This window comes from Flexivirga lutea (genome assembly GCF_054778955.1).
In genome coordinates this window covers 793,530-1,017,635 of the sequence record NZ_BAAGZB010000002.1, presented here as the reverse complement: position 1 = coordinate 1,017,635, position 224,106 = coordinate 793,530, and the positions used below count along the sequence as shown (strand labels likewise).

The following is a 224,106-nucleotide window of genomic DNA, read 5'->3' as shown; positions in this document are numbered from 1 at the left end:
GTCGGCGCCGGTCGCCTCGGCGTCGGCGCGGAACTGCTGCACCAGCTCGGTCGGGCAGGCGGCCAGGAAATCCGCCGCGTCGGGATCGGCGAGCAGCCGCTTGAGGAAGCGGATGGTCGGCACGAAGTCGCCGCGCCGCACCGACGGCAGCATGTCGTGGATCGAGCGAACCTGCGCGTGATTGAGCGCTGCCTCGACGCGCGGGTCCGCCGCCAGTCGCTCGTCACAGGTGGCCACGTATGCCGTGACGATCTGGCCAATGCCGTTGTCCTGCAACAGATCCATCATCACCTGCTCAGCGAGGCCGGTCACCCGGACATCGTCGACCACAATCGCGATTGCGTCGCGGACAGGCTCGACCAGCCGGAAACCGATGGATGCCAGTTCTTTTCGCCGATCCTGCGCGGACGACGCCGCATAGTCGATGTGGGTCACCGAGTCCTTGTGCACGTGGAGGACACGCGCGGGCGTGCGTTGACCGCGCGCCTCGTTGAGGACGTCGCACACCACGGAGGCGAGGTAGAAGCAGGCCGGCTTGGCCTCGAGATAGGCGACCGGCAGCACGATCGGCCGACCGGTGGCCAGCAACCACGGCACGTCCTCGACGAGTGCGTTCGCGAGCTCGGTGCCGAAGCCGCGGATCGACGGCACATCACCGTGCTTCATCAGCGAGTACGCCGCGGTGTCGAAGAACATCCCGGTGTTCATGTCGATCGGATGCGCTGCGGTCCCGGTCAGCGGGTGCGCCGCCACGTCGACGAGGGGGGCGGTGATCACAGCGCCTCCAGCACGGCCAGGGTCGAGACGCCGTCGGGCCGCACGAGCGCTGTCGTCATACCCGCGGCCTCGGCACCGGCGACGTCAGCGGCCGGGTTGTCCCCGATGTGCAGCACCTGCGCGGCCGGCACACCGAGCACGTCGCACGCCGCCTCGAACATCCGCGGGTGCGGCTTTGCGACGCCGAGTTCGTTGGAGAAGACACCCGGCACTGCGCCGAAACCGGCCACCGCCAACAGCTTTCGCATCAGCTCACCCGGCAGCATGCCGGTGTTGCTGGTCAGCACCACCGGGAGCGGCAGCGCCGACACCGCCGCCGGAAGTTCCACGTGCAACGGCCGCGGCGGATGGGCCAGGGCGAGGGTCTCCTGCGCGGCATACAGCTCGGGGACCCGGGCAGCGACAGCGCCGGTGGGCCGGCCGAGTGCGAGCAGCGTCGCCTCGATGCGGCCGCCGAACCCGGTGTCGACGCCATCCCGCACGCAGCGGTCGTCGACGTCCCGGTCGGCCTGCCGCATCGCCGCGTCGAAGACGTCGATCGGCACCTCCGGTGCGACCGCGTCCCGCAGCATCGCGTTGCGCGCCGGCTTGAACGCCGGGTCGCTGCCGAGCAGCGTGCCCCAGATGTCGAGACTGACACCGCCCGGTCGCGCTGATCGCATGCCTCCCCCTCGCGTGGTGTCAGAGCACGCTGAGCGCCAGCGGCTCGAGGTCGCGCGCGGTGCGGCCGTTGCCGGGCGCGCCGATGGCGGTGAAGTTCCAGCCGGCCGGCGTGCGGGACACCCGCGCCATCACCAGCGCGGTGTGCGTGCCGGAGCCGGTGAGCTGGAAACGGGCCAGCTCGGTGTCGTTCGCCATCGAGTCGACGACACGCACGAAGGCGTTGTCGATCTCGGCGAAGTTCTCGCCGCTGTAGGAGTTGACGACGAAGACGATGTGCTCGACCGAGCCGTGCACCGCACCCAGGTCGACCACGATCGACTCGTCGTCGCCCTCGCCCTCACCGGTCAGGTTGTCGCCGGTGTGCTGGATGGCGCCGTCGCTGGACCGCAGCTTGCCGAAGTAGACGGTGTCCAGCACCCGACCGCCGCCGACGACCAGCGCCGAGGCATCCAGGTCGATGTCGCGCTGGACCTGCTTGCTGCCGCCGAAGAGGGTCTTCTTGGTGACGACCTTGACGTCCCAGCCCAGCCCCATGCGGACCCGGCTGAGGTTGCCGCCGTCCTGCTTGCGCAGGTCGACGGTCTGGCCCTTGGAAAGGGAAATGCTCACAACTTCGCTCCTTCGATCTCTGCGTCGGCCCCCTCGGCCGCTGCGTCGCGTTTGTTGGCCAGGACCGAGCTGGCCCAGGCGGCGAGGATGAAGGCGATGCCGACACCGCCGATCACGAACTCGCCCAGGTCGTAGCGGATGCTGATGACCAGCATCACCGCGAGCGCGCCGATCGCCCAGTGCGCGCCGTTCTCCAGGAAGCGGTATTCGGCGAGGGTGCCGTTGCGGACCAGGAAGATGGTCATCGACCGGACGTACATGGCGCCGACACCGAGGCCCATCATGATGATGATCGGGTCGGGGGTGATGGCGAAGGCGCCGATGACGCCGTCGAAGGAGAAGGTCGCGTCCAGCACCTCGAGGAACAGGAACATCGAGAAGGCCGCCTTGCCGGCGAGGAGCACCTTCTGCCCGGTCGAGGAGCGCGCGTCGGCCTCCTCGAACTCGTGGTCCTTGGTCTCCTCGCGCTCCTCCATCATCGTGGAGAGGCCGTTGACGGCCAGGTAGCCGATGATCCCCAGCAGGCCGGAGAAGAGCACGATCGAGCGCATCTGCACCGCGGAGTGGACGTGGGTCTCGTGCACCAGCGTCTCGCTGGCGACCAGCAGGAAGATGCCGGCGATGACCACCGAGAGCACGTCGAGCTTGCCGAGCTTCTGCAGCGGGCGTTCGATCCAGGTCAGCCAGCTGATCTCACGGTCCTCGTCGAACATGAAGTCCAGGAAGAGCAGCAGCAGGAACATGCCACCGAACGCCGCGATGGCGGGGTGCGCCTCGGTGAGGATGTAGCCGTAGGTGCCCGGCGTGTGCGGGTCGCCCTTCTCCAGCGCCAGTTGCAGCGCCCGCCACGGGCTGATCGAGCCGGAGAGGCAGACGATGACGAACGGGAAGACCAGCCGCATGCCGAACACCGCGACGATGACGCCGACGGTCAGGAAGATGTTCTGCCAGAAATGGTTGAGCCGGTCGAGGTATTTGGCGTTGACCGCCGCGTTGTCGAACGAGAAGACGATCTCGACCACGATCAGGATCGCGGTCAGACCGACGCCGGTCCAGTTGTCGTAGAGGAAGGCGACCACCAGGACGGCCGCCGTGATGACGAAGTCGATCCGGAAATGCTTCAGGGCTTGCAACAGGTGCTCTTCTCGAGGTGACGGTGACGGGAACGGTGGTCAGTATGACGACCGACACCGGTGTCCGGTTTCGCCGCCATCGTGGAGGTGGCTCCGCCAGGGCCAACGGCGGGCCGCGGCCGAGGGTTCCCGGCCGCGACCCGCCATGGAATCCACTGCTCCCCGATCGGGGCCCCCGCGAAGTATCGGAGGAGCGGAGCGGGGGAGAACTTCGTGGGGATCAGCCGACCTGCAGGCCGAACTGGGTGATGACGCTGGCCAGGCCGCCGGCGAAGCCCTGCGCGATGGCGCGGAACTTCCACTCGCCGCCGTGCCGGTAGAGCTCACCGAAGATCAGCGCGGTCTCGGTCGAGGCGTCCTCACCCAGGTCGAAACGCACGCCCTTGTCGGTGTTGTGCGGGTCGTCGGCGTCATACACCCGGATGTAGGCGTCGGCGACCTGACCGAAGTTCTGGCCGCGGGCGTCGGCCTGGTCGATGGAGGCGACCACGACGATGCGTTGCACGTCCGCGGACACCTGGTTGAGCGAGACGATGATCTGCTCGTCGTCGCCCTCGCCCTCGCCGGTCCGGTTGTCGCCCTGGTGCTGTACGGCGCCGTTGTCACCGGTCAGGTTGTTGTAGAAGACGAAGTCGGCGTCACCGCGCACCTTGCCGGTGTCGGCCAGCAACAGCACCGAGGCGTCCAGGTCGAAGGGCGCACCGTCGGTGGTCCGCGGGTCCCAGCCGAGGCCGACCACGGCGTTGACCATTCCGGGCGCGGCCTTCTCCAACGAGATGTTGCCGCCCTTGCTGAGACTCACTGCCATCGTGAGATTCCTTTCGTGTGGTGACTGTCCGGTTGTCGGCTCGTCAGACGAGCGGGGTGTAGGGGTCGCGCCAGGAGAGCTCCCGGTAACCGTATGCCGCGCACACCTGCTGCAGCGTGCCGGAGTAGGGATCGTGTTCGGCGCGTATGACGAGACGGCCCTCCACGACATACGCCGTCATCAGCGCCTGGGCGCCCAGCGTGGGCCCGGCGACCAGCGGTGCCTCGAGACGCGAGCCGCCGTAGGTGGTGACGGTGACGGTGCCGCCGGGCATCTGCTTGGACGGCCGGGTGGGCACCGCGAAGAGGAGCAGCCGGTGCACCTCGGTGACGCGTCGCAGGTTGACCGCGACGCCGCTGGAGGTGGCCCGGAAGATCGGCCGGCGCGGGTCAGGTCCTTGCTGGGACAGGCCCGGCAGCACCAGGGACTGACGGTCGTCGCCGGTCTCGAAGACGAGGCCGAGCACCACCTCGGAGGGGTTGGGCACCGCGGCCCTCGCCTCCAGTGCGCCGGCCGCCGACTGCATGCGAGTCAGCTCGAGCACCGGCTCCTGCTCGGTCATCAGGCGGCGTTCGTCGGCGCGTATGCCGGGCAGTCCCAGGTCGTGCCGCGGCGGCCGGACGTGCCGGCTACCGCCGGTCGAGGTGGCCGGAGCGCCGGCCGAGCCGGTGTCGAGACCAAGATCGAGCGACGTACCGCCACCCGCGCTGGTCGAGTAGGCCGGAGCGCCAGCGGAGAGCGTATCGAGACCCGCGGGCTGATCGAGATCGAGCGACGTACCGCCGCCCGCGCTGGTCGAGTAGGCCGGAGCGCCAGCGGAGGCCGTATCGAGACCCGCGGGCTGATCGAGATCGAGCGACGTACCGCCGCCCGCGCTGGTCGAGTAGGCCGGAGCGCCAGCGGAGGCCGTATCGAGACCCGCGGGCGCAGTGGACCGCAGGCTGCGAGCGCGCAGGAAGGGCAGATCGGTGCGTTGCGTCATAACGGAACGCCGTATTCCTTCGCGACACCGGCCAGCCCGGAGGAGTACCCCATGCCGAGGATCCGCAGCTTCCACTGGCCGCCGTGCCGGTAGAGCTCGGCGAGCTTGAGCGCGGTCTCGGCGGACAGGCCGTCGGCCAGGTCCACCGAGGAGGTGATCGACGCGCCGCCGTCGAGGTTGAGCAGCCGGACGACCAGATGCTTCAGCTGGCCGAGACTGCGACTGCTGCCGCTGCCCTCGGACAGGTAGAGCACGAAGACGACCTTGGCCACTTCGTCCGGCACGCCGGTGAGTTCGACCTCGACCTGTTCGTCGTCGCTGCCGAGAGCCTGTTGCAGTTGGGCGGTCGACAGGTCAGCCGACACCAGTTGATTGAAGTGGACGACGTGCTCGGGCGAGAGCGCCATACCGTTGTCGCCGACCAGCAGGGTGAGCAGGGTGAGGTTGTCGTCGAGCACCCGCTCGCCGCCGGTCTCCCAGTCCACCCCGAACACCACGCCGGTCAGATCGGGCAGCTCCCGTTGCAGCGCGATGTTGGCTCCCTTGGCCATCGGACTCACGGCCTCCACCCCTTCCACGCCTGCATTTCCCACTACTGTCGTCACGTACTCGCCGGTTTCGGCCGAACCCGGGGCCTTGCTCGCGACTGTCGTCACTTACTCGCCGATGCGCCGGCACAGCGGCGAAAAGGTCACGACAGTCGTCACCCAGTCTCACAGGTCCAGGTCGGACTCGCCGAACTTGTCCTGCAGGAAGCGGCCGTGGACCTGCAACGCCTGCATGTCCCGCATCCGGCTCGCCTCGGCCAGCTGCTCGACACTGTGCCGCAGGGTGGTCAGCTGCTCCACCAGTGCCTCCGTGGCGCGCGCTTCCGCGTCCGGCTCGGCAGCGCGCACCGCCCCGACGTACGCCCGGATCGAGCCGGGCAGGTAGTCGGTCAACGTGCCGTTGATCGCCACCCGCACCCCGATGTCGAGCCGGTCGGCCTCACCGGAGGTCAGCACTTCACGCACCGTGTCGGTGACCGCCCGGGCGAGCACCACACCGATGGTGGGCAGATCGCCGGCGCTGCTGTTGATCTCCAGGACCAGCGACTGGGTCTTGCGCAACAGTGCGTCCACCGAGTCGCCGGACGGGTCGGTGACGGCCTCGCTGACCGCGTCGAAGCGAGCCTGTGTCTGCGCACGCAGTCGTCCGGACGCACCGTCCGGGTCGAACAGGCGTGACAGCAATCCCACGGCTCGGAGCCTACTGTTGACCGCCGGGCAGCTGCTGGTTGCCACCGGTCGGCTGGAATGTCGCAGCCGTCGTGGCGCCGATGCCCTGCGAGCGCATCGACCGCTCGAGGTAGGGCTTGGCGCGCTGCACCTGACCCTCCAGGGCGCCGATGGTCTGCGACATCGACTGCGTCGCGTCGGAGCGGAACTTGTCGATCGCGTCCATGGTGGCGAACACGTTGTCGAACGCCGCCTGCAGCTTGTCGATCTCGATCGTGCTGCTGGCCGCCTGCTGGTTGATCTCGGCGCCCTGGGTGCGCAACTGCTGCGAGGTCTGCTCGATGAGGTTGGAGGTCGTGCTGTTGAGGGCGGTGATCTGGTCCAGGACGATCTTCTGCTGCGCGAGCGCCTGGCTGACGATCACGGCGGTGCGCAGCGCGGCGACCGTGGTGGTCTGGGCGCGGTCGACACCACGGATGAGCTCCTGGTTGTTCTTGCGGACCAGGTCCAGCGCGAGGTAGCCCTGCACCGAGACGGCCATCTGGGTCATGATGTCCTGCCGCCGCTGGCGGACCGCGAAGAGCACGTCGGACTTCATGATGTCGGCATCCTCGCTGCGGCCGGCGGCCTGCAGCTCGCCGATCTTGCTCTCGACAGCGGAGTCGAGCGCCGTTGCCAGCTGGTTGTATTCGCCCAGCTTCTGCATGGCCTGCCACATGTTGTTGCGCTCCACCTCGATCGAGGCGTTGTCCTTGCGCAGCTCGTCCTGGCCGGCCGACAGCGAGCGGATGATCGCGTCCAGGTGGCTCTGCGCCGACTGGTACTTCATGAAGTAGTTCTCGATCTTGTTGCCGCCGGGCAGCCACTTCAGGATCTTCTTGGGCCCCTTGAGGTCGGCCCGGTTGGGGTCCAGATCGGTGATGGTGCGGCGCAGATCGACCAGCGTGCCGCCGACCTTGGACTGTGCGGAGTCCTTGCCGGCCTGCGCGGCCGGCCGCTGCAGCATGCGGTTGGACACGTCGGAGGACCGGCGGATCTCGTTGTCGCCCATGGTGACGATGGAGTTGACCTTCTCGGTGAAGCCCGGCGCCTTCATGTCCATCGCGGTCAGCTCGGTGACGAACGCCTGCGCCTTCTGCTGCAACTCGGTCTGCGCCTCGGGCGCGACCGGCACGGCCTGGACGGCCTGCTGGTCCTGGATCACCGGGACCGGTGTCGGGGCCTCCAGCACCAGGCCGGTCGAGGTCGGTGCGGCGGCCGGCGGCAGGTTGGGCGCGGGTGCCGGTGCGGTCTGCGCGCGCGCCGGGGGCTGCTGTCCGGCAGGCTGCTGCGGCTGCGCCGGCTGTTGGCCTCCGTTGTTCTGCTGGAACTGGTCACCGAGCCCACCGCTCAGATCGAGGTTGGACATGTTGCGAGCCTCCTAGCTGCCGCGGGCGTTCCGCGGACCCCCGAGTGTTCCTCTTACCTTATGTGCGCCGGCGCGTCGGCGTCACAGCCCCGCGCCCGGCGCATCACGTCATACGACCATGCGCGGCGCGGACGCGTTCCACGGCCCGTCCAACGAACGACGCCGTGGGACGATTCCGGACGTGACCTCCTTGCGCATCGCCTTCGTCATCGGCAGCACCCGCCCCGACCGGGTCGGACCCACCATCGCCGAGTGGGCGTTCGAGCACGCGAAGGGCCGCGGGGATGCGGCGTACGACCTGATCGACCTGGCGCACGTCGGCCTGCCGCTGCTCGACGAGCCCGAGCCCGCAGCCGCCCACCGCTACCGGCACGAACACACCAAGCGGTGGTCGCGCCTGATCGACTCCTACGACGGCTTCGTCTTCGTCGCACCGGAATACAACCGCGGGGTGTCCGCTGCGCTCAAGAACGCGATCGACTACCTGTATGTCGAATGGAACGACAAGGCGGCCGGGATGATCTGCTACGGCTCCAGCGGCGGGCTGCGCGCCGGCGAACAGCTGAAGTCCACGCTCGGCGAGGTGCAGATCGCCACGGTGCGCGCGCAGGTTTCCTTGTCTATCTACGACGACATGGTGGACTTCGTGCAGCTCGCGCCGCGCGACTACCAGCTCGGCAATCTGGACGCCATGCTCGACTCGCTGCTGCGCTGGTCGGCGGCGATGCGGGCGTTGCGCGGCGGGCTCGTCCGGCCCTGACTCATCCCCGCAGCACGTCGTTCGGAAAGCCCGGGCTGCGGTGACCGTCGCGGCCGATCATCGTGTCAGCGGCGACCAGCGCGTTGACCACGGCTTCCTCGGTGGCCTGCACGACGGCGTCATACAGCGGGTTGACGGCCGGCCACGGCACGAAGTCCAACCGCTGTATGCCGTCCGGCGGGTCACCGATGCCACTGTCCAGCGCGCCGGCGTTGGCGGTGGAGAAGGCGAGGAAGACATCGCCGGAGAAGTGGCTGCCCGTCGTGCCGGTGCGCGCCAGGCCGAGCGACACACGCCGGGCCAGCGCCTTGCACTGCAGCGGCAGCAGCGGCGCGTCGGTGGCCACCACGGTGATGCACGACCCGGAGCCGGGTGGCGCGCTGCGTGCGGCATCCTGCATCGGGTTGTCGTCCAGCAGCTGGGGTCCGAGCTGCCGGCCGCGGATCGTCAACTGGTGCCGTGCGCCGAAGTTGGCCTGGGTGAGGACCCCGACGACATACGACTGGGCGCCGACGGTGACCCGCCGGGACGAGGTACCGGTGCCGGCCTTGAAGCCGTAACAGTTCATCCCGGTGCCGCCGCCGACACTGCCCTCGGCGAGCGGGCCCGATGCGGCCGCGTCGAGCGCGGCGATCGCCGTCTCCTCCCGCACGTGCCGGCCGTTGATGTCGTTGAGGTAGCCGTCGAACGTCTCGCCGACCACCGGGAGATGCCAGCCCTCCTGCAGTCGCGGATTCCGCGCGAGCGACCACTCCAGCACCCCGCGATGCACCGGCCCGACGGCGTGCGTATTGGTGATCGCGACGGGCAGCGCGAGCGAGCCGGTCTCCTCGATCCAGTGGCTGCCGGTCAGCTCGCCGTTGCCGTTGAAGGAGAACATCCCCGCGGCGACCGACGTGCCCACCCGCTCCCGCCCCAGCGGCAGGATCGCCGTCACCCCGGTGCGCACCGGGCCCTCACCCGGCACCAGCGCGCCGTCTCCCTCGACGAGCGTCGTGTATCCGACCTCGACGCCGGGCACGTCGGTGATGGCGTTCCACCCACCGGGTGTTCCGTCGAAGTCGACGTAGTCGCGTGCTCTCACTGTGCTTCCTCCAGTCCGGTCAAATGGGACGGCGCCGAGCCCGACTCGCACAGTTGCCGCCGAGGCGCACAGCTGCAACTGTGCCACTCGCCGTTTGCTGTGCGACTCGGCGTCCATGCATCAGCAGCGCGCCGATGATCGCGACGGATCGTGCCCGGGTCAGCCGAGGAGCCGCTGGCGCAGCGCTTCGTGCAGGACGATCGATCCCGCGGTCGCGGCGTTGAGCGAGCTGGCCGAACCCACCATCGGGATGCTGATGAGCTGATCACTCGCTTCCCGCCAGGCACGGCTCATGCCGCGGGTTTCGTTGCCGATCACGATCACCGACGGCGCCGCGAGGTCAATGCGCCGCAGCTCCGTCTCACCGCCCTCGTCGGTGCCGAAAACGGTGAGCGACAGGCCGGTGCGGCGTTGTCCATCGATCCAGCGGAGCACCTCGTCCGCGGAGGGAACACGCACCGTCGGCACCGCGAACAGGGATCCGGTCGAGGCACGAACGGCGCGCGGATCATACGGATCGGCAGCGTGTCCGGCGACGACCAGGCCGGTGCCGCCGAAGGCATCCACCGAGCGGATCAGCGTGCCGATGTTGCCCGGGCCGGACGGTCGGTCGAAGACCACGATCAACGGAGTCCGCCCCGGCAGCAGCAACCGGTCCAGCTCGTCCGCCGGCATGCGGACGATCGCGATCAGCTCCGGCGGCTCCTCGGCATCGCGTTCCGCGAGCTCGGCCAGCAACTCCGGCGGCAGCTCGTAGCGCGTGCCCGGCGCCGTGCGCCATACATCGTCCGCCCACCGGCTCGGGCGAGCGCCCACCGGTCGCAGCACCGTGGAGAAATCCCACTTGTGCTCCAGCGCAAGGGTGATCGGCCGCACGCCCTGCACCACGAACTCACCTGCCCGGTGCCGCTTGGTGCGGTTGGTCAGCAGCGCCTGCCACTGCTGGAAGGTCGCGTTGCGGCTCAGGACCCGTTGCACCACTTGCCCATCATGCACGACCTACGCGTCAGTCGGGCGACGGCCAGACGCTGACCGATCCGCGGTCGAGACGCACCCATGCCGTGTCGCCGACGGCCGGGCCGCCGCCGTCCGAGATCAGTTGGTGCGCCTGCAGTTGCAACCCCTGCGGCCACTCGAGCTCGACACGCAACTCACTGCCCAGGTCGGCCACGTCGGTGATCGACACGCGGTGGTCCCCGGTGTCGCCGAGCACCACGCGCTCGGGCCGCACGCACCAGGTGACCGGAGTGCCCGGTGGCAGCGTCGCGCACGTGTCGATCCGCACCCCGCCGGTCACCATCACTCCGCCGGCGCTCATCACACCGCGGCGCACATTGGTCAGCCCGAGCAGCCGGGCGACCTGCGGACTCGCCGGCGCGTCGAAGACCTCCCGCACGGTGCCGGCCTGGGCCACCCGCCCGTCCGCGATGACCACCAGCTCGTCGGCGAGCATGGCCGCCTCCTGCGGGTCGTGGGTCACCAGCACGGTCGCCAGCGCATCACGGCGCTGGAGCGATCGCAGCAACGCCGTGAGCTCCTGGCGCACCGGATAGTCCAACGCCGAGAACGGCTCGTCCAGCAACAGCAGCCGTGGCGACCCCGCGAGCGCCGCTGCCAGCACGACCCGCTGCCGCTGACCACCGGACAGTTCCTGCGGCAACCGGTCCTGCAACCCGTCGAGCTGGAGGCGTTCGAGCCACCACGCGGCCACGCCCGGGTCGGCGCGGACGCCGAACGTCGCCTGCTGCCACGTGGTCCGGTCCGGGAAGAGCCCGTGCTGCTGCGGCACGTACCCGAGCCGCCGCTGCTCCACGGCGGTCCCGTCGAGCTCCACCCCGCCCAGCCGGACGGTGCCGACGCCGGGTCCGAGCAGTCCGGCGAGCGATCGCAGCAGCATCGACTTGCCCGCCCCGGACGCACCCAGCACGGCGATACGCGGACTGCGCGCCGCGTGCGCCACCTGGAGGTGGAAGCCCCCGATCCGGGTGTCGATGTCGAAGGAGACCGGCTGGACGGGAGCAGCGACGGGCCGCGCCGGCGCCACCGACGGGGCCAACCGGCGCATCCTGTCCCGGACGACCCGCGGCAGCCGAAACGTCGCCAGCAGCAGCACGATCGCCGCCACGGCCAGTGCGATCGCGGTCGGCGCCTGCGTGGTCGGTATGCCGGTCGAGGAGAACTGCACATAGGTGAAGACCGGCAGCGTGTAGGGGTGGTAGGCGAGCAGCACCGTGGCGCCGTACTCACCGAGCGCGCGCAGCCAGGTCAGCAGCAGCCCCGCGCGTATGGCGGGGGCGGCGATCCGCAGATCGACCCGGACGAAGCGGGACAGCGGCCGGTGACCCAGGGTCGCGGCCACGTCCTCCAGCTGCGGGTCGATCGCCTCGAACGCCGACCGCGCCGCGATGATCAGGAACGGTGCCGCGACGAAGGTCTGCGCGATCACCACGCCGGCGATCGACTCGGTGAGCCGGCCGCCGAAGCGTTCGCCCAGCCACGTGTAGGGGCCGACGACGTAGACCAGCACGATGCCGCTCATCACCGGCGGCAGCGCGAGCGGCAACTGGACCAGCACACCGACCACCCGGCGCAGCGGACCGTGTGAGTGCGCCATCCAGTGCGCCAGCGGTATGCCGAGCAGGGTGACGATGGTCGCGCTGATGGTGGCGCTGATGGCGGAGGTGCGTGCGGCGTCCAGCAGTCCGGACTCGCCGAACCCGCGGTTGTCCGAGCCCGCGAGCCGGATCAGGAAGGCGACGAGCGGGACCGCGAGGTAGAGGGCGAGCAACGCCCCGAGCAACGGGAGCGGCCCGCTTCGCCGGCGACTCACGTGCCGGGCAAGACCTTGCGGACCGCAGCCGGCACATCGGAGCCGGTCACGGTGGGCGGGGACACCAGCTCGAAGCCGTCCTTCTGCAGGACGGCACGCCCCTTGGGCCCCAGCAGGTGGGCGAGGAACGCCTCCGCGCCGGCTTGGTTCGGAGCATCCTTGACCACAGTCGCAGTGTAGGTCGCCTCAAGCTGCTGGCCGGTCAGCTGCACCATCGGTATGCCGGCGATCTTCGCCTCGCTCGAATAGAAGAACGCCGCGTCCAACTGGCCGGACTGGAGGTCGGCGACGAGCGCCTCCTCCGGGAAGATCGTCTTCTCGTTCGAGGCGATGTCAAGCAGCTTGGGGTGCTCCTTGCCGGCCGCGAGCAGGGCCTTGTGCGCGAGCTTGCCCTTGGGATCGGCGTTCGGGTCGGTGCTGCCGATCCGGAAGCCGGGCAGGGTGATCACGTCGTACCAGGGTCCGGCCTTGATCTTGGCGGCGAACCTGCTCTTCTTGGTGTAGCCGAGCACGAGGGGCGACGTCGCGTAGGTGATGAACCACTTCACCCAGTCGCCGTTCTTCGCCCCCATCAGCTCCGCGTCCGCGTCCGGGCTGGCGCTGACGAAGACGTCGGCCTTGCGCACCTTGCCCTCGATCTGGGCCGCGAGCGCCGTCGAGCCGGCCGAGAAGCCGGCGAACGTGTATCCGGTCTCCTTCTCGTATGCCGGGCCGAGTTGCCGCTCCATCAGCGTGACCAGCGAGCCGGCGTAGAGCACGTTGACCGTCCCGGATCCCGTCGCGGCTGCGGATCCGTCGCCTCCTGATCCGGATCCGCCGCCGGACGACGAGCCGCCGCCGGAGGAGGAGCCGCAGGCGGCGAGTGCCGAAACACCACCGACGAGTCCGAGGGTCAGTAGGGCACGACGCGGGAGACCAGTCATACCCACCGAACCTACCAACGATCTAGTCTCAGTGTGACTAGTCCACGCACAGTGCGGCGAGGAAATCGAGCACCGCCTGCGTCGAACTCAGCCGCCACAGCGCGAGGGTGTGGTCGAAGCTGCCGGACTCGGTGGCCCGCACCGCCGCCCGCAACTCCGTCAGCCGCGCGGCGAAGACCGTGCGTTGCGCGGCGATCAGCGTGCCGGCATCGCGGCCCGCGCGATCCAGCAGCGCCAGCTTCAGCAGCAGCTCCGACCGTGCGTCCCGCGGCCGCCGCACCGGCGCATCGAGCCAGCGGTCCAGCGTGCCGCGACCGCGGGCGGTGAGCTGGACGATGGTCCGGTCGGGGCCGGGCCCGTCGGTCTCCACGCCGACCGGCTGCACCAGGCCGGCATCAGCCAGCCGACCCAGCTCCCGGTAGACGACGGCGCGCTGCACCCGCCATACCCGGCCCAATGCGCCGTCGGCGGCAAAGACGGCCGCCACCGCGAAGCCATGGGTCGGCGCCTCGGCCACCACCCCGAGCACACCGAGGCCGGCGGTGCTGATCGCGCCCGCGTCACCGGCGCGGGCGGCAGGTTTGCTCGGCATGTCTCGAGGGTACGTATGCCGACAAAGATGTGTGCCCCACGGCCTCGGCAAGTTACCGATGTATTTCGCCTGCCTCGCGAATTACCAGGCGCAGCAACGACATACGCGGTCCGATGTGATGAAAAGATGTCCCGGTGACACCTCTCGCCCACGCCGGTCAGGCCGCCTCCCGATCCGGTGACGACGTCCAGGACGTGCACCAAGGTCGCCGACACGACCTCGCGGTCGCCGCGCTGCACACGTGGAGCGAATACGGCTACTCCCACGTGTCGGTCCGCAACATCGCACGGCGCACTCGCTTCTCGCACGGCATGGTGCACTACTACTTCCGCAGCAAGGACGCGCTCGTCGCCGAGTGTGTGCGGATCATCCAGGAGTCACACATCTTCGGGGCCGACGTGTCCGCTGCGGGCGATGTCCCCGCCGTCTCGCGCATCGTCGCCGACGCCATCTGCGACAGCCTGCGCACCCACCGCCGGTTGCACCGCATCCGCTTCGACCTGCGTAACCAGAGCCAGTTCGAGCGCGAGCTGCGCGGCTACGCCCTCGAGGTCGAGCACGCGCATGACGTTGCCGTGCAAGCGATCCGGCGCCGTTACGAGACGCTGGGCTGGACGTTCGACCCGCCCTTCGAGCTGCTGGCGATCCAGGTCGACGCACTGCGCGAGCGCGCCGTGCGCGCCGACCTGCTGGGTGACGACCTGCCGGTGGCCGTCACCCAGCTGCGCACCGACCTGTTGCGGGTGCTGCCCGGATAGCTCAGCTCGTCGGGATGGCGCCCGGCAACTGGTCGCGGGTCAGCTCGCCGGCGCGTGACCTGGCCATGACGTCGCGCGCCTTGTCGGTGGAGTCCCACACGTTCCACAACAGCACGCCCTGCACCACGCCCTCGTCCAGGTAGTAGACGACCGCGGCACTCTTGTCGTCCTTCCAGTCCTCGACCGTGTCCAGCCTGGAGTCCAGTCGGCCGACCGCTTCATAGCCGAAGTCGAACAGGTCGGACCAGAAGATCGGCGTGTAGTCGTACGCCTCGTCGGCGCCGGCCATGTTGCGGCCCGCTTGCTTGCCCATCGCCTCGGCGTTGTCGACGTGCTCCACGCGGCGCCGGCCGAGGAGCGGGTCGTCGTAGTTGGCCACGTCGCCGGCGGCATACACGTCGGTGGCGGAGGTGCGCAGGCGGTCGTCGACCACGACGCCGTTGTCGGTGCCGATGCCGGCCGCCTCGGCGAGCTGCGCGTTGGGGGTGACGCCGATGCCGACGACGACCGCACCCGCCTCCACGGAGCTGCCGTCGCCGACCTGTATGGCGACGCTGTCGTCGGCCAGCTTGCCGTCGGCCACCGTCTCACCGGGGAGCAACCGGACGCCGCGGTCGGTGAAGTCCTGGGTGATCATCTCGGCGATCGACGTCGGGAAGAGACGCTGCTGGACCAGGTCATCGTCGAAGATCATGGTGACCTTCGCGCCGTTCTGGGCGAGGGCCGAGGTGATCTCGGCACCGATGTAGCCGCCGCCGACCGTCGTGACCGGGGTGTCCTTGCCGGCCAGGTCGCGCAGCCGCCGGTAGTCGGCAGCGGTGCGGTAGTAGATGACCCGGTCGGTGTCGGGCAGGTCGAGGGTGCGGGGGCTGGAGCCGGTGGCGAGCAGCAGCTTGCCGTAGGTGACGGTGGCGCCGCCCTGCACCGTGACGGTGTGCGCGCCGGGGTCGATCGCGGTCACCGGGCTGGAGGTCTGCAGGTCGGCCTGTTGCCCGTCGAGCAACCGGCTCTGCTCGAGGGTGGCGTCCTCGTCGAGCCAGAGCTTCTTGGACAGGTCGGGGCGGTAGACCGGACCGTCGGGTTCGGCACCGAGCACGAGCACCGAGCCGTTCTCGTCGAGCTCCCGGATGCCGCCCACCGCGGCCGCGGCCGCGACGCCTCCGCCCACGATCACGTAGTCGTAGTTCTTGCCGTCGAGATCTGCCATGACTCTCCTCGCATCGCTTGCGTCCGCATTGCTGCGCGGTCCTCCTGATCGTATGACGCCAGCAGTCACCGGGGGCAGGGGCGCGGACAGTGGGGCCCTATTCCCGATATCTGCTGTGAATTTTCTTACCGCACAATGGAATCCAGCGGTTTTGCGGCATACCTGAGCAGGTCTATCGTCTGTCCCATGCCGACAACAACACCTGCACTGTCCGTCGCTGCGGCCGGAGAAAGCTTCGCGCCGATCAACCTCGAGCGTCGCGACCTGGGCGAGAACGACATCCGCATCGACATCCAGTGGGCAGGCATCTGCCACAGCGACATACACACCATCCGTGAGGAGTGGGGCGCTGCGCACTTCCCGCTCACACCCGGCCACGAGATCGCCGGTGTGGTCAGCGAAGTGGGCTCCGGCGTCACCCGGCACAAGGTCGGCGAGCGCGTCGGCGTCGGCTGCCTGGTCGACTCGTGCGGTGAGTGCGAGCAGTGCAAGAACGGCTTCGAGCAGTTCTGCGAGCCCGGCTCGGTCGGCACCTACAACAGCGAGGGGTATGACGGCGAGATCACCCAGGGCGGCTACGCCCAGCAGGTCGTGGTCTCCGAGCGTTTCGTGTGCCGCATCCCGGACGGCATCGACCTGGACGTCGCGGCGCCGCTGCTGTGCGCGGGCATCACCACCTATTCGCCGCTGAAGCGGTGGGGCGCCCGCCCCGGCGCGACCGTCGGCGTCATCGGCATGGGCGGCCTCGGGCATCTGGGCGTGAAGATCGCCGTCGCTCTGGGCGCGGAGGTCGTCGTGCTGTCCCGCACCACCGCGAAGTCGGCGGACGCCGCGGAATTCGGGGCGGTCGACCACCTGGCCACCTCGGACCCGGCCGTCTTCCAGGACAACGCCGGCCGCTTCGACCTGATCCTCAACACGGTCAGCGCCGACCTGCCCATGGAGGACTACCTGCGGTTGCTGAAGCCGAACGGCGCGCTCGTCTCGGTCGGTCTGCCCAACCAGCCCTACGAAATCACCCCGGGCAGCCTGATCGGCGGCAACAAGGTCGTCGCCGGCTCGATGATCGGCGGCATCCCGGAAACCCAGGAGATGCTGGACTTCTGCGCCGAGCACGGCATCGGTGCCACGATCGAGCGGATCGACGCCGGCCAGGTGGACGAGGCCTACGACAAGGTCGTCGCCGGCGACGTGCGCTACCGCTACGTGATCGACACCTCCACCATCAGGCCGTCGTAACCGGTCTCGATACGTCACTCGCCGAGCGGCTCGCTCCTACTCGGCCGACGTAGGGTCGATGATCGTCATACCGGCGGGCGTGGCGGTCTCCATGGCCGGCAGCAGCTGCGCAGCCTGGTCGAGTCCGACGACGCGCTCGACCAGGTCCTGCGGAGCCAGCGCGCCGGAGGCGATCAGTGCGAGCATCTCGGGGTAGTCCGCGGCCGCCATGCCGTGGCTGCCGAGCAGGTCCAGCTCCCAGGCGATGACGCGGGCCATCGGCACTCGCGGATGACCCTCCACCGGTGGCAGCAAACCGACCTGCACGTGCCGGCCGCGCCGGCGCAGGCTGAGGATCGAGTCGGCGCAGGCCTGTTCGGTGCCGACCGCGTCGATCGCGACGTGACTGCCGCCGGTCACCTGGTGTACCTGCGCCGGTATGTCGCCTCCGCCCGCCACCAGCACGTGGTCCGCGCCGCATGCGGTGGCCTTCGCCAGGGCGCCCTCGTGGCGGTCGACGGCGACGACCTGCGCGCCGAGCGCTTTCGCGATCAGCACGGCGGACAGCCCGACGCCCCCGGCGCCGACGACCGTCACCCATTCACCGGCCTGCAGCCGCGCCCGGCCGACCAATGCGCGGTATGCCGTCGCGAAACGACACCCCAGGCTCGCGGCCGCCGCGAAGGACACGTCGTCCGGCAACGCGACGAGGTTGGTGTCGGCGGCGTGCAGGGCGACATACTCCGCGAACGAGCCCCAGTGGGTGAAGCCGGGTTGCTGCTGGTCCGGGCAGACCTGCGCGTTGCCGGCCATACACCACTCGCAGTGGCCGCAACCCTCGACGAACGGCACGGTGACACGGTCGCCGATCCGCCAATTGCGCACTCCTGCACCGATTGCGGTCACCACGCCGGCGAGCTCGTGACCGGGCACGTGTGGCAGTGCGATGTCGTCGTGGCCGGCCCAGGCGTGCCAGTCGCTGCGGCAGAGGCCGGTCGCGCGCACCTGCACCACCACGCCGCCGTCGGGGGCGACCGGCTCCGGCGCCTCGCGCACCGTGAGCGGCCCGGCGATCTGCTCCATCAGTACGGCGCGCATGGGCTCGAGTATGCCGAGCCGCGCGCTGCGGCGGGCCGCTCAGTCCTCGGCGTCGAGGTCGTCGTCGGGCTCTTGGTCGTCCGGGCCCTGCCGGCGGCCGCGGGTCAGCACGATCAGCGCTGCGCCACCGACGCCGACGATCGCAATGACGACGATCGCGACGATGGCTGCGGTCGGCGTCCCGCCGCCGCTCGACCCGGCCTTCGGCGCCGCGGCGGCCGTGGACGCCGCAGCGGACCCGGCGCTGGAGGAGCCGGTGCATGCCTTGGGGGACGCGATGCCCGTCGCGGCGGCAGCTCCGGCCTTCGGCCGGTAGGTGAAGGACAGGCTGTCGGAGACCGGGTGGCCGTCCGCCGACACGATCCGCCACGTGACGGTGTATTTCCCGGCTCCGCCGAGCGCGACCGGGACCACGACGGTCCGGTCGGTGACCGTGCCACAGCCGGCCTCGTAGTAGCGCCCGTCCGGCCCCTTGACGGTCAGCTGCGGGGGCGCCGGCCGGCTGAGCACGATGTCGTTGAACTCCAGCGACACCTGCTGCGGCGCCGTGGTGATGGTGCTGTTCGGCTTCGGCGTGCTGCCGACCAGGTAGTCGTGCGCCTGCGCCGCCGGTATGACGCCGAAGACCGCCGACACGAACGCGACCGCGGCGATGAGGCCGCGGCGCCACGTCATACCGGCCCGGGCGGCCGTCACCGGGATCGCCGCGTCACGGCATACAGCGCGGCGAGCAGCGCCACGACACCCACGGCCAGGCCGGCGACACCGAACCAGACACCGCTGTCGGAGGAGGAATCGTCCGCCGGGTGCGGTGCGGCCGCCACCGAGGGAGCGTTCGACGGGGAGGCCTGGCTCGCGGCGGCGCCGATCGTGAGCACCGGTGCGGGGTGCTCCGGCTCCCGCGAGCCCGGCTTCGTCGGGTCGACCCACTTGACGACCGAGCCGTCCGAATAGGTCTGGATGGCCTTGAAACTCACCGACGGCACGTCGGGCACCACACCGACCGACACCGGGAACTGCTGGAACTGACCGGCTTTGATGCCGGCGTCCTTGCCCGCGGTCCAGACGATCTTGGTCGGCGCCTCGGTGATCGTGCCGTCCTCGGTCTTGACCGGCTGGGCCAGCTTGGAGGTGGTGATCGTGGTGGTCCAGCCGGAAACCGGCTGGTAGGAGACCGAGGTGAACGGGTGCTCGGTCGGCAGGTCGACCTCGATCCGGGTGGTCGAGGCGTCGGCCTTCTCGGTGGGCACCTTGAAGACGAGGGTGGCGTAGGAGCCGGCTTCGGCGGTGTCCGGGTTGACGGTGACGTGCGCCTGCGCAGCCACCGGGACGGCCAGCAGCAGCCCCGCGGTGGCGAGAGTGGCAGCGGTACGTCGGAGGCTGGCGGAGCGCAGAGTCGTGGTCACGGCGTTGACTCTACAAGTTGTAGAACACGGGCTGCTGGCCGGCATCAGCGGAATGCCGATTCGCCGGTCAACGCCTGGCCGATGATCAGCTGGTGCACCTCGCTGGTGCCCTCGTAGGTCAGCACCGATTCCAGGTTGTTGGCGTGCCGCATCACCGGGAACTCCAGAGTGATGCCGGCGGCGCCCAGGATGGTGCGGCATTCGCGCGCGATGCCGATGGCCTCGCGCACGTTGTTCAGCTTGCCGAGCGAGACCTGTTCGGGCCGGATCGTTCCCGCGTCCTTCAGCCGGCCGAGCTGCAGCGCGAGCAGCATGCCCTTGCCGAGCTCCAGGGACATGTCCGCCAGCTTCGCCTGGGTGAGCTGGTATGACGACAACGACCTGTCGTAGATCTGCCGGTCCGCGGCATACGCGATGGTGGCCTCGAGGCAGTCACGGGCGGCGCCGAGCGCACCGAAGACGATGCCGTAGCGGGCTTCGTCGAGGCAGGTGAGCGGCCCGCGCAGGCCCCGCACCTCCGAGAACGCCGCGCTGCCCGGCAGCCGGACGTCGTCCAGCACCAGCTCGCTGGTGACGGACGCACGCAGCGACAGCTTGTGCTTGACCTTCGGCGCCGAGAACCCAGGCGTGTCGGTCGGCACCACGAATCCCCTGATGTCACGGGAGGTTTCGCCCGTCTGGGCCCAGACGACCGCAACGTCGGCGATGGAGCCGTTGGTGATCCACAGCTTGTTGCCAGTGAGCACCCAGTCGTCGCCGTCGCGGCGGGCGCGGGTGCGCATCCCGGCCGGGTTCGACCCGAAGTCCGGCTCGGTCAGCCCGAAGCAGCCGATCGCCTCACCGGTGGCCATCCGCGGCAGCCACTCCTGCTTGTGCTCCTCGCTGCCCCAGTGGTGGATCGCGAACATCGCCAGCGAACCCTGCACCGACACCAAGGAGCGGACGCCGGAGTCGGCCGCCTCCAGCTCCATGCACGCCAGTCCGTATGCCGTCGCCGAGGTGCCGGCGCAGCCGTAGCCCTCCAGGTGCATACCCAGCACCCCGAGTTCGCCCAGCTGGCGGGCGAGTTCGCGAGCCGGCAGGTCGCCCGCCTCGTACCATTCGGCCAGGTGCGGCTTGATCTTGTCGGTCGCGAACGACCGCACCGCGTCACGCAACTCCCGGTCGTCGTCACCGATGAGCTGGTCGGTGGAGAAGAGTTCCAGCGGTGTCTGCGTCATGTGACCTGATTATGCGCCCTGCCGGAGCCGAGCTCCTGGGTGCCCAGCACCGCGAGCAGATCGAGCTTCTCGCGACAGTCCGAGCCGGGCCGTGGGTGCAGCAGCACCAGGGTGGAACCGTCGACCCCGCTGGTCAGGTGCTCGCACAGCAGGTCCAGCAGGCCCACCTCGGGATGGATCATGCGCTTCTCGTCGGAGCGTCGGACGGCGACCTCGTGGTCGGCCCACAGCTGCGCGAACTGCGAACTCGTCGCCAACAGATCGGCCAGCAGTGCGGCCACTTCCGGGTCGTCCCCGCGACGTCCGACGGTCGCCCGCAGGTCGGCGACGTGGACCCGCGAGTGCGACTCCCAGTCCTCCCGCGGCACGCGCGCCCGCGACGTCTCGTCGGTGAACCAGCGCCAGACATGGCTGCGCTCGCGGCCGGTGAGGTGCTGCTGGTCACCGGAGATCAGCTTCGACATCCGGTTCTGGACCACGACACGTGCCAGGTCGTCCACGACAAAGGCCGGTGTGTCGTCGAGTCGGTCCAGCAGGTAGAGGACGCCCGGGCTGACATGAGCGCCGGTGCGTTGCCGGGCGGGAGGCGTCTGACCGGCGAGGTGGAAGAGGTGATCGCGCTCGTCCTGCGTCATCCGCAACGCACGAGCCAGGGCGCTCAGCACACCCGGCGACGGATGCGGTCCGCGGCGCTGCTCCAGACGCTCGTAGTAGTCGATGGAGATCGAGGCGAGTGCGGCGACCTCGTCGCGCCGCAGCCCCGGCGTGCGACGCCGGCGACCGGCGGGTAGCCCGACCTCCGCCGGATCCAGCCGCTCCCGGCGGCTGCGCAGCAGGTCGGCAAGAGCAACACGATCCATGCCGTCCACGATGCCGCACGCCGCTCGGATCAACCAGGGACTGCCGGTCCCACGGAGCGTCCGTGCCTCGCGGAGTCGCCGGACGTGACCCACGCTGGAGGGCATGACACCCGTGATCAAGACACTCGGAAAGACCGGTCCCACCGTGAGCGCCGTCGGCCTCGGCGCCATGGGGATGTCGGGCGCGTATGGCGCCGCCGACAACAGCGAGAGCATCCGCACGGTGCACGCCGCCCTCGATGCCGGGGTGACGCTCATCGACACCGGCGACTTCTACGGCTTCGGGCACAACGAGATGGTGCTCGGGCGCGCCCTGCGGGATCGCGAGCGCGACTCCTTCGTGCTGAGCGTGAAGTTCGGCGCGATGCGCGAACCGGCCGGTGGATTCACCGGTTTCGACGGACGGCCGGCAGCTGTCGCCAATTCGCTCGGTTACTCACTGACCCGGCTCGGGGTCGATCACCTGGACATCTACCGGCCGGGCCGGCTCGACCCGGACGTGCCGATCGAGGAGACGATCGGCGCGATCGCCGACCAGGTGCAGCGCGGATACGTCCGGCACATCGGCCTGTCCGAGGTCGGCTCGCAGACGATCCGACGCGCAGCGGCGGTGCACCCGATCAGCGACCTGCAGATCGAGTACTCGGTGCTCAGCCGTGGCATCGAGCGGGACATCCTCGACACCTGCCGGGAGCTGGGCATCGGCATCACGGCGTACGGCGTACTGTCGCGCGGCCTCATCGGGACGTCGGGGGCGGAGCACGTCGGGGACGAGCAGCATGCGGCGTGGCCGCGCTTCCGGGGTGAGAACCTCGAGCACAATCTCGGCCTGATCGGTCGCCTCCGGCCCATCGCCGACCGACACGGGCTCACGGTCGCCCAGCTCGCGATCGCCTGGGTCGGCGCGCAGGGCGACGACGTCGTGCCGCTGGTCGGGATGAAACGGGTGTCGCGCGTGCCGGCCGCCCTGGAGGCGGTCGCCGCCTCGTTGAGTGCACCGGATCTGGCCGAGATCGACCGCGCCATACCGGCGGGTGCCGTTGCCGGGAGCCGCTATCCGGAGGCGCTGATGTCCCACCTGGACAGCGAACGCTGATCTGGGCCGGTGGGACGCGCCGGGCGCTCCAGGACGACGGCCGCACCGGGCAGTCATCGGAAAAGGCGGACCCGGCCGGCCCCGGCCGGCTAGGTTTCACTCGCCGTCACAGACTCCGCGCGCGTCCCGCGCGGGTCAGCCGTCTTGTCTCTCCGGGGGTCCGTCAGTCATCTCCGCATTGTCCCGTGTGCAACAGCTCGCCGTCGCCGGCTCCGTCGGTGCCACCATCGCGGCGGTCGCCGTGCTGGGCGCGGCCGGCTCGACCGCCGCACCCGCCGCTGCGTCCCACTCCGGTGGTCCGCGCTGGTATGCCGCGGAGTCCGCGCCCGCGTGGTTGAGCCATGCCGACGCGTCCCGGGACGGAGCGAGCGGCGCGGCGGATGCCTCGTCCGGCTCCAGCGACGACAGCGGATCCGATCCGACGTCGACCGTCATCTCGCCGGCGCCGACGTCGACCGCCACGTCCCCGAGCACCACCCCGTCGAGCACCTCGTCGAGCATTTCGTCGAGCAGCAGTTCATCCAGCACGGACGGGGGCGAGGGCAACCAGGGCTCGGATCCGCAGATCGTCGACATCAGCGCCACGCCGGGGCCGTGCACCCAGGACGACGTCACGGCCAGCCGCTGGTCGACCCGGGTGACCATCACCAACCCGGCGGACGCGGGGCCCCTGGACTACCTGGCCGTGGCGATCAACTTCGCCAACGACAGCGAGGACCTGAACGACTACCCGCACGCCGGCCCGGTCCACCTGGCGGCCGGCGCCACGGGCAGCGTCGTGCTGACCGGCCCGAGCAACTACTTCCCCGACGCGATCGTGGTCGGCGGCGGCATCAGCGCGGATGGTCAGACGGCCCAAGCCATCGGCGAGGTCGACATCTTCGACCAGCAGGACTTCCTCAAGATCGCGAAGGTCTGCGGCTCCATGACGCCGACACCGGACCCGATCGACTCCGACCCCACCGGCGCGGCCACCGAATACCCGGTCGAGACCAAGACCGTGACCGCCACCGTGACGGTCACCCGGACCATGCCCGGCGGCCCGGCGATGACCGAGCCGCCGACCCCGTCGCCGGTCACCACCCGACTGGGCGTCACCGGCTGACGGCATACGGGCCGCCCGGCGTCAGCGAGCGGTACGCCGCGGGTGCTGCTGGCCCGACCGGCCAGGGCCCGGCACCGGCTCGCCCGCCGGTATGGCGCCCGGTGCGTTGGTGCACTCACACACCCGGCACCCGGTGGAATCGTGCCAGCCCGGGTGATGCCCGCAGTCACACAGCTGTCCTGAGTGACGCAGATGCTTCTTGCCGGGCCATCGCATGGTGTCGAGTCTCGCGTGGTCACCCGCACGTTTGCTGAGCGTTCGGTGTGCGCCGGCCGCGTGCGGCGTGCACCAGCGCCGCGATCGGTGCGTGGTCCGGACCCATCTCCGGGTGCCACTGCACTCCGACGCAGAAGCGGTCGGCGGCCGGGTCGCCTTCGGTCGCAAGCAGTTCCATCGCCTCGATGCTGCCGTCGGATGCCCGGCCGGTGACCGCGAACCCCGGGTGGGTCGCCACCGACTGGTGGTGGTGGCAGGGGCCACGGACCGTGTCGCCCTGCACGGCGGCCAGGCGTGAGGTGCGCTCCAACGCCACGTCGACGGTGCCAAAGACGTCCCCGCCGGGAGAGTGCCCGGTGTGACCGACCTCGTCGGGCGTGTGCTGCTGCAACGTGCCGCCGGCGTGGACCGCCATCAGTTGCATTCCGCGGCAGATGCCCAGCGTGGGGAGCCCGCGCGCGTCGGCCGCGTCGAGCAGGGCGAGCTCCCACGCGTCGCGATCGGGGCGGACACCGCCGGTCGCCGGGTGCGGCACGGCACCGTACCGCTGCGGATCGATGTCGGCTCCGCCGGCGATGAGCAGCCCGTCCAGCCGGGCCACGACCGCCGCGGCCGCTCCGCCCAGGTCCTCACCGTGCACCGGGGCGGGCGTGAGCAGCACTGGCACCCCTGCGTGTTCGACGACCGCGTCGGCATACTGGGCGAACTGTATGTCGGCCACCTGGCGCCATACGCCCCAGGACGCCTCTTCCCGGTAGGTGCTGATGCCGATCAGTGGACGAGCCGTCACAGCGGCGTCACGTAGGCGCCGGAGATGCCGCCGTCGACCAGGAAGGTGTTGGCGGTGATGAAGCTGGCGTCGTCGGAGGCCAGGAAGAGCACCGCACTGGCCATCTCCTCGGGCTCGCCGAAGCGACCCATCGGCACATGCACCAGGCGGCGTGCTGCGCGTTCGGGGTCGGAGGCGAAGAGTTCCTTCAGCAGCGGCGTGTTGACCGGGCCGGGGCACAGGGCGTTGACCCGGATGCCTTCCCGCGCGAACTGCACGCCGAGTTCACGGGACATCGTGAGCACGCCGCCCTTGGACGCCGAGTAGGAGATCTGCGAGGTCGCCGCCCCCATCACCGCGACGAAAGACGCTGTGTTGATGATGGATCCGGACTTCTGCTCCAGCATGTAGGGCAGCGCCGCCTTGCAGCACAGGTAGACCGACGTCAGGTTGACCTCCTGGACCCGGCGCCACGCCTCGAGATCGGTGTCCAGGATGGAGTCGTCCTCCGGCGGGCTGATGCCGGCGTTGTTGAAGGCGATGTCGACCGCACCGTAGGTGTCCTTCGCCGTCTTGAAGAGGGCATCGACCTGATCCTTGTCGGTCACGTCGACGTGCACATAGGTCGCGACCTCGTCGCCGCCGAGGTCGGCGACCAGCTGGGCGCCGGCGTCGTCGGCGATGTCACCGATGACCACCTTGGCTCCCTCGGCGACGAACCGCTGGACCGTGGCCAGCCCGATGCCCGAGCAGCCGCCGGTGATCACGGCGACCTTGCCGTCAATGCGTCCTGTCATGGTGTGAGTTCCTCGATTCGGTGGGGTGAACGAAAGCCGGTCATCTCACCGAGAGGACAAGTACCGCCCCGAGAGGACACGAAAAAGGGGCCGTTCTGCCCGCATTGTGGTGTCCGCTCGGAGTGTTTGTTGTCCTCTCGGTGAAGTGGGTGGTCGGGGGGTGGCCGGGGTTGGGTCGGGCCGGTCGGGTCAGTCGGCCGGCGTGCTGGCGAAGAAGACGTTCTTGACCTCGGTGAAGCCGTCCGGTGCGTCCGGGCCGAGCTCGCGGCCGAGTCCGGACTGCTTGAAGCCGCCGAACGGCGTCCAGTAGCGCACCGCGGAGTGCGAGTTGACCGACAGGTTGCCGGACTCGACACCCTGGGCGACACGCAGTGCCCGGCCGAGGTCTCGCGTGTAGATCGACCCGGACAGGCCGTAGTCGGTCCGGTTGGCGAGCGCGATCGCCTCCTCCTCGTCGTCGAAGGTCATCACCGACACCAGCGGGCCGAAAACCTCCTCCTGCCAGGCCGGTTCGTCCACCGAGTGTGCCTCGGCGACGGTGGCGGGCAGCCAGAAACCGCCCAGGTCCGGCACCTCGCCCTGTATGACGACGTCGGCGGCATCGACATACGACCGCACCTTGTCCCGGTGTGCCGCCGAGACCAGCGGGCCCATCTCCGACCGCTCGTCGCTCGGGTCGAGCACCTGCACCCCGCGGACCGCGGGTTCGAGGTGGGACATGAACTCGTCGTATGCCGCACGCTGCACCAGGATCCGCGATCGTGCGCAGCAGTCCTGACCGGCATTGTCGAACACGCCGTAGGGCGCTGCGGCGGCTGCGGCCGGGACGTCGGCGTCGGCGAAGACGATGTTGGAGTTCTTGCCGCCGAGCTCGAGGGTGACCCGCTTGATCTGCTCGGCGCAGCCGGCCATCACCTTCTTGCCGACCACGGTGGAGCCGGTGAAGCAGACCTTGCGCACCAGGGGGTGGGTGACGAAGCGTTCGCCGACGACGTCACCGGCGCCGGGCAACACCGTCAGGACGCCCTCCGGGATGCCGGCTTCGAGGGCGAGTTCACCGATCCGCAGCGCGGTCAACGGGGTCAGCTCGGCGGGCTTCAGCACGACCGTGTTGCCGGCGGCGAGTGCGGGCGCCAGGCCCCATCCGGCGATCGGCATCGGGAAATTCCACGGCACGATGATGCCGACGACGCCGAGCGGCTGACGGAAGGTGATGTCGACACCGCCGGCCGCCGGGATCTGGCGTCCGAAGAGTCGCTCCGGCGTGGCGCTGTAGTAGTTGAGGACGTCGCGGACGTTGCCTGCCTCCCACCGCGCATTGCCGATGGTGTGGCCGGCGTTCCTGACCTCGAGTCGGGCCAGCTCCTGCAGGTGGTCGTCGACGACGGCCGCGAACGCCCGCAGCAGCCGGGCGCGTTCGCCGGGCGCGACCGCCCGCCAGGAGCGGAACGCCTCGTGGGCGCGTTCGATCGCCGCGTCGGTGGTGGCGAGGTCGGCGAGCTCGATCTCGGCGAACGCCTCGCCGGTGACCGGGCTGATCAGGGTGTGACTGGTCAATGCTGTTCCTCTCAGAGCCTCTCGAAGCCGCGGCGGCGTTCCCAGTCGGTGACGGCGGTACCGAACGCGGCGACCTCGACCTCCGCCATGTGCGCGTAGTGGTCGACGACGTCGTCACCGAGCGCGGTACGGGCGACGACGGAGGACCGGAACACGTCCCCCGCCGCGGCGAGGTTGTTCGGCACTCGCGGCTTGTCCGTCTCGTAGGCGTTGCCCTCGACCGGCGCCTCCAGGGTCAGCTGCTGCTCGATGCCGTGCAGCCCGCCGGCGATCATCGCGGCCAGCGCCAGGTAGGGATTGACGTCCGCGCCGGGCACGCGGTTCTCCATCCGGGCCGCCGCGCCGTGGCCGACCAGGCGCACCGCGCAGGTGCGGTTGTCCTGCCCCCAGCCGATCGTCGTCGGCGCGAAGGTGCCGTCCGCAAACCGTTTGTAGGAGTTGATGTTCGGCGCATAGAGCAGGGTGAAGTCGGCCGCGGTCGCGAGTACGCCGGCGACGAACTGCTCATAGAGCTCGCTGCGCCCGCCCGGGCGGTCGTCGTCGGTGAAGACCAGCGAGCCGTCGTCACCGCGCAGTGACAGGTGGATGTGGCAGGAGGAACCCTCGCGCTCGTCGTACTTGGCCATGAAGGTGAGCGACTCGCCACGCTGGGCGGCGATCTCCTTGGCGGCGTTCTTGTAGAAGGCGTGGTTGTCCGCGGTCACCAGCGCCTCGTCATACAGGAAGCCGATCTCGTGCTGGCCGAAGTTGCATTCGCCCTTGGCCGACTCGACGTTGAGGCCGGAGTCGTAGAGCGTGTTGCGCAGCCGGCGCAGCAGCGGCTCGATGCGGGCGGTGCCGAGCAGCGAGTAGTCCACGTTGTAGCGGTTGGCCGGGGTGAGCCGGTGGTAGTCGCGTTCCAGGGCGTCCTCGTAGGAGTTCTCGAAGACGATGAACTCCAGTTCGGTGCCGGCGTACGCCTTCCAGCCGCGGTCGGCCAGCCGCTCCAGCTGGCGACGGAGTATGCCGCGGGGCGACGCGTCGACCGGACGGTGGTCGGGCCAGACCAGGTCGCACTGGATCATGGCGGTGCCCGGCTGGTGCGCGACCCGGCGGGTGGTGTCCCAGTCGAGGACGAACTCCATGTCGCCGTAGCCCTTGTCCCACCCACTGGTGGCGTAGCCGTCGACGGTGTTCATGTCGACGTCGACCGCGAGCAGGTAGTCGCAGCCCTCGGTGCCGTCGGCCGCGACGTGGTCCAGGAAGTGGTGGGCGTGGAAGCGCTTGCCCTGCAGGCGTCCCTGCATGTCGGTGAAGGCGGTGACGACCGTGTCGATGTCTCCGGCTTCGATCAGGTGACGCAGTTGGTCCTGCGTCAGATGGCGGTCGTTGCGTAGCGGCATGGTTCCTTCCTTCGGCACGCGTGGGTGCTCATCCGAGTAGTCCGCGCAGCAGCGCCGCGGTGTCCGAACAGTGTTGATGCATCACGCGACTCGCGCGTGACTCGTTGCCGGCGAGGATCGCGGTCACGATCGACCGGTGCTGGCTCGAGGAGTGCTTGATGTTGCGCGGCAGCACCGGGATGGCCTGCAGCAGCGTGTGCAGGTCGTCCTGCGCGGCGGTCACCGCGGTGATCAGCCGGGCCGAACCGGACAACCGGGCGATGGTGAGGTGCAGGATGCTGTCGGCTCGCCGATGGATCGCCTCGTCCGGAGCACCCTCCACCGATGCGAGCGCCATCTCGAGCGCCCGGCGATCGCCGGCACCCACCTCGTCCCGGGCGCAGCGGGCGGCGGCCAGCGCGGCCGCGCCCGGTTCGACGATCGCCCGGAAGTCGAGCGCATCGCGCAGATCATGCTGTCGGCCGGCGAGCGCCGAGGCGCCGGAGTGCTTTTCGTCGACGGGGACGGAGTCCAGCACCATCGTGCCGCCACCGCGGCCACGCCTGGTCTGCAGCACCCCGGCTGATCGCAGCGCGGTGATCGCCTCGCGGAGCGTGGCACGCGACACCGCCAGCAGGCCGGCCAGGTCGCGCTCCGGCGGCAGCATGCTGCCGGGCGGGTAGATACCGAGCCGGATAGCGATCGCCAACTGTTCGACGCAAGCCTCGAAGGCGTGGTGCGCACGGACCGGGCGCAGCACTGCCCGGTCCAGTCGGTCGCTGCTGCCGGTGGTCGCGCCGGTCGCGCCGTTGTCGAGGCCCGACGGGTCCTTGGTCGTCACGGTGCCGACGGCTCCGCCTCGCGCTGCGCCTCCGGGTCGATGTCACCCTGGGGCTCGATCTTCTTGAGCATGAAGTGGTTTCGGCCTCCGGCATACCAGGTCACGATCGCGAAGACGGCGACGACGAGCACCGCGATCGGTGCGTAGTTGAAGTTGTCGACGGTGACGGGCGATCCGGGCGGCAGGATGAAGAGGATGCAGATGAAGATCACCCAGACGACGGCGATCCAGCCGATCACCGGACTCCACTTGCCGAGATTCCACGGGCCGGGCGTGAAGTCGGGCTGGCGGCGGCGGAGGAACACCGGCACGACATACGCGATGTAGAGCCCGATGACGGCGATCGACGTCACCGCCAGGTATGCCGTGGTGCTGAACAGCGCCGGTGAGGTCAGGATGATCGACAGCACGATGCAGAACCAGATGGAATTGGTCGGCGTGCCGGTGCGCGGGTTGACCTTGGCCCACAGTCGCGAGCCGGGTAGCGCGTCGTCTCGCGAAAAGGCATAGGTCATGCGGGAATTGGCGGTCACCGACGCCATACCGCAGAAGAACTGCGCCATACAGACGATGAAGAGCAGGAACTTCGCCATGAACGGACTGTTCAGCGAGTCGAGGAAGACCTGGGCCGGCGGCAGTCCGGTGCTGGTCCCGAGCAGCTTGTCGATGCCGGCCGGTGAGGCGTTCTGGATGGCGGCGGTGATCGAGAAGAGCAGCAGGAACCCGCCGATCACCGAGACGACGACGCTCATCACGATGCCGCGAGGTGCGGCGAGCGCCGCGCCCTTGGTCTCCTCGGCGACGTGAGCGGACGCGTCATACCCGGTATAGGTGTATTGCGCCATCAGCAGGCCCATCAGCAGCACGTAGGGGCCGAAGGTCCAGCCGGTGCCGTTGTGCCAGCCGGTCAATGTCCAGCCGACCGACTGGTGGTGGTCGGGCAGGATCCACAGCATCGCCACGATGAACAGCGCGCCGGCCACGTGCCACCAGGCCGACACCATCGACAGCAGGCTCACCAGGCTGACGCCGAAGGTGTTGAGCAGGCCGTGCACGATGATGATGCCGACGAACAGCAGGAACGTGCCGGTGGCGGTGACATGGACGCCCCAGGTGAGGTTCATGAACGCCATCCACGTGGTGGCACACCCGAAGTCGATCGCCGCGGTGACCGCGACCTCACCCATGAAGTTGAACCAGCCGACGAACCACGCCCACTGCCGATTGTTGCGGCGAGCCAGCCGGCTCGCCCAGAAGTAGAGGCCGCCGGCGGTCGGGTAGACCGAGCAGACCTCTGCCATCGCCAGCGCCACGCAGACGACGAAGGCGCCGACGACCAGCCACCCGAGCGTGATGGCCGACGGGCCACCCGAGTTGAGCGCGATGGCGTAGGACGTGATGCAGCCGGCCAGGATCGAGATGATCGAGAACGACACGGCGAAGTTGGAGAACGCGGACATGCCGCGGTGCAGCTCTTGCTTGTAGCCCATCTCCGCCAGGAGGCGGGCGTCGTCATCCAGGTGTGCGTGTGCAGAGGTCGAGGCGGAGTCTTGGCTCACGGCTGGCTCCCGTGCTGGACGGACCGAATGGGACCGCGCCAGTGTGGCGCAGGTCACAGCCTTCGGTCAATGGTCCGACTTCATACCTTTAGCTATTTCGGACGCGACCCAACCGAACGGTCTCCCGGTGCAGTAGACCTCATAGGCAGCACGCGGCGAAGGGAGGCGACGATGCCCTCGAAACGTTCTGGCGCCGAGTTGGCGCAAGCGCTCTCCGTATGCCGCCCTGCCATGCACCGCTTTGCGTACGCGCTCGTCGGGCCGGACCACGCGGACGATCTGGTGCAAGACGCCGCCGAGCGGGCCTGGCGCAAGCAGCGGCTCTTCGATGCCAGCCGTGGGAACGCCCAGGCGTGGCTGCTGGCGATCGTCGCCGACCAGGCGCGCCAGCGCTGGCGCAGGCGGCGGCCGGCGTGGGAGGAATTGCACCCGGAGGCGCTCGTCATACCCGATGCCGGCGCTGCGACGGTCGATCTCACGCGTGCCGTCGCCGGGCTCCCCGCCAGACAGCGAGCGGCCGTGGTGTTGCACTACTTCGTCGATCTGCCGGTTGCAGACGTCGCCCACCTGCTGGATTGCGCGCCCGGCACGGTCAAATCCCAACTGCACGACGCACGCGCTGCGCTCGAGCTTGTCCTAGGAGATTCCTATGCCAACGATTGAGGACCGCCTGCGAGACGCGGGTCAGGTATGGCGCGAGCAGGCGGACTCGGTTGCTGGCGAAGCGATCCCGACATCGAGGGTCGCCGGCAGACGGCGGCGAACGCGGCGCACGGCCCTTGCGACCGCGGCGGCCGTTGCATGTCTCGGTGTCGGCATACCTGTCGCCGGTGTGTTGGTTCACCGGGCAGCCGAACACGGCACCGGGCGAGGCGGCGTCGCCGCATCGTGCGCCGGCCCGCAGCTCCGGTTGGGCGAGCAGCCGCACTCCGGCAGCGTCCCTGCGCGGCGGGGGCAGTCACTGATCGTGACCGGCCGCTTCTACCTCGACAGCTGCAACGACACCAACCCGCAGCTACACCCAGCACCACGACCGATCGCCGTCGCGCTGACCCTGCGCCATGGGTCGCACGTGGTCCGGCTCGGGACGGTCCAAGCACACGGTGTCCTCGGAACCTTCCGCACGACGGTTCGTATCCCGAGTGGATTCCCTGCCGGTCCGGCGACGTTGACGACGCGAGCGTCCGGTCACCAGCCATCGGACACCGACCAAACGCCGGTCGAGCCGGTCAGACTGACGATCGTGAAGTAGCCGGGCAGTCTCGGTGAAGCGTCAGCTCTCCGGCAGGTCGGCGAACGCCTGCTTCATGTCGCGGTACCAGCCCATCGACTTCTTCGGGTGCCGCCAGCGACCCTTCATCCCTTTGCGTGCCTTGAGATGTGTTGCGTCGCCGGCCTTCTCGGCATCCTTGAGGTGCTGGTCCTGTGCCTTGATCACGTCGTCGGCCGTCGCGCCGCGGTGCTCGAGGTCGCACGGTCCGCCCAGTTGGCGGCAGGTCATGGTCTTCATCGGAGTGCCCTTTCGGTCGAGTTGCTGTCACTTGTATGACGATCGACGCGCCGCGAGTGTGACCGGCCACGGCTACCCGGCGGAATGATCCCTGGTCTCGACGAACTCGACCCGCCCACCGATGGCGACGGTGCCGTCCGCCCGAGGGTCGACGACGATCCGCGAGGCCACCCCCTGGTGGATCGTCACCGGGCGCTGTAGCAGCGCGCCGAGGCGGATCGCGGCGGCACCGGTCGCCTCGTCCTCGGCGATCCCCATCCGGGTGGGGAAGACCCGCACCCGGACCTCACCGGCCGGCTCGTCCTGCCAGGACCAGACCTGCAGGTGCTCGTCCGGGCCGGCGCCCGGGTGCGCGTCGACCTCCGCCGGCGCATCGAGCCGGTGCATGTCGAACTCCGGCGCCCACTCCGGTCGCGCGCTGATCCAGGTGTCGCGGCCCTCGGTCCACGTCGGGACGTCCCCGGCGGGCGGCCGGAGCACCGGGACGGGCACGCCCTCGCGGCGCAACAACCAGGATGTGCCGACGAGCGGATGGCCGGCCAGCGGCAGCTCGACCGCCGGAGTGTGGATCCACAACTCGCCCCTCGCGGCATCTCGGACGAAGACCGTCTCGGAGAAGCCGAGCTTCGCCGCAACCCGTTGCCGGCGTTCGGCGGACCAGCTGTCGGCATCGAGGAAGACGCCCAGCGGATTGCCGCCGCGTCCGTTCTCGCCGACGAACACCTTCAGCACGTGCAACTGCGTCATCCGACCCCGATCCATGCGGCTGAGTGCCGGTCTCCCGTCAACCTACGAGATCCGCGAGCGTCATACAGCCGAAAGAAATGCCAAAGGCCGGTGGACTCTCGGTCCACCGGCCTTCGTCTCGCGTGCGCGAGGGGGGATTTGAACCCCCACGCCCTTTCGGACACTGGCACCTGAAGCCAGCGCGTCTGCCGTTCCGCCACTCGCGCGAGTGCGGGTCAAGTGTGCCTTGTCCGGCCGTCGAACGCCAAATCGGCACGGTGCCACCGTGGGGACGGCGACTGCGCCGCCGTTGACCTCGCGGGAATCGCACCCATCGCCAGCGCGTATGCCGAGCCGTCATACGCCACACAGTTACCATGGCGTGCGCGGCACGGCCGCCACCCGCAACAGACCCGAGCACGGACACAAGCACCGACACGAGAACCGGACCCCGCACCACCGGAGCAAGGAGGCGAGGCGTGGGCATCTTCGACAAGCTGGAGCGCAGCATCGAGCGCGGCGTCAACGGCGTCTTCGCCAAGGCGTTCCGCTCCGAGGTGCAGCCGGTCGAGATCGCGAGCGCCATGCGGCGGGCGATGGACGACCGCGCGGTGAGCGCGGGCAAGGGCAAACGGCACGTCGTGCCCAACCTCTTCGTGGTCGAACTGTCGACCACCGACTACGAGGGCCTGGTGACCGAGCACGAGGACGAGCTGGCCGACGACCTGATCGCGACCGCGTCCGAGCACGCCGAGAGTCAGCGTTACGAGCCGGGCGGCCCGGTCAGTGTGCAGTTCACCGAGGACGAGAGCCTGGAGACCGGCGTCTTCCGGTTGCGTCCCTCGACCGCACGCCAGGTGCAGCCCGGCATGCACCGGATGCCGGAGCGTATGCCGCCGGCCCGCGATCACGACGACCCGCGCGCGCCGCAAGGGCAGGAGCCGCCGCCGCGCGCCGACCGAGTGGGGGATCGTGGTCTCGATACGCCTCCTCCGCTTCGCTCCCCCGGCTACTCGACCAGCGACGCACAGCGCTCGACCGACAGGTCGGACTACCGGCCGTCGCCGGCGGCGCCCCGGAGGCTGCGGCAGCGGCCGTGGCTGGACGGCGACGGTGACCGCTACCCGCTGCTCGGCGCGATCACCGTCCTCGGCCGCGACGACGACGTCGACGTGGTCCTCGACGACCCGGGCGTCTCCCGGCGGCACAGCGAGATCCGCATCACTTTCGACGGTCCCCACCAGGTCATCAGCATCCGTGACCTCGGCTCGACCAACGGCACCTTCGTCAACGGCGATCCCATCGATTCGCTGCACCTGCACGAGGGCGACCGCATCACCATCGGACGCACGCACCTGATCGTGCACGAAGGCGGGACTCGGTGAGCGAACTCACTCTCACCGCAATCCGACTCGGGTTGCTGGCACTGCTCTGGGCGTTCATCTTCAGCATCGTCAGTGTGCTGCGCGGCGACCTCTACGGCACCCACGTCACCGGCCGCGCGGGCGACCGGCGCAGCAGCGCCGCGTCCCCGCCGCGTGCGGCCAAGCCGGCCCGCCGGGGTCCGACCCGGCTGGCGATCATCGAGGGTCCGATGCGAGGCGGCAGTGTGCCGCTCACCGAGAACGGCGTGCTGATCGGCCGCAACCCCGAGTGCACCCTGGTGCTCTCCGACGACTTCGCCAGCGGCCGCCACGCCCGGATCTACGCGCGCGGCGACAGCTGGATGATCGACGACCTCGGCTCGACCAACGGCACCTTCGTCGGCGGCGAGCGCATCGGCCAGGGCATGCAGTTGCGCGAGGGATCGCGCGTGCGGATCGGCCGGACGGTCCTCGAGGTCAGGAAGTAACCGCCCCATGTCGATCTCCCTGCGGTATGCCGCACGCACCGACATCGGTCTCGGCAGCAAGAGCCGCAACGAGGACTCCGGGTATGCCGGACCCGACCTGTTGGTGCTCGCCGACGGCATGGGCGGACACGCCGCGGGCGACATGGCCAGCTCCACCGTGGTCGCCGAACTCCTCGACCTGGACGGTGCGTCGTTCGCCACCGACGAGGCGCTGCGCCGGCTCGCCGCGGCCGTGCGGGCCGCCAACGCCCGGCTGCGGGCCGAGATGGACGACGACCCCGAACTCGAGGGCATGGGCACGACGCTCATCGCGTTCCTGCGCAGCGGGAACATGCTCGCCCTGGCCAATATCGGCGACTCGCGCGCCTACCTGCTGCGTGACGGCGTCTTCAGCCAGATCACCAAGGACCACAGCTTCGTGCAGACCCTCCTCGACGAGGGACGCATCACCCCGGAGGAGGCCGAACACCACCCGCAGCGGTCCCTGGTGACGCGGGTGCTGACCGGCCGCGAGGACGACGAACCGGACCTGTCGCTGCGGGAGGCCAAGCCCGGTGACCGGCTGCTGCTGTGCTCCGACGGCCTGCCGGACTACGTCGCCGGCTCCACCATCGAGCAGATCGTCACCGGCGACGGCACCCCGGCACAGATCGCCGAAGCGCTGATCGCGATCGCGCTGAAGGCCGCCACCCGCGACAACGTCACGGTGGTGGTCGCCGACGTCATCGGCGACGACGAGGACGGGCCCAGCTCCTCGACCCCGCAGATCGTCGGCGCCGCCGCCGCGCACGACCTCGCCGCCGAGGAGGCCGACGCCCCCACCTCTCCGGCGGCCAAGGCGGCCGCGCTCAGCCGGGCGGCCAACGCACCGGCGCCCCGGCTCGACGACAACGCCGACGACGCGGACGACGCCGCCGCGCCGGTCCTCGCCGAGGAGGGCCCGCGTCGCTTCACCGGGCTGCGCCGCGGCCTCTTCGCGCTGCTGGTCGTCGCGGTGCTCGCCGTCATCGGCATCTTCGGGTATGCCGCCACCCAGCGGCAGTACTACATCACCCAGCACCACGGGAAAGTGACCATCTACCAAGGCATCTCGCAGGACTTCGGGCCGATCAGCCTGCACTCGGTCGACACGGTCAGCGACATCTGGGTCGCCGACCTGCCCAGCTACGACCGCAGCAAGGTCACCGCGGGCAGCCTGACCGCGGACAGCCGCCAGGCGGCGATCGGCATCGTGGAGAATCTCCGCTCCGACATGGTCACCTGCCAGGCACAGGCCGCCGACGGAAGCAGTTGCTGAGCGTGAGAGCCAAGATCGCCGCACCCAGGACCCGGCGCAACACCGAACTGGTGTTGCTGCTGATCGCTGTCGCGATCGTGCTGGTGGCCTACGCGAATGTCGGTCTGGCAGTGAACAACTCGTTGCCGGTCGACTTCTACACACTCGGCGGCGGCTTCGCGGTCGTGGCGTTCGCCTTCCACCTGGTCCTGCGCTGGAAGGCGTCATACGCCGACCCGGTGCTGTTGCCGATCGTCACCCTGCTCAACGGGCTCGGTCTGGTGATGATCCACCGCATCGACCTGGCGCCCGGCTCACCGCATGCCGCGCCCAAACAGCTGATGTGGACCGCCGTGGCGGCCGTAGCCGCCGTCGCGTTGCTGTTCTTCGTGCCGGACCACCGCCGGCTGCGGCGCTACACCTTCATCTTCGGGCTGGCCGGCTTCGTGCTGCTGCTGACCCCGCTGCTGCCCGGAATCGGCCGCAACATCAATGGATCCCGCGTGTGGATCGGGCTCGGCGGGTTCTCCTTCCAGCCCAGTGAGATCGCCAAGATCCTGATCACCATCTTCTTCGCCAGCTACCTGGTGCAGACCCGCGACGCGCTCTCGCTGGTCGGCCGGCGGGTGCTCGGGCTGCCGCTGCCACGCGCCCGTGACATGGGCCCGATCCTGATCGCCTGGATCGCCTCGCTGGGTGTGCTGGTCTTCGAGTCCGACCTCGGCACCTCGTTGCTGTTCTTCGGACTCTTCGTCGGCATGCTCTACGTCGCCACCGAGCGCCGGTCCTGGATCATCATCGGCCTGGGGCTCTTCCTGGTCGGCACGTATGTCGCCTACCTGCTCTTCGCGCACTTCCAGGAGCGGGTGTCGTTGTGGCTGGACCCGTTCCAGCCGGCCCTGTCCGACCAGATCGCCAAGGGTCTGATGGGTATGGCGGCCGGCGGCATGTTCGGCACCGGCCTGGGCCAAGGACATCCGGAGCTGACCTACTTCGCCAACAGCGACTTCATCATCCCCTCCTTCGGCGAGGAACTCGGCCTGGTCGGGCTGTGCGCGATCCTGGTGCTCTACGGGCTGTTGGTGGAGCGCGGCCTGCGCGCCGGGGTCGCGTCCCGCGACGGCTTCGGCAAGTTGCTGGCCACCGGCCTGGCGTTCTCGATGGCGTTGCAGGTCTTCGTGGTCGTCGGCGGTGTCACCCGGGTGATTCCGCTGACCGGTCTGACCACACCCTTCCTGTCCGCGGGTGGCTCGTCGCTGCTGGCCAACTGGGTGATCGTCGCGCTGTTGCTGCGCATCACCGACCACGCGCGCCGTCCCACCACCGAGGGGCGCCCGGAGAACCTCGGCACCGACGACACCCAAGTGGTGAAGACCCGATGACGCACTTGATCTCGATACGCTCGTTCCTCGCTACCCTTCGATACGTCCGTCGCAAGCTCCGGGCTACTCAGGACGACGCTCGATCGGTGTGCGCATGAACGCACCCATCCGCCGCCTCGGGCTGGTCGTCGCCGCGATGTTCTGTGCCCTGCTGGTCGCGACCACGCTGATCCAATTCGTGCAGGCCCGCAGCCTGGACGATCGTCCCGGCAACCGGCGCACCCTGCTGGCGTCATACAGCAAGGAACGCGGGTCGATCCTGGTCGGCGGTTCCTCCGCGGCCGTGTCCAAGCCGACCGACGACCAGTACAAGTGGCTGCGCACCTACCCGCAGGGTTCGCTGTACGCCGACGTGACCGGCTACTTCTCCTTCACCTACGGCAGCACCGGCATCGAGCGCAGCTACAACGATTTCCTCAACGGCAGTTCGGACAAGCTCTTCTACCGCCGGCTGATCGACATCGTCACCGGACAGTCGGCGCAGGGTGCCAGCGTGCAGCTGACGCTCAACGCCAAGGCGCAGCAGGCCGCCACCCAGGCGCTCGGCAACCAGAAGGGCGCCGTCGTCGCCCTCGACCCGAGGACCGGCGCGATCCTGGCGATGGTCACCAGCCCCAGCTACGACCCGAACAAGCTGTCCAGCCACAACCTGGACGAGGTGCAGCGCGCCTTCACCCGGCTGTCCAAGGACCCCGACCAACCGCTGCTCAACCGCGCGATCAACGGCAACCTCTACCCGCCGGGATCCACCTTCAAGCTGGTCGACGCGGCCGCCGCGCTGGAGTCGGGCAACTACACGCCCCAGTCCACGCTGCCCGGGCCGGCCACGCTGCGGCTGCCCGGCACCAACAGCTACCTGCCCAACGACTTCCCCGGCAACTGCGGCGCGCACGACAAGGTCAGCCTGAAGCGAGCGCTGACGATCAGCTGCAACACCGCCTTCGCCTCGCTGGGCATGACCCTCGGCCAGGACACCGTCCGGAGTATGGCGACGAAGTTCGGCTTCGGGAAGTCGCTGTCGATCCCGATGTCGGTCACCCCCAGTGTCTTCCCGACCGACCTCAACCAGCCGCAGCTGGCCCAGTCCGCCATCGGTCAGTACGACGTACGGGCCACGCCGCTGCAGATCGCGATGATCAGCGCCGCGATCGCCAACGGCGGCAAGGAGATGACGCCCTACCTGGTGCAGTCGGTGCGCGACAAGAACCTCGACGTCATCCAGACGACCGACCCCAAGGAGTTCTCCCACCCGGTGTCGGAGAGCACCGCCAAGGACCTGACGAACATGATGGAGTCCGTCGTGAGCCAGGGCACGGGAACCAACGCGGCCATCCCGGGCATCAAGGTTGCGGGCAAGACGGGCACCGCCGAGCACGGCGCCGGCCGCAACGCCGACGTGTGGTTCACCGGGTTCGCGCCCGCCGACAACCCCAAGGTCGCCGTCGCGGTGCTGGTCGAGAACGGCGGCACGGTCGGGCAGGAAGCGAGTGGCGGTCTGGTGGCGGCACCGATCGCCAAGCAGGTGATGGAAGCAGTGATCGGACGATGACGACGCCGGGTGACCTGATGGGCGGCCGCTACCGGCTGACCAGTCGCATCGCGGCCGGCGGCATGGGCGAGGTCTGGCAGGCCCGCGACGAGATCCTGGGCCGGACCGTCGCGATCAAGCTGCTCAAGGAGGGGCTGACCGACGAGGCGGGCTTCACCGAGCGGTTCCGCAACGAGGCGCGCCTGTCCGCCGGGCTCGCGCACGGCAACATCGCCCAGGTCTACGACTACGGCGAGGACGGCAACCTGGCCTACCTGGTGATGGAATACGTCCCGGGCAAGCCGCTGTCCTCGATCCTGCACGAGCGCGGCCCGATCTCCGCGGCCGACACCGCGGGCCTGATCGGCCAGGCCGCCGCCGCGCTGCACGCCGCGCACCGGTCCGGGCTGATCCACCGCGACGTGAAACCCGCCAACATGCTGGTCACACCCGACGGGGTGGTGAAGCTGACCGACTTCGGCATCGCCCGCGCCGTCGGATCGGCAGCGATGACCAGGACCGGCGAGGTGATGGGCACCGCCCAGTACCTCGCACCGGAGGCCGCCATGGGCCGCGAGACCACGGCCCTGTCCGACGTCTACTCACTGGCCGTGGTCACCTACGAGATGCTCGGTGGCAGAAGGCCGTTCACCGCCGACAGCGCGGTCGCGCTCGCGCTGGCGCACGTCAACGAACAGCCCCCGCCGCTGCCCACCGAGGTGCCCGCACCATTGCGTGCCGTGGTGCACGTCGCGCTCGACAAGGACCCGGCGGCGCGTCCGGACTCCGCGCAGGAGTTCGGCCGGGCGCTGCGTCAGGCCGTCGCCGACAGCGAGCGGATGGGCCTGAACATCTGGACGCCCGCACCTCGGGCGGCCCTGCCCGGCGTCCCGGGGGGATCATCCGGTCCGCAGTCGGCTGCCGCACCGGGCGCCGTCTCCGGTCCGCAGCCCACGACGCAACGACGTCGTGCAGCGGCGTCCTCGGCACCGCAGTCCCAGATCGCGCCTTCGGGTCCGCCGACCGGGTCGGGTCCGGCGACCCACCGCTCGCTGCGTGTCGGCGGAATCGGCATCATCGCCGGCATCCTGGCCGTCGTGGTCATCGCGGTCGTGGTGGGCGTCATACTGGCGACACGTGGCGGGGGGAGCCCGCAGGTGCCCTCCGCCCCCGACACCGGACCCTTCCACCAACCGCTCGTGACCTACAGTCCGGAGGCATCCTCGTGACCGACGGACTGCCCCGCATCCTCGGCGGCCGTTACGAGGTCGGTGAACTCATCGGCCGCGGCGGTATGGCGGAGGTGCATCTCGGGCACGACATCCGGCTGGGCCGGACGGTCGCCATCAAGATCCTGCGCGCCGAACTCGCCCGGGACAGCACCTTCCTGACCCGCTTCCGGCGGGAGGCGCACTCGGCGGCCGGCCTGTCTCACCACTCGATCGTGGCGGTCTACGACTCCGGCGAGGACACCTTCACCGAGACCGGCGGCGCCGACATCGACATTCCCTACATCGTCATGGAGTATGTCGACGGTCAGACGCTGCGCGAGATCCTCAACGACGAGGGCAGGCTGTCGCCGGACGAGGCGGCACGGGTCACCATGGGCATCCTGTCGGCGCTGGAGTACTCCCACGACAAGGGCATCGTCCACCGTGACATCAAGCCGGCCAACGTGATGCTGACCAAGGGCGGCAGCGTCAAGGTGATGGACTTCGGCATCGCCCGGGCGCTGGCGGACACCGGCGCCACCATGACGTCCGCGCAGGCGGTGGTCGGCACCGCGCGGTACCTGTCGCCGGAGCAGGCGCAGGGCGAGACCGTCGACGCGCGCTCCGACCTCTACTCCGCCGGCTGCGTGCTCTACGAACTCCTCACCGGCCGCACGCCGTTCGTCGGGGAGCCGGTGTCGCTGGTCTACCAGCACATCACCGACCCGCCGAAGCCGCCGTCGACCTACGAGGCGTCGGTCCCGGACGCGATGAACGCCGTCACGTTGCACTCGCTGGCCAAGGCGCGCGACGACCGCTACCAGTCCGCGGCCGAGTTCCGCGCCGACCTGCAGGCCGCCCGCACCGGTGCGCCGCTCAGCGAGGGGGCGACCGCCGTCTTCAGTGCGGCGGCCGCGGCGGCACCGTCGATGATGGACCACGAACCCCAGGCGCCCGTGGCGCCCGCGCGCCGCGACCACACCCGCGAGATCCACGACCGGGAGCCGCAACGCCGGCTGACCGGCCTGTGGGTGGTCGCCGGCATCATCGCGCTGCTGGCCATCCTGGGCATCGGCTACCTGGTCATGAACGGCGGCAAGGGCGACAACCCGACCGCGACGGTGCCCAACGTGGTGCAGAAGTCGGAGGCGCAGGCCAAGGCGATCCTGCGGGGAGCCGGCTTCGACCACTACCAGGTGAAGGAGATCAACAGCAGCAGCGTCGCCAAGGGGTATGTCGTCGGCACCGATCCGACGCGCGGCAGCACCGTCGACCCGACCACCCTGATCCAGCTCAACGTCAGCAAGGGGCCCGGGCTGGTGCAGGTGCCGGACGTCACCGGCAAGTCGGTCGCCGAGGCCCGACAGGCCTTGGGCAGTCAGGGCTTCCAGAACGTCGCGATCGCGCCCAAGAAGGTCGATGACACCGAGTACTCCGCCGGGGACGTCGTGTCGGCATACCCGGCGATCGGCTCGATGGCCGACCCCAGCCAGAAGGTGACGCTCAGCGTCAGCAGCGGCAAGGTGCACGTGCCCAGCGACCTGACCGGCAAGGACAGCGGCGAGGCGCAACTGGCGGTGCTGCAGGCCAACCTGCAGCCGAAAGTCGAGAACGTCCCGGTCAGCGACGAGGGCCAGGGCGGCAAGGTGCTGAAGGTGTCGCCACACGAGGGCGCCCGGGTCGACAAGGGGTCGACGGTGACGCTGACGGTCGGCGTCTACAGCAGTCAGACGACGGTCACCGTCGTGCCGCCGCCGCCGTCGTCGACCAGTGAGCCGTCCAGCACCAGCAGCAGTTCCTCGAGCACACCGACCACCACTCCGCCGAGCACCGGGCCGGAGTCACCGACGCAGACCGGGCCGCCGCTCACCCCGCCGGGCAAGACCAAGACCCACAAGAAGTGAGCGGCTGACCCCGGGTCGGGGCGCCGGTTCAGGCGCCGGGGCGACGCGGCACGACGAAAAAGTAACGACAGTAGCCAGTTACTCGCCCGATCAGCCCCCGCACGACGAGAAAGTAACGACAGTAGCCAGTTATTCGCCCGATCCGTGCCGCCCGGAGTCGGGCGCAGGTTCCGGCGCGGGCGCAGGTTCAGGCGCCGGCCGCGGTGTGCACCAGCGGAGCCAGGCCCGCCGAGCGTTCGACGGCGTCGTCCATCCCGCACAGCTGCAGCCAGTTGGCCAGCATCCGGTGGCCACCCTCGGTGAGCACCGACTCGGGGTGGAACTGCACGCCGTGCAGCGGCAGTGTCCGGTGCTGCACGGCCATGATCACCCCGGACTCGGTGCGGCCGGTGACCTCCAGCTCGTCCGGGACGGTGCCGGACTCGATCGCCAGCGAGTGGTAGCGGGTCGCGGTGAACGGCGACGGGAGTCCCGCCAGCACGCCGGCGCCCTGGTGCACGATGCGGGAGGTCTTGCCGTGCAGCAGCTCCGGGGCGCGGCCGACCGTTGCGCCATACACGACGCCGAGGGCCTGATGGCCGAGGCAGACGCCGAACATCGGCTGCTCCCGCCGGGCGCAGGCCTCGATCATCGCGGTCGAGACGCCGGCCGCCTCGGGCGTGCCGGGCCCGGGCGAGACGAGCACGCCGTCGTAGCCGGCGCCCTCGGCGGCGGTGACGGCGTCGTGGCGCACGACGGTCGTGTCCGCGCCGAGCTGCTGCAGGTAGCCGACGATGGTGAAGACGAAACTGTCGTAGTTGTCGATCACCAGAATGTTGGTCATCCGGTACCTCTCCGCGTGATGGTGGGTTACTTGGCGACCTTGGCGTACTTCAGATCGAGCGCGCCCTGGTATGCCGGGAAGGTCTCCTTGTCGGAGGTCTGCACGTCATACCCGAGACCCGCCAGGGGCACGTAGGCCTGGTAGTTCTGGACCGCCGGGTCGTCGTTCAGTGCCGCGCGCAGCTTCGCCGGATCGCCCATCGCGCGGATCCGGAACGGCGGTGAGTAAACCCGCCCCTGCAACAGCAGGGTGTTGCCGACGCAGCGCACCGCCGAGGTGGAGATGACCCGTTGGTCCATCAGCATCATCGCGGTCGCCCCGCCGGCCCACAGCGCGTTGACCACTGCTTGGACATCCTGCTGGTGCACCACCAGCCAGTCGAGGTTGGCGCCCGGGGGCAGGGTCGACGGGTCGCGGGTGGAGTCGTTGAGCGTGACGGTGACGACCTTGCCGGTGACCTTCGTCAGCCCGGCGCTGTCGGCGTAGTGGTCGCCGGTGCGCTGGGCGGTGCGCAGCCGGGACGACCCGGGCGCGTCGCGTCTGCCCAGCCGTTTGACGTCGGCCTGCAGCGCGGCGACGTCGGCGGCCTGGCCGGCGACCCGGCGGTTGCCGTCCTGGACGACCTGCACCAGGTCGCGGGTGCCGGGCCGCAGATCGTTGCCCTGGGACGTGGTCGCGCTGACACCGAACAGCAGCCCGGCGGCCACGCCGATCACCGGCACGGCATACGCCCAGCGGTTGCGTCGTGGCACGTCACGTCTCCTCACCCCGGCTGGTGGCTCACGGGTGTCCGCCACTCCGGCAGCGGTCACTGGTGAAATAGTCTGGTCCAGATTCTGACATCTCGCTTTGGGAGTATGCCGTGAGCACGTCCGAGAACAACGCCGACGACAGGTCTGCAGTCCCCGCCGGCGACGAGGACGCCGCCGCGAAGAAGGCCGCCAACAAGGCCGCCGCCAAGGAGGAGAAGGCAGCGCGGCGCAAGGAGGAGGAGCGCGAGCGCGAGGAGAAGCGCGTCGCCAAGATGGTCGACTCCCCCAGCCCCGGCTGGTGGGTGCCGACGCTGTGCACCTTCATGATCGTCGGGTTGTTCTGGCTGGTCGTCTATTACCTGACCGGGGAGAAGTACCCGATCCCCGGAATCGGGCTGGGCAACATGGCCATCGGCTTCGTGCTGATCCTCGTCGGTTTCGGGATGACGACCCGCTGGCGGTAGCCGGTCGACGCCGAGCCGTCGGCCGCCGGGCACGACGCCCGGAAAGTTATCCACCGGGTTGTCCACAGCCCGTGGAAAACTACATCGGTGTCATTCACCCACCGTCTCGATGAGGCGCCCTGCGGCGCCGTTCCGCGGTGTGCCGCGCCCGCAGAGCCGCGCCGGCCGGTGTCGTTCCGCGTTGTCCACAGGTTTATCCACAAGGAGTGGATAACTACATGTGTGTAACTTCGATCAGGTGATCGGGAGGCCGGCTCCGTCGCGGCGCAGGTCCGGTGCGCTACCCGGTCAGGCGCGGGTCAGGTGCGCTCGCGCCCTTCCGGACCCGTCGGCGGTTCGGTGGTGAACGAGCGCATCGCGTCCAGCACGCTGTGCACGAGGGGCACCTCGTGGGTGCGGTAGACGCCGGTGCCGCCCAGGTGGGCCAGGACCGCGAAGAAGCCCTCGCCGCTGCGGTACTGGTCCTCGAAGATGTCGAAGGCGTGCGGCAGCGCGTGACAGATCGGCACCCCGAGCCGGCGCAGCCGGCAGGTGTGCAGCAGCGCGGTGGCCTGGTGGCGGGCGCGGGTGCGCTGGTCGTCCAGGTGGAACCCGAAGCCGAGCCCGGGGTCGATGGCCAGGCTGGGCACGCCCAGCGCGCGCGCCCGGTCGATGCGCCGGCCGAACAGCTCGAGCATCGCCGGCACGGGGTCGGGGTCGACAACGTCCGCGGTCAGGGCGCGGGCGTTCGGGCCGAGGACGTGGCACAACACCACGGTGGCGTCGTGCTCGGCGGCCAGGGTGAACATCCGGTCGTCGTCGTCGGAGCCGGTGAGGTTGAGCAGGCAGGCGCCGGCCTCGAGACCGGCCCGGGCGACGGGTTCCTGGTAGGCCTCGACCGAGACGGCGATGCCCTCGGCGGTGAGCTGCTCGATCACCGGTGTCAGCAGCTCCTGCTGGGCGGCCAGCTCGGCGCGGGCAGCGGTCGCGCGGGTGGACTCGGCGCCGACGTCGACGACGTCGGCGCCGGCGGCCGCCTGCACCCGGCCCTTACGGACCGCCGAGGCGGTGCTGACCGCGATGCTGTCGCGGTATGACGAATCGCGCGACAGGTTGACCACGCCCATCAGCACCGGCCGCTCGTCGGTGTCGATCGTGTGCGAACCCACCTGCAGCGGCGCGACGGGTGCCGCCAGGTCGGACTCGTAGCGACGGGCGAGGTCAGCCAGCGCGGTGAGGCTGATCATCGGCCCGTCGCCAGGTAGCGCAGCATCAGGGTGTCGTCGCCGTGCAGCACGTGGGCCAGCCGGAACCGGGTGACCTGTGGCAGCGACGGCGTCGGCGGCGACGTCTGCGTCCCGGCGAAGACCGGGCTGACGGTGATGTCGGCCTCGTCCACCAGGTCCGCGGCGATCAGGTCGCGCAGCAGCCGCGGACCCCCTTCGCAGACGATGCGCCGCAGCCCACGGTCGACCAGTGCCGCGACGAGGGCCTCCGGTACTCCCGGGTCCAGGACGACCACGTCGGCGTGCTGCCGCGCGGTCTCCAGCCGGGCGCGGGCGCCCCCTGCCGGGGTGAGCACGAGCGGCCGGTGAGTGGACTCGCGCCATACCGGCAGCTCCCACGGCAGGTCCAAGGACCGGCTCACCACGGCGATCACCGGCGCCGGCAGCTGCCCGGCGGCCTCGCGACGGGGTGTGTCGGCCGGTTTGGCGCGCATCGGGGTGTATTGCTCGGCGCGCAGGGTGCCGGCGCCGACCAGGACGGCGTCCGCGTCGCGGCGCACGGCGTTGAAGACCAGCTGGTCGGCCGGCGACGAGACGGAGTTGCTCAGCTGGTCCGGGCCGGCCGCCGCACCGTCGAGGGTGGTGACCATCATCGCCCGCAGCCACGTCCCGGAGCCGGGCCACGGGTAGACGTGCAGCATGTCGTCCTGGGTCAGCGGGTCATCGCCGGTGAGCGGGAGTGGGCCATGAACCGGGCCAGCCTCAAACATATCTCCGCAACCTACCTGCCCGGTGTGTGCCTCAGCCGGTGACACCCGCCAGGCCATGAAACGGCGCTTGCGATCTCGGTCGCTGCGCAGGGTCCCCCGCAGCGTCGAGGTGATGGTGCTGGACCCGGTCGCGTTCGGGTTCTGTGCGGGTCGGCGTGGGTGCATGTGGGCGTGGGTGCGTGTACCGAAGTCTCCCCAGGGCCGGGTTCGGTACGGGGTCGGCCCGGTGCGTGTACCGAAGTCTCCCCAGGGCCGCGTTCGGTACGGGGCCGACCCTGTGCGTGTACCGAAGTCTCCCCAGGGCCGGGTTCGGTACGGGGCCGACCCTGTGCGTGTACCGAAGTCTCCCCAGGGCCGGGTTCGGTACGGGGCCGACCCGGTGCGTGTACCGAAGTCTCCCCAGGGCCGCGTTCGGTACGGGGTCGGCCCTGGCACGTGTACCGAAGTCTCCCCAGGGCCGGGTTCGGCACAAATCCGGCCTCACAACCGGAGACATGTGAGACTCGCCCGCGAGCGCCTATTTGTCAACATTTATTGGTGATAGAATCTCGGCGATGCAGCAGTTCGAGCACGACACGGGGGACGAACCGACGCTGGCGGCGCTGGCCGACCCGGTGCGCCGCCGGCTCTACGAGTTCGTCGTTGCCCAGCACGAGCCGATGCGGCGCGATGCGGCCGCGGCGGCGACCGGCATCAGCCGGACGCTGGCGGCATACCACTTGGACCGGCTCGTCGAGGCCGGCCTCCTGTCCACCAGCTACGGTCGCCCGGCCGGTCAGAGCGGTCCCGGAGCCGGGCGACCGGCCAAGCTCTACCGGCCCACCCGGGACGAGCTGTCGGTGAGCGTCCCGCCCCGCAGGTATGACGTGTTGGCCGGACTACTCGCCGACGCCGTGGCCGCGGACTCCTCCGGCGGGGTGCGGACCGCGCTGCTGAGCGCCGCGGAGGACGAGGGTCGCAGTGCGGCCACCGCCGACGCAGACCTGCTGTCCACCCTGCGGACTCGCGGCTACGACCCCGAGCTGGTCGACGGACGGATCGACCTGCACAACTGCCCGTTCCACCAGGTGGCGCAGCGGCACGTCGATCTGGTCTGCGGGTTCAATCATGCACTGCTGCGCGGACTACTCGGCGCTCGTGGCGTCGACCCGGATCGTGCCCGGCTCAGACCGCGGCCGGGACATTGCTGCGTCACTGTTGCGGTCCACCCGGCCGATGAGATGCACGATCAGTCACCAGGAACGACCGCACACACCACCGAGCACGTCAGGAGCAGACCATGAGCAATGACTTCGCCGTCGGTGACCACGTGCGCTGGAACTCCGAGGCAGGACACGTGACCGGCGTGATCGTCGCCAAGCACACCAGCGACACGGCATACAAGGGGCACACCCGCCGGTGCTCACCGGATGACCCGCAGTACGAGATCAAGAGCGACAAGACCGATCACGTTGCGATGCACAAGGGCGATGCGTTGCACCGGATCGACTGAGGCGTCGATGACCACACCGGACGACATGGGCGACGGTCGCCGGCTCTGGACCATCGGGCACTGGACGTGTCCGATCCCGGACTTCCTCGCACCGCTGGACGAGGCCGGCATCGAGCTGCTCGTCGACGTGCGCGCGCACCCGGGGTCCCGGCGCAACCCGCAGTTCGGCAGCGATGCGATGGCGCAGTGGCTGCCCGAGCACGGAGTCGCCTACCACCACCTGGAGGCATTGGGCGGCCGGCGGCGCCGTCAGCCAGAGGTCGATCCCGCGTTGAACGCCGCCTGGCAGAACGCCAGCTTCAAGAACTACGCCGACTACACCCTGACCGACGAATACCGTCGCGGGATCGAGGAGCTCACCGCCCTCGCACGGGGAAAGCGCGTGGCGGTCATGTGCGGTGAACCGATGCCGTGGCGCTGCCACCGCCTGCTCATCGCCAACACCCTCACCGCGCAAGGGTGGACGGTGCGGCACCTCATGGCCGGTGCCGCACCGCTCGAGCACGTGCTCGGGCAGTGGGGTGCGACACCGGTGCTGGATGCCGACGGCCGACTGGTCTACCCGCCCGGCAGGTGCACCGACTCGAAACGCACGTAGGCCGCGACCACCAGCAGCACGGTGATCGCCGTCAGCGCCGCCCACTGCCACTGGGCCCGTTGCCGACCGAGCACGGCGATGGCACCGGCACAGAGGCCGCCGGTGATCGCGCCGCCGAGGTGCGACTGCCAGGCGACGTCGGGCACCAGGAAACCGATGACGCCGTTGATGACGATCAGGCCGACCATCGGACCGATCTCGCGACCGAGATGCCGGTTGAGCACCACCACCGCGACGAACAACCCGAACACCGCGCCGGAGGCGCCCACGGTCGGCGTGACCCACCCGGTCCCGTAGTCGGTCGGCGAACTGGGCGTCGAGGCGAGCAGTTCGTAGCCGACCGACCCACCGAAGGCCGAGATCAGGTAGATCGCCAGCAACCGGAACCGGCCGAGCAGCGGCTCGAGGTATTGGCCGACGATCCACAGGGCGTACATGTTGAACAGCAGGTGGAAGATCGACGACGGGGAGTGCACGAAGGCCGCGGTGATGAACCGCCACGGATCCTGTCCGGACAGGATCGGTGCGTAGAACAGCTCGGTGGTCACCCGGTCGTCGAGCTGCTGGCCGATCCACACCACGACGCAGATCGCGATGAGCGTGATGGTGACGATCGGACGGCCCTCGGCGACCCGGCCGCCGAAGATGGACACCAGCGAACGGCTCTCCTTGCGCTGTGCCGCCACGCAGTCGACGCACTGCACCCCCACCGGCGCCGGACGCTGGCACTCGGCGCAGGTCGGCCGGCCGCACCGCTGGCACGACACCAACGCCACCCGGTCGGGGTGGCGTGGGCAGGTGGGGAGGTTCCCCGTGTTGTCGGTCATGAGCTGTGAACGAAGGTCACGCCACGATCATTTCTGGATGCTGACCTTCTCGATGACGACCGGCTCCACCGGACGGTCCTGCGCACCGGTCTGCACGCCGGCGATCTTGTCGACGACGTCGCGGCTCGGCTGGTCGGCGACCTCACCGAAGATCGTGTGCTTGCCCTGCAGCCAGGTGGTCGGTCCGACGGTGATGAAGAACTGCGAACCGTTGGTGCCGTGGCCGCCGCGCGTGCCGGCGTTGGCCATGGCCAGCATGTAGGGCGCCGAGAAGTTCTTGTCCGGGGAGATCTCGTCGTCGAACTCGTAGCCCGGGCCGCCGATGCCGATGCCCTGCGGGCAGCCGCCCTGGATCATGAAGCCCGGGATGATGCGGTGGAAGGTGAGCCCGTCGTAGTAGGGCGTGGGGTTGGTGCGCCCCGCGTCGTCGCGGTAGTCCTTGGTGCCCTCGGCCAGTCCGACGAAGTTGTCGACCGTCTTGGGTGCGTCGTTCGGGAAGAGGTTGACCTTGATGTCACCGTGGTTGGTCTGCAGGGTTGCGATCATGGCCCCAGTCTCGCATCCCGGCGGCGCCATACTCACGGGTGCACCCGGCCACGGATCGACGGTCCATTGTGGCGGGCCTCGTTGCCGCCTCCGGTCCGGCCTTGGCAGGATGAGGCGAACCCCAACGCCTAGGAGGGCTCCAGTGCTCAGCAAGACCTCGCGCAAGGACGCGGCCCAGGACGTGGCCAAGGACACGGCCGCCAACCTGGTGTCGGCAGCGGTGGACGCCGCGGAAACCGGCCGCGACAAGCTCGCTCCGGTGGTCGAGAACGTCACGGGTCAGCTCTCGGAGGCAGCCGAGAAGGCCAAGGGCCGCGCCACCGACGCCGCCGCTGCTGCGGCGGACGCGGCAGCGCCACGGGTCGCGGAGGCGAAGAAGCAGACCCGCAGGCAGCTGAAGAAGCACGCCGCACAGGTCAAGAAGCAGGCCGAGGAGGCCCAGCAGCAGGCCGCCAAGCGCGCCGAGGGACAGCTGAAGCAGTCTCGGAAACAGACCAAGCAGAGCGCCAAGCAGGCCAAGCGAGCCACGAAGCACGCGCGCAAGGCCGCGCGCGAGGTGTCCGGCGCAGCGGCTCCGCACCTGGCCCAGGCCAGGGAGGCCACGGCGCAGGCGGCCGGCCTGACCTCCGAGCAGGCCCGTCAGCTGTTCCGCGAGGAGTGGATGCCGCGTGTCCACGAAGCCATCGCGGCCGCCGCGACGGCCGGCGGGCAGGCGTACGCCGCGCTGCCGCAACAGGCACGTGAGGCCGTCGACGCGGTCGCTCCGCAGGCCGTCAAGAACCGCCGCAAGAAGGGCGGGCTGCTGATCGCGCTCGGCCTGCTCGCCGGTGCCGGGGCCGTGGCACTGATCGTCAACGGCAAACAGAAGGACGCGCCCGGGTCCGCTCCGGCGACCTTGCCCGAGGTCGAGCGCCTCGACGTCACTGCGGTCGAGACCGACGGCACCGCGGTGCTCGGCGACTCCGACGACGCCGTCGGCGACCTGGAGCAGAAGGTCGACGCGTCGGTGTCCGGTCGTCGTGGCCGTCATGCCGCCCAGGAGTGAGATGACGGCACCGATCCTGATCACCGGAGCGACCGGCGAGATCGGCGGCCGGGTGGCGCGGGCGCTGGCGGACCAGGGTGTCCCCACCCGGCTGTTCGTCCGGTCGCCGGAGCGCGCCCCAGCGCTCGCGCAGTCGCAGGTCGTCGCCGGTTCGTATGCCGAGCCGGCCGCCTGCGCGGCGGCGTTGGAAGGTGTGCAGACCGTCTTCATGGTCTCCGCGACCGAGAGTCCGAGCCGGCTGGAGGACCATCGCACCTTCGTGACGGCCGCCGCCGCAGCGGGTGTGCGGCACGTGGTCTACACCTCGTTCGCCGGCGCGGCTCCCGACGCGACGTTCACCTTCGCCCGCGATCATTTCGCCACCGAGCAGCTGCTTCGACGCTCGGGGATGCACTTCACCTTCCTGCGCGACAACTTCTACCTCGACGTCCTCGTGCACTGGGTGGGTAAGGACGGGGTGCTGCGCGGGCCGGCCGGCCAGGGCACGGTCGCGGCGGTCGCACGCGCCGACGTCGCAGCGGTCGCGGCCAGGCTGCTGCGCGAACCCGACGACGGTGTCGACGCGACATACACGCTCACCGGTCCGGAGTCGCTCAGCCTGGCGCAGCTCGCCGCGACGATCAGCGAGGTCACCGGCCGCCCGGCGACCTACCACGCCGAGTCGGTCGACGAGGCCTACGCCTCCCGCCAGGGGTATGGCGCCCCGCAGTGGCAGCTCGACGCCTGGGTGTCGACCTACACGGCGATCGCGGTCGGCGAGCTGGCACAGGTGACGCCCGATGTCGAGCGTCTGCTCAGCCGCCCGGCGACGTCACTGGCCGAGCTGCTCCGCGGGCGGGCGTGACACCCCTCGGCTGGTGTCCTCCAGTTGCGGGGCACTGAAGCCCTCCGCCCTGCCCAACAGCACGGCCCGGGTGACCGCGGCGCCACCGAACCTGTCGCGCACCGCGTCGAGCGCCCCGTCCAGAGCCCGGCGGTGCGCGATGTCCGGGCCGCCGGCCGCCTCCGCGCCCAGCGGCAACTCCAGCTGCTCGTCCGCTGCGGCATCCAGCCCGGTGATGCTGATGCCCAGCAGGGTGACGCCCCGGTCGGCGATCAGCGGCATCGCCTCCTCCAGCAGTTGCCGGCCGGTGACCAGCCAGACGTCGGTGCCGGCCGAGGCACGGGGCAGCGTGCGCGAACGCGTCACCCGCGTCATGTCCGCGCACCGCAGCCGCAGCACGAAGGTGCGCCCGATCCGCTCGCCCGCACGCAGCCGCCGGGTGACCTTGTCGACCAGGCTCACCAGCGTCGCATCCAGCTCTGCGCCGGTATGCCGCCCGCGGCCGATCGCCCGCTGCGCACCGATCGACCGGCGCCGGCCGCGCGCCTCCACCCGCCGGGGATCTCGCCCGTGCGCGAGCGCGTGCAGTTGCCGGCCGCTGGCCGGCCCGAGCATCCCGATCAACGTCTGCTCGTCCAAGGCCGCGAGCGCGCCGATCGTGCCGACACCGTGAGCATGCAGTCGCCCAGAGGTCACCCTCCCGACGCCCCACAGCGCCTCGATCGGCAACGGGTGCAGAAACGCCAGCTCCTGGCCCACCGGGACGCTGAGCAGGCCGTCCGGCTTGCCGGCGGCGCTCGCCACCTTGGCCAGGAACTTGCTGCCCGCGATGCCGACCGAGATGGGCAGGCCGACCTCTTGCTTCACCCGCCGGCGCAGCATCGCACCGATGGTCGACGGTGACCCGCTGACCCGGCGCAGACCGCCCACGTCGAGGAACGCCTCGTCGATGGAGACTCCCTCCACCACCGGCGTGATGTCGTGGAAGATCGCGAAGACGGCGCGGGAGGCCTCGACATACGCGGTGAAGGTGGCCGGCACCTCGATCAGCCCCGGACACAGCCGTTGCGCCACCCGGCTCGACATGGCGGTGCGGACGCCCCTCGCCTTCGCCTCGTAGCTGGCCGCGAGCACGATCCCGCCGCCGACCGCGACAGGCTTCCCACGCAAGGCAGGATCGTCACGCTGCGCGACGCTGGCGTAGAACGAGTCGAGATCAGCGTGCAGGAAGTTGCCCTCTGCCACGTACACATGTTCCCACCCATGACCGACAACCCACCGACCGAGAGGAGCACCCAGCGACCGACAGGAGTACGAAAATAGGTCCGATCCGTACTCCGCTCGGTCATTTTGTAGTCCTCTCGGTCGGGGAATGCCGTTAGCCTGACGTTTCATGAACATCGTCTTCGTCGAGCCGAACTTCCCGCGCAACCAGCGCGAGTTCGCGCGAGCTTTGCACGACGTGGGCGCGACGGTCTTCGCCGTGGGTGAGACTCCGTGGGAGTGGCTCGACGAGCAGTTGCAGTGCTGGGTCGATCACTACTACCAGGTCGGCTCGGTCACCGACGTCGACCAGCTGCGCACGGCGGTCGAGCACTTCCAGTCGATCGCCTGGATCGACGGCCTGGAAGCGACCATCGAGGCGCACACGCTGCCGGCCGCGATCGTGCGGGAGGCCACCGGCATACCCGGCACCTCGGTGCGCACCACCTGGCTGTGCCGCGACAAGCCGGCCATGAAGGAGGCACTGCGGGCGGCCGGCGTGCCGACCGCGGCGTCCGCTGCCGCCCACGACATCGACGACCTGCGGGATTTCGTGGACGAGCACGGCTACCCGGTGATCCTCAAGCCGCGCGACGGCGCCGGCGCGGCGGGCACCGTGCGGGTGGACAGCTACCGCGAACTCCTCGATGCCGCAGCGTCTTTCGGCGGCGCCGACTCCATCGCGATCGAGGAGTTCGTCGAGGGGCACGAGGGCTTCTACGACACCCTGAGCGTCGACGGTCACATCGCCCTGGACTTCGCGTCGCACTACTACCCGGGCGTCCTGGAGGCGATGCGGACCCGGTGGATCAGCCCGCAGTTCATCGCCACCAACCGGGTCGACTCGGAGCCGTTCTACGGCGAGCTGCGCGACCTGGGCGAGCGCGTCAACGAGGTCCTGGGCATCTCCACCTCACCGACCCACATGGAGTATTTCGTCAGCCCGAAGGGCCTGCGATTCAGCGAGATCGGCGCGCGGCCGCCCGGAGTCGGCTGCTGGGACCTGTATGCCGCCGGCAACGAGATCGACATCTACCGTGCCTGGGCCGACTCGGTGGTGCACCACCAGGTGTGGCACATCCCGAGCCGCTCCTACGCCGCCGGCATCATCGCGCTGCGACCGGACCGCGACGGCACGATCCGGGCCATCACCGGCTTCGACACGATCACCGACAAGTACGCCGAGTGGATCCTGGACTCCCACCTACCGATCGGCTCCGCGACCCAGCCCATCGAGGCCGGCTACATGGCGAATGCCTGGGTGCGCATGCGCCATCCCGACTACGACGTGCTGCGCGGCATGCTGGACGAGGTCGGTCGCACCGTCTCGGTGCACGCCGAATGAGCGTGCAGTGAGCGAGCAACGCGATTGCCGGTTGGTACTGCTCGGACCACAACGCCGGCCCTCGCTGGACAAGGTGGTGTCCGGGCTGCACCTCGACGGTCCGTTCGCCACCGTCACCGCGGGCTGGCAGGAGCGCGAACTCGCCGACGAGGAGTTGGACCGCCACCTCGGCGGACGGGCGACGAACCTGGCGCTGTGGTCCCGGCGGCAGGACGTCCTGGACCGCGACCCCGAGTTCGCCGCGGCGCACCGGCGCCGGGCGATCGAGCTCACCGACCTGCAGGAGCTCTACCTGATCGGCGTGCGGCACACCTCCCGGGCGTTGACCGAGCTGCGTGCCCAGGTCGAACGCTCCGAGCGGGCGCAGCGATTCGCCCTCAGTGACGCCGAGGAGGTGCTCCGCTCGCTGGACCGGCGGCACGTGGAGCGGGTCCGCGAGATCAATGCCGGTTTCTACGACGCGACCCGGCCGCACGAGCATCCGCTGATCGCGGCACACCGGGCAGAGGTGGCGCAACTGCTCGGCGACGCTGCGGCGGTGGTCATCACCGGCGGTCACGTGGGCGAGCTGCTGGACGCGCTGCACCTGTTCAACGTCGTGCCGGCCGGTCTCGAGCGGGTGCCGGTCATCGCCTGGTCGGCGGGAGCGATGGCCCTCACCGAACGCGTTGTTCTGTTCAACGACAACGCATCTCGTGGGCCACGCGCTCCCGAGGTGTATGACGACGGGCTCGGCCTGTTGCCCGGTGCCGTGGTGTTGCCGGCGGCACACCAGCGACTGCACATGCAGAACACCGAGCGGATGTCCCTGATGGTGCGGCGTTTCGCGCCGGCGGTGTGCCTGCCGTTGGACCCCGGCGCCCGGGTCGACCTGGGCCCGGACGGTTCGCTGCCCGGCAGTGCCCAGGTGCTCGACGAGTCGGGCAACGTCAGCACGTTCGATGCAGTGTCGGGCCGGGTGGGCGCCGATGGCTAGACAGCTGGCGATCCACCGGTTGCGTGCCCGGAAACCGTTGGACGACACCGCGATCGACCGTTTCCTGCAGCAGCACTCGGTGCCGATCGTGGAGGGGGAGAAGTGCACGTTCCTCTACCGCGGCGAGGCGGACGAGGTGTGGGTGCGGCATCGCATCGTCGGTCAGCCACAACGGGTGCCGATGCGTCGGCTGCCCGGGACGGCGCTGTGGTTCGTCATCCTCGAGCTGCCAGCCGGTTCCCGGGTCGAATACCAGCTCGAGGTACGCCGCGGAGACCACCACGAGGAGGGCAACGACCCGCTCAACCCGCACGTCGCCAACAGCCCGGTGGGCTCGTCGTCGGTCTGTCAGGCGACCGGTTACGTCGTGCCCGACTGGGTGCAGCCCGATCCGGACGCGCGTCCGGGCGAGATCATCGACCTGACCGTCCAGTCCAGCGCGCTGCGCCGCAGGAGCGAATGCCGCGTCTACCTGCCGGCACGCTTCCGCACCAGCCACACGTATCCGGTGCTGATCGTGCACGACGGCGACGACTATCTGCGGTATGCCGCCATGGGCACCGTGCTGGACAACCTGATCCACCGGCTCGACATGGCCGAGACGGTCGTGGTCTTCAGCAATCCCGGTGATCGGACCAAGGAATATGCCAACTCGGTGCAGCACGCCCGTTTCCTCGCCAAGGAGCTGTTGCCGCGCCTGGAGGACGAGTTCCCCCTGCTGGCAAAGCCTTCCGGCCGGTGCCTGATGGGTGCGTCGTTCGGGGCGGTGGCCAGCCTGTCGACGGCATACCGCTATCCGGGCCTGTTCGGTTCGTTGCTGTTGCAGTCCGGCTCGTTCGTCTTCACCGACATCGGAGAGGACCACGGCGGCGGGGCGGCGTTCGACCCGGTGGTGCGCTTCATGAACCGCTACCGCGCCAGGCCGACGAAGGTCGCCGCCCGGATGTTCGTTTCATGTGGAACGTACGAGCCGCTGATCGTGCCGAACCGGTCGATGGTGCCCGTCTTCGAACGCGCGGGCATGCGGGTGCGGTATGTCGAAGCCCGCGACGGCCACTCCTGGGAGGACTGGCGGGACCGGCTGCGCGACGGGCTGTCGTGGATCTACCCGGGTCCGCAGAAATACGTCTACGAGTAGTCGCTTCCCGCTGGGACGACCGCCGCGGGTGCTCCGCTGCGATGCCTCCGCAGCGGCATCGCAGTGCTCTCGCAGTGAGCCTGAGCACGCTGGGTCCTGACCGCACCGGCATCAGGAGGAGACCCCATCATGCGCAGGTCACGCTTCACGCTCACCGCCGCACTCGTCGCCGCGCCGGCGCTGTTGACCGGCGCCGGTGCCCTGGCGGCCGCACCGGCGGCCCACGCAGCCACGGCCCGCAACGGCGTCTGTGAGTCGGGCGAATTCTGCCTCTACTACAACTCCGGGCAGGCCGGGTCGGTCTCGGACTTCACCACCTCGATCAGCGATTACGGCGCGACGCAGCCCGGCTGCTACGACTTCAAGGGCGCCGGCGCCGGCAAGGGACTGTGCGTCAAGAACAACGCCGCCTCGGTGTGGAACCGCACCGGCAGGACGGTCACCGTCTATTACAACTCGGGGTACGCCGGCCACCCCCAGCAGTTCGCCGCGGGAGCGAAGAGCAACCTGGACGCGACCCTGAAGAACAACAACGCCGCACATCGCATCGGCGCGGCACCGGCGAGCGTGCGCGGCATCGACGTCAGCAACAACAACGGCGCGATCAACTGGTCGAGCCAGCGCTCCTCCGGTGTCCGCTTCGCCTATGTCAAGGCCAGCGAAGGCAGCACCTGGACCGACCCGACGTTCGCGACCAACTACCGGAGTGCGCGCAACGCCGGCGTCATCCGCGGTGCCTACCACTTCGCCAACCCGGCCGGCGCGTCCGGCAAGGCGCAGGCCGACTGGTTCATCAACCACGGCGGCGGGTGGACCGCCGACGGGTACACGCTGCCGGGCGCACTGGACGTCGAGGGCACGTGTTACGGCAAGTCGCCGACGGCGATGGTCGGCTGGATCACGTCGTTCGTCGACGAGTACAAGCTCAAGGAGGGCCGCACCCCGGTGATCTACACCAATCGCTCGTGGTGGCAGGACTGCACCGGCAACAGCACCGCCTTCCACAGCAGCGCCCTGTGGTTCGCCCACCCGACCACGCTCGGCACCCTCCCGGGCGGGTGGGCCCAGCAGACCATCTGGCAGTACGCCGTCGCGGGCGGCATCGACCAGAACACGTTCAACGGTTCCCTCACCCAGCTGAAGGCCTTCGCGAACAACAGCTGAGCCGGCCGCGATCGCTCCGGCGCGCTGATCGAGCGCCCGAGCGCAGGTGTATCCGGACCGAGCGCCTGCCGCTCCGTCGGACTCGCGCAGTACTGTGAAACACGCCGGAAACCGGCCCGCGCCGGGGACGACGAGCACGCGAAGTTCGAAGGACTGCAGATCAGGGGCCCACATGAACGACACCACCTGGGAGCACGACGCACTGCGCCGGCTCAGCGCGCTGATCTCCCGGGCCGCGGCCCAACCCGGCCTCGAGGAGTTGCTCGACCTGGTGACCTCGGGCGTGGCCGACATCGTCGGCTTCCAGGTCGCGGCCGTGAGCCTGCTGCAGCCGGGTGACCAGTTCGAGGTCGTGTCGGTGGCCGGTGACGACGATGCCCGCGCCCAATTGATGGGTGCACGCACGCCGCTGCACCAGATCGAGTCCGAGTTCGCCGAGGCCGAGCACTGGGGCAGCCTGTGGTTCCTGCCGCACGACCGGTTGCCGGCCGACGCCCGCCCGGGCTGGGTGTCCTCGGACTGGCAGGCCGATGATCGGGACGGCCGGCCGGACGCCGACGCGTGGCACCCCGAGGACACGCTGATCGCACCGTTCTTCTCGGCCTCGGGGGCGATGGTCGGCTTCCTGTCGGTCGATCTGCCCGACGACGGGCGTCGCCCGGGCGACCTGCGGCGCGGTGTGCTGGAGGTCTTCGCCGCCCAGGCCGGCATCGCGATCAGCCACATGCGCGAGCACGCCGCACTGGCCGAACGCGACCGGCTGGTGGCCGCCGTCCATTCGGTCGTCCGCGCCTCGCAGCAGTCGCTGGAGGTCGACCGCATCCTGGCCGACACCATCGGCGCGCTGGCCGACGGACTGCGCAGTCAGCGCATGTGGGTGCGGATCTTCAGTGACGAGGGCGACGCACGGGCCCACGGCCACGGCCGGCGATACCCCGAGGACATGGACGGCGCGCCACAACCGGCCCTGGTCGGGCTGGCCGGCCGGATGGCCCAGCACTGCTGGCTGACCCAGCGGCCGGCCATCGTGGCGCACCGGCACATGGAGCCTCGTGAGGCGCTCACCGAGGACGAGGCGGGGATGGTGCTCGACTTCATCGCCGGCATCGGCTCGCACTCCCTGCTGCTGGTGCCGCTGGGTGCCGCCACCGAGTGCGTCGGCTACCTGGTGATGACGCGGGAGGCGGCATACCCGAGCTGGAGCCCGCAGGAGGTCGACGGCGCCATGGAGGTCGGCCGCGACCTGGGACGGTCGGTGCTCAACGCGCGCCTGCTCGAACGCGAGCGCCACCTGGTCGGTGTGCTGCAGGAGGCCGACCGCGCCAAGAGCACCCTGCTGTCGACCGTGTCACACGAGCTCAAGAACCCGCTGACCTCGATCCTGGGGCACCTGGAGATCCTCCGGGACGAAGTCGATGCACTGTCGACCGCGCAGGCGCGCACACCGGCCGACGGTATGGCGAGCCGGTCGCTCGGTGTGATCGACCGCAACTCCCGGCGGTTGTTGTCGCTGGTGGAGGAGTTGTTGTCCTTCTCGCGGCTCAGCGACCCCGACCGGCCGCTGGAACGTGTCCCCGTGGACCTGCAGCAGGTGATGGCCGACGCGGTCGATGTGCTGGCACCGCTGGCGTCGGCCGGTGGCGTCCGGGTCGAGGTGCAGGTGCCGGCCGGTGGCCTGGTGGTGCAGGCGGACGCGGACCAGGTGACGGCACTGGTGCTCAACCTGGCCAGCAATGCGGTGAAGTTCAGCCCGCGCGAGTCGACGGTGCGGCTCAGCGCCCACCCGGTGCCGGACGCCGTGGAGATCCGGTGCACCGACGAAGGCATCGGCATCTCCGAGGACGACCAGCGCAAGCTCTTCGGCGAGTTCTACCGTTCGAGCAACCCGCAGGCTCACGAGATCGCCGGCACCGGCCTCGGCCTGAGCATCGTCAAACGCATCGTCGAGCGGCACGGCGGCCACATCGAGGTCTCCTCCCGGCTCGGCCAGGGCAGCACCTTCACCGTCACGCTGCCGACGGCATACGTCGTGCAGGATCACCTGTCGACCGGTTCGTCGTCACGGTCCTGCTGACCGGCCGGGTGCCTCCGCCCCGGATGCGCCCGGTAGGTCGTCTAAGGTGACTCATCATGCGGATCCTGCTCACCGGTGGCGCCGGCTACATCGGATCGCACACCACCCTGACCCTCCTGGAACACGGTCACGACGTCGTCGTCGTGGACGACCTGCTCAACAGCAAGCGGGCGGCGGTGGAGCGCGTGGAGTCACTGTCCGGCCGCACCGTCCCGCTGCAGGTCTTCGATCTGCGCGACGAGACCCGGTTGGACCAGATCTTCGCCCGGGAGGGCTTCGACGCGGTGATCCACTGCGCGGGCCTGAAGGCCGTCGGCGACAGCGTCGCCCGCCCGCTGGACTACTACGGCAACAACCTGGACAGCACGTTCGCCGTCCTCGCGGCGATGGCCCGCCACGATGTACGGCGCCTGGTCTTCTCCTCCTCGGCCACCGTGTACGGCGAAAACGCGCCGCTGCCCTGTCAGGAGGACCACCGGCCGTTGTCAGCGACCTCGCCGTACGGCCAGACGAAGGTGATGATCGAGCAGGTGCTGACCGACGTGGCGTCCGCCAGGGACGGTCTGCGGGTCGCTCTGCTGCGGTACTTCAACCCCGTCGGCGCGCACCCGTCCGGACGGATCGGTGAGGACCCGCAGGGCGTCCCGAACAACCTCATGCCGGTCATCGCCCGGGTCGCGGTCGGCCGGCTGGACCGGTTGCAGGTCTTCGGCGCCGACTACCCGACCGCGGACGGCACCGGCGAACGCGACTACATCCACGTGATGGACGTGGCGATGGGCCACCTGCGCGCCCTGGAGCACCTCGACGCCATGGTGCAACCTGCCCGGGCGTTCAACCTCGGCACCGGCACCGCGACCTCGGTGCTGCAGCTGCTGGCCGCCTTCGAGCGGGCCTGCGGCCACCCGTTGCCCTACGACGTGGTGCCACGACGACCGGGTGACGTGCCGGCCAACTGGGCGGACCCGGCGCGGGCGCAGCAGGAGCTGGGCTGGCGGGCGACCCGTGGCATCGACGAGATGTGCGCGGACACCTGGCGGTGGCAGTCGCAGAACCCGTCCGGCTACCCGACCGCTGAGTGTGCGGATCCGGCGTGCCGCAGGCCGCTGCCCACGGCTCCCGACGGTTAGGGTGAGGCTGTGGTGGAGGGAGCGAGCGAGCAGCCGGGCCGGGTCGACGTGGTCGTGGCCGACGACGACGACGACATTCGTGACCTGGTCGAGTTCAAGCTGACCCAGGCCGGCTACGCCGTCCGCGCGTGCGTCGACGGTGTCCAGGCACTGGAGGAGATCCGCGACAACCCGCCACGGCTGGCGGTGCTCGACGTGATGATGCCCGGCCTGTCCGGTCTGGACGTCCTGCGCACCATCCGCGCCGACGAACAACTGGCGGATGTCCGCGTCGTGCTGCTGACCGCCCGCACCCGCGACAGTGATGTCGACGCCGGTTTCTCGGTGGGCGCCGACGACTACGTCAGCAAACCGTTCAGCCCCCGTGAGCTCGTCCACCGCGTCGCCGGCCTGCTGGGGCGGGGTGCGTGACCGCACCGTCGATCATCAGCAGCGGGCTGCTGCATGTCGTGGCGGTCGTCGTCCTCTGCCTGTGCCTGCTGTTGGCCGCCGTGGTGGTGTTCAGCAAACTGCTCATCGCCCGCCGTCAGGCGGCGACCCGGGCCCGGCTGGCACCGTTGCGCCCCGACCTGCTCGAAGTGGCGGCGGGTGAGGACGCCGACGGTGCGGCGCGGGCCCGGCTCATCGCCCACCAGGACCACCGCGGAGAGCTCGACCGGGCGCTGGTCAGCGTGCTGAGCAAGGTCCGCGGGGCACCGGCCGAGGCACTGGTCGAGGTGCTGCGCGGCCGGGATGCGGTCGGCCGCACCGTTCGTGCCACCCGGTCGATGTCCAGCGTGCATCGGGCCCGTGCCTTCCGCACCCTCGGCTTGTTGCGCGATGCCGACCTGGTGCCCGATCTGCTGCGTGGGCTGCACGACCGATCCCCGGAAGTCCGGCTGGTGGCCGCGCGCGCGATCGGCGCCGTGGGCCCGCCGGCCGGTGAACGCGCCGCCCGGGCGGTGCTGCGCGCCGTCCGCACCCAGCACGCGCAACCGGGTGTGGCGGCCGGCACGGCCACCGAGGCGCTGGTCCGGCTCGGCGTCGTGTCCCAGCCGGCCGTCCGGGAAGGCATCACCGACGACGACTCCGGCGTGCGGCTGGTCGCTGCGACCGTCGCCGGCCGCGGGCTGTTCAGTGCGTGCGCAGCGCAGCTGGCCGGCCTGGCCCGCAGCGATCCGGATCAGCTGGTGCGGATCGCGGCAACGCAGGCACTCGGCGAGCTGGGGCGGCCGGCCGACGGTCCGGTGCTGACGGCCCTGACCGGTGCGGTCGAACCGGTGGCTGTCCGCCGGGCGGCCGCCACTGCACTGGGCAGACTGGGCACCGAGGACGCCGCCGTCACGCTCGCCGGTCTGCTCGGCGACGCCGACCGCGGCCTGGCGGGCGTCGCCGCAACCGCCCTGGGTGAGTCGGCGCCGGGGCAGGCCGCCCTGGACCGGGTCGCGGCCGATCCGGCCGGCTCGGCGCCGGCGGTCCGTGCCGCCCGCGCCACGCTCGAGGTGCTGCGGCTGCGCAGCGGGAAGGTGGACCGGTGAGCTGGGGCGGATTCGTCGACGGGTTGCGGGAGGTGGTGGTCACCACCCTGGCGGTGGTGCAGTGGCCGATCCTGATCTATTTCCTGATCATCAACACCTCCTACCTGATCCTGATCGGCCTTGCGGCGTGGGACTTCGTGCATCACCTGCGTCGGGTCGAGCAGTCCGGCCGGCCGGAACGCATCGCCGGTGACTACGCGCCCTCGGTGACCCTCGTGGTGCCGATGCACAACGAGGCGGCCGGCATCGTCTCCTCGCTGCAGTCGCTGCTGGCGCTGCACTATCCGCACCATGAGGTGGTCGCGGTCGACGACGGCAGCACCGACGACACCTTCGCGGTGCTGCAGCAGGCCTTCGACCTGGTGCCGGTGGATCGCGAGATCCCCACCGACGTGCCGATCTCCGCGGAGGTGCTGTCGGTCAACATCCCGCGGGACGGCCGCACCGCGCTGACCGTCGTGCGCAAGACCAACTCGGGCCGCTCCGACGCCGTCAATGTCGGGATCAACGCGGCGAGCACGGACCTGGTCGTCTTCGTCGATGCCGACTCGATCCTCGACCCGGACGCCCTGATCACGGTCACCGTGCCGTTCGCCGACGACCCGGGCCGGATGGTGGCGACCGGTGGGGTGGTCCGCGCCGCCAACGGCAGCCGCATCGTCGCGGGCCGGCTCGTCGAGGCGCGGTTGCCGCGGCAGCTGCTGCCCCGCATCCAGATCGTGGAGTACCTGCGGGCCTTCCTGCTGGGCCGCACCGGCTGGTCCCGGCTGCGCGCACTGCTGCTCATCTCCGGCGCCTTCGGGGTCTTCCGCCGCGACATACTCGTCGAGGTCGGCGGCCTGGACACCACCAGCATCGGCGAGGACTTCGAGCTGGTGATGCGGGTGCACCGCACGCTGCGACGCCAGGGCCGCGACTACCGCGTGCAGTTCGTCGGCGAACCGGTCTGCTGGACCGAGGTGCCCTCCACCACGAAGGTGCTGCAGAAACAGCGGGCCCGCTGGCACCGCGGCCTGTGGGAGACGCTGTGGAAGTACCGGGGCATGCTGTGCAACCCACGGTACGGCCGGTTGGGCATGATCGCCCTGCCGTTCTACTGGGCGTTCGAACTGATCGCGCCGCTGCTGGAGTTCGGTGGTCTGCTGCTGATGATCCTCGGCCTGGCGCTGGGCGTCGTCAACGTGCCGTTCGCGATCCTATTCATCCTGATCGCCTACGGTTACGCGATCCTGGTGACCCTGGCCGCGATGACGGTCGAGGAGCTCACCTTCCACAAATACACCCGGTGGCGCGATCTGGGCGCGATGCTCACCGCCGCGATCGCCGAGAACCTCGGCTACCGCCAGCTCACCGCCTGGTGGCGGCTGCAGGGCTGGTGGGCGAGCCTGCGGGGCAAGAAGCAGGTGTGGGGCACGATGACACGGGTCGGGTTGGGTGAGAGCACCGACCAGTGATGGCGTGACCGCCGACCGCGATGGTGGGTGAGGTGCCGCTCCTTCGTGGGGTGCTGCTCAGTCGGGGTCCCCGCGAAGTATTCGGGGGAGCGCAGCGGAGGAGAAACTTCGTGGGGTGCTGCTCAGTCGGGGTCCCCGCGAAGTATTCGGGGGAGCGCAGCGGAGGAGAAACTTCGTGGGGTGCTGCTCAGTCGGGGTCCCGCGAAGTATTTGGGGGAGCGCAGCGGAGGAGAAACTTCGTGGGGTGCTGCTCAGTCGGGGTCCCGCGAAGTATTTGGGGGAGCGCAGCGGAGGAGAAACTTCGTGGGGTGCTGCTCAGGGCATGAGCTTCCAGGTCAGCGGTTGTGAGACGGTCAGCCCCTGGTAGGAATTGCCGAGGTTCCGTGGCGCGGCGACCACGAAGGTGTAGGGCTGGGCCGTCTTCGGTCCGAGCACGGCCAACCGGGGTCCGGTGGCGGCCGCGAACTCCGCCGGGGTGCCGCTGAACACCGGGCTCCCGTCGGGTCCGGTGCCGGCATACACCGAGACGGTGAGTCGACCGCACAGGTCGATCGCGGGGTCGCCGCCGGCCGACGGGCCGTGCTGGGTGCACCGGCCCGCGGTGAGAGTGAACGACTTCGGCGTCGTGGACCCCTCGTTCGACATGAGCACCGTGGTGACGACCGAGTCGCCGGGCATCAGCATGCCTCCGCCGTACGCGTTGACCGCTGCGCAGCTGGCGCTGCCGTCGCTGTCGTCGGCGCTGGTGCACGCGATCGTGCCGTCCGCGGTCGTCTCCTGCAGCACCAGCGGCTGGGCGACCACCACCGGATCGAGCGATCGATGCACGGAGGCTGCGACGGCCGGAACCGCACCGGACATCGTCAGCAACGCCACCCCCGCGCTGACACCGGCCGAGACGGCGACCGTAATGCGACGGGAACGACGGGCATGCGAGCGGACGGACATGGGCAGACCCGGATCAGCGAGAAGGAGACAGAGAGCTGGTCGACACCGTGACCCCAGGGCTTCCGGACGACGACCGACCATGTCGTCGCCGCGAAATTGTCGCACAGCACGCGCGACGACGACAGCGGCTAACCGGCAGCGGATCCGTGCACCCGACGGTCGGCCGACGGGCGTCCCGCCGGGCGCCGGGGCTGCTCGACCGGCAACTCGATGCGAAACGTGGTGCCGACGCCCTCGGTGCTGGTCATGGTCAGCGTGCCGTGGTGCGCCTCGACGATGGTCTTGACGATGGTGAGCCCGAGGCCCACGCCGGGTATAGCGCGGCCGACCGCGGTCGAGGCGCGGAAGAAGCGCTGGAACATCAGACTCTGCTCGTCGGCGGGTATGCCGATGCCGGTGTCGCGGACCTCGATCGCGACACCGGAGCCGTGGCTGCTCAGGGCGAGGTCGACGTGCCCGCCCGCGGGGCTGAACTTGATGGCGTTCGACAGCAGGTTGTCCAGCACCTGGCCCAGTCGCCCGGGGTCGCCGGTCACGGTCGGAAGGTCCTGGGCGTCCAGCCGCAGGGTGATGTCGCCGGCCGTGGCGCGCGGCTGCGCCGCTTCGACGGCCGCGTCGGCCAGCGCGCGCAGGTCGACCGGGGACAGGTCGAGCGTGACGCTGCCGGCGTCGATCTGTGCGGTGAGCAGCAGGTCACCGACCAGACGCAGCAACCGGTGGGCATTGCGGTCGATGGTGCTCAGGAACTGCACCTGGGCCGGATTGAGGTCGTCGGTGTCGTCCAGCAGCATCTCCAGGAAGCCGATGATCGACGTCAACGGGGTGCGCAGTTCGTGCGAGACGACCGCGAGGAACTGGTCCTTCAGGTGTTCGGCGGCGCGCACCTCGGTCAGATCGCGGGTGATCAGGCTGAAGCCGCGCAACTGCCCGGCGGTGTCCCGGATCGCGGTGATCACCACGCCGGCCCAGAAGATCGTGCCGTCCTTGCGGGCGATCCAGCACTCCTCGGCGAACCTGCCGTCCTGCGCCGCCTCCGCCAGCTTGCGGTCCAGCTCGGCGCCGGAGGACTTGCCGGGCGGATACAGCACCGAGAAGTGCCGTCCGACGATCTCGTCCGCCTCGTAGCCCTTGAGCCGCTGCGCCCCGGTGTTCCAGGTCAGCACGCGACCCTGCGGGTCGAGCATCAGGATGGCGTAGTCGGTGGTCGCGTCGATCAGCAGCCGCAGGCGTTCCTCGCTGTCGCGCACCGCCTGCTCGGCGGCCCGGCGATCGGTGATGTCGTGCATCGCCACCACCGCACCGAGGACGCTGCCGTCGTTGCGGGTGATGCGTTGTCCGCGCACCACGGTGCGCCGAACGGGCCCGTGCGCGGGTGCGACGACGATCTCCTCGTCATACACCTGCTCACCGCGTAGCGCACGCTCCAACGGCGCCTGCTCCGCCGGAATCTCGGTGACGCCGTCGGCGGCGAGCAGCCGGTAGCCGGCGTCGGAGCCGCGGATGACGCGTGCGGCGTTGTTGGCCAGGGTCGGCCGGCCCTGCGGGTCGCAGGCGGTGATGCCGACGTCGACGCTGTCCAGCACGGCCTGCAGGAAGACCCGGCTGGACTCCAGGTTGTCGGCGCGGGACTCCTGCTCCTGCACCAGTCGATGCACGATGTAGCCCACGATGCTGGCGAGCACCGGCCACAGAATGACGCGGGTCCACTCCCGCGAGGGGTAGTCCGGTGCCCCGATGACCAGGATCGGCACCAGGAACGCAGCGCAGGCGCCGACGACGGTGACCGCGAGCTGCCGCCAGCTGCCGTAGAGGGCGACCCACAGGACCGGCAGGATGATCAGCGCGGACAGTCCCGAGCGACTGGCACCGTCGGCGTCGCGCAGCAGCGCGGCCACCGCCAGGAACGCCACCGGTATGGCGCCCTGCGCCCACGGCGGCAACCGCCGCCACGGCACGGTGACGACGACGACACCGAGGACGCAGGTCAGCACCACCGCCGCGATCAGCGTCGACACCCGTAGGTCGTGCCCGGGCAGGGAGAGCGTGAGGAACGCGACGACGATGGCGCCGACGAACGGCAGGATCCGCCGGGTGCGCCCGGGGGGAACCAGTGGGCCGTGGGACCCGGTGGGCGACGCGGGCGCCGGCTGCAACTGCTGCACGGCGTCGTGCCCGGACTCGTTGGTCGCAGGGGTCCGGCTCGTCGGGCTCATCCGGCGTTCTGCGCGATCAGGGTGGTCAGCAGTTCCTCGAACTGGCGCCTGGTGAACGGCTTGGGCAACACCGCGTCGGCGCTGGGCGGGTAGCTGTCGGTGTCGAGCACCGAGGTGATCACGATGCGGCAACGCGCCGTCTCGGGGTCGGCGCGCAGGTCGTGCATGACCTGTTCGCCGGGCATGCCGGGCAGCCGCAGGTCGACGATCGCGATGTCCGGCCGGTGCAACCGCGCAGCGGGCAACGCCTCCTCGCCGCTGCCGACCTCGACCACGCTGCAACCCAGCCGGCTCAGGTGGGAGGTGAACAGCACCCGGGTGTCGGTGTCGTCCTCCACGATCAGCACCCGGCTGGGGCGCCGCGGCTGCGCCGAGGGCGCGCCGACGGAGTGACCGACAGGGTCACCGGCGGCCGGCCGGGCATCGTGCTGATCGTGATGGGTCATGAGCTTCCTAGGAGTTCTGTTTCCGAGGGCGGGACAGTGCTCTGGCAGCGCGTTCACTACCCGGTTCGGAACGGCCCAATCCTGTTGTGACCACTCAGGATACGGGGTGGGACGTCCCGGCGGAGGCTTTGTGCCCCGTCGAACCTGTTGCGGAACGCGCCTGGCGGCATACGCGAAGATCCCGAGCCGCGGTGCGACTCGGGATCAACTGGTGGAGCCAAGGGGACTCGAACCCCTAACCCCCTGCTTGCAAAGCAGGTGCGCTACCAATTGCGCCATGGCCCCGGAGACCGCCGCCGGTTCGGGCGGCGCGGTCGGGTGTCGGTCAGTGGCTGCTGCCGGCCGGCTTGTCGGCCGCCTGCGCCCACAGGTCCTTGGCGTCCTTGTTCTGGGCGAGCTTCTGCTTGGCCAGCACGGCGGCGCCGGCGACACCGATCAGCAGGGCGAGCTTCTTCAACATCCGTGGCTCCGATCGATTGCGGGACGATGGTGGTGGGCCTAACAGGACTTGAACCTGTGACCTCTTCCTTATCAGGGAAGCGCTCTAACCGACTGAGCTATAGGCCCGTGCACCGTCCGGCGGCCGCGACTGTATGCCGCGGGCGCCGGACGAGACTATCTCACCGAGGCGGGCAGCACCAAAACGAGGTGCCGGCCGGCTACTCGTCGGACAGCGTCATCTGCACGCCGCCGACCAGCGAGGAGCAGATGTTGTAGAGGAACGCGCCCAGCGTGGCCAGTGCGGTCATCAGCAGCACGTCGACGACGGCGATCACGACCGACAGGGAGACGACGCGGCCGAACCCGACGTAGTCCATGATGTCGAACGTCTTGCCGTTGGTCTCCAGGGTGCGCAGCAGGTCGTTGATGTTGGCCCACACGCCCATGCCCTGCAGCACGATCCACAGCATCGCGATCATCACGACCATCGCGATGCCGATCGCGACGGACAGCAGGAACGCGATCTTCATGACCGACCACGGGTCGACACGGGACAGGGTCAGCCGCACCCGGCGCGGGGTGCTGCGGCCCGGACGTCGCCCGGGACCTGCGGCACCACGGGGCGCGGGACGTCGCTGGCCGGCACCGGCCGGGCGCGCGCCCTTGGTGCCCGGCCGTGGGCCGCCCTTCGTGCCGGGCCGCGGCGGGGTGGAGCTCTTCGTGCCGCCGGCCGCGGCGCCCGGCAGACGCACGGCGCCGCTGTCGGTCGCTGTCGTCCCGGCGCTCTTGTCGGCGTCGGATCCGTCAGCGCTTATTCGACTGCTCACTCATCGTCTCCCGACTCGTCCGGAGTCTGCTGGTCATCGGCGTGCTGATCATCAGTCTGCCCGTTGGCGTCGACGACCGGATCGGTGACCGGTGCCTCGGCGTCGGTGTCGCCGTCGGTCGGCGACACGCCCGACGGTACGCCATCTGTGTGGTCGTCCGGTTGATCGCCGTCGACTTCCCGCTCGGCATTGCGCGCCACGGCGACGATCGAGTCCTTCTTGTCCGGGGTCGCGAACTGCACGCCCTGGGTGGACCGGCCGGTGCGGCGCACCTCGTCGACCCGCGAGCGGACGATCTTGCCCTTCTCCATGACGACGAGGACCTCGTCGGTCTCGTCGACGGTCAGCGCGCCCACCAGGTCGCCGCCACGGTCGGAGATCGAGGCGACCTTGACGCCCAGCGTGGCGCGGCCCTTGACCGGGTAGTCCGAGGCGGCGGTGCGCTTGGCCAGGCCGTTCTCGAAGACGACGAACACGTCCGGGTCCGAGCCGTCCTCGACGATGTTCATCGACAGCAGCTCGTCGCCGTCGCGGAACTTCATGCCCGTCACGCCGGAGGTCGAGCGGCCCATCGGGCGCAGCGTGTCGTCGCTGGCGTGGAAGCGCACCGACTGGCCCTTGCGCGAGACCAGCAGCACGTCGTCCTCGGAGCTGGCCAGGCCGGCGCCGACGAGCTCGTCCCCGTCGCGCAGGTTGACCGCGATCAGCCCGCCGGTGCGCGGGGAGTCGTAGTCGGTCAGCCGGGACTTCTTGACCAGGCCGCGCTTGGTCGCCAGCAGCAGGTATGGCGCCTGCTCGTAGTCGCGCAGCGCCATCACCTGGGCGATCTGCTCACCCGGCTGGAAGGCCAGCAGGTTGGCCACGTGCTGGCCCTTGGCGTCACGGCTGCCCTCGGGCAGCTCGTAGGCCTTGGCCCGGTAGACCCGGCCGGCGTTGGTGAAGAACAGCAGCCACTGGTGGGTCGTGGTGGTGAAGAAGTGCGACACCACGTCGTCCCCGCGCAGGTTGGCTCCGCGCACGCCCTTGCCGCCGCGCCGCTGGGACCGGTATTCGCTGGTCTTGGTGCGCTTGGCGTAACCGCCACGGGTGATCGTGACGACGACGTCCTCCTCGGGGATCAGGTCCTCGATCGACATGTCGCCCGCGAACGGCACGATCTGGGTGCGTCGGTCATCGCCATACCGGTCGACGATGTCGGCCAGCTCGTCGCTGACGATCTGCCGCTGCCGCTCCGGCTTGGCCAGGATGTCGCGGTAGTCCTCGATCGCCCGCTGCAGCTCATCGTGCTCGTCGACGATCTTCTGCCGCTCCAGCGCGGCGAGCCGGCGCAGCTGCAGGTTGAGGATGGCGGTCGCCTGGATCTCGTCGACACCGAGCAGCTCCATCAGGCCACCGCGTGCCTCCTCGGCCGAGGGGCTGCGGCGGATGAGCGCGATGACCTCGTCGAGGGCGTCCAGCGCCTTGAGGTAGCCGCGCAGGATGTGGATCTGCTCCTCGGCCCGGCGCAGCAAGTAGGTGGTGCGCCGCTGGATGACCTCGATCTGGTGCTCCACCCAGTAGCGCACGAACGCCGAGATCGGCAGCGTCCGCGGGACGCCGTCGACCAGCGCCAGCATGTTGGCGCCGAAGCTCTGCTGCAGCTGGGTGTGCTTGTAGAGGTTGTTGAGGACGACCTTGGCGACCGCGTCGCGCTTGAGCACGATGACCAGTCGCTGGCCGGTGCGGCCGGACGTCTCGTCGCGCAGGTCGGCGATGCCGCCGATGCGCCCGTCGCGGACCAGGGTGGCGATCTTCTCGGCGAGGGCGTCGGGGTTGACCTGGTAGGGCAGTTCGGTGACCACCAGGCACTGCCGGCCCTGGATCTCCTCGACGTTGACCACCGCGCGCATCACGATCGAGCCGCGACCGGTGCGGTAGGCGTCCTCGATGCCCTTCTTGCCCATGATCAGCGCACCGGTCGGGAAGTCCGGGCCGGGGATGATCTCGATCAGCTTCTCCAGCAGCTGCTCACGGCTGGCGTCCGGGTGGTCCAGCAACCACTGGGCACCGGCGGCGACCTCGCGCAGGTTGTGCGGCGGGATCTGCGTCGCCATACCGACCGCGATGCCGGCGGCACCGTTGACCAGCAGGTTGGGGAAGCGCGCCGGCAGCACGGTCGGCTGCATGGTCTTGCCGTCGTAGTTGGGCTCGAAGTCGACGGTCTCCTTCTCGATGTCGCGCACCAGCTCCATGGCCAGCGGCGCCATCCGGCACTCGGTGTATCGCGGTGCGGCGGCACCGTCGTTGCCGGGGGAGCCGAAGTTGCCCTGCCCGTCGACCAGCGGGTAGCGCATCGACCACGGCTGCACCAGCCGGACCAGGGCGTCGTAGATCGCGCTGTCACCGTGCGGGTGGTATTGACCCATCACGTCACCGACGACGCGGCTGCACTTGTTGTAGCCGCGGTCCGGCCGGTAGCCGCCGTCGAACATCGCGTAGACGATGCGACGGTGCACCGGCTTCATCCCGTCGCGCACGTCCGGCAGCGCCCGACTGACGATGACGGCCATCGCGTAGTCGATGTAGCTGCGCTGCATCTCGGTGTTGAGGTCGATCGGGTCGACATTGGACCGTGGGCCCTCTCCACCGGGAGGAGTGGTGTCGTCAGTCATGAAATCCCTTAGCTTCTAACGTAATTCAATGAGTCTGTATGGCGGGCACGTCGGTCGAGTGCCGAGGGAGCGAAGCGGAGGAGGTGTATCGAGACCACGTCCCGCCTCGGGTCTCGATACGGGCTCCGCTAGCGCTCCGCCCTACTCGACCAGCGAGGCGCTAGATATCAAGGAATCTGACGTCTTTGGCGTTGCGCTGGATGAACCCGCGCCGGCTCTCGACGTCCTCACCCATCAGCACCGCGAAGATCTCGTCGGCCGCGGCGGCGTCCTCGAGCGTGACCTGCAGCAGCGTGCGGTGCTCGGGGTCCATCGTGGTGTCCCACAACTCGTGGTAGTTCATCTCGCCCAGACCCTTGTAGCGCTGGACGCCGTTGTCCTTCGGCAGCCGCCAGCCGTTGCTCTCGCCGAGCTTGATCAGCCCGTCCCGCTCCTTGTCGGAGAAGGCGAACTCGTGCTCGTGGTTGCTCCACTTGATCCGGTAGAGCGGCGGCTGCGCGAGATAGACGTAGCCGGCCTCGATCAGCGGGCGCATGAAGCGGAACAGCAGGGTCAGCAGCAGCGTGCGGATGTGCATGCCGTCGACGTCGGCATCGGCCATCAGCACGATCTTGTGGTAGCGCGCCTTCTCGATGTCGAACTCTTCGCCGATGCCGGTGCCGAACGCCGAGATCAGCGACTGCACCTCGTTGTTGGCCAGCACCTTGTCGATGCGGGCCTTCTCGACGTTGAGGATCTTGCCGCGGATCGGCAGGATCGCCTGGTTGAACGGGTTGCGGCCCTGCACCGCCGAGCCGCCGGCCGAGTCGCCCTCGACGATGAACACCTCGGAGATCGTCGGGTCGTTGCTCTGGCAGTCCTTGAGCTTGCCGGGCATCGCGGCGGTGTCCAGCAGACCCTTGCGGCGGGTGGCCTCGCGCGCCTTGCGCGCCGCCATACGAGCCGCGGCGGACTGGATCGCCTTGCGCACGATCGCCTGCCCCTCGCGCGGGTGCTGCTGCAGCCAGTGGTCGAACTCGTCCCGGACGGCGCCCTGCACGAAGCCCTTGACCTCGGAGTTGCCCAGCTTGGTCTTGGTCTGGCCCTCGAACTGCGGCTCGCCCAGCTTGACCGACACCACGGCGGTCAAGCCCTCGCGGATGTCGTCACCGGTGAGGTTGTCGTCCTTGTCCTTGAGCAGCTTCTGGGTGCGCGCGAACTGATTGACCAGCGACGTCATCGCCGCACGGAAGCCTTCTTCGTGGGTGCCGCCCTCGTGCGTGTTGATCGCGTTGGCGTAGGTGTGCACCGACTCGCTGTATGCCGTGGTCCACTGCATCGCGATCTCGACCGACAGCAACCGCTCGGGGTCCTCGTGCTCGAAGGCGATGATGTCGTCGTGCACCGGCTCGCTGCGCTTGGAGGAGTTGAGGTGCTTGACGTAGTCGATCAGCCCGTCGTCGTAGCGGTAGGTGACGGTGCGCGGCTTGCCGGACTCGTCCTCGACGTCGTCGTGGGCGGTGGCACCGGCGAGCGCCTCCTCCTCGGCGCCCTCGTCGACCTTCTGCACCCGCTCGTCGGTCAGCGTGATCGCCAGGCCCTTGTTGAGGAAGGCGTATTGCTGGAAACGCGCCCGGACGGTCTCGAAGTCGTAGTCGACGGTGTCGAAGATCTCCGGGTCGGCCCAGTAGGTGATGGTGGTGCCGGTGTCGTCCGTGTCGGTCTCGCCGATGACCTCCAGCGATCCCTGCGGCGCGCCGTGGTCGAACTCCAGGAAGTGGATCCTGCCGTCCTGGCGCACCTCGGCGGTCAGCTTGGTGGACAGGGCGTTGACCACGGAGGAGCCGACGCCGTGCAGGCCGCCGGAGACCTTGTAGGCGCCGCCGCCGAACTTGCCGCCGGCGTGCAGCTGGGTCAGCACCAGCTCGACGGTCGAGACGCCATACGCCTTGTTGATCTCCACAGGTATGCCGCGGGCGTGGTCGCGCACCCGCACGCCGCCGTCGGCCAGCAGGGTGACCTCGACGTGGTCGCCGTAACCGGCCATCGCCTCGTCGACCGCGTTGTCGACGATCTCCCACACCAGGTGGTGCAGACCCCGGGTGCCGGTGGAGCCGATGTACATGCCCGGGCGCTTGCGGACCGCCTCGAGGCCCTCGAGCACCTGGATGTCGTCGGCACCGTAGGTCGAGCCGCCGGCCGGCGCCGCTGCGGACCCGGCCGCCGCGTCGCCTGCCGACTCTCCCGTTGACTCCGTGTCCTGCGCCGGTGTGGCCGGCTCCTGCTCGTCGGGTGATTGCTGCGCAGCGGTGTCGGACACAGTGCTCCTCGAAGTCGAATGACGCGCTCCGCGTCCGTCGGTTGCGACAGCCGCGAGAGGAAACCGAGCCGGGCACGCCTGCGGCCCGCCCAGTGGCGAGCCGCGAGAGCCGGTAACAAGACTCAGATTCTGTGTTCCATCATACCCTGCCGAGGCCGCCGAACCGTGTTTGACGTGCCTCAAACGGCAATGTGCGGGCAGATCGCACCGTCGCGCGACTCCCTCCACGCGGCCCGGGCCGTCAGCGCGTCCACGCCGCGTTCACGAACGATCCATGTCCGTGGCCCGGCCGGGCCAGCCGGCGGGTTCACTTGCGCAGGATGTAGACGACCGCACCGGTCTCGGTGGTGCAGGTGACGTACTGGTCGGCCTGGCAGGTCACCTGGTAGTTGTCGTGGGTCTCCGGCGACTTGGCCTTGAACGAGGCGTTGCCGTCCTTGTCCTTCTTGGCGTTGTAGATCGTGCTGACCACGCCCGCGAAGCCGCAGGAGGTCTTCGGTCCCGTGCCGTAGGAGTCGGTGCCGGGGCAGGCACCGGCCGCACCGGGCAGCGAGGTGGCGAAGCTCGGGCTCGAGGAGCTGTCCGAGGAAGAGCTGGCCGAGGAGGAGCTGGAGCTCGGGGACGACGATTCGGAGGACTGCGAGGACTGCGACGTCTCGGACGAGGACGGTGTCTGCGACGGCTGCCCGCCGGTGGTCTGGGTGACCGTCTTGGTGGGGGTGAAGGCGCCCTGCGCCATACGGCCGCTGGAGTTGTTCAGGATGATCGCGATGACGATGGCGACGATGGCCAGCGACGCGACGATGACGGCGACCGGCGCCCACATCGCACCGCGTCGCTGCGGCGGCTCCTCGTAATAGGCAGCCGGCTCGTACCGCTGGTCGGCCGGCTGGTACTCGTCGTACTGCGGCTCCTGCGGCGGCCGGACGTAGGGCGCGGCGGTCTGGTCGGGCGCCTGGTCCCGCGGGTGGGTCCGGTCGCTGTCGGCCGGGCCGGCCCATGCGGTCGCGTCGGGATCCTGGGCCGGCTGCTGCCCGCGGTCGCTGAAGAAGTGGTCGAATTCGTCCCGGCCCCCGCGCGGGTCGTCCTGACCTGGCTGGTCATGACTCACGTTGAAACTTTCCTGCCGATTGAGGTCCGATAGAGGTCGTTGGCCTTGCACAAACTCGACCCACTCTACGTGGAGCAGCCGAACGGCGCCCGGTGACCGGGTCGCGACGTTGGTCACCCGGGTACTCACCGGGGGTGCTCGACGGGGGGTGCTCACCCGTACGTGTCGCGCGGACCACGGCCGTCGCGGACGGTGCGCGGACCTTTCTTCCAGCTGGGCGCGTTCGGGCCGACGATGCGCAGCGACCGCACCACATCCGGGCCGACAGCCCGCTCGAAGTTGCCCAGCAGCGTGGAGGACAACAACCGCAGCTGCGTCGTCCACGCGGTCGAGTCGGCGCGGACGGTGAGTTCCCCGTCGGTGAAGGACACCGGCTGAGCATGGGCGGCGACCGCGTCGCCGACGATCTCGGTCCAGCGGCCCATCACCGAACCGGCCGCGACGTCGACCTGCCAGCCGCGGTCGACCAGCAACCGGTCGAGTTGATCGCCGATCATCGCCGGGTCGCGGGCGTCGGTGCGGGCGCGCCCGGTGCCCAGGTCGGCAGCCTTGCGCGGGCGCCGGCGGGCCGGCGTGCCGGGCCGGAAACCCTTCTCCCGGGCGGCGACCCGCGCCCGCCGCAGGGCATCACGGACCGCCTCCATGCCCGTCTCGTCAGCGCCTGCCTCGTCGGCTCCGGGCTCGTCAGTGGCAGCATCCTGCCGATCGGCGGCTCCTCCCTCGGCGTGCTCGGGATCGGTCATCGGGGTCTCACCTCGCCGAGGGTCACCGAGAACTGGTTGCCGGTGAGGGACTCCGGCACGTCGTCGTCGACCGCGGCCGTGATGAGCACCTGCTCGCAGTCGGCGACCATCAGCGCCAGCCGGCGGCGACGCCCGGCGTCCAGCTCGGCGAAGACGTCGTCTAGCACCAGCACCGGGTCGGTGCCCAGGTCGTGGCGCAGCAGCTGGAACGCGGCGATCCGCAGGGCGAGCGCGAACGACCAGGACTCGCCGTGGCTGGCGTACCCCTTGGCCGGCAGCGCACCCAGGCGCAGCACCAGGTCGTCACGGTGGGGGCCGACGAGTGTCTGGCCACGCTCCACCTCGGCCCGGTGCTGCTGCTCGAAGCTCTTGGCGAACCCGGCCTCCAGCTCGGCCACCTCGGGGACCTCGCCGGCGGCGAGCTGGTCGGCGAGTTCGTCATACAGCGAGCTCCGGTAGGTGACCTTGGCGTCGGACTGGCCGGCGCTGACCTCGTCGTACGCCAGCCGCAGGTAGGGCTGCAAGTCGCGCAGCAGACGCAGCCGGGCGTAGACCAGGTTGGCGCCGACGGAGGCCAGGTGACTGTCCCAGACCGGCAGGGTCGCGAGTGCTGCGGCACGATCGGGCGCCGTCCGTGCCGTCTTGAGCAGCGCATTGCGTTGTACCCGGATCTTCTCGTAGTCGCTGCGGGCGCCGGCCCATCGCGGTTGCCGGGCCACCAGCAGGTCGTCCAGGAAGCGGCGGCGTTCACCGGGTTCGCCCTTGACCAGTGCGAGGTCCTCGGGTGCGAAGAGCACCGTGCGCAGCGTGCCGAGTACGTCGCGCGGGCGGGTCACCGGTGACTTGCCGAGCCGGGCCCGGTTGGCCTTTCCCGGATTGATCTCCAGCTCGACCTGCTGCTCGCGACCGTCGCGGACGACCGCACCGCGCACGATCGCCTGCTCGGCGCCGGCGCGCACCAGCGGCGCGTCCTGGGCGACGCGGTGCGAGGAGAGTGAGGCCAGGTAGCCGATGGCCTCCACGACGTTGGTCTTGCCCTGACCGTTGAGCCCGACGAACGTGCTGACGCCGTCGGTGAAGGTGAGGTCGGCGGACTCGTAGGACCGGAAGTCCTTCAGAGTCAGATGCCGCACGAACACACGGTTGAGTCTAGGTGTCGCAGGCCCGCGCGGACTGCTGCGGATGTCGGTGCCCGGTGGGATCGTGGACCCGTGGTGACTTTCAACGCTTCCGACGATCTGCGCGGTGCGCGGTTCGTCGGCGTCAGCCTGCGCGAGGCACGCTTCGTCCGGTCGGACCTGTCCGGTGTGGTGATGCGATCCGTCGACGTGGCCGGCACCGAGATCGACGCCCCGTGGCTGCTGGAGGCGGACCTGTCGGCCGCCGCGGGCGGCTCCGACGACGGTTTCCTGCGGGTCAACGGCGTCGATGTGCGCCCGCTGGTCGATGCCGAGCTCAATCGCCGGTTCCCCGGCCGCGAGCAGCGGCATGCTGCCGATCCCGACGCCTTGCGGTCGGCCTGGTCGGCGGTCGAGGGCGCCTGGGCTGGCGCCGTCGACCGTGTCGCGGCCATGCCTGCGGGCACTGCCGACGTGTCGATCGAGGAGGAGTGGTCGTTCGCTCAGACGCTGCGGCATCTGGTGATGGCGACCGACACGTGGTTGCGGCGGGCGATCCTGGGCGTGTCGGAGCCCTACCATCCGATCGGTCAGCCGCATGCCGAATACGCCGCCGACGGCGGGGACATGTCGGTCTTCGCGGAGAGCTGCCCGTCATACGACCGGGTGCTGGAGGTGCGCGCCGAGCGGATGGCGATGGTGCGTGACTTCCTCGCCGGCCTCGGCACCGACGAACTGCGCACACCACGCAGCAACCCGTGGGCGCCGCACTATCCGGAGACCACCCTGTCGTGCCTGCACACGATCATCGGGGAGGAGTGGGAGCACCTGCGCTACGCCGTGCGGGACCTGGACACGATCGACGCACGGGCAGGTGAGGAAACCGGCAAGGACCACCCGGCCGGACGATCACCGGATGAAGGCGATAGGCAACGCCCACGCGCTTGACCGAGAACGCGGCCACGGCGACAGGCCACGAGCACGCCACCGAACGACAAGCGGACGCCCGCGAAGCGACGACCACATTGGGTGACGGCGCGAGCGAGCTCGCGCGCCGCGCCGTCACCCAACTTGCGAGGAGCGAAGAGCAACGCCTAATGGTCCGTGACGACGCCCTTCTCGCCCTTCTTGGTGACGGCGTGCCCGCCGAACTCGTTGCGCATGGCGGCGACGGCCTTCATGGCAGGGGAGTCGGTGCCTTGGCGGGAGAAGAAGCGCTGGAAGAGTGAGGCGGAGATGACCGGCATGGGGACGCCGTACTCAACGGCTTCCTGGACGGTCCAGCGGCCTTCGCCGGAGTCGTTGACGAAGCCTTCGATCTGGGACAGGTCGCCGTCCTTCTCCAGTGCTGCGGCGATCAGCTCCTGCAGCCAGGAGCGTACGACGGTGCCGCGGGTCCACGCCTTGAACGCGGCGGGGACGTCCTTGACGATCTCCTTGGCCTCGAGCAGCTCGTAGCCCTCGGCGTAGGCCTGCATCATGCCGTACTCGATGCCGTTGTGGACCATCTTCACGTAGTGGCCGGCGCCGACCGCGCCGGCGTGGCAGAAGCTCTCGTCGCGCGGGCCCTCGGGCCGCAACGCGTCGAAGATCGGCATCAGTCGCTCGATGTTGGCGTCGGAGCCGCCGGCCATCAGCGCGTAGCCGTTCTCCTTGCCCCAGACGCCGCCGGAGACACCGCAGTCGGCGAACTCGATGCCCTTGTCGGCGAGTTCCTTCTCGTGCTTGGCGTCGTCGGTGAATTTGCTGTTGCCGCCGTCGATCACCAGGTCGCCCTTGTCGAGCAGGCCGCCGAGTTCGTCGATGACCGCTTGAGTGATCTTGCCGGCCGGGACCATCACCCACACGTTGCGGGGCGCGTCGAGTTTGCTGACGAGTTCCGGCAGGTCCTTGACGTCGGAGATGTCGGGGTTGGTGTCGTAGCCGACCACGTCGTGTCCGGCCGCCACGAGGCGGTCGCGCATGTTGCCGCCCATTTTGCCCAGGCCGATCAAACCGAGTTGCATGCCGCGCCTTTCGTTCGTGTATGTCGTACGTCGTCCCCGACGCTACTCCGGAAGCTCGGTGCGGGCTTGCGCCCGCCCCATGCTTCCTCCGCCTGTGTCGGAAAACTTCAGCGGCCGGTGTCGGGAAACTTCAGCGGAACTGTCGGACACTTCAGCGCGCGTCCTAGGACGCGAAGCGGACCGGCATCAGCACGTAGCGGTAGGACTCGTCCGCGTCGCCGTCGGCTTCGGCCTGCCCGGACAGGACGGCGGGGCTCTTGGGCTGGGTGAACGACATACGGGCGAACGGGGTGCCGAGCGCCCCGAGACCGTCGAGCAGGAACTGCGGGTTGAAGGCGATCTCGATGTCCGGGCCGGTGAGAGCGGCCTCCACGGCCTCGGACGCCTGGGCGTCGTCGCCCTGACCGGCTTCGATGGCTACCTGGCCCTCGGAGAAGCGCAGCCGCACCGGGGTGTTGCGTTCGGCCACCAGTGAGACGCGCTTGACGGCTTCGGTGAGCGCGGCGGTCTCGATGACGGCGATGGAGTCGACACTGGTGGGGAAGATGGAGGAGACCTTCGGGTATTCGCCGTCGAGCAGGCGGGTGGTGGCCCGGCGCTGGCCTGCCTCGAAGCCGACCAGGCCGTCGCCGCCGGCGGCGGAGCCGAGGGCGAGCTGGACGGAGCCGGACGCGCCGAGCGCCTTGGCGGTGTCCTGCAGTGTCCGCGCCGGGATGAGCGCGGTCTGCTCGACATCGGCGTCGGTGGGGTTCCAGGACAGTTCGCGCAGGGCGAGCCGGTAGCGGTCGGTGGCCAGCAGGCTGACCTTGTCGCCCTCGATGTGCAGGCGGACGCCGGTGAGGATCGGCAGCGTGTCGCTGCGGTCGGCGGCGATGGCGACCTGCGAGACGGCCTGGGTGAACAGGTCGCCGGCGATGGCACCGGTCGGCTCGGGCGAGGTGGGAAGGGTGGGGTAGTCCGCGGTCGGCATCTGCTGCAGGGAGAAGCGGCTGGACCCGCAGGTCAGCTCGACCTTGTGCTCGTCCGCGGTGATGGTGACCGGTTTGTTCGGCAGCGATCGCGAAATCTCCGCCAGCAGGCGGCCCAGGACGAGGACCTGGCCCGGCTCGTCGACTTGGGCGTCGACGGTGACCTTCGCCGAGACCTCGTAGTCGAAGGCACTGAGGGTGAGCCCGTCGGTGCTGGCGTCGAGCAGCACACCCGCCAGCACGGGTACGGGCGGCCGGTTGGACAGGCCACGGACGGCCCAGGTCACGGCTTCGGCCAGGACATCGCGATCGACGATGAGCTTCACGTACTAACCATCCTTGCTGAGGGAGGCTTGTTCCAGAACAAACTTCGAAGTGTCGGGACCCGTGCGGGCGCAGCATGACACTAGTCGGGGTGCTGTGGCAGCCGCTACTACGGGTGGTCGTCCGGAAATCCCCAGTCGGCAATGGCGAAAACGCCATCTTTCTCTGGTTGGTAGTTGTCGTAGCAACTGTGGAAACTGTGGACAACCGGTGCTGCGCGCGTCATACCGCCGGTACGGCGTGTGGAGAACCTGTTGGTCGCGGCTGTGGACAACTCGCGCCGGTCGTGGATGACCGGCGTTGTCCACAGGCTGTCCGCAGTCGGTGTGGTCAGCGGAGCGCGGTTGTGCACAGCTGGCACGGTGTCGTCCACCGCCGCATGTGGATGGTCGGCTCGTCACTGTGGCCACGGCGGTCCCACATACACACATGGTTATCCACAGGTTGTGGAGACAAGGGCGGCCGGCCCGGCGGCATGACGGCCGGAATCGGGCGCCGGCGGTGAGTGAGACGTCGGGAGGTCGGCGACGAGCGCCAGCGATTTCCACAGCAGCTGTGGAAATCCTTGGGTTGAGTAGCCGGAGAAGCGGAGCGGGGGAGCCGTGTCGAAACCGGTGTGGCGGGCAGGCGCGGGACGGCTGGCGACGCTCAGGCGGTGGCGCGGCGAATCTGCGTGGTGAGTTCGCTGATCTGCTCGTAGAGGTGGGCGCGTTCACCCATCAGCTGACGGATCTTGCGGTCGGCGTGCATCACCGTGGTGTGGTCGCGCCCGCCGAACTGCTGACCGATCTTGGGCAACGAGAGGTCGGTGAGCTCGCGGCACAGGTACATCGCGATCTGCCGGGCGTTGACCAAGGTGCGCGAGCGCGACGACCCGCACAGTTCCTCCACGGACAGGCCGAAGTACTTGGCGGTCTGGCGCATGATGGCCGTCGCGCTGATCTGGCCGGAACCGGAGCTGGGCATGAGGTCCTTGAGCACGCGGCCGGCGAGCTCTTCGGTGACGTGCTGGTTGGAGACCGAGGCGTATGCCGTCACCCGGATCAGCGCACCCTCGAGTTCGCGGATGTTGCTGGGCACCTTGCTGGCGATCAGGCTGAGCACCTGATCGGGCATGTGCATCGAGTCGGCGACCGCCTTCTTGCGCAGGATCGCGATGCGGGTCTCCAGGTCCGGCGGCTTCACATCGGTGGTCAGGCCCCACTCGAACCGTGACCGCATGCGATCCTCCAGCCCGGAGAGCATCTTCGGGGGCTGGTCAGAGGTGAGCACGATCTGCTTCTCGCTGTTGTGCAGCGCGTTGAACGTGTGGAAGAACTCCTCCTGCGTGCCGTCCTTGCCCTGCAGGAACTGCACGTCGTCGATCAGCAGCACGTCGACGTTGTCGCGGTAGCGCTTCTGGAAGCTGGAGGCCTTGTCGTCGCGGATGGAGTTGATGAAGTCGTTGGTGAACTCCTCGGAGTTCACGTAGCGCACCCGCATGTGCGGGTAGTAGTTGCGCACGTAGTTGCCGATCGCGTGCAGCAGGTGCGTCTTGCCCAGGCCGCTGTCGCCATACACGAACAGCGGGTTGTAGGAGCGGGCCGGTGTCTCGGCGACGGCCTGCGCCGCGGCACATGCGAAACGGTTGCCGGCACCGATGACGAAGGTGTCGAAGGTGTACTTCGGGTTGAGCCGTGCGTCCTGGACCGGCTCGGTGGTGACCGGCTGCCGCTGGCGGGCTGCGGCGCTGGTGAACAGGTCCTGCTCGACGTCCGGTGGCGGCTCGGGCACGGGACGCACCGGCTCGGCGGGCTCGTCGTCGGCCGGGCGCAGGCTGTCGTCGACGGTGACCGCGAGCCGGATCTCGGTGCCGAGCTGCTCGCCGAGGGCGGTGCAGATGGGTTCACTGAGGGTGGTCTCGACGAAGACCTTGGTCTGCGGGAACGGAACGGCCAGCAACGCGGTGCCGCCGACGAGTCCGGCGAGCCGGGCCAACCGCAGGTAGGCGCGATCACGCGCCGGTATGCCGGAGTCCTCGATGCCGAGCATGGCACCGTGCCAGACGTGAGCGAGGTCGATGTCCTGATCGCTCACAACGCTGGGTCCTCCCTGACAAGCGGCGTACCGGGATCGGCGAGATCTCGGCGGATGATTCGGCGGGTGTCTCGGTGAACACCGAGGTCGCCGGCAGACATGCTACGCCGTTAATCCACATGGTTATCCACAGGCTGTGAATGAAGAAATGGGTGACGACATGGCCGCGACGTGCGGGACCGACCTGGAAGACGCCGACGCTAACAACTCCGACCGGCACCCGGCAAGCCGGTCGACGAAGAAAGTTCGGACCGTTCGGCGTGGCGGCTGGTGTTCGCGGGTTCGGCGGCTTTTGATGGGCGGTTCGGCGTGCGTGGAGCGCGAGGTCGCTCGGTTTGACCCCCGCTACGGGCGGCCCGTATCGTAGCTCCGAGCCTTCTTCGCTCATGCCTGCCTGGACCAGCACGGTTCCCTGCGGTGGGCGGATCGGCCCGCGGTGACGGGTCGTGACGAAGATCCCGATGACCGACGCACGACCGGGCCCGCCCTGGGCCCGCACATTCCGACGGAGACGACAGTGAGCAAGCGCACCTTCCAGCCCAACACCCGCCGCCGCGCCAAGGTGCACGGCTTCCGCCTGCGGATGCGCACTCGCGCCGGCCGTTCGATCCTGTCGGCGCGCCGTGCCAAGGGCCGCGCCAAGATCTCGGCCTGAGGGTTCTCCTCGGCTCCGCGTTGGCCGGGCGACCGTGCTGCCGACGACCCACCGACTGCGCGACAGTGCGGATTTCTCCGCAGTGTTGCGCAGTCGTCGTTCTGGGCGGGCGCCGGGACCCCGGCTGGTGGTGACTGTCGGCCGCTCCGACACCGACACGCCGCGGGTCGGTCTGGTGGTCTCCAAGGCGGTCGGCAACGCGGTGGTCCGCAACCGGACCAAACGCGTCCTGCGACACCGGATGGCGACGCTGTTGCCGGTGGTGCCGGATCACACCGACGTGGTGATCCGCGCCAACCCGGCGGCCGGGTCCGTGTCGGCCGAGCTGCTGCGCAGCGACCTGGACCGTCAACTGCGCACTGCGATCGAACGGCGCCGGTGACGACATGTCGGTGACCTGGATCCTGGCGCGGCCGTTCGTCTGGCTGGTGCGCCTCTACCAATTGCTGATCTCCCCTCTGCTCCCGCCGAGTTGCCGGTTCACGCCGTGCTGCTCGTCATACGCCATCACGGCGCTGAACCGGTTCGGTGTCTTCAAGGGCAGCTGGCTGACCGTGCGCCGGCTCGCTCGATGCCACCCATGGAACCCTGGCGGCGTGGACCACGTTCCGCCTGTTGTCACTGCGGACGACTCCGGTGCACCTGCGCCGGCGCCGCTCAAATAGAAGGACCCCGCCATCTACAACTTCTTCGACACGATCCTGTACCCGCTCGAATGGTTCGTCGCCTTCGTCATGGTGGGTTTCCACAAGATCTTCACCGCCATCGGTCTGCCGGCCGCCAATGGCTGGACGTGGGCGCTGTCGATCGTGGGCCTCGTTCTCGTGCTGCGCATCATGCTGATCCCGCTGTTCGTCAAGCAGATCAAGTCGTCGCGGCGGATGCAGCTCATCCAGCCCGAGATTCAGAAGATCCAGAAGAAGTACAAGGGCAAGAAGGACGCCGAGTCTCGTCAGAAGATGACTGAGGAGACGATGGAGCTCTACAAGAAGGCGGGCACCAACCCGTTCTCCTCCTGTATGCCGATGCTGCTGCAGTCGCCGTTCTTCTTCGCGCTGTTCCGCGTCCTGGACCGACTCAAGGACATCGGCTCCGGCCAGCACGACCCGATCGGCTGGATGACGCAGAGCCTGGCGCGTCAGGCCGAGCAGTCGACGCTGTTCAACGTCCGGTTGTCCTCGGCGTTCCTGCACCCGGGCGAGTCGCCCGTCGCGGCGGTGCGCACGCTGTGCATCGCGCTGATCATCATCATGTCGGTCACGGTCTTCACCACTCAGCACCAACTGATGCGCAAGAACATGCCCGCGTCGGCCCTCGACAACCCGATGGCCAAGCAGCAGAAATACATCATGTACATCATGCCGGTGTTCTTCGCGATCTCCGGCGTGAACTTCCCGATCGGTGTGCTGCTCTACTGGGTGACCACCAACCTGTGGACAATGGGCCAGCAGTTCTACACGATCCGCCGGATGCCGGCGCCCGGATCCGAGGCGGAGAAGGCGCTCGAGGCGCGTCGGGCCGCCAAGGGCAAGCCGATCACCAAGTTGAGCATCCCCGGCCTGCACAAGACCGAGGACGAGGAGCCTGCGGATGCGTCCGTCGAGCTGGCCAAGTCCAAGACACCACCCGGCACGCCGGGCCTGGTCACCGCCGACGGCGGCACCGCCGGAAAGGCGGGCGGCCAGCGCGTGCAACCCAAGCGCAACAACAACAAGAAGCGCAAACGCTAGCCCCACTTGTCAACGGCGCCGGCGACGAGGCGGGGGCGAAGCCCAGTCACCGCACTTGCGTCAGGGCCGGCGCCACAGACTTCGTGTTCCCTACACGTTCGACGCACGTTCAATGCACCCGGGAGTGAAGAATGACTGACGTGACCACCGACGATGCCCCCGCGGCCGACGATGCAGCGACCGAATCGAGCGCTGCAGCTCCGGCCGTCTCGACCAAGGCCGTGGACCTGGACCGCGAGGGTGAGGTCGCCGCGGACTTCTTGGAGACACTGCTCGATATCGCCGACCTGGACGGCGACATCGACGTCGACGTGGATGGTGACCGGGCCTCGGTGTCCATCGTGGACTCCGAAGACGGGCGGGTGCCTCGTCGCCTGGTCGGCCAGAACGGCAAGGTGCTCGACGCGCTGCAGGAACTCACTCGCCTGGCGGTGCAGGCCGAGACCGGCAACCGCAGCCGACTGATGTTGGACGTCGCCGGCTTTCGCGCGGATCGGCGCGCGGAGTTGGTCAAGATCGCCCAAGACGCGGTCACCTCGGTCAAGGGCGACGGTCAGCGCGTGGCGCTGGACCCGATGTCGGCGTTCGAGCGCAAGGTCGTGCACGACGCGGTGCTCGCGGAGGGCCTGCGCTCCGAGTCGGAGGGCGCCGAACCACGTCGCTTCGTGGTGGTTCTGCCCTCGGACGACTGACCGTTCCACGTGAAACACGAACACTCCGCGCACGGCTCCGGACCGCTGGAAACTGCCCCGGTCCCTGCGGCGCCCGCTGCCGCGGCGCGTCTCTTCGGCGACCGGCTGCCCATCGCGCAGCAGTATGCGGAGTTGTTGGCGGGATCCGGTGTCATCCGCGGACTGCTGGGGCCGCGCGAGGCGCCGCGATTGTGGGAACGGCACATCCTCAACTGCGCGGTGATCACCGAGCTGATCGACACCGGTAGCACGGTGGTGGACGTCGGCAGCGGCGCCGGCCTGCCGGGCCTGGTGATCGCCATCCGCCGCCCTGATCTGACCGTGACATTGGTGGAGCCGTTGCTGCGCCGGGTGCGCTGGCTGGACGAGGTGGTGCAGACGCTCTCGCTGTCCAACGTGACGGTGGCCCGAGGACGCGCCGAGGCGCTCTGGGACGATGTCGGCCCGGCCGACGTGGTGACCTCACGCGCCGTGTCGGCACTGGAGAACCTTGCCGTCTGGTCCGTCCCTCTGGTTCGTCCTGGCGGCTGGTGGTTGCCGATGAAGGGCTCCACCGTGGCCGAGGAGATCGACGCGAGTCGTGAACTGCTGACGTCGGTCGGCGTCACTGCGGTCGAGGTGGTGGAATGCGGTGGTGATGTGCTGGACGAGCCCACCACGGTCGCACGTTTGACGATCGGCACACCGCGCCGGCTGAGCAAGAGCGGCGCGAAGAAGGGCGGCGGCACTCGGTTCTCCAAGCACGTGGCGCGTTCCGGCGCTCGCCGCGCGGCGCGCGGCCGCACGCGCTGACCGCGGATGCTGCGCCACTACTCAACACGGCGGTGAGCGATATCGCTTCGCTGCAGGACGACGAACGGAAGGCGAACGGTGAGCACACTCTCGCTGCCCACGGGCTGGCAGGGACCTGCAGACGTATCGACGAGTCCCGAGCCGGTCGGCTGGCGTAACGCCGCCCGGCTCGCGCCGACGGTCGAAGTCGGAGCTCTGCACCCCGTGCCCGCGGGGGCGACCGAAGCAGCGCGTCACGTCGTCCCGGCTGCCGGCGATGTTTCCCGTGAAACGGTGCCGTCGAGCGTTTCCCGTGAAACCACCGTCGCGGGCGCGGCCGAGGACACAGCGACCGCGCCTCCCGTCACGGAGACGCCCACCGCATCCCCGCTCGCCGATCAACTGGTGGACGAGGCGCGGCGGCGCGAGCGGCTGGCGCAAGGCGCTGTCCATGCGCCCGCGCAACCGCGGATCCTCACCATCTCGAACCAGAAGGGCGGGGTGGGCAAGACCACGACGACGGTCAATGTGGCGGCGGCACTGGCCCAGTTCGGTCTGCGCGTGCTGGTCATCGACATCGACCCGCAGGGCAACGCGAGCACGGCGCTCGGCATACCGCATCACGCCGAGGTCCCGAGCATTTACGACGTCGTGGTCGACGACGACGAACTCGCCGGCGTGCTGCAGGAGTGCCCGGACATACCCGGCCTGTGGTGCGCGCCGGCGACGATCGATCTGGCCGGCGCCGAGCTCGAGCTGGTGTCCCTGGTGGCACGTGAATCACGGCTGAAGCGGGCCATCGATCAGTATCAGGCGGACCCCGGCCCGGCGGGGCGCTTCGACTTCATCCTGATCGACTGCCCGCCCAGCCTCGGCCTGCTGACCGTGAACGCCTTCGTTGCGGCCGAGGAAGTGTTCATCCCGATCCAGTGCGAGTACTACGCGTTGGAGGGGTTGAGCCAGTTGCTGAAGAACATCGAACTGATCCGCGCGCACCTCAACCCTCGGCTGCACGTCTCCACCATCCTGCTGACCATGTATGACGCCCGCACGCGACTGTCCGCACAGGTGGCCGAGGAAGTGCGTGCCCACTTCACCGATCAGGTCCTGAGGGCGTCGATCCCGCGCTCGGTGCGCATCTCGGAAGCGCCGAGCCACGGGCAGACCGTGCTCACGTACGATCCGTCGAGCAGCGGCGCGCTTTCGTACGCGGAGGCTGCCAAGGAGCTCGCCGCACAAGGCACTACGATCGACCAGTGAGCGAAAAACGACGCGGACTCGGACGTGGGCTGGGCGCACTGATACCGACGGCACCCGCACCGACCACCGGCATGCCCCGACCGTCCGACGTCTTCTTCCCCGGCGGTGGTTCGGTGGCTACCGCCGCCCAGCACCAGGATTCCAGTGAGCGTTTCACGGGAAACATGGCACGGTCCGCAGTTGCGGAAGGCGCAGCGGCGGACTCGATCACCGGTGCGGCGCCCGAAGGCTCGGCGATGCTCGACGCCGGCACGAACGAGGTGGAGGATCCGTCGACGGCGACCAACGCCTCTGACGACCAGTTGCAGGAAGTGCCCGGCGCGACCTTCGCCGAGCTGCCGGTAGACCAGATCCGGCCCAACCCGCGTCAACCGCGGACCGTCTTCGACGAGGACGAACTGGCCGAGCTGGTGCACAGCGTGCGTGAGATTGGCGTGCTCCAGCCGATCGTGGTGCGGAAGCTGACCGCCGCTGATGCCGCCGAGGCGGGCGTCGGGTACGAGCTCATCATGGGCGAGCGCCGGCTGCGCGCCAGCCGGGGTGCGGAGAAGGCGACGATCCCGGCCATTATCCGCAGCACCGACGACGACGACATGCTGCGCGACGCGTTGCTGGAGAACCTGCATCGTGCCCAACTGAACCCGCTGGAGGAAGCCGCGGCATACGGCCAGCTGCTGGACGACTTCGACTGCACGCACGAGGAACTCGCCAGCCGGATCGGCCGCTCCCGCCCGCAGATCAGCAACACCCTGCGCCTGCTGAAGTTGCCCGCGCTGGTGCAGCGACGCGTTGCCGCCGGTGTGCTGTCCGCCGGGCACGCCCGCGCCCTGCTCGGGTTGCCGGACGCGGCCGCGATGGAGCGCCTCGCCCAGCGCATCGTTGCCGAGGGGCTGTCTGTTCGCAGCACGGAGGAGATCGTCGCGCTCGGCGGTGACAAGGAACGTGCGACCCGGCGGTCGCCGCGCGCCGGCCAGCACCACCCGCAGCTGGACAATCTGGCGGCAAGCCTGTCAGATCAACTCGACACCCGGGTCAAGATCTCCCTCGGCAAGAGCCGCGGCAAGCTGACCGTCGAGTTCGCCAGCGTCGAGGATCTGAACCGCATCATGGACCAGCTCGGCGTCCACAGCGAACGCTGATCGAGGAGCGACGAAGCAGCAGCTCGAGACCACGCGTGATGGCCAACAGGACGAGGTGATCACCGAGGGGTGGCGAGTTGGCCACCTCGCAACCCACTCACATCACACGCGGCGGCCAGTTGCTGCAGGACAAGCGAAAAGCGGTGTCCCCGAACACACTTCGGGGACACCGCTGGTGAAGCGAGAGGAACTCAGCCGATGAAGGGCTCGAGCTCCTTGACCAGCTTCGGCTTCGGCATGACGCCGACGATGCTCTTGACGACCTCACCGTTCTGGTAGACGTTCAGCGTCGGGATGCCGGTGATGCCGTACTTGGCGGAGGTGGCCGGGTTGTCGTCGGTGTTGAGCTTGACGACGGTCAGCTTGTCGGCGTTCGCCTCGGCAATCTCGTCGATGATCGGAGCGATCATCTTGCACGGTCCGCACCAGGGCGCCCAGAAGTCGACGAGCACTGGCTTGTCGCTCTTGAGAACGTCGGCCTCGAAGGTGGCGTCGGAGGTGTCCTTGGTGTTCGCACCCATGTCGGATGTTCCTTTCATTGTGATGATGTATGCCGAAAGGCCTTGGGAAATAAGAGGTTTCAGGCGTTGACGGTCTGGGCGGCGTCCGCAGAGGGTGCGCCCGCCTCGTCCCGCGCGGCCAGGAAACGCTCGGCGTCGAGCGCCGCCGAGCAGCCGGTGCCGGCAGCGGTGATCGCCTGACGGTAGGTGTGGTCGACCAGGTCGCCGCAGGCGAAGACGCCCGGCAGGTTGGTCGCCGTGGTGCCCTGAGCGACCAGCACGTAACCCTCGTCGTCAGTGTCCACCTGACCCACGACAAGCTCATTGCGCGGCAGGTGCCCGATGGCGACGAACACTGCGGAGGTGTCGACCTCGCGGGTCTCGCCGGTGCGAGTGTCGGTGAGAGTCACCGAGCTGACCTTCGGGTCGCCGTGGATGCCGGTGACCTGGCTGTTCCAGGCGAAGTCGATCTTGTCGTGCGACAGGGCGCGGTCGGCCATGATCTTGGATGCGCGCAGCTCGTCGCGGCGGTGCACCACGGTGACCTTCTGGGCGAAGCGGGTCAGGAAGGTGGCTTCCTCGATGGCCGAGTCGCCGCCACCGACGACCATGATGTCCTGATCGCGGAAGAAGGCGCCGTCACAGGTGGCGCACCACGAGACGCCGTGACCGGACAGCCGCTTCTCGTCCTCCAGTCCGAGCTCGCGGTAGGCCGAACCCATGGCGAGGATGACCGCGTGCGCCTCGTGCACGTTGCCCTCGCCGTCGGTGATCCGCTTGATGTCTCCGGTCAGGTCGACCGACGTGACGTCGTCGCGGACGAGGTCGGCGCCGAAGCGTTCAGCCTGTTCACGCATCTGCATCATCAGCTCGGGTCCCATGATGCCCCCGGCGAAACCCGGGTAGTTCTCGACCTCGGTGGTGTTCATCAGCGCACCGCCGGCGGTGACCGACCCCTCGAACACCAGCGGGTGCAGGTTGGCGCGGGCGGCATACACGGCGGCGGTGTAACCGGCCGGCCCGGAACCGATGATGATCAGGTTGCGAGGCTCGCTCACGGAGTGTCCTAACTTTCGGCAGTTGGTCGGGGCTGCGCCCGACCGGGTCGGCGGTGGTCCGCCCGCTCGGCGGGCTCGTAGAGCACAACAGATGGTATGTCGGGAATGTTCCGTGCCGTACATGTGCTCCAGGCGTGGTGTTCTCACCGCAGACGGACGCCGGGGGTGTGACCATCCGGAGTGCGGGGGGAACGTGCAGCGACGTCGTTTTTCGCGGAGCCTCAGAGCGCGCGCGGCGCTGCGTAGGGCCGGGAGTCCTTGCTGCAGCTGGACGAGACCGCGAACGCGGTCTTCGTGCCGTGGTTGGTGACCACGATGATCAAGGCGGGCTTGCCGTCATACGTGGCCAGATCGACCTTGATGCTCGACGGATCGTCCAGCAGCGAGCCACCGATGGTGCGTACGCACTGCACGATGGCCTGCGGTTTGGCGAGCGCACCGAACTGCGCCAGCAGCGAGGCGTCCGGAGATTGGCCAGCCGTGCCGTTCGCCATACTCGCCGCCTGGGTGTCGAAGGACGCCCCGGTGTAATGGGTGCCGGTGCTCTCCACCTGCACGCGATCGGCGAGCTGGGCGGTGCTGATGGTGTGCTGGGCGCTCCCGGACGGGAGGGCCGTCACCGGCGCGTTGTCGTGCCGCAGCGCGTTGACACCGACCACCGCCACGGCTGCCACAGCGGCCGCGGCCACCAGACCGCCGACGGCCGGCATCCAGCGTCGCCGGCCCGACCGGTCGCCGGAGCGCCCGGTGCGGGTCAGCGGGGTGACGTTGGGGTGCTCCTGCTGGCCGCCGGTGCGTTCCTGCGCCAGGGCAGCGGTGATCCGGTCCTGGACATCCTGCGGCATCGGCCCGGGAGCGGGCAGCGAACGCAACAGGTCGCGCATACCTGTCGGATCGTTCTCGAAGTCGTCATCGGGAGGTGTCGTCACGGCTTCCTCCAATCGGTTCAGTAGCTGGGACGACGAATGCCAGGGCATGGTTCCGTGCTGCCCGGGGGCAGTCCGGTGGTGAGGAGACCACCATCAGTCCAGGGTCCGACGTGCGAGCGGACCCTGCGGTTCCCTCCCTCATCAGGTGCCGCCGGCGTAACCGTCCCCGTGCTTGTCGCGCAGCAGCTCGGCCAGTGCCGAACGGCCGCGTGCGCACCGGGACTTGATGGTGCCCTCGGCGACGCCGAGCACCTGCGCGGCCTCGGCCACCGGCAGACCCTGCATGTCCACCAGCGTCAGCGCCAGCCGCTGTCCCTCGGGGATCTTGCCCAGCGCCTCCTGCACGTCCAACCGCACGACCGTGCTGCCGTGCACGTCGTGCCGGTCGGCCAGGTCGTACTCCGGTAGCTCCGAGGTCGGTTTGATCCGGCGCAGCCGGTCCAGGCAGGCGTTGACGATGATGCGGTGCAGCCAGGTCGTCACCTGAGCGTCGCCGCGGAAGGAGTCTGCGCGGCGGAACGCCGAGATGAAGCCGTCCTGGACGGCGTCGGCGGCGATCTCCGGGTCGCGGGTGGTGCGCAGCGCGACCGCCCACATGCGGTCCTTGTGCCGCCGGAAGAGTTCGCCGAACGCGTCGGGATCGCCCGCACAGTGTGCCGCCAGCAGGTCCCGGTCGTTGGTCCCGGCCAGCTCGGTCACGGGTAGACCTTGACGTCGTTGATGCGCTCCTGGAACCGGCCGTTGTCCTGCTTGCTGAGCTTGGTGACCCAGATGGTGATGTATCTCGCCTGGACGCCGTTCAGCTGCGCGGTCTGGGTGCCCTGGCCGGTCAACGTGGTCTCCGGGTCACGCGAGCTCACCGGCTCGATGTGGTCGCTGACGAAGAGTTTGATCGTCGACGGACCACCGGTGGTGGTGATCTTCACGCTGCCGACGGTCTGCACGCTCCCCAGGTCGAGCAGGAGCCCGGTGCCCTGGCCGCCGCCGCGGCCGTCGGCGGTGCTGTAGTCGTAGCTCTGCCAGTAGGAACCGGGGTCCTCGTCGGCGGCCTTGGCGGCCAGTCGGGAGTTGTCGCCGCCGTTGATGCCGTATGACGTCACGCGCTGGATGGTCACCGGTGTGGCGGTCGGTGTGGGCTTTGCGCTCGTGGTCCTGGACGCCGATGCCGAGGCACTCCCCGACGACGTGGCGGCGCCCGCGGAGGTACTGCTGGTCGAGGGCTTGGACGAGCCGCCGATGCCGCGCAGCCCGATCGCAGCGAAGACCACGGCGACGACGACCAGCAGGCCGACGATCACCAGCGCCAGCCGGCTGCTCTGGTTGTCGGCCTCGAAGTGACCGTCCAGGCCGGGAACCGGTGGTTCGAGATCGGTGAACGACGGGTCGTAGTCGCCCCTGGGGTCGCCACCGAAATCGTCGTCCAGATCGTCCCGCGGCGCTGCGGCGCGTGCGCGGGCCCGCGCCAGATCGGCGCCGGAGATCTGCGCCGTCTCGTCGCCGGTGTCGGTGCTGCCATTGCCGGCGGCCGTGGCCACGCCGGCCCGCGGCAGCGCGGTCCGGGTCGGGACGGCCTCGGTGGCCGGTGCCTCGTCGTGGGCCCGCTCCTCGAGAGCTCGATCGTCGTCGGCCGAGCCGGTCCCGGCGGGCGCCCCGCGGCCGCCACCGGGCACGGCGGCCAGGGTCGCACCGGGCCGGCGACCCGAGCCGGTCGTCCGGCGGGTCGAGGTGGTCACCCGCTCGGAGGACCAGGGTGCCAGCTGCCGGGCGAGCTCGCCCGGAGTGCGGGGACCCTCGTCGGCGCCCAGCGTGGTCCGGCACAGCGTGTCCAGGTCGCCGGGCACTCCGGACACCAGCTCGCTGGGAGCCGGGAGCTCGCCGTCCGCGCGGCGGGTGACGTCCTGCAGACCGGGCACCGACTCCTCACCCGGCCAGCGGCGGGTCAGCCCGGCATACACGATCTGCACGAGCGCCACGGTGTCGGCGCGGGAGGCTTCCTCCGAGGAGAGTTCGTCCGCGCCGGCGAGGGCGGCGTCGGTGGGCAGGCCGAGCACGGACACGGCACCGTCGGGTGAGGTGACGATGTCGTGCGGTGTCAGCTGCAGGTGGTGCAGACCGCGCGCCGAGGCGGCGCCGAGACCACTGGCGGCCTCGCCGACCATCCGGCGCACCTCCTCGGCGGGCAACGGGTCGAACTGCAGCATGGCGGCGATCGAGTCGGCGCCGTGCAGCGCCTCGGTGATGACGTATGCCGTCCCGTCCTGCGTGCCGACGTCGAGCACGCGCGGCAGGTGACGGTCCTCCACACCCGCGGCGCGGCGGGCACTGTCCAGGGCCGCTTCGGCGTGGTCGGAGTCCGCTGCGAAGACGGTGGCGGTCACTTCCCGGCCCAACGTGGCGTCGGTGGCGATCCACAACTCCTGGTCACCACGTCCCGCCAGCTTGCGGGTCAGCGTGTAGCGCTGCGCCAGCACGGTGTTCTCGCCGATGGCTTGCACCTGACCAACGCTCCCTGTTCGCCGTTCGTGTGCCGCGTCGGCGCGGCTCCCATGGTGATCCGTGCCCGTCGCCGCCGCGCACGCATCGGCCACATCCTAAAAGGCCGACCGGCGCAGTCCGGCGGGGACACGCGCCGGGAAGCCCGATCCGCGGCGCGGACGGCGGATCGGCAGCCGTCAGCGACCGATCAGTCGTCGTACGCCGCCGAGCCGGCCGGACACCGCGCCGATGAGTTCCTCGACCTCCTTCACGTGCAGCCGACGGGAGAACAGCACATAGAGGACGAGGAAGACGGCCGCGGCGACGGCGAAGACGATGAAGTTGGCGATGCGAGTGTCGTGGCCGGTGACCAGTCCGGTGCCGTACCGGGCGGCGAACGCGATCGCCACCGCGATCACCGAGGCGACGGCGAGACGGGCCCACGTCTGCGCGACGCCGACCATCCGCAAGCCGGGCAGCTGCTGGTCCCGCAGCCAGCGGTAGCCGATGGTCGCCTCGACGAAGTAGGCGATCGATCCGGCCAGGCAGACGCCGAAACCCCGCCAGTCGTCCGGCAGTAGGACGCACGGCACGGCCAGCACACTGGTGATGATGGTGCACCACACCTGCATCTTGAACGGCGTCTTGGCGTCCTGGTAGGCGAAGAGCGCGCGCTGCACGACGACGCACACCGTGAACGGCACCAGGCCGATCAGCAGCGCGATCGTCTGTCGCTCGACCGCGGTGGCGATGGGCGGGTAGAAGGCGGCGGCCAGCGGCCCGGCGGCCACCAACGCACCGAAGGTCGCCGGCATGGTCGCCACGGAGGACAACCGCAGGCTGAACTCGGTGTCCTGGGCCACTGCGCGGGTGCGTCCCTCGTGGGCGGCTCGTGACATGCGGGTGAAGAGCGCGGTGACCAGGCTGAGGGTCACCAAGGAGTGCGGCAGCATGAAGAAGAGGAATGCGTAACCCTGCGCCTGGTTGGCCGAGCCGATCCCGTTGAGCAGGTTTCCGGTGACCAGGAAGACGCCGAGCTGCTGCACGATGACCGCCGCGAACGCCCACCCCGCGATCGTGGACGTGTTGCGCAACCCCACCCCGCGGAAGGAGAAGTTGGGCGCCCAGGTGTAGCCGGACCGTCGCAACGGGATGATCAGCACCACCGCCTGGGCGACGATGCCCAGTGTCGCCGATCCGGCGAAGATCACCACCATCGACGTCGTCCACCGGGACGGGTCGCCGACCTCCCGATGGTGCTGTGCGAGCAGCCAGACGATGCCGGCGATCGCGAAGACGTTCGCCAGTGCCGGGGACCACATGAGTGCGCCGAACCGGCTGCGGGCGTTGAGGATCTCGCCGAGCAGAGTGTAGAGACCGTAGAAGAACAGCTGCGGCATACAGATGAGGGTGAAAAGGATGCCCAGACGCCAGGTGTCGCCGCTGGCATGGACGTAGCCGATCTTGAAGACCAGCGGGGAAGCCACCATGAAGAGCACGGTCGCGCCGAGCAGGATCGACATGGCGAGCGTGAGGATCCGGTCGGTGTAGGCCTTGCCTCCGTCCGGGTCCTTCAGCGCGCGGGTGATCTGCGGGACCAGCACCGCGTTGATGACGCCGCCGGCCAGCAGCAGATAGATCTGGTTCGGGATCTTGTTGGAGGTCTCCCAGACGTTGCCGGCCACGCCGATGATGACCGCGGCCATCAGGATGGTGCGCACGAAGCCGAGCGCGCGGGAGACCAGGGTGCCCGCGGCCATCACCGCGCTGGCCCGGCCGATGCCCCCCTCGGGCGCCGGTGCCGGTGCCGCCGCGGCGGGCGCCTGCGGCAGCGCATCCGGGTCCGCACCCCGGGCGATCGCGTCCCGGCGGGCCCGGACGACCTCCGGGTCGGGCATCGGCAGATAGCCGGAGTCCTCGCCCATCCAGGCGGCATACAGCGAACCGAGGCTGCCCTGGCTTTCGGGCGCGTTCTGCTGGACCTGGGCGCGCAGGTCCGACTCGGCGTACAGCTGGCCCAGGCTGGGTCGGCTCTCGTCAGTCATCGGTGTCGCTGCCCTCGCCTCGATCTGTGGTCTGCTGTGCGGTGGTCTCGCCGGCATCGACGATGGCGTCCTCCGGGGTCGGCGCGTCCGTGGCCACCGGCTGCTCGGAGGCGGTCCGCGGACCTCGGCGTACGGCGCGCCACAGGCCGATCGCGAGGATCAGTGCGGCGAGGACGCCGAGTACCCACATGATCCACCCGGAGGTCGGGTGCACGTTGATCTTCAGCTGTGCCGGCGCGTCCGTGTCGGTCAACGCCGTCCCGTCGGGTGCCCGCAGCACCGCGTCCAGCGGCACCGTGCCGCCACCGACCGCCTCGATGTGGAAATGGACGGCGGCGCGGGCACCGGCACCGATGTCGACCTGCTGCGGCGAGTCGGTGACCCGGACGAGGTACTTGCGCCGTTGCAGCTCCACCTGGACGTCGTGCACCGGCCGGTTGAGTTCGTTGGAGACGGTGAGGCTGATGTCGCCGGAGTCGGCGAAGAAATTGATCGTGGACGAGCGGATGCTCAGCTTGTGCAGCATGGCCACGACCGCGGCATGGTCCCGATCGGCGACGACGTGCAACTTCGCGGCGCCGCCGCGCCAGCGCGTGGAGCCGATGATGTCCAGTGCCCGCTTCCGTTCGGGTATGACGTCGTCACCGCCGACCAGAACGCTCTGCAGGGCGGACAGGTCCGCCCGAGCATCGTGCAGGGCGGCGAGCTCGTCGGCCGTGACGGCTTTCGCCGGGACGGTCGGTGTCGAGCCGCCCTGGGCAGGGGTCTTCAACAGGGTGGTCACCGGAGCCGTGCGCAGGGCAGCGGTCGACTGCGCGCCGGTCCGCAGGCCCACCCAACCGGCCGTCTGGAGCGCGTCGATCCGGGCCGCCAGCTGGGTCGGGTTGGCACCGCCGGAACGGGGCGCCACCAGTGCGATCGACCGCGGTGTGCCCGGTGACTGCTGGTAGAGAGCGAGCAGCTGGGTCAGTAGCCGACCGGTCCGCGCGCCCGGCGAAGTGCTGGCCCCGCTGAAGACACCGGACAGCGACTCGTCATACGTCAGGACACCGGAGGTGCCGGCGGCGCGATAGATGGCGGTCGGGGCGTCCGGTCGCCGGACGGCGCGTTGGGGCAGCAGGGCGACGGCTCGGGCCTTGCTGCCGGCGGCGAGTTGCGTGGTGTAGGAACTGACGGCCGCGCCGGGCAGGTCGCCGGTCGGCCAGACGAGCCGGACGCCACCGAGCGCGGTGACCCGGTCGGGCAGGGCGCGCGCGAAGTCACGCGACACCAGCGACTGCCCCGGCTTGCCCAGGCCGTGCAACGCGGTCAGGTCCGGGTCGTCCGAGGGCAGCCACCACACGGACTGCTCGGAGCCCAGCCCGGTGAGCCGGTCGGTGAGCCCGTCCACCGCCGCGTCGATCCGGCCCTGGGGGGTGTCCGGCGGGGTGCTGGTCTGCGAGGAGGAGGGCGACGGTGACGACGAGGAAGAGGACGAGGAGGAAGATGGTGACGAAGCCGACGACGACGGCGTGCCCGAGCCGCTCGCCGCGCCCGATGCGGTGCTCGTCGGGTCGGGCGTGCCGCCGCGGCCGGAGGCCCGGTCGGTGGACCCCGCACCGGTGGACCCCGCACCGGTGGACCCCGCCGATGCTCCGGTCGACGCCGGGGACGACGACTGCTCCGGCGATCCCGTGGCGCCGGACGGCGACCCCGCCGACGAATTCGACGAGGGGCTCGACGAGGGGCTCGAGGCACTGGCCGCGGCGGAGGGGACGTTGTCGTCGGAGGGTGCCGGGGGGTCGATCAGCGCCGGGTCCACCGCGAAGACGACCGGGTCGCCGGCCAACGCGTCCAAGGTGCGTTGCACCAGCGAGTCGGGTCCGACCGCGCGCTCCCACGCCGCCGCCCGCGCGGACCCGGTCGGCCCGAAGAGGTCCGGATCGGCCGGCAGGGTCAGCGGCACGACGATGCTCACCCGCAACGGCGACGTGACCGCGGAGTTCTGCAGCTGCAGGGCGCTGCGCGCCATACCCCGTATGGCGGAGGCGGCCGGCCCGCCGTCGGTGACCGTGACGGTCATCGGCAAGGAGGCCAGGCCGTAGTCGTAGGACAGCTTCTTGCCGGGGATGGTGACCGAGAACGGCGTGCTGCTGCCGGGCGCCAGGGCGCCGGCCCTGCCGGACGCGACCTCGGTCAATGGGACGTCGAGCGTCCCCGAGATCCAGCCGTCCGCGGCGCTGCGTGTGTCGAGCAGGTGGTCGCCGCTGACCGAGACGTGCACCACCGGGTTGTCCAGGGTGGCCGACCCGATGTTGGTGATGGTGCCGGTGACGGTGACCGCCTGCCCGGCGGATGAGACGGCCGGCAGGTTGGCGCCCAGGCTGATCCGGGCAGTCGACGACTTCGGCGCCGCCGTCGCGGCCGCGGAGGGCGCAGCAGCGGCGGGCGACATACCTGCCGTCACACCGACGGCGAACAGCCCGAGCAGGAGGGCGAGCAGGGCGGCCCCGAGAGCGAGTGGGTGACCCGGCCGGTGGTCAGGCCGTCGGCGCCAGGTATTGCCAGGCTGTTTGGACGATGCGTCGCTCATTGGGGAAGGTCAGCTTCCGCTGCACACGGTCCAGGCGGAACCAGCGCGCGTCGACGGCCTCGTGATCGGGGTCGCCGTCGATGCTGATCTCGCCACCGAGTGCCTCCAACATGTAGTGATGGACCCGCTTGTGAATGCGCAACTGCGGGGTGCTGAACCAATAATCGATCGTGCCCAGGGTGACCAGGGCACGTCCGATGATGCCTGTTTCCTCCTGGACTTCGCGAACCGCCGTCTCGACCAGTGTTTCGCCCGGCTCCGCGTGGCCCTTGGGCAGGCACCACTCCAATCGGCCGGCCCGGTTGTGCCGCGCGATGAGCGCGATCCAGGCGTAGCCACCCGCCACGTCGATGATGACGCCACCGGCCGAGGTCTCCTCCACGGCAGGCAGCCGCCGCACGGGGCGGTCGGTGCGCGGTGGATAGAGGCTCATCTCGACACTCTAAACCGGACTCGCCGGGACGTGAGCCGATCGGACGAACGGGACGGCTGCCCGCACCCGCCTCGGGGCCTGTATCACGAGTCGCTCGGGCGCCCCTACCCTGTGGTGGTGCCGACGCCCCACCCCGACGATTCCGTGACACCCCCGACGACACCCCCGACGACACCCCGGACGACCGCCGCAACCCAGCTGCAGCGACGCGCGGTCGCGCACCTGGCACCGGTGCTGCCGCTGCTGCAGGAGCTCGGCGGCATCTTCACCGCCGACGGTCACGAGGTGGCACTGGTGGGCGGCCCGGTGCGCGATGCGTTCCTGGGACGGGAGTCGACCGACCTGGACCTGACGGCCTCCGCACGACCCGACCGGATCGAGGCCCTGCTCGAGCCCTGGGCCGACACCACCTGGGACATCGGGCGCGACTTCGGCACCATCGGCGCCCGCAAGGGCGACACGATCGTCGAGGTGACGACCTACCGCGCCGACGCCTACGACCGGCAGACCCGCAAGCCGGTGGTGAGCTTCGGCGACTCGTTGACCGAGGACCTGGTGCGCCGGGATTTCACCGTCAACGCGATGGCGCTGCGTCTGCCCGACCTGGAGTTCGTCGACCCGTATGACGGGATGGGCGCGCTCGCTGCGCGCTCGCTGATGACGCCGTCGACGCCGCAGGTGTCCTTCGGGGACGACCCGCTGCGGATGATGCGGGCGGCACGGTTCGCTGCCCAGCTGGGCTTCACCGTCGACCCCCGGGTGCGTGCGGCGATGACCGAGCTGGCCGGGTCGATCGAGATGATCTCCGCCGAGCGGGTGCACGACGAACTGGTGAAACTGCTGCTCGCGCCGGACCCGCGGGCCGGGCTGACCCTGCTGGTCGACACCGGCATCGCCGACCACGTGCTGCCCGAGCTGCCCGCCCTGCGGCTGGAGGTGGACGAGCACCACCGGCACAAGGACGTCTACGAACACTCACTGACCGTGCTCGAGCAGGCGATGGCGCTGGAGGGACCGCGGGTCGTGCCGGGTCTGCAGGAGCCGGAACTGGTGCCCGGTCCGGACCTGGTCCTGCGGCTGGCGGCGCTGTTGCACGACATCGGCAAACCGGCGACGCGCCGCTTCGAGAAGGGCGGCGGGGTCTCCTTCCACCACCACGAGATGGTCGGGGCCAAGCTGGTCCGCAAGCGGCTGCGGGAGCTGCGCTTCGACAAGGAGACGATCAAGCAGGTGTCCCGGCTGACCGAGCTGCACCTGCGCTTCCACGGGTATGGCGGCCCGGGCGTCCCCTCCCGGGACCGCTCGGGCGGCGTCGACTCGCAGTGGACCGACTCGGCCGTGCGCCGGTACATCACCGATGCCGGGCCGCTGCTGTCCCGGCTGCACCTGCTCACCCGGTCCGACTGCACGACCCGCAACCGCCGCAAGGCGGCGGCGCTGTCGGCGGCATACGACAGCCTGGAGGTGCGGATCGCCGCGCTGCGCGAGCAGGAGGAGCTGGACGCCGTCCGCCCCGAGCTGAACGGCAACGAGATCGCCGAGACGCTCGGCATCCGGCCCGGGCCGGTGCTCGGCCGGGCCTACCAGCACCTGCTGGCGTTCCGTCTCGACAACGGCCCGGTGGGGCAGGACGCCGCCCGCGCGGAGTTGCTGCGCTGGTGGGCCGAAGAAGGTGCCGAGTAGGTGGTCAGCCGCTGACGAGGGTGGGTGCCGCGTGCTTCGACCCACGCCGCCAGCGCGCCGCGAGCACGGTGTCGACTACATGGTCGGTGTCCAGGCCGTAGTCGGCCAGCAGGGTGGACCGCTCGCCGGCGGGGACGAACTCCACCGGCACGCCGAGCGGTATGACGCGGGTCGACAGGCCCTCCTGGTGTGCCGCCATGGACAGCGCCGCTCCCAGACCACCACCAATGGCGTTGTCCTCCAACGTGATCGCCACCTTGTGCTCCGCGACCATGGACATCAGCTCCGGCGCCACCGGGTGGATCCAGCGCGGGTCGGCGACCGTGACCGAGACGCCCATGCCGGCCAGCCGCCGGGCAGCGTCGACCGCGACCGTCGCCAGCGGACCGCTGGAGACCAGGAGCACCTGGGCGTCCGCGTGATGCGGCGTCAGCAGGTCGACCGGGCCGAGCCGGGTGTGCACGCTCACCGGTTGCGGCGCACTGCCCTTGGGATAGCGCAGCACCGTGGGTCCGTCGTCGTGGGCCAGCGCCTCCCGCAGCAGCTCCCGGAGGCGTATGGCGTCACGCGGCGCCGCGATCCGGATGCCGGGCACGCCGCGCAGCATCGACACGTCCCAGATGCCGTGGTGCGACGGACCGTCCGGGCCGGTGATGCCCGATCTGTCGAGCACGAAAGTGACTGGCAGCCGGTGCAATCCGACATCCATCAGCACCTGGTCGAAGGCTCGACCCAGGAAGGTGGAGTAGATCGCCACCACCGGGTGCAGGCCCGAGGTGGCCAGCCCCGCCGCACAGGTGACGGCGTGCTGCTCGGCGATGCCCACGTCGACGATCCGGTGCGGGAAACGCTCCCCGAAGGGACCGAGCCCGGTCGGCAGGCGCATCGCCGCGGTGAGGGCGACGACGTCGGAGCGTTCCTCGCCGATGGCTGCCAGCTCGGCACCGAAAACCATTGTCCACGCTTCGGATCGGGCGGCTCCGACCGCATCGCGGCTCACTGCTGAAGGGATCGGTGCTGGACTCACGCTGTGCATCCGGTCCGCTTGGTCCTGCTCCGCCGGCGGATGACCCTTGCCCTTGCGGGTCAGCACGTGCACCACGACGGGGCCGGACTGGGCACGCGCCTCGTCCAGTGCCCGGTGCAGTGCCTTGAAGCAGTGTCCGTCGACCGGGCCGATGTAGTGGAAACCCAGTGCTTCCAGCAGGTTCGACGAGGCGGTGCCCTCGCGCAGCTGGTGCAGGTGGTGCGCCATGGCCCCGACGGTCGGGTCGTAGGAGCGTCCGTTGTCGTTGAGCACCACGACCACCGACCGGTTGCTCGCGCCGAGATTGTTGAGAGCCTCCCACGCCATACCTCCGGTGAGCGCGCCGTCGCCGATCACGGCGACCACCCGTCGACCGCGCCCGATCAGCTCGGAACCGCGCGACAGCCCGTCGGCATACGACAGGGCCGTGGAGGCGTGGGAGTTCTCGACGATGTCGCAGTCGCTCTCCCCGCGGCACGGATAGCCGGACAGGCCGCCCGCGGACCGCAGTTGCTCGAGACGGTCGTCCCGGCCGGTGAGCATCTTGTGCACGTAACTCTGGTGTCCGGTGTCCCACACGATGGCGTCGTGCGGGGCGTCGAACGTGCGGTGCAGCGCGATGGTGAGCTCGACGACGCCGAGGTTGGGACCCAGGTGGCCGCCGGTGCGGGTGACGACGTCGATCAGTCGCCGCCGGATCTGTGCGGCCAGCTCGGGGAGCGCCGTCTCCGGCAGCACCTTGAGGTCACCGGGTGAGGTGACGTGACGCAACAGGTCCGGCGACGACATCACGCCACCGCCGCCCGGATGGTCTGCCGCAACGAGTTGGTGGTGGCGATGACCGCGGTGGGTTCGTAGCCGCAGTGCGCCATACAGTTCGCGCAACGCTCGTCCTTGCCGCGGCCGAACGCCTCCCAGTCGGTGTCCTGGATGAGCTCCTCATAGGTCGACACGTAGCCGTCGTCGAGCAGGTAGCAAGGACGCTGCCATCCCTTCAGGCTGTATGACGGGATGGCCCACGGCGTGCACTCGTAGTCGACCTTGCCCTCCAGGAAGTCGAGGAAGAGCGGCGAGTGGTTGAGCCGCCACTTCTTGCGGCGGCCCTCGCCGAAGGCCTTGGCGAAGAGCGTGCGGGTCTCCTCGACGCCCAGGAAGCCCTCCTGGTCCGGCGCCTTCCAGTAGGCGTAGCCGGGGGCGATCTGCATGTTGTCGACCTTGACCTCGTCATTGAGGTAATTGAGGATGTCGATGACGTCCTGCGGTGAATCACTGTTGAACACAGTGGTGTTCGTCATCACCCGGAAGCCGCGCGACTGGACCAGCTTGATCGCCTCGATGGCTGCCTCGAAGCCGCCCTCGTGGCTGACCGACGCGTCGTGCCGCTCCTTCATCCCGTCGACGTGGACCATCCAGGAGAAGTTGCGGTGCGGCGTGAACTTGTCGATGTGCCGCTTCATCAGCAACGCGTTGGTGCACAGGAAAACGATCTTCTTGCGGTCCAGCAGCTCCTGCACGATCTCGTGGATCTGCGGGTGCATCAACGGTTCACCGCCGGCGATGGAGACCATCGGTGCGCCGCACTCCTCGATGGCGGCCACCGCCTGTTCGACCGGCATGCGTTGTTTGAGCATGGAGGCCGGCTCCTGGATCTTGCCGCAGCCGACGCACTTGAGGTTGCAGGCGAAGAGCGGCTCGAGCTCCACCAGCAGCGGGTATTTTTCCCGTCCGGCGAGCTTCTGCTTCAGTAGGTACTGCCCGAGGCGGACGGACTGGTGGAAGGGCATGTGGGGCATGGTCAGACGACCTCTCTGGGCAGGGTGAATTGCATGGTCTCGGTGATGCCGCCGCGTCGGCCGATCTCCAGCTCGCCGAGGGCGGCGAGTGCTTCGACGAGCTGTTCGACCAGTGCTGCGGGGGCGGAGGCGCCCGCGCTGACGCCGATGGTGCGCACGTCGCGCAGCCACTCCAGCCGTATGTCGGAGGCATCCTCCACCAGGTGCGCCGGGGTCCCACGGGCCGCCGCGACCTCGACCAGCCGCATCGAGTTGGACGAGTTGGCCGAGCCGACGACCAACACCAGGTCGCTGGCTGCGGCGACCTCGCGGATGGCGTGCTGGCGGTTGCTGGTGGCGTAACAGATGTCGTCGCGGCGCGGACCCTGCAGCGCGGGGAACCGTTCCCGCAAGACGCCCGCGATCTCCTCGGCCTCCTCCACCGACAGGGTGGTCTGCATGACGTAGGAGACCTGCGACGGGTCGGCCACGCGCGCGCTGCGAGCGTCCGCCACGGTCTCGATCACCACGACGTCGTCGGGCGCCTCCCCGCGGGTGCCGACGACCTCCTCGTGCTCGGCGTGTCCGATCAGGAAGACGGTGCGGCCGGCGGTGGAGAAGCGGTGCACCTCCTGGTGCACCTTGGCGACCAGGGGACAGGTCGCATCGATGACCTGCAGGCGGCGTTCGGTGGCCTGCACCCGCACCGACGGAGCGACACCGTGCGCGGCCAGCACTGCGGTCGCGCCCTCGGGGACCTCGTCCAGCTCCTGCACGAAGACCGCGCCGCTGCGTTCGAGCTCGGCGACCACGTGGGTGTTGTGCACGATCTGCCGGCGGACGTAGACGGGTGCGCCGTGCTTGGCCAGTGCGCGTTCGACGATCTCGATGGCCCGCTCGACACCTGCACAGAACGATTGGGGTTCGGCGCGAAGGACGGTGCGCGGGGCGCAGGCGTCGAGCCACTGCTGCAGCACCGGCCCGGCACGGCGCAGCGAACGCAGTGCGGTCACACCACGGCGCAGCGTGCCGGGATGCACCAACGGGTCGGCCGCGGTGTCGACGATCGCCCGCACCACCACCAACGTCCTGGGGTCGAGTTCCGCTGCCAGAAAAGCGGACTCGGTGTCCACCGCCAATCCGCCGCCTGCGGCGAGCGCGGTGCGTTCGTCACCGGTCACGACGTGGTCGGTGCTCTCGATGGTGCCGACGTGCACGGTCAGGCCGGCACGGCGCAACTCGCCGGCGACGACCGGCGCCGACGGCAGCGCGCACTCGCGACCGTCGGCGCGTAGTCGGTCGGCGACGACCAGGTCGCCCGGCCGCACTTGCGGCGCCAGTGCGCCGGCGACGCCGGCGAGCACCGTCGGGACGTCGGTCCGTGGTGCCCGGCCACGCGGGCCACGGCCGGAGACGTATGGCGCCGTGCGCATTCCGCGTTCGAGGGCGAGGCGTTCGATACGCAGGGGCGTCAGCAGCTGGCCACTTCGTGGGCTGTTCATGTCGCGACCTTCGCGACGAGCCCGAGATCGGGGCGGTCACCCTGATCGACCTGGCTCATGGCCCGGACCGCGCGGCCGAGCGCCCAGACGGGGAAGATGAGCCGGTAGAGGTGGTAGGCGATGTAGAAGTCGCCGGGGAAACCGGTGCCGGTGAATCGGTCTTCGGTCCAATCACCTTCCGGGAGTTGTGTTGCGGCGAGGTAGTCGATGCCGCGTTGCAGGCTTTCACCGAGTTCACCGGCGGCCACCAGGGCCATCAGCGCCCAGGCGGTCTGCGACGGCGTCGACTCACCGCGCCCGATCCAGGCCGGGTCGTCATACGATCGCAGGTCCTCGCCCCAGCCGCCGTCGGCGTTCTGGTGGGTCTCCAGCCAGCGGACCGCCGAGCGGATCGGTCCCGCCGCCGGGGAGACACCGGCTGCCACGAGCGCGGGCACCACGGCCCCGGTGCCGTAGATGTGGTGGGCGCCCCACCGGCCGAACCAGGACCCGTCCGGCTCCTGGTGGTCCAGTAGCCACTGCACACCGCGCTGACACCGCGCACCCCGCGAACGGCCCACCGCAGCAAGCATTTCCACGACGTGGGCCGTGACGTCGGCGGACGGCGGGTCGGTGACGGCACCGAAGTCGCAGAACGGCAGCTTCGCGGGCCACTTGCTGGTGTTGTCGATGTCGAAGGCGCCCCAGCCTCCGTCCTTGGACTGCATGCCCGCCGTCCAGGCGATGCCACGGGACACCGCCTGTTCGTGCAACGGACCGTGGGTGGTGATCACGCGGCGCAGGCCCATGACGATCACGGCGCTGTCGTCAGTGTCCGGATAGTTGTCGTTGGCGTATTCGAACGCCCAGCCGCCGGGCGGCAGCTTGGGATGCCGGACGGTCCAGTCTCCCGGAGCAGTGATCTGCTCCTGCATCAACCACTCCGCGGCGCGGCGCAACGCCGGGTCGCGCGGGTCGACACCGGCGTCGAGCAGTGCGTTGATCGCCAGACCGGTGTCCCAGACCGGCGACTGGCAGGCCTCCAGCCGGCGCACCGGACCGTCCGCGGTGTCCTCGGTGATGACGAACCCCTCGAGACCCTCGATGCCCGCGCGCAGCACGGGATGGTCCAGTGGGTAGCCCAGGGCGTGCAGCGCGAGGATCGAGTAGACCCACGGCGGCTGGATGCCGCCCCAGCCGCCATCGGCCTCCTGCCGCGCGATGATCCACTCCGCTGCCCGGCGCAGGGCGTTGCGGCGGACCGGTCCGACCGCGTGCCGATGGTAGGCGTGCAGGGCCTTGTCCAGGCCGCTGAAAAGGCTCGCCGGTCGATTGTCGCGAGGAGCGGGCTCGGGGCCCCGCGACGTATTCCGCGGAGCGGAGCGGGGAAGCATGTGTCGAGACCGAGACCGAGATGCAGTTGGTTCGCCGGTGGGCGTGCAGGTGATCTCCGACAGATCCCACTTCATCCGTCGCTTCGGTCGCAGGGTGCACACGATGGTCAGCGGCACGATGGTCTGGCGCGCCCAGCAGCCCCAGTCGTAGATGTTGAGCGGGACATGTTTGCCCAGATACATCAACTCCGGCGGCATGGCGGGCAGGTCCGCCCAGTCCCACCAGCCGAAGAGGGCGCACCAGATCCGGGTGAACACCCGGGTCTGCTGCAGACCGCCCTGGGACAGGATGAATTCACGCGCGGCGGCCATGTGCTCGGCGCCTGGTTTGTCGCCCGCCATCCGCAAGGCGATCCAGGCCTCGACCGTGGTGGATAGGTCGCCCGGTCCGCCGGCGAAGGTCGCCCAGGTGCCGTCCGCGCGCTGCCGGCTGCGGATCCACCGGGCGGTCTGCTCCCGTGTCTCGGCGGTGTCGATGCCGAGGAAGACACGCAGCATCATGTCTTCGGCGTCCATGGTGACGTTGGTCTCCAGCTCCCCCTTCCAGGCGCCGCTGGGCAGTTGCAGCTCGAGCAGCCGCGCGGTGGCGCGCTCCAGCGTCTCGCGGGCCCTGGCGGCCATGGGATCGGTCGAAGTGCCGGTCGATGAGCGTGTGGAGACCTGCGTCATGCGGGGTCCTCGCGAAGTATCGGAGGAGCGAAGCAGGGAAGACTTGGTGGGGTGCTCACTCACATGTCCCTTCCGGCGACGTAGTGCGCCACCTCGGTCAGTCCGATGACGGCCCTCTCGTCGAGATCGGCCCGGTGCAGCGCGTCGACGGCTTCGCAGATGGCTGCGTCGGCGCTCTCCCGGCACCACTGCCTGGCGCCGAGCTGGTCCAATTGCGTTGCGATGCGTGAGACTTCGGTGTCGGTCGGCTCGCCGGAGTCGAACCATGCGGCGAGTGCCCGCTGGCCGGGCTGCTCCAGCGCCCAGGTGACCGGCAGCGACCGCTTCTTGGCGCGCAGGTCGGAGTGGTTGGACTTGCCGGTGACGGTCGGCACTCCCCAGATACCGAGGAGGTCGTCGACCAGTTGGAAGGCGTCCCCGACCGCCCGGCCGTATGTCGCCAGCGCCGTGCGCTGGTCGTGGGAGGCGCCCAGCAGCACCGCCGGCAGCTCGGTGCTGCAGCGCAGCAGCGCACCGGTCTTGGCAGCGGCCATGGCGCGGCATTCGCCCAGTGAAACCGTGTGGCGTTGCTCGAATCCCATGTCGAGGATCTGTCCGCGGATGAGCTCGCGGGTGGTGGCGGCGAGCAGGTGGCCGGCCTCCGCGGCGTGTGGTCCGGGGTCGGCCAGCACGGTCTCGAAGGCGAGGGCGTGCATCGCGTCACCGCCGAGGATCGCGGTCGCTTCGTCCCAGACCGACCAGACCGTCTCACGATGCCGGCGGGTGCGGTCGCGATCCATGATGTCGTCGTGCACGAGCGAGAAGTTGTGCAGCAGTTCCAGCGCCGCCGCGCCACTGACCGCCTGCGCCGGGTCGGCACGGATCGCCTGCGCCGCCAGCAGCGCCAGCATCGGGCGCAACTTCTTGCCGCCGTCCTCGCGGACCGGGTTGCCGCGCTTGTCCACGAAGCCGAGGTGGTAGGCGACCACCAGGTGTTCGAGCCCGTCGAGGGTGTCCACCGCCTTGCGCAGGGCCGGAGTCACCAACGTCTGGGTCAACTCCTGCGCTCGACTCAGCTGATTCACACTGCCGTCGGTCGAGTAGGGCTCGGGGGAGCGAAGCGGAGGAGAGCTCGTATCGAGACCAGGCAGACGAGGCACCGAGCGAGCGAGCTGCGTGCCGCGCTGGGCCGCCAGCACCACATTCGCGGCCGCGTGTCCGCTGCGGACCGCGCCCTCCATCGTGGCCGGCCAGCCGGTGTCGGTCCACGCACCGGCCAGGGCGACACCCGGCCGACCGGTCGCCGCGCCCGGCCGCAGCCGAGCGCTGCCCGGTGCCGCTCGGAAGGTCGCCTCCGGCTCCCGCGTCACGAAGAAGTCCAGCACCTGCGCGCCGGCCATGCCCGGCAGCAGGTCGCACAGGTGCGGCAGTGCCCAGTCCCGTAGTTGCGCGGCTGTCATCCCGATGAGTTCGTCGGCGGCCGAGATCGATACCGCGAGACACTGGCGCCGGTCCTGGATCCCGGCGGCGGCGCTGCGGTCGAAGACCCATTGCAACGGGCTGTCCACCGCGGCAACGAAATCCGTGTCCAGCACCGGCCGGTCCAACACCACGTGCACGTTGACGATCGGGGAGACACCGAGGCCGTCGGCCAGGTCGGCGGGCAGCCCGAGCGCGGTCGGGTCGATCATCCGCTCCAATGCGGCGGGCGGGACGGCGAGCACCACGGCGTCATACGTCCCCTCGCCCGCGTGGGCGACCACCCGGGTGCCGGTGTCGCCGGGCACCACCGCGCTGGTCTTGCTGCGTAGCCGCACCGTGCAGCCGGCCTCCGCCAGGGCGCGCTCGGCGGCGTCCCCGTGCAGCTGCTGCAGCGGAACACGGGACCACCCGATGTCTGCGGCGCCCTTGTCGGCGAGCATGCCGAGCTGGAAGACGGTCGCTGCCAGCGCCAGTGAGCAGCGGTCCGCGTCGGCGTTGAGCGTGGCTTTGCCGATCAGCTCCCAGAGCACCTCGATCGACCGGTCGTCGGCGCCGTGCTGCCGCAGCCATCCGCCGAAGCTCTGGGCGTCGACCTGCGGGTCGGCGGGGTCCAGCCGGCCGAGAGCCAGTGCGACGCGACCGACGGCCAGTCGTTGCCGCAGCGGCATCCAGCGGTGTCGGAGCAAGGCCGCGCTCAGGTGCAGTGGCGCGGGCAGGTCGTTGCGGCGCAGGCGGGTCCGGTCGGCGGATCGTTCGCTGGCGATGGGTACGTCGAGGCGCTCCTGCAGGTAGGTCAGGTGCCGCACGCCGAGCCGGTCGAGCAGGCCGAGGTAGGACGTGCAGCACCGCAGGAACACGTGCTGGCCACCGTCCACCCACAGTTCTCCGCGGCGGAAGGAGTGCGTCAGGCCGCCGAGGCGGGCCCGTGACTCCAGCAGGGTGACCTCCAGGCCACGGTCGGCCAGGTCCAGTGCCGCGGTGATCCCGGCGAGGCCCCCGCCGATGACACAGACGGACCGGCGTGCGGCAGGGAGTGCGGAGTGCGTCATACCGGCAACACCGCCTTGGCGAGCGACATCAGTGCGACACGGCCCTTCTCGTGCGGCGGCAACGACATTCGCCGTTCGTAGACGGCCGTCGGGTTGTCGCGGATGCGCAGCAGCAGATGGTGATAGATGCCGGCCATCGCCGCACAGCACGCGGTGCTGCGGTGGTCCAGTTGCGGCAGCAACCGCAACCCGAGGTCGTACCAGGCCTGCGCGCGGTCCGCGGCGAAGGAGATGTATGCCGCCAGTCGCGCGTCCGGGTCGTGCAGCGCGCCGGTGTCGTCCAGTTGCAACCGGACGCCGAAGCGCTCCAGCTCCTCGCGCGGCAGGTAGACCCGGCCGATCAGCAGGTCCTCACGGATGTCGCGCAGGATGTTGGTCTGCTGCAACGCGATCCCGAGCTGGTCGGCGAAGAGCGGGGCCCGTGGATCGGTGCGGGCCGTGCCGTTGCCGAAGATCGACAGGCACAGCCGGCCGATCGACCCGGCGACGCATCGGCAGTAGAGCCGCAGGTCCTCGAAGGTTTCGTAGGTCGCGCCGCTCAGATCCATCTCAACGCCGTCCAGCAACTCCTCGAAGGCTTCCAGCGGGACCGGGAAGCGGCGTGCCGTCTGGGCGACCGCCGCCATGACGGGGTCGGTGGAGGTGTCGATGTCGGACAGTTGCTTGCGCACCAGCGCGAGCGAAGCACGTTTGGTCTCCAAGGGCGCGTCGTCGTCGCCGATGTCGTCGATGCGGCGGGCCAGCGCGTAGAGCGCGCACAGACCCTGCCGCTTGGGCGTGGGCAACAACCGGATGCCGTAGTAGAAGTTCCGCGCCTCGGTGCGGGTGATCTGCTCGGCCTCGGCCATCGCCGCGTCCATCGTCAGGTCTGTCACGTCATGGCCTCCCCGATGTGAGCAGCAGCCGAATACCGTGCCGCAGCAACGTTGCTCGTCGGGGCCGGACCGTCTGGTCACCGGTGACGTCACCACCGGCCCGCTGCAGCGCATCGGCCGTGGCGAGGCCGCCGGCGACATACCCGGCGACCGCGATCCGGGCCCAGCCGCGCAGCTCGCCGACGAGTGTCGTTCCCGCAGCGAGCATCTGGCGGCAGCTGAGCACTTGCGCCAGCACCACGGACCGCAGCGCGGCCGCATGGTCGGGGGCGAGCATCGTCGTGTCGGTCAGCCCGGCAGCGGACAACTGGTCCTGCGGCAGGTAGACGCGTCCGGCCCGGTGATCCTCGACGACGTCCTGACAGTGCTCCAGGATCTGCAGTGCAGCGCAGACGGTGTCACTGCGGCCGACACGTTCTGGCGTGGACTGGCCGAACACTGCCAGCACGAGCCGGCCGATCGGGTGCGCGGACAGTGCGCAGTATCCGAGCAACGCAGGCAGGTCCGCGTAGCGCGTGACCTCCTGGTCCATCAGGTTCGCCTCGATCAAGTCGTCGAACGCCTGCAGCGGCAGGGCACAGTCTCGTGCGTATGGCGCGAGGTCACGCAACACCCGATGCTGCGGTGTCCCCCCGTCCTCTAACCGCTGCAGGTCGGTGCGAAACGTGAGCAACTGCTCGGTGCGGTCACCCGCGGCGGCGTCGCCCAGCTGATCGATGTGGCGGGCGACGTCGTAGACGGCCAGCAGTGCGCGACGGCGGCGAGCAGGCAGCAACCGCAACGCAACCGGGAAGTTCTCGGTCGCGACGCTGGGCGCAGCGTCAGCGTCGCTGACGCCGGAAGGGCTGGTTGCGGCGAGCATTTGTCTTCAGCTTGCACCGGGTGAATCGTGAAGCGCTGCACCGAAATGTGTGGCGCTGACTCCCGTTGTTTGTCACCAAGTGATAGACCTGATGATCGTGGGGTCCACTGTGAGCGTCGCTGACCTGCCCGGGCCACAGCCGGCCGAGCTGCGGCTGCTGCAGGCACGCCTGGTGGCAGGCTTCCCGCAGATCATGATGTCGGTGGCCCAGGAACTCCAAGTGCTGTGGCCGGCCTGCCTGGAGTTCGCCGCGGACCGCGGCACCGAACTCGCCGACACCGCCGAGCAGGTGGTGTCCCGGCTGATCGCCGCGGTCACCCAGGATGCGTTGACGCTGCCGGCGACAGCGCCCGAACTCGACCCGCTGCTGGTGGCGATGTTCGATCAGCTGGGCCGGGCGCAGTTCCAGCAGGGTCGTGACCTCAACGGCATCCTGACGGCATACCAGGCGGGCGCCCGGGTGGCGTGGGCGCACATCTCGCACGAGGCGATGCAGGTCGGGCTGGACATCCGCCGGCTGTCCCGGTTGGCCGAGACGCTCTTCATGCTCACCCACGACATCTCGGCACGCACGACCGATGGTTACGTGCGCGAGCAGTCCGAGCGTGGGCTGGTCTCGCACCGAGCCCGTGGTGAGCTGTCCGGCCTGCTGATGTCGACCCTTCCCGACCGCAACGGCGTGCTGCTCGCCGCCGACCAAGCCGGCTGGGCGGTGCCGGACGAAATCGCCTTCGTGCTGCTGCGCGACCAGGACGACCCGCCGCTGCCGACGCGACCGCGACTGGACCCGGAGTGGCTGGTGGTGCACGTGGGAGACGTCGTCGGCTGGCTGGTGCCCTGGGTGGCCGGGATCGAGCCCCGGTTGCAACGTGCGCTCGGCGAACTACCCGCGGTGGTCGGCCCGCCGGTGCCGGTGACCGACGCCCGGCGCAGCATGCGCGTCGCTCGCAGCGCCCGGCGGTTGCAGGACGCCGGCGCCCTGCCCGCCCGGATGATCTTCGTCCCCGAGCACATCGACACGATGCTGGTGCACCGCAACCCGGAGCTGCTGGCCGCCCTGCGCGCCCGCGTCCTGGCGCCGCTGGACCGGCTGCCCGACGGGACGCGTGAGCGGCTGGCGGAAACGCTGACCAGCTGGCTGCGGCACTTCGGGTCGCGACGCGCCGTCGCCGCCGAGCTGCACATCCATCCGCAGACCGTGCGTTACCGCCTCGACCAGTTGCGCGACATCTTCGGTGCGGCGCTGGACGACCCGGCGCAGCGCGCGCAGCTGTTCCTGGCGCTGGTGTGGGGTCCGCCGCCGGAGTGACCCGGTCCGTGGGATCAGGCGAGACCGACACCACTGCGGATCGCGACGTATGCCGCCACCAAAGCGAGCAGACCGGCGAACGCGCGGCGCAGAGTGGCGTGGGAGGTGCGCTTCGCGGCCTGGGCGCCGAGCAGCGAACCCAGGATGGCTGCCGCCGTGAATGGAACGATGAGCGACCAGTGGAACGTGGCGTTCCCGGCGCGCGCGATCAGCGCCGCAGCGGAGTTGAGCGAGATGACCAGCAACGAGGTTCCCACGGCGACGGTCATCGGGAAGTCGAGCGCCATCACCAGGGCCGGCACGATGATGAAGCCCCCGCCCACACCGAGGAAGCCGGTCAGGAAGCCGACCAGCAGGCCGGCTCCGGCGAACCGGGCGATCCGCCCGCCCACGGGTCTGAGGACGTCGCTCCGATCGGGCGCATGGTCGGCCGTGTCGCTTCCTGTGACGTGCCGCACCATGCCCAGGGCGGCGACCAGCATCAGGCCGGCGAAGACCAGCAGGAGGACGTCCGGGTCGACCTGCCGGTTCAGTGCAGTGCCCGGCCAAGAGGCGACGACTCCGGTCAGCCCGAAGAGCGCACCGGTCGCCCACCGCACGTTGCCCGAGCGGGCGTGCCCGACGGCGCCGATGAGCGAGGTGATGCCGACGATCACCAAACTTCCGGTGGTTGCCGCCGGTGCCGATTCACCCAGCAGGTAGACCAGGGCGGGCACCGTGAGGATCGATCCGCCGCCTCCGAGGGCGCCCAGGCCGGCCCCGATGAGCAGGCCGAGGGCGAGTGCGGCGATCAGCGTCGGCATCGGTGGGGGGCAGTCAGTTGCGCCCGAGCAGCCGGCGCAGGAACGAACCCTGCGGGTTCGGCGCCTCCTGCGCATGGCCGGGGCAGCGATCCGCGCGGGGGACACGGTCCATGACTTGGTCGACGTGACGGCCGCAACCGGCCCAGGTGGTCTTGCCGCAGGTGGTGCAGGTGACGGGTCGGCACATGGGGAATGCTCCTTCTCGGGGTGGGTGGATCGGTGCTGGGTCGGGGTGGATCAGGTGATCGGCAGGCCGCCGGCTGCGGCGTGGTCGTCGAATCCGTCGTCGACGGCCACGACGCGGTGGTCGTGCGCCGCCAGCACGGATGCGGCGATGGAGGCGCGGTAGCCGCTGGCGCAGTGCACCCACACCTCGCCGTCCGGCACGTCGCCGAGTCGGCCGAGCAGTTCGTGCAACGGGATGTTGACCGCGCCGTCGATGTGTCCGGCGGCATACTCGTGGACCCGGCGGACGTCCAGGACGGCCACCTCGCGGTGGTGGCGCACCTGCGCCAGGTCCGCGAACACCGCGCGCGGGAACGATCCGAGGGGACGGTCGGTCCACTCCGCCGGATCTCCGGTCGCGGCACCTTCGAGCCGGTCGAGGCCGATCCGGGCCAGCTCGCGTTGCGCCTGCGCGACCTGCTCAACGGCGTCGCCGAGCAAGGTCAGCGGTGTGCCCCAGGGGATCAACCAGCCGAGGTAGGTGGCGAACTGCCCGTCCAGGCCGAAGTTGAGGGTGCCGCTCACGTGCCCGGCCGCGAAGGCGGTCCTGGTCCGCAGATCGACGACCCATTCGCGGTCGGCGATCCGGGCGGCGATCGTCTGCGCGTCGGCGGGCCGGGGAGCCGACAGATCGGGCGCGGCCGGACCATCGGCATTGCCGGGTGTCATGTGTACGTAATAGGCGGGATAGGCGTCCAGACCGGCGAGGGTCGCCTCGGCCCAGTCCCGCTCGTCATCGGTCAGCGCCGGGTTGACCTTCTTCTCCGTGCCGATGGTGGACGATGTGGTGCCGCCGGTCGAACCGGCTGAGCAGAACGACCCGAAACCATGGGTCGGCAGGACGTGCGCGTCATCCGGCAACTCGCCGGCCAACCGGTGCACGGAGTCGAACTGGTGATGCAGCAGTTCGTGGGTGTGCTCCGCGCCCAGCAGATCGGGCCGGCCCGTGGCGCCATACAGCAGTGAACCGCCGGTGAAGACGCCGACGACGTCCGGCTGCTCCGCGGGCCCCGTCTGCAGGGCGTAGGACAGGTGGGTGAACGTGTGCCCAGGCGTGGCGATCACTTGCACCCGCATCGAGGGTGAGACGTCGATGACGTCGCCGTCGGTGACCGCCACCCGTTCGTAGGCGACCTGGTCCGCGGCGTTCACGTGGTATGCCGCCCCGGTGGCCTCGGCGAGGGCCAGACCACCGGTCAGGTAGTCGTTGTGCAGATGCGTCTCGAAGACGTGCGTGATGCGGACGCCGGCGTCGCGGGCCAGGTCCAGCACCCGATCGAAGTCCCGTTGCGGGTCGACGACCAGCGCGACCTGCCCGTCGTGGGCGAGGTAGGACCGGTCGCCGAGCGTGGGAGTGTCGAGCGTCAGCACGGTGGGAGGGGTGGGAGCGGTGTCAGTCATGGTGATCGTGTCCTTGGCGGGGTGATCTCGGCGGCCGGTAACCACCGCGATAAATACCCCATGGGGTATATGTGACCGTCACCAGATATATACCCCCTGGGGTATGATTGTCCAATCGCGGTGGTACCGCCGCGAGTCTCCACCCGACCCGCCAGCCCCCCCGAATCCCCGTCGAGTCACCCGACTCGGCCGCACCCGAAGGACCGCCCATGGTCAACCTCAACACCGACGACCTGACCCCCGTGCTCAACCGGCTGCGCCGTGCGCAGGGGCAGCTCGGTGGTGTCATCCGCTTGATCGAGGAAGGCCGCGACTGCAAGGACGTCGTCACACAGCTCGCGGCCGTCAACCGGGCACTGGACCGGGCCGGTTTCGCCATCATCTCCTCGGGGATGCGCGAGTGCCTCGCGTCACCGGACGGCATCAGTGACGAGGATCAGGCCACCATGGAGAAGCTCTTCCTCACACTCTCGTAGCGCCGGGCTCGGCGACGAGGTCGCTCACCGCCGTGGCGAGGCGTTCGCCGAGTGCGTCGGCGACGGCACGCGCATCCAGCAGGTCCGCGTCGGTGACCACGGTGATGCCGAGGGATCCGCACCAGCTCAGCGCCCCGATGGTCAGCGGGATGCCGGGTGCCGGGGGCAGGATCGGCTGCACCCGTCCGACCGGAGCACCGGCGAGGGTGAACTGCTGGTCCGGGCCGGGCATGTTCGAGACTATCGCCTGGAAATACTTGGGGCCGTAGACCGTTCGGGCGAACCACCGCCGGCCCGCGTGGGGCAGGGCACGCAGCGCCGTGGCCATCACCCACCGTGACGCGAGCGCCCGGGTCGGTGTGCGGATGGCGCTCGCGTGGTCACGAACCTCATCGCGTAGCGCGCCGATCGGTGCGTCGCGGGCGGGAGCGTCGACGATGACCGCGCCGGTCAGGTTGCCGCCGTCGTCGGTGTCGTTGCCGGTGGAGTCGGTGTTGTCGCCCGGCGCGCGAAGCATGACCGGGACGGACACGCGCAGCTGCCCGGCGCACGATCTCGCCAGGCCCGGATCGGTGTGTGCCAGGGCGCTCCCGGTGGCGGCCAGGAGCAGCTCGGTCACCCGCATCCGGTGCGTGCGGGCGGCGGCGCGGACCTGTTCCAGCGGCATCTCGAGGGTGGCGAACCCGCGCCGTGTCCCGCCGGGAGGCAGCTGGGCCGCCGGTCTGCCGTCGGTCGCCAGCTGCGCCAGTCCCTGTATGACGCCCGCCCCACGCTGCAGCGCCGACGGGCCGTCCCGGTCCGGGATCGGCAGTCGATAGGGCGGTTGCAGGATGTGCAGCAGCTTCGCGACGGCCCCGACGCCGTCGGCCATGCAGTGGTGCATCACGATGCAGAAGGCCGCTTCGTCACCGAGGCCGTGGATCAGCCAGGCGCGCCACAGCGGCCGGTCGCGCGGCAGTTCCTGGGCGGTGAGCTGCCCGACCAGCTCGTCCAGCGCCGCCGGACCGGCGCCGTCCGGCAGCGACAGCTCGACCAGGTGGTGCGACCAGTCGATCGAGCCGGCGGGCACCCAGCGGTGCAGCGTGGGCGAGGCCAGTCGGTCGGTGAAGTGCGGCAACCGGTCCAGCTGGGCGGCCAGCGTCTCGCGCAGGTCCTCCAGGGTGGGTGTCGTCGGCCCGAGCAGTGCCAGGCCGCCGACGTTCTGCGCGTGCCCGGGGCGCTCGACGTCCAGGAAGAACGCGTCGGCGGTGGGCAGCGCGGCACCCGGGCGCCGTCGCGCGCGCCATTCGGTCAGCGCGACCGCGGCCGCGACGACGATGCCCGCACCGACCGCGTCGAGCACGTAGTGGTTGGCGGTCGCGACCACGACATACAGCGTCACGGCCACGTGTATGGCGCTCGCGACCTGCAGCCAGAGGCGCCGCGACATCCGGGCCAGCATCACGCTGATCCACAGCGCCCAGGCGATGTGCAGGGACGGCATCGCCGCCAGCTGGTTGGCGCCGGCCACGATCGGTGAACCCCACGAACCGACCGTGCCGCCGGTCGCCACGGTGTCGACGAACCCCGGCATCATCCGCGGTGGCATCAGCGGCAGCAACGCGAAGCAGCCGAACCCCATCAGGTTGAGCAGCACGAACGAGTTGCGTGCCTGCCGGTAGAGCGCCGGCGTCCACACGTAGGTGATGACCAGCAGCAGTGCCGCGGACACGATGTAGGTCGAGGCGTATTCGTAGTTGGCCGCCGTCATCAGCTCGTCCCGCGCGGCCAGCCAGGAGTTGAGCGATCCCTCGATGTCGAGGTGCAACCACTGCTCCAGCTGTATGACGCGCTCGGCGTGCGTCTTCGCCACGGCGGTGCGCGAGGGGCCGTTGAGTGCGTCGACCAGCAGGTAGACCACGAACAGCGCGAGCCCGCCCAGCAGTTCGGTGCGCAGCCGCGGCCGGTGTGCGCGGGGCACGGCGGGCCAGTGCAGCGACGGCAGTCGCAGGTGGTGGGGCTGCTGGGTGGCGCTCATCCGGCGGCCCCCGCCGTGGATCCGCCTAGGCGAACGAGATGGAGAACTCGGGCATCCGGCGCAACCGGCTCCAGCCCCAGGCGATGCAGACGGCGACGGTCAGCAGTGTCAGCGAGGTGCTGAAGACGCCGCGCGACAGGATGGCGTTGCGCGCGCCGAACTGCAGGAAGCCCATGCTCATGCCGACGTCGATGAGCCGGGACGCGCCCCACAGGATGCAGACCTGGCTGAACATCCGGTGCGCCCGCTTGTCGTGCATCAGCATCTGCGGCAGCGCGATGAAGTCGCGCGCCAGGTGCTTGGTGATCGGCCGTCCGATGGCCGCGCTGCCCAGGAAGATCAAAGCCATCAGCAAGGATCCGGCGATCGGCTGCAGCACGTAGATGTAGACGCTGGACAACGCCAGCGAGAGTGTGGTGCGCCCGACCAGCATCAGCACCGCCATGAGGAGCGTGCGCGGCACCGACGACTGCGTCCGCAGCCGCACCGCGACGATCAGGCCGGACCACACCAGCACCGAGATCAGCCCCCAGAGCTGGCCGACGGTGGCCAGGGCGGCATACAGGATAAGGGCGGGTATGACGACCGCCTCGAGCAACATCCGACCCGCCCGTAACGCGGAGGTGCGCACGAACTCCCGGTCGATGATCAGGGCGCAGGCCCCCTGCTGCGCTACTGGTCGCGAAGGCATGTATCACACTATGTCACCGCCACCTGTGAGTGGTCCCGTGTTTCACTGCGAGTGAGCGGTGAATGGGCCAGACCGGCGATGCCGATGCCGATGAGCACCGCGGTCACCGACACCGCGGCGAGCGCGCCCGGCGTGTGCGGGGCGGTGACGTGGAAGCCGAAGATGCCGGCCAGGTAGCTGATCACCGGGTTGGTGATGCTCATCGCCGCAACGGCCCACGGCAGCGAGCCGTTGGCGAAGGCGGCCTGCTCGATCAGCAGGCCGGACGCGGTGGCGACCGCGAGGCTGTAGCCCGGCCAGTCCAGCGCGGTGTGCAGCACTCCCGGACCGAAGAGATCCTCGGTGGTCAGCTTGGTGAGCACGGCGTTGCCGGCGAAGCAGACTCCGGCCGCGACGGCCAGCATCAGGCTGGACGCGCGCGGGTCGCTCTGCTGCCGTGCGAAGAGGACCAGCAGCACGACCACGGCCACCATCGCCAGCAGCACCCAGATGACCTGCTCCCGGTTGGGGGTGCCGTGCAGGGGCGCGGCGCCGCCGACCGACAGCAGGACGATGAGGCCGGCGCAGATGCACAACACGTAGGCCCAGTCCTTCAGGCCCGGGGTCAGCCGACTGCCCACACCGGTCAGCAGCAGCGCGAAGAGCACCTGGCTGACCATCACCGGCTGGACCAGGGCGACACTGCCCAGGTGCAGCGCCGCGGCCTGGATCACGAAGCCGAGGTTGTTGATCACGAAACCGGTCAGCCACAGCTTGCGGCGGACCAGCGCACGCACGAACGCCGAGAAGCCGTGCACGGTGCCCAGCGAGTGTTCGCGGGTGGCCTGCGAGGCGGCGCGCTGCTCGAGCATCGCCGACAGCGCGAACGCGAACGCGGCCGCACAGGCGAGCAGGAGGACCAGCCACAGCATTCAGTCCTCACCTGCCCCTAGTCGTGTCTGCTCACCCCAACGTCCCGCCAGCTTCAGGTATGCCGCCGGCCACACCGACCGCACGACGGGTGCTACCCGCAGGCCGGGGTCGGCAAACCGTTCGGGCCGTCCGGATGCGATCAGCGAAACGACCTGCCGGGCAACGGATTCCACGTCCCGCAGGCGGGGCCTTCGGCGTTGGTAGGGGGTGCCGCGCCGGGTGAAGAAGTCGGTGTCGACGACGCCCGGGACGAAGGTGCTCACCTGGACACCGGTCCCGGTCGCCTCCAGCCGCAGCGAGTCGGCGAAGGCGTCCAGTGCGGCCTTGGTGGCGGCATACACGGCCTCGCCCGCGACCCCGGTGCGCCCGGCGATGCTGGTGACGAAGCACAGGTGGCCGTGTCCGGCGGCCAACAGGTCCGGCAGCACCTGTCGGGTGATCGCGATCGGTGCGGTGAGGTCGGTCGCGATGAGGTGGGGGATGCGCTCGGGCGGCATGCTGTCGAACGCCCCCTGCCAGCCGACGCCGGCGTTGTGCACGACCAGGTCGAGCCGGCCGTGCGCCGCGGTGGCCTCGGCGACGAGGCGCTCGTGCTGGGCCGGGTCGGCCAGATCGGCCAGCACATGGTGGGCTCCGAGCTCGCGGGCGACGTCGCCGGTGCGCTGCGGATCCCGGCCGTGGACGACGACCCGCACACCGTGGCGGTGGAGCTCAGCGGCGACGGCGGCACCGAGGCCGCCACTGCTGCCGGTGACGAGTGCGATGCTGCCGTGCAGTCTCATGCGCATGCGCCACCTTCGTGCTCGCCGCGTCCCTCGGACCGGTGGCACGCGTCTCCGGCAGTGCGCCGATCCGCCACGGCACCAACATATTCGGGTCCGATGACTTTGCGACACCGGGTTTGGGCTGCCGCTAGCCCGCGAGGAGCGAAGGCAGAAGGCTCAGCGCGGCCCGAGACCCCCGATCCCGGACCGCGCCGATTACCCCGCAGCTAGGTGCTACGGACTCACCCGACCTCCAGGGCGATCTCCTCGGTGTCGCGCAGCTGCTCCACCGGCGCTGCCGTGTCGCGGGACGCCGCGTCCTTCGACGGGCGCCGCATCACCATCGTCACCAGCGCGAAGGCGATGAAGAGCATCACGCCGCCGACCTGGAATCCGCGATCCGCGCCGGTCACGAAGGTGTGTATGGCGTGCTGGCTCGCGCCGGGCGCGACCGCCGGGTCCTTGCCGGCCGTGGCGAAGACCGTCACCAGCACGGCCAGGCCGAGCGCGCCGCCCAACTGCTGGGTGACGTTGACCAGGCCCGAGGCGACCGAGGTGTCGGAGGGTTGCACCCGGGACAGCCCGGCCGTGGTCAGCGGCACGAACGCGATGCCGTTGCCGAGGGCGAAGACGACGAACGCCGGCAGCATCTGCAGATACGAGGTGTGCTCGGTCAGCGTCGTCAGCATCAGCATGCCGATGGTCGACAGCAGGGTGCCGACGGCGGCGATCGCCTTGGTCGAGTAGTGGTGGGAGATGACCCGGGCCACCAGTTGCGAGCTGATGAAGATGGTCACCGGGAAGGGCAGGAAGGCCACCCCGGACTGCCACGGCGTCCACCCGAGCACGATCTGCATGTACTGGCTCATGAAGAAGAACGACCCGAGCGAACCCGCCACCAGCATCAACCGGGCGAGGTATGCCGTGGCGCGATCGCGGTCGGCGAAGAGCCGCAGCGGCATCACCGGCGCCGCTGCCCGCAACTCGACCGCGACGAAGATGGCCAGCAGCACCAGGCCCAGCCCGAATGCGGCGAGCGTGCCGCCGTCGGTCCAGCCGTCGGATGCCGCCCGGATGAATCCGTAGACGACGGACGTCATGCCGACGGTGACCAGCAGCGCACCGGTCACGTCGACCGATCCCCTGCCCGGGGCGCTCGCGGATCCCGGGGCGCCCTTCTCCCGGGAGAGCGCCCGGAAGCCCGCGACCAGCACGGCCACACCGATCGGGACGTTGACGAAGAAGACCCAGCGCCAGGACGCGACCGAGGTCAGGATGCCGCCGGCGAGCAGCCCGGTGGCGGCGCCGGAGGCGGAGACGACGGTGTACCAGCCGATGGCGCGGGTCTGCTCGGCACCGGGTTTGTAGAGGGACATCAGGATCGCGAGGGCGGACGGCGCGGCGAAGGCCGCGCCGGCACCTTGCAGGGCGCGCGAGGCCAGCAGCAGCGCCTCCCCCTGGGAGAGGCCTCCGGCGAACGAAGCGGCGACGAAGACCGCCATACCGGCGAGGAAGGTGACGCGGCGTCCGACCAGGTCGCCGGCGCGGGCGCCCAGCAGCAGGAGGCCGCCGAAGGCGAGCGTGTAGGCGTTGACGATCCACGACAGCGAGGTGGAGCTCATGTGCAGTTCGGAGCCGATGTCCGGCAGGGCGATGTTCACGATCGCGGCGTCGAGCACCAGCATCAGCTGGGTGACGAGCACGGCCGTCAGCACCAGGCGCTTGGCCTCGCCGCCGGTCGCTGGTCGAGTAGGGCGAGCCGCTAGGCGAGCACGTATCGAGACCCGACCGGTTTCTGATGCCGAGTTGTTGTTGGTTGTGCCCGCCGCGGTGCGGCGAGACTTGGTAGTAATGGTCACGAGTTGTGTCCTTCGCGAGAGCGAGGCGTACCATGAATAGAAGCGGAGATGATCTCCGTTTAGAACTATACGGAGGAATCCTCCGGTTTCGCAACCGGGGATTGCCATGAGGTGTGAGAACGATGGCCACAAGCGGCTCGGCAACGGCGTCGAAGCGCTCGTCCAAGACGGCGTCCGATGGATCGGAAAACGTTGACAGATCAACGGATTCGTCGGCGCTGGGTGCGTGCGGCAAGCCGTTGCGCGCGGATGCCGCCCGCAACCGGCAGAAGCTGATCGACGTCGCGACCACGGCCTTCACCGACGACGTCGACACCCCGCTGGACGAGATCGCCAAGCGCGCCGGCGTCGGCATCGGCACCCTCTACCGGCACTTCCCGACCCGCTGCGACCTCGTGCTCGCGGTGTATGGCGACCAGGTCGCGGCGCTGGAACAACGCTCCTACGACCTGCCGAAGGAGCTCGAGCCGGGCGAGGCCCTGCATGAGTGGATGCGCGGCTTCGTCGGCTATTACGCCGTCAAGATGGGCCTGATCAACCTGTTGCGCTCGATGATGCAGGGCAACCCGGAGACCTTCGAGTCGGCCCGCAACCGCATGCGCGAGTCCGCCGCCCGGGTGCTCCAGCCGGCGATCGACGCGGGCGTCATCCGCCCGGACGCCACCCCGATGGAGCTGACCCGCGCCCTCGGCGGCGTATGTCTGGCCTCGACCACCCCGGAAGGCCAGGAGACCTCACTCGCCGTCGTCGACCTCATCTACGACGGCCTCCGCTTCGGAGCGCCGAACGCCTGATCCTTGGCTCGCCGCCGAGCCCACCAGCGAGCCCCCACCAGCGAGCCCACACCAGCGAGCCCACACCACCGAGCGGACACAAAGAACACCGACGGGACACGAAAATCAGTCCACTACCGGGGAGTATTCATGTCCGGTCAGCCCGTTCGTGTCCGGTCGGTAAACGGGAGTCGCCGGCCCGACGCTCGGGTGGTCCGGGCGCTGCCGCCATCGCCCGCAGCATCGACTGCGCCTTGTCGACCGTCTCCTGCCACTCGGCGCCCGGGTCGGACAGCCGGGTGATCGCACCGCCGACGCCGAGCACGAAGCGGTCACCGGTCAGCTGCACGGTGCGGATCGCCACATTGAGCGTGGCCGTGCCGTCCAGCCCCAGCAGCCCGATGGATCCGGAGTAGACGCCGCGCCGCTCCGCCTCCAGACGCCCGAGCAGCTGCACCGAGCGCTCCTTCGGCGCACCGGTCATCGAGCCCGGCGGGAACGCCACTCGCACCAGATCCAGTGCGTCACGGTCGGTCGGCAGTTCGCACTCGATCGTGCTCACCAGTTGTATGACGGTGGGGAAGCGCCGGACGCCATACAGCTCGGTGACCCGCGTGCTGCCCGGCACGGCGATCCGGTTGAAGTCGTTGCGGACCAGATCCACGATCATCAGGTTCTCGGCGCGGTCCTTGGCGCAGCGGGCCAGCTCCGCGACGCTCGCCGCGTCGCGGGCGGCGTCCCCGCTGCTGCGCCGGGTGCCCTTGATCGGGGCACTCGCCGCGTGCCCGCGGGCGTCGACCCGCAGGAAGAGTTCGGGCGAGGCGGACACGACGGTCCGCCGGTCGTCCAGGCGCAGGTATGCCGCGTGCGGCACCGCACCGGCCGCGCGCACCGAGCCGAAGAGTCGCAGCGGGTCGCCGGTGAAACGGCCGCGGATCCGGCGGGTGAGGCACAGCTCGTAGGACTCACCCCGGGCGATCGCCTGCTGGCAGTCGCCGACCAGCCGCAGGTAGCCCTCGGCTGACGTGGCGTCCTCGACCTGCTCGAGCGCGGCCGACCCGGTCCGGGGCTCGGCATCGTCCGCCGCCGGTATGTCGCCCGCCAGTAGCGGGTGCAGCTCGGCGCGCCACCGGTCCAGCGAGGCGACCGCCGAGGCATCGGCCGGATCGTCCAGACCGACCAGATGGCAACGGTTCTCGTCGTCCACCACGACTGCGCGGGTGATCAGCAGCCACCAGGCATCCGGCCAGTCGTGCGCGCCTCGTGGATGCGATGCCGGCAGCCCGAGCAGTTCCGTGCCGAACTCGTAGCCGAAGTAGCCGGCATACCCGAGCACCACGCCGGGGTCGTCGCCGACGGTCTCCAGCCGCCCGGCCGCAGCGCGCAGCCGGCGTTGTAAGGTGTCCAGGATCCCGGTCGGGAGGTCGGTGACCGTGCCGTCCCGCACCAGCCCGGTGCCGTCGCCGACCGTGCCGAGCAGTCGGTGGCCGCAGTCCGCATCGGTCCAGCCGATCACGGTGCAGCTGCCGCGGTATGCCGTCGAGATGCCGTCCAGCACGACGTCCGGCGCCGTCGGGCACAGCCGCAGCACCTGCTCGACCGTCAGCGGCCGGTCGAGCCGGAGCGATCGTTGCCGGCTCGGCAGGCGTGAGCCGGCCGGGTCGTCGGCGCTCGCCGCGAGCCGCAGGAAGTTGCCGATCAGGGTCGGCCCGAAGCTGCTCTCGATCGACTCGGGGTGGAACTGCACGCCCCAACGGGGCCGGGCCGCGACACGCAGCGCCATCAGCGTGCCGTCGTCGGCATACGCCAGCGGTTCGATGGGCGCGACGACGGTCGTCACCTGGAGGCTGTGGTAGCGCACGGCGGTGAATTTGCCTGGTATGCCGTCGAACAACGGATCGCCGGTGTGTGAGATCACCGATGATTCGCCGTGTCTCGGGTGATCGGATCGCTCCACCGGGCAGCCGTGCAGCAGCCCGAGCAGCTGATGGCCCAGGCACACCCCGAGGACCGGCAGCTCGCTGTGTTCGAGCACCTGCCGCGACGTGCCGACGTCGGCCGGCACGCCGGGGTGGCCCGGGCCGGGTGAGATGACGACGGCATCGAAGCGGGCGGTCCAGCCCAGCGGCAGCGGCTCGTCGTTGCGGACCACTTCCACGGTCACCGCGGCGAACTCCCGCAGCAACTGCAGCAGGTTGTGCGTGAAGCTGTCGTGGTTGTCGATCAGCAGGACGCGCACGGCAGTCGCCCTCCCTCCGGCACCAGGTCGGCAACGGGTCGCCGGGCACCCTCGACGGCCGACTGCAAGCGATCGCGCAATGACGGATTCGGCTGGTATGTCGTGCTGTTCACTCGTTCGACGAGGCGCACACCGTGCAACGCGGAGAGGGTGAAGACCGCCGGCGCGGCCAGCAGGTGCGACGCCGTCACGGTGGCGATGCGCACCGGCCGGTCTCCGCGGTCCGCCAGCACGGCGAGGGTGACGCTGTCGAGCCGCGGCGCGTCGGGGACGACGAGTTCGCCGGCGCGGGCAATGGCGACGGTGGCGAAGACTGCCTCGCTCAGTGTGCCGTCGCCGGTGACGAGGACCTGGTCGTCATACCCGGCGTCGAGCGCCTGCTGCTGTGCATAGAGCTGGGACAGGTGGTCGAATCCCTTGATTTCAGGTCGTTTTCGGGCATCCGGTGTGCCGCGCAGCAGGAGCGCGGTCGTGGTCCGGACGTGTTCCACGGGAAACGGTCGCAGGAGCAGTCGTAGCCCGGACGCCGTCCAGACGAAACCGGGGAACCACGAGCCCTTGGCCGGCAGGTGCACCAGCGCGTGGTCGTATGCCGCCCGCGACACCTGCCCGGTGATCCCGAACACCTCGCCGACCTGTCTGGTGAAGCGCTCGCGGTGCCGGTCGACCGCGACACCCGCACCGTCGGCCAGGTGCCAGGAGTCGAGCACGACGGTCCCGGCGCGGGCGAGGTCGGCGACGGTGGCGTCGGACACCAGGGAGCAGTGCTGCTGCGGTGCGCAGGTCATGGGTGATGGGTAGCACAACACGACAGGGACGGGACGCGGGCGGTTCGGCATACTCACGCACAGAGACGACGGGTTACCATGCCTCGATATATCAAGTCGATACATGCAGGCACCTCGGACACGGCACCACCCCATGCCGTCCGCATCCGGGGCCAGGAAGGCCGGACTCGTGAGGATCAACGGTAGGTGCGCGCGACTCGCCGCAGTCGTAGCAGTCGGCGCGATGGCCCTGACCGGCTGCAGCAGTACCGGCGGCAAGAAGGCCACCGAGCAGCAGGCGGGCAAGGGCGGCCACGCCAACACCCCGCGTTTCACCGCCGCGCTGATCACCCATTCCGCGCCCGGCGACACCTTCTGGGACATGGTCCGCAAGGGCGCCCAGGCGGCGGCCGACAAGGACAACGTCGACCTGCAGTACTACGCCGACCCGGACGCGTCCAAGCAGGCGAGCCTGGTCCAGGCGGCGGTCGACAAGAAGGTCGGCGGCATCGCCGTCACCCTCGCCAAGCCGGACGCGCTCAAGGGTGCGGTCAAGAACGCCGAGGCGGCCGGCATACCGGTGGACGGGCTCAACTCCGGCACCGACCAGATGGGCCCGATGGGGCTGATCGGCTTCTTCGGCCAGGACGAGCTGGTCGCCGGCGAGGCCGCCGGTGAGCGACTGGAGCAGGCGGGCGCGCAGCACCCGATCTGCATCATCCACGAGCAGGGCAATGTCGGTCTGAACGACCGGTGCAAGGGCGTCAAGGAGAAGGTGCCGAGCACGCAGGTCGTCTACGTCAACGGCGCCGACCTGCCGTCGGTGCGTTCGACCATCACCGCGAAACTGCAGCAGGACAAGCAGATTGACTGGATCGTCGGCTTGCAGGGCGACGTGTCGCTCAACGCCGTCAAGGCGGTGCAGGCCACCGGCTCCAAGGCCAAGATCGGCACGTTCGACACCAATGCCGGCATCGTCAAGGCCATCCAGGCCGGCACCGTGCAGTTCGCGGTCGACCAGCAGCCGTGGCTGCAGGGCTACCTGGCGATCGACGCGCTGTGGCTTTACCGCACCAACGGCGACACCGTCGGCGGCGGCAAGCCGACGCTGACCGGTCCGGCGTTCGTGGACAAGAGCAACGTCGACAAGATCGCCGAATACGCCGGCAAGGGCACGCGTTGATGGCCGGCGCGGTCTCCACCACCGACACCCGGACGGCGCCCAGGTCGCCGATCGCCGCGCTGCTCGGTAAGCCGGAGGTCGGTGCACTGATCGGTGCGGTCGCGATCTGCGTGCTCTTCCTGTCGGTCGCGCCGGCGTTCCGCGGGCTGGCCAACGTCGGGACGATCCTCTACCAGTCCTCGGCGATCGGCATCATGGCCGTGCCCGTGGCGCTGCTGATGATCGGCGGCGAGTTCGACCTGTCGGCCGGTGTCGCGGTGACCAGTTCGGCGCTCGCCGCGTCGATGCTGGCCTGGGAGTTCAACTTCAATGTCTGGGTCGGCGTCCTGCTGGCGCTGGCGGTCTCGCTGGCCGTCGGCTTCGCCAACGGCTGGTTGCTGCACCACACCCGGCTGCCCAGCTTCCTGGTCACACTCGGCACTTACTTTGTGCTGCAGGGTGCCAACCTCGCGGTGCCGCGGCTGATCGACAACAACGTCACGTCGCCGAAGATCGACGACATGGCCGGATTCGACTCCGCGCACGCGGTGTTCGCCTCCAGCCACACTTTTTTCAAGTCCGGCTCGTTCGAGGGCATCACGATCAACATCTCGGTGCTCTTCTGGGTCGTGCTGACCGTGGTCGCCGCGGTGGTGTTGACCCGCACCCGTGCCGGCAACTGGATCTTCGCGGCCGGCGGCGACGCCGAGGCGGCGCGGGCCAGCGGCGTGCCGGTGGTGCGCACCAAGATCGGGCTCTTCCTCTTCGTCGGTTTCTGCGCCTGGCTGCTGGGCATGCACACGCTGCTCAACTTCGCGACGGTGCAGTCCAATCAGGGCGTCGGCAACGAGTTCATCTACATCATCGCGGCGGTCGTCGGCGGCTGCCTGCTCACCGGCGGCTTCGGCTCGGTGATCGGTGCCTCGATCGGCGCGCTGATCTACGGCATGACCAACCTCGGCATCACGTATGCCGGCTGGAACGTCGACTGGCTGAAGACGTTCCTCGGGATCATGCTGGTGCTCGCGACGCTGATCAACATGTGGGTACGACGACAGGCGGAACGCCGATGAGTGAGCCAAAAGCTGGTCGAGTAGCGAGGAACGAGCGTATCGAGACCTCGGACGACCAAGCTGGTCGAGTAGCGGCGAGGGACGATGAGCTCGCTGGTCGAGTTGCGGCGAGGGACGAGCCGCGTATCGAGACCACCGAGCCGGACGACACCGCTCCCGTCATACGACTCGAGGATGTCGGCAAGACCTACGGCACGGTGCGCGCGCTGACCGGCATCGACCTGGCGGTGCGTGCCGGCGAGGTGACCTGCGTGCTGGGTGACAACGGTGCCGGCAAGTCGACGCTGATCAAGATCATGGCCGGGCTGCACGAGCACACATCGGGCACGATGCTGGTCGACGGCACGTCGCGGAAGTTCGGCAGCCCGCGCGAAGCGGTCGAGGCGGGCATCGCGACGGTCTACCAGGACCTCGCCCTCGCGCCGCTGATGTCCGTATGGCGCAACTTCTTCCTCGCCAACGAGCTGCGCAGAGGTCCGCTGCGGCTGCTGGACTCGGCCCGGATGAAGCAGATCACCCGCGACGAGCTGGCCAAGATGGGCATCGACCTGCCGGATGTGGACCGTCCGGTGGGTTCGCTCAGCGGCGGTCAGCGGCAGTGTGTGGCCATCGCCCGGGCCATCTACTTCGGCGCGAAGGTGCTGATCCTGGACGAGCCGACCGCCGCGCTCGGTGTGAAGCAGTCGGGCGTGGTGCTGAAGTATGTCGCCCGCGCCGCCGAGTCCGGCCTAGGCGTCGTGTTCATCACGCACAACCCGCACCACGCCTTCCTGGTGGGCGACCACTTCGTCATCCTCAAACTGGGCGAGATGGCGCTGGACGCCTCCCGCGACGACATCACCGTCGAGCAGCTGACCGAGCAGATGGCCGGCGGCGACGAGCTGGCCGAGCTGGCGCACGAGCTGCGCGACGGCTCCTGACGCACCGAGTCGCACACGAAACGCCGAGCCGCACAGCTGCAGCTGTCCGGCTCGGCGTTTGCTGTGCGACTCGGCGTCGGCTGTCATGCCCGAGTCGTGACATTCGGCACAGGTGCCCGGCCGGACGCCGACCTACCGTGAAGGTCATCGCGGAGACACATCAGGAAGGCGAGCGCAATGACATCGATCCGGCTGCACCGGTCCCACTGGTGGCTGATGATCCCCGCCGGCTGGGCGCTGGTCGGCGTCGTCGGTCACTGGCTGGTCCTGCCGATGGTCCTGCTGACGGTGTTCCTCGGCACGGGGCTGTCTCGGCACGGGCGGGCGGCGCGGTTGCAGTGTCGGCGCGACCACGAGCAGCGCCACCAGCAGCATTTCGAGTCCGGTCAGGCGCCCTGGGAGCAGCGGCACACCGTCGCCGCCCCGCAGCCGGCGCCACGGGTGGACCTGGCCAAGCAGGAGCCGGACACCCTCACCAGCCTGACCGCCCTGTCCGACCTGCCCACCGACGTGCGCCAGCGTGCCCAGCGGCTGGAACACGAATGCTCCGAGACCCTGACCTACCTACGCAAGCACGGTGCGCCGACCGCCCAGGTCTTCGAGGTCGAGCAAATCCAGACCGACTTCGGCCCGCAGGCGCTGCGGTCCTACCTGGCGCTCGCGCCCGGCACCGCCGACACCCTCGAGGTGCTCGAGGGCAAGACCGCACATCAGCTGGTCATCGAGCAATTGGATCTGCTGCTGGCCCAGGTCGCCGCGCACCTGCACCGCGCCGCCCGGCTCGGCACCGACGAACTGCTGGCCAACCACCGCTTCCTGACCGAGAAGTTCGGACCCGGAGGGGACTCGGAGCTCACCATCTGAGCGACGAAGTATGGCGCGGCATCCGGGGGAGCCGCGCCATACGTATGTGCGGAGGTCACCGGAGCCGAACGGCCAGCTGTCCGTTGTCCAGCAGCTTGGTCTCCACCAGCTTGTCGTGACTCTCCACGAACGCGCGGAACGACGAGAACCCGAGCGACTTCTCCTTGAAGGTCGAGTCCAGGCGCTGCATCTGGCTCTTCAGGCTGGACGAGTGCTGCCAGCCGTCCTCGCTCTTCTCGGCGCCGATCCGGATCGCGCGGCGCAACAACGCGGTGGCCTGGGATTCCTTGCTCGTGGCGGTCTTTCGCGCTTTCGCGGACTTGGCGGCAGCCTTCTTGACCGGCTTCGCAGGTGTGCTGGCCACGGGTCCGGCATCCGCTCCGGGCGCCTCTGCTGCGGCGTCGTCGGAGACTCCGGGCAGGTCGCCGTACGAGCTGAAGTCGTCGCACGCAGCGACGAGGGCGCGGCTGGTCGACCCGGTGACGCCGATGCCGACGACGAACCTGCCGAGCTGTTTGCAGCGTTGCGCCAGAGCGATGTAGTCCGAATCCCCGCCCACCACCACGACATGCGTGATGTCGGCGTGCTGGAAGAGGTCGTTGACCGCATCGATCGACAGGCGTATGTCGGCGCCGTTCTTGGTCCCCGACGTGGCGAAGAGCTGCACCAGGTCGACGGCGCGATCGGTCAGTTGCCGCTTGTATGCCGCGTTGGCCGGCACCGACCAGTCGGCATACGCGCGCGTGAAGGCCACGGTGCCGAACGACGAGGCGTAGTCGATGATCGCGCCCAGGTCGACCTCGGCCTCGATGAGGCGACGCGACACCTCACCATCCTCCGCGGGCGTGTGATCGCGGGCGTTGTCCTTGCGCCACCGGCCGGAGCCGTGCACGGCGTCGTACCGCGAGATCACCATGTTGTCGAAGTCGATGTAGACCGCGACGCGCGCATCACTCATGTTGCCGACCCTAGTGCGGGTATGGCGGGCCGCGCCTCAGCCGGCGACGGCGGCGACGGCCTCGATCTCCACCAGTTGGTCGGGATAGCCGAGCACCGCGACACCGACCAGGGTGCTCGGCACGTCATGGGCGCCGAAGTGCGCGGCCACGACATCCCAGGCGGCCACCAGTTCGGTCCGGTCGGTGGTCGCGACCAGGACGCGCGTGCTGAGCACGTCGGACAGCTTGGCGCCGGCCGCGGCGAGCGCGATCTCCAGGTTCACCAGGCACTTTCGCGCCTGGCCGGCCACATCCCCGACCGCCGCGACGGTGCCGTCGGAGTGCAGGGGACACGCTCCGGCCAGGTGGATCACCCGGCTGCCGGAGGGTGCCGTGGCGGCATACGCGTAGGGCGCCGGCGCCAGCTGATCGGACCGGATGAGGCGGACTGCGGGGGACATGGCACCGACGCTAGGGCGCCGGGGCGGCGGCCACCAGTGAAATTCGCACGCGCACGCGCACGCGTCGCGGCCGACGCGCCTGGCGCCCGCCGGAAAGGTAAACGCCTCGCCTCGCGGCGGTATGGCTTCGGCATCGCCACGGCAAACCTTTGGCCGGGTCGGGAACCAAACCCCCGCTGCGCCGTCGACAGGGCCACTATCCGGTGGTGGCACACATCTCTGCCATGACCGACAGGAGCCCACGCATGACCCGCATGACCCGCTCGTCCCTCACCCTCAAGCTCGGCGTCGGCGCCACCGCGCTGGCCATGTCCCTGGTGCCGGCGCTGTCTGCGCGGGCCGCCGGCGTCAACTATGCGGCGCTCGGGGACTCCTATTCCTCTGGTGTCGGGGCCGGCGACTACCTCGGCAGCAGCGGCGACTGCGATCGCAGCCCCCACGCCTACTCGGCGCTGTGGGCCCAGCAGCACAGCCCGTCGGCATACGTCTCCGTCGCCTGCTCGGGCGCGAGAACCACTGACGTCGTTGCCAATCAGCTCTCGGCGCTGTCGAGCAGCACGACCCTGATCAGCATCACGGTCGGCGGCAACGACGTCGGCTTCAGCAGCATCATGCAGGACTGCATCCTGGACGGCACGACGACCTGCGTGAACGAGGTGAACAACGCCAAGGCAGACGCGAAGGCGAACCTGCCGGGCAAGTTGGCGGGCGTCTACAGCGCGATCCGGTCCAAGGCGCCCAACGCGCACGTCGTCGTGCTCGGCTACCCCGAGTTCTACGACCTGAGCAAGGACTGCGTCGGCATCAGCCAGGAGTCCCGCACCGCCATCGACAGCGGCATCGATGTGATCGATTCGATCACCAGCACTGCGGCCAGCAGGGCCGGATTCACGTATGGCGACGTGCGCGGCGCGTTCTCGGGCCACGAGATCTGCGACTCGGGCCGCTGGCTGCACTCGGTCAACTTCCTGCACCTGGAGGAGTCCTACCACCCGACCGCGGACGGCCACGCGAAGGGCTATCTACCGGTCTTCGCCGCTCGGGCCTGAGGGCAGCGACCCGCTCCCCTCTTTGCCGAGAGGCCCCCCGTTCGCCCACCGGCCCCTCGATTTGGCCCCGTTTTCCCCGAAATCGGAGGTCCGCTCGATCATTCGGGAGCCTTTCGGCGATGTCACCGGCGCCGCCGGGGCGCACGAACAGCGCAAACCTGATCAAGCAGGCCGCGTGCCCGCTGCGGCATGCTCGAACGATGGATACCGAATCATTGGCCGGGCAGGTCGTCCTGATCGCCGGCGCATCGCGCGGCCTCGGCCGGGCGTGCGCGATCGAGTTCGCCGCGGCCGGTGCGTATGTCGTCTGCACCGGCCGCAGCACCCGCGACGCACCGACCCACGCGCAGCCCGCTGACCTCACGCTGGAGCGGACGCTCGAGGAGGTGGCCGCGCACGGCGGGAAGGGCGAGTGGCACCGCTGTGACCACACGGATCCGACGCAGGTGGAGGACCTGGTGCGCGACCTGGTCGAGCGGCACGGGCACATCGACATGCTCGTCAACAACGCGTGGGGCGGCCACGACCACCACGACGACCCGGGTGGCGAGGAGGTGTGGGACGAGCCGATGGATCAGTTCCGCGCGATGCTGCTCGGCGGTGCCTACTCGGACTTCGTCACGTCGATGCTCACGCTGAAGCTCGCGATGGCACCGGAAGGGAAGGGCCTGATCCTCACCTCGACCTGGCACACGCCCGAACCGCCGGCCTGGCTGCCCTACGAGTCGAGCAAGGCCGCCAAGAACCGGCTGGTCTATGCGCTCGCGTATCACCTTCAGCCGCACGGGATTCCGGCGATCGCGGTGGCACCCGGCTGGATGCGCACCGAGCTGATGGAGGCAAAGGTCCCCGCCGAGGATCTCGCCGGCAACACCGAGTCACCCCGGTATGCCGCGCGCGTGATGGTCGCGCTCGCGACCGACCCGGACGTGCAGCGCTTCAGCGGCCAGGTGGTCGACGTGGGCGAGCTGGCGGTGGCGTATGGCGTCACCGACCTCGACGGCACGCAGCCGCAGCCCAACGCCGGTCGCTTCGAGCCGAGCCGCCCCCTCCCGCCATACGAGAGCTGACTTCTCGCCGAGAGGACACCTAAATGCCGGAAGGACAGGCAAATCGGGCGATCAGAGCCCGAATTGCCTGTCCTCTCAGTATGTTTCCTGTCCTCTCGGCGAGAGGGTCAGGTCAACGAGTCTCGTCGCCCTTGATGAAGGCTTCGAGCTTGGCGCGGCCGAGGCTGTCCTCGCGCTGCTCCGGCGGGGACTTCATCAGGTAGGACGAGGCCGACAGCAGCGGGCCGCCGATGCCGCGGTCCTTGGCGATCTTCGCGGCGCGGATCGCGTCGATGATGATGCCGGCGGAGTTCGGGGAGTCCCAGACCTCGAGCTTGTACTCCAGGTTCAGCGGAACGTCACCGAAGGCGCGACCCTCGAGGCGGACGTAGGCCCACTTGCGGTCGTCGAGCCACTGCACGTAGTCCGACGGGCCGATGTGCACATTGCGGCCGTCCTTGATGCCGGCCAGCGGGCCGCTCAGGTTGGAGGTCACGGCCTGGGTCTTGGAGACCTTCTTGGACTCCAGGCGCTCGCGCTCGAGCATGTTCTTGAAGTCCATGTTGCCGCCGACGTTCAGCTGGTAGGTGCGGTCCAGCGTGACCCCGCGGTCCTCGAAGAGGCGGGCCATGACGCGGTGGGTGATGGTCGCGCCGACCTGGCTCTTGATGTCGTCGCCGACGATCGGGACACCGGCGTCCTCGAACTTCTTGGCCCACTCGGGGTCGGAGGCGATGAACACCGGCAGGGCGTTGACGAAGGCGACGCCCGCGTCGATGGCGCACTGCGCGTAGAACTTGTCGGCCTGCTCGGAGCCGACCGGCAGGTAGGAGACCAGCACGTCGGCCCGGGCGTCCTTGAGCGCCTGGACGACGTCGACCGGCTCGCTGTCGGCCTCGGTGATGGTCTGGGCGTAGTACTTGCCGATGCCGTCGAGGGTGGTGCCGCGCTGGACGGTGACACCGGTCGGCGGGACGTCGGCGATCTTGATGGTGTTGTTCTCGCTGGCGGTGATCGCCTCGGCCAGGTCGAAGCCGACCTTCTTGGCGTCGACGTCGAACGCGGCGACGAACTCCACGTCACCGACGTGGTAGTCACCGAACTTCACGTGCATCAGACCCGGGACAGTCGTGTCGGGCGACGCGTCCTTGTAGTACTCAACACCCTGCACGAGCGAGCTCGCGCAGTTGCCGACGCCGACGATGGCGACGCGAATGGATCCCATTTCCTACTCCTTGTCGAATTTTCCGCTGGGGCCGGAGTGTTGCTCCGGAGACTCCCCATCGACCGGCTGATCGGCAGGCGCCGTCTCGCCGGGATTGGTGATGCCATATGCCGAGCGCTCGGTCTCGATCAGCTCACTGAGCCAGCGCACCTCACGTTCGGTGGACTCCAGCCCGTGGCGGTGCAATTCGGCGGTGTATTTGTCGGTGCGCTCGCGACGCGCACGGGACTGCTCCCGCGAGTCGTCCAGGCGCTCCTCCAGCCGACTGCGACGACCCTCCAGGATGCGCAACCGCACATCGCTGCTGGCTCGGCCGAAGAAGGCGAAGTGGACGTCGAAGTTCTCGTCCTCCCACGAGGCAGGGCCCGTCTGGGCCATGAGCGTCTGGAACTGCTCCTTGCCCTCCGCGGTCAGCTCGTAGGTGATCTTGCCGCGCTTGCCGCCGAGGCCGGGACCCTGGTGGCTCTGCCGGTCCTGGTCGGCGGAGCTGCGCTCACTGATCCAGCCGCGCTCGACCAGGCCGCGCAGGCACGGGTAGAGCGAGCCGAACGACACGGCACGGAACGCGCCCAGCACCCCGGACAGTTGCTTGCGCAATTCGTAACCGTGCAGCGGCTGGTCGTGCAGCAGACCGAGGATCGCCAGCTCGAGTATGGCGCCACGTCGTGACATGGGCGACCTCCTCGGTGCTGTCGGTGGATCCTGCGGATGCGGGGGTGTGACCACGAGCATAGCGCATCCGATGTATCGAACCGATACATCGGCGTTGTATGGCGGGTCGATGGGTGCAGCCGGCCTTCACGATTCCCGGTTCACTGCTTCGGCAGTTACCCTGCACCGGTGACAGATGAGCAGGGTGGGGCGCCTCGTCGCGCCGCAGCGCGACCGGGGCCGGGCCGCAGGAAGCGCCCGAAGAAAGAGCACGGATTGTTCTTCAAAGTCTTCTGGCGGACCGTGCTGGGCTTCGTCCTGCTGGGTCTGATCGGGGTCGTCGCACTGGTCATCATCTACCTGCGTACGCCCATCCCGCAGCCGCAGGCCGACGCCGCGAAGCAGGTCTCGATCGTCTACTACAGCGACGGGAAGACCGAGCTCGGCCGGTTCAGCACGGTCAACCGCGAGGACGTCAAGCTGGCCCAGGTGCCCAAGACGGTCCGCTACGAATTCCTGGCCGCCGAGGACCGCAACTTCTACAAGAACTCCGGCGTCTCGATCAGCGGCACCATCCGCGCCGCCTGGAGCACGCTGTCCGGCGGGCAGGAGCAGGGCGGCTCGACGATCACCCAGCAATACGTCAAGAACTACTTCCTGACCCAGGACCGGTCGGTCAAGCGCAAGGTCAAGGAGATCATGATCGCGCTGAAGATCGATCGGAAGATGTCCAAGGACGACATCCTGCAGGCCTACCTGAACAACATCTACTTCGGGCGCGGGGCTTACGGCATACAGGCAGCATCGCAGGCCTACTTCGGCGTCGACGTCAGCAAGCTGGACGCCAGCCAGGGCGCGTTCCTCGCCTCGGTGATCAACGCGCCGGGCCTGTACGACCCGCAGTACGGCGCGGACGCCAAGGCGCGCGCCAACGCCCGGATGACCTACGTGCTGGACGGCATGGTCAAGGAGGGCTGGATGACGCCGGCGCAGCGCGCCAAGGCGCACATGCCGGACTTCAAGAAGTACAACCCCAACGCGCAGCAGGTCTCCGGCCCGAACGGCTACATCGTGTCGGCCGTGCGGTCGGAGCTGCAGCACAAGCTGAAGCTGACCCCCGAGGACATCGACCGGGGCGGGCTGCGCATCACCACGACCATCGACAAGAACTCCCAGAAAGCGGCCGTCGACGCCGTCCACCGGAACGTCCCGAGCCAGACCGCCCGGCTGGACGCATTGCACACCGGGCTGGTCGCCGAGCAGCCGGACGGTGCGGTCGTGGCGATGTATGGCGGCGAGGACGCGGCCAAGGAGATCAGCGCCGCGAACGATGCACAGCTGCAAGGCGGTTCGAGCTTCAAGGCGTTCGGGTTGGCCGCGGCATTGCAGGACGGTATGACGATGCAGACCAAGTTCAGCGGTGCGTCGCCGCTGATCCTGCACCGCGGCAACGGCAAGACGACCAAGATCTACAACGACAACCACGAGCAGTTCGGGATGCTCACCCTCGAGCGCGCCTTCGCGGTGTCGTCCAACACGGCGTTCGTGCGGCTCAACCAGGCGCTCGGCACCGGCAAGACGCTGGCCGCCGCGCAGCAGCTCGGCATACCGCAGAGCTCCCCGGGCATGAACGACCCGGTGCCGACCGACATCCTGGGCAGTGCGGCCGTGCGGGTGATCGACATGGCCAACGCCTACAACACCATCAGCGCGGAGGGGAAGAAGGCCGACCCCTACTTCATCCAGAAGGTCACCAGCGTCGCGGGTGACTACAGCTATGACGCGCACCCGAACACCCAGCAGGCGATCGCCAAGGACGTCGCCGCCAACCTGGTCAACGGGATGACCGGCCCGCTGACGGACTCCGACGGCACCGCGCACCACACCGCCGGTCAGCTGAACCGGCCGGCCGCCGGCAAGACCGGCACGTCCAGTCACTACCTGTCGGCGTGGTTCACCGGGTTCACGCCCGACCAGCTGACCGTCTCGGTCGGCATGTATGCCGGCAACGGCAAGCAGGCCGGCACCATCGGGCTGGACAAGGCGACGCACAACGCGTCGTTCTACGGCGGCGACACGCCGGCCACCATCTGGCTGGACTTCATGCAGGCTGCGCTCAAGGGGCAGAAGGTCGCCCCGCTGCCGCAGACGAAGGAGGTCAAGCAGACCACGACGTATTCGGCGCCGCCGGTCACCTCCACCCAGGCGCCGACCAGCACCACCACGACGACGTCGTCCACGCCGAGCTCGACCAGCTCGAGTTCGACGCCGTCCAGCAGCACGTCGAGTTCGACCACCAGCACGACGCAGCCGCCGAGCCCGACCACCACCACGACGACCACGCAGCCGCCGAGTCCGACCTCACGTCCGACGGCGACCCGGCCGACGCTGCCGGTTCCGCCGCCGCCGGTCACCCAGGGCGGCGGTCAGCCGAGGTCGTCGGAGCCGCAGCCGACGCGCTGAGTTACCCGGCTGGGCTCACTTTGGGTCTGGCCGCTCCTGCATGAGCGCGTCGTCCTTGTCGCGGTCTTCGACGACATACGGTGCCGCGCGGTCCTCGCGATCGCCGCCGACGCCGAAGTGGCGGTAGAGGTCCTGCTCGTCCTTGGGCGTCAGCCGCCCCGACGGGTCGTGGTGTGGTGCGTCCCGCAGCTGCTGGTCGTCATACGGCACGGTGAGCCGTTCGCCGTCGAACTGCGCGGTGGCGAGAGGCACCATGGTGGCGTCGTCGGCTCCCTCGGTCGCGACCGCCACCCACTGCGGCTGGGACGTGGCGTCGTCGAGGTAGACGGCGTCGACCGTGCCGAGCTTGCTGCCGTCGGCGCCCATGACGTCGACACCCTGCAGCGATCCGGGGTCGAACGTGTTGCTGTTCGTGGTCATGATCGTCCTTCCTGGAGGTCCGAGCACGAGCCGAGTTACCCGGCACCGGGCAGGGACAATCGCGGGTTAGGCTCGCGCCGTGCCTTCGCCCACACGCCTGACCTCACCCAGCCGCGGGGAGGAGCCCGCCGCGCTCGCGACCGGGATCATCGGTGGGCCGGTCGGTCGTTTCGCGGCGATCGGCCGCCGTGGCTGGACGTATGCCGCGGCGATGTTGTCGGCGCTGGCGTCGGTGCTGGTCGCGCTCGGCGTGCTGCAGAAGAACCACTGCGTGCGCGAGGGCTGGGGGTCACCGGGTGCCCTGTGGCACGCGTGCTACTCGGACCTGCCGGTGGGTTCCGGCGGCCCGAAGGGCGGCACCCCGTGGTCGTCCGGCGGCGCGGGCAACACCCAACCGGTCCTGACCGCGATCCTGGACTGGATCGTCAAGCAGCTGACTCCGGGCGGCAGCGCGCTGGGCACCCAGCAGGTCTACTTCGCGATCGGCACGGTGATCATCGCGCTGCTGATCGCGCTGACCACGATCGCGACCGCGTCGATGCTGCGCAGCACGCCGTGGCTGGCCGCGCACGTGGCGCTCAGTCCGGTGCTGATCACCGCGGCCCTGGTCTCCTTCGACGTGCTGGGCGTCGCCCTCGCGACCGTCGGTATGGCGCTCTGGGCGCGCCGGCACCCGGCAGCCGCCGGCGTCTGCCTCGGTGCAGCAGTCATGGCCCGGACCTATCCTTTGGTGCTGCTCGGCGCGATCACCCTCATCGCGCTGCGCGACGGCACCCGCCGCCCGCTGGCCCGCTGCCTCACCGGCGCGGCCGCGGCGATCGTGGTCTGCTTCGGGGTGGCGTACGCGTGGGGCGGGGATCCGCTGGCGCCATACCGGGGCTGGTGGCACCAGGCCGCCGGTTACGGCTCGCCGGGCTACCTGCTGACCGCCGCGCACCATCCGCTGCCGGCGACGTCGCTGTCGATCATCGCGGTCCTCGGCTGGGTGGTCGCCTTCCTGCTCGGTGTCTACCTGACCGGCCGGCCCGTCGAGCGCACCCAGCTCGCACCGCTGGCGCTGACGATGCTGGTCATCGTGCTGCTCACCGGCAAGTCGATGTCGGTGCAGAGCTGCTTGTGGGTGCTGCCGCTGCTGGCGCTGGCTGCGCTGCGCTGGCGCGAACACCTGCTGTGGGCCGGCGCCGAGATCGTCTACTTCGTGATGACCTGGATGTACATCGCCGGGCCGAGCAACACCGCCAAGGCGCTGCCCGCGGCGGCATACTCCTTCTTCCTGCTGATCCGGCTGATCGCGTATGTCGGCATCGCCTGGGCCTCGTGGGAGACCTCGCAGGACCTGGAGCGCGACCCGGTAGCGCCCGCGGGCGGTGCCTCACTGACCGAGAGGAGCACCGTTTGACCGAGCGGAGTACGGAATCGGCCGGAATCGGTACTCCTCTCGGTGCATTGGCGCTCCGCTCGGTCGTGGCGGCTGCCGATTAACGCCGGGCGCCGGTTGCCGGATAAACTCAGCCCCGGCCCGTGCTGTCGGCCCGACGTATGTCGGAGCCTGGCGGCATACTCGCGGGAGACACCGGAGACGGTGACGACCGGGGGCGGGCCACGCTGCAACCCTCCTGTCACGGAGAGACCGTGACCGCTTGAGACCGAAGGAGGTGGGTTAACGCATGCGTCAGTACGAATTGATGATCATCATCGACCCCGAGCTCGACGAGCGCGTTGTCCAGCCCACGCTGGACAAGTTGCTCAAGGTCGTGACCGCCGAAGGCGGCAAGATCGACAACACCGACATCTGGGGTCGTCGCCGTCTTGCCTACGACATCAAGAAGAAGTCCGAGGGCATCTACGCCGTTGTGACGATGACCGCCGAGTCGGCTACCGCCAAGGAGCTCGACCGCCAGCTGTCGCTCAACGAGCAGATCATGCGCACCAAGCTGCTGCGCGTGGACGCCTGAAGCTCGACATCTAGCAAGGGAGTTCCGACATGGCCGCAGGCGACACCGTCATCACAGTCATCGGCAACCTGACCCAGGACCCGGAGTTGCGGTTCACGCCGTCCGGGGCAGCCGTCGCCAACTTCACCGTTGCGTCGACGCCGCGCTACATGGATCGGCAGACCAATGAGTGGAAGGACGGCGAAACGCTGTTCATGCGCTGCTCGGTATGGCGCGAGGCGGCCGAGAACGTCGCCGAGTCGCTGACCCGTGGCGCACGGGTGATCGTCTCCGGTCGCCTGAAGTCCCGTTCGTGGGACGACAAGGAGACCGGCCAGAAGCGCACCACCATGGAGCTCGACGTCGACGAGGTCGGCCCGTCCCTGCGTTACGCAACCGCGAAGGTCAACAAGACCCAGCGCGGCGGCGGACCCGGTGGCGGTTTCGGCGGCAACGGCGGCGGCAACGGTGGTTTCGGCGGCAACTCCGGTGGCCAGCAGGGCGGCTTCGGTGGCGGACAGCAGTCCGACCCGTGGGCGACCGGTGGTCAGGGCGGCGGCCAGCAGGCCCCGCAGTCCGGTGGTCAGGGCGGCGGCTGGAGCACCGGCCCGTCCTACGACGAACCCCCCTTCTGAGGATGCCGGTCGAGTAGGAGCGAGCCGCTAGGCGAGCGACGTATCGAGACCAGCGTCATACATCGCAGAACAACCCCATCCCGAGTGAAGGCTCGGGCTCTCGGAAACGAAGGAGAGCACCACGATGGCTAAGCCCGTCATTCGCAAGCCCAAGAAGAAGGCCAACCCGCTGAAGCTGGCCAAGGTCGAGTCGATCGACTACAAGGACGTCGCGCTGCTGCGCAAGTTCATCAGCGACCGTGGCAAGATCCGCGCGCGTCGGGTCACCGGCGTCTCCGTGCAGGAGCAGCGGCTGATCGCCACCGCGGTCAAGAACGCCCGCGAGATGGCCCTGCTGCCCTACTCGTCCTCCGCGCGCTGAAAGAAGTAACGCTATGAAGATCATTCTGACCCACGAGGTCGCCTCGCTCGGCGCTCCAGGTGACGTGGTCGAGGTCAAGGACGGCTACGCCCGCAACTACCTCCTGCCTCGCCACTTGGCCACGCCGTGGACGAAGGGCGGCCAGAAGCAGGTCGACGCGATCACCAAGGCGCGGGCCACCCGTGCGGTGAAGTCGCTGGAGCAGGCCCAGTCGCTGAAGGGCAACCTGGAGTCCTCGGTCGTGCGCCTCGCCGCGCGCGCCGGTGAGTCCGGTCGTCTGTTCGGTGCGGTTACCACCGCCGAGATCGCCGAGGCCGTCAAGGCCGCCGGTGCGGGCGAGATCGACCGTCGCACGGTGCAGGTCGCCCAGCCGATCCGCAACGTCGGCACCCACGAGGTCAGCGTCAAGCTGCACCCCGAGGTCGAGGCCACCGTCACGCTGGACGTCGTCGCCGCGAAGTGACGTCGCGCCGCTGACAGCAGCGCAGAGCCGGTCATCCCCCGTGGGGTGGCCGGCTCTTCGCATGGGCGGCGTACCGGTGCATAACCGGCAACGGTCGCTAGCTCTGGGCATGTGTGCAGCCGGGACCCGTGCATAACCGGCGACGGTCGCCGGTTGGGAACCGCCGACGCCGCCTCAGGCGCCGGTCACCATCCACCGCTCCGAGCGGGCGCGAAGGCCGAGACCGACGAGCCGGAAGATCATGAAGCCGGTGAACGCCCACCACAACATCAGCAGCGCATGACCGGGACCGCCGGCCCGCAGCGTGGCGGCGTGCGCGTGCACCAGCCACAGCAGCGGCAGGTATGCCGCCAGCGACGCCACCTGCAGCCACGCCAGCGCGGGCCCGTCGCCGGCGCCGATCAGCACCCCGTCGAGCACGAACACCAGCCCGGCCACCGGCTGGCCGAGCGCGACGACGAGCAATGCCACCGAGAGCGCGTCCCGGACCGACTGGTCGCCGGTGAACAGGACCGGCACGACGGTGTGCGTCGCAGCCACGACGACGCCGAGCGCGATGCCCATCCACCACCCCCACCACAGCATCAGCCGGGTGGCGGCGCGGGTGCCCGCCAGGTCCTGCGCGCCGAGTGTGTGGCCGGTGAGCGCCTGGGCGGCGATGGCCAGCGCGTCGAGCGCGAACGCGAGGAAGCCGAAGACGGTCATCGCGACCTGGTGCGCGGCCAGCGGCACGTCGCCGAGTTCGGCGGCGGCCCAGGTGCTGGCGAGCATCGCGGCCCGCAGCGCCAGCGTGCGTACCAGCAGGGGGACGCCGAAGCGGGCCGCGGCGAGCACCCGCCCGGGATGCGGCCGCAGGCTGGTGCCCAGCCGGCGGGCCCGGCGCAGCACGACCAGGAGCAGCCCGGCCGCCAGACCGGACTGCGCGATGACCGTGCCGAGCGCCGAGCCGGCGATGCCGAGCCCGACGCCATACACGAGGACGACGTTGAGCACCAGATTGGCGGCGAAACCGGTGGTGGCGCCGATCAGTGGCGTGCGGGTGTCCTGGAAGCCGCGCAAGACGCCGGTGGCGGCGAGGACGGCGAGCATGCCGGGTATGCCGAACGCGCTGATCCGCAGGTATGTCGCGGCCTCGTCCGCGACCGCCGGCGAAGCGCCGAAGACGTCGCAGATCGGGGCGGCGAAGATCGCGACGACCGTGGTGGTGATCGCGCCCAGGAAGATCGACAGCCAGATGCCGTCGACACCCGCGCCGACGGCCGCCGAGTCCTGCCCGGCGCCGAGCCGCCGGGCGACCAGCGCGGTGGTGCCGTAGGCGAGGAAGACGTAGATGTTGGCGGCGGTCAGCAGGGCCGCGCTGGCGACGCCGAGGCCGGCCAGCTGATCGGTGCCGAGGTGGCCGACGATCGCCGAGTCGGCCATCAGGAAGAGCGGTTCGGCGACCAGTGCGAGGAACGCCGGGACGGCGAGCGCGAGGATCTGCCGATGGGTCGAATGCGAGGGGGTGTCCGTGCCGGCGGGCGGCGACGACGGAGGGCTGGCGGGCACGCCCCCCAGGGTACGGCGCGCTGCGCGGCCTGCCCGCCTCGAGCGTCCCGCGGCGGCGCGGGTGACGAGCACGTAAATCGTGTCTTGTCATGTGAGACGCCGCCGTCTCAGGTTCGGCTCGCCGTTGCCGCGGACCCGTGCGGTGGCGCCGGTTTGCCGCGCGCCGACCGGAACCGCGGAATGCTGCGGAATATCACGGAATGATCACGAGGCCAACTCGGTCCGAACGGGCGAGCGCCGGCGTCCACAGCTGAACGGTTGTCCACAGATATCCGCGAACGACTTTGGGAAGGCGTCCGCATGCGTCATAGTCAGTGACCGTGCCACCGGCGAAATTCGGGGAGTCGGCTGCACAACCTGGGTGGGGGCGGATCGCTCCGGGGCAACGGCGCCCGCACCCGTTCGTCACTGCAGTCCATTCGAAGGGTCCCTTGATTCATGGGTTCGTACTCCCCGCGTCACTTGAAGCGTGAGCCGAAGATTCTGAACAAGTTCGGGCGCCGTGGCGTCGCCGTCGCCGCAGTCGGCGCGGTCGTCGTTCCGGTCGCCGGCATGGAGAGCGCCTCGGCGGCTCCCGGCGCCGGCCTCGTGCGGGCGACCACCGTGCACGCCGCCAGCCACGTCCAGGCCGCCGGCCATCTCGCCGCCACCGTGCGCGTCGGCCCGACCGTCCGCTACGGCTCGCGCGGCAGCGCGGTCAAGACGGTCCAGCGCAAGCTGCACGGCCTCGCGGTCGACGGCATCTTCGGCGCGCGCACGCGCAGCAAGGTCAAGTCGTTCCAGCGCGCGCACCGACTGGCCGCCGACGGCATCGTCGGTCCGCACACCTGGCGAGCGCTCGGCGGCTCCGGCGGCGCCCCCACCTCGGCCCCGAAGCCCGCACCGAAGGCGCACTCGTCCTCCATCGTGTCGATCGCGATGAGTCTGCGCGGCACGCCATACCGCTACGGTGGCGCCTCGCGCTCGGGCTTCGACTGCTCCGGCTTCACGCAGTACGTCTACCGGCAGGCGGGCAAGAGCATCCCGCGCACCGCGTCGGCGCAGGCGGCTCGTGCCACCCGGGTCTCGAGCCCGCGTCCCGGTGACCTGATCTTCTGGGGTTACCCCGCCTACCACACCGGCATCTACCTCGGCGGCGGGAAGATGATCGCCGCCCGCCGTCCCGGCACCGTGGTCGGCGTCCAGAACCTCTGGGGCAGCCACTACTTCGGCCGCATCTGAGGCCCCCCTGCGAGCGCGGTCCCGCCGCGTCCGAGAAAGCCCCGTCGACCCGGTTGGTCGGCGGGGCTTCTCGCTACCGTCACACGGCCTGTAAGGCGCTCCTGAGCGCTTGTGGGCCGGCGATCACGGCCGTGGTGGATGCGCGCGCGAGGCGACAGGAGGCGCCGGCAGCCGCCCGCCGGTGGGCGCGGGGAGGCGCGGCATACCTCCTGCGGCGGCCCGCGCGGACGCGGCTGCCGGACGGAAGGTTGGTTGCAGAACGCTCACATCTCATATGATGAGACGTTTCCTGAAAACTTTCGGTTCGGCGTGTCGTTCGAATCATTTTGCGGCGTGAGCTGCTAAAAGCAGCCACTTCGGCGCAGTTTCGTTGAAATTGCAACACCGGCGCGCAACAGCCCCGTGTGCACCGCAAATTCACTGCAATCACACCAGTCACAGCCGTCACAACGGCCCATTCGTACTCAGAATTCGCGTCTTTCACAGGTTCGAAACCACCGGCATCATCAGTGCTCGTGCAGCGCCTTCTTCGGGGAAGGAGTAGGCGACATCGGGGGATGACACGGCACGCGTGTCATCCCCCTGCGCGCGTTTCAGGACTGGACGAGTACCGAGAGGGTCACATGGCCACGATTACTACTCCGAGACATCGCAAACCACGGCCTGGGCTGTCAGCCAAGGTCGCCCCGGCGATCACCTCCCGCAAGGGTCTGGCGGTGACCGGAACGCTCCTCAGCGTCCCGGCGACCGTTGCCAGCCTCGTGCAGGCTGCTCCGTCGTATGCCGATCCCGGCAGCGGCTCGAGCGCGTCAGGGCAGCGCAGCAGCGCGTCGACCGGTGGTGTTCGCACCGCCGCGCCGGCAACCGTGGTTTACCTGCGCTACGGATCAACAGGCAGTTACGTCAAGACGCTGCAGCAGCGGCTGGGTGGGCTGGCGACGGACGGCGTCTTCGGGGCGCTCACGCTTTCGAAGGTGAAGTCCTTCCAGCGTGCGCATCACCTGGCCGTCGACGGCATCGTCGGACCGGCGACGTGGAACGCCTTGGGGGGATTCCCGGGGGCCACCACGAACCCGGCGCCGAAGCCGACACCCACGCCGACGCCGACGCCTCCGCCGCCGACCTGCAAGGTCAGTGTGCTGCGGTATGGCGCCACGGGCGGCTACGTGTCGAGCGCGCAGCGGGACCTCGGCGGTCTGTCCGTCGACGGTGTCTTCGGTGCCGACACGCTGTCGCGGGTGAAGGCGTTCCAGGCCAGCAAGGGTCTGGTGGCCGATGGGATCATCGGCCCGATGACCTGGAGCGCGCTGGGCGGCTTCCCGTGTGGCAGCGATCCGACGCCGACTCCGACCCCGCCGCCGCCGTCGAGCAACCAGGGTCTCTCCGCGGTCGTCTCGATCGCGCAGAAGTACCTGGGGGTGCCCTACGTGTGGGGCGGCTCGTCCCCGTCGCAGGGCTTCGACTGCTCGGGACTCACGTCATACGTGTACAAGCAGGCCGGGCTCTACATCCCGCGCACGGCCAGCCAGCAGCAGGCCTACATGAAGAAGACGACCAGCCCGCAGCCGGGTGACCTGGTCTTCTTCGGTGCGCCGGCGTATCACGTGGGCATCTACGTCAGCCCCGGCATGATGATCGCGGCGCCGGTCCCCGGCGACGTGGTCAAGCTCCAGACGATCTGGACGACGCCGACCAACTACGGCACGTTGCGCTGAGCGCAGCTCGCCGTCCGGTCCACGCGGCCACGGTCACTCCTTCGAGTGACCGTGGCCGCGTTGCGTGTGCCGGGCGGATCGGCGCGCGAGCAGCGCAGCAATGTGCCGCGACGCCGAAAGGTCACTCGATGCACTCAGCCGGCACCGCTGGCGACATCTAGTGACCACTCGGCGCGGGTAGGCACACCATGCGAGTGGCTGTGGACAACTTCCGCGCCGGGCGGGCGCTACTTGGCATGATCTGTGGGTCAGGTATGCCGCGCCGCTTCTTGACCAAAGTTTTAATCGGTTGGCCGGTTTTCCGCCCGACGGAGCGCCGATAATCGCGGGGCACTCAGGTTCCACTCAGGGAGGTATGTCACCGATGCGGAACTCACCAGCCATGCGCGCCACCGCGACGCTCCTTGCTGTGCTGGCCGCTGCCGGTTGCAGCGGCGGCTCGAGCGGCGGCGCGTCGTCGACCGCATCGCACAGCACCAACTCGGGCACCGCCTCCTGGGATTCGACACCGTCGCAGACGTCGGTGAGCAGTTCCGCCACCGCCACGTCGACGTCGCCGTCCGCGACGCCTTCCTCGAGCGGTACGGCGGCCGGCGCGCCCGGCGTGCCGGAGGCTGCGCGGCAGCACACGGAGGCTGGTGCGAAGGCGTTTGCGGAGTTCTACTTCAAGACGTCCAACGCTCTCTTTCGCAACCCCGGAAAGGGAACAACTGAAGCGCTTGAGCTGCCCAGCTGCCAGCCCTGCTCAGATAACGCCTCTGGCTTGAAGACCATGGCTGCCGAAGGACAGCATTACGACCGCGACCAGGTCGATTACAAAGTCACGCGCGTTTTGAATGTAGACAAGAATGCGACAAACGTATTTGCCGATCTCAAGCAGAACCCTGCGCGTCTTATCGACAAATCCGGGAAGGTCGTTAGTACCACGCCCACCCCACATGTCCGTGCGGTTGTTCTGCTCCAGTGGATCGTAGGCGAGGGCTGGCGAATCAAGGATCTCGCGCATGAATAGCGAGCGAATACAGCAGCGGAGAAGACACACCGGCGCCGTCAGGGCGCTCACTGGCTCGGTGATCCTCGCGGGGGTACTGACCGCAGTGGCTGATCCTGCTGCTTCAGCCAGCGACCGACTCGTTGGGAGCGCACCATGCTTCGGATGCGGATTTCAAGACAACGATGCTTACGTCGGGTTGACAATAAGTGCAACGAAATCCCTTCCAAGGAAGGGTAAGTCGACGGTTGCTGAGGGCAAGAAACCTGTCGTGAAACTCGTGCCATACGAATATCGAGTGGCTCTTGCATGCCCCGCCAACAATGATCCCGAAAAGAACGAGGTCGGTTGCGAGAAAGCGTTCAAGACGTGCATCGATGTCAAGGACGCAGAAGGACCACTGAAGACAGTTTTCCGCCGTCTTACGGAGCCGAAGGGAAAAGACGGCTGGCACAACGTGGGCGAGACGTGTTGGCCGAAGCTCGTCCCGGGCGTCAAGTCGAAGCCGGAGCTGACCGTCGCGATGATCCGGTCGGAGTTCATCAGGACACCGTTCGTCAGACCGAAGGCGACCATGGAGCCGGTCGGCAACCGCACGCTGGTGAACCTGCCCAACTACTTCACGGCCGACTTCTCCGGTGCGGGCTACGGGCCGGACGAGGTCCGCACCGTCACGCTGCTGGGTCACCAGGTCCGCATCAAGCCGGTGCTGAAGTCCAACACGTTCCACTTCGGCGAGGGCGCCTCACTGGGGCCGACGGAGTCTCGTGGCGGCGGCTACCCGGACGGCGACGTGCGGCATACCTACGCCCAGCGCGGCACGGTTAACGCGTCGGTCACCACGGTCTACGGCGGCCAGTTCTCGGTCGACGGTGGGCCGTTCACGGACCTCCCAGGCACGGCGACGATCACCGGTCCGGCGCAGCCGATCCAGGTGCTCGAGGCGACCGGACGGCTGGTTCGCTGAGCCGCCTGCAATCCGTGCGCGGGCACGATCCGCAGACCCGCTATGGCGGCGCGCCGCCACCACGGCGCTGTGGGTAACTGGCGTCACAAACACGCCAAACTTTTTTCTTGTGCACAACGGCGGTCGCGCGTTTGCGCAGGTCAGCGCGCCGAGGGCGACACACCCACATGGTTATCCACACCGCTGTCCCCAGGCTCGTGCACACGACATACCGACTCCTCCACACGTTGTCCACAGGTTGTCCCGAGCGCATCTGAGCGGTCGTTTGCGGGGGCGGCGAATCGGTTCTAGCGTGGCCACTTCGCGTGTCACGCACCCCGGTTGCCAACCACTGTCACACCCTTGTGGTGCAGTAGACACATGTCCGAAAACGGTCGCAAGGAGAGCGTGCGTGGCGATTGCTGAGCTTCCCCCGGACTACACCGACGAAGGTGGCCACGGGGGCGGATTGGTCCCGCCGCAGGACGTTCCAGCGGAGCAGTCGGTGCTCGGCAGCATGCTGCTGTCCAAGGATGCGATCGCCGACGCGGCCGAGGCCGTGGACGGGCGCGACTTCTACCGGCCGGCGCACGAGGCGATCTATGAAGCCATCATCGACCTCTACGGGCGCGGGGAGCCGGCCGACGCGATCACCGTCGCCGACGAGCTGACCAAACGCGGCGAGCTGAGCCGCATCGGCGGCCAGGCCTACCTGCACGAGCTGATCCAGGGTGTGCCGACCGCCGCCAACGCCGGCTACTACGCCGAGATCGTCGCCGAGCGCGCCGTCCTCCGTCGCCTGGTCACGGCCGGCACCCGCATCGTGCAGATGGGGTATGCCGACGGCGGCGGCGACGTCGTGGACGTCATCAACGCCGCCCAGGCCGAGGTCTTCGGCGTCACCGCCGGCAAGGAAGCCGAGGACTACGTCCGGCTCGGCGAGATCATCGCCGAGACCGCCGATGAGATCGACGCCGCCAGCAGCACCAACGGTCAGATGGTCGGCGTGCCCACCGGCTTCACCGACCTCGACGCGCTGACCAACGGTCTGCACCCGGGTCAGATGATCGTCATCGCGGCCAGGCCTGCTGTGGGCAAGTCAACGATTGGTCTAGACATTGCCCGGGCGTGCTCGATCAAGGCTGGTATGGCGTCAGCGATCTTCTCGCTGGAAATGAGCAAGACCGAGATCTCCATGCGGCTGCTGTCCGCGGAGGGCGGGATACAGCTGCAGCACATGCGCAAGGGCACCATGCGCGACGAGGACTGGACGCGGCTGGCGACCACGATGGGCAAGGTGGCGGATGCGCCATTGTTCATTGATGATTCGCCGAACATGTCGCTGATGGAGATTCGCTCGAAGTGTCGGCGTCTGAAGGAGCGCAACGACCTGAAGCTGGTGGTCATCGACTACCTGCAGCTGATGACGTCGGGCAAGCGCGTTGAGTCCCGGCAGCAGGAAGTGTCGGAGTTTTCCCGTGCGCTGAAGCTACTGGCCAAGGAGATCAACGTCCCGGTCATCGCGATCAGCCAGCTGAACCGTGGTCCCGAGCAACGCACTGACAAGCGCCCCCAGATGTCAGATCTGCGCGAGTCCGGTTGCCTGACCGGTGACACGCGACTCCTACGCGCCGACACGGGCGCGGAAGTATCGATCGGTGAACTCGCGAGGACGGGCGAGAAGGAAATCCCGATCTGGGCACTCGACGACTCGCTGCGGTATGTCGTCAGACCCCTCACCCACGCCTTCTCCACCGGGATGCGGCCGGTCTTTCGGATGACGCTCGCGTCGGGCAAGACGATCCGCGCGACCGAGAACCACCGTTTCCTGACGTATGGCGGCTGGCAGCAGCTGGGAGACTTGCACGCTGGTGACCGACTCGCGGTGCCGCGGCACGTTCCCGCTCCCGAACGGTTCGAGCCGTGGGAAGACGACAAGGTCATCCTTCTGGCACATCTCATCGGTGACGGATCCTTCGTCAAGAAGCAACCCATCCGATACGCCAGCATCGACGAGCACAACCTGGAGGCGGTCAGCAAGGCGGCGCTCGGCGGTTTCGGGGTGGTGGCTGTCAGGGATGACTACGCCGCTGCGAGGGTCACCACGCTGAGGCTTCGCGCGCCGTACCGGTTGACGCACGGGCGCCGTAATCCGATTGCGGAGTGGCTCGATGGGCTCGGATTATTCGGACTGCGCAGTCACGAAAAGTTCGTGCCGGAGTCGATGTTCCATGCCTCCAAGCGGCAGATCGCACTCTTTCTGAAGCACATTTGGGCGACGGACGGCTCGGTCACGGTAAACAAATCCGGTAAAGGTGGTCGCATCTACTACGCGTCGACGTCGCGGCGGCTGGTCGATGACCTGAGCCTGCTGCTGTTGCGCTTCGGCATTTCCACACGTACGCGGGTCACCCGGAAGAACGGATATCGCGACGGCTACACGATTGACATCTCCGGGTCCGACAGTCAACGCCGGTTCCTGCAGGAGATTGGCGTCTTTGGTGATCGCGGCGTGCACGCTACCCGGCTGCTCGCCATCGTTCGCGAGACCAGCTCCAACACCAACGTAGATACCGTTCCGACACCTGTTTGGGACACCGTCAGGGAAGTGCTCACTGAACGCGGGATGACGCATCGCGAGTTCGCCGCGGCGATGGGCACGCAGTTCTGTGGCTCGACGATGTGGAAGCACGCGCCTTCGCGTGAGCGGCTCGGTCGTGTCGCGACACTGCTCGACAGCGCTGAACTTGAGCTGATGTGTGTGAACGACGTTTTCTGGGACAGCGTCGTGTCGATCGATCTCGAAGGTGTCGAGGAGGTATTCGACGCTACCGTGATTGGCAGCCACAACTTCATCGCCAACGGAATTGCCGCCCATAACAGCATCGAGCAGGACGCCGACATGGTGATCCTGCTGCACCGCGAGGATTCCTACGACCGCGAGTCCGAGCGCGCCGGCGAAGCCGACCTGATTGTCGCCAAGCACCGTAATGGTCCAACCGACACGATCACCGTGGCGTTCCAAGGGCACTACTCACGGTTCACCAACATGGCGCAGAACTTCTAAAGTCCTGTTGTCGAGATGCAGCTGTCGAGATGCAGCGAAGACTGTTCGAATCGCGTTTTGAACAGTCTTCGGTGATTTTTGGGGCGTCTGACGGTCGTCGGAGGGGGTCCGACGAGGCGAAATCGTTAATGAGAACTGTTCTCCCGTGCACGTTTGGCGGGCCGGCTCTGGCGTCTGTGCAGGTCAGCGGCTCGTTACTGCGACCAGTTCTCACATCACAAGTTACTTCGCAGTACTTGCTGTGAAAACGACCCCCGTGTCACACCGTGCGCGGTTCTCGGGGGCCAGGGCGGTCAACGAAATCCAGATCCGTCGAGGACTGACCGGGGCACACGATGACGCTGACCCGGCTCGGGTCGCGCACGGAGGTTGCGGAAAGGCGAGGGGTTCAGCGCGGAGTGCCTCGTACGACGTCCCTGTCCCGGTGACTACGTCCGGACGGGTCTTGCGGGAAGGGCACCGCTACGCCGGGACCAGATCGTGTTCTGCCCTGAGGGTCCACCGTTTGCGGAACGTCAAACGAGACGGGTGTTACCAGACGCTCGCTCGTCGGCGTGCGGTCTGCCGAGCGCTGCCTGTCGTCGGTCGGGGCTAGAAGGAACGGGCCTGCAATAGGAGTCTCGCGCTGTGTACTTCAAATGATCCAGTGCGCTGAATCTGTTGGTGGATCGCGTGCAGAGCCTCCAGGTGTTCTGCGGCATCGAATCCGGGAACCTGCCACGGGACGGCGCGGAGCTGAAGAACAACAGCTCCCACATCGAGGTAGCGCGTTGTCGTGATCGATTCGGCAGCCATCTCGATCGTGAACGTGCCCGCCACCGCTCGTGCTGTCAGCTCACGGAGACTGGCTACAGCGTTGGGAAAGCGAGTCGGATGGACACCGAATGCCTGACTCAGTTCGTCTTCGTTATCGGTCGTCACTTGCTGGGAGAACAGCACACCGCCTGGCCGCAGGAGCCGGGCCGCTTCGTTGAAGTCAAGGTCGCCATGTCGGTTGAGGACAAGATCGAAGCTGTTGGCGTCCAGTGGAATCCGATGGTTGACACGCGAGGTCACGGTGATCCCGTGCGGCTGCAAGCGTTGTCGTGCGATGGGGAGGTTGGTCGGCCAGTCCTCCACGGCCGCCGATCCGCGCGGTGGGAGCATCTCCGCGAACTTTTCACCGCCACCGGTGTCGACGTCGAGGACTCTGCGCGCAGTGGCGACGTGTTCGGCGGCTAACCGTTCGTAGTTCCAGGGCAGGTCGGTGCTCGCGATGCGGCCGTTCAGAAACGTGAAGTGCCACCCATCGATGGGGGTCTCGTACGCACGGTTGATGAGTTCGGTGAAGCTCTGGTCGTCGGTGACAGACACACGTCCTCCATTGGACGAATTGGGGGTGATGGGAGCAGGCGCGCAGCGCCGAGCAAACAGCTCGACGTGCCGCAGGGGTGTCGCAAGAACCCGCGGTGCGGGCTAGCTATCTCGAACCATCACCCAGGCATGTTTACACACACTTGCCAGACGATCGATGGCAGCAGCCCCGACTCGTGCCGACGGACGATCCTCGACCGGCGCATCAGGCAACTGGCCTCACCAAGTGCGTACGGTCGTCCAATGGTCGGGACTGCTGCACGGATAGGTGACAACCGATCTGGCTTACCCGGCAGGGTTGGCCTGGAAGGATGTTCATCATGCCCAAGCCGTATCCGAAAGAGTTCCGTGACGATGTGGTGCGCGTGGCACGCGCTCGCGAAGCGGGCGTGACGCTGGCGCAGGTCGCCAAGGATTTCGGGATCCACGAGATCACGTTGAGCACCTGGTTGCGTAAGGCAGCCGTCGACGACGGGAACAAGCCCGGCACCACGACGAGTGAGTCGGCCGAACTGCGTGAGCTGGAGCGGCGAAACCGGTTGCTGGAACAGGAGAACGAGGTGCTGCGTCGCGCGGCCGCGTATCTGTCGCAGGCGAATCTGCCCCAAAATGATGTTCCCGCTCGTCCGTGAGTTGGCCGCTGGGGAGCACCCGGTCCGGGTGCCTGTGACGGTGACGTGTCGGGTCCTGAAGCTGTGTCGCCAGCAGTACTACCGGTGGCTCGAGCGGCCGGTCACCGACGCCGACCTTGCATGGGCCTACCGGGCAAACGCGTTGTTCGACGCTCACCGCGATGACCCGGCGTTCGGGTACCGGTACTGCCGCGACGAAGCCGGCGATGTTGGCCAGGAGATGAGCTCGCGCACTGCGTGGGCGATTTGCTCGGCCAACGCGTGGTGGTCGGTGTTGGCCAAGAAGCGAGCTGGTCGTTCACGTCCGGGTCCGCCGGTGCATGACGATCTGCTCGCGTTCGAGGACGACAAGGGCAGGACCCGGCACGAGTTCACCGCCGCTGAACAGGTGAACACGGTGTGGTTGACCGACATCACCGAACACGCCACCGGTCAAGGGAAGCTCTACTTGTGCGCGATCAAGGACGCCTGCTCCGGGCGGATCGTCGGGTACAGCATCGATTCGCGGATGAAGTCCAAACTCCCTGTGGCAGCGTTGAATTCAGCCGTCGCACGCCGGGCAGCTGACGGCACCGATGTTGCCGGGTGCATTGTGCACAGCGACCGCGGATCGCAATTCCGAAGTCGTAAGTTCGTCACACGCCTCAAGCACCACCAGCTGGTCGGATCGATGGGTCGGGTGGGTGCCTGCGGCGACAACGCCGCCATGGAGAGCTTCTTCGCGCTGCTGCAGAAGAACGTCCTGAACACTCGGCGTTGGGCAACCCGCGAGGAGTTGCGGATCGCGATCGTGACCTGGATCGAACGCACCTACCACCGACGCCGTCGGCAAGACCGCCTCGGCCGATTGACCCCGATCGAGTACAAGACCACCATGACCACACCAGCCGCTCAGGCTGCGTGACTACAAACTGTCACCGAACCGTGCAGCAGTCCCCTGCATCGTTACGCGTCGCCGACAAACTCGGCTTCGTCGAGGCAGAGCGATTCGACGATTACGGAGCTTCCCAGTGGCTGGGCGTACGTCGCCCTCCCAATCCGTAGGGTGCGGTCCCGATCGCCGATCGGCCATCGGGCTGGCTCGGAGTATTGGTGTCGGTCGTACGCTGGCGTCATGGTGCGGCGGTGGTCGATCGGGCTGGCGGCATGGGTTGTCCAGGACGGTAACTACGACGATTTCGCGGTTGGTGACCGTGCTGAGTTCGCGATCGAGTTCTATACGCCGACTCCGTTGGTGGTCGCACGTGAAGTGTCACGTCACGCCCAGCAGGTCGGAGACTCCTGGTACGAGGTGGCCGGGCGGGTAGTTCACACTGACGAGGGTGGCTGGGTGATCGACTTCGGCCTGCTGGCCTATCAGAACCAGACACCGCCGGCCGGTGTTGCCGTGGGCGCGATGGTCTCCGGCCGCGTGTCACTAGGCGTGGACCCATTCTTCTACTTTGAAAATCTGTCCCAGGATCTCGCCTGGCCTGCTCTCGTTCACACGTGGAATGTGCGCCAGATCTGGCGAGAGACCGCCCCGTTCATCGAGTCAGGAAGCGTCTTGGTCAGAGATGAGACGAAGCTGGCGCAGATCGAGATCAGCCGCACGGACGCATGGCACGACGACGACGGCCACGGGGAGTACGTCCTGGTGTGCGACCACCTCGACGTGGCAGCAGCGCGCACGTCTCGTACAGCACGCGGCTAGCCCCGCGAGCCGATCCCCGCACGGTCACGAGGGCAGAGTCCTGCCCCATCCCGCGCTGCAGCGTTGAGAGTTAGTGTTCGCACTGACCCGCCCAAGGCGCATCTACTCGGTAAGGGTGCGCCCTGCCCGTCGTTGGAGAGGGTGGCTGCCCGTTCAAGCCGGGCCGGGACCGGGGAACTCACTTCTCGACGGGAGATGTCGGGGTTCCCACTGCAGGATCGACAAACGACGCGCTGCCGCAGTAGAGCTATCCAAATGGCGGGTCCTCGGGCCGTTCGGGTTGCACGGTGGCGTGCCAGCACGCGAATGCGGCGAACGCGAGGAAGATCGCGAAGCCGAGCTAGGCCCAACACCACCGGGGGCTGCCAGACTCAAGCGCCACGTTCCCGTCAACCCCAAAGGTGAGAGATGTCCAACTTAGTGAGTGTCACCGGGACGCTGTCTAATCCGGGATCGGATGCGCCGCCCGGGATCTGTTACGTGTTGCCCGAGCCGCTGGATGACCGTGGCCATATCAAAGAAATCGCGAAACTGTCTCGCCCGGACGGCAGTTGGTCGCTTCTGCTAGGTGTGAACGCCGACTACGAAATCACAGTGAGGTCGTGTGACGACGACCGGCGCGAGCTGGGGACGAGGTGTCTGCACGTGGGGACCGAGCACATTCGCGGGGTCTCGATCGTGCTGAACCGTTCGTCATACTCCGCGTGATGATCCCTAGTGGCACGGCGTCCGGTCGATCAGCCAGTCGAGCTCAGATACTCCTGGAGTTCTCGGCGTCCGCCGACTCTCCCGATCCAGCGATGTAACGCGGCCACGTATTCAGTGCTGTAGCCGTCGCCGGCGCGTCCCACAACGACTTCCCGGTGTGAGAGCAAACACATGCGCAAATAGGACCGCCCCTGCGGAGTCAGCAGACACCACAGCCTGGTCGAAAGCCGGCGAAACGACAGGCTGAAGTGAGCCTTGTCCCCAGAAATCCGCGCCAGGGATGTCGCCTCGGTGAACGACCCGCTTCTACTGGCCATGGTCCTCCGTTCACGACCTGAAAACACGATCCTCGACCACGCCCGCCGTTACGCCAGTCGCGGATCGGGACGGTGATCCGGCTCGGCGGTGGTGCAAGTCATGTCTAGCAGCTACAACGACAAGCTGGACCCAGATCTGCTGTCCGCTTGCCGATCGGATACCGATACAGATCATCATCTGGCGGTGGCTGGGGTCGCGACAAATGTGCTTGGGTCCGTCCGCGTTCAAGATGCGGAGTCGATACGGTCGGTCAAGTCCTTGGGATTGGTGTACGAAGGGGTGAATCCTTCGGGTGTGGTTATGCGGTGAGTTCGCCGGCGATGGCGTGCTCGATGCTGGTCTCGTCCTCCTTGGTGTGCTCGGTGGTGCGGGCGGTTCAGGACGGCTTGTGCTTGGGCGAGGGCGTCGACGCCGAGGTAGCGGCGTTGCTCTGCCCATTCGTCGTGCTGCTCGGCCAGCACTGCCCCGACCAGGCGGATGATCGCGCCGCGGTCGGGGAAGATACCCACCACGTCGGTCCGCCTCCTGATTTCCCGGTTCAACCGTTCGTTGGGATTGTTCGACCACACCTGACGCCACACGGCCTTGGGAAACGCGGCGAACGCGAGCAGGTCTGCCCGGGCTGATTCGAGGTGCTCGGCCACGGCCGGGAGTTTCTCGCCCAGGGCGTCCAGGGCCCGGTCGAACTGGGCGTGCACGGCGTCGGCGTCGGGTTGGTCGTAGATGCTGTGCAACAGCGTCTTGACCCACGGCCACGAGCTCTTCGGCGTGGCCGACATCAGGTTGGCCGCGTAGTGAGTGCGGCACCGTTGCCAGGACGCGTTCGGCAGTGTCACCCCGATCGCCTCGACGAGGCCGGCGTGCGCGTCACGGTGACCATCGCGACCCCGGACAGGCCGCGGGCGACCAGGTCGCGGAAGAAGCCCAACCAGCCGGCACCGGATTCGGTTGTGGCCGTGTGGATTCCGAGGACTTCCCGGTACCCGTCGGCATTCACGCCGGTCGCGACCATGACCGCGACTTTGACGACCCGGCCGCCCTCACGCACTTTCATCATCAACGCGTCCGCGGCCACGAACGTGTACGGGCCATCGTCCAACGGGCGGGTGCGGAACGCGGCGACTTGCTCGTCCAGGTCCTTGGCCATCACCGATACCTGCGACTTGGACAGCCCGGTGATGCCCAGGGTTTGCACGAGCTTGTCCATCCGGCGGGTGCTGACCCCGAGCAGGTAACAGGTCGCCACCACCGACGTCAGGGCCGCCTCGGCACGCTTGCGCCGTTCCAGCAACCACTCGGGGAAGAAGGTGCCCTCGCGCAGTTTCGGGATCGCGACGTCCAGGGTGCCGACCCGGGTGTCCAGGTCGCGGTGCCGGTACCCGTTCCTGCGGTTCGTGCGCTGGTCGGTGCGGGTGCCGTAGTCCGCTCCGCAGACTGTGTCGGCCTGCCCGGACAACAGGGTGTTGATGAACATCTGCAGCAGTTCCCGCAGCAGGTCAGGGCTGGCTTGGGCGAGGTGCTCGTGCAGAAACTCCTGCGGGTCAATATCGTGGGGTGCAGCGGTCATCGGAGTGTGTCCTTTCGAGTGGGATCTAGACAGTTCTCTCGAAGGATCCACCCGGTGACCGCGCTCACGTCGTAGCGACACGATCACCGGGACGGTCGTACACCAAACCTATGGACGTAACTGCGCGATCTCGCGGACAGCGCCCGAGGACGACTGGGTGCACCCGATGGATGCGATGCAAGGGTGCAGCGCTGGCGGTGGTGCGCCAGCACATCGCCAGGTGCACCACTCCTTCGTATGTCGAACTGGACAGGCGGCGAGTGATGCCACGAGAACGACGCAGGCAGACGACCTGCGAGTCCTCCCGTCTATAAGGTCAGGTCCATGGATCAAGCTCACCGCAGCAGGTATGTCGACCTCATCCGGCTCCTGGTCCGCTACGGGCGCTCCGACCTGTTGGCGGGCGCCAGCGCCGACGAGTTCCTCACCAAGGATGCAGAACCCGTCCCCGACGAAGAGGCGCCGAACCAGCTCGTCGAAGATCTTGAGCGCATGGGTCCGACATACATCAAGCTCGGCCAACTGCTCTCGACGCGAGTCGACCTGCTTCCCGCGCCGTACACCGAGGCGTTGACCCGGTTGCAGGACGAGGTCGAGCCGTTCCCCGTCACGGAGGTCCGGGAGATCATCGAGGCCGAGCTGGGAGCGCCGGTCAAGAGCCTCTTCTCCGAGTTCGACGACACCCCCCTCGCCGCGGCGTCCCTGGCCCAAGTTCATCGGGCCGTCACGCGCAACGGCCGTGACGTCGTCGTGAAGGTCCAGCGGCCCGGCGTGCGTGAGCGCGTCCGCGACGACATGGAGGTGCTTGCTGGCCTGGCTGAGAAGGCCGAAAGACACACCGACGTCGGTCGGCGCTTCCAGGTCGCCTCGCTGCTCGCGCGCTTCCGACGCTCGCTGGCGGACGAACTGGACTACCGGCGCGAGTCGGCTAACCTCGTACGTTTCGGGGAGCTGACCCAGTCCTACGAGCACCTGCTCATCCCGCAGCCGATCGCGGACCTATCGACCTCCAAGGTCCTCACGATGGACCGCGTTACCGGGAAGCCGGTCACCGACGTCGGCCCGTTTGGGCTCCTCGAGGTCGACCGATATCCGTTGGTCGAGGAACTGTTCAGCGCATACCTGCGGATGATCTTGGTCGACGGCACGCTCCACGCGGATCCCCACCCGGGAAACGTGCTGTTGACCGAGGACGGGCGCCTCGCGCTCATCGACTTCGGGATGGTCGCCACGGTCCCGAGAAGGGTGCAGGGCAAGATCGTCAAGCTGCTGATGGCCCTCAGCGAGGGTGACGGGGAGGAAGCCGCCCTCGTCCTCGCAGAGATGGGGCACGCCCTCGCGGGCTACGACGCTGCGCGGTTCCGCGATGACGTGTCGCACCTGGTGTCGAGCGCAGTGGCCCTCCACGGCGAGGTGGAGGTCGGCACGGTCCTGCTCGAACTGTCACGCCTCTGCGGGGTTCACGGGCTCCGACCGCCGGCGGAGATGGCCATGGTCGGCAAGACCCTGCTCAATCTCGACCAGGTCATCAAGCATCTTGCCCCCGATTTCGACCCGACACAGGCGATCCAGGAAAACAGCGAAGAGATCCTCCACGGCGGGATGTCGCTTTCGTTGTCGGGGGCGCTCTCCTCGGCCATCGAAGCCAAGGACTTCGCCACTCAGCTGCCGAGGCGGGCCAACCGCATCCTGGATGCCCTCTCCGACGGCGAGCTGGCCGTGCGGGTCAAGACCATCGACGAGGTGCGTTTCCTGTCGGTCCTGCAGCGGTCGGCAAACCGCCTGACGATGGGCATCATCCTCGCGGCCATCGTTGTCGGTGCAGCCCTGATGATGCAGGTCCGGACGTCCAGGACGATTCTCGGCTACCCAGCGATAGCAATGACCTTCTTCCTGCTTGCAGCGATCGCCGGCGGGGTGCTCATGGCAGCGATCGTCGTCGGCGACCGGAACGCACAAAAGGCCGCTTTGCGCGATCGCGACGGCTGACTCCCGTCGATGCGCTGTGCTTGCTCGTCCAGGGGCGATCTGCCTGGTGCACTGTCGCAGGTCAATAGCGCCCGTCCACGAGGCCGTGCGCATAACCACGGTAAACCGGCTGGCTGCGTGCCCTTGCCGCGTCGGCGGCTCGGCGTCAGCCGGAAAGATCGACGAGCGCCAAGCCGGTCTCCGGGTCGATTTTCTTGGCGAGCCGCGCGGGCGTCTCGGTGACCACGACCTCAAGCGTGGGCCAGACGGTCAAACTCTGCAGGTGGCCGCCGATCGTCGAACTGTCGCTGCGACCCAACGTGATGTGGGCATGCACAGCGGGCTTGTTGTCTTTGCGGGCGATGTCGCCGACCAGCGAGAGCACCTCGAACTGCTCGGCGAACTCGTTGCTGCGGTAATCGCTGATCTCGGGGTCGAAGTAGCCGAGGGTGACCGCCCGGGCCGCACCCACGGCGGTCAGCCCGGCGGCACTGACTCGGTGTTCGGCGGCAAACGCCGTCAGTTGTCCGAACGCCTCATCCTCCTTATCCATCACCACCACGAACGTGCGTAGTCCGTCGCTCTCGTACACCTGCTTCACCTTCATGACCGACCTACTGCCCGATGAACGGCGACGACAAACCGTCCGGCTCAGAGTCAGCGGGAAGAGAGACGAAGCGGACCGCGGCGACGGAGAACTATCGTGTCATCCATACATGCCTCGAACGCCTGGTCGGCGGCGGCAGGGTCTCAGAGCGCACCGACGTCCGGGAAGGACGCGCCGAATTCGATTGGGTGCGGGACGCCGGTCGCCTCGTCGTGTCATAGGACGTTTGTACGGTGTCGTCATACGAGCGAGGGAGATAGGGATGACGGACACACACATCCAGGCATGGCTGGACCAAGAGGACGCGATGGTGCGCGACTGCGTCCGCAAGTACGGCTGCTTCCTGCAGTACGTGTTCGCCAATCCAAAGCCGGAGTCCACGAGCTTCTGCTACACCACCGGGTTGTTCGGGCTCGGGCACCCGGAGCTGATCGTCTTCGGTCTGGACGAGCACTCGGCGAACGGGATGCTCAACTGGTGCTTCGCCAGGGTTAAGGAGGGCGAGGACCTGATGCCCGGTGAGATCCTCGAGTTCGGCAACGGATGTGGCCGGGCTCGCGTCGAGGTGTTCCCCAATCCCGGTGACGCGCTCTTCGGGGCCAACCGGTTCTATCAGCGGCCGTCGAAGAACTCGGTGCCGGCATACCAGCTGACCTGGGACGTCAACGGCGCCTTTCCGGAGGACCCCGGCTATCCCTACGGCCCGCACCAGCAGCCACGACCCGGCGATTTTGTGAACGACGTGGGCGGAGACTGCGGCTGCGGCTCCTGTTGAACCCATCCCGCCCGGGCCAGGCTGGAGCTGTCCGAGGCCTCGTAGCGCAGTGCTGATGACTGCCCTCCATGGCCGTCGAATGGCTACGGCGCCAGGTGCCGCGGCTTCTCGGCAGATCGACGTATGTCGCCCGCCCCGCGACGACGCCTGGCGGCGGCGGGCAGGACCGGTGCCCGCGCCGCTCCGACCAGTGAACAGATCAGACCAACGACGAGCGCCGCCACCATGACCCGCCCCCTCTTCGCTCGCACCGCTGGATGGTAGCGGCGGATCCTGACCGGTGCGCCGGACACAACGGCTGGGAATCCCCATCGGCACGTCGTGGTTGCCGAGTTGGTGTGCCGTGCGTATGGCGCGAGGCGCATCGCCATACCCGATCTGTGGAAGGAACGAGATGAGCGAGGAGAAGTCCCCAGTCGGCTTCAACGAGAAGAACATCGCCGAGTTCCGTGCGAACGGCGGCAAACTCGGTGGTCCGTTCACCGGGGCGCCGGTCCTACTTCTGCACACCACCGGCGCGCGCAGCGGCAACGAGCGCGTCAGCCCGATGATGTATCAGGATCTCGGTGACGGCACGATTGCGGTCTTCGCATCCAAAGCGGGCGCCGACAGCAACCCCGACTGGTTCCACAACCTGCGCGCCAACCCGCAGGTGTCGGCCGAGATCGGCACCGGCACGCAGACGTTCACCGCTCGGGTTGCCGAAGGCGACGAACGCGATGCGATCTGGAGCAAGCAGAAGAACGACTATCCCGGCTTCGCCGGCTACGAGGCGAAGACCGACCGGGTGATCCCTGTGGTGATCCTGGAGCCGGCGGCACAGGAGTAGGCGGCACGCCACGCACCGGCGCGACCGGCGAGCTTTGCCAGTCGCCACCGGTTGCCCGGGCTCGCATCGTCACCGACGTGGTTTCCCGGCGGCGCGGGCGCACTCTATGCATCGCGTGGCGGTGGGTCGGGCCTCAAGCCGGCCGGCGTCAATCGGCTTGCCACATTCCTCGCAGCGTCCATAGCTGCCGTCTCGGACCCGGGCGATCGCGGCATCGATGTCGTGCAACTGTCGCCGGTCCGCGTCCGACAACGAGGACACCAGCGCGCGCGATGCTGCAATCGTGGTGCCCTCGGGGTCGTGCTCGTCATCGAGGTTGCTGTCCTGCGCCGCATCGACGATGTCAGCGAAGCTCTCCTCGAGGCCGCGCAGGCGCCGCAGCGTCTCGGCGCGCTGAGCCTCGAGCGCCTCACCCGCAGCATTCAGGTCCATCGGTCGAGCCTATGGGGCCGTGTCACGTGGGACGGTCAGGACCGCGTTCTCACGGTCACCAGGTGCTCGGCGAATGAGACGACATCTCCAGGACGGACCTGCCGTCCGCGGCGGGTCTCGATCTGATCGTTGACAGTGACTTCGCCGGCATTGATGACCTCACGCGCTGTGGCACCGTCGTCGACGAGGCCGGCCAGTTTGAGCAGCTGACCGAGACGGATGCTCTCGTCGCGGATCTCGATGTCGACTGGCTCGGCGCTCATGTTCGGCAAGGCTAGCGGCCTGCACGTATCAGACCCGGGTCCGCCGGCTCCTTCACGGCATACGAGCTCACCGGCAGAGGTGCGCTCACGATGAGGAGGACCAGCATGTCCGTTGCCGAGCGCACCGACCGCCACCTGACCGACCGGCCCACCATGCTGCCGCCGGAGCCGCGGCCCGAGGTCGACTTCGACGTCGTCATCGCAGTGAGCGACGGCGATCAGGGGCCACGGGAGTTCTCGGCGTTCGCGCAGAACTACTTCAACCTCAACTGGTGGGCGACCATGAACCAGTCCAAGGTCTCACCGGTCACCTTCACCGCGCACAAGGTGATCGGCGCCGCGCGGGTCGCGGTCCCGCTCACCCTGAGCGGGACGGCATACCTCTACAGCCCGACGACGCAGACCTGGTCGTCGGCTGTGACCGTCCCCACGACGCATCACCTGACCGGCAGGGTCACCTTCGACCCGCGGTCGCTGGTGACCACGCACTACCCGTGGGTCGGCTCGATCGGTCTGCTCGCCTGGGCGCCCGCGTCGTACGGCGTGGGCCCGAACCGCGAATTCGCCCGCACGGTGGTGCACGCCGACGGATACATCGGCTACCTCAACTGATCCGAGCGGGGTGAGGGCTTCACGCAGACTCGGCGATGCGTTTGACGGCCGCCAGAGTCTGCGGGATGCCGCGGTGCGCCTGGTCGGTCCGTTCCTCGATGTGGGCGGTGGCCTCGTCACCGTACTTGTCGTGGAACATCGCGATCCCGTTCGGCAGGAACTGCCAGCTCTCGGTCAATGTCGTCCCGGCGGCGTCCGGCTCGAGCGTGTAGCCCCATCGCACGTAGTCGTCGCCGACGACCCAGGCGAACTCCCGGGGCCGGTCCGCGGCAACGACCCGGGACCGGGTCTCCCAGGTGCGGCCCGGTTGCTCGTTGTGCCCGGTGAATCGCGCGCCGACCTGCCCCGCCTCGCTCTGGTCGTCCCACCAGCAGGCGGTGCAGATCGGGCTCCACTCGCCGGTCCGGGTGATGTCGCTGACGACGTCATACAACGCCTCCGGCGTCGCCGCGACGACGATCGACTCCCGATGGGTGCGTGCGGGTTCTTCGGTCATTGCGTGCTCACTTCCGCTGTCGGCGGCTGCCACCGTGCCAGTCCTCCTGCTTGCCGACCGTGCCCTCGGGCACGCCGAAACCGACCAGCTGTGGCTGCTCGCGCAGACTGCGCTTCAACTCGGCGAAGCCCGGGAACTGCGCCAGCCCCACCACGTGGTCCCAGAGTTCGCCGGCCCGGCCCTGCTCGGGCAGCCGGCTGATCACCGGACCGAAGAAGGCCACGCCCTCCGGCGGTTCGAAATGAATGATCGGCGTGCCGACATCCTTGCCGGTCAGCCGCAGCGCCTCCTCACCGTCGGCGCGGATCTCGGCGTCCCAGCGCTCGTCGTCCAGCGCGTCGGCCAGCTCGACGGGCAGACCGGCATCGCGCAAGATCGGTTCGACGAATTCACGGGTGCCCCGTCGCTCACGGTGCTGCTCCTCGTCGCCGGCGTCGCTCGGCGGGGGCGTGTCGAAGATGTGCTGCCCGAACGCCGCCTGCAACGCGTCCAGCGCCTGTGCCCCGTGCCCGGCGCGCGTGCGCGCAGCCACGCGCAGCAGCCGCAGACCCGCGGTGTGCCCGGCCTCGTACTCCGGCGGGAAGTGCGCGTCGTAGTCGACGTGCGAATTGATCAGCCGCAACGAGATGAAGCGCCAGTCCACCGTGAGCTGCCGCTCGGCCTGCACCATCCGGACCCATTTGCTGGTCAGCCAGCAGAACGGGCACACCGGGTCGAAGTAGAAACGGATGTCAGCGGACGTCATCACGCCACCGTAACCCCGGCGCACCGAACAGGTCGGCGCCGCCGCCGCGGGAATGTTGCGCGCCCGCCCTGCGCTGCACCGAGTGACCGGGTCAGCGAAATCCGCTGCCACCGCACGACTGATGAGGAGCGAGACGTATGACGGCACAAGGCAAGAAGGCGCTCATCCTGGTGACCGACTTCGGAGTCGAGGAGCCAGAACTCCTCCGCCCCGTCGAGGACCTGAAGAAGGCCGGCATCGACGTGACCGTGGCCGCCGACACCGGTAAGACCGTGCAGACGGTCACCGGTGACAAGGACTGGGCCTCCACCCTCGAACCGGACACCTCGCTCGAGGACGTCTCCGCCGACGACTTCGACATCGTGGTGCTGCCCGGTGGCACGGTGAACGCCGACACGCTGCGCGGCAATGCGAAGGCGCAGGCCCTGCTGCAGGCGATGAGCAGTGCCGGCAAGCCGATCGCGGCCGTCTGCCATGCGCCGTGGACGTTCATCGACGCCGGCCTGGCCAAGGGCAAGACGCTGACGTCATACACCAGCGTCAAGATCGATCTGGAGAACGCCGGCGCCACCTGGGTGGACGAGCAGGTGAAGCGGTGCCCGGCCAATGGCTGGGTCGCGATCACCTCGCGCAACCCCGGCGACCTGGACGCCTTCAGCAAGGCCATCGTCGACGAGCTGGCGACCGTCTGAGCAGCGGCCCGGCTGTCAACCGGGCAGCGGGAATGCCGGTCCGGGGACGACCCGGATCGGCCCCTTGCTGCCCGGCCCGACGGCCCGGCCGCCCTGGGTGACGCGCACGACGTCCTCGTCGGCCAGCCGCCATACGACCGTCCGGACCTCCGCCATCCGGTCCCGCCACGACGACCCGCCCACGGTGCGGGCGACATCGCTGGGACAGATGGAGCGGCCCGCCCGGTGGCGCAACAGGCTGCGGATGACCGCCTCCATCCCGGCCTGACGGTCCTGGTCGTCGCCGGCCTCCCACCACGGGCGGCCCCGTTCCCCCAGCGCCACCTTGGCGTCGCGCACCCGCGGCCGTGCCGTGCCCGGATCGGTCCGCACCAGCCGGCGGGCCGTCATCAACTCGGCGACCAACTCGGCCCGGAACGTCTGCGGGATCGACGGGTCGGTGGCCCGCCACCGGCGCCCGTCGACGACCAAATGATGCCCGTCCGGCGTCAGCCGCGGATCAGGCGGCGACGCCACGGTCCCGCGCACCGGCCGCGCCCAGCGGCGGTGTCACCGGGCCTCCAGCGCTCGAGCCAGCCCCGCCGGATCGGCAGGGGTGACGGTCAGATTGGGATGCCGGATGAGCCCGAGCGGGTCGATGCCGCGCACCGGTGTGCTGAATTCGACGCACAGCCCCTGGCGGGAGTTGGTTGCGAAGGTGAGTCCGCGGTCGGCCAGCGACAGGTGTGCCGGGCCGGCGGTCTTGACGAAACCGTAGGGGCCGCTCAGCGCACAGGAGGCGATGTTGGCGCGCGGAGTCCGCACGCACCACGGTCCGAACCGGGCGACGAACTCCTCGCCGGTCAGCTCGATGTACGAGTGCCCCACGATCCCGAAAGGCCGTGCGGCCCAACGGTAACGGGGTTCGAAGTCGAACTCGAAGACCTGAGTGCCCGGGTCGTCGGCACCCATCAGGACCCCATCGGCGGGTCGAGCCGGCCGGCGAGTCCGCGTTGCTGCTCACCCAGGTAGGCGTCCAGGACCAGCAACGCCCCGGTGGCAGCCGGCGTCACCCACTGCAACCACGAGATCGCCGTGCGATCACGTGCGTGCTGCGCGGACTCGGCGGGGGCGGTGTCGCTCAGGCGCCTGCCCGCCTGCCAGGCCCACGCGGTCGAGCCGAGCGCCACCCCGGTGAGGGTGGTCTTGAGCACCACCGCGGTGGAGGTCGGCGGGTGCAGCAGCACGCGTCGGCGGTTGTCCGCCACGATGCCCAGGCCGGTCAGCAGGTGTGCGCCGATCGCCACGCCCTGCACCGGACCCCACCGCTCCCAGCCGGTGCCGGCCACCTCCGACGTGTCGGCATCGCCGCGCCGGGCCGCCGGATTGAGACCGACGGCTCCCATCAGCGAGCCGCCGAACCAGGCGGCATTGGTGACCAGGTGGGTGGCGCGGATGGTGGTGCTCAACAACGTCATCGGCTCTCCTCCCGACGACGGCCGGCGACTGCGCCGGGCGCCGTCGTGCACAGTGCGGGTACGTGCTCGGTCCCGGCAGCCTAACCGGCGGCCCGATGCGACGTGGCGTTGCGAACTGCTCGCCGTATCCGAATGGGTGAGCGTGATCCGGGTACATCGCCGTCGATCGATTCCCGGAACGAGAGGTAGGCCGATGAAGGCAGTGACGTGGCAGGGCACGCGCGACATGCGCGTCAGCGAGGTGCCGGATCCGCGGATCGAGGAGCCCACGGATGTGATCATCCGGGTCACCTCGACGGGTCTGTGCGGATCGGACCTGCACCTGTACGAGACGCTCGCGCCGTTCATGGAGCCCGGCGACGTCGTCGGGCACGAGCCGATGGGCGTTGTCGAGGAGGTCGGCGCGTCGGTCTCGAAGCTGCAGCCGGGGGACCGGGTGGTCGTCCCGTTCAATGTCTGCTGTGGTTCGTGCTGGATGTGCGAGCAAGGGCTGTTCAGTCAGTGCGAGACCACGCAGAACCACGAGCACGGCACCGGCGCCAGCTTCTTCGGCTACAGCAAGCTCTACGGGCAGGTGCCGGGCGGACAGGCCGAGTACATGCGGGTCCCGTTCGGCGACTTTCTTCCGGTCAAGCTGCCTGAGGAACACCAGGACGATCGTTTCCTGTTCCTGTCCGATGTGCTGCCCACCGCGTGGCAGGGCCTGAAGTACGCCGCGGTCCCCGACGACGGCACCTTGCTGGTGATGGGCGCGGGACCGATCGGCGACATGGCGGCCCGGATGGGGGTGCGCGCCGGCCACCGGGTGATCTCGGTGGACCGCATCCCCGAGCGGCTGGAGCGGGTCCGCGCCGCCGGTGCCGAGGTCATCGATCTGGACGACCTGGACGGCACTGATGTCGGCTCGGCCGTCCGGGAACTCACCGGCGGCCGCGGGGCCGACTCGGTGATCGACGCGGTAGGCATGGAGGCACACGGTTCACCGGTTTCGAGCGCGGTGCAGAAGTTCGCCGGACTGCTGCCGGACGCCGTGGCCCAGCCGCTGCTGAAGAACGCCGGCATCGACCGGCTGGCAGCACTGCACACGGCCATCGATGCGGTGCGCCGGGGCGGCACCATCTCCATCTCCGGGGTGTATGGCGGAGCCGTGGATCCGATGCCGATGTTCCAGTTGTTCGACAAGCAGATCCAGCTGCGGATGGGCCAGGCGAACGTGCGCGCCTGGACCGACGAACTGCTCGCGATGCTCGTCGAGGACGACCCGTTCGGCGTGGACTCCTTCGCCACCCACCACCTGCCGCTGCAGGAGGCGCCCACGGCATACCAGCAGTTCCAGCAGAAGCAGGACGGCATGGTCAAGGTCGTCTTCAAGCCCTGAGCACGCGACCACCCGGGGGCCTGCCGGCCCTCGGGTGGCCTGTCGCGTGCCTCGACGATCGGCCGGATCGCCGCAGCGGACGGGTTACAGATCGACCTGCTCGTTCTCACCCTCGTACCGCTGCCCGGTTGCCTTCGCCTTCACCAGGTTCGCGACCTGTACGACCTTGCCGCCGGGTGAGTCCCAGTATTCCGCGCTGTCCCCGCTGACATGGATCAGCACGTTGTTGGGATTGTCCGGACCTCCCTCGAGCCACGCATCGGTGAAGCTGTTCCACAGGTCCTTCAATCGGTCGACATCGTCCACGACTTCCGCGCGACCCGCGACCGACACCCACGAGCCGCTGCCGGCATACGCGACATTGACCCGCGGATTCGTCGCGATCGCCCGCGACTTGTGGCTGTCCCGCTCGCCGATGAACCAGATGTCGCCGCTGAAGTCGACATCCTGGGTCGCCATCGGCTTGCTCCGCAGCGCTCCGTCGCCGTCGACGAAGGTCAGCATCGCGACCTTCACGTCCTTCACCAATTCGGCGACCTTCTCGGGCGTACCCGCCTGTGCCATCCCGGCTCCTTCCGGTCTCTCCACGTCACTCACTGCGGCGGTTCTGCGGCCCCCGCTGACGTATGGCGCGCGACGTGTCTCCAGCAGCGATACCCGGACCGGCGCGGTTCAACCGGGCGAACCCACGGCGCCGGCCGCCGGTCCCCTGCGTGCAGCGTCGGACGAGCAGCGCGACGTCGATGACCGCAACGGTCGGTCCGGGATGGCAGCTCGCGAGGAGTGCCCCGACCGGAAGGCGTTTCATGGGATTGACAGTAGGAGGCCGGGGTAGGTTCTGGGGGTGAGCCATCTCGCCGCCGTGTCCGCCGTGCTCCCGGAGCACCAGCACGACCAGCAGGAGGTGACGGCCGCCTTCGCCGCCATGCTCACCAGGGACGATGCCGACCGGCGGCTGCTCGAGCGCGTGCACGCCAACGCCGGCGTGCGCACCCGTCACCTGGTGCTGCCGTTGTCGGCGTATGCCGGGCTCGGCGACTTCGGCGCCGCCAACGACGTGTTCATCCGCGAGGGTGTGCGGTTGGGGACGGCTGCGGTCCGGACGGCGTTGGAGCAGGCCGGACAGTGTCCTGAGGACGTGGACCTGATCATCTCCACCGAGGGGCGCAGCGGTGGTGGGCGACCAGGTATGCCGCGGCTCGGATGCTCTGCACCGTGTCGTGGAATCGCCGGGGCCGGAAGCCGGCGGCCTCGCACGCAGCGCGCAGGAACGCGTTGAACTCGGGAGCCTGGGCACGTGCTGCGGCTCGCGAACACGTGCAGTCGGTATTGAGCCCGCAGATCCAGCGGTTGGAACGAGCGCTCGGTGTGGTCCTGGTGGAGCGCACCACCCATGACGTACGCCTCACCCGTGCCGGTGAGGCGCTGGTCGCCGAGGCCACCGCCGTGTTCCGGGCGCTGGACCGGGCGGTCACCGCTGCGCAACTGGCCAGCGCGGACACCGACGTGCTGGCCATCGCAGTCGGCGACGCGAGCCTGGACATCATGCCCCAGGTTCCCGCGCAGTACCGGATGCTGGCCGAGGGCTCGCTCGATGTCGGCTTCGGCAACGCGGTGAACGGTTACGGGTCATCGGGTGGAGCCTCCTGGTCCGCACGCCGCCGTCGCCGGCGGAATCTGCTGCGGATCTGCTGGAAACCCTTGTTACGCTGCGCCTTGGCGTATGAGGAGTAGGCCCGCCGATCGGGCTCGGTGAGTTGTACGTCGTCGGTGAACGGCGTCAGCAGGCTGCGCGGCCACAGGCGCCGGGCGGCGACGGTGTTGGCCTCGGCGCAGAACACCACGAGCACCGCGGCCAGGTAGATGAACGCGAGCAGCCCGAGCACAACCCCGAAGACACCGTAGGAGCTGCTGGCGCCGCGCAGCTTGCTGCCGACCAGGTAGGTACCGATGGTCTGCAGCACCTGCCAGCCGATCGCGGCCGCGACCGCGCCGGGCAGGACCTGCCGGGAGGTCACGTCCCGGACCGTCAGCAGGCGGAACGCGGCGACGAACAGCAGCACGTTCACCAGCACCGCCAGGACCAGGCTGACGCCCCGGATCCCGGCGCCGGCCAGTGGACCGCTGGCGTAGGCGTGCGCTCCGGTCGTCAGCCCGGACAGGCCGGTGGTCAGCAACAATCCGACGCCCAGCACGACCAGCATGAGCAGGCTGCGCAGCCGCGCCTTGATCGGGTTGGGCCGGGTGTTGCGCGGCACTGCCCAGATCACGTTCATCGCGTTCTGCGTGGCCTGGACGACGCCGATCCCGCCGTACAGGCTGCCCAGCACGCCGACGGCGACGGCCAGCGCGCTGCCGTGTGCCGCCCGCACATCCCCGCCGATCTGATCGCCGACGATCGGGAACTGGCTCAGCGCGGAATGCAGGATCTGATGCTGCAGCCCCGGATCGCCCTGCAGCAAGTAGCCCAGCGCCGTGACCAGCAGCAGCAGCAACGGGAAGAGCGACAGGAAGCCGTAATAGGTGATCAGCGCGGCAAGATAGCCGCCCTGGTCGTCGAAGAACTTGTACAGCACCGCTAGCGGGAACCCCATCCAGGAGTGCGAGCGCTGAAAGTCATCGACCCGTCGGACTGCACCGGTGGTCATCCGCACTCCTTCACGTCCGGACGGCCTCTACCCGGAGGGGAAGGAGTCATCCCTGGTTCTGCCGGCGACGTCCGGCCCACCGATCGTGCTCGCCGACTCGCGAACGGGTAGACACGCAGTGTGAGTGACGACCAGCTAGACCACTTCGTGCGCGTCCGGGGCGCCAGCGAGCACAACCTCAAGCACGTCGACGTGGACCTACCGCGGGACGCGATGGTGGCTTTTACCGGAGTCTCGGGTTCCGGCAAGTCATCCCTGGCCTTCGGCACGCTGTATGCCGAGGCGCAGCGCCGCTACTTCGAGTCGGTGGCGCCATACGCCCGCCGCCTGCTGCAGCAGGTGGGCGCCCCGCACGTGCAGGAAATCACCGGGCTGCCGCCGGCTGTTGCCCTGCAACAGCGCCGGGGCGCCGCCAGTTCGCGCTCGACGGTCGGCACGCTGACCACGTTGTCGAACCTGCTGCGGATGCTCTACTCGCGTGCCGGCACCTACCCCGAGGGCGCGCCGCGGCTGGCGGCGGAGGCCTTCTCACCGAACACGGCGGCCGGTGCGTGCCCGCGCTGCCATGGGCTCGGTGAGGAGCACGACGTGAGCGCCGAGCTGATGGTGCCGGATGGGTCGCGCACGATCCGGGAAGGGGCGATCGCCGCTTGGCCGGGTGCCTGGCAGGGCGCCAACCTGCGCAGCATCGTGGCCGGGTTGGGTATCGATCTGGACACCCCCTGGGACGAGCTGCCGGCGGATGATCGTGACTGGTTGCTCTTCACGCAGGAGCAGCCGAAGGTGCTGATCGAGCCCGAACCGGGCCGGATCGACCACGGCTATTACGGGCTGTTCCGCAGCGCCCGTACCCACATCCACCACGTGCTGTCCACCTCGCAGAGCCAGAAGATGCGCGAGAAGGCGATGCGCTTCGTCCGCAGCGTGCCCTGTCCTGCCTGTCGCGGCACCGGGTTACAGCCGGATTCCCTGGCGGTCACCTTCGGTGGCCTGGACATCGGCCAGCTCGCCCAGCTGTCGTTCAACGAGCTGGTCGCGGTGCTGCGTCCGGTGGCCGAGTTGTCGCAGGCGGCCGCGGCGACGTCGTCGGCAAGCTCGGGGGAAGCCACCGAGGTCGCGGTGCGCCTGTGCGCCGACCTGGTTGCGCGGGTCCAAGTGCTGCTCGACCTCGGACTGGGTTATCTGTCGCCGGCCCGCAGCTCGACGACGCTGTCGCCGGGGGAGGCGCAGCGGCTGCGCATCGCGACGCAGTTGCGCTCGGGTCTCTTCGGGGTCGTCTACGTGCTGGACGAGCCGTCCGCCGGACTGCATCCCGCGGACGCCGAGCCGCTGCTGGACGTGCTGGACGCCCTGAAAGCCTCGGGCAATTCGTTGTTCGTGGTCGAGCACGATCTGGACGTGGTGCGCCGGGCGGATTGGATCGTCGACATCGGTCCCGGCGCCGGCGAGGGCGGTGGCGAGGTGCTCTACTCCGGCCCGGTCGCCGGTCTCGAACAGGTGCCGGAGTCGGTGACCGGCAGTTACCTCTTCGGCCGTGCCGAGCCCGTCGCCTGCGCACGACGCTCGCCGCACGGGTGGCTGCACCTGCGCGGAGTGACCCGGCACAATCTGCAATCGCTGTCGGTCGACATTCCGCTGTGCGTGCTGACCGCGGTCACCGGAGTCTCCGGGTCGGGCAAGTCCACGCTGGTCACCCAGGTGCTGGCCGAGCTGGTGCGCCGCCATCTGGGGCAGGCGCCCGACGACGCGGACGAGGACGACTTCGAGGTCGACGTCGACGACGCGACCGGCCTGGAGTCCTTCGACCGCCTCGTGCGGGTGGATCAGCGGCCGATCGGGCGCACCCCACGCTCCAACCTGGCCACCTACACCGGGCTGTTCGATGCCGTACGCAAGCTGTATGCCGCCACGCCGGAGGCCCGGCGCCGCGGCTACGGGCCGGGACGCTTCTCCTTCAACGTGGCCGAAGGCCGCTGTGAGACCTGCCAGGGGGAGGGGTTCGTCTCCGTCGAGCTGCTCTTCCTGCCCGGCACCTACGCGCCCTGCCCGTCCTGCCACGGGGCCCGTTACAACGAACAGACCCTGGAGATCGACTACCGCGGCAAGACCGTCGCCGACGTGCTGTCGCTGTCGGTGGACGCCGCGGCGGACTTCCTGGGCGACGTGCCGGCGGCCGCGCGCAGCCTGACCACACTGCAGGAGGTTGGCCTGGGCTATCTGCGCCTGGGGCAGCCGGCGACCGAGCTCAGCGGCGGGGAGGCGCAACGCATCAAGTTGGCCACCGAGCTGCAACGGGCCCGGCGGGGCCATGCCCTGTACCTGCTCGACGAACCCACCGCCGGGTTGCACCCTGCCGACATCGAGCTGCTGGTGCGCCAGCTGCACCGGCTGGTCGACGCCGGCAACACCGTCGTGCTGGTCGAGCATGACCTCGACACCGTCGCCGGCGCAGACTGGGTCATCGACCTCGGCCCGGGCGGCGGTGACCACGGTGGGCGGGTCATGGCGACCGGGGAACCCGAGGATCTCGCCCGGGCGAAGGGGAGTGCGACGGCGCCATACCTGGCCAGGCACCTGGCCCGGCTCGGCGACCGGGCCGAAGTGGACCAGAATGATGACCATGGCTCTACCGCACGCGAACCCGGTGACCGAGATCCTCGGGGTGTATGACGCCGACGGCGGCCTGCGCGGCGAAATGGCGTATGCGGTCGGCAAGGTGCTGCGACACAGCAGCTGCGGACTGTGCGACATCACCCATGCGGGCGTCCGGCGCAAGCGCTCCTGGGACGCACTGGTCGCTTCCCTCGACATCCCGGTCCGGCTGGCGCACCGCAACGAGCTGACCGTGGCAGAGGCGGCGGCAACCGCCGGGGCACCGTTGCCCGTCGTGCTCGGACGTGGCCCGGACGACCGGTGGCGAGTGCTGCTCGCTGCCGACCGGCTGGCGGCGCTGGACGGATCGGTCGATGCGTTCGAACGGGCACTGCGCTCGGCACTGACCGGCTGAATCGGGCGCGCACGCCGGCTGCTGGGTGGACCGCCGGTCACGGCCAACGGCGCTCCGGCGCGCGATCCGGTCCGCCGGCCCATTGACACGCGTCCGCCCCGTCCCGTAAGTTGCCTGACAACTAAGCAACTAAGCAACCTGGCAGGTGAGTTATGAGCGACATCCGGCGACTGAGTCGCGAGTCCTCCGTCTCGGTGCGGATCGCCCAGCAGATCGTCGAACTGATCGGCGCGGGAACGTTCGGCGTCGGCGCCAAGTTGCCCTCGGAGATGGAGCTGGCCCGCCAGTTCGGCGTGAGCCGGCCCTCGGTGCGGGAAGCGCTCGGCGCGCTGCAGTTCGCCGGATACGTGGAATCGGTGCGCGGTTCGGGCACTCATGTGATCAGCGCGAGCGGCTCGGCCGGCCGCACCGAACCGGTCGTCGCGGACCTGTCGATCGCCTCGGCGCTGGACGTTTTCGAAGCACGTCTGCTGGTAGAGCCGCACGTCGCCGCGTTGGCTGCCAAGCATCCGGTCACCGACAAGATCGACGACGCCGCCGAGCTGGTGGAAGGCATGCACCTGGTCGTCCATGAGCCCGGACTACACGCCGCCACCGACCTGCGCATCCACCGCGCCATCGCGGACATCTGCCCCAACGAAGTGATGCGCTCGCACGCCCTGCACCTGCTGGATCTGGCCGCGAGCCCGACGCTGGAGAAGGTACGCATCGAAGCGTGGAAGGAACAACTGCTGCCGAGCATCTGGGGTGACCAGCACCAGCAGGTGCTGCACGCCATCGCCGCGCACGATCCGCAGGCGGCTGCCGAGGCCACCTGGGTGCACCTGGTGTCGGCGGTGCTGAGCGCGTTGGACGTATTGGCCGCCGACCCGGCGATCGACGAGGAAGCCGTGCGCCGGGTCCAGGCACTTGCCGAGAACGGGCCGGTCCTGCCGCACGGCGAATTCAGCAGGGCTCACTCGCACCGGCGCGGCGACGGGGACCACGCATGAGGACCACGCAGGCCCCGGCAGCGCTGGACTTCGACCTGACCAATCCCGAGCCGATCCCCGCGGCGGGCATCGAGCGGGCGGTGGAGCTGATGCAGTCAGGTCGCCTCTTCCGGTATGGCGAAGCCGGTGCCGGTGAGACCGACGACGCCGCGCTGCTGGAGGCGAAGATGGCCGGCCTGGTCGGCCGCACCTTCGCCGTCGGCGTCAACTCGTGTGGCGCCTCTCTCTTCCTGGCCTTGCGCTGCTGCGGTGTGCAACCGGGCGACCCGGTGCTGGTCAACGGTTACACCCTGGCACCGGTGCCCGGCGCGATCGACCATGCGCGTGCGGTTCCGATCGTCGTGGAGATCGACGACCAGCTGACAATCGACCTGGACGACCTACGCGTCAAGGCCGCGAGCTCCGGGGCGCGCGTGCTGCTGCTGTCGCACATGCGCGGACACGTCGCCGACCTGACCAGGGTGCGGGCCCTCTGCGACGAGCTCGGCCTGGTGTTGGTGGAGGACTGCGCCCACACGCTCGGGGCGACCTGGAACGGGCGCCCCACCGGCACCTTCGGCACCGTCGGCTGCTTCAGCCTGCAGACCTTCAAGCACCTCAACTCCGGCGAGGGCGGCATCCTGGTCACCGACGACCCCGAGGTCGCCGCCCGCGCCATACTGCATTCCGGCAGTTACATGCTCTACGCCCAGCACACCGCCCGCCCTGACGAGGCAGTCTTCGCGCCGCTGCGCGGCCAATGCGCCAACTACAGCCTGCGAATGACCGCGCTCGCGGCGGCACTGGTGTTGCCGCAACTGGACGAACTGCCCGCGCGCATCGCGCGGATGAACGACTCCTACGCGCGCCTGGAGCGGTCCGTGCGCGCCATACCGCAGGTGCGGGTGATCGAGCGCGCGGCCGCCGAAGGGTTCGTCGGCAGTTCCTTCCAGTTCGGCCTGCCGCACCTGACCCCGGCCCAGATCACCGCGGTGGTCGAGCTCGCGGGCGACCTGGGCCTGAGCCTGAAGTGGTACGGCGAACCCGCGATGCGCGGGTTCACCAGCCGCCCGGCGCAATGGGACTACGTCCCGAGTGCGGCCGACGTGCCGCGCACCGAGCACGTGCTGGCGACGCTGTGCGACCTGCGCATCCCGCCGGGGTTGACCGCCGAGCACTGTGACCGGATCGCGGAAATCCTGCGCTACGCCGTGGGCGTCGCCACCGGTACCACTGCGTCGATTCCGAACAACTGAACCGCGTCCTCGAATCTTCCTGCCCGCACCTCGATCGAAAGGCACGACCATGGCCATCACCTACCTGAAGCGCTCGGAGGGCATCGCCCCCGTCGACATCACCGCCACCACCAACACCGTCACCGAGATGTTGCAGCGCCTGGAAGCCGAGGGCGAGCAGGCGACCCGCGCCTACTCCGCCCAGCTGGACTCGTGGGAGCCGGACAGTTTCATGGTCGGTCCCGAGGAGATCGCCGCCGCCGAGCGTCAGCTGTCGACGACGACCAAAGAGGACATCCAGTTCGCCCACCGCCAGGTGCGCACCTTCGCCGACCGGCAGCGCGAGAGCATGAGCGAGTTCGAGGTCGAGCTCTCCCCGGGCCTGATCGCCGGACAGCGCAACATCCCGGTCGACGTCGCGGGCTGCTATGTCCCGGGCGGCCGCTACGCGCACGTCGCCTCGGCCGCCATGAGCATCGCCACCGCCAAGGCGGCGGGGGTCGGGCACATCACCGCCTGCTCGCCGCCCCGCGGCGGCAGCGGTATCCATCCGGCCACGCTCTACGGTATGTCGCTGGCCGGCGCCGACACCATCATGTGCCTGGGCGGCGTGCAGGCCGTCGCCGCCATGGCCTTCGGTCACTTCACCGGCAAGTCCGCCGACGTGCTCGCCGGACCCGGCAACCGCTTCGTCGCCGAGGCCAAGCGCATCCTGTTCGGCCGGGTCGGCATCGACGTCGTTGCCGGCCCGACGGAGGCGCTGGTGCTGGCCGACGACACCGCGGACCCGTGGGTGGTCGCTGTCGACCTGATCAGTCAGGCCGAGCACGGCCTGGACTCCGCGACCATCCTGATCACCACCTCGCGGCGGGTCGCCGAGGAGACCCTGTCGTTGATCCCGGCGGCGCTGGAACAGTTGCCCGCCGACTCGGTCGCCGCCCAGTCGTGGGACGCGCTCGGCGAGGTCATCCTCACCGACACCCGCGAGGAAGCGGCGGCCCTGTCCGACGAATACGCCAACGAGCACGTCGAGGTGCACGCCGAGGATCTGGACTGGTGGCTGGCCAACCTGCACAGCTACGGCTCGCTCTTCCTGGGCGAGGAGACCACGGTCTCCTACGGCGACAAGACCTCCGGCCCGAACCACATCCTGCCCACCCGCGGCGCTGCCAAGTACACCGGCGGTCTGTGGGTCGGCAAGTTCATCAAGACCACCACCTACCAGCGCATGTCCCGCGAGGCCAACGAGCGCGTCGGCCGTGTCGCGGCCCGCATCTCCCGCATCGAGGGCATGGAGGGGCACGCCCTGTCCGGCGACGTCCGGCTGCAGAAGTACTTTCCCGGCCAGCCGCTGGACACCGCCGTCGACGCGTGATCGGCGACATGCCCGACCATCCATCGCACCGAATCGAGGAACACCATGAATCTGGCGAACATCGCCCGGCAGCACTACACCCAGGGCCGGACCCCCATCGAGCATTTGCCGCACCTGACCAAGCACCTGGGCGGCCCGCAGATCTACATCAAGCGCGACGACCTGCTCGGACTCACCTCCGGCGGCAACAAGACCCGGAAACTGGAATTCCTGATGGCCGACGCGCTCGCCAAGGGCGCCGACACCATCATCACCACCGGTGCAGTGCAGTCCAACCACTGCCGGCTGACCCTGTCGGCAGCGGTGCGTGAGGGCCTGAAGTGCAAGCTGCTGCTCGAGGAGCGGGTGGAGGGTTCCTACAGCCCCGACGGCAGCGGCAACAACCTGCTGTTCCGCCTGCTCGGCGTCGACTCCATCGAGGTCGTCCCCGGTGGCACCGACCTGCCGGCCCGGATGGAGCAGATGGCCGAGGAGGTGCGTGCCGCCGGCGGCACGCCCTACATCGTTCCCGGTGGCGGGTCCAACGCCCTGGGTGCGCTGGGCTACGTCTCTTGCGCCGAGGAGATCATCGCGCAGACCTTCGAGTCGTCGCTGCCCATTGACCACGTCGTCTGCCCCAGCGGCTCCGGCGGCACCCACGCCGGACTGCTGGCGGGTCTGCACGGCAACCAGAGCGGCATCCCGCTCACCGGCATCAGCGTGCGCGCCGAGAAGGCAGCGCAGGAGGCCAAGCTGCTCAAACTGGCCAACGAGACCCTCGCACTGGCCGGTGGCCGGGCCGACATCCCCGAGCAGAGCATGCAGGTCGTCGACGACTACGTCGGCCCGGGCTACTCGCTGCCGACCGACGAGATGACCGCCGCCATCCAGACGTTCGCCCGGCTGGAAGGCATCCTGCTGGACCCGGTCTACACGGGCAAGACGGCAGCCGGCCTGATCGGTCTGGTGCGCGAGGGCCGCTTCGCCGCCGACGACAACGTGCTGTTCGTGCACACCGGCGGTTCGCCGGCGCTGTACGCCTACCCGGACGCGGTGCTCGCGGATGTCGGCGTCTGAGCAACCGCACACCGGCTCCCGGCTGGTCGGTGTCCTCGGCGGCATGGGTCCGCGAGCAACCGTCGACTTCTACGACAAGCTCGTGGCCCACACCCCGGCGGACACCGACCAGGAGCACCTGCGGGTGGTCATCTGGGCGGACCCGAGCGTGCCGAGCCGGCAGGCCGCGATCCTGGCCGACGGCACCGACCCGTCGCCGTGGCTGCAGGAGGGCATCGACCGGCTGGTGACCGCGGGAGCCGAACTCATCGTGATGCCGTGCAACACCGCGCACGCCTTCGTCGAGGGTCTCGTGCCCGAGGGCGTGCAGTTCCTGTCCATCGTCCAGGTGACGGTGAACGCGGTTGCCGCACGTCCGGCCGGCCCGGTCGGATTGCTCGCCACCGACGCCGCGCTGGCGGCCGACCTGTTCCAGTCCTCGTTGCATGCCCTCGGGCGCCAGGTGCTGATCCCGCCGCCTGCTGCGCAGGCGCGGCTGACCTCGCTGATCACGCAGGTCAAGGCGGGGACGGCCGACAGGAGCACCGAGGAGCAGCTGCGCGAGATCATCGCCGAACTCGACGCCCGCGGCGCCACCGTCACGATCGCCGGCTGCACCGAGATCTCGGTCCTGCTCGGCAACACCCCGCACGACCTTCCGCACGACCTGGTCGACCCGGCCCGGGAGCTCGCTCTCGCCACGGTCGCACACGCACTCCGTCCCGCGCCGATCTCCGGCGCCGTCACGCCCTGAGCAGCTTCGCCCACGCAGGCGCACACCCCATCCGCGGCATGCAGACCGCACCAGACCCCTTCGGCTGACGGGATATCGACATGAGCGATACCAGTGCCACGCACACACCAGCAACAGACCTGAACGACATCGACCAGCCCTACGAACTGAAATTCTGGGGAGGACCGGCGATGGCCCTGGTCCCTGCCGCCGTACTGGTGGGGATCCTGCTCTGGCTCTCGCTCGAGGAAAGAGCCAGCATCACCGGCTTCTGGGTCGGCGGGTGGGCGGCCATCGTCGTCGGCCTGCTGCTGACCAAGACCCCGCGCGCCTTCGCACTGTCGATCGTGCGCGGCCTGACGGCCCAGACCGGTGCCGTCATCATTCTCGCCTACCTGTTCGCCGGCGTCTTCGGCAAACTGCTCTCCGAGGGCGGCCTGGTCAACGGGCTGCTGTGGTTCGGCGTCGAGACCGGAGTGCAGGGAGCGCTCTACGCGATCCTGGCCTTCCTGCTCTCGTGCGTCTTCTCCGCCGGCACCGGCAGCAGCGTAGGCGCCGTTCTCGCCCTGATCCCGGTGCTCTACCCGACCGGCGTCGCGCTCGGTGCCAATCCGGTGATGCTGGCGGTCGCGGTCATCGCCGGAGGCGCCTTCGGCGACAACGTGGCACCGATCTCCGACACCACGATCACCTCGGCATACACGGCCAAGGCGGAGATGGGCAAGGTGGTGCGCGCCCGGTTGCCGATGGCGCTGGTCTCGGCAGCGCTGACAATCGTGGTGCTCGCGTTCTTCGGCGGCGGCGGCACCAAGTCGGCCAACAGCCTGAACATCGACGCCTCCCCGTCCGGGCTGCTGATGATCATTCCGTTCTTCGTGGTGATCGTCCTGGCCATGCGGCGGCACCACATCGTGGTCTCACTCATCTGGGGCAGCATTTCGGCCATCGTCATCGGACTGGCGACCGGTCTGCTCACGCCCGGCGCGATTTTCTCCATCCCGTCCGCGCGGGGCAAGTCGACCGGACTCATCGAGGACGGCCTCAGCGACATCACCGGCGCCATCGTGCTGGTGCTGTTCATTCTGGCGCTGGCGCAGGTGCTGACTGATGCCGGTGTCATGGCCAAGCTGCTGGCGGTGCTGGAGAAGCGCGCCGCGCGCGGTGTCCGCAGCGCCGAACTGATGATCTCCGGCATCACCTTGCTGTTCACCGTGCCGCTCGGTGCGAACGCGCCCGCGATCCTGCTGGTCGGCCCGACCATCGGTCAGCCGATGGGGGTCGCCCACCGGCTGGCTCCCGCACGCATCGCGAACCTGCTCGACTGCGCGGCCAACACGGTGTTCTACATGTTGCCCTGGCACAACGCGGTGATCATCTGGTACGCCACCCTGGTCACCACGTCCAAGCAGTACCACTTGCCGTTGCCGTCCATCGCCTCGGGCTTCCTCAACCCGTACGCGTCGGCACTGCTCCTGGTGCTGCTGTTCTCCATCCTGACCGGCTGGAACCGGCAGTACATCGCCGCTGACGACGAACCGGAACCGGCGGTCGAGGCCGCCGCGGTCAGCTGACCAGGATCGGCATGGAGGTGATGACCGAGCTGGCCCGCCGACTGGGCGTTCCGGCGACCGGCCGACAGGACCGGTGGCAGGAACGCGCTGCGCAGGACGAGACGACGATCGAACAGGTGCGCGCCGCGCGGGCGGCGCCCGGCGTGGCGCCCTGCGTCCGACCGGGCAGGGACCACTGGGCACCGGCACGATCCGCGGACGCCGGCGCGCCCTCCTGGAGCACACCCGGAGGAGAGAAAGTCGCCGAGCGGGTGGAACAGGCCCTGGCCCGGATCGAGCAACAGCACGAACTGCACGCGTTCACCGCGGTCTTCGCCCAGCGGGCACGCGAGCAGGCGGCCGAGCTGGACCGGCGCACCGCCCGGGGCGAACCCCGCGGGCCACTGCACGGGGCATTGCTGGCGGTCAAGGATCTGGTCGCGGTGCGCGGTGAACGGATGTCCGGCGGCACCGACGCGTTCCGCGCCGAGGTCGCCACGGCGGACGCCGAGGTCGTCCAGCGGCTCACCCGCGCGGGTGCCGTGCTGGTCGGCGCCACGAACCTGCATCCGTTGGCCTTCGGTCCGTTCAGCGCCGGGCCGGGCCTGGTCGACGTGGTCAACCCGCTGTGCCCCAGCGTGGTGGCCGGCGGGTCGAGCGGCGGCTCGGCGGCGGCGGTCGCATCCGGCGCGGTGGACATGGCGCTCGGCACCGACACCGCCGGATCGATCCGCATCCCGGGTGCGGCCTGCGGTGTCGTGGGTCTGAAAGGCACCTTCGGGGCCGCTCCGACCGGAGGCGTGTATCCGCTGGCGTCGTCGCTGGACCACGTCGGGCCGCTGACCGGCAGCGTGACCGACGCGGCCCTCGCCTGGTCGGTCATGATCGGTGCCCCGTCCGCCGACGTCCGCCGCCCGGAATCGTTGACCGGGTTGATCGTCGGCGAACCGAGCGCCTTCGTCCGCCGGTATCTCGATCCGCCGGTGCTCACCGCGCTGGACCGCGCGCTCTCCTGCGTCGCCGACCTGGGCGCCCGGGTGCAGACGATCGAGGCGCCGACGCTGGAGCTCGCGCCGGCGCTGATGCTGTGCACCATCGGGCCCGAGGCGCTGGACGTGCACCTGCACCTGCTGCGTGATCGTGCCGACGAGCTGCCCGACGACGTGCGGCTGCGCCTCGAGGCGGCGATGCTGGTCACCGGGGCGGATTACGCGCGGGCCCAGCGGCTGCGGCGGCAACTGACCGCGGAACTGAATGCTGCGCTGGGCTCGGTCGACGTCCTGCTGTCGCCGACGCTGCCGATCACGCCGCCGTCTCTCGACGGACTGGACGGTATGACGGCCGGTGGCTGGCCGGCCAGGTCGGCCATGTCACGGCTGACCGCACCGTTCAACCTCACCGGTCAGCCAGCACTCACCCTGCCGTGGGGTCGCGACCAGGTCGGCGGCGGCATCGGCATACAGCTCGCCGGCGCGTGCGGTGACGAACGGACTGTGCTGTCGGTCGCACTGGCACTGGAGGCGGAAGCCGATCCGTCGGCGCGCTGGTGAGGGCACCGAGCCGGGGGCGGGTGCTGCTCAGCCGGAGAGCATCCCACTGGCCAGTGCCTGCCAAGTCATCGGACCGCACACGCCGTCGACCACAACGGTCGGCACTTCCACGTGCACAGCCTGCTGGAAACCATGCACCGCGTCGCGCGTTCTTGGGCCATACTGCCCGTCCACGGTCAGATAGGTCGCGGGGTTGCCGGACAGGTTGCGGAAGTTGATCTCCACCTGCACGCCCTTGACCGCCTCGCCGTGGCTGCCCTGGTGGCAGGTGACGACCGCGTGTGCCCAGGTGACCGGCCCGACGACACCGTCGACGGTGAGTCCGGCACCGTGCTGGTACTTGCGCACGGCAGCGTCGGTCTGGGCGCCGAAGTCGCCGTCCGCCGCGAGTGTCGCGCCGTGTGCGTTCAGCAGATGCTGCAGAGTCGGCACCGGGTGGCCGCTGGCACCCTTGCGCAGCACCGGCCAGGGCTGCAGCCGGCCGACGATCACCGTCGTGGGCTGACGCACCCACGCTTCGGAGGTGATGTTCACCATCGACGGTTGATCGATGATGCCGATCGAGTTCCAGGTGAACAACGCATAGCCCGGTGCAGCCGCGTTGATGCTGCCCGGCACATTGACGTGCAACTGCGACGCCAGCCAGCCGACCGGCCCGTAACCGCACAACGACACGCAGTGGTCCTCGTTCGGATCGTGGTGGAATCCCGTCGCGAACCAGCCGGTGGCGCCGTTCGTGCTCAGCCAGGCATCGTCCAGCTGGTCCGCCGCGACGCCGAGCTTGACCGGCCCCTGGGCGATCGCTGCGCGCATCGCGGCGGAGTTGGTCCAGTCGACCGCGGCAGGTGCTCCGTCGTCATACACATTGCCGCTGCGGCGGAATCCGTCGTGCTGCATCCAGCCGAGCACGTCGGGCAGGTAGGCGCCCTCCAGGACACCGTGCCCGCTCGCCCAGCTGATCACCTCGGCATCGGTGATGAAGATCTCCGGACTGTGACACGCCTTGGCGAACGCCTCCTCCGCGGTCACGCAATCACCGTGAACGTCGTTGCCCCACATGGAGATCCGCGCCGGCACGGTGAGGAACTGTGCGGGTGCGGCGACCGGCGGCGCGAACGCACGTGCTGCCGCGAGCACGTGCCGTGGCGTCGGTATGGCGCCGCGCATCCGCGCGGGTGTGGCGGTCTGGTCGGACATCGTGATCCCCTTCCGGGTCAGGCAACGGACATCCGGGAAGAGGGGGCGGAGCACCGGTTTGATACACCGCCGACCGCGTTACGGAGTGGCGCGCTGGTGCTCCGAGTGCCCGATGGCCTGCTCGATCAGATCGGCGACGTGCTGGTCGGCCAGCGTGTAGATCATCGATCGGCCGTCGCGGTCGGCGCGGACCAGCCCCAGATTGCGCAGGATCCGCAGCTGATGTGAGCACGCCGACGCCTCCAGGCCGGCGCGCTCGGCGAGCACCCCTGCGGCGCACGGCCCTTCGACCAGGGTGGCCAGGATCCGCAAGCGGGACGGCGTCGCCAGCGCCTGCAGTGTCGTGGCGACCTCCGTCGCGCCGACCCGATCCAGCCGCTGACCGATCGTGGCGTCGTCGAGCGAGGTCGCGCGGTGTCCCATGCACTGATGGTAACCACCTGAGAATTGAAGAACTGTTCAAACGTTCCGTAGTCTGGGTGGGTCACCCACACGAGACGAGGAGCGGATGAGCGCCGTCACCACCGATCAGCGGTCCGTCGCACCGCAACGGACCTCCATCACGCGGACCCGGGTGTTCGCCCTGCCCGAAGTGCGCTGGGCGGCGGCCGCGCTGGTGCTCTTCCTGATCGCCCTGCCGCTCCAGTTGGCGGGCGCGCCGGCCTGGCTGTGGGGACCGCTGTATGCCGCGGTGTATGTCGCCGGCGGCTGGGAACCGGGTTGGGCCGGCCTGCAGGCGCTGCGGGAGAAGACCCTCGACGTCGACCTGCTGATGGTGGTGGCCGCCCTGGGCGCCGCAGCGATCGGCCAGGTGATGGACGGCGGGCTGCTCATCGTCATCTTCGCGACGTCCGGTGCGCTGGAGGCGCTGGCGACCGCCCGCACCCAGGACTCCATCCGGGGCCTGCTCGACCTCACGCCGAGCACGGCCACCCGGCTGGGCCCGGACGGCGCCGAAGACGTCGTGCCGGCCGAGGATCTGGTGGTCGGTGATGTGGTGCTGGTCCGTCCGGGTGAGTTGCTCGCCGCGGACGGGCACGTGGTCGACGGAGCCAGCGACGTCGACCAGGCCAGCATCACCGGCGAACCGCTGCCGGCCGCGAAGACGATCGGCGACGAGGTCTTCGCCGGGACGATGAACGGCGCCGGCGTGCTGCGCGTCGAGGTGTCCCGCGACCCGCACGACTCGGTCGTCGCCCGGATCGTGGCGATGGTCGAGGAGGCGTCCGAGACCAAGGCACCCACCCAGCTGTTCATCGAGAAGATCGAGCAGCGCTACTCGGTCGGCATGGTCACGGTCACCGTCGCGGTCTTCCTGCTCCCGCTGCTCTGGGGCGCCGACCTGACCGGCGCCCTGTTGCGCGCGATGACCTTCATGATCGTCGCCTCGCCGTGCGCCGTCGTGCTGGCGACCATGCCGCCGCTGCTGTCGGCGATCGCCAACGCCGGCCGGCACGGGGTGCTGGTCAAGTCGGCCGTCGTGATGGAGCAGCTCGGCCGGGTGGAGCAGGTCGCCCTGGACAAGACCGGCACCCTCACCGAGGGCGCACCGACCGTCACCGACATACGACCGACGGCTGCCGGGGTGTCCGAACACCAGCTGCTGGCCTGGGCGGCCGCCGTCGAGCACGCCAGCGAACACCCGCTGGGACGGGCGGTCGTCGAGGCCGCGCGCCGCGACGGCGTGCCGTTGTCGCCGGTGGAGCAGTTCGACGCCACGCCCGGCGCCGGTGTCGCCGGGGTCGTCGACGGTGCGCCGACCGCGGTCTGCTCCCCGGCGCGCGTCGACTCCGCCCTGCCGGACGAGGTCGCCGCCGCGGTGCACGACCTGGAAGCCCGCGGGCACACCGTCGTCGTGGTGCTGCGCGCAGGAGTGCCGGTCGGCACCATCGGCATCGCCGACCGGCTCCGCCCCGACGCCCGCGCGGCCGTGCACCAGCTCGCGGCCGTCACCGCCGCGCCGCCGATGCTCGTCACCGGCGACAACCCGGCCGCCGCCCAGCACATCGGCGCCCAGGTCGGCCTCACCGACATACGCGCCGGTCTGCTGCCGCAGCACAAGGTCGCCGCCATCCGCGCCGCCCAGGCCGACGGCCGCACGGTGCTGGCCATCGGCGACGGTGTCAACGACGCCCCCGCGCTGACCGCCGCCGACATCGGGGTGGCGATGGGCCGCGCCGGCGCGGACCTGACGCTCGACGCCGCGGACGCCGTCGTGGTCCGCGACGAGCTCGCCACCGTGCCGGCGGCCCTCGTGCTCTCCCATCGCGCGCGCCGCATCGTGGTCCAGAACCTCGTCATCGCAGCGGTTTTCATCGGCTGCCTGGTCCTGTGGGACCTGCTGGGCACGCTGCCGTTGCCACTGGGCGTCCTCGGACACGAGGGCTCCACCGTCATCGTCGGACTCAATGGTCTGCGCATGCTGCGCCGCAGCGCCTGGTCCGCGAGCGCCGACTGATCCACTTCCCGTAAACAGCCCATCAGCGGGCCGGGAACTGCGAGACTCGTTTACACACGGCGCACCCCCGAAGCGCCGGGCGACAAGGAGGCCCGCCATGGGTTCGCAGTTTCCGAGCAATGCATCATCGAGCACCCCGCTGCCGATCAGTCGGCGCACGGTTCTTCGCACGGGAGGGGTGATCGGCGCCGGCCTCGCCCTCGGTATGGCGTCCGCCCAGCCGGCGCTCGCGGATCCGCCGTGGTTCGCCAAGCTGTCGCCGGAGCAGCAGGTCGCACAGCGGGTGATCTTCTCCTACCCGGGAGCGACCCCGTCGGACGAACTGCTGCAGCTGATCAAGGACGGCATGGTCGGCGGCCTGATCTTCTTCGGCGAGAACATCCTCAGCCTCGCCCAGATCACCGACGTGGTCAGCGAGCTGCGGGCCGCGCACGCGCAGAGCCCGACGAGCGCGACGCCGCTGATCCTGACCACCGACCAGGAGGGTGGCGTCGTACGCCGGCTGCGTGGACAGGAGCCGTTGCTGTCCGCCAAACAGATGGGTGCATCCGCGGACCCGGTCGCCGAGGCGACCAAGGGCGGCCGGGGCGCCGGCCTGATCCTGAAGCAGGTCGGGATGAACCTCAACCTGGCGCCGGTCGAGGACGTCTACCGCGAGGAGGGCAACTTCGACGACCGGTTCGGCCGCTCCTTCAGCTCCGACTGGATGGTGTGCGGTGAGCTGGGCGCCGCGTTCGTGCGCGCTCAGCAGGACACCGGCGTCGCCGCGACCGCCAAGCACTATCCCGGACTCGGCTGGGCGACCCGCGACGAGAACACCGACCTCGGCGTCGTGACGCTCACCCAGCCGGCCGACGAGATCCGCGGCGTCGACGAGGCCGCGTTCGGACCGGTCATCGACGCCGGTGTGCAACTGGTGATGACGTCCTGGGCGACATACCCGGCGATCGACCCGGACTACCCGGCCGGTCTGTCCAAGATCTTCGTCGGCGGCGAACTGCGCGGCCGGCAGCATTTCCGCGGCGTCACCATCACCGACGCGCTGGAGGCGGGCGCGCTCGCGCCGTTCGGCGACACCGGCGAGCGGTCGGTCCTCTCCGCCGACGCCGGCATGGACCTGCTGCTGTGCTCGGCCCGCGACGTCGGCCAGGGACAGGAGGCGGTGGCCGCCGTCACCGCCGCGCTCGGCAGCGGCCGGCTGAACCCGGGTCACTTCAAGATCGCGCTCACCCGGGTGCGCCGCTTGCGGGACAGCCTGAGCTGAGTGCATCCGGATCTTGATCGTTTCTTGAGTCTGGGCCGGGTAGGACTTGAAACAGCGGGCCTTCACTGGAGCAGTACCCCAGGAACCACTGCTTCAGGAGTTGCTCTGCCATGTCTCGTCCCACCTTGTTCGGCGGCCGCTTGCGCCTCGTCATCACCCTGCTCCTCGCCTGGTGCGCCATTGCGGCGGGCACGGTGATGGCCGCCGGATCCGCTTCTGCGGCAACGGCTCCCAGCCGGTCCATGTGGGTGTGGTCCAAGGCGAACCCGACCGACGTCATCACCTTCGCGCAGAGCCACGGCGTCTCCCGGTTGTTCGTCGCGGTGCCGTGGAACGTCGCGGGTTCCTCGGACCTGCCGCGACTGAAGCAGCTGTCCGCCGCCGCCGGGGCCGCCGGCATCCGGGTGGACGCGCTCGGCGGTGACCCGACCTGGACCACGAACCCGTCGGCCGCCGTCACCTGGGAGCGCGGCGCGATCGCCACGCACCTGTTCGCCGGCGTCCACGTCGACATCGAGCCGTATGCGCTGTCCGGCTGGAACGACCCGTCCACCCAGGCCTCGCTGGTGACGTCATACCTGTCGACGTTGAGCAGCATGCGCAAGACCGCGGCCGCGGCGGGTATGCCGCTCGAGGCCGACGTGCCCTTCTGGTACAACACGATCGCCACCGGTGCGACCACCATGGCGGACGGCGTGCTCGCCCGGGTCGACGCGGTCACCGTGATGAGCTACCGCAACGTCGCGACCGGACCGAACTCGATCACCGACATCGGCTCCGACATGCTCGCCCGGGGCGCCGCAACCGGAGTGCCGGTGCGGCTGGCCGCGGAGACCAACCCGTTGAGCGACTGCTCGACCTGCACCTTCGCCGGGACCTCGGCGGCCACCCTCGACACCGCGCTCGCCGCGGTCGACAGCACGGAGGCGGGCTCCTCGTCATACGCGGGGATGGCGGTCGAGGACTTCGACGGGTGGCGTGCGCTGCCCGCCACGGCCTGAGCGGGCTCTACGGTGGAGCCGATGACTGACACGACGAGTCCGCGGCCCGCGCCGCTGCAGGGACGCGCGCTCGTGGTGGAGGACGACCCGGACATCCGGGGACTGCTCGAGATCGCGCTGGCCGGTGCCGGCCTCGAGGTGCGCACGACCGGATCCGGCCGCGAGGCAGTCGATCTCGTGCCGCACGGACACTTCGACCTGATCACGCTTGACCTCTCGCTGCCCGACCTGGACGGGGTGGCGGTATGCCGGGCGATCCGGCCGCTGACGAGCGCATACATCGTGATCTGCACCGCGCGCGGTGCGGAGACCGACCGGCTGACCGGGTTGGACGTCGGCGCCGACGACTACCTGCTGAAGCCGTTCGCGATCAGCGAGCTGCGGGCCCGGGTCGCCGCCATGCTGCGCCGTCCGCGCACCCTGCTGGACGACTGACAAGGAACCGGCCACGACCGAAAGCCGTTGTGCCTGCGCGCCTTCCGTATCCTGGTGACGGTCTTGTCGAAGGAGGCGACCACGCTGAGCACCACGGCACCAGCGCCGGCGACGACCCGCACGGCGCTGATCATCGAGGACGACGCCGACACCCGGCTGCTCATCGAGTCGCTGCTGCGCAGCTCCGGCTTCACCGTCTCCTCGACCGGCAGCGGTGCCGAGGGTCTGCAGCTGGCGCGGGACCGGACACCCGACCTGGTGCTGCTGGACCTCGGCCTGCCGGACCTGCACGGCACCGAGGTGTGCCGCGCACTGCGCACCTTCACCGACACCTACATCGTGATCGTGAGTGGGCGTGGCCACGAGACCGACCGACTGCTCGGCCTGGAGATGGGCGCCGACGACTATGTCGTCAAACCCTTCTCACCGCGCGAACTCCAGGCGCGGATCGCGGCGATGTTCCGCCGGCCGCGGCGGATCGGTGCACCCTCCGACGGTCACCCGGCCACGACGCACGTGCTGCACGTCGGTGATCTGATCATCGACATGGAGTCACGCGAGGTGCGGGTCGCGGGTGAGCCGGTGCAGCTGACCCGGATCGAGTTCGAGCTGCTCGCCGTGTTGGCGAGCCGGTCCCGCCGGGTGTGGGAGCGGGACACGCTGGTGCGGCTGGTCTGGAAGACCGACTGGATGGGGGACACGCACACCGTCGACACCCATATCGCCAATCTGCGCCGCAAACTGGCCGCGCGACGGCCCGGTCGGTGGATCCAGGCCGTCCGCGGTGTCGGGTACCGGTTGGTCACCCCGCCGTCCTAGGGGTGGCCGGTGGTGGCGGTGGTCCGGGTTATGCCAAGCGCGGGGTCCTGAGCCGTCTGGACTATGCCCATCGCGTTGTATGGCGCGCGATCGGCATACTCGGGAAGTTGGCTGGTGGTTGGACTATGCCCATCGCGTTGTATGGCGCGCGATCGGCATACTCGGGAAGCCGGCTGGTGGTTGGACTATGCCCATCGCGTTGTATGGCGCGCGATCGGCATACTCGAAGCGTCGTCGATCATCGGCTCTGCCAGGCGTCGTCGACCGGGTGGTAGCCGATGGCCTGCATGGTGTCGTGCAGATCGACCGCGCGATATCGGTTGGCCGAGATGCCATGTGCCACCACGAAATCGAAGCCATCCGCCGTCACCGCCGCTCGCACCAGCTCGGCCGCGTCCCGGGGGCTCAGCCAGGCCGTCCGTTCCCGGTCCGCCGTGGCCTCGTCGGGCCGGGACTCGTGGAAGTAGCCGATCCGCAGCGCGACCACCGACACATCGGTGGCGGCGCCGATCCACGCACCGAGGGATTCCGCCCAGGCCTTCGTCACGCCGTAGAGGTTCTGCGGTCGCGGCGCGTCGGTGACCCGGGCCTGCCGACCCTCGGGCCGGGCGGCGACCGCCTGCACGCTGCTGGCCAGCACCAGGCGGCGCACCCCCGCGTCGACCGCGGCCTGTGCGACCTGGTGTGCGCCGACGACGTTCGCCGGCAGCAGCGCCGGCCAGTCGGCGCTCGGATCGGGCACCCCGGCGAGGTGAACGACGGCGTCGGCACCCTCGAACGTCCGCCGGCATGCCGCCGCATCGGTGACGTTCAGCGCATCGATGCCGTCGGCGGTGCGCAGGTCGGTGCGGTGCACCTGCCAGTCCGCGGGCAGCAACGGCGTGATGGCGGTGCCGATCCGCCCCGCCGCACCCGTCAGCACCACCGTGCGAAGTCCCTGGGCCATGTGCCCGAGGGTAGCGACGGCGAGCCTCCCGGGGCGTGGTCGCGCCCCGCGCGTTGGTCGCCCACACCACCGGCGCCGCTACAGAGCCGCGGCGATCAGGGTGAGGCCGTCGATCAGCTCGTCGAGCTCGCCCGCGCTCAGCACGTCGTATGCCGGAGCCGCCAGCTCCTCAGCGGCGTCCTCGATCCGCTGTTTCAGCACGCGACCGGAATCGGTGAATCACCTTGCGGCGTCGACGATTCCGCGCTGTTGCAGGCCCGCGACCACGGCGTCGAGCTGCGCCTTCGGCAGGTGATGGACCCGGCCGAACTGCTCCGGCGCCATGTCGTGGGCGAGCGCATGCAGCACGTGCGCCTCGGTGCCGCCGATGCCGTCCGCCACCAGAGCGGCGTTGTGTCCGTCGCCGCGGTGCTCGCGCAGCAGTGTCGCCGCGTGCCAGAGCCGGGCGACCGGCTCCCGCGGTATGGCGAGGGCGCGCAGCCCGGCATACAGCATCCGACCCTCGAACGGGGCGCTGACCGCCGCCCGAGCGCCTCCTGCGGCGTGACCTTGCCCCAGACCCAGGGGACGTGTCGCGCCCGCCGTCCCATCCGGCGAACGCGCCCGGTCGACCGCCACGGCGGTGCGTAGATTGAGGCGTTGCTCGAGGTCTTGTCGTCGACGAAGGGACAGCAGGCGCGTGTCAGCCACCGCACACCGCGGCCGGGAGGCATCCCAGCAGCCCGAGGACGCCGGTGTCGTCGCGCTCGCGGCAGCCGCCATCGAGGGGTTCGCCGTGCGGACACCGTTGCAGCCCAACGGCCGGCTCAGTGCGCTGGTCGGTGCGCAGGTGCTGCTGAAACGCGAGGACCTGCAGCCGGTGCGTTCCTACAAGATCCGCGGCGCGGTCAACCTGATCCGGGGACTCAGCGACCAGGAGCGGGAGCAGGGCGTCGTCTGCGCGAGCGCCGGCAATCACGCACAAGGTGTCGCCCTCGCCTGCGCCGAGCTGGGCGTCAACGCTCGCATCTACCTGCCGCGCAACACACCGCGACAGAAGCGGGACCGCGTCGCGTCCCTCGGCGGCGAGCAGGTCCGGCTCATCCTGCACGGCGACACGTATGACGATGCGGCCAAGGCCGCCGTCCTCGACGCGTCCCGGACCGGCGCCACCCTCGCGCCGGCCTTCGACGACCCGCGGGTGATCGCCGGCCAGGGCACCGTCACCCGGGAGATCCTGCAGGACCTGGGTCGCGCCCCCGACATACTCCTGGTGCCCGTCGGTGGCGGCGGCCTGCTGGCCGGCGCGTTGCTGGCGCTCGCCGACGCACCACCGGAGTTCGGCGCGGACCGTTGCCGGGTCGTCGCCGTCGAACCGGTCGGTGCGGCCAGCCTCCGGGCGGCGCTCGACGCGGACCAGCCGCTGGACCTGGGCGAGATCGACACCTTCGCGGACGGGACCGCGGTGCGCAAGATCGGCGACCACCCGTTCGAGATCATCCGCCGGGCCGGTGTCGAGGTCGTCACCGTCGAGACCGGTGCCATCTGCCAGGAGATGCTGCGCCTCTATCAGGTCGACGGCATCATCGCCGAACCGTCCGGTGCGATGGCGATGGCCGACCTGGACCGGCGCGGCATCGCCGCCGACGCGACCGTCGTCGCCGTCCTGTCCGGTGGCAACAACGACGTCAGCCGGTATGCCGAGGTCATCGAACGTGCCCTGGTGCACGAGGGCCGCAAGCACTACTTTCTGGTCGACTTCCCGCAGGAACCCGGCGCGCTGCGCCGCTTCCTGCAGGACATCCTCGGCCCGGACGACGACATCACGTTCTTCGAATACGTCAAACGCAACAACCGTGAGTTCGGCCCGGCGATGGTCGGTGTCGAACTCGGCGACCCCTCCTCCTACGACGCGCTGCTGGCGCGCGCCGAGGCGTCGCCGCTGGTGGTCGAGCCGATCCCGCTGGACAGCCCGATGCTGCGCTACCTGATCTGACACATCGCCCCGCACCTGCGGCTGACGGCGAATCCTTGTCCGCGACGGCGGCATGCGCGCGCGGGGCGTTTCTGGCGTGTGGGCCGGCGACAGTTGCTGGTTGTGGGCGGGGCGGGGGCCCGCACAGCATCACCGGCACCGACGCGCTGCCTGCGCAGCGGCGTCGATGCCGGGACGGTGTCGCCGAGATGGTGCCTGCCGGGACGGTGTCGGCGAGATGGTGTCGCCGGACACCGCGGGCCAGCAGCTCAAGGTGGCGCGCGCCGTGGCACTGCCCGCCGTGGCACTGCGCTGGGCCGGCCGTGGACGGCGGCCGGGCTAATAGACCCGGCGCCGGGAGCCGCCGATCGGGATCAGGTTGAGGACGAGGCCGACGATCAGCAGCACGATGCCGATCCACAGCAGCACTTTAAGGCTGGCGACGAGTAGGCCGAGGATGATGAGGACGATGCCGAGCACGATCATGGTTGCCTCCGCAATCTGAGGGTGTTGGGAAACGGACCGTACCCAGCGGCGCACACTCCTAACCGGTTAATTGCGGTGGCGGACGAACCGTCCGCGGCGTGTGGTGCATCGGATCCGCGGGTGGTTGGGTTGCGTCGTGGACATTTGCGATGCCCGGGACGGTGCCCGGCAGGTCAAGAACAGCACCGCGCTCGACATCGGCGCCCGAGCCGGGTTCGTCGCGAGTGGGGTGCTGCACCTGCTGATCGCTTTTCTGGCGGTGCGCGTCGCCTTCCATCGGTCGAGCAAGTCACCGGACCAGTCCGGGGCGCTCGCGACACTGGCCCAGAACCCGGCCGGCAAGGCGTTGCTGATCGTGTTCGTGGTGGGCTTCGTCGCGCTCGCGCTGTGGCAGCTGAGCCGGGCCGTGTTCCAGCACGGCGTCACGGACCGCATCGGCGCCGTCGCGCTCGCCGTGGTCTATCTGGCCATGGCCTGGACGTCGCTCTCCTTCGTCCGCGATCACGGCAAGTCGAGCTCTTCCAAGTCCACGGACTTCACTGCCACGGTGATGAAACACCAGGGCGGTCGGTGGCTGGTCGCGATCATCGGCCTGGTCATCGTCGGCGTCGGTGCCTACCACGTCTACAAGGGGGCGCGGACCCGCTTCGTCGAGGATCTGCGCGAGCATCCAGGCACGGTGATCATCTGGATCGGTCGCATCGGGTATGCCGCCAAGGGCGTCGCACTCGGCATCGTCGGCGTGCTTTTCGTGGTGGCGGCGGTGCGCCATCGGTCCTCCGACGCCAAGGGCCTGGACGGCGCGCTCTCCACGCTGGGGCACGCGGTGGCCGGCCAGCTGCTGCTGACGTTGATGGGCCTCGGCCTCGCGTGCTTCGGGGTCTACCTGTTCGGCCGGGCACGGTATGCCCGCATCTGAACGCTCCCGGGCGGCGGACGAGGATGCCCGCATGGCGGCATACGACCCGGATCGCCCACCGTCGCAAGGCGTTCCGCGAATCGTCTGGACCGCTGCACTGGTGCTGGGCGGTGGTGCGGTGCTGCTGATCCCGTGGACGGTCTATCTCGCCTGGACGCTGCCGGCGCGCGCGACAGCGGCGCACTACGACATCGCCTGGACCGGCTTCGACATCGGCCTGATCCTGGTGCTGGGCGGCACCGCGTTCGCGGCGCTGCGCGGTGGCAGATGGCTGCCCGCGCTGTCGGCCGCGACGGCTGCTGCGCTGATCATCGACGCGTGGTTCGACGTGGTGACGTCGGCGACGACGGCCGAGCGGATCCAGGCCATCGGACTTGCGGCGGTCGCCGAGGTACCGGTCGCGGGTGCGTGTCTGTGGATCACGGTCAACGCCCAGGAGTTCAACGACCGCCGCGTCGCCCGGGCGGCGCGGCGACCGGGGCGCCGCAGCCGCTGACAGATTCGCGACGCCGTCACCTCACAACCGCGGCGTCCGCGGTGGCGCGATGCGCCGGGAGCCGAGCGCCTCGAACGCCACGCCCAGGCGCAGCAGGGCGTTGTCGTCATACGCCCGGCCCGCGAACGTGAGCCCGACCGGCATGCCGATGTCGGCCATGACGCCCAGCGGCACGGTGACCGTCGGTATGCCGAGATGCCGGATCACCAGGTTGCCGTTGGCGACCCAGGTGCCGTTGCGCCAGGCGAGGTCGGCCGAGGCCGGGTTGACGTCGCTGTCCGCGGGCCCGACGTCGGCGACCGCCGGAAACAGCACCGCGTCAAGGCGATTCGCGGACATCCAGTCCTCCAGGTCGACCTGCCGGGTGCGCTCCAGACCGGCCAGCCCGTCCGGGATCGTCGGCAGGTCGTCCAGCGTGGCGCCGGGGTGGTTACGCACCCAGTCGGGGTAGGTGGCGATGTCGTCGGGGAAGCCGGTGTAGCGGTCGAGCACGCCCGGCGGCTGCGGGAAGATCGTCGCGCCGTCGACGGCCGCCAGGGAGGACAGGGCCGGGTCGCCGTTCGCGGCCAGGAAGTCCTCCCAGGCCCACGCGGACAGGCCGTTGATCTCCTCGTCGAGGAAGTCTTGGGCCACCAAGCCGCGGGTGGCGATGGTCGGCGCGCCGGCCCGGTCGCCTTCGTAGTTGGACACCGCCGGGAAGTCGACCTCGACGACCTCCGCGCCGGCCGCCTCCAGGTCGGCCCGGGCCGCCTCCCAGAGCGCGATGACCGACGGGCGGGTCTCGATGCGCTCGCCGGTAGGGCCGCCGATCGTCGTCCCGGTGCCGGCGTCGGGGTCGGCGTTGACGTACATCCGCGGTATGCCGAGCCGTATGCCGGACAGCGAAACGTCCTGTCCCAGTGCGGGATAGGACGGCGGGCGGACCGTCGACGAGGCCGGGATCGGCACCCGCTGCTGCACCCGCCAGAAGTCACCGCGCGTCTGCGTGTCGTCGGCGACGATGACGTCCAGCACCTCCAGCAGGTCGGCCATGGTCCGGGTGTGCGGCACGACGACGTCCATGGTGGGCACCAGCGGCCAGTTGCCACGGACCGAGATCACCCCGCGGGAAGGGGTGTAGGCGCACAACCCGTTGTGGGAGGCCGGTCCCCGGCCGCTGGACCAGGTCTCCTCGCCCAGCCCGAACGCCGCGAAGCTGGCTGCGGTCGCGGTGCCCGACCCGTTGGAGGACCCGGAGGCGAAGGGTGCCGTCAGGTAGTCCGCGTTGTAGGGGCTCTCGGCCCGGCCGTAGAGGCCGCGCTGCATCCCGCCGTTGGCCATCGGCGGCATGTTGGTCAGCCCCAGGCAGATCGCGCCTGCGGCGCGCAACCGCTCGATGGTGAAGGCGTCGTGCTGCGCCACCAGCTCGGCGAACGCCGGGCTGCCCGCCGCCGCGGTCAGGCCCTGCACCAGGTAGCTGTCCTTGGCGGTGTAGGGGATGCCGTCCAGCGGCCCCAGCGTCTCGCCGCGCGCTCGCCGCGCGTCCGACGCCTCGGCCTCCGCCCGCGCCGCCGGGTTGGGCACGACGACCGCGTTCAGCGCCGTCTCGGTGTCCGGTCCGTCATACGCCGCGATGCGCGCCAGGTAGGCGTCGACCAGCTCGACGGCCGTTGTCCCGCCCGACTCGAGCGCGGCGCGCAGGTCGCTGATGGAGCGCTCGACGACATCGATCATGGTGCTTCTCCTGGGTGTTCAGTGGCCGGTGAGGAACGACAACAGCCTGCCCAGTCTGGCGGGCCGGTCCGTCAGCCGTTCTTCGTGGTCCGCCCAGGACGCCACCTGCAACCCGGCGTTGATGCCCAGCCACCGCAGCGGCTCCGGCTCCCAGCCGCGCGAATGATGCTGCACCCACGGCAGGTCGGCGATCTCGGTGCGCCGGCCGGTGACCAGCTCCGCAACGGTCCGGCCGGCCAGATTGCTCAGCGCGACGCCGTCGCCGACATACCCGCCGGACCAGCCCAGCCCGGTCGCCGGGTCATAGCCGACACTGGGCTGCCAGTCGCGAGGTATGCCCAGGGCGCCACCCCACGCATGGGTGAAGCGCACGCCGTCCAGCACCGGAAACATCTGTCGCAGTGAGGATCTCAGCGCCTCGAAGACCTTCGGGTCCTCGTCGAACTCCGGCCGGATGCCGGACCGGAAGTGGTATGGCGCACCGCGCCCGCCGAAGACCAGGCGGTCGTCGGCGGTGCGCTGCCCGTAGACGATCACGTGCCGGTGCTCGCTGAACGTCTCGGCGTCGGCCAGGCCGATCTGCTCCCACTGGGCGGCGGTCAGCGGCTCCGTCGCGACGATCAGCGAGTAGACCGGCGCGACGGCCCGGGTCGATCCCGGCAGGTGCGCGGCCCACGCCTCGGTGGCGCGGATGATGCTGCCGGCGTGGATCACCGGCCCGGCGGCGGTGCGCGCGACTCCGGGCTCGATGGAGGTGACGGAGGTCTGCTCGGCGATCCGGCCGCCGAGCCGCTCCACCGCGGCCGCGATGCCGTCGACCAGCCGGCGCGGCTGGACGCGGGCGCAGTGCGGGTTGTAGGTGGCACCCAACGTGCCTGCGGCCCGGAGCTTTTCGAGGGCCGGACCGCGCTCCAGGAACTGCGTGTGCAATCCCCATTGCTGCGCGTGCGCCACCTCGTCGCCGGCACGGGCGAGCTGGGCACGGCTGCGCGCGGCCACCACTGTGCCGCCGTGGTGGAAGGCGCAGTCGATGTCCTCGGCCTCGACCACCCGGCCGACCTCGGTGACACTGTCGCGCAGCGCGGCATACTGCGCCCGCGCGGCCGCGTCACCGTGTGCGGCGGCGAGCCGCTCCGGTGGTGTCGGGTAGAGCGCCGACACCCACCCGCCGTTGCGGCCGCTCGCGCCGAAGCCGGCGTGCTCGGCGTCGACCACCAGCACCGACAGCGACGGGTCGGTCCGCAACAGGTAGTAGGCCGACCACAGGCCGGTGAAGCCGGCGCCGACGATGCAGACGTCCACCGTCGTGTCGTCGGTGAGCGCGCGCCGGTGGGCTGGGGCGATGCCGTCCCACCACAGGGGCCGTGCCGTCATACGACGATGGTGGCGTATGGCGTCCGTGGCTGACAAGAGGTTTCACGACGAATTCCGAAGCAGAATCGAATGATGAGACATCTATCAGCAAATATTTCAACAAGTCTTCACGAGAACCGTTGTTGAGGCTAGGGTTGCTGCCCACCGAAGCGCAGTGGCTTCACCCATGACCGATGGGAGCCGACGGATGACCAGTCAGGCCGATGAACAGCAACGCGAGACGGCGTCGGAGGTGAGCACCGCAGCCATCGACCTGCGCGGTGTCGAGAAGACCTTCTTCTCCAAGAGCGAGACCTTCCAGGCGGTGCAGCGGCTCGACCTGTCCATCGGGGAAGGCGAGTTCTTCAGCCTCCTCGGGCCCTCCGGGTGCGGCAAGACCACCACCCTGCGGATGATCGCCGGCTTCGAGGAGCCCACCGCGGGGGAGATCCTGCTGCACGGCCAGAACATGGTCGGGGTGCCGCCGTACAAGCGGGACGTCAACACCGTGTTCCAGAGCTACGCGCTCTTCCCGCACATGACCGTCGAGCAGAACGTCGCGTTCGGCCTGGAGCGCAAGCGGATCGACAAGGCCGAGGTGCGCACCCGGGTCGGCGAGATGCTCGAGATCGTCGGCCTCGGCGAACGCGGCAACCGGCGGCCGCAGCAGTTGTCCGGCGGCCAGCAGCAGCGGGTCGCGCTGGCCCGCGCGCTCGTCAACCGGCCCAGTGCGCTGCTGCTCGACGAGCCGCTGGCTGCACTCGATCTCAAGTTGCGGCAGGCGATGCAGGTGGAGCTCAAGCGCATTCAGCGCGAAGTCGGCATCACCTTCGTCTTCGTCACCCACGACCAGGGGGAAGCGCTGACGATGAGTGACCGCCTCGTGGTGATGAACGCCGGCCTGATCGAGCAGGTCGGCAGCCCGCAGGAGCTCTACGAACGGCCCCGGACTCGTTTCGTGGCAGGCTTTCTCGGCACCTCCAACATCATGGAGGGCACCGTCACCGCGTATGACGACGGCATCGCGCTGATCGATGCCGGCGCCGACGGCCGGGTGCTGGTGCCGACCGGCGACGCAGCCGTCGGCGAACGCATCACGATCAGCGTCCGGCCGGAGAAGATCGTGCTCTCGCACGACGAACCGACCACCGGTGACCGTCGGTGCATGGTGCAGGGGACGGTCTCGGAGATGGTCTACCTGGGCACCTCCAACACCTACGAGGTGCGTCTCAACGGCGGTGAGACGCTGACCGTGCTGGAGCAGAACGGCTCGACCGCGGACGCCACGGCGCGACGCGGCGACACCGTCTGGCTCAGCTGGCGACCGCTGCACTCGCTGCACCTGGTCGGTGCCGTGGCGGACGAGGGAGGTGCCGCGGATGACGCCGGTTGAGCCGACACGCGATCCCGGACCCGCGGCCCTGCGCGGCCTGACCCAGCGCCGGTTCAGCCGCCGTGACCTGTTGCAGGCGGCCGCCCTGCTCGCCGGTGCCGGTGTGGTCGCCGGTTGCTCGGTGCCCGGGGCGCGCGCGAGCGCCATACCCGGCGACTACTGGAGCGACAAGAAGCCGAGCAGGTTCCTCGACTGGGCGCAGTGGCCGCTCTACATCGACGTGGGCAAGGTCAACGGCAAGACCGTGCACCCCTCGCTGGTGGAGTTCACCAAGAAGACCGGCATCAAGGTGAAGTACGAGGAGGTCATCCAGGACATGGACTCCTTCGTCGGCACCATCCGGCCGGTGCTGGCGTCCGGGCAGGCCACCGGTTACGACCTGATGGTGCTCACCAACGGCATCTACCTGACGCAGATGCGGGAGCTGAATTACCTGATCCCGCTTGATCATTCGCGGATGCCGAACTTCTTCAAGTATGCCGACAAGACCGCACAGAACCCGACCTTCGACCCGGGGAACAAATACACCGTGCCGTGGCAGTCGGGCATCACCGGCATCGCCTACAACCCCAAGTACGTCAAGCGGCCGATCACCAGTTTCGACGATCTCTTCGACCCGGCGTTCAAGGGCAAGGTCGGCATGTTCGCCGACAACCAGGATCTGCCCAACTTCGCCCTCGTCGGCATCGGGGTGGACCCCGCCAAGTCGACCGAGGACGACTGGCGGCGGGCGGCCAAGAAGCTGACCCAGCAGCGCGACGAGGGGTTCGTGCGGGCCTACTACCAGCAGGACTACATCTCGCCGCTGTCCAAGGGTGACCTGTGGGTCACCATGGCGTGGTCCGGCGACATCTTCCAGGCCAATGCATCCACGCCGGGCCTGGACCTGAAGTTCGTCGTGCCGGAGCAGGGAGCGGTCGTGTGGACCGACAACCTGTGCATCCCGCGGTATTCGCACAATCCGGTGTCGGCGATGGAGCTGATCGACTTCGTCTACCAGCCGCAGATCGCCGCGATGATCGCCGAATACGTCAACTACTTCACGCCGGTGCCGACTGCGAAGAAGTACATCCTCGCCGACGCCAAGGCCGCTACCAGCAAGGACGACCGCGAGTCGCTGCTGCAGATCGCCGACAGCCCGCTGGTCTTCCCGACCAAGGAGATGGAGTCCAAGCTCTATCGCTATGCCACGTTGACGCCGGAGGAGGTGCCGGTATGGAACCAGATCTTCGAGCCGGTCTACGAGTCGTGATCGCACACCGGCGCTCCTGCCCGGAGGCGGTGCGATGAGCAGCGCGACGACCGAGGAGGACGTGCAGCTGAGCCCGCTGCGTCGTCGGCTGGGCCGGTTCACCGGTTACTGGCTGGCTCTGCCGGGCGGCCTGTGGCTGGCGATCTTCTTCGTCATACCGATGATCTATCTGCTGTCGCTGTCGCTGATGACCGGCGACTTCATCCACGGCTTCACGCAGACGTTCCACGTCGCGACCTACTGGCACACGATCAGCCTCTACCACGACCAGTTCATCCGGTCGATCGTCTACGCGTTGATCGTCACGCTGCTGACCATCGCGCTGGCGTACCCGATGGCCTACTGGATCGCGATGCGCGGCGGCCGGCACAAGTCGACCTACCTGCTGATCATCCTGTTGCCGTTCTTCGTGTCGTTCGTGATCCGCACCCTGCAGTGGCAGTTCATCCTGGCCGACAACGGCTTCGTGCTCGGCACGCTGAAGGACCTGCACCTGGTCGGCTCCGACTTCCACCTGCTGGCCACGCCGGTGGCGGTGATCTGTGGATTGACCTACAACTACCTGCCGTTCATGGTCTTGCCGCTGTATGTCTCGATCGAACGGCTGGACCCGCGGCTGATGGAGGCGGCCAACGACCTCTACGCCAGCAAGTTCCAGGCGTTGTTGCGGGTGGTGCTGCCGCTCACCATTCCCGGCATCTTCGCCGGCGTGCTGATGACGTTCGTCCCGGTCGCGTCCGACTTCGTCAACGCCCAGCTGCTGGGTGGCGCCAAGACCACCATGATCGGCAACGTCATCTACACCCTCTACCTCACCAACAACGACTACGCGGCCGCATCGGCGCTGTCGTTCACGCTGATGGGCGCGTTGCTGATCGGCATCTTCGCCTACGCCCGGGCACTGGGCACCAAGGACGTGATGGAGGCGGCGGCGCTATGACGATGCTCAAGGAGGCGCCGGTCGCGACCCGGCCGGCCCGGCGCAAGCCGAAGCGGAAGTGGACCTATTACATTCTGCCGGTCTACACGTGGGCCGTCCTGGCCTATTTGTGCCTGCCGATCTTCGTGATGATCCTGTTCGGCTTCAACAACACCAAGGGCCGTTACAACATCACCTTCCAGGGCTTCACTTTTCGGTGGTACAAGGAGCTCTTCGCGATCGGCGGGCTGACCGACGCGCTGATCAACTCCCTCACCATCGCCGTCATCGTCACGATCGTGTCGGTGGCCATCGGCGGCGCGCTCGGTATGGCGCTGGGGCGCTACCGCTTCCGCGGCAAAGGGCCGCTGTCGCTGGTCGTCTTCGCGCAGATCGCGACACCGGAGCTGGTGCTGGGTACGTCGCTGCTGTCGCTGTTCCTGACGCTGAACATCCCGCGTGGTTACGTCACGATCTTGTTGGCGCACATCATGTTCTGCATCCCGTTCGTGGCGGTGACCGTGCAGGCGCGGGTCGCCGGACTGGACGGGTCGCTCAAGGAGGCGGCGCTCGATCTGGGTGCGACACCGGCCGTCGCGTTCCGCAAGGTGACCCTGCCGATGATCATGCCGGGCATCCTGGCCGGCGCGCTCCTGTCCTTCGCGCTGTCGATCGACGACTTCGTCACGACGAGCTTCAACGCCGGTCAGACGGTGACGTTCCCGCTGTGGGTCTACGGCTCGTCGCGCCTCGGCATCCCGGCCCAGGTCAACGTGATGGGGACGCTCATCTTCCTCTTCGGGCTGATCCTGGCGGCATACAGCATCCTGGCCGGGCGCCGGAAGAAGGACTGAGCAGGCCGGTATGACGTCGATCGACGCTCGCATCGGTGCGGCGCGCCGCGTGCCGTTCTGGCTGGACACTCCGGACCGGCCGGCGGCACGCCCGCCGCTGGATGCGGACACCTCCTGCGAACTCGCCGTCGTGGGAGGTGGATTCAGCGGGTTGTGGGCGGCCGTGCTGGCCAAGGAGGCGAACCCCGACCGGGACGTGCTGCTGCTGGAGGGTGGCCGCCTGGCGTGGGCGGCGACCGGCCGCAACGGCGGCTTCTGCGCCGCCAGCCTCACCCACGGTCACGACAACGGCGTCAGCCGGTTCGGCGAGGCGGCGCAGACCGAGCTGGACCGGCTCGGGATGCGCAACCTCGACCAGATCGAGGAGACCGTGGCCCGCTACGGCATCGACTGCCACTTCGAACGCACCGGCGAGGTCGACGTCGCGACCGAGGACTACCAATTGCCCGACCCGGCAACGGTTTCCGACGGGGACTACCTGGACCGGGAGGCGGTGCGCGCGGAGCTGGACTCGCCCACCTTCCGCGGCGGTGTCTGGGACAGGGACGGCGTCGCGATGCTCGACCCCGCGCGGCTCGCCTGGGGGCTGGCGGATGTCGCCGAGCAGTTGGGCGTGCGGATCGTGGAGCACACGCCGGTGCGCGAGCTGCGCAGAACCGACGCCGCCATCGAGCTGCGCACCGATCACGGCACGGTGCGCGCGGAGCGAGTCGCGTTGGCCACCAACGTGTTTCCGTCGCTGCTGCGCCGGCTACGGCTGCATTGCGTGCCCGTTTACGACCACGTGCTGATGACCGAGCCGCTGACCGACCAGCAGCTGTCGGCGATCGGCTGGCGGCACCGCCAGGGGTTCGGTGACAGCGGCAACCAGTTCCACTACTACCGGCTCACCGCCGACAACCGGATCCTCTGGGGCGGGTATGACGCGGTCTATCACTACGGCCGCCGGATGAAACCCGCGTATGACGACCGGCCGGAGACCTACCGGAAGCTCGCCGAGCACTTCGACACGACGTTCCCGCAGCTGGCCGGCATCGGCTTCAGTCACCGGTGGGGTGGCGCGATCGACACGTGCACCCGGTTCTGTGCCTTCTTCGGGGCGGCATACGACCACCGGGTGGCCTACGCGCTCGGCTACACCGGGCTCGGTGTCGGTGCCAGCCGTTTCGGTGCGCAGGTGATGCTCGACCTGCTCGATGGCCTTGACACCGAGCGCACCCGCACGCCACTGGTGCGCACCAAGCCGCTGCCCTTCCCACCGGAGCCGTTCGCCTTCCTCGGCATCGAGGCGACGCGCCGGTCGCTGGCGCACGCCGACGACCACGAAGGACGCCGCAATCTGTGGCTGCGAGCCTTGGACCGGGTAGGGCTCGGTTTCGACTCCTGAGGTTCGACTGCTGAGGACCGAATACCGGTGCTGCGGCACGGCGCGACGGCCGCCTCCTCACCGTCGGCGGCGCGCCGGCTGAGATTTTCGGCTGAGATTTTCACGGTGAAGGGCGTGTGGCGCAGCGCCGGGGCGGGTACGGCGGCGTCAGGTGAGGCGCTGGCCCTGGGACGGTCACTCGCTCAGAGCCGGTCAGTCCAGGACGAGGGCTGACCGGCTCGCCCCCTCGCGGACGGGCCGGCCTGCCCGCCCGCGGCGGCCGTCTGCGTCCGGTCCGGCGCGTCGGTTCGGCACGTTGGTTCGGCACGTCATACCGCCGCGTCCGCGGCGCGCCATACCGCTTCGCCCCCGGCGAATTCCCTGTTGATTCCAGCTGTTCGCGAGTGATCTGCGACGTGTCGCCGGGTACCGGTTCAGCACCATTCCGCTTCCGGAGGCGTGCGCCGCCGGTGGCTCGCAGAGGAAGTGAACCGGCATGGTGCAGCGCACTCGCAGGCTGTGGGAGATGTTTCAGGGCGACCCGACGTTCATGCGCCGGGTGAACGGGTGGTTGGCGGTCTGCTGGATCGTGATGATCCCGGTCTCGTTGGTCATGGGCTGGCTCAGCTCGGTGGTCTACATGTCGGCGCTGTCACTGTGGGCGCTCGTCTCGGGGCACTGGTCGGCGTGGCAGGCCGCCCGGACCGAGGTCCAGCAGCGCGAGGCCGAGCGAGCCAAGGCGCAGGAGGACCTGGCCGGCGACGTGGTGCGACGGATCACCGAGAAGACCGATGTCTCACCGCAAGAGCCACCCGCTCCGGTCGGCTGACTCACCTGTTCACGGGGAGCGTCCACCCGCCGGATCCGCCGTTGTCGCACGGCGCACGATCTCGTCGACGACGGCACTCAACGGTGCGGTGGCGTCGATCGAGATACCCTGCTCCGGGCGATCCTCCTGGCTCCGATGCAGCCGCACCACCAGGTCGCGCTCACCTGACCGCCCGCCGAACTCGTCCGCAGGTCGCTTGTCGAGTCGTTCGTGCAGGGTGTCCAGGTCGATGTCCAGGACGAACACGGCGTCGAAGAGATCGATGAACATGGAGCGGTTACGGGAGCCCCCGCAGAAGAACGTGTATCGCTCGGACCGGTCGGCAACCAGGGCTCGCACCTGCGGTACGCGCCAGAGATGGTGCCAGTGGGACGGTACATCAGTCGGCTCGCCGGTCGCCGGATCACCTTGGTAGGCAAGGTCGGTGTCGCCGTTGAGGGCGTGGTAGCCGCGGCGCCGCAACTCCATGCAGACGGAGGTCTTGCCCGCCCCGGAGACGCCTTCGATCAGGAAGTTGTGCACACCCACTGATCGACCGTAGCCGCTGCGCGGGCCGCCGCCTGTCATGCGTCGGATGTCAGGGCCGCCTGTACCGAACTCTCCCCAGGGCAGGCTTTGGCACGGTCCGTGCTGCGACGCTGACGCCACCAAACCCGCCGGCCAGCCCCTACTCGGACGCGCCTTACTCTGGTGCGGTCTCGTCGATGCCGTGGCGTCGGGCGAAGCTGAGAAGGCAGCGACTGGCGGTCACGGCGACCGCGCCGGCGAGCAGCCGACTGTGCCGATCGTGGAACTTGCTGCCGTCCACCGCCTCGATCAACTGGTCGACGGCGTGCTGGGCGGAGCGAGTTCGCTCGGTGCCGGGTGCCGTCTCCAGCGGGTGGTCGAACATGTCGGCCAAGGTGACCAGGGTGCTACCGGCCATTCGCCCCAGGTCACTGTCGAGGAACGGGTGCGTGTCGCTGTCGAACTCGGTCAGCATGATGCCGAGGTCCTCCACCAAGAAGCTGCAGCGTTCCAGAGCGGTCGCGAGAGCCAACAGGTCTCGCTGTGAACCGGACCACCGTCGAGACCGGATGTTGCCGCGCCGGGCCCGTTTCGCCGCCGTCTGTAGTGCGCGGACGTTGGCGCGGGGATCCTCCAGCCCGGTGAGGGATTCCTGCCATCGGTCCGAGTGCGGCCCGTCGCCGTCGCGCAGTAGGGCGGCCATCTGACGCAGCTGGCCCACCACCGTGAGCCGAAGATCTCGCACCGCGGCGCGCAGGTCGTACAACGACAGTGAGGGAAAGATCAGGATGTTCGCCGCGATCCCCACGATCGCGCCCAACGGCAGCGCGACGAGGTATCCGGAGACGTAACTCTCGGTGTTCGGCTGGCTGGCGGTCAGCACGAACAGGGCCGCCAGCGGCAACCAGCTGCGCTGCTCGCCGAACCAGGCCAGCCCACCGACGGCCGTGCCGACTCCGACGACACCGGCCACACTGAACGCGTCGGGCCAGGCGATCACCATGGTCAGCAGAGCGAGGCCGACACCGACCAGCACGGCGCTGACCGCCTTGAGTGCCTGCCACACGGAATCCGCTACGGCCGGATACATCACGGTAATCGCGCCCAGCGGTGCGTAGTACGCGTGCTGGTCCAGCGGCGTGGGCAGCAGGTTGGCCAGCGCGTAGGCCACCCCCGCGGCCAGACCGGTCTTGCCGGTCTGCGCGACCAGGGGGTGGTGCCGCCAGCCCGTCACCTGGGCGGCGTTGCTGTCGCGTTCGGCATAGCGTTGCAGGGCGTCCTCGTCCACCGCAGCGGGTTACCCGCAACCGGGTGGCCTCACCCGTCGCGGGCCGGAGCCGCTGACGGCAGGAACCTCACATCGCTTCCTTGATGCCCTGCTTGAGCAGCCAGACATTGGCCGGCCAGGCGGTGAAGAAGCCGATGACCATGCCGATCTGCATCAGGAACCAGTAGACCGGTGAGCTGGGTTCGAGGTGCGGCGCGGGGAAGAAGACGTAGTACGTCAGTGCCATCCAGCCGAACAGACCCACCTCGAAGGCAGTCAGTGACAGCAGGTCTGCTTTGGCCGCTTCCTTGAGGCCCTTGGCGATGCCGAGGCCGCGCATCGGCGCGATCGCGAAGAACTGGAAAGCGACGCCGAGGATGATGGCGGCCACGTAGTCACCGACGAACATGGCGAACAGCGTCTGCCCCGCGATCGTGGCACCGACCGCGAAGAGGGCGAACTCGGCGATGATGTCGCCGAGCGTGCAACCCGCACCGCAATGGCTCACCCCGACGGCGACCGAGGCCCAGCGCGGTTTCTCCGGTGCCCCGGCGCGATGACGCTCGGTCTGCCAGCGACGACTCATCGGGCGCCCGAACCGGTGATAGGACCAGATGGCGACCGGCAGGAAGTACAACCCGCTGATCGGCCAGACGGCCTCCATGACCGGCATCGGCTGCCGGTACCGGCGGAGCAGGATGTCGCCGGCGATGTACGCGGCGGACAGCACGCCCGCTGCCAGTCCGCACCACGACAGGACGATCAACCACGGGGGCGGCATGCTCAGGCTCCGTCGGTGGGTATGCCCGGGTCGGCGGCGCTGGTGCGTTGAGCGGTGACCGGATCGCCGTCGAAGAGCGGCCGGATGTCGTCTTGCCGGTCCGGGCGTACCAGCACGGTGATCTGGTCGCCCACATCGAGCCGGACCGCTCCGAGACCCAGCAGCATCGCGTCCGCGCGACGAACCGCCACCACGATCACGCCGTCCGGCAGGATCTGCTCGTCCAGGCGGCGTCCCACCAGCGCAGAGCCGGCACCGACCTGGACGTCCTGGATGCCGGCGCTGGATGCCACGCGGGACATCCGGTGCGCATCCGCGCGGAGCATGCGGTGATAGGCGCGCACGACATCGCTGAAGGCGACGATGCCGCGCACATGGCGCTGGTCGTCCAGCACTGTCAGCCAATGCACGGTCGCCGGCAGCGCGTCGACCGCCTGATCCAAGGTGGCCGCGGTCTCCACCGACGGTGCGGTCGCATCGATCCGGCGCCGGATGGCGCCGCCCGGGTCCTTGGCTGCCGGCGCGCGCAGCTCGGCGAGGGTCACCGTGCCGAGGAAGCGCTCCTGGACATCGACCACGGGTGCACCGGGGATCCCTGCCGCGGACAGACGCTCCACAGCGTCCGTGAGGTGATCGTTCTCGTGCAGCACCAGACGTGGTGTCGCCATCGCATCGGCGACCGGCACGCGGGCCAGCAGCGGTAGACCCTGCCGGAGCCGGGCGGCGATGGCTTCGTCGCGATTGGTCAGCTGGGACCGGTAGATCGTTTTGTCGAAGTGCCGCACGATCAGGTAGGCGATCCCGACCGCCACCATGGCGGGGGCCAGGATGACCAGGTTCCCGGTCATCTCCGCGACCATCAGCATGATTGCCAGCGGTGCCCGGGCGATGCTGCCGAAACACGCCATCATGCCGACGATGACGAACGGTGCCGGGCTGTGTGGCACGCCCGGGGCGAAGGTCTCCAGCACCCGCCATACGGCGGCTCCGGTGAACGCGCCGATCACCATGCCGGGTCCGAAGATGCCGCCGGATCCGCCGGACCCGATCGATAGCGCGGTGGTGGCGATCCGGGCCAGCGGCAGTAACAGGATGGTCCACAGCGGTATGCCGAGCAGCCCCTGCCGGGTCAGGGAGATCTGGACCCAGCCGTAGCCGGTGCCGAGCACCTGCGGGATCGCCAGGGCGATCAGCCCCACTGCCAAGCCGCCGACGGCCGGCTTGACGATCGTGTTGCCGGGCAGCCGCTTCACGAAATCGGCGAAGCCGTAGAAGGTCGTGCTGTACGTCAGCCCGACCAGCCCTGCCACGACACCGATGACAGCGAACCAGACCAGCTGGACGGGATGGTCGAACCGGTATCCCGCCGCGGCATACCCGAACATCGGCGTGAATCCTTCGGCGAAACCGAACACCGTGTACGCCACGATCGAGGTGACCAGGCCCGGCACCAGCGCCTCGACCTCGAAGTCGTCCTTATAGACGATGTCCGCCGCAAGCACCGCGCCACCGAGCGGTGCGCCGAAGATGGCGCCGATGCCTGACCCGATCCCGACCGACACGGCGATCCGGCCGTCCTCGGCGGTCAGGTCCAGGGTGCGGGCCAGCAGAGAACCGAATCCGGCGGAGATCTGTGCGGTTGGGCCTTCGCGGCCACCGGATCCACCGGAGCCGATGGTCAGCGCCGAGGTGATGATCTTGACCAGGACGGCCCGGCTGCGGATCATGCGGGGGTTGCGGTGTACGGCGTCGATCGCCGCATCCGTGCCGTGCCCCTCGGCTTCAGGGGCGAACTTGGTCACCAGCAGGCCCGACAGCAGCCCACCGAGCGCCACGACGAGCGGGATGGCCCACCACCGGCTGAAGTGCCCGTCGCCGGTCGCGCCCCCTTCGGCGGCGGGACTGGGCACGGTGTATCCGCCGATGTCCTCCAGCAGCAGATGCCCGGCCGCCTGCAATGCCAGGTAAAACACGATCGCGCCCGCTCCGGCGATGACACCGATCACCGCTCCGAGCACGACCCATTTCTGCAGGTAGCTGCTGCGACGTACCCAACCGCCGGCGGCGGCGCCGGCGGAGCGCAGTTGCGTCTGGACGATCGTCACCGCGCACCGCCGTGCTGCCGCGCGTCCGCGCGCGTGCGGTCACTTCCGTGGGCGGCCTGCACCAGGAGGCCCAGTGCGCTCGCGAGTTCGGCCTGTGCCTGCGCCGGGATGCTCTGCAGCAGCCGGTTGATCTCCCGTTTGCGCTGCCGCGTGCTCTGCTCGATCAGAGCACGTCCCTCCGGCCGCAGCGTCAGGGTCATCTGACGCCGGTTGCTGCTGTCCACGACGCGATCGACCAGCTGTTTGGCGACCAGCCGGTCACACATGCGCGTCGCCGTCGACGGCACCACGCCGAGTGCGTCGGCCAGCTGCGCGACCGTCATCGCGTCATGGATGTCGATCAGCACCAGCGCCCGAAACTGGGGCAGCGTGACCTCGGGCTCCAGGTTGGCCAGCGCCCCCGCGGCAACGGCGACGAAAACCCGGTTGGCCGCGAGCACTGCGTCGACGATGTCGGCCTGGCCGGCCAGCACACTGGCTGCGTCGTCGCCTGCCAGTTCCGCGACGATGGACTCGGATGTCGTACCAACCTCATCAGTCATGCCGCACAGCATAGAGCAACTGTTGCAGCATGCATCTATCGTCACTCCGCGGGGGCTGGATACGCACTCAGGCGAGCGTGCAACCCTTGCTGCATGCATCGATTGCATACAGCACTGATCGGCTCTCTCGTTCTGCTCACCCTCACGGCCTGTTCCGCGGGCTCCGGGGCGTCCACCCAGGCCGCGGCATCCAGTTCGTCGAGCACGGACGGCATCGGCACCCCGCTGAACTCGCCCGTGCCGAAGTCGGTCCGGGATCTCACCTTCACCACCAGCGACGGCACCAGGACGAGTCTGGCCGACTTGAGCGGACGCATCGTCGTCCTGTCGGACGTGATGACGTTGTGCCAGGAGACGTGTCCCCTGGACACTGCGACGCTGGTGCAGACCGCGCGGGCGGAGGCTCGTCATACCTCAGCCGAACCTCCGGTGTTCGTCTCGCTGACGGTGGACCCGGGCCGAGACACGCGCGACCAGCTGCAGGCGTACCGGAGCCTGTTCACCGACCCACCACGGGACTGGCAGGCGTGGACGGGCAGCGCCAAGAACGTGAACGCGCTCTGGGACTACCTGGGCGTATGGCGCAAACGTGTCGCCGACGACCCCGGGCCGGCACCACACAACTGGCGCACCGGCGCGAAGCTGACCTACGACGTGCAGCACTCCGACGAAGTCTTCTTCTTCGACGCTGCAGGACGTGAGCGCTTCGTGCTCGAAGGTGTTCCGTACGCATCCGCCGGCAGCGTTCCGAGCACGCTGCGGTCGTTCATGAGCGCTGAAGGCCGGAAGAATCTTCAGCACCCAGCAGCCACCGCGTGGACCAAGGCTCAGGCGGAGACCGTGATCAGCTCGTTGCGGCAGCGATGAGGCACACACCGCACAGCGCCATGTTCGACGTGACCGGGCCGATGTGGATGCCGACCGCGCCGCCGACCTGGCCCCGCTTCCTGGCGTGGCATCCGCAGCCCGTGCCGATCCTCGTCGTGCTGGCCGCGCTGGCAGCAGTGCTCTACGGCTGGGGAGTCGTGCGGCTGACGCGACGGGGGGACGGCTGGCCGGTCGGGCGGACGATCTGGTTCGGCTGCGGCATCGCGTCCTTCGTGTTCATGGTCGCCACCGGCATCAACGGCTATGGGATGGAGCTGTTCAGCGTGCACATGGTGCAGCACATGACGCTGAGCATGGTGACGCCGATCCCCCTGCTGCTGGGCCGACCCACCACGCTGGCGCTGCGGGCGATACCCGCCGCCTCCCGCTCCCATCGATGCCTGGTGCGGGCACTCAACAGCCGCGTCGCAGCGATCATCACGGCCCCGGCTTTCACCATCCCGCTGTTCATCCTCACCCTTTACGGACTGTATTTCACGCCGATCATCGATTGGCTGATGAGTAACTGGCTCGGACACGATGTGATGCTCGTGCATTTCGTGCTGACCGGTTACCTGCTCTTCTGGCCGATCCTCGCGCTGGATCCGTCCCCGCATCGGCAGGGTCCGGCGATCAGATTGCTGGAGGCATTCCTGCCGGTGCCGTTCCACGCCTTCTTCGGCGTCATCGTCATGGGTATGACGACGTTGCTCACCACGTGTTTCGCGGACCCGCCGAGCGCGTGGCACCTGTCACCGGTCCACGATCAGCAGGTGGGCGGGGGACTGGCGTGGGGCTTCACCGAATTGCCGAACCTCGCGCTGGTGCTCGCTCTCGCCGCGACCTGGGCCGCCAGCAGCCGACGCGCCGCGCGGCGCCACGACCGCGCAGAGGACCGGACCGCGGATGCCGAGTTGCGCGCGTACAACCAGTGGCTGCACAGCCTGCGCTGAGCTGACATCAGCTGCACCAGCGGGCTCGGTTGTCACAGCTCGACAACGGGGACCACACCGGGACCACCTGTTACTCACGTACCACGTAGGCTGCGCGAGTGACAGTCGCGGTGGGGTCGATGAGCGCGCAGGGCGTCCTGGATGCCCGGGGTGACGTCTTCGATGCGATCCTGGGCCTCGACGGTGACCTGCTGCAGCACCAATTGCTCTGCCACCAGCAGCGGTACGGCAACGACTCACTGGTGGCCGATGTCCTGATTCCCGTGCTGCGTCACGTCGGCGACATGTGGGAAAGCGGCAAGCTCGGTGTGCTGCACGAGCATCACGCCTCCGGGATCATTCGCTCGGTCGTCGGATCTTTTCGTCGGCCGTCCTTCACGGCGAATTCCTCGACGTCCGTGCTGTTGGCGTGCCCTCCCGGGGAATTGCACGATCTGCCGATCCACCTGTTCTCGTTGATGCTGTTGGATCGGGGTCTCGCTCCGGTTGTGCTGGGAGCGAACACACCCTGGAAGGCTCTGGCCGCCGCCGCACGCTCCAACGACTGCGCCGTGTGTGTGTTGTCGGGAATCAATCCACGCCGGATCAGCCGGGTCGCCACCGTGCTGACCACTTTGAATGCCGCGACGCCGCTGTTCCTCGCCGGTCCGCTGAAGGCCTGTCACATCGACGGCATCGGAATGTTGTCCGACGATTGGCGACATGCGGCCGCGGCGATCACCGCGGTTGCTGCTCACGGGATCCAGCACGGTGTCACCTCCGAAGCGCCGAGTTCGGCCGGCTAGCGGCTCCGGACGTCCGTTCCGAATCCCGGATGCGGACAGACCTCAGAAGATCTGTTCGACCTCCCGAGACAGCCGGCCCGGCCTTCCGGTCCGTGGACGTCAGACCCTCGCGCTGTCGCCGCCGGTGGACACCCACGACCCCAGCGGCTCGTCCGGCTGGTCCTCGTCCGACTCCTGCACGTCGCACACCTCGAAGCCGCGGGCCCGGTAGTTCGCCAGTGCGACCGGACCGTCGAGGGAGCAGGTGTGCACCCAGACCCGGCGGACGGCCGGCAGGCCGCTGCGTTCAGGGATCGTCCACGCGGCTTCGATGCCGCGGGCGAGCAGACGGCCGCCGAGGCCGCGCCCGATCGCTTGCTCGACGAGGCCGAAGTAGCGGATCTCCACGTGCAGGCCGTCGTCCTGCGGCACCGGTTGCAGGTGGAGGTAGCCGAGCGGCACGCCCTCGCCATACAGAATCCAGAACTCGGTGCCGGGCACCGACAGCTCGTCCACCCACTGCTGCCGCGACCAGCCCAGTCGATCGGTCCAGCGCCACGGTCCGCCGACGAGTCCGTAGAGGAACCGGGCGTATTCGGGTGACACCTCCGCCGCGCGGTCCAGCCGCACGTCGTCGGGCAGTGCCGGCGCGGCATCGGGTGGTGCCTGGAGCATCTGCAGGGTGGTGGTCGTGACCCTCATGGGCGTTCCTCTCGTGCGTTCAGGTCACCATCCTGGGGCACCGGGTGCGGCGGCCGCCCGGCGGCGTCGGCGAGCTACGGCTGTCCCGGCGTCAGCGCTCGCATCCGCGCGTCGAGCTCGCGGCGATAGAAGTCGAGGAAGCCGTCCGGGTCGGGCCCGGCGTTCTGCATCACCAGGTGGTCGAACCCGGCGTCCACGAACGGCTGGGCGACGTCGACATACCGCTGCGGATCGGGGCCGCAGGCGAACTGGCCCAGGACGTCCTCCTCGCGCACCGTCGTGGTGGCGGCGGCGAAGTTCGCCGGGTTGGGCAGCTCGCTCATCACCTTCCAGCCGGTCAGCGCCCATCGTGTCGTGTCCAGGACGGCCTGCGCGGCGGTGTGCTCGTCGGCCGCCCACGCCATCGGCACCTCCGCATATCGGGGCCCGGATCCGCCTGCGGCGGCATACTTCTCGACGATCGAAGCCTTGGGTTCGGTCGCGAACAGGCCGTCCCCCCACTCCGCCGCGATGCGCGCGGACGCGCCCCCGCTGGCCGCGACGGCGATCACCGGCAGCTCGTCGGGCAGGTCGAAGACCCGGGCGTCGGCCAGGCTCAGATGCTTGCCCTCGTAGGACTGGTAGCCGCCCTGCCAGAGCAGGTGGATGATCTCCAGCGCCTCGCGCAACCGTTCGTGCCGTGGCGCGACCGTGTCGGGGAACCCTTGTCCCACCACGTGTTCGTTGAGTCGTTCGCCGGCGCCGACGCCCAGGGTGAAGCGGCCGTCGGAGAGCAGCGCGAGCGTCGCCGCCGCCTGCGCGATGATCGCCGGGTGGTAACGCATCGTCGGACAGGTGACCCCGGTCGCGAGTCCGATCCGATCGGTCTGCGCGGCGATCGCCCCGAACGTCGTCCAGGCGAACGGCGAATGCCCCTGGTTGTCCAGCCACGGGTGGAAGTGATCGCTCATCTCCACGAAGTCGAAACCGGCCTGCTCGGCCAGCACGGCCTGGCGGACCAGCTCGGCGGGGCCGAACGCCTCTGCCGCGAGTTTGTAGCCGATCTTCATCCGGTGCTCCACTCCTCGGTATGCCGTCCGGCTGCACCTACCCGCCGGCATACCGGGCAAACAGCGCCGGTCAGGAGCCGGTGACCGCGTCGCTGGCCTGCCCGGGGTCGATGCCCGCGAAGACGATCGTGTCGTGCGCGACCTGCCGCAGCGACCACGCGACCGCCCGCGCAGCCTCCGGCGCGTCGGCCGGCAGCTGCCGGGTGCCCCGAGCGATCCGCACGGCCCGGTCGGCGGCGTCCTGGCGCACGTCGCGGTCCGACGGCGCGGCGGCCAGGCCCTGCAACACGTCACCCAGCTGCCCGATCGCCGGCCGCAGTGACTGCAGCTCGGTGTCGTCGGCGGCGATGATCGCCCGGGTCAACGCCAGGCAGCTGCTGCCCAGCAGGTCCAGCTGACCGGCGTTCTCCTCCTCGCGCACGATCGGCCCCCGGCGCACCCACCACCGCGGGGTACGCCGCGCCGTGTGTAGCGTCAGCTGCCGCGTTTTGCCCAACTCGGTCAGCCGGTCCCGCACGCTGCGCAACTGCTCGACCGCCCGGTCCGCCGGTGTGTCGTCGCCGTGTTCGATGGCGGCGCCGGCCAGGTGCAGCGCCTGCGCCATACCGGCGAGCGCAGCGGATTCGTCCTGGTGCAACAGCTTCAGCGGCGCGGCCGGGAAGAGCAGCTGACTGATCACCAGCGCCACCCCGCCTCCGATCAGGGCGTCGATCAACCGTGCCGGACCGACGCCGGGGGAGTTCGTCGCGACGGTGAGTATGGCGCTCGCCGCCGACTGCGCGATCACCATCCGCGCCGCGCCCAGGACCAGGGCGAGCAGCATGGACACAACCGTGGCGACCGCCAGAGTGACGTAACCGGCACCCATTGCCTCGACGGCGCCCTCGGCGACGACGATGCCGAGGATCACCCCGAGCAACAGCCGCACCGCGTTGGTGCCGCGCTCGCCGCGATGGGTGTTGAGGGCGACGACCGCGGCGATCGGGGCGAAGAACGGCTGGTGATGCTGCACCAGATGCCGCGCGATCACCCACGACACGGTCGCCGCGAAAGTGCCCTGTATGACGGGCCAGCCCCCGGTGCGCACGCGCTGCCAGGCGTCGCCGGTCGCACCCGCGACCAGCCGCCGCCAGTGCACGAGGTCAGCCGGCAGCGGCCCCCGGCGGCTCAAGACGACGACGCGGCCGCGGCCTCCTGCGAAGCGCCTTCCCGGCCGAAGCGCTGCTGCAGGTCGTCGTCGATCTCCGGGAACTCCCGGCCCTTGGTCTCCGGCACCCACTTGGCGATGAAGAAGAGCGCGAACAGGCAGATCACCGCGAAGCACCAGAACGTCTGGCCCAGCCCGATGGTGGTCACCACGGTCAGGAAGATCTGGCTGACGATGAGGTTGGACACCCAGTTGACCGCCGTCGCGGCGCTGGAGCCGGTGGCGCTCGCATTGGGCGGGAAGATCTCACCGATCAGCACCCAGAAGAGCGGCCCCATGCCGACGGCGAAGCCGGCGATGTAGAGCACCATGAAGACCAGCGACAGCAGCGAACTCCACGAGGCTACGAACGACAGGCCCATGATGACCAGGGTCACCAGCATGACGGCCATCGAGAAGAGCAGCAGCTTGCGCCGGCCCACCCGGCCGACGATCCACAGCGAGACGACGGTCATCACCAGGTTGATGACGCCGACGGCCACCGAGTAGTAGATCGAGTTGGAGGCGGTCAGGCCGGTCTTCTCCATGATCGTGGGGGCGTAGTAGATGATCGTGTTGATCCCGCCGAACTGCTGCAACGCGGCCAGCACCACGCCGACGATGAGTGCGGGGCGAACCGCGTGCTGGAAGAGCCCGCGCCAGCCGACCTGCTCGTCGCTGCTCTGCTCATCCTCCAACTCCTGCTGACGCGCCCGCAGCAGTTGCTCGCCGCCGTCGTCGCCCATCATCCGCCGGTAGACCTTCTCGGCGTCGTCGGTGCGGTCGTGGGTCAGTAGCCACGACGGCGACTCCGGAATCAGCACCAGAGCACCGACGAGTATGACGACGGCGGGCACCGCACCCACGGCCAGCATGCCCCGCCAGCTCTGGATGCTGGAGAACGCCAGGTTGACCAGGTAGGCGACCATGATGCCGATGGTGATCATCAGCTGGTTGAGGGTCAGCACACGGCCGCGCACCTGCGCCGGCGCCAGCTCGCCCAGGTAGGTCGGCACGAGCGCGGACGCGCCGCCGACGGCCAGCCCGAGCACCACCCGGCCGACCAGCAGGATGGCGTAGTTGGTGGCGAACACCGCAACCGCGGTGCCGATCAGGAAGATCACGCCGACCATGCCGAGCACCTTGCGGCGGCCGAGGGCGTCGGCCACCCGGCCCTCGCCGAGCGCGCCGATCATCGCCCCGAGCAACAGCACGCTGACCACGGCGCCCTGCTCGGTCGAGGACAAATGGAAGTCGGTCTTGATGAACAGCAGCGCACCGGAGATCACGCCGGTGTCGTAGCCGAAGAGGAAGCCGCCGACGGCGATGATGAACGCCCAGGTCCAGATGCGCCGTGTGCCCGTGCCGGTCAGCTCAACGGCGTCATCGGGCTGCTGGCCCGAGGCCTTCTCGCCGGTGTTCTTCCCGGTGTTCCGCGCAGTGTTCTCCGCGGCGTGGTCCGCAGTGTTCTCCGAGGACGACATGTCATCCCTCCATCCGCGTGACGAACCGGTCCGGAGTGAGCGGCAGGTCACGCACCCGGATCCCGGTCGCGTGATGGGCGGCGTTCGCGATGGCGGCGGCCGCGCCGACGATGCCGATCTCGCCGATGCCGCGCGCGCCCATCGGGTTGGTGTGCGGGTCCGATTCGTCCAGCCAGACCGCCTCGATGTCGCCCACGTCGGCGTGGGCGGCGATGTGGTACTCCGCGAAGTCGTGGTTGACGATGTGCCCGAAGCGCGGGTCCATCACGCTGTGCTCGAACAATGCCATCGACAGGCCCATCGTCATACCGCCGACCAGTTGGGAGCGGGCGGTGCGCGGGTTGATGATCCGCCCGACCGAGAAGACGCCCAGCATGCGCGGCACCCGCACCTCACCGGTGTCCTGGTGCACGCGCACCTCGGCGAACTGTGCGCCGAAGGAATGCGGCGCGAACTCTTCTGCCGCAGGGTTCTCCGGCGTCTCGGCCTCGGCGCTGGCACCCTCGGAGGGGCTGTCCCCGTGCTGGGCGCGAAACTCCTCGGCCGCCGCGACGATCGTCGAACCCCACGAGCTGATGCCGGACGAACCGCCCTCGACCGTGGCGGTCGGCAGGTCGGTGTCGCCGATCTCGAGCAGCACGTGCTCGGCCGGGCAGTGCAGCGCGTCGGCGGCGATCTGGGTCAGCGCGGTCCAGGTGCCGGTGCCGATGTCCGCGGCGCCGATCTGGACGACATACGCGCCATCGGTGTGTCGGATCAGCACCCGGCTGCCCGGCATGGTGTTGGCCGGGTAGGTCGAGCTGGCGACGCCGGTGCCGACCAGCCACTCGCCCTCCCGCCGTATCCCGGGGCGCGGATCACGGTCGGCCCAGCCGAACCGCCGGGCACCCTCGCGCAGGCAGCCGGCCAGGTCGCGGTGGGTGAATGGTTTGCCGGTGTCCGGGTCGGTGTCGGTGTCGTTGCGCAGCCGCACCTCGATCGGGTCGATGCCGCACGCCTCGGCCAACTCGTCCATGGCGACCTCGGGGCCGAACATGCCCGGGCACTCACCGGGGGCGCGCATCCAGAAGGGGATCGGCACGTCCAGCCGGGCGTAGCGGTGCGTGGTGAGCCGGTTGGGTGCGGCATACATGGTGCGGCTGGGCAGCGCCGTCTGCTCGGTGAAACCGACCACGGTGCTGGTCTGGCCGATGGCCTCGTGGCTGAGTGCGGTGAGCCGGCCGTCGTCGCCGGCGCCGAGCCGGACCCTGGAGATGGTCTCCGTGCGGTAGCCGACCAACTCGAACATCTGCCGTCGGGTGAGCGCGAGCTTCACCGCTCTGCCGGGCACCGCGTGCGCGGCGAGCGCAGCCAGCACTGCCGGCGAATGCGGTTTGCCCTTGGAGCCGAAACCGCCTCCGACGTATGGCGATACGACCCGCACGCTGCTCTCGTCGAGCCCGAAGAGCGGCGCGATGGAGGACCGCACCACGTGGACGCCCTGCGTGGAGGTGTGCAGCACGAGCCGCTCCCCGTCCCACTGCGCCGTCGTGGTGTGCGGCTCCATCGGATTGTTGTGCTCGGTCGGAGTGATGTAGGTGTGCTCGACGGTGACGGCGGCGCTCGCGAGAGCGGCATCCACGTCGCCTTCGCTGGTGTCGGTCTCGGCGTTGCCGTCCAGCTTCTCCGGGGCGATGAGGTCGTCACGGTCCGGGTCGAGCAGGGCGTCGTGCGGCTCCTCGTGGTAGCTGACCCGGATCAGGTCGGCAGCTTCGCCGGCGATCTCCGGGGAGACCGCGACGACCCCGGCGATGAGCTGTCCACGGAAGGCGATCTCGTCGGACTGCAGCACCAGCAGCTCGGGGTCGTCGATGTCCGTGAGTCGAAAAGCGTTGTCCGGCGTGATGATTGCCAGCACTCCGTCGACCTGTTCTGCGGCCGAGGTGTCGATTGCGGTGACGCGGCCCTTGGCGATGGTCGACTGCACGGGGTGCAGATAGGCCGGGTTCTCCACCGACTGGTCGTAGGCGTATGGCGCGGCGCCGGTGACCTTCAGGCGGCCGTCGATCCGCTCCAGCGGCGACCCGATCGAGGACGTGGTCATCACTGTGCACCTCCCTCGGCGGACACCAGGTCGTGCAGGGTGCGCACCATCGTGTTGTGCAGCATCGGGACCTTGAAAGCGTTGCCTTCCAATGGATCTGCCTCCTGCAGTGCGGCATCGGCGGCTGCCCGGAAGGTGTCCTCACCGGCTCGGGCGCCGCGCAGCACGTCCTCGGCACGGCGCGCGCGCCAGGGTTTGTGGGCGACGCCGCCGCAGGCGATGCGCACGTCGTCGATGGTGCCGTCCTCACGCAGGTCGAGCGCGGCAGCGACCGAGACCAGCGCGAATGCGAACGATGCCCGGTCGCGCACCTTCCGGTAGGTGGACCGGGCGGCGAAGCCGGTGGCCGGCAGGTCGACGGCGGTGACGAGTTCGCCGTGCTGCAGCACGGTGTCCTGCTGGGGTGCGTCACCGGGCAGCCGGTGAAAATCGTCGAGCGCGATGGTCCGCTCGCCGTCGGGGCCCTGCACGAGGACCGTCGCGTCGAGGCACAGCATCCCCACTGCCATGTCGGAGGGGTGTACGGCGATGCAGTGCGGCGACGCGCCGAAGATGGCCTGTTGGCGCTGGTAGCCCTCCAACGCCGAGCAACCAGAACCGGGTTCGCGTTTGTTGCACGGCGTGGTGACGTCCTGGAAGTAGACGCACCGGGTGCGCTGCAGCAGGTTGCCGGCGGTGGTCGCCAGGTTGCGCAACTGACCGGACGCTCCGGACAGCAGCGCGCGGGACAGGACCGGGAAGCGGCGTCGTACCCGCTCGTCCGCGGCCAAGTCGCTGTTGCGCACCGCGGCGCCGACCCGCAGGCCGCCGTCGGGCAGCTCCTCGATCGTGTCCAGCGGCAACCGGCTGACGTCGACCAGCAGCTCGGGCGCGGTGATGCCCAGGTGCAGGTGATCGACCAGGTTGGTGCCGCCGCCGAGGAACGTCGCGCGCGGGGCCTCCGCCACCGTCGCGATCGCGGTGTCGACGTCGTCGGCGCGGGCGTAGTCGAACGGCTTCATGCCCCGGCCGCCTGCCGGATCGCCGCAACGATGTTGACGTATGCCGCGCAGCGGCACAGGTTGCCGCTCATCCGCTCGCGGATCTCCTCCTCGTCGCAGGCGGGCCGGTCCGCAAGGTCCTCGGTCACGTAACTCGGCTGGCCGGACTGCAGTTCGTCCAGCATGCCGACGGCCGAACACACCTGTCCGGGTGTGCAGAAGCCGCACTGGAAGCCGTCCTGGTCCAGGAAGGCCTGCTGCATCGGGTGCAGCGTCCCGCCGTCCATGAGCCCCTGTGCCGTGACCACGTCGGCGCCGTCGTGGGCGACCGCCAGGGTCAGGCAGGAGGTCACGCGTCGGCCGTCGAGCAACACGGTGCAGACACCGCACTGGCCACGGTCACAGCCCTTCTTGGGCGCCGTCACATCCAGGTGATCGCGCAGCGCGTCGAGCAGGCTGGTGCGTGTGTCCACGGTCACCGAATGCTGCTCGTCGTCGACGGTCAAGGTGATCGGACACTCCATCGGGACTCCTCACGTGGCGGAAAGCTCGTGAGAACCGCTACCCCGGCGCGGGCGGTGCAAAACACGTGTCAGGTGCGGCCCGTCGCGCCCAGCGGGAACCACAGCTCATACCGGCCGGCCGGCAGCACCGCCTGGGAGTACTCGACCGGCCGACCGGCGCGCACGGAACGGCGCACCAGCCGGATCACCGTGCTGTCCTTGGGGATCTGCAGGATGAGCGCCTCGTCCGGGTGGGGTGTGCCGGCGGTGACCGCCTCCTCCCCGGAGTCCGGCGCGATGCCCTGCTCGGCCATCCACTGGAAGGTGCTGGCGGGCGGGTCACCGTGCAGGAGGCTGCGTGCGAGACGCATCGGGAACCACGCCTTCTCCAGCGCCAATGGTCGGCCGTCGCCCAGCCGCAGACGGGAGATGTATGCCGCTCCGGCGCCGGCACGCAACCGCAGGTGTTGTCGTGCCTCCAGGGGCGGCTCCGGGTCGCGCCGCCGGTCCAGCGTGCGCGTCGTCGGATTGAGGTGTGCCTTGTCGAGTTGCGCTGCGAAGGAACCCAATTGGACCCGTAGCGCGATCGGGGCAGGTTGCACGAAGGTGCCCTTGCCGCGCATGGCTCGCAGTCGCCCCTCGCGGGTCAGCGTTGCGATCGCTTCGCGCACCGTCATCCGGGCGACACCCCAGCGTTCGGCCAGCGCACGTTCGGTCGGCAGTGCGGCGCCGCTGTCCAGGTCGTCGATCAGGTCGCGCAGGTGCCGCTCGACCGCCGCGCGCTTGCCGCCGTCGACAGCCGCCGCGACCACCTCATGTGTCATTCGTCGACCGTAATCCAGGCACCCGCCGGGCTTGGCACTGCTCGGGCCCGGACGTGGCGTGGTCAGGAGCAGTAGAGCAGCCCGTGCTGCTCCTTGAGGGTCAGCACCCGATGGATGGCGTGGTTGACCTGCCAGGCGAAGGTGGAGCTGGCACTGACGCGGGCCCGGATCGCGGCCAGCATGGCCGGCACCTCGCTCGGTGCGCCGGTGAGCGCGATGTCGCCGCCTGCCGCGATGAACTTCACGGCCCGGTCGCCGACCGGAAGGTGTTGCGCGGCAACGGCACTCAACGAGTCACTGACGACGACTCCGTGGAAGCCGAGGTTGCCGCGCAGGATCGTCGTGATGATCCGCGAGGAGAACGCGGCCTGGTTGGCCGCGTCGATCTTGGGATACCAGGCGAGGCCGACCATCACCATCCCGGCGCCGGCGCCGATGCCGGCCCGGAACGGCGTCAGGTAAGAGTCGGTCGCCGTCGTCGTGTTGTCGGTGATGCCCGTGCTGGAGGTGTCGGTGTTGTTCGCGATGCGGCCGAGGCCGGGGAAGTGCTTGAGGGTGGCGATCTCGCCGCGCGAGTTGAGCCCGTGCACGATGTTGGTCACCGCACGCGACACGGTCGACGGCGTGTAGCCGTACTCCCGGTAGTAGTGGCCGATCGGCCCGTTCCGGGTGCCCAGCGACTGGGGCACCGTGTCGGTCACCGGCGCGAGCTCGACGTTGACGCCGACGTCGCGCAGCTGCTGCCCGACGGTGGCGCCGGTGCTGGTCTGGTGCGACGACGACCAGGTGCCCTGGGTGAGCGCGGTCGGGAGCCTGCTGAATCCGGTGCCGGTCAGCTGCTGCACATAGCCGCCCTCCTGGTCGGCCGCGATCAGCATCGGCACTCCGTCGGTGGCGGTGGCCGTCGCCCGCCGCTGCAGCCCGTCCGAGGTCTTCCCGACGGTGCCGTTGCCGCTCCAGCCCTCGAGATAGACGACGTTGCCGACGTGGTAGCCGGAGACGAGTCCGTGCACCGTGGTCTGGCCGGAGGTGGTCATCCCCACCATGATCAGCTGGCCGAGGCGCTGCGGCACCGTCATCTGGTCGTAGGTCTTGGTCACGCAGGCCGACCCGGTCACGCCGAAGCTGAGCAGCGCCTTCCAGCTGAGCATGTCCACCACCCCGGTGGCGTCCAGGTGCCGCGAACTCTGGAAGCGCCTGACCGCGCTCAGCGTCGCGTTGCCGAAGACGCCGTCCGCGCCGGACGACCCTACCGAGTAGCCGTGCTGGATCAGCAGTTGCTGGACCAGTTTCACGCAGCTGCCGGTCATGCCCGAGTAGGTCACCGGGTGTGACGGGCAACTGGCCAGTGCCGCCCGGCGAATGCCGCCGGCGTGCGACGGCGGCGCACCCGCGAGCGTCATACCGGCTGCCGCGACGGCGAACGTCGTGCCCAGCACCAGCGGTCGGCGTGTGCAGATCTTCATGACGTGACTCCTCCGGTGAGTGCTCCACCCAGAAGGACGTCCCAGCGCCACGCCAGGTTGTGGCCCGGCATGCAGGTGACACGCAGGCTCGCTTGCCACTGTGAAGTGGTGAAGGGTGTGTGGTGAGGCACCGCGATGTACCAACTCGCGGTGGGCCTTGCGGTCGGTGCGGCGCTGCTGATCGCGGTGGGCGCTGCGCTCCAGGCACGCACCGCGGTCGGCGTCCGGGACGCGGCGGACAGCCGGATCCGCTTCCTGCTCGGCCTCATCCGGCAGCCCGGCTGGCTCGCCGGTGCCGTCGCCGGGGTGTGCGGCGTGGGGGTGCACGTGGTCGCGCTCAGCCTCGGCCCGGTCAGCGCGATCCAGCCGGTCGGGACCGTGGGGCTGATCTTCGCCGTCGGCGCACGATCGGCGCTGGACCGCACCCGGCCCAGCGTGCGGGCGATGACCGGTGCCGGCGTCGTCATCGTCGGACTCGCCGCCTTCCTGGTCGTGCTCCCGGCCGGGGAGGGCAGCATCCAACTGCCGGCCCGTGAGGCGATCGGTATGGCGGTCATCGCGCTCGGCATCGCCGGCGGCTCGCTGGCCCTGCCGCGCGCCCGGGTCGGTGTCGACGTGCGTGCCGCCGCCGTGGCGGCCGGTGCCGGCGCGTCGTTCGGCGTCGCGGCGGCGGTGATCGGCGTCATCGGCCGCCGGTCGGCGCGCGACGTCGAGGCGGTGCTGGACTGGCCCACCGTGGTGGCGGTCGTGCTGCTGGTGGCCGGTGGCGTCGCACAGCAATATGCCTATGGGCTGGCCAGATTCGCCGAGGTGTATGCCGTGGTGCTGGTGGCTGACCCGTTCACCGCGGCCTTCACCGGCGTGGTCGTGCTGGGCGACCCCATCCCGGCCGAGCCGCTCCAGCTGGCCTGGCTCGCGCTCGCGGCCGCGCTCACCACGGCCGGCGTCGTCGTTCTGTCACGGGACCACCCGGGTCACACGCGGAACGCGCGGGTCGCGTGATGCGCATCCTGCTGGCGACCGACACCTACCCGCCCGATGTCAGCGGCAGCGCCGTCTTCGTCCGCCGGCTGGCCCGCGGCCTGGCCGGGCTCGGTCACGACGTGCATGTCGTCTGCTCGTCGGACAATGGACCGACCAAGCTGGTCGTCGACGACGCGGGCGTGCGGGTCCACCGCCTCTCCTCGCTGCCGTTGCTGATCCGGCCGCCGCTGCGCTTCGCCAACCCCTTGGGCACCCGGCGCCGGCTGGCCGAATTGATCGCCGACCTCCACCCGGACGTGCTGCATGCGCAGGACCACTTCACCATCGGCAGGGCGGCGATCCGCGCCGCCGCCGATCGTGGCATTCCGGTCGTCGCGACGAACCACTTCATGCCGGAGAACCTCACGCCATACGTCCCGGCGCCCTGCCGGCCGCTGCTGACCCGCGCCGCGTGGGCCGACTTCCGGCAGGTCTACCGGTGCGCCGACCGGCTCACAGCACCCACCCCGACCGCTGCCGCGCTGGTCCGGCGGCACGGTCTGCCGCAGCCGGTCGAGCCGATCTCCTGCGGTGTCGACGTCGACACGTTCCACCCGCGCGCGGTCGCCGGCGTGGCCCGCCGGGCCATCGGCGTCCCCGACGTACCGACCATCGGGTATGTCGGAAGGCTCGACGCCGACAAGCATCTCGCCGAACCGATCCGGGCGCTGTCCCGTCTCGGCGCCGGCCTGCCCGCGCAACTGGTGCTCGCCGGTTGCGGCGCGCGCCGGCGGGCCCTGGAGAAGTTCGCCGTCGACGCCGGCGTCGCAGACCGGGTGCACTTCCTCGGCTTCGTGCCCGATGAGGTCCTGCCGGAGGTGTATGCCGCCTTCGACGTCTTCTGCCTGCCCGGCATCGCCGAATTGCAGAGCATCGCCACCCTGGAGGCGCTGGCGACCGGATTGCCGGTCGTGCTGGCCGATGCCGTCGCGCTGCCGCATCTGGTGGAGCAGGGTGCCAACGGGCTGCTCTACCCGCCGGGGCACATCGACGAGCTGGCCAGAGCGTTCACCACCTTGCTGACCTGCGACCGGCGCGCGATGGGGGCGGTCAGTCGCCGGATCGCCGAGCGGCACGCCGCCGGCCGCACGGTGGCCAGGTTCGAGCAGATCTACCGGCGGCTGTTGCCCACCGCGGTTCAGCCGAGCGCACGATGAATGCCGTGACGTCGCGGACCGTGCCGCCGCGCCATACCGATCAGCGTCTCCTGCAACGCGTCGTCGGTGTCGTGCACCGAGCCGAGCATCCGGTAGCAGTGCGCATGGAGCTCGGCCCGGTGGCGTTCCACCAGGAGCGCGAAATCGGTTGCGTGGCGGCCGGATTCAGTCGGTGTCTTGCACCACCATCAGGGTGTGCCCGCTGGGGTCGCGGAACCAGAACATCGGCGGCACGGGGTCGCCCATCCGGGACACCTCGGCGTCCACGTCGACGCCGGCCGCGAGCATGTCGGCGTGCGCGGCGTCGATGTCACCGGTGGTGAGGGTGATCCCGGTCTGCGCCGGCTCGACGGTGGAACCCTCCGGTGGCGGGGCGAGCGCGATGCCCGTCGACCCTTCCGGCGGATACATCTCGATCCACCGGTAGCCGCCGCCGAAGGGCGTGTCGGTGCGCTTCTCGAAACCGATCGACTCGTAGAACGTCACGGCCTCGTCCTGCTTCGGTGTCGTCAGGCAGACGAGGCTGATGCCGCGCAGTGCGGTGTTCGTGGTGGGCATGGGGACCTCCTTGTGCAGAAACATGCTGGCACCACCTGCGGCTCCTGTCACCGGCACAACCCATCGAAGCGCCCCGGCGACTTCGGCTGCGATGCTCGGCATCACCACCGTCTGTGGCAGGCTGGAACGTCACTGTGAAAGGGGCCTCGCCCCCGACCCCGTCGGTGGCACGCCACGAAGGAGCAGGAGCCGAGGGCCGATGAAGCATCTGGATGACGACCCGCTGGTGATGTTCGCCGAGATCACCCGGCACCTGGCCAGTCAACCCACCGAGCAGGCGGTGCTGGACCAGGTCGTGGCGCTGGCCCTCGAGGTCCTGCCCGGCTGCGACGACGCCGGGATCATGCTGCTCACCGACAAGCGGGACGTCGAGACCGCCGCGGCGTCCGGGCAACGGGTCAAGGACTCCGACGCCGCCCAGGCACGCGTGGGTGAGGGCCCGTGCTTCGACGCGGCGGTGGATCTGCACGACACCAATCAGTCGTTCCGGTGCCGGGACACCAGCACGGAGACGCGCTGGCCCGCCTATCTGCCGACGGCTCGGGCCCTGGGCGTGGGCAGCATGCTGGGATTCCAGCTGTTCCACCACGAGCGGACGTTCGGCGCGTTGGACCTCTACAGCGACCGGCCGGGGGCGTTCGATGCCGACACCGAGCGTCTCGGCTGGGTGCTGGCCTCGCACGCCGCCGTCGCGTTGATCGCCGCCCGGACCGACGCACAGATGCACGGCGCGCTGCAGAACTCGCGGATGATCGGTCAGGCGATCGGGATGATCCGGGAGCGGTATGCGATGCCCGAGGACCAGGCGCTCGCCGTACTGCGGCGACTGTCCCAGGACAGCAACCGGAAACTCAAGGACGTCGCCGAGGTCCTCGTGTCCACCGGCCAGCTGCCGGACGCCACGGGCTGAGCCGACCGGGTCGGGGGTGTGTCGAAAGTCTGCCCTGGGGAGAGTTTGGTACGGGTGTCGGGCCCCGGGTGTGCCGGAAGTCTGCCTTGGGGAGGGTTTGGTACGGCGTCGGCCGGCATACCTGGTCGTTTCTCGACCCTGGGGAGGGTTTGGTACGGGTGTCGGGGTCGGGACGGCGTCGGCCGGCATACCTGGTCGTTTCTCGACCCTGGGGAGGGTTTGGTACGGGTGTCGGGGTCGAGGTGTGCCGATGTCTGCCCTGGGGAGACTTTGGTACGGCGTCGGCCGGCATACCTGGTCGTTTCTCGACCCTGGGGAGGGTTTGGTACGGGTGTCGGGGTCGGGGTGTGCCGATGTCTGCCCTGGGG

General features: G+C 69.3%; 216 protein-coding genes, 3 tRNA genes and 1 pseudogene (1 of these 220 cut by a window edge). 97 read left to right on the top strand and 123 right to left on the bottom strand.

Features of this window, described 5'->3' with window-relative positions; translation table 11 throughout:
* The 9 genes from ACYVBN_RS11260 to ACYVBN_RS11220 all read right to left on the bottom strand — a co-directional run.
* On the bottom strand, positions 1 to 777 hold the 5' portion of the coding sequence (locus ACYVBN_RS11260) for a phosphoribosyltransferase family protein (protein WP_460600587.1). Its footprint begins 93 nt before the window's first position; the window shows 777 of its 870 coding nt (coding positions 1-777); its start codon is at positions 775 to 777; the stop codon falls past the left edge of the window.
* On the bottom strand, positions 774 to 1,439 hold the full coding sequence (locus ACYVBN_RS11255) for an HAD family hydrolase (protein WP_440281989.1): 666 nt from the start codon (positions 1,437 to 1,439) through the stop codon (positions 774 to 776). Before ACYVBN_RS11255 ends, ACYVBN_RS11260 begins: the two co-directional genes overlap by 4 nt.
* Positions 1,440 to 1,458: 19 nt before the next feature.
* Complete coding sequence (locus ACYVBN_RS11250; protein WP_460600586.1) at positions 1,459 to 2,049, bottom strand: TerD family protein; 591 nt, start codon at positions 2,047 to 2,049, stop codon at positions 1,459 to 1,461.
* On the bottom strand, positions 2,046 to 3,182 hold the full coding sequence (locus ACYVBN_RS11245) for a DUF475 domain-containing protein (protein ID WP_440281991.1): 1,137 nt from the start codon (positions 3,180 to 3,182) through the stop codon (positions 2,046 to 2,048). The genes ACYVBN_RS11250 and ACYVBN_RS11245 overlap by 4 nt, the downstream gene beginning before the upstream one ends.
* Before the next feature lie 220 nt (positions 3,183 to 3,402).
* Positions 3,403 to 3,990: a TerD family protein gene (locus tag ACYVBN_RS11240; RefSeq protein WP_440281992.1), complete on the bottom strand. Its 588-nt coding sequence runs from the start codon at positions 3,988 to 3,990 to the stop codon at positions 3,403 to 3,405.
* A gap of 43 nt (positions 3,991 to 4,033) precedes the next feature.
* Positions 4,034 to 4,972 (bottom strand): hypothetical protein, encoded by a 939-nt coding sequence (locus ACYVBN_RS11235; protein ID WP_460600585.1) that lies wholly within the window; start codon positions 4,970 to 4,972, stop codon positions 4,034 to 4,036.
* Positions 4,969 to 5,523 carry a TerD family protein gene (locus ACYVBN_RS11230; protein WP_440281994.1) on the bottom strand — a complete coding sequence of 185 codons (555 nt, stop codon included), beginning with the start codon at positions 5,521 to 5,523 and terminating at the stop codon, positions 4,969 to 4,971. Before ACYVBN_RS11230 ends, ACYVBN_RS11235 begins: the two co-directional genes overlap by 4 nt.
* 162 nt (positions 5,524 to 5,685) lie before the next feature.
* Positions 5,686 to 6,210, bottom strand: a complete 525-nt coding sequence (locus ACYVBN_RS11225; protein ID WP_460600584.1) for a hypothetical protein — start codon at positions 6,208 to 6,210, stop codon at positions 5,686 to 5,688.
* A 10-nt stretch (positions 6,211 to 6,220) separates the two neighbouring features.
* On the bottom strand, positions 6,221 to 7,597 hold the full coding sequence (locus tag ACYVBN_RS11220; RefSeq protein ID WP_460600583.1) for a toxic anion resistance protein: 1,377 nt from the start codon (positions 7,595 to 7,597) through the stop codon (positions 6,221 to 6,223).
* Positions 7,598 to 7,778: 181 nt separating this feature from the next.
* On the opposite strand from ACYVBN_RS11220, the gene ACYVBN_RS11215 reads away from it, so the two are divergent.
* A complete protein-coding gene (locus ACYVBN_RS11215; protein ID WP_440281997.1) occupies positions 7,779 to 8,357 on the top strand; it encodes an NADPH-dependent FMN reductase in 579 nt (192 codons plus the stop codon).
* A 1-nt stretch (position 8,358) separates the two neighbouring features.
* On the opposite strand, the gene ACYVBN_RS11210 is transcribed toward ACYVBN_RS11215, so the two are convergent.
* The 5 genes from ACYVBN_RS11210 to ACYVBN_RS11190 form a co-directional block, all read right to left on the bottom strand.
* The gene (locus ACYVBN_RS11210; protein WP_460600582.1) at positions 8,359 to 9,441 is read right to left on the bottom strand and encodes a DmpA family aminopeptidase; all 1,083 of its coding nucleotides are present in this window, start codon (positions 9,439 to 9,441) and stop codon (positions 8,359 to 8,361) included.
* Positions 9,442 to 9,600: 159 nt separating this feature from the next.
* The gene (locus ACYVBN_RS11205) at positions 9,601 to 10,422 is read right to left on the bottom strand and encodes an RNA methyltransferase (protein ID WP_460600581.1); all 822 of its coding nucleotides are present in this window, start codon (positions 10,420 to 10,422) and stop codon (positions 9,601 to 9,603) included.
* A 25-nt stretch (positions 10,423 to 10,447) separates the two neighbouring features.
* Positions 10,448 to 12,271: an ABC transporter ATP-binding protein/permease gene (locus ACYVBN_RS11200; protein ID WP_460600580.1), complete on the bottom strand. Its 1,824-nt coding sequence runs from the start codon at positions 12,269 to 12,271 to the stop codon at positions 10,448 to 10,450.
* Positions 12,268 to 13,194: an extracellular solute-binding protein gene (locus ACYVBN_RS11195; RefSeq protein WP_460600579.1), complete on the bottom strand. Its 927-nt coding sequence runs from the start codon at positions 13,192 to 13,194 to the stop codon at positions 12,268 to 12,270. The genes ACYVBN_RS11200 and ACYVBN_RS11195 overlap by 4 nt, the downstream gene beginning before the upstream one ends.
* 37 nt (positions 13,195 to 13,231) lie before the next feature.
* On the bottom strand, positions 13,232 to 13,786 hold the full coding sequence (locus ACYVBN_RS11190) for a PadR family transcriptional regulator (RefSeq protein ID WP_460600578.1): 555 nt from the start codon (positions 13,784 to 13,786) through the stop codon (positions 13,232 to 13,234).
* 134 nt (positions 13,787 to 13,920) lie between these two features.
* On the opposite strand from ACYVBN_RS11190, the gene ACYVBN_RS11185 reads away from it, so the two are divergent.
* Complete coding sequence (locus ACYVBN_RS11185; RefSeq protein ID WP_460600577.1) at positions 13,921 to 14,544, top strand: TetR/AcrR family transcriptional regulator; 624 nt, start codon at positions 13,921 to 13,923, stop codon at positions 14,542 to 14,544.
* 1 nt (position 14,545) lies between these two features.
* On the opposite strand, the gene ACYVBN_RS11180 is transcribed toward ACYVBN_RS11185, so the two are convergent.
* Entirely contained in the window at positions 14,546 to 15,751 is a 1,206-nt protein-coding gene (locus ACYVBN_RS11180; RefSeq protein ID WP_460600576.1) for an NAD(P)/FAD-dependent oxidoreductase, read from the bottom strand.
* A 186-nt stretch (positions 15,752 to 15,937) separates the two neighbouring features.
* Here ACYVBN_RS11180 and ACYVBN_RS11175 point away from each other — a divergent pair, with 186 nt between their 5' ends.
* The gene (locus tag ACYVBN_RS11175) at positions 15,938 to 16,990 is read left to right on the top strand and encodes an NAD(P)-dependent alcohol dehydrogenase (protein WP_460600575.1); all 1,053 of its coding nucleotides are present in this window, start codon (positions 15,938 to 15,940) and stop codon (positions 16,988 to 16,990) included.
* 36 nt (positions 16,991 to 17,026) lie between these two features.
* Here ACYVBN_RS11175 and ACYVBN_RS11170 read toward each other — a convergent pair whose 3' ends face one another.
* The 5 genes from ACYVBN_RS11170 to ACYVBN_RS11150 are packed head-to-tail and all read right to left on the bottom strand — an operon-like array spanning position 17,027 to position 21,553.
* Positions 17,027 to 18,067: an MDR/zinc-dependent alcohol dehydrogenase-like family protein gene (locus tag ACYVBN_RS11170; RefSeq protein WP_460600574.1), complete on the bottom strand. Its 1,041-nt coding sequence runs from the start codon at positions 18,065 to 18,067 to the stop codon at positions 17,027 to 17,029.
* Positions 18,068 to 18,106: 39 nt separating this feature from the next.
* The gene (locus ACYVBN_RS11165) at positions 18,107 to 18,763 is read right to left on the bottom strand and encodes a copper resistance CopC family protein (RefSeq protein ID WP_460600573.1); all 657 of its coding nucleotides are present in this window, start codon (positions 18,761 to 18,763) and stop codon (positions 18,107 to 18,109) included.
* On the bottom strand, positions 18,760 to 19,473 hold the full coding sequence (locus ACYVBN_RS11160; RefSeq protein ID WP_460600572.1) for a YcnI family copper-binding membrane protein: 714 nt from the start codon (positions 19,471 to 19,473) through the stop codon (positions 18,760 to 18,762). Before ACYVBN_RS11160 ends, ACYVBN_RS11165 begins: the two co-directional genes overlap by 4 nt.
* 44 nt (positions 19,474 to 19,517) lie before the next feature.
* Complete coding sequence (locus ACYVBN_RS11155; RefSeq protein WP_460600571.1) at positions 19,518 to 20,693, bottom strand: acyl-CoA dehydrogenase family protein; 1,176 nt, start codon at positions 20,691 to 20,693, stop codon at positions 19,518 to 19,520.
* On the bottom strand, positions 20,690 to 21,553 hold the full coding sequence (locus tag ACYVBN_RS11150) for a helix-turn-helix transcriptional regulator (RefSeq protein ID WP_460600570.1): 864 nt from the start codon (positions 21,551 to 21,553) through the stop codon (positions 20,690 to 20,692). The genes ACYVBN_RS11155 and ACYVBN_RS11150 overlap by 4 nt, the downstream gene beginning before the upstream one ends.
* Before the next feature lie 103 nt (positions 21,554 to 21,656).
* Here ACYVBN_RS11150 and ACYVBN_RS11145 point away from each other — a divergent pair, with 103 nt between their 5' ends.
* Positions 21,657 to 22,649, top strand: coding sequence for an aldo-keto reductase family protein (locus tag ACYVBN_RS11145; protein ID WP_460600569.1), 993 nt, complete (start codon positions 21,657 to 21,659; stop codon positions 22,647 to 22,649).
* A gap of 135 nt (positions 22,650 to 22,784) precedes the next feature.
* Here ACYVBN_RS11145 and ACYVBN_RS11140 read toward each other — a convergent pair whose 3' ends face one another.
* Entirely contained in the window at positions 22,785 to 23,294 is a 510-nt protein-coding gene (locus ACYVBN_RS11140) for a hypothetical protein (protein ID WP_460600568.1), read from the bottom strand.
* Between ACYVBN_RS11140 and ACYVBN_RS11135 the strand changes: the two genes are divergently transcribed.
* Positions 23,287 to 23,754 (top strand): hypothetical protein, encoded by a 468-nt coding sequence (locus ACYVBN_RS11135; protein ID WP_460600567.1) that lies wholly within the window; start codon positions 23,287 to 23,289, stop codon positions 23,752 to 23,754. The two genes, ACYVBN_RS11140 and ACYVBN_RS11135, sit on opposite strands and share 8 nt — an antisense overlap.
* A 235-nt stretch (positions 23,755 to 23,989) precedes the next feature.
* Here the strand turns inward: ACYVBN_RS11135 and ACYVBN_RS11130 are convergent, their stop codons facing one another.
* The 6 genes from ACYVBN_RS11130 to ACYVBN_RS11105 all read right to left on the bottom strand — a co-directional run bounded on the left by ACYVBN_RS11130 (position 23,990) and on the right by ACYVBN_RS11105 (position 30,854).
* A complete protein-coding gene (locus ACYVBN_RS11130) occupies positions 23,990 to 24,760 on the bottom strand; it encodes a gamma-glutamyl-gamma-aminobutyrate hydrolase family protein (RefSeq protein ID WP_460600566.1) in 771 nt (256 codons plus the stop codon).
* Positions 24,757 to 25,536, bottom strand: coding sequence for an SDR family oxidoreductase (locus ACYVBN_RS11125; protein ID WP_460600565.1), 780 nt, complete (start codon positions 25,534 to 25,536; stop codon positions 24,757 to 24,759). The genes ACYVBN_RS11130 and ACYVBN_RS11125 overlap by 4 nt, the downstream gene beginning before the upstream one ends.
* 189 nt (positions 25,537 to 25,725) lie before the next feature.
* Complete coding sequence (locus ACYVBN_RS11120; RefSeq protein ID WP_460600564.1) at positions 25,726 to 27,093, bottom strand: aldehyde dehydrogenase family protein; 1,368 nt, start codon at positions 27,091 to 27,093, stop codon at positions 25,726 to 25,728.
* 11 nt (positions 27,094 to 27,104) lie between these two features.
* Positions 27,105 to 28,475: a glutamine synthetase family protein gene (locus ACYVBN_RS11115; protein WP_460600563.1), complete on the bottom strand. Its 1,371-nt coding sequence runs from the start codon at positions 28,473 to 28,475 to the stop codon at positions 27,105 to 27,107.
* 28 nt (positions 28,476 to 28,503) lie between these two features.
* Positions 28,504 to 29,295 (bottom strand): FadR/GntR family transcriptional regulator, encoded by a 792-nt coding sequence (locus ACYVBN_RS11110; RefSeq protein WP_460600562.1) that lies wholly within the window; start codon positions 29,293 to 29,295, stop codon positions 28,504 to 28,506.
* The gene (locus ACYVBN_RS11105; RefSeq protein ID WP_460600561.1) at positions 29,292 to 30,854 is read right to left on the bottom strand and encodes an APC family permease; all 1,563 of its coding nucleotides are present in this window, start codon (positions 30,852 to 30,854) and stop codon (positions 29,292 to 29,294) included. Before ACYVBN_RS11105 ends, ACYVBN_RS11110 begins: the two co-directional genes overlap by 4 nt.
* 171 nt (positions 30,855 to 31,025) lie before the next feature.
* On the opposite strand from ACYVBN_RS11105, the gene ACYVBN_RS11100 reads away from it, so the two are divergent.
* Positions 31,026 to 31,517 (top strand): RNA polymerase sigma factor, encoded by a 492-nt coding sequence (locus tag ACYVBN_RS11100; protein WP_460600560.1) that lies wholly within the window; start codon positions 31,026 to 31,028, stop codon positions 31,515 to 31,517.
* Positions 31,518 to 32,127: 610 nt separating this feature from the next.
* On the opposite strand, the gene ACYVBN_RS11095 is transcribed toward ACYVBN_RS11100, so the two are convergent.
* From ACYVBN_RS11095 to ACYVBN_RS11085, 3 genes are all read right to left on the bottom strand, one after another.
* Entirely contained in the window at positions 32,128 to 32,364 is a 237-nt protein-coding gene (locus ACYVBN_RS11095; protein WP_460600559.1) for a DUF1059 domain-containing protein, read from the bottom strand.
* A 72-nt stretch (positions 32,365 to 32,436) separates the two neighbouring features.
* Positions 32,437 to 33,111 (bottom strand): PhzF family phenazine biosynthesis protein, encoded by a 675-nt coding sequence (locus ACYVBN_RS11090; protein WP_460600558.1) that lies wholly within the window; start codon positions 33,109 to 33,111, stop codon positions 32,437 to 32,439.
* Between the two features lie 123 nt (positions 33,112 to 33,234).
* A tRNA-Leu gene (locus ACYVBN_RS11085) sits at positions 33,235 to 33,317 on the bottom strand.
* A gap of 252 nt (positions 33,318 to 33,569) precedes the next feature.
* On the opposite strand from ACYVBN_RS11085, the gene ACYVBN_RS11080 reads away from it, so the two are divergent.
* The 7 genes from ACYVBN_RS11080 (at position 33,570) to pknB (ending at position 42,243) form a co-directional block, all read left to right on the top strand.
* On the top strand, positions 33,570 to 34,475 hold the full coding sequence (locus ACYVBN_RS11080; protein WP_460600557.1) for an FhaA domain-containing protein: 906 nt from the start codon (positions 33,570 to 33,572) through the stop codon (positions 34,473 to 34,475).
* Positions 34,472 to 34,942 (top strand): FHA domain-containing protein, encoded by a 471-nt coding sequence (locus tag ACYVBN_RS11075; RefSeq protein ID WP_460600556.1) that lies wholly within the window; start codon positions 34,472 to 34,474, stop codon positions 34,940 to 34,942. The genes ACYVBN_RS11080 and ACYVBN_RS11075 overlap by 4 nt, the downstream gene beginning before the upstream one ends.
* A 7-nt stretch (positions 34,943 to 34,949) precedes the next feature.
* The gene (locus tag ACYVBN_RS11070; RefSeq protein ID WP_460600555.1) at positions 34,950 to 36,239 is read left to right on the top strand and encodes a PP2C family protein-serine/threonine phosphatase; all 1,290 of its coding nucleotides are present in this window, start codon (positions 34,950 to 34,952) and stop codon (positions 36,237 to 36,239) included.
* Between the two features lie 2 nt (positions 36,240 to 36,241).
* Positions 36,242 to 37,600 (top strand): FtsW/RodA/SpoVE family cell cycle protein, encoded by a 1,359-nt coding sequence (locus tag ACYVBN_RS11065; protein ID WP_460600554.1) that lies wholly within the window; start codon positions 36,242 to 36,244, stop codon positions 37,598 to 37,600.
* A gap of 94 nt (positions 37,601 to 37,694) precedes the next feature.
* Positions 37,695 to 39,149, top strand: a complete 1,455-nt coding sequence (locus ACYVBN_RS11060; protein WP_440282026.1) for a peptidoglycan D,D-transpeptidase FtsI family protein — start codon at positions 37,695 to 37,697, stop codon at positions 39,147 to 39,149.
* Positions 39,146 to 40,357: a protein kinase domain-containing protein gene (locus ACYVBN_RS11055; protein ID WP_460600553.1), complete on the top strand. Its 1,212-nt coding sequence runs from the start codon at positions 39,146 to 39,148 to the stop codon at positions 40,355 to 40,357. The genes ACYVBN_RS11060 and ACYVBN_RS11055 overlap by 4 nt, the downstream gene beginning before the upstream one ends.
* Positions 40,354 to 42,243 (top strand): Stk1 family PASTA domain-containing Ser/Thr kinase, encoded by a 1,890-nt coding sequence (gene pknB / locus ACYVBN_RS11050; RefSeq protein WP_460600552.1) that lies wholly within the window; start codon positions 40,354 to 40,356, stop codon positions 42,241 to 42,243. Before ACYVBN_RS11055 ends, pknB begins: the two co-directional genes overlap by 4 nt.
* 187 nt (positions 42,244 to 42,430) lie before the next feature.
* Here the strand turns inward: pknB and ACYVBN_RS11045 are convergent, their stop codons facing one another.
* On the bottom strand, positions 42,431 to 43,066 hold the full coding sequence (locus ACYVBN_RS11045; RefSeq protein ID WP_460600551.1) for a type 1 glutamine amidotransferase family protein: 636 nt from the start codon (positions 43,064 to 43,066) through the stop codon (positions 42,431 to 42,433).
* A gap of 26 nt (positions 43,067 to 43,092) precedes the next feature.
* The gene (locus tag ACYVBN_RS11040; RefSeq protein WP_460600550.1) at positions 43,093 to 43,818 is read right to left on the bottom strand and encodes a DUF881 domain-containing protein; all 726 of its coding nucleotides are present in this window, start codon (positions 43,816 to 43,818) and stop codon (positions 43,093 to 43,095) included.
* 110 nt (positions 43,819 to 43,928) lie between these two features.
* Here ACYVBN_RS11040 and ACYVBN_RS11035 point away from each other — a divergent pair, with 110 nt between their 5' ends.
* Positions 43,929 to 44,282 carry a cell division protein CrgA gene (locus ACYVBN_RS11035; protein WP_440282031.1) on the top strand — a complete coding sequence of 118 codons (354 nt, stop codon included), beginning with the start codon at positions 43,929 to 43,931 and terminating at the stop codon, positions 44,280 to 44,282.
* Between the two features lie 299 nt (positions 44,283 to 44,581).
* Here ACYVBN_RS11035 and ACYVBN_RS11030 read toward each other — a convergent pair whose 3' ends face one another.
* Together ACYVBN_RS11030 and ACYVBN_RS11025 are read right to left on the bottom strand one after the other, a co-directional pair.
* On the bottom strand, positions 44,582 to 45,508 hold the full coding sequence (locus ACYVBN_RS11030) for a dihydropteroate synthase (protein WP_460600549.1): 927 nt from the start codon (positions 45,506 to 45,508) through the stop codon (positions 44,582 to 44,584).
* The gene (locus ACYVBN_RS11025; protein ID WP_460600548.1) at positions 45,505 to 46,257 is read right to left on the bottom strand and encodes a dihydrofolate reductase family protein; all 753 of its coding nucleotides are present in this window, start codon (positions 46,255 to 46,257) and stop codon (positions 45,505 to 45,507) included. The genes ACYVBN_RS11030 and ACYVBN_RS11025 overlap by 4 nt, the downstream gene beginning before the upstream one ends.
* Before the next feature lie 554 nt (positions 46,258 to 46,811).
* Between ACYVBN_RS11025 and ACYVBN_RS11020 the strand changes: the two genes are divergently transcribed.
* The 3 genes from ACYVBN_RS11020 to ACYVBN_RS11010 are packed head-to-tail and all read left to right on the top strand — an operon-like array spanning position 46,812 to position 48,347.
* Complete coding sequence (locus tag ACYVBN_RS11020) at positions 46,812 to 47,540, top strand: helix-turn-helix transcriptional regulator (protein ID WP_460600547.1); 729 nt, start codon at positions 46,812 to 46,814, stop codon at positions 47,538 to 47,540.
* On the top strand, positions 47,537 to 47,749 hold the full coding sequence (locus ACYVBN_RS11015; protein WP_440282034.1) for a hypervirulence associated TUDOR domain-containing protein: 213 nt from the start codon (positions 47,537 to 47,539) through the stop codon (positions 47,747 to 47,749). Before ACYVBN_RS11020 ends, ACYVBN_RS11015 begins: the two co-directional genes overlap by 4 nt.
* Positions 47,750 to 47,756: 7 nt before the next feature.
* Positions 47,757 to 48,347, top strand: coding sequence for a DUF488 domain-containing protein (locus ACYVBN_RS11010; RefSeq protein ID WP_460600546.1), 591 nt, complete (start codon positions 47,757 to 47,759; stop codon positions 48,345 to 48,347).
* On the opposite strand, the gene ACYVBN_RS11005 is transcribed toward ACYVBN_RS11010, so the two are convergent.
* Together ACYVBN_RS11005 and ACYVBN_RS11000 are read right to left on the bottom strand one after the other, a co-directional pair.
* Positions 48,308 to 49,174, bottom strand: a complete 867-nt coding sequence (locus tag ACYVBN_RS11005; RefSeq protein ID WP_460600545.1) for a rhomboid family intramembrane serine protease — start codon at positions 49,172 to 49,174, stop codon at positions 48,308 to 48,310. The genes ACYVBN_RS11010 and ACYVBN_RS11005 overlap by 40 nt on opposite strands.
* 27 nt (positions 49,175 to 49,201) lie before the next feature.
* On the bottom strand, positions 49,202 to 49,720 hold the full coding sequence (locus ACYVBN_RS11000) for a peptidylprolyl isomerase (RefSeq protein WP_460600544.1): 519 nt from the start codon (positions 49,718 to 49,720) through the stop codon (positions 49,202 to 49,204).
* A 142-nt stretch (positions 49,721 to 49,862) separates the two neighbouring features.
* Here ACYVBN_RS11000 and ACYVBN_RS10995 point away from each other — a divergent pair, with 142 nt between their 5' ends.
* A complete protein-coding gene (locus ACYVBN_RS10995) occupies positions 49,863 to 50,765 on the top strand; it encodes a hypothetical protein (protein ID WP_460600543.1) in 903 nt (300 codons plus the stop codon).
* Between the two features lies 1 nt (position 50,766).
* Positions 50,767 to 51,609 (top strand): SDR family oxidoreductase, encoded by an 843-nt coding sequence (locus tag ACYVBN_RS10990; RefSeq protein WP_460600542.1) that lies wholly within the window; start codon positions 50,767 to 50,769, stop codon positions 51,607 to 51,609.
* Here ACYVBN_RS10990 and dinB read toward each other — a convergent pair.
* Entirely contained in the window at positions 51,577 to 52,833 is a 1,257-nt protein-coding gene (gene dinB / locus ACYVBN_RS10985; RefSeq protein ID WP_460600541.1) for a DNA polymerase IV, read from the bottom strand. The genes ACYVBN_RS10990 and dinB overlap by 33 nt on opposite strands.
* Positions 52,834 to 52,981: 148 nt before the next feature.
* Between dinB and ACYVBN_RS10980 the strand changes: the two genes are divergently transcribed.
* From ACYVBN_RS10980 to ACYVBN_RS10940, 9 genes are all read left to right on the top strand, one after another.
* A complete protein-coding gene (locus tag ACYVBN_RS10980) occupies positions 52,982 to 54,196 on the top strand; it encodes an ATP-grasp domain-containing protein (protein WP_460600540.1) in 1,215 nt (404 codons plus the stop codon).
* 7 nt (positions 54,197 to 54,203) lie between these two features.
* On the top strand, positions 54,204 to 55,172 hold the full coding sequence (locus ACYVBN_RS10975; protein ID WP_460600539.1) for a Type 1 glutamine amidotransferase-like domain-containing protein: 969 nt from the start codon (positions 54,204 to 54,206) through the stop codon (positions 55,170 to 55,172).
* Entirely contained in the window at positions 55,165 to 56,310 is a 1,146-nt protein-coding gene (locus tag ACYVBN_RS10970) for an alpha/beta hydrolase-fold protein (protein WP_460600538.1), read from the top strand. Before ACYVBN_RS10975 ends, ACYVBN_RS10970 begins: the two co-directional genes overlap by 8 nt.
* A gap of 129 nt (positions 56,311 to 56,439) precedes the next feature.
* Positions 56,440 to 57,474, top strand: a complete 1,035-nt coding sequence (locus ACYVBN_RS10965) for a GH25 family lysozyme (protein WP_460600537.1) — start codon at positions 56,440 to 56,442, stop codon at positions 57,472 to 57,474.
* A gap of 172 nt (positions 57,475 to 57,646) precedes the next feature.
* Entirely contained in the window at positions 57,647 to 59,548 is a 1,902-nt protein-coding gene (locus ACYVBN_RS10960) for a sensor histidine kinase (RefSeq protein ID WP_460600536.1), read from the top strand.
* A 56-nt stretch (positions 59,549 to 59,604) separates the two neighbouring features.
* Positions 59,605 to 60,678: an NAD-dependent epimerase/dehydratase family protein gene (gene galE, locus ACYVBN_RS10955; RefSeq protein ID WP_460600535.1), complete on the top strand. Its 1,074-nt coding sequence runs from the start codon at positions 59,605 to 59,607 to the stop codon at positions 60,676 to 60,678.
* Between the two features lie 9 nt (positions 60,679 to 60,687).
* Positions 60,688 to 61,089, top strand: coding sequence for a response regulator transcription factor (locus tag ACYVBN_RS10950; protein ID WP_440282047.1), 402 nt, complete (start codon positions 60,688 to 60,690; stop codon positions 61,087 to 61,089).
* Complete coding sequence (locus ACYVBN_RS10945; protein WP_460600534.1) at positions 61,086 to 62,195, top strand: HEAT repeat domain-containing protein; 1,110 nt, start codon at positions 61,086 to 61,088, stop codon at positions 62,193 to 62,195. Before ACYVBN_RS10950 ends, ACYVBN_RS10945 begins: the two co-directional genes overlap by 4 nt.
* Positions 62,192 to 63,649: a glycosyltransferase family 2 protein gene (locus ACYVBN_RS10940; RefSeq protein ID WP_440282049.1), complete on the top strand. Its 1,458-nt coding sequence runs from the start codon at positions 62,192 to 62,194 to the stop codon at positions 63,647 to 63,649. Before ACYVBN_RS10945 ends, ACYVBN_RS10940 begins: the two co-directional genes overlap by 4 nt.
* A 315-nt stretch (positions 63,650 to 63,964) precedes the next feature.
* Here the strand turns inward: ACYVBN_RS10940 and ACYVBN_RS10935 are convergent, their stop codons facing one another.
* The 12 genes from ACYVBN_RS10935 to recF form a co-directional block, all read right to left on the bottom strand.
* Complete coding sequence (locus ACYVBN_RS10935) at positions 63,965 to 64,597, bottom strand: hypothetical protein (RefSeq protein ID WP_460600533.1); 633 nt, start codon at positions 64,595 to 64,597, stop codon at positions 63,965 to 63,967.
* Between the two features lie 128 nt (positions 64,598 to 64,725).
* Positions 64,726 to 66,810 carry a sensor histidine kinase gene (locus ACYVBN_RS10930; protein WP_460600532.1) on the bottom strand — a complete coding sequence of 695 codons (2,085 nt, stop codon included), beginning with the start codon at positions 66,808 to 66,810 and terminating at the stop codon, positions 64,726 to 64,728.
* Positions 66,807 to 67,256, bottom strand: coding sequence for a response regulator (locus tag ACYVBN_RS10925; protein ID WP_460600531.1), 450 nt, complete (start codon positions 67,254 to 67,256; stop codon positions 66,807 to 66,809). Before ACYVBN_RS10925 ends, ACYVBN_RS10930 begins: the two co-directional genes overlap by 4 nt.
* A gap of 209 nt (positions 67,257 to 67,465) precedes the next feature.
* Positions 67,466 to 67,541: transfer RNA gene (locus ACYVBN_RS10920), tRNA-Ala, on the bottom strand.
* Positions 67,542 to 67,581: 40 nt separating this feature from the next.
* The gene (locus tag ACYVBN_RS10915) at positions 67,582 to 67,716 is read right to left on the bottom strand and encodes a DLW-39 family protein (protein ID WP_460600530.1); all 135 of its coding nucleotides are present in this window, start codon (positions 67,714 to 67,716) and stop codon (positions 67,582 to 67,584) included.
* A 30-nt stretch (positions 67,717 to 67,746) separates the two neighbouring features.
* A tRNA-Ile gene (locus ACYVBN_RS10910) sits at positions 67,747 to 67,823 on the bottom strand.
* Positions 67,824 to 67,915: 92 nt separating this feature from the next.
* Entirely contained in the window at positions 67,916 to 68,524 is a 609-nt protein-coding gene (locus ACYVBN_RS10905) for a DUF3566 domain-containing protein (RefSeq protein WP_460600529.1), read from the bottom strand.
* Positions 68,521 to 71,175, bottom strand: a complete 2,655-nt coding sequence (gene gyrA, locus ACYVBN_RS10900; protein WP_460600528.1) for a DNA gyrase subunit A — start codon at positions 71,173 to 71,175, stop codon at positions 68,521 to 68,523. The genes ACYVBN_RS10905 and gyrA overlap by 4 nt, the downstream gene beginning before the upstream one ends.
* Positions 71,176 to 71,335: 160 nt before the next feature.
* The gene (gyrB, locus tag ACYVBN_RS10895) at positions 71,336 to 73,474 is read right to left on the bottom strand and encodes a DNA topoisomerase subunit B (RefSeq protein ID WP_460600527.1); all 2,139 of its coding nucleotides are present in this window, start codon (positions 73,472 to 73,474) and stop codon (positions 71,336 to 71,338) included.
* 307 nt (positions 73,475 to 73,781) lie between these two features.
* Positions 73,782 to 74,585, bottom strand: coding sequence for a hypothetical protein (locus ACYVBN_RS10890; protein ID WP_460600526.1), 804 nt, complete (start codon positions 74,583 to 74,585; stop codon positions 73,782 to 73,784).
* A gap of 152 nt (positions 74,586 to 74,737) precedes the next feature.
* Positions 74,738 to 75,328, bottom strand: coding sequence for a DciA family protein (locus ACYVBN_RS10885; protein WP_460600525.1), 591 nt, complete (start codon positions 75,326 to 75,328; stop codon positions 74,738 to 74,740).
* Positions 75,325 to 76,467 carry a DNA replication/repair protein RecF gene (gene recF, locus ACYVBN_RS10880; RefSeq protein ID WP_460600524.1) on the bottom strand — a complete coding sequence of 381 codons (1,143 nt, stop codon included), beginning with the start codon at positions 76,465 to 76,467 and terminating at the stop codon, positions 75,325 to 75,327. The genes ACYVBN_RS10885 and recF overlap by 4 nt, the downstream gene beginning before the upstream one ends.
* Before the next feature lie 72 nt (positions 76,468 to 76,539).
* Between recF and ACYVBN_RS10875 the strand changes: the two genes are divergently transcribed.
* Positions 76,540 to 77,394, top strand: a complete 855-nt coding sequence (locus ACYVBN_RS10875) for a DinB family protein (protein WP_460600523.1) — start codon at positions 76,540 to 76,542, stop codon at positions 77,392 to 77,394.
* Positions 77,395 to 77,540: 146 nt separating this feature from the next.
* Here the strand turns inward: ACYVBN_RS10875 and gnd are convergent, their stop codons facing one another.
* The 4 genes from gnd to dnaA form a co-directional block, all read right to left on the bottom strand.
* On the bottom strand, positions 77,541 to 78,452 hold the full coding sequence (gene gnd / locus ACYVBN_RS10870) for an NADP(+)-dependent, decarboxylating phosphogluconate dehydrogenase (protein WP_460600522.1): 912 nt from the start codon (positions 78,450 to 78,452) through the stop codon (positions 77,541 to 77,543).
* A gap of 163 nt (positions 78,453 to 78,615) precedes the next feature.
* Entirely contained in the window at positions 78,616 to 79,746 is a 1,131-nt protein-coding gene (gene dnaN / locus ACYVBN_RS10865) for a DNA polymerase III subunit beta (RefSeq protein WP_440282996.1), read from the bottom strand.
* 107 nt (positions 79,747 to 79,853) lie between these two features.
* Positions 79,854 to 80,117, bottom strand: coding sequence for a hypothetical protein (locus tag ACYVBN_RS10860; protein ID WP_460600521.1), 264 nt, complete (start codon positions 80,115 to 80,117; stop codon positions 79,854 to 79,856).
* A 275-nt stretch (positions 80,118 to 80,392) separates the two neighbouring features.
* Positions 80,393 to 81,820 carry a chromosomal replication initiator protein DnaA gene (gene dnaA, locus ACYVBN_RS10855; RefSeq protein WP_460600520.1) on the bottom strand — a complete coding sequence of 476 codons (1,428 nt, stop codon included), beginning with the start codon at positions 81,818 to 81,820 and terminating at the stop codon, positions 80,393 to 80,395.
* Between the two features lie 517 nt (positions 81,821 to 82,337).
* Here dnaA and rpmH point away from each other — a divergent pair.
* From rpmH to ACYVBN_RS10815, 8 genes are all read left to right on the top strand, one after another.
* The gene (gene rpmH, locus ACYVBN_RS10850) at positions 82,338 to 82,475 is read left to right on the top strand and encodes a 50S ribosomal protein L34 (protein ID WP_440282994.1); all 138 of its coding nucleotides are present in this window, start codon (positions 82,338 to 82,340) and stop codon (positions 82,473 to 82,475) included.
* On the top strand, positions 82,444 to 82,857 hold the full coding sequence (gene rnpA / locus ACYVBN_RS10845) for a ribonuclease P protein component (RefSeq protein WP_460600519.1): 414 nt from the start codon (positions 82,444 to 82,446) through the stop codon (positions 82,855 to 82,857). Before rpmH ends, rnpA begins: the two co-directional genes overlap by 32 nt.
* A gap of 4 nt (positions 82,858 to 82,861) precedes the next feature.
* A complete protein-coding gene (gene yidD / locus ACYVBN_RS10840; protein ID WP_440282992.1) occupies positions 82,862 to 83,140 on the top strand; it encodes a membrane protein insertion efficiency factor YidD in 279 nt (92 codons plus the stop codon).
* A gap of 12 nt (positions 83,141 to 83,152) precedes the next feature.
* Complete coding sequence (gene yidC / locus ACYVBN_RS10835) at positions 83,153 to 84,205, top strand: membrane protein insertase YidC (protein ID WP_460600848.1); 1,053 nt, start codon at positions 83,153 to 83,155, stop codon at positions 84,203 to 84,205.
* A 131-nt stretch (positions 84,206 to 84,336) separates the two neighbouring features.
* The gene (locus tag ACYVBN_RS10830) at positions 84,337 to 84,897 is read left to right on the top strand and encodes a Jag family protein (protein WP_440282991.1); all 561 of its coding nucleotides are present in this window, start codon (positions 84,337 to 84,339) and stop codon (positions 84,895 to 84,897) included.
* 9 nt (positions 84,898 to 84,906) lie between these two features.
* The gene (rsmG, locus tag ACYVBN_RS10825) at positions 84,907 to 85,689 is read left to right on the top strand and encodes a 16S rRNA (guanine(527)-N(7))-methyltransferase RsmG (RefSeq protein WP_460600518.1); all 783 of its coding nucleotides are present in this window, start codon (positions 84,907 to 84,909) and stop codon (positions 85,687 to 85,689) included.
* A gap of 204 nt (positions 85,690 to 85,893) precedes the next feature.
* Positions 85,894 to 86,928, top strand: coding sequence for a ParA family protein (locus ACYVBN_RS10820; RefSeq protein ID WP_460600847.1), 1,035 nt, complete (start codon positions 85,894 to 85,896; stop codon positions 86,926 to 86,928).
* Positions 86,925 to 88,067 carry a ParB/RepB/Spo0J family partition protein gene (locus tag ACYVBN_RS10815; RefSeq protein WP_460600517.1) on the top strand — a complete coding sequence of 381 codons (1,143 nt, stop codon included), beginning with the start codon at positions 86,925 to 86,927 and terminating at the stop codon, positions 88,065 to 88,067. Before ACYVBN_RS10820 ends, ACYVBN_RS10815 begins: the two co-directional genes overlap by 4 nt.
* A gap of 191 nt (positions 88,068 to 88,258) precedes the next feature.
* Here the strand turns inward: ACYVBN_RS10815 and trxA are convergent, their stop codons facing one another.
* From trxA to ACYVBN_RS10775, 8 genes are all read right to left on the bottom strand, one after another.
* Entirely contained in the window at positions 88,259 to 88,588 is a 330-nt protein-coding gene (gene trxA, locus ACYVBN_RS10810) for a thioredoxin (RefSeq protein ID WP_440282988.1), read from the bottom strand.
* 59 nt (positions 88,589 to 88,647) lie between these two features.
* Entirely contained in the window at positions 88,648 to 89,625 is a 978-nt protein-coding gene (gene trxB, locus ACYVBN_RS10805; RefSeq protein ID WP_440282987.1) for a thioredoxin-disulfide reductase, read from the bottom strand.
* 221 nt (positions 89,626 to 89,846) lie between these two features.
* Positions 89,847 to 90,554 (bottom strand): hypothetical protein, encoded by a 708-nt coding sequence (locus ACYVBN_RS10800; protein ID WP_460600516.1) that lies wholly within the window; start codon positions 90,552 to 90,554, stop codon positions 89,847 to 89,849.
* Positions 90,555 to 90,695: 141 nt separating this feature from the next.
* Positions 90,696 to 91,253 carry an RNA polymerase sigma factor SigM gene (sigM, locus tag ACYVBN_RS10795; protein WP_440282985.1) on the bottom strand — a complete coding sequence of 186 codons (558 nt, stop codon included), beginning with the start codon at positions 91,251 to 91,253 and terminating at the stop codon, positions 90,696 to 90,698.
* Complete coding sequence (locus ACYVBN_RS10790) at positions 91,250 to 93,049, bottom strand: protein kinase family protein (RefSeq protein WP_460600515.1); 1,800 nt, start codon at positions 93,047 to 93,049, stop codon at positions 91,250 to 91,252. Before ACYVBN_RS10790 ends, sigM begins: the two co-directional genes overlap by 4 nt.
* Positions 93,050 to 93,226: 177 nt before the next feature.
* Positions 93,227 to 95,074, bottom strand: coding sequence for a murein biosynthesis integral membrane protein MurJ (gene murJ, locus ACYVBN_RS10785; protein ID WP_440282983.1), 1,848 nt, complete (start codon positions 95,072 to 95,074; stop codon positions 93,227 to 93,229).
* Complete coding sequence (locus tag ACYVBN_RS10780; protein ID WP_460600514.1) at positions 95,067 to 97,646, bottom strand: DUF6049 family protein; 2,580 nt, start codon at positions 97,644 to 97,646, stop codon at positions 95,067 to 95,069. The genes murJ and ACYVBN_RS10780 overlap by 8 nt, the downstream gene beginning before the upstream one ends.
* Positions 97,594 to 98,079, bottom strand: a complete 486-nt coding sequence (locus ACYVBN_RS10775; RefSeq protein WP_460600513.1) for an NUDIX hydrolase — start codon at positions 98,077 to 98,079, stop codon at positions 97,594 to 97,596. Before ACYVBN_RS10775 ends, ACYVBN_RS10780 begins: the two co-directional genes overlap by 53 nt.
* 144 nt (positions 98,080 to 98,223) lie before the next feature.
* On the opposite strand from ACYVBN_RS10775, the gene ACYVBN_RS10770 reads away from it, so the two are divergent.
* Positions 98,224 to 99,762: a CCA tRNA nucleotidyltransferase gene (locus ACYVBN_RS10770; RefSeq protein WP_460600846.1), complete on the top strand. Its 1,539-nt coding sequence runs from the start codon at positions 98,224 to 98,226 to the stop codon at positions 99,760 to 99,762.
* A 4-nt stretch (positions 99,763 to 99,766) separates the two neighbouring features.
* On the opposite strand, the gene ACYVBN_RS10765 is transcribed toward ACYVBN_RS10770, so the two are convergent.
* The 7 genes from ACYVBN_RS10765 to ACYVBN_RS10735 form a co-directional block, all read right to left on the bottom strand.
* Complete coding sequence (locus tag ACYVBN_RS10765; protein ID WP_460600512.1) at positions 99,767 to 101,578, bottom strand: 1-deoxy-D-xylulose-5-phosphate synthase; 1,812 nt, start codon at positions 101,576 to 101,578, stop codon at positions 99,767 to 99,769.
* On the bottom strand, positions 101,578 to 102,582 hold the full coding sequence (gene hpnH, locus ACYVBN_RS10760) for an adenosyl-hopene transferase HpnH (protein ID WP_460600511.1): 1,005 nt from the start codon (positions 102,580 to 102,582) through the stop codon (positions 101,578 to 101,580). The genes ACYVBN_RS10765 and hpnH overlap by 1 nt, the downstream gene beginning before the upstream one ends.
* Positions 102,583 to 102,584: 2 nt before the next feature.
* Positions 102,585 to 104,063 carry a 4-hydroxy-3-methylbut-2-enyl diphosphate reductase gene (ispH, locus tag ACYVBN_RS10755; protein WP_460600510.1) on the bottom strand — a complete coding sequence of 493 codons (1,479 nt, stop codon included), beginning with the start codon at positions 104,061 to 104,063 and terminating at the stop codon, positions 102,585 to 102,587.
* Positions 104,060 to 106,057, bottom strand: coding sequence for a terpene cyclase/mutase family protein (gene shc / locus ACYVBN_RS10750; RefSeq protein WP_460600509.1), 1,998 nt, complete (start codon positions 106,055 to 106,057; stop codon positions 104,060 to 104,062). The genes ispH and shc overlap by 4 nt, the downstream gene beginning before the upstream one ends.
* A gap of 107 nt (positions 106,058 to 106,164) precedes the next feature.
* Positions 106,165 to 108,615, bottom strand: coding sequence for a hydroxysqualene dehydroxylase HpnE (gene hpnE, locus ACYVBN_RS10745; RefSeq protein ID WP_460600508.1), 2,451 nt, complete (start codon positions 108,613 to 108,615; stop codon positions 106,165 to 106,167).
* Positions 108,612 to 109,490: an isoprenoid biosynthesis enzyme family protein gene (gene hpnD / locus ACYVBN_RS10740; protein ID WP_460600507.1), complete on the bottom strand. Its 879-nt coding sequence runs from the start codon at positions 109,488 to 109,490 to the stop codon at positions 108,612 to 108,614. The genes hpnE and hpnD overlap by 4 nt, the downstream gene beginning before the upstream one ends.
* A 1-nt stretch (position 109,491) precedes the next feature.
* Entirely contained in the window at positions 109,492 to 110,352 is an 861-nt protein-coding gene (locus ACYVBN_RS10735) for an isoprenoid biosynthesis enzyme family protein (RefSeq protein WP_460600506.1), read from the bottom strand.
* Positions 110,353 to 110,461: 109 nt separating this feature from the next.
* On the opposite strand from ACYVBN_RS10735, the gene ACYVBN_RS10730 reads away from it, so the two are divergent.
* Positions 110,462 to 111,661, top strand: a complete 1,200-nt coding sequence (locus ACYVBN_RS10730; RefSeq protein WP_460600505.1) for a PucR family transcriptional regulator — start codon at positions 110,462 to 110,464, stop codon at positions 111,659 to 111,661.
* A gap of 14 nt (positions 111,662 to 111,675) precedes the next feature.
* Here ACYVBN_RS10730 and ACYVBN_RS10725 read toward each other — a convergent pair whose 3' ends face one another.
* From ACYVBN_RS10725 to ACYVBN_RS10715, 3 genes are read right to left on the bottom strand one after another with little or no spacing between them, the layout of a single operon-like run.
* Positions 111,676 to 112,464: a sulfite exporter TauE/SafE family protein gene (locus tag ACYVBN_RS10725; RefSeq protein ID WP_460600504.1), complete on the bottom strand. Its 789-nt coding sequence runs from the start codon at positions 112,462 to 112,464 to the stop codon at positions 111,676 to 111,678.
* 13 nt (positions 112,465 to 112,477) lie between these two features.
* Positions 112,478 to 112,651 (bottom strand): hypothetical protein, encoded by a 174-nt coding sequence (locus ACYVBN_RS10720; RefSeq protein WP_460600503.1) that lies wholly within the window; start codon positions 112,649 to 112,651, stop codon positions 112,478 to 112,480.
* 50 nt (positions 112,652 to 112,701) lie between these two features.
* The gene (locus ACYVBN_RS10715; RefSeq protein ID WP_460600502.1) at positions 112,702 to 114,090 is read right to left on the bottom strand and encodes an MBL fold metallo-hydrolase; all 1,389 of its coding nucleotides are present in this window, start codon (positions 114,088 to 114,090) and stop codon (positions 112,702 to 112,704) included.
* A 209-nt stretch (positions 114,091 to 114,299) separates the two neighbouring features.
* Here ACYVBN_RS10715 and ACYVBN_RS10710 point away from each other — a divergent pair, with 209 nt between their 5' ends.
* Positions 114,300 to 114,566 (top strand): metal-sensitive transcriptional regulator, encoded by a 267-nt coding sequence (locus ACYVBN_RS10710; RefSeq protein ID WP_460600501.1) that lies wholly within the window; start codon positions 114,300 to 114,302, stop codon positions 114,564 to 114,566.
* Here the strand turns inward: ACYVBN_RS10710 and ACYVBN_RS10705 are convergent.
* The 5 genes from ACYVBN_RS10705 to ACYVBN_RS10685 all read right to left on the bottom strand — a co-directional run bounded on the left by ACYVBN_RS10705 (position 114,553) and on the right by ACYVBN_RS10685 (position 120,665).
* Entirely contained in the window at positions 114,553 to 116,583 is a 2,031-nt protein-coding gene (locus ACYVBN_RS10705; protein ID WP_460600500.1) for a bifunctional phosphatase PAP2/O-acyltransferase family protein, read from the bottom strand. The two genes, ACYVBN_RS10710 and ACYVBN_RS10705, sit on opposite strands and share 14 nt — an antisense overlap.
* Before the next feature lie 25 nt (positions 116,584 to 116,608).
* On the bottom strand, positions 116,609 to 117,274 hold the full coding sequence (locus ACYVBN_RS10700) for a DUF3159 domain-containing protein (protein ID WP_440282971.1): 666 nt from the start codon (positions 117,272 to 117,274) through the stop codon (positions 116,609 to 116,611).
* Positions 117,275 to 117,282: 8 nt separating this feature from the next.
* Positions 117,283 to 118,185: a DMT family protein gene (locus ACYVBN_RS10695; RefSeq protein ID WP_460600499.1), complete on the bottom strand. Its 903-nt coding sequence runs from the start codon at positions 118,183 to 118,185 to the stop codon at positions 117,283 to 117,285.
* A complete protein-coding gene (locus tag ACYVBN_RS10690) occupies positions 118,186 to 118,968 on the bottom strand; it encodes an SDR family NAD(P)-dependent oxidoreductase (protein ID WP_460600498.1) in 783 nt (260 codons plus the stop codon). It abuts the gene before it with no gap.
* A 224-nt stretch (positions 118,969 to 119,192) separates the two neighbouring features.
* A complete protein-coding gene (locus tag ACYVBN_RS10685; protein WP_460600497.1) occupies positions 119,193 to 120,665 on the bottom strand; it encodes an MFS transporter in 1,473 nt (490 codons plus the stop codon).
* A gap of 266 nt (positions 120,666 to 120,931) precedes the next feature.
* Between ACYVBN_RS10685 and ACYVBN_RS10680 the strand changes: the two genes are divergently transcribed.
* A complete protein-coding gene (locus tag ACYVBN_RS10680) occupies positions 120,932 to 121,603 on the top strand; it encodes a TetR/AcrR family transcriptional regulator (RefSeq protein ID WP_460600496.1) in 672 nt (223 codons plus the stop codon).
* A 127-nt stretch (positions 121,604 to 121,730) separates the two neighbouring features.
* Here the strand turns inward: ACYVBN_RS10680 and ACYVBN_RS10675 are convergent, their stop codons facing one another.
* A complete protein-coding gene (locus ACYVBN_RS10675; RefSeq protein ID WP_460600495.1) occupies positions 121,731 to 123,821 on the bottom strand; it encodes a chorismate-binding protein in 2,091 nt (696 codons plus the stop codon).
* Entirely contained in the window at positions 123,806 to 124,609 is an 804-nt protein-coding gene (locus ACYVBN_RS10670; protein ID WP_460600494.1) for an aminotransferase class IV, read from the bottom strand. Before ACYVBN_RS10670 ends, ACYVBN_RS10675 begins: the two co-directional genes overlap by 16 nt.
* 223 nt (positions 124,610 to 124,832) lie before the next feature.
* On the opposite strand from ACYVBN_RS10670, the gene ACYVBN_RS10665 reads away from it, so the two are divergent.
* From ACYVBN_RS10665 to ACYVBN_RS10650, 4 genes are all read left to right on the top strand, one after another.
* The gene (locus ACYVBN_RS10665; RefSeq protein WP_460600493.1) at positions 124,833 to 125,771 is read left to right on the top strand and encodes a type 1 periplasmic-binding domain-containing protein; all 939 of its coding nucleotides are present in this window, start codon (positions 124,833 to 124,835) and stop codon (positions 125,769 to 125,771) included.
* Entirely contained in the window at positions 125,771 to 126,823 is a 1,053-nt protein-coding gene (locus ACYVBN_RS10660) for an ABC transporter permease (RefSeq protein ID WP_460600492.1), read from the top strand. Before ACYVBN_RS10665 ends, ACYVBN_RS10660 begins: the two co-directional genes overlap by 1 nt.
* Positions 126,820 to 127,743, top strand: coding sequence for a sugar ABC transporter ATP-binding protein (locus tag ACYVBN_RS10655; protein WP_460600491.1), 924 nt, complete (start codon positions 126,820 to 126,822; stop codon positions 127,741 to 127,743). Before ACYVBN_RS10660 ends, ACYVBN_RS10655 begins: the two co-directional genes overlap by 4 nt.
* A 177-nt stretch (positions 127,744 to 127,920) precedes the next feature.
* Complete coding sequence (locus ACYVBN_RS10650) at positions 127,921 to 128,607, top strand: hypothetical protein (protein ID WP_460600490.1); 687 nt, start codon at positions 127,921 to 127,923, stop codon at positions 128,605 to 128,607.
* A 55-nt stretch (positions 128,608 to 128,662) separates the two neighbouring features.
* Here the strand turns inward: ACYVBN_RS10650 and ACYVBN_RS10645 are convergent, their stop codons facing one another.
* Together ACYVBN_RS10645 and ACYVBN_RS10640 are read right to left on the bottom strand one after the other, a co-directional pair.
* A complete protein-coding gene (locus ACYVBN_RS10645; RefSeq protein ID WP_460600489.1) occupies positions 128,663 to 129,565 on the bottom strand; it encodes an NYN domain-containing protein in 903 nt (300 codons plus the stop codon).
* A gap of 36 nt (positions 129,566 to 129,601) precedes the next feature.
* Complete coding sequence (locus ACYVBN_RS10640) at positions 129,602 to 130,006, bottom strand: RidA family protein (RefSeq protein WP_460600488.1); 405 nt, start codon at positions 130,004 to 130,006, stop codon at positions 129,602 to 129,604.
* A 245-nt stretch (positions 130,007 to 130,251) separates the two neighbouring features.
* Here ACYVBN_RS10640 and ACYVBN_RS10635 point away from each other — a divergent pair, with 245 nt between their 5' ends.
* Both ACYVBN_RS10635 and ACYVBN_RS10630 read left to right on the top strand, forming a co-directional pair.
* Positions 130,252 to 131,055 (top strand): SGNH/GDSL hydrolase family protein, encoded by an 804-nt coding sequence (locus ACYVBN_RS10635; protein ID WP_460600487.1) that lies wholly within the window; start codon positions 130,252 to 130,254, stop codon positions 131,053 to 131,055.
* A 200-nt stretch (positions 131,056 to 131,255) separates the two neighbouring features.
* Positions 131,256 to 132,125: an SDR family NAD(P)-dependent oxidoreductase gene (locus ACYVBN_RS10630; protein WP_460600486.1), complete on the top strand. Its 870-nt coding sequence runs from the start codon at positions 131,256 to 131,258 to the stop codon at positions 132,123 to 132,125.
* 112 nt (positions 132,126 to 132,237) lie between these two features.
* On the opposite strand, the gene ACYVBN_RS10625 is transcribed toward ACYVBN_RS10630, so the two are convergent.
* A complete protein-coding gene (locus tag ACYVBN_RS10625) occupies positions 132,238 to 133,329 on the bottom strand; it encodes an inositol-3-phosphate synthase (RefSeq protein ID WP_440282956.1) in 1,092 nt (363 codons plus the stop codon).
* Between the two features lie 3 nt (positions 133,330 to 133,332).
* Positions 133,333 to 134,001: a PadR family transcriptional regulator gene (locus ACYVBN_RS10620; RefSeq protein ID WP_460600485.1), complete on the bottom strand. Its 669-nt coding sequence runs from the start codon at positions 133,999 to 134,001 to the stop codon at positions 133,333 to 133,335.
* A 255-nt stretch (positions 134,002 to 134,256) separates the two neighbouring features.
* Here ACYVBN_RS10620 and ACYVBN_RS10615 point away from each other — a divergent pair, with 255 nt between their 5' ends.
* A complete protein-coding gene (locus ACYVBN_RS10615; protein ID WP_460600484.1) occupies positions 134,257 to 136,443 on the top strand; it encodes a transglycosylase domain-containing protein in 2,187 nt (728 codons plus the stop codon).
* 15 nt (positions 136,444 to 136,458) lie between these two features.
* Here the strand turns inward: ACYVBN_RS10615 and ACYVBN_RS10610 are convergent, their stop codons facing one another.
* Positions 136,459 to 136,863, bottom strand: coding sequence for a PRC-barrel domain-containing protein (locus tag ACYVBN_RS10610; protein ID WP_460600483.1), 405 nt, complete (start codon positions 136,861 to 136,863; stop codon positions 136,459 to 136,461).
* 79 nt (positions 136,864 to 136,942) lie between these two features.
* Here ACYVBN_RS10610 and ACYVBN_RS10605 point away from each other — a divergent pair, with 79 nt between their 5' ends.
* From ACYVBN_RS10605 to rplI, 5 genes are all read left to right on the top strand, one after another.
* The gene (locus ACYVBN_RS10605) at positions 136,943 to 138,262 is read left to right on the top strand and encodes a glycosyltransferase 87 family protein (RefSeq protein ID WP_460600482.1); all 1,320 of its coding nucleotides are present in this window, start codon (positions 136,943 to 136,945) and stop codon (positions 138,260 to 138,262) included.
* 268 nt (positions 138,263 to 138,530) lie between these two features.
* Positions 138,531 to 138,818: a 30S ribosomal protein S6 gene (rpsF, locus tag ACYVBN_RS10600; RefSeq protein ID WP_440282951.1), complete on the top strand. Its 288-nt coding sequence runs from the start codon at positions 138,531 to 138,533 to the stop codon at positions 138,816 to 138,818.
* A gap of 29 nt (positions 138,819 to 138,847) precedes the next feature.
* The gene (locus tag ACYVBN_RS10595) at positions 138,848 to 139,432 is read left to right on the top strand and encodes a single-stranded DNA-binding protein (RefSeq protein ID WP_440282950.1); all 585 of its coding nucleotides are present in this window, start codon (positions 138,848 to 138,850) and stop codon (positions 139,430 to 139,432) included.
* A 124-nt stretch (positions 139,433 to 139,556) separates the two neighbouring features.
* Positions 139,557 to 139,793: a 30S ribosomal protein S18 gene (gene rpsR, locus ACYVBN_RS10590; protein WP_440282949.1), complete on the top strand. Its 237-nt coding sequence runs from the start codon at positions 139,557 to 139,559 to the stop codon at positions 139,791 to 139,793.
* A gap of 13 nt (positions 139,794 to 139,806) precedes the next feature.
* Entirely contained in the window at positions 139,807 to 140,256 is a 450-nt protein-coding gene (rplI, locus tag ACYVBN_RS10585) for a 50S ribosomal protein L9 (RefSeq protein ID WP_440282948.1), read from the top strand.
* A 174-nt stretch (positions 140,257 to 140,430) separates the two neighbouring features.
* Here the strand turns inward: rplI and ACYVBN_RS10580 are convergent, their stop codons facing one another.
* On the bottom strand, positions 140,431 to 141,804 hold the full coding sequence (locus ACYVBN_RS10580) for an MATE family efflux transporter (RefSeq protein ID WP_460600481.1): 1,374 nt from the start codon (positions 141,802 to 141,804) through the stop codon (positions 140,431 to 140,433).
* 438 nt (positions 141,805 to 142,242) lie between these two features.
* On the opposite strand from ACYVBN_RS10580, the gene ACYVBN_RS10575 reads away from it, so the two are divergent.
* Together ACYVBN_RS10575 and ACYVBN_RS10570 are read left to right on the top strand one after the other, a co-directional pair.
* Positions 142,243 to 143,025: a C40 family peptidase gene (locus tag ACYVBN_RS10575; RefSeq protein ID WP_460600480.1), complete on the top strand. Its 783-nt coding sequence runs from the start codon at positions 142,243 to 142,245 to the stop codon at positions 143,023 to 143,025.
* 716 nt (positions 143,026 to 143,741) lie between these two features.
* Positions 143,742 to 144,740, top strand: coding sequence for a C40 family peptidase (locus ACYVBN_RS10570; protein ID WP_440282945.1), 999 nt, complete (start codon positions 143,742 to 143,744; stop codon positions 144,738 to 144,740).
* A 345-nt stretch (positions 144,741 to 145,085) separates the two neighbouring features.
* Here the strand turns inward: ACYVBN_RS10570 and ACYVBN_RS10565 are convergent, their stop codons facing one another.
* On the bottom strand, positions 145,086 to 145,370 hold the full coding sequence (locus ACYVBN_RS10565; RefSeq protein WP_460600855.1) for a hypothetical protein: 285 nt from the start codon (positions 145,368 to 145,370) through the stop codon (positions 145,086 to 145,088).
* Between ACYVBN_RS10565 and ACYVBN_RS10560 the strand changes: the two genes are divergently transcribed.
* The 3 genes from ACYVBN_RS10560 to ACYVBN_RS10550 all read left to right on the top strand — a co-directional run bounded on the left by ACYVBN_RS10560 (position 145,264) and on the right by ACYVBN_RS10550 (position 149,744).
* Complete coding sequence (locus ACYVBN_RS10560) at positions 145,264 to 145,752, top strand: DUF6318 family protein (protein ID WP_460600479.1); 489 nt, start codon at positions 145,264 to 145,266, stop codon at positions 145,750 to 145,752. The two genes, ACYVBN_RS10565 and ACYVBN_RS10560, sit on opposite strands and share 107 nt — an antisense overlap.
* On the top strand, positions 145,745 to 146,698 hold the full coding sequence (locus ACYVBN_RS10555) for a hypothetical protein (protein WP_460600478.1): 954 nt from the start codon (positions 145,745 to 145,747) through the stop codon (positions 146,696 to 146,698). The genes ACYVBN_RS10560 and ACYVBN_RS10555 overlap by 8 nt, the downstream gene beginning before the upstream one ends.
* 391 nt (positions 146,699 to 147,089) lie before the next feature.
* Positions 147,090 to 149,744: a replicative DNA helicase gene (locus tag ACYVBN_RS10550; protein WP_460600477.1), complete on the top strand. Its 2,655-nt coding sequence runs from the start codon at positions 147,090 to 147,092 to the stop codon at positions 149,742 to 149,744.
* Positions 149,745 to 150,335: 591 nt separating this feature from the next.
* Here ACYVBN_RS10550 and ACYVBN_RS10545 read toward each other — a convergent pair.
* A complete protein-coding gene (locus tag ACYVBN_RS10545; protein WP_460600476.1) occupies positions 150,336 to 151,097 on the bottom strand; it encodes a class I SAM-dependent methyltransferase in 762 nt (253 codons plus the stop codon).
* 320 nt (positions 151,098 to 151,417) lie between these two features.
* Between ACYVBN_RS10545 and ACYVBN_RS10540 the strand changes: the two genes are divergently transcribed.
* Positions 151,418 to 152,633 (top strand): IS3 family transposase gene (locus ACYVBN_RS10540; RefSeq protein ID WP_460600475.1). Its coding sequence is split into 2 segments (ribosomal slippage): positions 151,418 to 151,687 and positions 151,689 to 152,633, totalling 1,215 coding nucleotides; the frame shifts between segments, so codons are not numbered across the junction.
* Positions 152,634 to 152,843: 210 nt separating this feature from the next.
* Positions 152,844 to 153,422 carry a hypothetical protein gene (locus ACYVBN_RS10535; RefSeq protein WP_460600474.1) on the top strand — a complete coding sequence of 193 codons (579 nt, stop codon included), beginning with the start codon at positions 152,844 to 152,846 and terminating at the stop codon, positions 153,420 to 153,422.
* 1,250 nt (positions 153,423 to 154,672) lie between these two features.
* Here the strand turns inward: ACYVBN_RS10535 and ACYVBN_RS10530 are convergent.
* Positions 154,673 to 156,015 (bottom strand): annotated as a pseudogene (locus tag ACYVBN_RS10530) (IS256 family transposase).
* Positions 156,016 to 156,411: 396 nt separating this feature from the next.
* Between ACYVBN_RS10530 and ACYVBN_RS10525 the strand changes: the two are divergent.
* Positions 156,412 to 158,004, top strand: coding sequence for an ABC1 kinase family protein (locus ACYVBN_RS10525; protein WP_460600473.1), 1,593 nt, complete (start codon positions 156,412 to 156,414; stop codon positions 158,002 to 158,004).
* A 145-nt stretch (positions 158,005 to 158,149) separates the two neighbouring features.
* On the opposite strand, the gene ACYVBN_RS10520 is transcribed toward ACYVBN_RS10525, so the two are convergent.
* A complete protein-coding gene (locus ACYVBN_RS10520; protein ID WP_460600472.1) occupies positions 158,150 to 158,590 on the bottom strand; it encodes a PPC domain-containing DNA-binding protein in 441 nt (146 codons plus the stop codon).
* A 262-nt stretch (positions 158,591 to 158,852) separates the two neighbouring features.
* Here ACYVBN_RS10520 and ACYVBN_RS10515 point away from each other — a divergent pair, with 262 nt between their 5' ends.
* Entirely contained in the window at positions 158,853 to 159,365 is a 513-nt protein-coding gene (locus ACYVBN_RS10515; RefSeq protein WP_460600471.1) for a DUF4262 domain-containing protein, read from the top strand.
* An 83-nt stretch (positions 159,366 to 159,448) separates the two neighbouring features.
* Here ACYVBN_RS10515 and ACYVBN_RS10510 read toward each other — a convergent pair whose 3' ends face one another.
* Positions 159,449 to 159,616: a hypothetical protein gene (locus ACYVBN_RS10510; protein ID WP_460600470.1), complete on the bottom strand. Its 168-nt coding sequence runs from the start codon at positions 159,614 to 159,616 to the stop codon at positions 159,449 to 159,451.
* A gap of 143 nt (positions 159,617 to 159,759) precedes the next feature.
* Between ACYVBN_RS10510 and ACYVBN_RS10505 the strand changes: the two genes are divergently transcribed.
* On the top strand, positions 159,760 to 160,194 hold the full coding sequence (locus ACYVBN_RS10505) for a nitroreductase family deazaflavin-dependent oxidoreductase (RefSeq protein ID WP_460600469.1): 435 nt from the start codon (positions 159,760 to 159,762) through the stop codon (positions 160,192 to 160,194).
* 69 nt (positions 160,195 to 160,263) lie between these two features.
* Here the strand turns inward: ACYVBN_RS10505 and ACYVBN_RS10500 are convergent, their stop codons facing one another.
* Both ACYVBN_RS10500 and ACYVBN_RS10495 read right to left on the bottom strand, forming a co-directional pair.
* The gene (locus ACYVBN_RS10500) at positions 160,264 to 160,626 is read right to left on the bottom strand and encodes a TraR/DksA family transcriptional regulator (RefSeq protein ID WP_460600468.1); all 363 of its coding nucleotides are present in this window, start codon (positions 160,624 to 160,626) and stop codon (positions 160,264 to 160,266) included.
* Between the two features lie 35 nt (positions 160,627 to 160,661).
* Positions 160,662 to 160,889 carry an RNA-binding S4 domain-containing protein gene (locus tag ACYVBN_RS10495; protein WP_460600467.1) on the bottom strand — a complete coding sequence of 76 codons (228 nt, stop codon included), beginning with the start codon at positions 160,887 to 160,889 and terminating at the stop codon, positions 160,662 to 160,664.
* Positions 160,890 to 160,994: 105 nt separating this feature from the next.
* Between ACYVBN_RS10495 and ACYVBN_RS10490 the strand changes: the two genes are divergently transcribed.
* Positions 160,995 to 161,501, top strand: a complete 507-nt coding sequence (locus ACYVBN_RS10490; RefSeq protein WP_460600466.1) for a hypothetical protein — start codon at positions 160,995 to 160,997, stop codon at positions 161,499 to 161,501.
* A gap of 19 nt (positions 161,502 to 161,520) precedes the next feature.
* On the opposite strand, the gene ACYVBN_RS10485 is transcribed toward ACYVBN_RS10490, so the two are convergent.
* Both ACYVBN_RS10485 and ACYVBN_RS10480 read right to left on the bottom strand, forming a co-directional pair.
* Positions 161,521 to 161,997, bottom strand: a complete 477-nt coding sequence (locus tag ACYVBN_RS10485) for an SRPBCC family protein (protein ID WP_460600465.1) — start codon at positions 161,995 to 161,997, stop codon at positions 161,521 to 161,523.
* 7 nt (positions 161,998 to 162,004) lie between these two features.
* Positions 162,005 to 162,742: a mycothiol-dependent nitroreductase Rv2466c family protein gene (locus ACYVBN_RS10480; RefSeq protein WP_460600464.1), complete on the bottom strand. Its 738-nt coding sequence runs from the start codon at positions 162,740 to 162,742 to the stop codon at positions 162,005 to 162,007.
* Positions 162,743 to 162,879: 137 nt separating this feature from the next.
* Here ACYVBN_RS10480 and ACYVBN_RS10475 point away from each other — a divergent pair, with 137 nt between their 5' ends.
* The gene (locus tag ACYVBN_RS10475) at positions 162,880 to 163,434 is read left to right on the top strand and encodes a type 1 glutamine amidotransferase domain-containing protein (protein ID WP_460600463.1); all 555 of its coding nucleotides are present in this window, start codon (positions 162,880 to 162,882) and stop codon (positions 163,432 to 163,434) included.
* Positions 163,435 to 163,449: 15 nt separating this feature from the next.
* Here the strand turns inward: ACYVBN_RS10475 and ACYVBN_RS10470 are convergent, their stop codons facing one another.
* From ACYVBN_RS10470 to ACYVBN_RS10460, 3 genes are read right to left on the bottom strand one after another with little or no spacing between them, the layout of a single operon-like run.
* Positions 163,450 to 163,950, bottom strand: coding sequence for a DUF3253 domain-containing protein (locus ACYVBN_RS10470; RefSeq protein ID WP_460600462.1), 501 nt, complete (start codon positions 163,948 to 163,950; stop codon positions 163,450 to 163,452).
* A gap of 33 nt (positions 163,951 to 163,983) precedes the next feature.
* Positions 163,984 to 164,385: a hypothetical protein gene (locus tag ACYVBN_RS10465; RefSeq protein ID WP_460600461.1), complete on the bottom strand. Its 402-nt coding sequence runs from the start codon at positions 164,383 to 164,385 to the stop codon at positions 163,984 to 163,986.
* Positions 164,385 to 164,891, bottom strand: coding sequence for a hypothetical protein (locus tag ACYVBN_RS10460; protein ID WP_460600460.1), 507 nt, complete (start codon positions 164,889 to 164,891; stop codon positions 164,385 to 164,387). The genes ACYVBN_RS10465 and ACYVBN_RS10460 overlap by 1 nt, the downstream gene beginning before the upstream one ends.
* 193 nt (positions 164,892 to 165,084) lie before the next feature.
* On the opposite strand from ACYVBN_RS10460, the gene ACYVBN_RS10455 reads away from it, so the two are divergent.
* Positions 165,085 to 166,269 carry a zinc-dependent alcohol dehydrogenase gene (locus tag ACYVBN_RS10455; RefSeq protein ID WP_440283009.1) on the top strand — a complete coding sequence of 395 codons (1,185 nt, stop codon included), beginning with the start codon at positions 165,085 to 165,087 and terminating at the stop codon, positions 166,267 to 166,269.
* Between the two features lie 84 nt (positions 166,270 to 166,353).
* On the opposite strand, the gene ACYVBN_RS10450 is transcribed toward ACYVBN_RS10455, so the two are convergent.
* Both ACYVBN_RS10450 and ACYVBN_RS10445 read right to left on the bottom strand, forming a co-directional pair.
* Positions 166,354 to 166,833: a pyridoxamine 5'-phosphate oxidase family protein gene (locus tag ACYVBN_RS10450; RefSeq protein WP_460600459.1), complete on the bottom strand. Its 480-nt coding sequence runs from the start codon at positions 166,831 to 166,833 to the stop codon at positions 166,354 to 166,356.
* 25 nt (positions 166,834 to 166,858) lie between these two features.
* Positions 166,859 to 167,077 (bottom strand): hypothetical protein, encoded by a 219-nt coding sequence (locus ACYVBN_RS10445; protein ID WP_460600458.1) that lies wholly within the window; start codon positions 167,075 to 167,077, stop codon positions 166,859 to 166,861.
* A gap of 36 nt (positions 167,078 to 167,113) precedes the next feature.
* Here ACYVBN_RS10445 and ACYVBN_RS10440 point away from each other — a divergent pair, with 36 nt between their 5' ends.
* Together ACYVBN_RS10440 and ACYVBN_RS10435 are read left to right on the top strand one after the other, a co-directional pair.
* Entirely contained in the window at positions 167,114 to 167,548 is a 435-nt protein-coding gene (locus tag ACYVBN_RS10440; RefSeq protein ID WP_460600457.1) for a hypothetical protein, read from the top strand.
* Positions 167,545 to 168,003, top strand: coding sequence for a LysR family transcriptional regulator (locus tag ACYVBN_RS10435; RefSeq protein WP_460600456.1), 459 nt, complete (start codon positions 167,545 to 167,547; stop codon positions 168,001 to 168,003). The genes ACYVBN_RS10440 and ACYVBN_RS10435 overlap by 4 nt, the downstream gene beginning before the upstream one ends.
* On the opposite strand, the gene ACYVBN_RS10430 is transcribed toward ACYVBN_RS10435, so the two are convergent.
* Entirely contained in the window at positions 167,892 to 168,917 is a 1,026-nt protein-coding gene (locus tag ACYVBN_RS10430) for a YihY/virulence factor BrkB family protein (protein ID WP_460600455.1), read from the bottom strand. The two genes, ACYVBN_RS10435 and ACYVBN_RS10430, sit on opposite strands and share 112 nt — an antisense overlap.
* A 120-nt stretch (positions 168,918 to 169,037) precedes the next feature.
* On the opposite strand from ACYVBN_RS10430, the gene uvrA reads away from it, so the two are divergent.
* From uvrA to ACYVBN_RS10385, 9 genes are all read left to right on the top strand, one after another.
* A complete protein-coding gene (gene uvrA / locus ACYVBN_RS10425; protein WP_460600454.1) occupies positions 169,038 to 171,587 on the top strand; it encodes an excinuclease ABC subunit UvrA in 2,550 nt (849 codons plus the stop codon).
* Positions 171,538 to 171,924 (top strand): hypothetical protein, encoded by a 387-nt coding sequence (locus ACYVBN_RS10420; protein ID WP_460600453.1) that lies wholly within the window; start codon positions 171,538 to 171,540, stop codon positions 171,922 to 171,924. Before uvrA ends, ACYVBN_RS10420 begins: the two co-directional genes overlap by 50 nt.
* Positions 171,925 to 172,076: 152 nt before the next feature.
* Complete coding sequence (locus ACYVBN_RS10415; RefSeq protein WP_460600452.1) at positions 172,077 to 172,916, top strand: FadR/GntR family transcriptional regulator; 840 nt, start codon at positions 172,077 to 172,079, stop codon at positions 172,914 to 172,916.
* Complete coding sequence (locus ACYVBN_RS10410) at positions 172,913 to 174,151, top strand: DegT/DnrJ/EryC1/StrS family aminotransferase (RefSeq protein WP_440284016.1); 1,239 nt, start codon at positions 172,913 to 172,915, stop codon at positions 174,149 to 174,151. Before ACYVBN_RS10415 ends, ACYVBN_RS10410 begins: the two co-directional genes overlap by 4 nt.
* Positions 174,152 to 174,200: 49 nt before the next feature.
* Positions 174,201 to 175,505, top strand: coding sequence for a histidinol dehydrogenase family protein (gene hisD, locus ACYVBN_RS10405; RefSeq protein ID WP_460600451.1), 1,305 nt, complete (start codon positions 174,201 to 174,203; stop codon positions 175,503 to 175,505).
* Positions 175,506 to 175,550: 45 nt separating this feature from the next.
* Positions 175,551 to 176,561, top strand: coding sequence for a D-cysteine desulfhydrase family protein (cuyA, locus tag ACYVBN_RS10400; protein WP_460600450.1), 1,011 nt, complete (start codon positions 175,551 to 175,553; stop codon positions 176,559 to 176,561).
* Positions 176,548 to 177,294: an aspartate/glutamate racemase family protein gene (cuyB, locus tag ACYVBN_RS10395; RefSeq protein WP_460600449.1), complete on the top strand. Its 747-nt coding sequence runs from the start codon at positions 176,548 to 176,550 to the stop codon at positions 177,292 to 177,294. Before cuyA ends, cuyB begins: the two co-directional genes overlap by 14 nt.
* Positions 177,295 to 177,374: 80 nt before the next feature.
* Entirely contained in the window at positions 177,375 to 178,844 is a 1,470-nt protein-coding gene (locus tag ACYVBN_RS10390) for a Na+/H+ antiporter NhaC family protein (RefSeq protein ID WP_460600448.1), read from the top strand.
* 11 nt (positions 178,845 to 178,855) lie between these two features.
* The gene (locus tag ACYVBN_RS10385) at positions 178,856 to 180,373 is read left to right on the top strand and encodes an amidase (protein ID WP_460600447.1); all 1,518 of its coding nucleotides are present in this window, start codon (positions 178,856 to 178,858) and stop codon (positions 180,371 to 180,373) included.
* A gap of 27 nt (positions 180,374 to 180,400) precedes the next feature.
* Here the strand turns inward: ACYVBN_RS10385 and ACYVBN_RS10380 are convergent, their stop codons facing one another.
* Together ACYVBN_RS10380 and ACYVBN_RS10375 are read right to left on the bottom strand one after the other, a co-directional pair.
* The gene (locus ACYVBN_RS10380) at positions 180,401 to 181,570 is read right to left on the bottom strand and encodes a peptidoglycan-binding domain-containing protein (protein ID WP_460600446.1); all 1,170 of its coding nucleotides are present in this window, start codon (positions 181,568 to 181,570) and stop codon (positions 180,401 to 180,403) included.
* Positions 181,571 to 181,648: 78 nt separating this feature from the next.
* Positions 181,649 to 181,993 carry an ArsR/SmtB family transcription factor gene (locus ACYVBN_RS10375; protein ID WP_440284009.1) on the bottom strand — a complete coding sequence of 115 codons (345 nt, stop codon included), beginning with the start codon at positions 181,991 to 181,993 and terminating at the stop codon, positions 181,649 to 181,651.
* Between the two features lie 85 nt (positions 181,994 to 182,078).
* Between ACYVBN_RS10375 and ACYVBN_RS10370 the strand changes: the two genes are divergently transcribed.
* From ACYVBN_RS10370 to ACYVBN_RS10350, 5 genes are all read left to right on the top strand, one after another.
* Positions 182,079 to 184,028, top strand: coding sequence for an HAD family hydrolase (locus tag ACYVBN_RS10370; RefSeq protein WP_460600445.1), 1,950 nt, complete (start codon positions 182,079 to 182,081; stop codon positions 184,026 to 184,028).
* A 97-nt stretch (positions 184,029 to 184,125) separates the two neighbouring features.
* On the top strand, positions 184,126 to 185,292 hold the full coding sequence (locus tag ACYVBN_RS10365; protein WP_460600444.1) for a glycoside hydrolase family 3 protein: 1,167 nt from the start codon (positions 184,126 to 184,128) through the stop codon (positions 185,290 to 185,292).
* A gap of 110 nt (positions 185,293 to 185,402) precedes the next feature.
* A complete protein-coding gene (locus ACYVBN_RS10360; RefSeq protein WP_460600443.1) occupies positions 185,403 to 186,293 on the top strand; it encodes a hypothetical protein in 891 nt (296 codons plus the stop codon).
* 21 nt (positions 186,294 to 186,314) lie between these two features.
* On the top strand, positions 186,315 to 186,728 hold the full coding sequence (locus tag ACYVBN_RS10355) for a response regulator transcription factor (RefSeq protein ID WP_460600442.1): 414 nt from the start codon (positions 186,315 to 186,317) through the stop codon (positions 186,726 to 186,728).
* A gap of 54 nt (positions 186,729 to 186,782) precedes the next feature.
* Entirely contained in the window at positions 186,783 to 187,547 is a 765-nt protein-coding gene (locus ACYVBN_RS10350; protein ID WP_460600441.1) for a response regulator transcription factor, read from the top strand.
* A gap of 238 nt (positions 187,548 to 187,785) precedes the next feature.
* Here ACYVBN_RS10350 and ACYVBN_RS10345 read toward each other — a convergent pair whose 3' ends face one another.
* The 3 genes from ACYVBN_RS10345 to ACYVBN_RS10335 all read right to left on the bottom strand — a co-directional run bounded on the left by ACYVBN_RS10345 (position 187,786) and on the right by ACYVBN_RS10335 (position 189,183).
* The gene (locus ACYVBN_RS10345; RefSeq protein WP_460600440.1) at positions 187,786 to 188,493 is read right to left on the bottom strand and encodes an NAD-dependent epimerase/dehydratase family protein; all 708 of its coding nucleotides are present in this window, start codon (positions 188,491 to 188,493) and stop codon (positions 187,786 to 187,788) included.
* A 78-nt stretch (positions 188,494 to 188,571) separates the two neighbouring features.
* Complete coding sequence (locus ACYVBN_RS10340) at positions 188,572 to 188,694, bottom strand: hypothetical protein (RefSeq protein ID WP_460600439.1); 123 nt, start codon at positions 188,692 to 188,694, stop codon at positions 188,572 to 188,574.
* Between the two features lie 18 nt (positions 188,695 to 188,712).
* Entirely contained in the window at positions 188,713 to 189,183 is a 471-nt protein-coding gene (locus ACYVBN_RS10335; RefSeq protein ID WP_460600438.1) for a helix-turn-helix domain-containing protein, read from the bottom strand.
* Here ACYVBN_RS10335 and ilvA point away from each other — a divergent pair.
* Entirely contained in the window at positions 189,173 to 190,468 is a 1,296-nt protein-coding gene (gene ilvA, locus ACYVBN_RS10330; RefSeq protein WP_460600437.1) for a threonine ammonia-lyase IlvA, read from the top strand. The two genes, ACYVBN_RS10335 and ilvA, sit on opposite strands and share 11 nt — an antisense overlap.
* A gap of 318 nt (positions 190,469 to 190,786) precedes the next feature.
* On the opposite strand, the gene ACYVBN_RS10325 is transcribed toward ilvA, so the two are convergent.
* A complete protein-coding gene (locus ACYVBN_RS10325; RefSeq protein ID WP_440283317.1) occupies positions 190,787 to 190,987 on the bottom strand; it encodes a hypothetical protein in 201 nt (66 codons plus the stop codon).
* Positions 190,988 to 191,069: 82 nt separating this feature from the next.
* Between ACYVBN_RS10325 and ACYVBN_RS10320 the strand changes: the two genes are divergently transcribed.
* A complete protein-coding gene (locus ACYVBN_RS10320; protein ID WP_440283318.1) occupies positions 191,070 to 191,852 on the top strand; it encodes a DUF1206 domain-containing protein in 783 nt (260 codons plus the stop codon).
* 31 nt (positions 191,853 to 191,883) lie between these two features.
* On the top strand, positions 191,884 to 192,348 hold the full coding sequence (locus ACYVBN_RS10315) for a hypothetical protein (protein WP_460600436.1): 465 nt from the start codon (positions 191,884 to 191,886) through the stop codon (positions 192,346 to 192,348).
* Between the two features lie 21 nt (positions 192,349 to 192,369).
* On the opposite strand, the gene ACYVBN_RS10310 is transcribed toward ACYVBN_RS10315, so the two are convergent.
* The gene (locus tag ACYVBN_RS10310) at positions 192,370 to 194,061 is read right to left on the bottom strand and encodes an amidase (protein ID WP_460600435.1); all 1,692 of its coding nucleotides are present in this window, start codon (positions 194,059 to 194,061) and stop codon (positions 192,370 to 192,372) included.
* Positions 194,062 to 194,079: 18 nt separating this feature from the next.
* On the bottom strand, positions 194,080 to 195,435 hold the full coding sequence (locus ACYVBN_RS10305; RefSeq protein WP_460600434.1) for an NAD(P)/FAD-dependent oxidoreductase: 1,356 nt from the start codon (positions 195,433 to 195,435) through the stop codon (positions 194,080 to 194,082).
* A 187-nt stretch (positions 195,436 to 195,622) separates the two neighbouring features.
* Between ACYVBN_RS10305 and ACYVBN_RS10300 the strand changes: the two genes are divergently transcribed.
* The 6 genes from ACYVBN_RS10300 (at position 195,623) to ACYVBN_RS10275 (ending at position 202,027) form a co-directional block, all read left to right on the top strand.
* Positions 195,623 to 196,807: an ABC transporter ATP-binding protein gene (locus tag ACYVBN_RS10300; protein WP_460600433.1), complete on the top strand. Its 1,185-nt coding sequence runs from the start codon at positions 195,623 to 195,625 to the stop codon at positions 196,805 to 196,807.
* Positions 196,794 to 198,059, top strand: coding sequence for a polyamine ABC transporter substrate-binding protein (locus ACYVBN_RS10295; protein ID WP_460600432.1), 1,266 nt, complete (start codon positions 196,794 to 196,796; stop codon positions 198,057 to 198,059). Before ACYVBN_RS10300 ends, ACYVBN_RS10295 begins: the two co-directional genes overlap by 14 nt.
* A 34-nt stretch (positions 198,060 to 198,093) precedes the next feature.
* Positions 198,094 to 198,999, top strand: coding sequence for an ABC transporter permease (locus ACYVBN_RS10290; RefSeq protein ID WP_460600431.1), 906 nt, complete (start codon positions 198,094 to 198,096; stop codon positions 198,997 to 198,999).
* On the top strand, positions 198,996 to 199,832 hold the full coding sequence (locus ACYVBN_RS10285) for an ABC transporter permease (protein ID WP_460600430.1): 837 nt from the start codon (positions 198,996 to 198,998) through the stop codon (positions 199,830 to 199,832). Before ACYVBN_RS10290 ends, ACYVBN_RS10285 begins: the two co-directional genes overlap by 4 nt.
* A gap of 10 nt (positions 199,833 to 199,842) precedes the next feature.
* Entirely contained in the window at positions 199,843 to 201,219 is a 1,377-nt protein-coding gene (locus ACYVBN_RS10280; protein ID WP_460600429.1) for an NAD(P)/FAD-dependent oxidoreductase, read from the top strand.
* Positions 201,220 to 201,694: 475 nt separating this feature from the next.
* Positions 201,695 to 202,027: a hypothetical protein gene (locus tag ACYVBN_RS10275; protein WP_460600428.1), complete on the top strand. Its 333-nt coding sequence runs from the start codon at positions 201,695 to 201,697 to the stop codon at positions 202,025 to 202,027.
* 9 nt (positions 202,028 to 202,036) lie between these two features.
* Here ACYVBN_RS10275 and ACYVBN_RS10270 read toward each other — a convergent pair whose 3' ends face one another.
* From ACYVBN_RS10270 to ACYVBN_RS10250, 5 genes are all read right to left on the bottom strand, one after another.
* Positions 202,037 to 202,555, bottom strand: a complete 519-nt coding sequence (locus ACYVBN_RS10270) for a nucleoside/nucleotide kinase family protein (protein WP_460600427.1) — start codon at positions 202,553 to 202,555, stop codon at positions 202,037 to 202,039.
* A 154-nt stretch (positions 202,556 to 202,709) separates the two neighbouring features.
* The gene (locus tag ACYVBN_RS10265; protein ID WP_460600426.1) at positions 202,710 to 203,822 is read right to left on the bottom strand and encodes an FUSC family protein; all 1,113 of its coding nucleotides are present in this window, start codon (positions 203,820 to 203,822) and stop codon (positions 202,710 to 202,712) included.
* Positions 203,823 to 203,889: 67 nt separating this feature from the next.
* Positions 203,890 to 204,582 carry a DUF4396 domain-containing protein gene (locus ACYVBN_RS10260; protein ID WP_460600425.1) on the bottom strand — a complete coding sequence of 231 codons (693 nt, stop codon included), beginning with the start codon at positions 204,580 to 204,582 and terminating at the stop codon, positions 203,890 to 203,892.
* 2 nt (positions 204,583 to 204,584) lie between these two features.
* Positions 204,585 to 206,687, bottom strand: coding sequence for a chloride channel protein (locus ACYVBN_RS10255; RefSeq protein WP_460600424.1), 2,103 nt, complete (start codon positions 206,685 to 206,687; stop codon positions 204,585 to 204,587).
* Positions 206,684 to 207,229, bottom strand: a complete 546-nt coding sequence (locus tag ACYVBN_RS10250; RefSeq protein ID WP_440283332.1) for a MarR family transcriptional regulator — start codon at positions 207,227 to 207,229, stop codon at positions 206,684 to 206,686. Before ACYVBN_RS10250 ends, ACYVBN_RS10255 begins: the two co-directional genes overlap by 4 nt.
* Before the next feature lie 93 nt (positions 207,230 to 207,322).
* On the opposite strand from ACYVBN_RS10250, the gene ACYVBN_RS10245 reads away from it, so the two are divergent.
* The 3 genes from ACYVBN_RS10245 (at position 207,323) to ACYVBN_RS10235 (ending at position 209,834) form a co-directional block, all read left to right on the top strand.
* A complete protein-coding gene (locus ACYVBN_RS10245) occupies positions 207,323 to 208,096 on the top strand; it encodes an SCO family protein (protein WP_440283333.1) in 774 nt (257 codons plus the stop codon).
* A complete protein-coding gene (locus ACYVBN_RS10240) occupies positions 208,093 to 209,049 on the top strand; it encodes a cytochrome c oxidase assembly protein (RefSeq protein WP_440283334.1) in 957 nt (318 codons plus the stop codon). The genes ACYVBN_RS10245 and ACYVBN_RS10240 overlap by 4 nt, the downstream gene beginning before the upstream one ends.
* Before the next feature lie 98 nt (positions 209,050 to 209,147).
* Entirely contained in the window at positions 209,148 to 209,834 is a 687-nt protein-coding gene (locus ACYVBN_RS10235) for a cobalamin B12-binding domain-containing protein (RefSeq protein WP_460600423.1), read from the top strand.
* Between the two features lie 99 nt (positions 209,835 to 209,933).
* On the opposite strand, the gene ACYVBN_RS10230 is transcribed toward ACYVBN_RS10235, so the two are convergent.
* From ACYVBN_RS10230 to ACYVBN_RS10190, 9 genes are all read right to left on the bottom strand, one after another.
* Positions 209,934 to 210,515, bottom strand: coding sequence for a GNAT family N-acetyltransferase (locus tag ACYVBN_RS10230; protein WP_460600422.1), 582 nt, complete (start codon positions 210,513 to 210,515; stop codon positions 209,934 to 209,936).
* Positions 210,516 to 210,589: 74 nt separating this feature from the next.
* Entirely contained in the window at positions 210,590 to 211,564 is a 975-nt protein-coding gene (locus tag ACYVBN_RS10225; RefSeq protein ID WP_440283337.1) for a TIGR03557 family F420-dependent LLM class oxidoreductase, read from the bottom strand.
* 70 nt (positions 211,565 to 211,634) lie between these two features.
* A complete protein-coding gene (locus tag ACYVBN_RS10220; RefSeq protein WP_460600421.1) occupies positions 211,635 to 212,735 on the bottom strand; it encodes an FUSC family protein in 1,101 nt (366 codons plus the stop codon).
* Entirely contained in the window at positions 212,732 to 214,234 is a 1,503-nt protein-coding gene (locus tag ACYVBN_RS10215) for an MFS transporter (protein WP_460600420.1), read from the bottom strand. Before ACYVBN_RS10215 ends, ACYVBN_RS10220 begins: the two co-directional genes overlap by 4 nt.
* Before the next feature lies 1 nt (position 214,235).
* Complete coding sequence (locus ACYVBN_RS10210) at positions 214,236 to 216,317, bottom strand: xanthine dehydrogenase family protein molybdopterin-binding subunit (RefSeq protein WP_460600419.1); 2,082 nt, start codon at positions 216,315 to 216,317, stop codon at positions 214,236 to 214,238.
* Positions 216,317 to 217,318 (bottom strand): FAD binding domain-containing protein, encoded by a 1,002-nt coding sequence (locus ACYVBN_RS10205; RefSeq protein ID WP_460600418.1) that lies wholly within the window; start codon positions 217,316 to 217,318, stop codon positions 216,317 to 216,319. Before ACYVBN_RS10205 ends, ACYVBN_RS10210 begins: the two co-directional genes overlap by 1 nt.
* Positions 217,315 to 217,821, bottom strand: a complete 507-nt coding sequence (locus ACYVBN_RS10200; RefSeq protein ID WP_460600417.1) for a CoxS/CutS family dehydrogenase iron-sulfur subunit — start codon at positions 217,819 to 217,821, stop codon at positions 217,315 to 217,317. Before ACYVBN_RS10200 ends, ACYVBN_RS10205 begins: the two co-directional genes overlap by 4 nt.
* Before the next feature lie 68 nt (positions 217,822 to 217,889).
* Positions 217,890 to 218,624 carry a GntR family transcriptional regulator gene (locus tag ACYVBN_RS10195; protein WP_460600416.1) on the bottom strand — a complete coding sequence of 245 codons (735 nt, stop codon included), beginning with the start codon at positions 218,622 to 218,624 and terminating at the stop codon, positions 217,890 to 217,892.
* Positions 218,625 to 218,686: 62 nt separating this feature from the next.
* The gene (locus tag ACYVBN_RS10190; RefSeq protein WP_460600415.1) at positions 218,687 to 220,090 is read right to left on the bottom strand and encodes a glycoside hydrolase family 3 N-terminal domain-containing protein; all 1,404 of its coding nucleotides are present in this window, start codon (positions 220,088 to 220,090) and stop codon (positions 218,687 to 218,689) included.
* 135 nt (positions 220,091 to 220,225) lie between these two features.
* Here ACYVBN_RS10190 and ACYVBN_RS10185 point away from each other — a divergent pair, with 135 nt between their 5' ends.
* Complete coding sequence (locus tag ACYVBN_RS10185; protein ID WP_460600414.1) at positions 220,226 to 221,092, top strand: DMT family transporter; 867 nt, start codon at positions 220,226 to 220,228, stop codon at positions 221,090 to 221,092.
* Positions 221,092 to 222,270, top strand: coding sequence for a glycosyltransferase family protein (locus ACYVBN_RS10180; protein ID WP_460600845.1), 1,179 nt, complete (start codon positions 221,092 to 221,094; stop codon positions 222,268 to 222,270). The genes ACYVBN_RS10185 and ACYVBN_RS10180 overlap by 1 nt, the downstream gene beginning before the upstream one ends.
* On the opposite strand, the gene ACYVBN_RS10175 is transcribed toward ACYVBN_RS10180, so the two are convergent.
* Together ACYVBN_RS10175 and ACYVBN_RS10170 are read right to left on the bottom strand one after the other, a co-directional pair.
* The gene (locus tag ACYVBN_RS10175) at positions 222,252 to 222,401 is read right to left on the bottom strand and encodes a sigma factor (RefSeq protein ID WP_460600413.1); all 150 of its coding nucleotides are present in this window, start codon (positions 222,399 to 222,401) and stop codon (positions 222,252 to 222,254) included. The two genes, ACYVBN_RS10180 and ACYVBN_RS10175, sit on opposite strands and share 19 nt — an antisense overlap.
* Before the next feature lie 34 nt (positions 222,402 to 222,435).
* Complete coding sequence (locus ACYVBN_RS10170) at positions 222,436 to 222,828, bottom strand: VOC family protein (protein ID WP_460600412.1); 393 nt, start codon at positions 222,826 to 222,828, stop codon at positions 222,436 to 222,438.
* 199 nt (positions 222,829 to 223,027) lie between these two features.
* Here ACYVBN_RS10170 and ACYVBN_RS10165 point away from each other — a divergent pair, with 199 nt between their 5' ends.
* On the top strand, positions 223,028 to 223,738 hold the full coding sequence (locus tag ACYVBN_RS10165) for a GAF and ANTAR domain-containing protein (RefSeq protein WP_460600411.1): 711 nt from the start codon (positions 223,028 to 223,030) through the stop codon (positions 223,736 to 223,738).
* The last annotated feature ends 368 nt before the right edge of the window (positions 223,739 to 224,106 follow it).

What these genes read in the sequence shown, in the direction of transcription:
- yidD (WP_440282992.1), top strand. Translation starts at nt 82,862, where the DNA reads ATGTCGGTGACCTGGATCCTGGCGCGGCCGTTCGTCTGGCTGGTGCGC.
- ACYVBN_RS10505 (WP_460600469.1), top strand. Translation starts at nt 159,760, where the DNA reads ATGAGCGAGGAGAAGTCCCCAGTCGGCTTCAACGAGAAGAACATCGCC.
- ACYVBN_RS11090 (WP_460600558.1), bottom strand. Translation starts at nt 33,111, where the DNA reads ATGACGCAGTTGCACGTGCTGAAGGTGTTCGTCGGCGAGAACGGACGC.
- shc (WP_460600509.1), bottom strand. Translation starts at nt 106,057, where the DNA reads ATGGCCGCCAGGGCCCGCGAGACGCTGGAGCGCGCCACCGCGCGGCTG.
- ACYVBN_RS10180 (WP_460600845.1), top strand. Translation starts at nt 221,092, where the DNA reads ATGCGCATCCTGCTGGCGACCGACACCTACCCGCCCGATGTCAGCGGC.
- ACYVBN_RS10970 (WP_460600538.1), top strand. Translation starts at nt 55,165, where the DNA reads ATGGCTAGACAGCTGGCGATCCACCGGTTGCGTGCCCGGAAACCGTTG.
- ACYVBN_RS10765 (WP_460600512.1), bottom strand. Translation starts at nt 101,578, where the DNA reads ATGTCGTCGCCGGACCTGTTGCGTCACGTCACCTCACCCGGTGACCTC.
- ACYVBN_RS10930 (WP_460600532.1), bottom strand. Translation starts at nt 66,810, where the DNA reads ATGAGCCCGACGAGCCGGACCCCTGCGACCAACGAGTCCGGGCACGAC.
- ACYVBN_RS10165 (WP_460600411.1), top strand. Translation starts at nt 223,028, where the DNA reads ATGAAGCATCTGGATGACGACCCGCTGGTGATGTTCGCCGAGATCACC.
- ACYVBN_RS10455 (WP_440283009.1), top strand. Translation starts at nt 165,085, where the DNA reads ATGAAGGCAGTGACGTGGCAGGGCACGCGCGACATGCGCGTCAGCGAG.
- murJ (WP_440282983.1), bottom strand. Translation starts at nt 95,074, where the DNA reads ATGACTGACGAGAGCCGACCCAGCCTGGGCCAGCTGTACGCCGAGTCG.
- ACYVBN_RS10475 (WP_460600463.1), top strand. Translation starts at nt 162,880, where the DNA reads ATGACGGCACAAGGCAAGAAGGCGCTCATCCTGGTGACCGACTTCGGA.
- ACYVBN_RS11145 (WP_460600569.1), top strand. Translation starts at nt 21,657, where the DNA reads ATGACACCCGTGATCAAGACACTCGGAAAGACCGGTCCCACCGTGAGC.
- gyrA (WP_460600528.1), bottom strand. Translation starts at nt 71,175, where the DNA reads ATGACTGACGACACCACTCCTCCCGGTGGAGAGGGCCCACGGTCCAAT.
- cuyB (WP_460600449.1), top strand. Translation starts at nt 176,548, where the DNA reads ATGTCGGCGTCTGAGCAACCGCACACCGGCTCCCGGCTGGTCGGTGTC.
- ACYVBN_RS11150 (WP_460600570.1), bottom strand. Translation starts at nt 21,553, where the DNA reads ATGGATCGTGTTGCTCTTGCCGACCTGCTGCGCAGCCGCCGGGAGCGG.
- trxA (WP_440282988.1), bottom strand. Translation starts at nt 88,588, where the DNA reads ATGGGTGCGAACACCAAGGACACCTCCGACGCCACCTTCGAGGCCGAC.
- ACYVBN_RS11140 (WP_460600568.1), bottom strand. Translation starts at nt 23,294, where the DNA reads ATGGTCACCCGGGTCGACCAGCGGCTGGCCGTGACGTCGTCCTGGGTG.
- ACYVBN_RS11055 (WP_460600553.1), top strand. Translation starts at nt 39,146, where the DNA reads ATGACGACGCCGGGTGACCTGATGGGCGGCCGCTACCGGCTGACCAGT.
- ACYVBN_RS10485 (WP_460600465.1), bottom strand. Translation starts at nt 161,997, where the DNA reads ATGACCGAAGAACCCGCACGCACCCATCGGGAGTCGATCGTCGTCGCG.
- ACYVBN_RS10700 (WP_440282971.1), bottom strand. Translation starts at nt 117,274, where the DNA reads ATGCCTTCGCGACCAGTAGCGCAGCAGGGGGCCTGCGCCCTGATCATC.
- ACYVBN_RS10240 (WP_440283334.1), top strand. Translation starts at nt 208,093, where the DNA reads ATGAGGCACACACCGCACAGCGCCATGTTCGACGTGACCGGGCCGATG.
- ACYVBN_RS10680 (WP_460600496.1), top strand. Translation starts at nt 120,932, where the DNA reads ATGGCCACAAGCGGCTCGGCAACGGCGTCGAAGCGCTCGTCCAAGACG.
- ACYVBN_RS10665 (WP_460600493.1), top strand. Translation starts at nt 124,833, where the DNA reads ATGGCCCTGACCGGCTGCAGCAGTACCGGCGGCAAGAAGGCCACCGAG.
- ACYVBN_RS10520 (WP_460600472.1), bottom strand. Translation starts at nt 158,590, where the DNA reads ATGAAGGTGAAGCAGGTGTACGAGAGCGACGGACTACGCACGTTCGTG.
- ACYVBN_RS10225 (WP_440283337.1), bottom strand. Translation starts at nt 211,564, where the DNA reads ATGAAGATCGGCTACAAACTCGCGGCAGAGGCGTTCGGCCCCGCCGAG.
- ACYVBN_RS10380 (WP_460600446.1), bottom strand. Translation starts at nt 181,570, where the DNA reads ATGTCCGACCAGACCGCCACACCCGCGCGGATGCGCGGCGCCATACCG.
- ACYVBN_RS10710 (WP_460600501.1), top strand. Translation starts at nt 114,300, where the DNA reads ATGGTCAACCTCAACACCGACGACCTGACCCCCGTGCTCAACCGGCTG.
- ACYVBN_RS11175 (WP_460600575.1), top strand. Translation starts at nt 15,938, where the DNA reads ATGCCGACAACAACACCTGCACTGTCCGTCGCTGCGGCCGGAGAAAGC.
- ACYVBN_RS10480 (WP_460600464.1), bottom strand. Translation starts at nt 162,742, where the DNA reads ATGACGTCCGCTGACATCCGTTTCTACTTCGACCCGGTGTGCCCGTTC.
- ACYVBN_RS10200 (WP_460600417.1), bottom strand. Translation starts at nt 217,821, where the DNA reads ATGGAGTGTCCGATCACCTTGACCGTCGACGACGAGCAGCATTCGGTG.
- hpnE (WP_460600508.1), bottom strand. Translation starts at nt 108,615, where the DNA reads ATGACGCACTCCGCACTCCCTGCCGCACGCCGGTCCGTCTGTGTCATC.
- galE (WP_460600535.1), top strand. Translation starts at nt 59,605, where the DNA reads ATGCGGATCCTGCTCACCGGTGGCGCCGGCTACATCGGATCGCACACC.
- ACYVBN_RS10725 (WP_460600504.1), bottom strand. Translation starts at nt 112,464, where the DNA reads ATGCCGACGCTGATCGCCGCACTCGCCCTCGGCCTGCTCATCGGGGCC.
- ACYVBN_RS10575 (WP_460600480.1), top strand. Translation starts at nt 142,243, where the DNA reads ATGGGTTCGTACTCCCCGCGTCACTTGAAGCGTGAGCCGAAGATTCTG.
- ACYVBN_RS11155 (WP_460600571.1), bottom strand. Translation starts at nt 20,693, where the DNA reads ATGACGCAGACACCGCTGGAACTCTTCTCCACCGACCAGCTCATCGGT.
- ACYVBN_RS10780 (WP_460600514.1), bottom strand. Translation starts at nt 97,646, where the DNA reads ATGAGCGACGCATCGTCCAAACAGCCTGGCAATACCTGGCGCCGACGG.
- rplI (WP_440282948.1), top strand. Translation starts at nt 139,807, where the DNA reads ATGAAGATCATTCTGACCCACGAGGTCGCCTCGCTCGGCGCTCCAGGT.
- ACYVBN_RS10170 (WP_460600412.1), bottom strand. Translation starts at nt 222,828, where the DNA reads ATGCCCACCACGAACACCGCACTGCGCGGCATCAGCCTCGTCTGCCTG.
- ACYVBN_RS10960 (WP_460600536.1), top strand. Translation starts at nt 57,647, where the DNA reads ATGAACGACACCACCTGGGAGCACGACGCACTGCGCCGGCTCAGCGCG.
- ACYVBN_RS11220 (WP_460600583.1), bottom strand. Translation starts at nt 7,597, where the DNA reads ATGTCCAACCTCGATCTGAGCGGTGGGCTCGGTGACCAGTTCCAGCAG.
- ACYVBN_RS10500 (WP_460600468.1), bottom strand. Translation starts at nt 160,626, where the DNA reads ATGGACCTGAATGCTGCGGGTGAGGCGCTCGAGGCTCAGCGCGCCGAG.
- ACYVBN_RS10935 (WP_460600533.1), bottom strand. Translation starts at nt 64,597, where the DNA reads ATGTCCGTCCGCTCGCATGCCCGTCGTTCCCGTCGCATTACGGTCGCC.
- ACYVBN_RS11045 (WP_460600551.1), bottom strand. Translation starts at nt 43,066, where the DNA reads ATGACCAACATTCTGGTGATCGACAACTACGACAGTTTCGTCTTCACC.
- ACYVBN_RS10715 (WP_460600502.1), bottom strand. Translation starts at nt 114,090, where the DNA reads ATGACTGACACCGCTCCCACCCCTCCCACCGTGCTGACGCTCGACACT.
- ACYVBN_RS10390 (WP_460600448.1), top strand. Translation starts at nt 177,375, where the DNA reads ATGAGCGATACCAGTGCCACGCACACACCAGCAACAGACCTGAACGAC.
- ACYVBN_RS10345 (WP_460600440.1), bottom strand. Translation starts at nt 188,493, where the DNA reads ATGGCCCAGGGACTTCGCACGGTGGTGCTGACGGGTGCGGCGGGGCGG.
- ACYVBN_RS10185 (WP_460600414.1), top strand. Translation starts at nt 220,226, where the DNA reads ATGTACCAACTCGCGGTGGGCCTTGCGGTCGGTGCGGCGCTGCTGATC.
- ACYVBN_RS10430 (WP_460600455.1), bottom strand. Translation starts at nt 168,917, where the DNA reads ATGACCACCGGTGCAGTCCGACGGGTCGATGACTTTCAGCGCTCGCAC.
- ACYVBN_RS10660 (WP_460600492.1), top strand. Translation starts at nt 125,771, where the DNA reads ATGGCCGGCGCGGTCTCCACCACCGACACCCGGACGGCGCCCAGGTCG.
- ACYVBN_RS10295 (WP_460600432.1), top strand. Translation starts at nt 196,794, where the DNA reads ATGACGCCGGTTGAGCCGACACGCGATCCCGGACCCGCGGCCCTGCGC.
- ACYVBN_RS10915 (WP_460600530.1), bottom strand. Translation starts at nt 67,716, where the DNA reads ATGTTGAAGAAGCTCGCCCTGCTGATCGGTGTCGCCGGCGCCGCCGTG.
- ACYVBN_RS10370 (WP_460600445.1), top strand. Translation starts at nt 182,079, where the DNA reads ATGAGCGCCGTCACCACCGATCAGCGGTCCGTCGCACCGCAACGGACC.
- ACYVBN_RS10555 (WP_460600478.1), top strand. Translation starts at nt 145,745, where the DNA reads ATGAATAGCGAGCGAATACAGCAGCGGAGAAGACACACCGGCGCCGTC.
- ACYVBN_RS10410 (WP_440284016.1), top strand. Translation starts at nt 172,913, where the DNA reads ATGAGGACCACGCAGGCCCCGGCAGCGCTGGACTTCGACCTGACCAAT.
- ACYVBN_RS11115 (WP_460600563.1), bottom strand. Translation starts at nt 28,475, where the DNA reads ATGCCGCTACGCAACGACCGCCATCTGACGCAGGACCAACTGCGTCAC.
- ACYVBN_RS10245 (WP_440283333.1), top strand. Translation starts at nt 207,323, where the DNA reads ATGCATCGATTGCATACAGCACTGATCGGCTCTCTCGTTCTGCTCACC.
- ACYVBN_RS11180 (WP_460600576.1), bottom strand. Translation starts at nt 15,751, where the DNA reads ATGGCAGATCTCGACGGCAAGAACTACGACTACGTGATCGTGGGCGGA.
- ACYVBN_RS11005 (WP_460600545.1), bottom strand. Translation starts at nt 49,174, where the DNA reads ATGACCGACAACACGGGGAACCTCCCCACCTGCCCACGCCACCCCGAC.
- ACYVBN_RS11070 (WP_460600555.1), top strand. Translation starts at nt 34,950, where the DNA reads ATGTCGATCTCCCTGCGGTATGCCGCACGCACCGACATCGGTCTCGGC.
- ACYVBN_RS10670 (WP_460600494.1), bottom strand. Translation starts at nt 124,609, where the DNA reads ATGACCTGCGCACCGCAGCAGCACTGCTCCCTGGTGTCCGACGCCACC.
- ACYVBN_RS10230 (WP_460600422.1), bottom strand. Translation starts at nt 210,515, where the DNA reads ATGAGGGTCACGACCACCACCCTGCAGATGCTCCAGGCACCACCCGAT.
- hpnH (WP_460600511.1), bottom strand. Translation starts at nt 102,582, where the DNA reads ATGCCCCACATGCCCTTCCACCAGTCCGTCCGCCTCGGGCAGTACCTA.
- ACYVBN_RS10695 (WP_460600499.1), bottom strand. Translation starts at nt 118,185, where the DNA reads ATGCTGTGGCTGGTCCTCCTGCTCGCCTGTGCGGCCGCGTTCGCGTTC.
- ACYVBN_RS10595 (WP_440282950.1), top strand. Translation starts at nt 138,848, where the DNA reads ATGGCCGCAGGCGACACCGTCATCACAGTCATCGGCAACCTGACCCAG.
- ACYVBN_RS10210 (WP_460600419.1), bottom strand. Translation starts at nt 216,317, where the DNA reads ATGACCACGTCCTCGATCGGGTCGCCGCTGGAGCGGATCGACGGCCGC.
- ACYVBN_RS11095 (WP_460600559.1), bottom strand. Translation starts at nt 32,364, where the DNA reads ATGAAGACCATGACCTGCCGCCAACTGGGCGGACCGTGCGACCTCGAG.
- ACYVBN_RS11100 (WP_460600560.1), top strand. Translation starts at nt 31,026, where the DNA reads ATGCCCTCGAAACGTTCTGGCGCCGAGTTGGCGCAAGCGCTCTCCGTA.
- ACYVBN_RS10385 (WP_460600447.1), top strand. Translation starts at nt 178,856, where the DNA reads ATGGAGGTGATGACCGAGCTGGCCCGCCGACTGGGCGTTCCGGCGACC.
- ACYVBN_RS10620 (WP_460600485.1), bottom strand. Translation starts at nt 134,001, where the DNA reads ATGTCACGACGTGGCGCCATACTCGAGCTGGCGATCCTCGGTCTGCTG.
- ACYVBN_RS10275 (WP_460600428.1), top strand. Translation starts at nt 201,695, where the DNA reads ATGGTGCAGCGCACTCGCAGGCTGTGGGAGATGTTTCAGGGCGACCCG.
- ACYVBN_RS10365 (WP_460600444.1), top strand. Translation starts at nt 184,126, where the DNA reads ATGGGTTCGCAGTTTCCGAGCAATGCATCATCGAGCACCCCGCTGCCG.
- ACYVBN_RS10610 (WP_460600483.1), bottom strand. Translation starts at nt 136,863, where the DNA reads ATGACCACGAACAGCAACACGTTCGACCCCGGATCGCTGCAGGGTGTC.
- rpsR (WP_440282949.1), top strand. Translation starts at nt 139,557, where the DNA reads ATGGCTAAGCCCGTCATTCGCAAGCCCAAGAAGAAGGCCAACCCGCTG.
- ACYVBN_RS11030 (WP_460600549.1), bottom strand. Translation starts at nt 45,508, where the DNA reads ATGATCAGCCTCACCGCGCTGGCTGACCTCGCCCGTCGCTACGAGTCC.
- ACYVBN_RS10925 (WP_460600531.1), bottom strand. Translation starts at nt 67,256, where the DNA reads ATGACCCATCACGATCAGCACGATGCCCGGCCGGCCGCCGGTGACCCT.
- ACYVBN_RS10375 (WP_440284009.1), bottom strand. Translation starts at nt 181,993, where the DNA reads ATGGGACACCGCGCGACCTCGCTCGACGACGCCACGATCGGTCAGCGG.
- ACYVBN_RS10280 (WP_460600429.1), top strand. Translation starts at nt 199,843, where the DNA reads ATGACGTCGATCGACGCTCGCATCGGTGCGGCGCGCCGCGTGCCGTTC.
- ACYVBN_RS11190 (WP_460600578.1), bottom strand. Translation starts at nt 13,786, where the DNA reads ATGCCGAGCAAACCTGCCGCCCGCGCCGGTGACGCGGGCGCGATCAGC.
- ACYVBN_RS10285 (WP_460600430.1), top strand. Translation starts at nt 198,996, where the DNA reads ATGACGATGCTCAAGGAGGCGCCGGTCGCGACCCGGCCGGCCCGGCGC.
- ACYVBN_RS10515 (WP_460600471.1), top strand. Translation starts at nt 158,853, where the DNA reads ATGACGGACACACACATCCAGGCATGGCTGGACCAAGAGGACGCGATG.
- ACYVBN_RS10650 (WP_460600490.1), top strand. Translation starts at nt 127,921, where the DNA reads ATGACATCGATCCGGCTGCACCGGTCCCACTGGTGGCTGATGATCCCC.
- ACYVBN_RS10445 (WP_460600458.1), bottom strand. Translation starts at nt 167,077, where the DNA reads ATGAAACGCCTTCCGGTCGGGGCACTCCTCGCGAGCTGCCATCCCGGA.
- ACYVBN_RS10645 (WP_460600489.1), bottom strand. Translation starts at nt 129,565, where the DNA reads ATGAGTGATGCGCGCGTCGCGGTCTACATCGACTTCGACAACATGGTG.
- ACYVBN_RS10190 (WP_460600415.1), bottom strand. Translation starts at nt 220,090, where the DNA reads ATGAAGATCTGCACACGCCGACCGCTGGTGCTGGGCACGACGTTCGCC.
- ACYVBN_RS10990 (WP_460600542.1), top strand. Translation starts at nt 50,767, where the DNA reads ATGACGGCACCGATCCTGATCACCGGAGCGACCGGCGAGATCGGCGGC.
- ACYVBN_RS10415 (WP_460600452.1), top strand. Translation starts at nt 172,077, where the DNA reads ATGAGCGACATCCGGCGACTGAGTCGCGAGTCCTCCGTCTCGGTGCGG.
- ACYVBN_RS11010 (WP_460600546.1), top strand. Translation starts at nt 47,757, where the DNA reads ATGACCACACCGGACGACATGGGCGACGGTCGCCGGCTCTGGACCATC.
- ACYVBN_RS10195 (WP_460600416.1), bottom strand. Translation starts at nt 218,624, where the DNA reads ATGACACATGAGGTGGTCGCGGCGGCTGTCGACGGCGGCAAGCGCGCG.
- ACYVBN_RS11000 (WP_460600544.1), bottom strand. Translation starts at nt 49,720, where the DNA reads ATGATCGCAACCCTGCAGACCAACCACGGTGACATCAAGGTCAACCTC.
- ACYVBN_RS10310 (WP_460600435.1), bottom strand. Translation starts at nt 194,061, where the DNA reads ATGATCGATGTCGTCGAGCGCTCCATCAGCGACCTGCGCGCCGCGCTC.
- ACYVBN_RS10420 (WP_460600453.1), top strand. Translation starts at nt 171,538, where the DNA reads ATGGCTCTACCGCACGCGAACCCGGTGACCGAGATCCTCGGGGTGTAT.
- ACYVBN_RS11170 (WP_460600574.1), bottom strand. Translation starts at nt 18,067, where the DNA reads ATGCGCGCCGTACTGATGGAGCAGATCGCCGGGCCGCTCACGGTGCGC.
- ACYVBN_RS10735 (WP_460600506.1), bottom strand. Translation starts at nt 110,352, where the DNA reads ATGCTCGCCGCAACCAGCCCTTCCGGCGTCAGCGACGCTGACGCTGCG.
- ACYVBN_RS11240 (WP_440281992.1), bottom strand. Translation starts at nt 3,990, where the DNA reads ATGGCAGTGAGTCTCAGCAAGGGCGGCAACATCTCGTTGGAGAAGGCC.
- ACYVBN_RS10705 (WP_460600500.1), bottom strand. Translation starts at nt 116,583, where the DNA reads ATGAGCGCCACCCAGCAGCCCCACCACCTGCGACTGCCGTCGCTGCAC.
- ACYVBN_RS10775 (WP_460600513.1), bottom strand. Translation starts at nt 98,079, where the DNA reads ATGAGCCTCTATCCACCGCGCACCGACCGCCCCGTGCGGCGGCTGCCT.
- ACYVBN_RS10205 (WP_460600418.1), bottom strand. Translation starts at nt 217,318, where the DNA reads ATGAAGCCGTTCGACTACGCCCGCGCCGACGACGTCGACACCGCGATC.
- ACYVBN_RS10720 (WP_460600503.1), bottom strand. Translation starts at nt 112,651, where the DNA reads ATGTGCCGACCCGTCACCTGCACCACCTGCGGCAAGACCACCTGGGCC.
- ACYVBN_RS10495 (WP_460600467.1), bottom strand. Translation starts at nt 160,889, where the DNA reads ATGAGCGCCGAGCCAGTCGACATCGAGATCCGCGACGAGAGCATCCGT.
- ACYVBN_RS10630 (WP_460600486.1), top strand. Translation starts at nt 131,256, where the DNA reads ATGGATACCGAATCATTGGCCGGGCAGGTCGTCCTGATCGCCGGCGCA.
- ACYVBN_RS11255 (WP_440281989.1), bottom strand. Translation starts at nt 1,439, where the DNA reads ATGCGATCAGCGCGACCGGGCGGTGTCAGTCTCGACATCTGGGGCACG.
- ACYVBN_RS10215 (WP_460600420.1), bottom strand. Translation starts at nt 214,234, where the DNA reads ATGTCGTCCTCGGAGAACACTGCGGACCACGCCGCGGAGAACACTGCG.
- ACYVBN_RS11060 (WP_440282026.1), top strand. Translation starts at nt 37,695, where the DNA reads ATGAACGCACCCATCCGCCGCCTCGGGCTGGTCGTCGCCGCGATGTTC.
- ACYVBN_RS10635 (WP_460600487.1), top strand. Translation starts at nt 130,252, where the DNA reads ATGACCCGCATGACCCGCTCGTCCCTCACCCTCAAGCTCGGCGTCGGC.
- gnd (WP_460600522.1), bottom strand. Translation starts at nt 78,452, where the DNA reads ATGCAACTCGGTTTGATCGGCCTGGGCAAAATGGGCGGCAACATGCGC.
- ACYVBN_RS11125 (WP_460600565.1), bottom strand. Translation starts at nt 25,536, where the DNA reads ATGACAGGACGCATTGACGGCAAGGTCGCCGTGATCACCGGCGGCTGC.
- ACYVBN_RS10885 (WP_460600525.1), bottom strand. Translation starts at nt 75,328, where the DNA reads ATGACCGATCCCGAGCACGCCGAGGGAGGAGCCGCCGATCGGCAGGAT.
- ACYVBN_RS11195 (WP_460600579.1), bottom strand. Translation starts at nt 13,194, where the DNA reads ATGACTGGTCTCCCGCGTCGTGCCCTACTGACCCTCGGACTCGTCGGT.
- ACYVBN_RS10460 (WP_460600460.1), bottom strand. Translation starts at nt 164,891, where the DNA reads ATGACGTTGTTGAGCACCACCATCCGCGCCACCCACCTGGTCACCAAT.
- ACYVBN_RS10290 (WP_460600431.1), top strand. Translation starts at nt 198,094, where the DNA reads ATGAGCAGCGCGACGACCGAGGAGGACGTGCAGCTGAGCCCGCTGCGT.
- ACYVBN_RS10965 (WP_460600537.1), top strand. Translation starts at nt 56,440, where the DNA reads ATGCGCAGGTCACGCTTCACGCTCACCGCCGCACTCGTCGCCGCGCCG.
- ACYVBN_RS10490 (WP_460600466.1), top strand. Translation starts at nt 160,995, where the DNA reads ATGTCCGTTGCCGAGCGCACCGACCGCCACCTGACCGACCGGCCCACC.
- ACYVBN_RS10300 (WP_460600433.1), top strand. Translation starts at nt 195,623, where the DNA reads ATGACCAGTCAGGCCGATGAACAGCAACGCGAGACGGCGTCGGAGGTG.
- ACYVBN_RS11025 (WP_460600548.1), bottom strand. Translation starts at nt 46,257, where the DNA reads ATGTTTGAGGCTGGCCCGGTTCATGGCCCACTCCCGCTCACCGGCGAT.
- ACYVBN_RS10655 (WP_460600491.1), top strand. Translation starts at nt 126,820, where the DNA reads ATGAGTGAGCCAAAAGCTGGTCGAGTAGCGAGGAACGAGCGTATCGAG.
- ACYVBN_RS10260 (WP_460600425.1), bottom strand. Translation starts at nt 204,582, where the DNA reads ATGCCGCCCCCGTGGTTGATCGTCCTGTCGTGGTGCGGACTGGCAGCG.
- rpsF (WP_440282951.1), top strand. Translation starts at nt 138,531, where the DNA reads ATGCGTCAGTACGAATTGATGATCATCATCGACCCCGAGCTCGACGAG.
- ACYVBN_RS10305 (WP_460600434.1), bottom strand. Translation starts at nt 195,435, where the DNA reads ATGACGGCACGGCCCCTGTGGTGGGACGGCATCGCCCCAGCCCACCGG.
- hisD (WP_460600451.1), top strand. Translation starts at nt 174,201, where the DNA reads ATGGCCATCACCTACCTGAAGCGCTCGGAGGGCATCGCCCCCGTCGAC.
- ACYVBN_RS10360 (WP_460600443.1), top strand. Translation starts at nt 185,403, where the DNA reads ATGTCTCGTCCCACCTTGTTCGGCGGCCGCTTGCGCCTCGTCATCACC.
- ispH (WP_460600510.1), bottom strand. Translation starts at nt 104,063, where the DNA reads ATGAACAGCCCACGAAGTGGCCAGCTGCTGACGCCCCTGCGTATCGAA.
- ACYVBN_RS10450 (WP_460600459.1), bottom strand. Translation starts at nt 166,833, where the DNA reads ATGGCACAGGCGGGTACGCCCGAGAAGGTCGCCGAATTGGTGAAGGAC.
- ACYVBN_RS10355 (WP_460600442.1), top strand. Translation starts at nt 186,315, where the DNA reads ATGACTGACACGACGAGTCCGCGGCCCGCGCCGCTGCAGGGACGCGCG.
- ACYVBN_RS11020 (WP_460600547.1), top strand. Translation starts at nt 46,812, where the DNA reads ATGCAGCAGTTCGAGCACGACACGGGGGACGAACCGACGCTGGCGGCG.
- ACYVBN_RS10465 (WP_460600461.1), bottom strand. Translation starts at nt 164,385, where the DNA reads ATGGGTGCCGACGACCCGGGCACTCAGGTCTTCGAGTTCGACTTCGAA.
- ACYVBN_RS10690 (WP_460600498.1), bottom strand. Translation starts at nt 118,968, where the DNA reads ATGAGACTGCACGGCAGCATCGCACTCGTCACCGGCAGCAGTGGCGGC.
- ACYVBN_RS10625 (WP_440282956.1), bottom strand. Translation starts at nt 133,329, where the DNA reads ATGGGATCCATTCGCGTCGCCATCGTCGGCGTCGGCAACTGCGCGAGC.
- cuyA (WP_460600450.1), top strand. Translation starts at nt 175,551, where the DNA reads ATGAATCTGGCGAACATCGCCCGGCAGCACTACACCCAGGGCCGGACC.
- ACYVBN_RS10640 (WP_460600488.1), bottom strand. Translation starts at nt 130,006, where the DNA reads ATGTCCCCCGCAGTCCGCCTCATCCGGTCCGATCAGCTGGCGCCGGCG.
- ACYVBN_RS11015 (WP_440282034.1), top strand. Translation starts at nt 47,537, where the DNA reads ATGAGCAATGACTTCGCCGTCGGTGACCACGTGCGCTGGAACTCCGAG.
- ACYVBN_RS10250 (WP_440283332.1), bottom strand. Translation starts at nt 207,229, where the DNA reads ATGACTGATGAGGTTGGTACGACATCCGAGTCCATCGTCGCGGAACTG.
- ACYVBN_RS10315 (WP_460600436.1), top strand. Translation starts at nt 191,884, where the DNA reads ATGGCGGCATACGACCCGGATCGCCCACCGTCGCAAGGCGTTCCGCGA.
- ACYVBN_RS11235 (WP_460600585.1), bottom strand. Translation starts at nt 4,972, where the DNA reads ATGACGCAACGCACCGATCTGCCCTTCCTGCGCGCTCGCAGCCTGCGG.
- ACYVBN_RS10535 (WP_460600474.1), top strand. Translation starts at nt 152,844, where the DNA reads ATGGTGCGGCGGTGGTCGATCGGGCTGGCGGCATGGGTTGTCCAGGAC.
- ACYVBN_RS10980 (WP_460600540.1), top strand. Translation starts at nt 52,982, where the DNA reads ATGAACATCGTCTTCGTCGAGCCGAACTTCCCGCGCAACCAGCGCGAG.
- ACYVBN_RS10830 (WP_440282991.1), top strand. Translation starts at nt 84,337, where the DNA reads ATGACTGACGTGACCACCGACGATGCCCCCGCGGCCGACGATGCAGCG.
- ACYVBN_RS11230 (WP_440281994.1), bottom strand. Translation starts at nt 5,523, where the DNA reads ATGGCCAAGGGAGCCAACATCGCGCTGCAACGGGAGCTGCCCGATCTG.